Annotated in this window: 148 protein-coding genes, 10 tRNA genes, 4 rRNA genes and 4 riboswitches (2 of these 166 cut by a window edge); of the genes, 15 read left to right on the top strand and 147 right to left on the bottom strand. The window is 42.5% G+C overall.

Annotation, left to right across the window (positions count from 1 at the left end):
• From ACZ449_RS02910 to ACZ449_RS02885, 6 genes are all read right to left on the bottom strand, one after another.
• Positions 1–348: ribosomal RNA gene (locus ACZ449_RS02910) — 23S ribosomal RNA — on the bottom strand (it extends 2,569 nt beyond the left edge of the window).
• Between the two features lie 343 nt (positions 349–691).
• Positions 692–808, bottom strand: a 5S ribosomal RNA gene (gene rrf / locus ACZ449_RS02905).
• A 3-nt stretch (positions 809–811) separates the two neighbouring features.
• A tRNA-Ala gene (locus ACZ449_RS02900) sits at positions 812–887 on the bottom strand.
• 106 nt (positions 888–993) lie between these two features.
• Positions 994–1,070 (bottom strand) — tRNA-Ile (locus ACZ449_RS02895).
• A 168-nt stretch (positions 1,071–1,238) separates the two neighbouring features.
• Positions 1,239–2,794 (bottom strand): 16S ribosomal RNA (locus ACZ449_RS02890).
• Together the 16S, 23S and 5S rRNA genes with 3 tRNA genes alongside form the textbook arrangement of a ribosomal RNA operon.
• Before the next feature lie 298 nt (positions 2,795–3,092).
• Positions 3,093–3,169 (bottom strand) — tRNA-Pro (locus ACZ449_RS02885).
• A gap of 382 nt (positions 3,170–3,551) precedes the next feature.
• On the opposite strand from ACZ449_RS02885, the gene ACZ449_RS02880 reads away from it, so the two are divergent.
• Both ACZ449_RS02880 and ACZ449_RS02875 read left to right on the top strand, forming a co-directional pair.
• A complete protein-coding gene (locus ACZ449_RS02880; RefSeq protein WP_464259572.1) occupies positions 3,552–4,973 on the top strand; it encodes a cytosine permease in 1,422 nt (473 codons plus the stop codon).
• On the top strand, positions 4,963–6,243 hold the full coding sequence (locus ACZ449_RS02875) for a cytosine deaminase (RefSeq protein ID WP_464259571.1): 1,281 nt from the start codon (positions 4,963–4,965) through the stop codon (positions 6,241–6,243). Before ACZ449_RS02880 ends, ACZ449_RS02875 begins: the two co-directional genes overlap by 11 nt.
• Positions 6,244–6,392: 149 nt before the next feature.
• Here the strand turns inward: ACZ449_RS02875 and ACZ449_RS02870 are convergent, their stop codons facing one another.
• From ACZ449_RS02870 to ACZ449_RS02755, 24 genes are all read right to left on the bottom strand, one after another.
• Positions 6,393–7,382, bottom strand: a complete 990-nt coding sequence (locus tag ACZ449_RS02870) for a bile acid:sodium symporter family protein (RefSeq protein ID WP_464259570.1) — start codon at positions 7,380–7,382, stop codon at positions 6,393–6,395.
• 89 nt (positions 7,383–7,471) lie between these two features.
• The gene (locus ACZ449_RS02865) at positions 7,472–8,179 is read right to left on the bottom strand and encodes an RraA family protein (protein WP_464259569.1); all 708 of its coding nucleotides are present in this window, start codon (positions 8,177–8,179) and stop codon (positions 7,472–7,474) included.
• Positions 8,180–8,214: 35 nt separating this feature from the next.
• Positions 8,215–10,164 (bottom strand): methyl-accepting chemotaxis protein, encoded by a 1,950-nt coding sequence (locus tag ACZ449_RS02860; RefSeq protein WP_464259568.1) that lies wholly within the window; start codon positions 10,162–10,164, stop codon positions 8,215–8,217.
• A gap of 417 nt (positions 10,165–10,581) precedes the next feature.
• Positions 10,582–11,067, bottom strand: coding sequence for a pyridoxamine 5'-phosphate oxidase family protein (locus ACZ449_RS02855; protein WP_464259567.1), 486 nt, complete (start codon positions 11,065–11,067; stop codon positions 10,582–10,584).
• 48 nt (positions 11,068–11,115) lie between these two features.
• Positions 11,116–11,430: a DMT family transporter gene (locus tag ACZ449_RS02850; RefSeq protein ID WP_464259566.1), complete on the bottom strand. Its 315-nt coding sequence runs from the start codon at positions 11,428–11,430 to the stop codon at positions 11,116–11,118.
• A gap of 1 nt (position 11,431) precedes the next feature.
• Entirely contained in the window at positions 11,432–11,767 is a 336-nt protein-coding gene (locus ACZ449_RS02845; protein WP_464259565.1) for a DMT family transporter, read from the bottom strand.
• Positions 11,768–11,852: 85 nt separating this feature from the next.
• Positions 11,853–11,948: riboswitch (guanidine-I (ykkC/yxkD leader) on the bottom strand.
• 373 nt (positions 11,949–12,321) lie between these two features.
• Complete coding sequence (locus ACZ449_RS02840) at positions 12,322–12,771, bottom strand: hypothetical protein (protein ID WP_464259564.1); 450 nt, start codon at positions 12,769–12,771, stop codon at positions 12,322–12,324.
• Between the two features lie 179 nt (positions 12,772–12,950).
• The gene (locus ACZ449_RS02835; RefSeq protein WP_464259563.1) at positions 12,951–15,386 is read right to left on the bottom strand and encodes a P-loop NTPase fold protein; all 2,436 of its coding nucleotides are present in this window, start codon (positions 15,384–15,386) and stop codon (positions 12,951–12,953) included.
• Positions 15,387–15,909: 523 nt separating this feature from the next.
• Positions 15,910–17,883 (bottom strand): UvrD-helicase domain-containing protein, encoded by a 1,974-nt coding sequence (locus ACZ449_RS02830; protein WP_464259562.1) that lies wholly within the window; start codon positions 17,881–17,883, stop codon positions 15,910–15,912.
• Positions 17,865–20,039: an AAA family ATPase gene (locus tag ACZ449_RS02825; protein ID WP_464259561.1), complete on the bottom strand. Its 2,175-nt coding sequence runs from the start codon at positions 20,037–20,039 to the stop codon at positions 17,865–17,867. Before ACZ449_RS02825 ends, ACZ449_RS02830 begins: the two co-directional genes overlap by 19 nt.
• A 394-nt stretch (positions 20,040–20,433) precedes the next feature.
• Complete coding sequence (locus ACZ449_RS02820; RefSeq protein WP_464259560.1) at positions 20,434–21,585, bottom strand: IS91 family transposase; 1,152 nt, start codon at positions 21,583–21,585, stop codon at positions 20,434–20,436.
• Entirely contained in the window at positions 21,582–22,448 is an 867-nt protein-coding gene (locus ACZ449_RS02815) for a tyrosine-type recombinase/integrase (RefSeq protein ID WP_464259559.1), read from the bottom strand. Before ACZ449_RS02815 ends, ACZ449_RS02820 begins: the two co-directional genes overlap by 4 nt.
• 534 nt (positions 22,449–22,982) lie before the next feature.
• Entirely contained in the window at positions 22,983–25,211 is a 2,229-nt protein-coding gene (locus ACZ449_RS02810; RefSeq protein WP_464259558.1) for a vitamin B12-dependent ribonucleotide reductase, read from the bottom strand.
• A gap of 196 nt (positions 25,212–25,407) precedes the next feature.
• The gene (locus ACZ449_RS02805; RefSeq protein ID WP_464259557.1) at positions 25,408–25,839 is read right to left on the bottom strand and encodes an RDD family protein; all 432 of its coding nucleotides are present in this window, start codon (positions 25,837–25,839) and stop codon (positions 25,408–25,410) included.
• An 88-nt stretch (positions 25,840–25,927) separates the two neighbouring features.
• The gene (locus ACZ449_RS02800; protein WP_464259556.1) at positions 25,928–26,404 is read right to left on the bottom strand and encodes a metallophosphoesterase; all 477 of its coding nucleotides are present in this window, start codon (positions 26,402–26,404) and stop codon (positions 25,928–25,930) included.
• Positions 26,401–27,009 carry an XTP/dITP diphosphatase gene (locus ACZ449_RS02795; protein WP_464259555.1) on the bottom strand — a complete coding sequence of 203 codons (609 nt, stop codon included), beginning with the start codon at positions 27,007–27,009 and terminating at the stop codon, positions 26,401–26,403. The genes ACZ449_RS02800 and ACZ449_RS02795 overlap by 4 nt, the downstream gene beginning before the upstream one ends.
• Before the next feature lie 2 nt (positions 27,010–27,011).
• Entirely contained in the window at positions 27,012–27,755 is a 744-nt protein-coding gene (gene rph / locus ACZ449_RS02790; protein ID WP_464259554.1) for a ribonuclease PH, read from the bottom strand.
• 25 nt (positions 27,756–27,780) lie between these two features.
• Entirely contained in the window at positions 27,781–29,100 is a 1,320-nt protein-coding gene (locus ACZ449_RS02785) for a histone deacetylase family protein (RefSeq protein WP_464259553.1), read from the bottom strand.
• Positions 29,090–30,769, bottom strand: a complete 1,680-nt coding sequence (locus tag ACZ449_RS02780; protein WP_464259552.1) for a hydantoinase/oxoprolinase family protein — start codon at positions 30,767–30,769, stop codon at positions 29,090–29,092. Before ACZ449_RS02780 ends, ACZ449_RS02785 begins: the two co-directional genes overlap by 11 nt.
• Positions 30,770–30,799: 30 nt before the next feature.
• Positions 30,800–31,558 (bottom strand): acyl-CoA dehydratase activase, encoded by a 759-nt coding sequence (locus tag ACZ449_RS02775; RefSeq protein WP_464259551.1) that lies wholly within the window; start codon positions 31,556–31,558, stop codon positions 30,800–30,802.
• Between the two features lie 51 nt (positions 31,559–31,609).
• The gene (locus tag ACZ449_RS02770) at positions 31,610–32,605 is read right to left on the bottom strand and encodes a 2-hydroxyacyl-CoA dehydratase family protein (RefSeq protein ID WP_464259550.1); all 996 of its coding nucleotides are present in this window, start codon (positions 32,603–32,605) and stop codon (positions 31,610–31,612) included.
• Positions 32,606–32,767: 162 nt separating this feature from the next.
• Positions 32,768–33,442, bottom strand: a complete 675-nt coding sequence (locus ACZ449_RS02765; RefSeq protein WP_464259549.1) for a coenzyme F420-0:L-glutamate ligase — start codon at positions 33,440–33,442, stop codon at positions 32,768–32,770.
• A 12-nt stretch (positions 33,443–33,454) separates the two neighbouring features.
• Positions 33,455–33,997 carry a hypothetical protein gene (locus tag ACZ449_RS02760; RefSeq protein ID WP_464259548.1) on the bottom strand — a complete coding sequence of 181 codons (543 nt, stop codon included), beginning with the start codon at positions 33,995–33,997 and terminating at the stop codon, positions 33,455–33,457.
• A gap of 154 nt (positions 33,998–34,151) precedes the next feature.
• A complete protein-coding gene (locus tag ACZ449_RS02755) occupies positions 34,152–34,556 on the bottom strand; it encodes an acyl-CoA thioesterase (RefSeq protein WP_464259547.1) in 405 nt (134 codons plus the stop codon).
• Positions 34,557–34,741: 185 nt separating this feature from the next.
• Here ACZ449_RS02755 and ACZ449_RS02750 point away from each other — a divergent pair, with 185 nt between their 5' ends.
• The gene (locus ACZ449_RS02750) at positions 34,742–35,698 is read left to right on the top strand and encodes a flavodoxin family protein (RefSeq protein WP_464259546.1); all 957 of its coding nucleotides are present in this window, start codon (positions 34,742–34,744) and stop codon (positions 35,696–35,698) included.
• Positions 35,699–35,752: 54 nt separating this feature from the next.
• Here the strand turns inward: ACZ449_RS02750 and ACZ449_RS02745 are convergent, their stop codons facing one another.
• The 7 genes from ACZ449_RS02745 to ACZ449_RS02715 all read right to left on the bottom strand — a co-directional run bounded on the left by ACZ449_RS02745 (position 35,753) and on the right by ACZ449_RS02715 (position 43,528).
• Entirely contained in the window at positions 35,753–36,151 is a 399-nt protein-coding gene (locus ACZ449_RS02745) for a hotdog fold thioesterase (RefSeq protein ID WP_464259545.1), read from the bottom strand.
• A gap of 28 nt (positions 36,152–36,179) precedes the next feature.
• Positions 36,180–37,067: a riboflavin kinase gene (locus ACZ449_RS02740; protein WP_464259544.1), complete on the bottom strand. Its 888-nt coding sequence runs from the start codon at positions 37,065–37,067 to the stop codon at positions 36,180–36,182.
• Between the two features lie 156 nt (positions 37,068–37,223).
• Positions 37,224–38,867 carry a medium-chain fatty-acid--CoA ligase gene (fadK, locus tag ACZ449_RS02735; RefSeq protein WP_464259543.1) on the bottom strand — a complete coding sequence of 548 codons (1,644 nt, stop codon included), beginning with the start codon at positions 38,865–38,867 and terminating at the stop codon, positions 37,224–37,226.
• 97 nt (positions 38,868–38,964) lie between these two features.
• Positions 38,965–39,978 (bottom strand): electron transfer flavoprotein subunit alpha/FixB family protein, encoded by a 1,014-nt coding sequence (locus tag ACZ449_RS02730; protein ID WP_464259542.1) that lies wholly within the window; start codon positions 39,976–39,978, stop codon positions 38,965–38,967.
• An 11-nt stretch (positions 39,979–39,989) separates the two neighbouring features.
• On the bottom strand, positions 39,990–40,778 hold the full coding sequence (locus ACZ449_RS02725) for an electron transfer flavoprotein subunit beta/FixA family protein (RefSeq protein ID WP_464259541.1): 789 nt from the start codon (positions 40,776–40,778) through the stop codon (positions 39,990–39,992).
• 24 nt (positions 40,779–40,802) lie between these two features.
• A complete protein-coding gene (locus tag ACZ449_RS02720; RefSeq protein ID WP_464259540.1) occupies positions 40,803–41,936 on the bottom strand; it encodes an acyl-CoA dehydrogenase family protein in 1,134 nt (377 codons plus the stop codon).
• 293 nt (positions 41,937–42,229) lie between these two features.
• Complete coding sequence (locus tag ACZ449_RS02715; protein ID WP_464259539.1) at positions 42,230–43,528, bottom strand: MFS transporter; 1,299 nt, start codon at positions 43,526–43,528, stop codon at positions 42,230–42,232.
• Between the two features lie 589 nt (positions 43,529–44,117).
• Here ACZ449_RS02715 and ACZ449_RS02710 point away from each other — a divergent pair.
• Positions 44,118–45,053, top strand: coding sequence for a LysR family transcriptional regulator (locus ACZ449_RS02710; protein WP_464259538.1), 936 nt, complete (start codon positions 44,118–44,120; stop codon positions 45,051–45,053).
• A gap of 84 nt (positions 45,054–45,137) precedes the next feature.
• On the opposite strand, the gene ACZ449_RS02705 is transcribed toward ACZ449_RS02710, so the two are convergent.
• From ACZ449_RS02705 to ACZ449_RS02655, 11 genes are all read right to left on the bottom strand, one after another.
• Positions 45,138–46,409, bottom strand: a complete 1,272-nt coding sequence (locus tag ACZ449_RS02705) for a CaiB/BaiF CoA transferase family protein (protein WP_464259537.1) — start codon at positions 46,407–46,409, stop codon at positions 45,138–45,140.
• A gap of 88 nt (positions 46,410–46,497) precedes the next feature.
• A complete protein-coding gene (locus ACZ449_RS02700) occupies positions 46,498–47,793 on the bottom strand; it encodes an MFS transporter (RefSeq protein WP_464259536.1) in 1,296 nt (431 codons plus the stop codon).
• 47 nt (positions 47,794–47,840) lie between these two features.
• Entirely contained in the window at positions 47,841–48,362 is a 522-nt protein-coding gene (locus ACZ449_RS02695; protein ID WP_464259535.1) for a hypothetical protein, read from the bottom strand.
• A 151-nt stretch (positions 48,363–48,513) separates the two neighbouring features.
• Positions 48,514–49,698, bottom strand: a complete 1,185-nt coding sequence (locus tag ACZ449_RS02690) for an acyl-CoA dehydrogenase family protein (protein ID WP_464259534.1) — start codon at positions 49,696–49,698, stop codon at positions 48,514–48,516.
• Positions 49,699–50,123: 425 nt separating this feature from the next.
• A complete protein-coding gene (locus ACZ449_RS02685; RefSeq protein WP_464259533.1) occupies positions 50,124–50,468 on the bottom strand; it encodes a DUF192 domain-containing protein in 345 nt (114 codons plus the stop codon).
• Between the two features lie 35 nt (positions 50,469–50,503).
• Positions 50,504–51,544: a glycosyl hydrolase family 18 protein gene (locus ACZ449_RS02680; RefSeq protein ID WP_464259532.1), complete on the bottom strand. Its 1,041-nt coding sequence runs from the start codon at positions 51,542–51,544 to the stop codon at positions 50,504–50,506.
• A gap of 21 nt (positions 51,545–51,565) precedes the next feature.
• A complete protein-coding gene (locus ACZ449_RS02675; protein ID WP_464259531.1) occupies positions 51,566–53,473 on the bottom strand; it encodes a polysaccharide deacetylase family protein in 1,908 nt (635 codons plus the stop codon).
• A gap of 21 nt (positions 53,474–53,494) precedes the next feature.
• Entirely contained in the window at positions 53,495–55,300 is a 1,806-nt protein-coding gene (locus tag ACZ449_RS02670) for a glycosyltransferase family 2 protein (protein WP_464259530.1), read from the bottom strand.
• A gap of 35 nt (positions 55,301–55,335) precedes the next feature.
• Positions 55,336–57,987, bottom strand: coding sequence for a polysaccharide deacetylase family protein (locus tag ACZ449_RS02665; protein ID WP_464259529.1), 2,652 nt, complete (start codon positions 57,985–57,987; stop codon positions 55,336–55,338).
• A gap of 18 nt (positions 57,988–58,005) precedes the next feature.
• A complete protein-coding gene (locus ACZ449_RS02660) occupies positions 58,006–59,334 on the bottom strand; it encodes a nucleotide sugar dehydrogenase (protein WP_464259528.1) in 1,329 nt (442 codons plus the stop codon).
• 23 nt (positions 59,335–59,357) lie between these two features.
• Positions 59,358–62,750 (bottom strand): hypothetical protein, encoded by a 3,393-nt coding sequence (locus ACZ449_RS02655; RefSeq protein WP_464259527.1) that lies wholly within the window; start codon positions 62,748–62,750, stop codon positions 59,358–59,360.
• A gap of 186 nt (positions 62,751–62,936) precedes the next feature.
• Positions 62,937–63,022, bottom strand: a riboswitch (cyclic di-GMP riboswitch).
• Positions 63,023–63,219: 197 nt separating this feature from the next.
• Here ACZ449_RS02655 and ACZ449_RS02650 point away from each other — a divergent pair.
• On the top strand, positions 63,220–64,968 hold the full coding sequence (locus ACZ449_RS02650) for an IS1634 family transposase (protein WP_464258205.1): 1,749 nt from the start codon (positions 63,220–63,222) through the stop codon (positions 64,966–64,968).
• 173 nt (positions 64,969–65,141) lie between these two features.
• On the opposite strand, the gene ACZ449_RS02645 is transcribed toward ACZ449_RS02650, so the two are convergent.
• The 24 genes from ACZ449_RS02645 to nadD form a co-directional block, all read right to left on the bottom strand.
• Positions 65,142–65,663 carry a metal-dependent hydrolase gene (locus tag ACZ449_RS02645; RefSeq protein ID WP_464259526.1) on the bottom strand — a complete coding sequence of 174 codons (522 nt, stop codon included), beginning with the start codon at positions 65,661–65,663 and terminating at the stop codon, positions 65,142–65,144.
• A 78-nt stretch (positions 65,664–65,741) separates the two neighbouring features.
• A complete protein-coding gene (locus ACZ449_RS02640) occupies positions 65,742–66,986 on the bottom strand; it encodes a nucleotide sugar dehydrogenase (RefSeq protein ID WP_464259525.1) in 1,245 nt (414 codons plus the stop codon).
• A 73-nt stretch (positions 66,987–67,059) separates the two neighbouring features.
• Entirely contained in the window at positions 67,060–67,977 is a 918-nt protein-coding gene (locus ACZ449_RS02635; protein WP_464259524.1) for a D-glucuronyl C5-epimerase family protein, read from the bottom strand.
• A 40-nt stretch (positions 67,978–68,017) separates the two neighbouring features.
• Positions 68,018–69,097 (bottom strand): glycosyltransferase, encoded by a 1,080-nt coding sequence (locus ACZ449_RS02630; RefSeq protein WP_464259523.1) that lies wholly within the window; start codon positions 69,095–69,097, stop codon positions 68,018–68,020.
• Positions 69,098–69,114: 17 nt separating this feature from the next.
• The gene (locus tag ACZ449_RS02625; protein WP_464259522.1) at positions 69,115–70,032 is read right to left on the bottom strand and encodes an NAD-dependent epimerase/dehydratase family protein; all 918 of its coding nucleotides are present in this window, start codon (positions 70,030–70,032) and stop codon (positions 69,115–69,117) included.
• Positions 70,025–70,732, bottom strand: coding sequence for a sugar phosphate nucleotidyltransferase (locus ACZ449_RS02620; RefSeq protein ID WP_464259521.1), 708 nt, complete (start codon positions 70,730–70,732; stop codon positions 70,025–70,027). The genes ACZ449_RS02625 and ACZ449_RS02620 overlap by 8 nt, the downstream gene beginning before the upstream one ends.
• Positions 70,733–70,748: 16 nt before the next feature.
• Positions 70,749–71,750 carry an NAD-dependent 4,6-dehydratase LegB gene (locus ACZ449_RS02615; protein ID WP_464259520.1) on the bottom strand — a complete coding sequence of 334 codons (1,002 nt, stop codon included), beginning with the start codon at positions 71,748–71,750 and terminating at the stop codon, positions 70,749–70,751.
• 19 nt (positions 71,751–71,769) lie between these two features.
• On the bottom strand, positions 71,770–72,927 hold the full coding sequence (locus ACZ449_RS02610) for a glycosyltransferase family 4 protein (RefSeq protein WP_464259519.1): 1,158 nt from the start codon (positions 72,925–72,927) through the stop codon (positions 71,770–71,772).
• Between the two features lie 13 nt (positions 72,928–72,940).
• Positions 72,941–73,825: a glucosamine inositolphosphorylceramide transferase family protein gene (locus tag ACZ449_RS02605; RefSeq protein ID WP_464259518.1), complete on the bottom strand. Its 885-nt coding sequence runs from the start codon at positions 73,823–73,825 to the stop codon at positions 72,941–72,943.
• A 53-nt stretch (positions 73,826–73,878) separates the two neighbouring features.
• Positions 73,879–75,168 carry a glycosyltransferase family 4 protein gene (locus ACZ449_RS02600; RefSeq protein WP_464259517.1) on the bottom strand — a complete coding sequence of 430 codons (1,290 nt, stop codon included), beginning with the start codon at positions 75,166–75,168 and terminating at the stop codon, positions 73,879–73,881.
• A 78-nt stretch (positions 75,169–75,246) separates the two neighbouring features.
• A complete protein-coding gene (locus ACZ449_RS02595; protein WP_464259516.1) occupies positions 75,247–76,611 on the bottom strand; it encodes a sugar transferase in 1,365 nt (454 codons plus the stop codon).
• Positions 76,612–76,660: 49 nt separating this feature from the next.
• Positions 76,661–77,794, bottom strand: coding sequence for a glycosyltransferase family 4 protein (locus tag ACZ449_RS02590; RefSeq protein WP_464259515.1), 1,134 nt, complete (start codon positions 77,792–77,794; stop codon positions 76,661–76,663).
• Positions 77,795–78,223: 429 nt separating this feature from the next.
• Positions 78,224–79,390 (bottom strand): glycosyltransferase family 4 protein, encoded by a 1,167-nt coding sequence (locus tag ACZ449_RS02585; RefSeq protein ID WP_464259514.1) that lies wholly within the window; start codon positions 79,388–79,390, stop codon positions 78,224–78,226.
• A gap of 34 nt (positions 79,391–79,424) precedes the next feature.
• Positions 79,425–80,657 (bottom strand): O-antigen ligase family protein, encoded by a 1,233-nt coding sequence (locus tag ACZ449_RS02580; protein ID WP_464259513.1) that lies wholly within the window; start codon positions 80,655–80,657, stop codon positions 79,425–79,427.
• Complete coding sequence (locus ACZ449_RS02575) at positions 80,657–82,066, bottom strand: flippase (protein ID WP_464259512.1); 1,410 nt, start codon at positions 82,064–82,066, stop codon at positions 80,657–80,659. Before ACZ449_RS02575 ends, ACZ449_RS02580 begins: the two co-directional genes overlap by 1 nt.
• Positions 82,067–82,146: 80 nt before the next feature.
• Positions 82,147–82,845 carry a CpsD/CapB family tyrosine-protein kinase gene (locus ACZ449_RS02570; protein ID WP_464259511.1) on the bottom strand — a complete coding sequence of 233 codons (699 nt, stop codon included), beginning with the start codon at positions 82,843–82,845 and terminating at the stop codon, positions 82,147–82,149.
• Between the two features lie 10 nt (positions 82,846–82,855).
• Positions 82,856–84,193, bottom strand: a complete 1,338-nt coding sequence (locus tag ACZ449_RS02565) for a GumC family protein (protein WP_464259510.1) — start codon at positions 84,191–84,193, stop codon at positions 82,856–82,858.
• Positions 84,194–84,237: 44 nt separating this feature from the next.
• Positions 84,238–84,891, bottom strand: coding sequence for a polysaccharide biosynthesis/export family protein (locus ACZ449_RS02560; RefSeq protein WP_464259509.1), 654 nt, complete (start codon positions 84,889–84,891; stop codon positions 84,238–84,240).
• 133 nt (positions 84,892–85,024) lie between these two features.
• Positions 85,025–86,923 (bottom strand): ABC transporter ATP-binding protein, encoded by a 1,899-nt coding sequence (locus tag ACZ449_RS02555; protein ID WP_464259508.1) that lies wholly within the window; start codon positions 86,921–86,923, stop codon positions 85,025–85,027.
• A gap of 5 nt (positions 86,924–86,928) precedes the next feature.
• On the bottom strand, positions 86,929–88,662 hold the full coding sequence (locus ACZ449_RS02550; RefSeq protein WP_464259507.1) for an ABC transporter ATP-binding protein: 1,734 nt from the start codon (positions 88,660–88,662) through the stop codon (positions 86,929–86,931).
• A gap of 121 nt (positions 88,663–88,783) precedes the next feature.
• Entirely contained in the window at positions 88,784–89,464 is a 681-nt protein-coding gene (locus ACZ449_RS02545; protein WP_464259506.1) for a TMEM165/GDT1 family protein, read from the bottom strand.
• 299 nt (positions 89,465–89,763) lie between these two features.
• A complete protein-coding gene (locus ACZ449_RS02540; RefSeq protein WP_464259505.1) occupies positions 89,764–90,597 on the bottom strand; it encodes an NAD(+)/NADH kinase in 834 nt (277 codons plus the stop codon).
• Positions 90,598–90,654: 57 nt separating this feature from the next.
• Positions 90,655–91,563, bottom strand: coding sequence for an NrtR DNA-binding winged helix domain-containing protein (locus tag ACZ449_RS02535; RefSeq protein ID WP_464259504.1), 909 nt, complete (start codon positions 91,561–91,563; stop codon positions 90,655–90,657).
• Between the two features lie 52 nt (positions 91,564–91,615).
• Positions 91,616–92,230 (bottom strand): nicotinate (nicotinamide) nucleotide adenylyltransferase, encoded by a 615-nt coding sequence (gene nadD / locus ACZ449_RS02530; RefSeq protein WP_464259503.1) that lies wholly within the window; start codon positions 92,228–92,230, stop codon positions 91,616–91,618.
• Between the two features lie 287 nt (positions 92,231–92,517).
• Here nadD and ACZ449_RS02525 point away from each other — a divergent pair, with 287 nt between their 5' ends.
• Entirely contained in the window at positions 92,518–92,721 is a 204-nt protein-coding gene (locus tag ACZ449_RS02525) for a 4Fe-4S binding protein (protein ID WP_464259502.1), read from the top strand.
• Between the two features lie 124 nt (positions 92,722–92,845).
• Here the strand turns inward: ACZ449_RS02525 and fucO are convergent, their stop codons facing one another.
• From fucO to ACZ449_RS02490, 7 genes are all read right to left on the bottom strand, one after another.
• Entirely contained in the window at positions 92,846–93,997 is a 1,152-nt protein-coding gene (gene fucO / locus ACZ449_RS02520) for a lactaldehyde reductase (protein WP_464259501.1), read from the bottom strand.
• Positions 93,998–94,041: 44 nt separating this feature from the next.
• On the bottom strand, positions 94,042–94,935 hold the full coding sequence (locus tag ACZ449_RS02515; protein WP_464259500.1) for a dihydrodipicolinate synthase family protein: 894 nt from the start codon (positions 94,933–94,935) through the stop codon (positions 94,042–94,044).
• A gap of 50 nt (positions 94,936–94,985) precedes the next feature.
• Positions 94,986–96,092, bottom strand: a complete 1,107-nt coding sequence (locus ACZ449_RS02510; protein ID WP_464259499.1) for an L-rhamnose mutarotase — start codon at positions 96,090–96,092, stop codon at positions 94,986–94,988.
• Positions 96,076–97,356 carry a sugar MFS transporter gene (locus ACZ449_RS02505; protein WP_464259498.1) on the bottom strand — a complete coding sequence of 427 codons (1,281 nt, stop codon included), beginning with the start codon at positions 97,354–97,356 and terminating at the stop codon, positions 96,076–96,078. Before ACZ449_RS02505 ends, ACZ449_RS02510 begins: the two co-directional genes overlap by 17 nt.
• A gap of 16 nt (positions 97,357–97,372) precedes the next feature.
• Entirely contained in the window at positions 97,373–98,152 is a 780-nt protein-coding gene (locus ACZ449_RS02500; RefSeq protein WP_464259497.1) for an SDR family oxidoreductase, read from the bottom strand.
• Positions 98,153–98,178: 26 nt separating this feature from the next.
• Positions 98,179–99,696 carry a UxaA family hydrolase gene (locus tag ACZ449_RS02495; RefSeq protein ID WP_464259496.1) on the bottom strand — a complete coding sequence of 506 codons (1,518 nt, stop codon included), beginning with the start codon at positions 99,694–99,696 and terminating at the stop codon, positions 98,179–98,181.
• Between the two features lie 214 nt (positions 99,697–99,910).
• Complete coding sequence (locus tag ACZ449_RS02490) at positions 99,911–100,690, bottom strand: IclR family transcriptional regulator (protein WP_464259495.1); 780 nt, start codon at positions 100,688–100,690, stop codon at positions 99,911–99,913.
• A 219-nt stretch (positions 100,691–100,909) separates the two neighbouring features.
• On the opposite strand from ACZ449_RS02490, the gene ACZ449_RS02485 reads away from it, so the two are divergent.
• Complete coding sequence (locus ACZ449_RS02485; protein WP_464258205.1) at positions 100,910–102,658, top strand: IS1634 family transposase; 1,749 nt, start codon at positions 100,910–100,912, stop codon at positions 102,656–102,658.
• Positions 102,659–103,114: 456 nt separating this feature from the next.
• Here ACZ449_RS02485 and ltrA read toward each other — a convergent pair whose 3' ends face one another.
• From ltrA to ACZ449_RS02435, 10 genes are all read right to left on the bottom strand, one after another.
• Positions 103,115–104,440 carry a group II intron reverse transcriptase/maturase gene (gene ltrA / locus ACZ449_RS02480; RefSeq protein WP_464259494.1) on the bottom strand — a complete coding sequence of 442 codons (1,326 nt, stop codon included), beginning with the start codon at positions 104,438–104,440 and terminating at the stop codon, positions 103,115–103,117.
• A gap of 555 nt (positions 104,441–104,995) precedes the next feature.
• A tRNA-Arg gene (locus ACZ449_RS02475) sits at positions 104,996–105,070 on the bottom strand.
• A gap of 1,618 nt (positions 105,071–106,688) precedes the next feature.
• On the bottom strand, positions 106,689–107,057 hold the full coding sequence (locus tag ACZ449_RS02470; protein WP_464259493.1) for a hypothetical protein: 369 nt from the start codon (positions 107,055–107,057) through the stop codon (positions 106,689–106,691).
• Between the two features lie 135 nt (positions 107,058–107,192).
• The gene (locus ACZ449_RS02465) at positions 107,193–107,582 is read right to left on the bottom strand and encodes a zinc ribbon domain-containing protein (protein WP_464259492.1); all 390 of its coding nucleotides are present in this window, start codon (positions 107,580–107,582) and stop codon (positions 107,193–107,195) included.
• A 101-nt stretch (positions 107,583–107,683) separates the two neighbouring features.
• Positions 107,684–109,018: an MFS transporter gene (locus tag ACZ449_RS02460; protein WP_464259491.1), complete on the bottom strand. Its 1,335-nt coding sequence runs from the start codon at positions 109,016–109,018 to the stop codon at positions 107,684–107,686.
• Positions 109,019–109,141: 123 nt separating this feature from the next.
• A complete protein-coding gene (locus ACZ449_RS02455) occupies positions 109,142–109,657 on the bottom strand; it encodes a 3H domain-containing protein (protein WP_464259490.1) in 516 nt (171 codons plus the stop codon).
• A 63-nt stretch (positions 109,658–109,720) separates the two neighbouring features.
• Positions 109,721–111,337 carry an ATP-binding protein gene (locus tag ACZ449_RS02450; protein WP_464259489.1) on the bottom strand — a complete coding sequence of 539 codons (1,617 nt, stop codon included), beginning with the start codon at positions 111,335–111,337 and terminating at the stop codon, positions 109,721–109,723.
• A gap of 176 nt (positions 111,338–111,513) precedes the next feature.
• Positions 111,514–111,589: transfer RNA gene (locus tag ACZ449_RS02445), tRNA-Val, on the bottom strand.
• Between the two features lie 71 nt (positions 111,590–111,660).
• Positions 111,661–111,735: transfer RNA gene (locus tag ACZ449_RS02440), tRNA-Glu, on the bottom strand.
• A gap of 2 nt (positions 111,736–111,737) precedes the next feature.
• Positions 111,738–111,813 (bottom strand) — tRNA-Asn (locus ACZ449_RS02435).
• 167 nt (positions 111,814–111,980) lie between these two features.
• Between ACZ449_RS02435 and ACZ449_RS02430 the strand changes: the two genes are divergently transcribed.
• On the top strand, positions 111,981–113,093 hold the full coding sequence (locus tag ACZ449_RS02430; RefSeq protein ID WP_464259488.1) for an aminopeptidase: 1,113 nt from the start codon (positions 111,981–111,983) through the stop codon (positions 113,091–113,093).
• Between the two features lie 111 nt (positions 113,094–113,204).
• Here ACZ449_RS02430 and speE read toward each other — a convergent pair whose 3' ends face one another.
• Together speE and ACZ449_RS02420 are read right to left on the bottom strand one after the other, a co-directional pair.
• Positions 113,205–114,041: a polyamine aminopropyltransferase gene (gene speE, locus ACZ449_RS02425; RefSeq protein WP_464259487.1), complete on the bottom strand. Its 837-nt coding sequence runs from the start codon at positions 114,039–114,041 to the stop codon at positions 113,205–113,207.
• A 182-nt stretch (positions 114,042–114,223) separates the two neighbouring features.
• Entirely contained in the window at positions 114,224–114,745 is a 522-nt protein-coding gene (locus ACZ449_RS02420; RefSeq protein WP_464259486.1) for a YmaF family protein, read from the bottom strand.
• Positions 114,746–114,931: 186 nt separating this feature from the next.
• Between ACZ449_RS02420 and ACZ449_RS02415 the strand changes: the two genes are divergently transcribed.
• Positions 114,932–115,654, top strand: coding sequence for an SIMPL domain-containing protein (locus ACZ449_RS02415; RefSeq protein WP_464259485.1), 723 nt, complete (start codon positions 114,932–114,934; stop codon positions 115,652–115,654).
• 141 nt (positions 115,655–115,795) lie between these two features.
• On the opposite strand, the gene ACZ449_RS02410 is transcribed toward ACZ449_RS02415, so the two are convergent.
• On the bottom strand, positions 115,796–116,467 hold the full coding sequence (locus ACZ449_RS02410) for a flavodoxin family protein (RefSeq protein ID WP_464259484.1): 672 nt from the start codon (positions 116,465–116,467) through the stop codon (positions 115,796–115,798).
• A gap of 127 nt (positions 116,468–116,594) precedes the next feature.
• Here ACZ449_RS02410 and ACZ449_RS02405 point away from each other — a divergent pair, with 127 nt between their 5' ends.
• The gene (locus ACZ449_RS02405) at positions 116,595–116,927 is read left to right on the top strand and encodes a winged helix-turn-helix transcriptional regulator (protein ID WP_464259483.1); all 333 of its coding nucleotides are present in this window, start codon (positions 116,595–116,597) and stop codon (positions 116,925–116,927) included.
• A 382-nt stretch (positions 116,928–117,309) separates the two neighbouring features.
• Here ACZ449_RS02405 and nifU read toward each other — a convergent pair whose 3' ends face one another.
• The 3 genes from nifU to ACZ449_RS02390 form a co-directional block, all read right to left on the bottom strand.
• A complete protein-coding gene (gene nifU / locus ACZ449_RS02400; protein WP_464259482.1) occupies positions 117,310–117,708 on the bottom strand; it encodes a Fe-S cluster assembly scaffold protein NifU in 399 nt (132 codons plus the stop codon).
• A gap of 216 nt (positions 117,709–117,924) precedes the next feature.
• A complete protein-coding gene (locus ACZ449_RS02395; RefSeq protein WP_464259481.1) occupies positions 117,925–118,230 on the bottom strand; it encodes a hypothetical protein in 306 nt (101 codons plus the stop codon).
• Between the two features lie 32 nt (positions 118,231–118,262).
• Positions 118,263–118,442, bottom strand: coding sequence for a hypothetical protein (locus ACZ449_RS02390; RefSeq protein WP_464259480.1), 180 nt, complete (start codon positions 118,440–118,442; stop codon positions 118,263–118,265).
• 388 nt (positions 118,443–118,830) lie between these two features.
• Between ACZ449_RS02390 and ACZ449_RS02385 the strand changes: the two genes are divergently transcribed.
• From ACZ449_RS02385 to ACZ449_RS02375, 3 genes are all read left to right on the top strand, one after another.
• Complete coding sequence (locus tag ACZ449_RS02385; RefSeq protein ID WP_464259479.1) at positions 118,831–119,721, top strand: LysR family transcriptional regulator; 891 nt, start codon at positions 118,831–118,833, stop codon at positions 119,719–119,721.
• Positions 119,722–119,908: 187 nt separating this feature from the next.
• A complete protein-coding gene (locus ACZ449_RS02380) occupies positions 119,909–121,063 on the top strand; it encodes an efflux RND transporter periplasmic adaptor subunit (protein ID WP_464261801.1) in 1,155 nt (384 codons plus the stop codon).
• A gap of 11 nt (positions 121,064–121,074) precedes the next feature.
• The gene (locus ACZ449_RS02375) at positions 121,075–124,209 is read left to right on the top strand and encodes an efflux RND transporter permease subunit (protein ID WP_464259478.1); all 3,135 of its coding nucleotides are present in this window, start codon (positions 121,075–121,077) and stop codon (positions 124,207–124,209) included.
• Between the two features lie 11 nt (positions 124,210–124,220).
• On the opposite strand, the gene ACZ449_RS02370 is transcribed toward ACZ449_RS02375, so the two are convergent.
• The 22 genes from ACZ449_RS02370 to ACZ449_RS02265 form a co-directional block, all read right to left on the bottom strand.
• On the bottom strand, positions 124,221–125,003 hold the full coding sequence (locus ACZ449_RS02370) for an ABC transporter permease (protein ID WP_464261800.1): 783 nt from the start codon (positions 125,001–125,003) through the stop codon (positions 124,221–124,223).
• Positions 125,004–125,008: 5 nt separating this feature from the next.
• Positions 125,009–125,794: an ABC transporter ATP-binding protein gene (locus ACZ449_RS02365; protein WP_464259477.1), complete on the bottom strand. Its 786-nt coding sequence runs from the start codon at positions 125,792–125,794 to the stop codon at positions 125,009–125,011.
• A 28-nt stretch (positions 125,795–125,822) separates the two neighbouring features.
• The gene (locus ACZ449_RS02360; RefSeq protein ID WP_464259476.1) at positions 125,823–126,875 is read right to left on the bottom strand and encodes an ABC transporter substrate-binding protein; all 1,053 of its coding nucleotides are present in this window, start codon (positions 126,873–126,875) and stop codon (positions 125,823–125,825) included.
• Positions 126,876–127,418: 543 nt separating this feature from the next.
• Entirely contained in the window at positions 127,419–128,639 is a 1,221-nt protein-coding gene (locus ACZ449_RS02355; protein ID WP_464257256.1) for an IS110 family RNA-guided transposase, read from the bottom strand.
• A gap of 319 nt (positions 128,640–128,958) precedes the next feature.
• Positions 128,959–130,500, bottom strand: coding sequence for a bifunctional phosphoribosylaminoimidazolecarboxamide formyltransferase/IMP cyclohydrolase (purH, locus tag ACZ449_RS02350; RefSeq protein WP_464259475.1), 1,542 nt, complete (start codon positions 130,498–130,500; stop codon positions 128,959–128,961).
• A gap of 9 nt (positions 130,501–130,509) precedes the next feature.
• On the bottom strand, positions 130,510–131,136 hold the full coding sequence (gene purN, locus ACZ449_RS02345; protein ID WP_464259474.1) for a phosphoribosylglycinamide formyltransferase: 627 nt from the start codon (positions 131,134–131,136) through the stop codon (positions 130,510–130,512).
• A 12-nt stretch (positions 131,137–131,148) separates the two neighbouring features.
• A complete protein-coding gene (gene purM, locus ACZ449_RS02340) occupies positions 131,149–132,201 on the bottom strand; it encodes a phosphoribosylformylglycinamidine cyclo-ligase (RefSeq protein ID WP_464259473.1) in 1,053 nt (350 codons plus the stop codon).
• A 20-nt stretch (positions 132,202–132,221) separates the two neighbouring features.
• On the bottom strand, positions 132,222–133,652 hold the full coding sequence (gene purF / locus ACZ449_RS02335; RefSeq protein WP_464259472.1) for an amidophosphoribosyltransferase: 1,431 nt from the start codon (positions 133,650–133,652) through the stop codon (positions 132,222–132,224).
• Between the two features lie 44 nt (positions 133,653–133,696).
• The gene (gene purC / locus ACZ449_RS02330; protein WP_464259471.1) at positions 133,697–134,401 is read right to left on the bottom strand and encodes a phosphoribosylaminoimidazolesuccinocarboxamide synthase; all 705 of its coding nucleotides are present in this window, start codon (positions 134,399–134,401) and stop codon (positions 133,697–133,699) included.
• Between the two features lie 55 nt (positions 134,402–134,456).
• The gene (gene purE, locus ACZ449_RS02325) at positions 134,457–134,954 is read right to left on the bottom strand and encodes a 5-(carboxyamino)imidazole ribonucleotide mutase (RefSeq protein ID WP_464259470.1); all 498 of its coding nucleotides are present in this window, start codon (positions 134,952–134,954) and stop codon (positions 134,457–134,459) included.
• Between the two features lie 66 nt (positions 134,955–135,020).
• Complete coding sequence (locus ACZ449_RS02320; RefSeq protein ID WP_464259469.1) at positions 135,021–136,391, bottom strand: NCS2 family permease; 1,371 nt, start codon at positions 136,389–136,391, stop codon at positions 135,021–135,023.
• Positions 136,392–136,608: 217 nt separating this feature from the next.
• A riboswitch (purine riboswitch) is annotated at positions 136,609–136,710 on the bottom strand.
• Between the two features lie 84 nt (positions 136,711–136,794).
• Entirely contained in the window at positions 136,795–137,268 is a 474-nt protein-coding gene (locus ACZ449_RS02315) for a NanQ anomerase/TabA/YiaL family protein (RefSeq protein WP_464259468.1), read from the bottom strand.
• A gap of 18 nt (positions 137,269–137,286) precedes the next feature.
• Positions 137,287–137,754, bottom strand: coding sequence for a C40 family peptidase (locus ACZ449_RS02310; protein ID WP_464259467.1), 468 nt, complete (start codon positions 137,752–137,754; stop codon positions 137,287–137,289).
• Positions 137,755–137,855: 101 nt separating this feature from the next.
• The gene (locus tag ACZ449_RS02305) at positions 137,856–138,407 is read right to left on the bottom strand and encodes a UbiX family flavin prenyltransferase (protein WP_464259466.1); all 552 of its coding nucleotides are present in this window, start codon (positions 138,405–138,407) and stop codon (positions 137,856–137,858) included.
• Positions 138,408–138,422: 15 nt separating this feature from the next.
• A complete protein-coding gene (locus ACZ449_RS02300) occupies positions 138,423–139,250 on the bottom strand; it encodes a GNAT family N-acetyltransferase (protein WP_464259465.1) in 828 nt (275 codons plus the stop codon).
• A 136-nt stretch (positions 139,251–139,386) separates the two neighbouring features.
• The gene (locus ACZ449_RS02295) at positions 139,387–140,862 is read right to left on the bottom strand and encodes a class I adenylate-forming enzyme family protein (RefSeq protein ID WP_464259464.1); all 1,476 of its coding nucleotides are present in this window, start codon (positions 140,860–140,862) and stop codon (positions 139,387–139,389) included.
• Between the two features lie 226 nt (positions 140,863–141,088).
• Complete coding sequence (locus ACZ449_RS02290) at positions 141,089–141,658, bottom strand: DJ-1/PfpI family protein (RefSeq protein WP_464259463.1); 570 nt, start codon at positions 141,656–141,658, stop codon at positions 141,089–141,091.
• An 86-nt stretch (positions 141,659–141,744) separates the two neighbouring features.
• Positions 141,745–142,290, bottom strand: a complete 546-nt coding sequence (locus tag ACZ449_RS02285) for a 2-oxoacid:acceptor oxidoreductase family protein (protein ID WP_464259462.1) — start codon at positions 142,288–142,290, stop codon at positions 141,745–141,747.
• On the bottom strand, positions 142,287–143,039 hold the full coding sequence (locus ACZ449_RS02280) for a thiamine pyrophosphate-dependent enzyme (RefSeq protein WP_464259461.1): 753 nt from the start codon (positions 143,037–143,039) through the stop codon (positions 142,287–142,289). The genes ACZ449_RS02285 and ACZ449_RS02280 overlap by 4 nt, the downstream gene beginning before the upstream one ends.
• A 2-nt stretch (positions 143,040–143,041) precedes the next feature.
• The gene (locus ACZ449_RS02275; RefSeq protein ID WP_464259460.1) at positions 143,042–144,109 is read right to left on the bottom strand and encodes a 3-methyl-2-oxobutanoate dehydrogenase subunit VorB; all 1,068 of its coding nucleotides are present in this window, start codon (positions 144,107–144,109) and stop codon (positions 143,042–143,044) included.
• Between the two features lie 17 nt (positions 144,110–144,126).
• Positions 144,127–144,330, bottom strand: a complete 204-nt coding sequence (locus ACZ449_RS02270; protein ID WP_464259459.1) for a 4Fe-4S dicluster domain-containing protein — start codon at positions 144,328–144,330, stop codon at positions 144,127–144,129.
• 109 nt (positions 144,331–144,439) lie between these two features.
• Positions 144,440–145,228 carry an IclR family transcriptional regulator gene (locus ACZ449_RS02265; RefSeq protein ID WP_464259458.1) on the bottom strand — a complete coding sequence of 263 codons (789 nt, stop codon included), beginning with the start codon at positions 145,226–145,228 and terminating at the stop codon, positions 144,440–144,442.
• A 203-nt stretch (positions 145,229–145,431) separates the two neighbouring features.
• Between ACZ449_RS02265 and ACZ449_RS02260 the strand changes: the two genes are divergently transcribed.
• Positions 145,432–146,196 carry an SDR family NAD(P)-dependent oxidoreductase gene (locus ACZ449_RS02260; protein WP_464259457.1) on the top strand — a complete coding sequence of 255 codons (765 nt, stop codon included), beginning with the start codon at positions 145,432–145,434 and terminating at the stop codon, positions 146,194–146,196.
• Here ACZ449_RS02260 and ACZ449_RS02255 read toward each other — a convergent pair.
• The 24 genes from ACZ449_RS02255 to ACZ449_RS02140 form a co-directional block, all read right to left on the bottom strand.
• Positions 146,182–146,736: a GNAT family N-acetyltransferase gene (locus ACZ449_RS02255; protein WP_464259456.1), complete on the bottom strand. Its 555-nt coding sequence runs from the start codon at positions 146,734–146,736 to the stop codon at positions 146,182–146,184. The genes ACZ449_RS02260 and ACZ449_RS02255 overlap by 15 nt on opposite strands.
• Before the next feature lie 391 nt (positions 146,737–147,127).
• A complete protein-coding gene (locus tag ACZ449_RS02250) occupies positions 147,128–148,054 on the bottom strand; it encodes a cation diffusion facilitator family transporter (RefSeq protein ID WP_464259455.1) in 927 nt (308 codons plus the stop codon).
• Positions 148,055–148,070: 16 nt separating this feature from the next.
• The gene (locus tag ACZ449_RS02245) at positions 148,071–148,481 is read right to left on the bottom strand and encodes a MarR family winged helix-turn-helix transcriptional regulator (RefSeq protein WP_464259454.1); all 411 of its coding nucleotides are present in this window, start codon (positions 148,479–148,481) and stop codon (positions 148,071–148,073) included.
• Positions 148,482–148,697: 216 nt separating this feature from the next.
• Complete coding sequence (locus ACZ449_RS02240) at positions 148,698–149,468, bottom strand: ABC transporter ATP-binding protein (protein WP_464259453.1); 771 nt, start codon at positions 149,466–149,468, stop codon at positions 148,698–148,700.
• A complete protein-coding gene (locus tag ACZ449_RS02235) occupies positions 149,461–150,294 on the bottom strand; it encodes an ABC transporter ATP-binding protein (protein ID WP_464259452.1) in 834 nt (277 codons plus the stop codon). Before ACZ449_RS02235 ends, ACZ449_RS02240 begins: the two co-directional genes overlap by 8 nt.
• A complete protein-coding gene (gene opp1C, locus ACZ449_RS02230; protein ID WP_464259451.1) occupies positions 150,294–151,172 on the bottom strand; it encodes a nickel/cobalt ABC transporter permease in 879 nt (292 codons plus the stop codon). The genes ACZ449_RS02235 and opp1C overlap by 1 nt, the downstream gene beginning before the upstream one ends.
• Before the next feature lie 2 nt (positions 151,173–151,174).
• On the bottom strand, positions 151,175–152,107 hold the full coding sequence (gene opp1B, locus ACZ449_RS02225) for a nickel/cobalt ABC transporter permease (protein ID WP_464259450.1): 933 nt from the start codon (positions 152,105–152,107) through the stop codon (positions 151,175–151,177).
• 50 nt (positions 152,108–152,157) lie between these two features.
• A complete protein-coding gene (gene nikA / locus ACZ449_RS02220; protein WP_464259449.1) occupies positions 152,158–153,753 on the bottom strand; it encodes a nickel ABC transporter substrate-binding protein in 1,596 nt (531 codons plus the stop codon).
• A 281-nt stretch (positions 153,754–154,034) separates the two neighbouring features.
• Positions 154,035–154,802, bottom strand: coding sequence for an ABC transporter ATP-binding protein (locus ACZ449_RS02215; RefSeq protein WP_464259448.1), 768 nt, complete (start codon positions 154,800–154,802; stop codon positions 154,035–154,037).
• Entirely contained in the window at positions 154,802–155,848 is a 1,047-nt protein-coding gene (locus ACZ449_RS02210) for a FecCD family ABC transporter permease (RefSeq protein ID WP_464259447.1), read from the bottom strand. The genes ACZ449_RS02215 and ACZ449_RS02210 overlap by 1 nt, the downstream gene beginning before the upstream one ends.
• A gap of 15 nt (positions 155,849–155,863) precedes the next feature.
• Positions 155,864–157,021 carry an ABC transporter substrate-binding protein gene (locus ACZ449_RS02205; protein ID WP_464259446.1) on the bottom strand — a complete coding sequence of 386 codons (1,158 nt, stop codon included), beginning with the start codon at positions 157,019–157,021 and terminating at the stop codon, positions 155,864–155,866.
• Positions 157,022–157,048: 27 nt separating this feature from the next.
• The gene (locus ACZ449_RS02200; RefSeq protein WP_464259445.1) at positions 157,049–158,014 is read right to left on the bottom strand and encodes a hypothetical protein; all 966 of its coding nucleotides are present in this window, start codon (positions 158,012–158,014) and stop codon (positions 157,049–157,051) included.
• Between the two features lie 65 nt (positions 158,015–158,079).
• Entirely contained in the window at positions 158,080–158,826 is a 747-nt protein-coding gene (locus tag ACZ449_RS02195) for a class I SAM-dependent methyltransferase (protein WP_464259444.1), read from the bottom strand.
• Positions 158,827–159,123: 297 nt separating this feature from the next.
• On the bottom strand, positions 159,124–159,627 hold the full coding sequence (gene thiW, locus ACZ449_RS02190) for an energy coupling factor transporter S component ThiW (RefSeq protein WP_464259443.1): 504 nt from the start codon (positions 159,625–159,627) through the stop codon (positions 159,124–159,126).
• Positions 159,609–160,892: a chloride channel protein gene (locus tag ACZ449_RS02185; RefSeq protein WP_464259442.1), complete on the bottom strand. Its 1,284-nt coding sequence runs from the start codon at positions 160,890–160,892 to the stop codon at positions 159,609–159,611. The genes thiW and ACZ449_RS02185 overlap by 19 nt, the downstream gene beginning before the upstream one ends.
• A 202-nt stretch (positions 160,893–161,094) precedes the next feature.
• A complete protein-coding gene (locus ACZ449_RS02180) occupies positions 161,095–161,319 on the bottom strand; it encodes a hypothetical protein (protein WP_464259441.1) in 225 nt (74 codons plus the stop codon).
• Between the two features lie 166 nt (positions 161,320–161,485).
• A complete protein-coding gene (locus ACZ449_RS02175) occupies positions 161,486–163,066 on the bottom strand; it encodes an L-lactate permease (RefSeq protein ID WP_464259440.1) in 1,581 nt (526 codons plus the stop codon).
• Positions 163,067–163,199: 133 nt separating this feature from the next.
• Positions 163,200–164,162, bottom strand: coding sequence for an oxalate oxidoreductase subunit beta (locus ACZ449_RS02170; RefSeq protein ID WP_464259439.1), 963 nt, complete (start codon positions 164,160–164,162; stop codon positions 163,200–163,202).
• Positions 164,163–164,178: 16 nt separating this feature from the next.
• Positions 164,179–165,423 (bottom strand): oxalate oxidoreductase subunit alpha, encoded by a 1,245-nt coding sequence (locus ACZ449_RS02165; protein WP_464259438.1) that lies wholly within the window; start codon positions 165,421–165,423, stop codon positions 164,179–164,181.
• A gap of 12 nt (positions 165,424–165,435) precedes the next feature.
• On the bottom strand, positions 165,436–165,726 hold the full coding sequence (locus ACZ449_RS02160) for a 4Fe-4S dicluster-binding protein (RefSeq protein WP_094603185.1): 291 nt from the start codon (positions 165,724–165,726) through the stop codon (positions 165,436–165,438).
• Between the two features lie 28 nt (positions 165,727–165,754).
• A complete protein-coding gene (locus tag ACZ449_RS02155; protein WP_464259437.1) occupies positions 165,755–166,390 on the bottom strand; it encodes an oxalate oxidoreductase subunit delta in 636 nt (211 codons plus the stop codon).
• A gap of 65 nt (positions 166,391–166,455) precedes the next feature.
• Positions 166,456–168,600, bottom strand: coding sequence for a CDC48 family AAA ATPase (locus ACZ449_RS02150; protein ID WP_464259436.1), 2,145 nt, complete (start codon positions 168,598–168,600; stop codon positions 166,456–166,458).
• 200 nt (positions 168,601–168,800) lie between these two features.
• A complete protein-coding gene (locus ACZ449_RS02145; protein WP_464259435.1) occupies positions 168,801–169,511 on the bottom strand; it encodes a response regulator in 711 nt (236 codons plus the stop codon).
• 33 nt (positions 169,512–169,544) lie between these two features.
• Complete coding sequence (locus ACZ449_RS02140) at positions 169,545–171,431, bottom strand: ATP-binding protein (protein ID WP_464259434.1); 1,887 nt, start codon at positions 171,429–171,431, stop codon at positions 169,545–169,547.
• A gap of 231 nt (positions 171,432–171,662) precedes the next feature.
• A riboswitch (TPP riboswitch) is annotated at positions 171,663–171,759 on the top strand.
• Between the two features lie 66 nt (positions 171,760–171,825).
• Here ACZ449_RS02140 and thiC point away from each other — a divergent pair.
• Positions 171,826–173,127: a phosphomethylpyrimidine synthase ThiC gene (thiC, locus tag ACZ449_RS02135; protein WP_464261799.1), complete on the top strand. Its 1,302-nt coding sequence runs from the start codon at positions 171,826–171,828 to the stop codon at positions 173,125–173,127.
• Positions 173,128–173,132: 5 nt separating this feature from the next.
• Here thiC and ACZ449_RS02130 read toward each other — a convergent pair whose 3' ends face one another.
• The 6 genes from ACZ449_RS02130 to ACZ449_RS02105 all read right to left on the bottom strand — a co-directional run.
• Positions 173,133–173,510, bottom strand: coding sequence for a hypothetical protein (locus tag ACZ449_RS02130; protein ID WP_464259433.1), 378 nt, complete (start codon positions 173,508–173,510; stop codon positions 173,133–173,135).
• Positions 173,511–173,641: 131 nt separating this feature from the next.
• Positions 173,642–173,947, bottom strand: a complete 306-nt coding sequence (locus ACZ449_RS02125; RefSeq protein ID WP_464259432.1) for a hypothetical protein — start codon at positions 173,945–173,947, stop codon at positions 173,642–173,644.
• A gap of 205 nt (positions 173,948–174,152) precedes the next feature.
• Positions 174,153–174,227 (bottom strand) — tRNA-Cys (locus ACZ449_RS02120).
• Between the two features lie 7 nt (positions 174,228–174,234).
• Positions 174,235–174,309, bottom strand: a tRNA-Gly gene (locus tag ACZ449_RS02115).
• A gap of 5 nt (positions 174,310–174,314) precedes the next feature.
• Positions 174,315–174,390 (bottom strand) — tRNA-Phe (locus tag ACZ449_RS02110).
• A gap of 156 nt (positions 174,391–174,546) precedes the next feature.
• A 23S ribosomal RNA gene (locus tag ACZ449_RS02105) occupies positions 174,547–175,000 on the bottom strand; it runs 2,461 nt beyond the window's last position.

The following is a 175,000-nucleotide window of genomic DNA, read 5'->3' as shown; positions in this document are numbered from 1 at the left end:
CTTCTGTGGCCTACCTTTCCAGGTAGTTCGACTAGATCTAGCTTGATTTATATCAGTCCTCAACCCCAAAGAGCAAAGCTCTCTGGTTTGGGCTCTTCCCCGTTCGCTCGCCGCTACTTAGGGAATCTCAATTGATTACTTTTCCTCCGGGTACTTAGATGTTTCAGTTCCCCGGGTGCCCTCCTAACTTACGTTAGGTGACGGTGCATTACCACCGCCGGGTTCCCCCATTCGGAAATCCAGGAGTCAAAGCTTGCTTGCAGCTCTTCCTGGCATATCGGAGCTTACCCCGTCCTTCGTCGGCTCTTGGCGCCTAGGCATCCGCCGTATGCCCTTACTAACTTGACTTAGCTGCAACTGTCTATAAGCCGCCATCTGCTTCGTTGGTCCTCGAAATGTTTGCTTGCGTACGTTATTACGCGGCGCTGCACACTTCTCCGGTCCGCCTCGCAGCTGACACCTTCTAGACAGTTTCGCCTGCCTTACACTTTGCTTTCGCTAATGCAAGGACTTTTTTTAGAATCCTAATTGCGCTTCGTTAAGTTACTTCACATATTTGCATATGAGAGGTAATTTTACTTTGCTTTCTTCTGTGCAGTTTTCAAGGAACATTTGCTCGATTTTCGATGTACGACTTCAGACTTTCGATGGTTTATCGAAGGTCGTATGTCTAACGTCAACTGTCGAGACGAACCAGCAACTTCCTAATCTCCCAGGCCGTTTCCAGCCAAGTACCTTCGGCGTTTGTGGGCTTAACTACTGTGTTCGGTATGGGAACAGGTGGAGCCCCACAGCTATCGTCACTGGATTATGGTGGAGACGAGCGGGATCGAACCGCTGACCCCCTGCTTGCAAGGCAGGTGCTCTCCCAGCTGAGCTACGCCCCCATATAAGAATTAATTATGATACCAGATGTTAGATGTGTGATATGTTGGTTTTGAATTTACAAAGCAAATTCGTCTCACTCCCACTTCCAACTTCCCGCATCACAAATGGTGGGCCTAAGTGGACTTGAACCACTGACCTCACGCTTATCAGGCGTGCGCTCTAACCAGCTGAGCTATAGGCCCATACTTATTATCAGGATCAATCATCTTATCATAACATCTCATATATTTCAATATGTAAGTTATGGAAGTTGTTGCTCCCTCAAAACTAAACAATGTAAGAGTATTCATCTGCCAAGATGTACCGACCTAGAAGTTAGTTCAGTTGTTACGCTGAACGGTTCTCCCTAGAAAGGAGGTGATCCAGCCGCACCTTCCGATACGGCTACCTTGTTACGACTTCACCCCAATCATCGGCCCCACCTTAGACGGCTAGTTCCATTGCTGGTTACCCCACCGGCTTCGGGTGTTGTCAACTTTCGTGGTGTGACGGGCGGTGTGTACAAGGCCCGGGAACGTATTCACCGCAGTATGCTGACCTGCGATTACTAGCGATTCCGACTTCACGGAGGCGAGTTGCAGCCTCCGATCCGAACTGAGAGCTTGTTTATGCGTTTTGCTTGACCTCGCGGTCTTGCTTCGCTTTGTTTAAGCCCATTGTAGTACGTGTGTAGCCCAGGACATAAGGGGCATGATGACTTGACGTCATCCCCGCCTTCCTCCGTCTTGTCGACGGCAGTCTCCCTTGAGTTCCCACCTTTACGTGCTGGCAACAAAGGATAAGGGTTGCGCTCGTTGCGGGACTTAACCCAACATCTCACGACACGAGCTGACGACAGCCATGCACCACCTGTTTTCGTGTATCCGAAGATAGGAACTAATCTCTTAGTCTTTCACTCAATGTCAAGCCCTGGTAAGGTTCTTCGCGTTGCGTCGAATTAAACCACATACTCCACCGCTTGTGCGGGCCCCCGTCAATTCCTTTGAGTTTCAACCTTGCGGCCGTACTCCCCAGGCGGGGTACTTATTGCGTTAGCTTGCGGCACAGAAGGGGTCGATACCCTCTACACCTAGTACCCATCGTTTACGGCTAGGACTACCGGGGTATCTAATCCCGTTCGCTCCCCTAGCTTTCGCGCCTCAGTGTCAGACACAGTCCAGAAAGTCGCCTTCGCCACTGGTGTTCCTCCCAATATCTACGCATTTCACCGCTACACTGGGAATTCCACTTTCCTCTCCTGCACTCAAGATTCCCAGTTTCCTGCGCCTATACGGGGTTGAGCCCCGCACTTAGACACACGACTTAAAAATCCACCTACACGCCCTTTACGCCCAATAATTCCGGACAACGCTTGCCACCTACGTATTACCGCGGCTGCTGGCACGTAGTTAGCCGTGGCTTCCTCCTTTGGTACCGTCATTACCCTGCATTATTCACACAAGATACGTTCGTCCCAAACGACAGAGCTTTACAATCCGAAGACCTTCTTCACTCACGCGGCGTTGCTCCGTCAGACTTTCGTCCATTGCGGAAGATTCCCCACTGCTGCCTCCCGTAGGAGTCTGGGCCGTGTCTCAGTCCCAGTGTGGCCGTTCATCCTCTCAGACCGGCTACTGATCGTTGCCTTGGTGAGCCATTACCTCACCAACTAGCTAATCAGACGCAGACCCATCTCTAATCGGTAGCTTATAAATAGAGGCCACCTTTCTTATCCTAGTCATGCGACCAAGATACCACATTCGGTATTAGCACCACTTTCGCGGTGTTGTCCCCAATTTAGAGGCAGGTTGTCTACGCGTTACTCACCCGTTCGCCACTAGGAGTTATTACTAACTCCCCGTTCGACTTGCATGTGTTAGGCACGCCGCCAGCGTTCGTCCTGAGCCAGGATCAAACTCTCCAATAAAGTTTTATTATTGAAGCCATTTGTTGGCTCTATAAATCAATTTAGAAATTGTTTTTGGTTTTATATGTCGCAAGCGACATATAACCGCACATCTGGCTTTTATGATGCATTACTTACATTGTTCAGTTTTCAAGGAGCATATTAGTATCGTCACTCACGACGGAATAATATCATAACATCTTTATTTCGTTATGTCAATGCACTTATTCGCACCAATTATTTCCGAAGCTCACAGCGACTTATATAGAATATCATGATAGTAGCATTATGTCAATTGTTAATTTTAGGTTTGTCTTACTGGTCGGAGCGGCAGGATTCGAACCTGCGGCCCCCTGGTCCCAAGCCAGGTACTCTACCAAACTGAGCCACGCCCCGATATTTTTTTTTTGCTACTACGATGTCTTCAGATTTCTAAGTATATCAGCTAGCTTTATTATTGTCAACACTGAGTTGCCGATCCATTCACAGAAAGCGCATATTATATTGTACATAAACTACAAAAGCTAATTCTCACAAAAACTTACTTTGCATTTTCAGCATTGACAGTTCTTTCTAATTTGTGCTTTAATATAAGCAACTTACTGGTACCTTTAAAAGCAGTCCTGCGAGACTGACAAGGTAGACGACATATCATAGGCAATGGCATATCTTATACTATTGCCAGTTGGTCTACAGGCTTCTTGTCAGTGTATCTGATAAGAAGCCTTTTTTTCTTGGGTATCGGTACAGAAAACACATTGAAGAGGGGTTGTTCTGTATGGATAGAAACAACGACCAAAATTGTACTTCGCGGGAATTTGGCGCAGTCGAAAGCGTACCCGCCAATGCACGCTCGCTCGCTTTCTGGGACATGGTTGCCACCTGGATTGGTGCTAATGCTAACAACGGCACTTGGTATGTTGGCGGCGTCGTAGCTGGTACTGCGTTTGCCGGCTCAGTCTGTGTCACACTAATTGCTAATCCAATCGCTTATATTATTATGGCTCTTATTGGTTTTATTGGGTTTAAGGTTGGCACTTCAACAATGGCTCTCACCCGGGCATCTTTTGGTGTTCGCGGCAGTTATCTGCCCTCGTTCCTAAACACAACCCAGTTTATTGGCTGGACTGCGGTGAACACCTTTATTGCTGCCATTTCGGTTAGTTTTATCTGTAAGGAATGGCTCGGTATGCCGGCCTTTGGTGAACCTGGCGGCAATACAACTATGATCATCGGCATCGCAGTCATGAGCATCCTGCATCTGCTCTCGATTGCTACCGGCCATCGTTCAGTCAAAATAGTGGAACGGATTGGTGTATTCCTAGTATTGGTTCTTGGTGTTTGGGAAACGATTGTCGTACTCCAGAACATATCGCTGGAAGCTATTATGAACTGGCAGCCGCCAGCTGACAAACGCATGCCTTTGGGTTCGGCAATGGATGTTATGGCTGCCTTTAGCCTTGGCTGGGTACCGGCAATCGCAGAATTTACTCGCTATGGCAAGACAAAAGCCACAGCAACTATTGCGCCGATGATTGGTGCAAACTTAGCTTTGTTCTGGTTTGCCTTTGTCGGCATCATTGGCACCATTGGTATGGCAATAACCACTGGCGTCTATGACCCCAATCACTCTGACCCCAGCACTATTGTTAGCAAATTAGGATTAGGCAGCGTAGCACTCCTCGTCATCATTATCACCAGCACCACTGCTAATGCGGTAAACCTTATGGCTGCTGGCATATCGCTTACTAATATAACAAAAAAACTTTCTCCGATCACCTCACTCTGGTTGGTAACAGTGGTTGCCGCTGGTCTTACTGTCGTTCCCCTGTTTCTTTCCAGCTTCCTCCATTCTTTTATTCTCTTTCTGGATTATATCGGTATGGTCTTCGGCCCAATCTTCGCGATCTTAATTGTTGACTACTATTTCATCCATAACAGGAATTATGACCCGGCGGCTTTAGTTGAATCACATGGAAAATATTGGTATAGTAATGGTTTTAACAAAGTAGCACTCACCGTCTGGGTTACCGGCGTAATTGCCTTTCTACTACTGCAAAAACAACCGTTCTTTGCGAACAGCATTGGCGCTACCTATCCTGTAATTGTGCTGACTGGAACACTATATTATGTTGCTGCCAAACTGCAGGCTGCCGCTCATACTAGCAGCACAACCAAGGAGGATGCAAATGCTTATTAAGAACGCTCACCTGCGTGATCGGCAAGGATTGTGGCAGATTCAAATTGAAAGTGGTACTATTTTTTCCATCTCCCCTACTACAAACGAACCGTCTTCCCCAGGCAATGTACTAGACGCCGAAGGTGGCTTAGTGATCCCACCATTCATTGAACCTCATGTTCATCTGGACACAACGCTGACAGCAGGACAGCCGCGCTGGAATGAAAGCGGCACTCTGTTTGAGGGCATTGAACGGTGGGCAGAAAGAAAACAGTCGCTATCGCCGCAAGATGTTAAAGAACGAGCAATAACAACCCTTAAATGGCAGGCTGCGCAAGGCATTCAATATGTACGAAGCCATGTTGATATTACCGATCCTGCCTTAACCGCACTCAAAGCTTTGCTTGAAGTCAAAGCCCAAATTGCACCATGGATGGAACTACAGCTAGTCGCCTTCCCCCAAGAAGGTATACAATCCTATCCTCAAGGAACAGAACTATTAGAAGAAGCGTTACGTCTTGGGGCCGATGTTGTCGGCGGCATTCCACATTATGAATTCACCCGCGAATACGGGGTCGCCTCAGTCCACACAATATTTGAACTTGCTGCCAAATATGATCGGCCGATAGACATCCATTGTGATGAGATTGATGATGAACAGTCTCGCTTCGTCGAAGTAGTTGCTGCTGAAGCCCATCGCCATGAGATGGGCAATAAGGTAACCGCCAGTCACACTACAGCCATGCATTCCTACAACAATGCATACACTTTCAAGCTATTTAATTTACTAAAGTTATCTGGTATCAACTTTGTTGCCAACCCACTTGTCAATATTCATCTGCAGGGCAGGTTTGACACCTACCCTAAGCGCCGCGGCATCACTCGCGTTAAAGAATTGTGGGAAGCCGGCATCAATGTCTGCTTTGGCCATGATGATATTCTTGACCCCTGGTACCCACTAGGTACAGGCAATATGCTTCAGGTACTCCACATGGGACTTCATGTCTGCCAGTTGATGGGTTACAACCAGCTTAACCAGGCACTAGACTTAATAACAATCAATAGCGCCCGCACCCTCAACATTAGCGATCAGTATGGAATTGCTGAAGGGAAACCCGCTAATTTGATCATCCTACCCGCTGACAACAGTTACGATGCCCTGCGCCGCCAAGTACCAATACGTTACTCACTACGTCAGGGCCAGATCATTGCTGAAACAAAACCTAGTACTACAACCCTTCACTGGAATACTGAAAAACCGGAGACAATTACCTTCAAAGCTAAATCTTGACGTATATAGGTCTGGCAATCTGTAGATTGTACCATAAAGAATGAACATTGAGTAAAATTTATAAAAGGAACTTGCAACAACCTATTTTAGCGTTGCAAGTTCCTTTTTAGTGATTCTCTTTCCATTTAGCAAATTGCAATATATTTCTTTCATTCAATTCGAGCTGTTGCTCCTTGCGGGCTTATATTCCTTTTTTCATCAAGGTATTTAACGATATTGGGAATTATCGCTGCAATCGGCTGCTGGAATAACATAAGTAAAGCAATGGGAACCGCCACCACTGGCGGGAAGTATGTAACTGCGATGACAAGCCCGCAAGTGGCATTGCGCATACCGACACTATATATCATTGCCATCGTAATACCGTAGGAACGATTAGGTACGCATAAAGAACCTACATATCCTAGAGCATAAGCGGACACGACCATAATCAATGCAACCGCTATCATTTGTATAATATCCCATGACAAGTGAATGGCGGGTGACACGAACGCACCGTTAAAAAATATTACAACAAACAATGCCAGTTTAGAAGTTAGTCCTCCGATACCTTTTGCAAAGGCAACTGTTTTACCGCTTGTCCAATCATAAAGCACCATTCCTAGTATACTCGGAATGGTCACCATCAACACCAGTTGGATAATCAAGGAAGTATAATTAATCATGACCGCCTGACCTACTATAATTTTATAGTAGGCTGGCAACAACGCAGGAACAATAAGTGTATCAAGGGTAACTGCTACGAGAGCTATTGATACATTACCCTGGGTAAGAGCTGTCCACATAACTGATGTAACACCTACAGGAATGGCGGCCGCCACTAATAACCCCAGTTGCATTTCGGGCGAGTCTGCGTAAAGCAGATTGCCCAAAAACCAGGCAGTCAACGGCGTCATAATATGTATGAGCAGTATCACCCACAATGGAATCCATGGTTTACCCATCACCTGAATAAAGCTTTTCAAACTTGTACCAAGTGCAGTAACAAAAGTCATGTAAGCAAACAATACAACAAGGAGATAACGGATAAACGGACTATCTGGAACTCTCATTAAAAAGCCCAATATGAGTGCCGTTACGACCACTAAAAACATTCTTTTCCCTAACCAGTTGTTTATTGCAGCAACCTCTATCTTCATCACAATTCCCCCCTTCAAAAATTCATTTCTTTCCAATGACCGTAATTAAACCACTCTACCCAATCTAGGTTTACTGAAGCCCTGTAATCTCACTTGATGCTTGTTTTAGGTGTTTGCTCAAATGGAAATACAACACCCCGCTCTCGAAGAGCTTGGTCAACCCACGTGCGATCCCACGCCATATTGGATATATCCTCCACAACTTTGTGTTCCATGCGAGATTTAGCTCTGGATTTTTCCAGCAAAATTTCGGCATCACGCGGGTTAATGACGACAATACCATCCTCGTCACCGACCAGGATATCTCCGGGATGAACAACAACTCCGCCACAAACGACAGAAACATTAAGTTCGCCAGGTCCGTCTTTGTAAGGCCCGGCTGGTGTAACTCCTGCTGCATAGATAGGCATACCCATTTTTTTCAGCGCTCCAATATCACGAATGGCGCCATCAATGATAAAACCACCGATGCTTCTTTGCTTTGCCCACAAAGCCATTAATTCTCCCATAATGGAATTAGTCAAATCCCCTTGGGCATCAACTACCACAATATCACCGGGTTGTGCAAGATCAAGTGCTTTGTGAAGCATAAGATTATCACCAGGACGTGACTTCACGGTAAAAGCCGGTCCAAGTAAAGGCACGTCATTGATGGGACGAATTTTTGCATCCATACACGACATACGGTTCATATTGTCTGCTATATTGGCTACTGGAAGTCCTGCAAAACCATCAATTAAAGCTTTAGGCGGCCTACTGATATGCGGAAAAATACGCATTCCTACATTTGACACCATTCATCACTCCATTCTATCATTTTATTTAATGCTAATTATATTGAAAACTTATTAACCGCACTCTGCAGCTCATCAGCCGTTTCCACCAATGCTTGACTAGCCTTTTTTATTTCCTCTACAGAGGCAACTTGTTCTTGGGTGGCGGCTGAGACCTGCAGAGTCTGATTGGCATTGCTTCGACTCATACTATCAATATCCTTGATTGCGGTCTCGATTTTTTGGCTATTCGCTGCCATGTGCTCTATCGAGGCGGAAATATCCTGCATTTGTTCCGATACTTGATTGGTCATGGAAATAATTTCATTAAAGGTCTGCCCAGCCTCGCTTACTATGTCGGTTCCTATTTTGACCTCAGCGTTACCTTTGCTCATAGCTACAACCGCTTTATCGGTATCTGTCTGTATTTCACCAATAATGTGAGCAATTTGCTTAGTCGCACTTGCTGACTGCTCGGCTAGTTTTCGTACTTCATCGGCCACTACAGCGAAGCCGCGTCCCTGTTCACCAGCACGTGCCGCTTCTATCGCCGCATTTAATGCCAGTAAGTTAGTTTGATTTGCGATACCAGATATGGTGCCGATGATTTTACCAATTTCCGTAGAACGTTCAGCCAATTTCGTCACCACTTCGGCCGAGGTTGCGACGCTGGTTTCAATGTTGCGCATTTGCGCAACGGCATTTTCTATTGAGCTTCCGCCGTTTGCAGCCAGCTGCGCAGCTCCTTCTGATACCGACGCAACAGTAGCGGACTCCGAAACAATTTGTTGAATATCCGCAACAATCTGCGTGACAAGCATGGTAGTCTCATTGGCTAAATCGACCTGCTTTTCTGCACTATTGGCAATCGCATCAATTGAGCTTGTCACTTGTTCAGCTGTAGCAGCTGATTGTTCTGCACCGGCGGTTAATTGTTGGGAAGCTGCAGAAACAACTTCAGCAGAAGTTGTAACATGCCTAAGCAAGTCTTTGAGTCCGACAACCATTACATTAAAATTATGCGCCAGTTTGCCAATTTCATCATTTCCTTGGTTAGTAATATTTACATTCAGATTCCCGTTTCTTATGGTTTCTGTCGCAGTTACCAATTGGGTGATAGGCTTGGTTAGTCGGTTAGAAAAAACAATACTAATGAAAATAACCACAGCCATCGTAATAGCCAGGACAAAGAGATTGCTGATCAGCATCTCTTTAGTGACAGCATTATATTCTGCATAATCTTTTTCCATACAAATAGTCCAGTGTGTTTGTGGATCATAAATATAACTAACGAGTTTGCGAACGCCATTTTCTCCCGCTATTTCTTCCGTACCGCTTTGCCCCGTAATCGCTTTCTGGACAAAGGGAATATGACTCATATCTTTGGCCTCGGCTGATATATTGTCATTCGGATGAACAATAATGTTCCCCTCCTGATCCAGTATGTACGCTGTAATACCATTGACTGATCTTTTCGTAACGAAGTCTTTAAAAGCGTCGAGGTTCATTGTTGCCTGTAATACACCGGCAATGGTTCCGTTATCTGAACGTACAGGTGTAGCAAGTATCACGATAGGCTTTCCGGTTGTTGTGCTTACAAGCCATTTTGAGGCAACTTCTTCCTTACCACTCATCGCTTCTTTATAAAACTCCCGCTCAGATACTTTCCCAAGCTTAATGTCATCACCTCTTACGACTTGGACACCCTTAGCATCAGAAAGTGCCATCCCAATATCGGTATATACTTTTTGAACGTCGGCAATTTCTTGTTTGGCAGCCTGCAGATCGAAATTCTTTACGGGAGCGGTGCGGGAAACCGCTTTAATAACCTCCATATGCTTATTGATATAGGACTGTGTCTCTGTTTTAAAAACTTCAACTTTACCAGCATTAACTGCATAATAATCGGCCTCTAGTGGCTTGGTAAATAGAAAATGAGAAATAAATATCGATACAAGTAAAGGAATTCCACTAATGAGCATAAGTAAAATAATGATATTTTTCTTCATTGCTGTGTTGCCTCCTATAGAAGTGTGATAAAAAATAGACTTTTCAACATTAAATTGCCATAGTTAGAACAGCTATTGACTTACGCATAGAGTAGTGCCGACTTCCCCAATCACCCTACTTACCTCTAAAAATTTCATTTTACCAATTGGTAGCAATTCAAGTTTAGCATAGTACAGGGGAACGTTTTTTAAGAGTATGTAAAGGTTTCTTTAAATTCGCCGCAATACAAACAGGGGCTGTGGAAAACTTATCTCTAAGCTTTCCACAGCCCCTACGACTCATTATGAATGATTTACTATATTACCAACACTTCCGTCAAATAAGAGACACTTGGGCCATTCCCTTTTTGTCAACTTTTTCAGGCTTTTCAACATTCCCTGCCTTAATGATTAAATGAACATGTATGGAAAATTTTATTATCTTTTAGCGTTGACGTATTCAATGGCTTCTTTGCCAGTTATGTGCTCGACGTCAATTGCAATAATATAAGATTGCGTACATCCGGTTATTTCCTTAGATTTGGCTTCTTCAGGTTGATCTCCTGAATACTTTTCAACCAAAGCCTCAAAAGCATCTAGCCATTCATCACCTTCTACAATTCTTGCTTTACCAAAAGCAATAACGCTACGGAAATAAGTAGTATATTTTTCACTTACTATCGTATCTTCATCTATTACTGAAAAAGATACCTTTGGGTTCTTCGTAATAGCATCGATTTTATGTCCAGCTTTTGCTGAATGAAAATAGATTTTGTCATTGAAATAGACATAGCTAAGTGGAACTGCGTAAGGATAATCTTCATCACCTAAGCACGCCAAGACACCATTTGTGCATCTGTCCATTACAGCTACAGTGTCTTCCATTGATAATAATTGCTTACCTCTTCTCATTTCTCTAAACATTAGTTATTTCCTCGCTTTCATCGCCATATTTCAGAATTATATTTTTGTTTATTCAATCAGCTTTAACCCAACAGCAGAACCAAGCACAACGGCAATAGAAATAATTCTTGATAAATTTCTAGGTTCATCATATACAACCATCCCCAGTATTGCTCCTCCCGAAGCTCCAATTCCAGTCCACACCGCATAGGCTGTTCCCATAGGCAATGTCTTCATAGCAAGTGCTAGAAATAAAAAACTTAAGCCAAAGCCGATGAACAGCAGAGCAAACGCCTTCCAGTTGCGGTCTTTGTGCAACTTGTTGATCATTACAACACCCATCATCTCAAAGATGCCTGCCATTATTAGTAATAGCCAATCCATATTATAGCACCTCCTTCTCTTTCTGATTGCTTAGCATCGTAAGACTGATAACGCCGCTCAACAGTAGTACAATCAAAGCGAGCTTAGCAGATATGACAGGTGCATCGAACAATATAATCTCTGCCAATACGGTTCCCGCTGTTCCAATTCCGACGAAAACAGCATATATCGTCCCAACGGCAAGATCACGCCCAGCCATAATCATCAGGTAAAAACTGATGATTATGGCGATTAATGTTCCTAACCATTCCAAGACACTATCCGCATGCTTCATCCCGATTACCCAGCCCACTTCAAAAAAAGCGGCAATAACAACTGATATCCAAATTTTGTTCATATAGCCTTACATCCTTCTTTAGTGTAATAACAAAATACATACAAAGAAATAAAGCCCAGGAAAATAAGCTGCCATATTGCAGCTATTCTCCCGGGCTTTTATCCCTCCGTGCTACAGTCCGTAGACTGTCGTTTTCTCTCGGACCAGACCAGCGAACTGCGGAACCCTAGAAAACTATTTATTACATTGAATAATATTATACACAATTACTTTGAGTTGTCAAGAATCCCTGCAGAATAAGTAAATTTGTGCTATATGAATATTGCCTAATGGGTAATCATGTACATTTATTGCTGCATGGAAAAATAGAAAGGCTGGAATCAATAATGAAGCGCGTAGGAGTTAGCTATGCTAGTTGGTATTCTTGCGCTCGCTTCAATCCTAAATTGTATAGTCTTCCTCTTCGTAAAATATATCCTGCCGGTTAATTCCCCTTACTATAACATGATAGATATCCTATTATTTTTCTTTCTTGCAATCCTTGGCATTTTCCCCCTCCACCATCTTTTTCCTCCAGTTTAGCATAAAAAAGAAAAGAAGCAATAGAACCGTCCCTATGCTTTTTCTGTTTGCCCAGCCCAATCCACCTCTAACTGTTCGCCCGGCTTTCTACTAATGTGCATAGTCGCTTTGGTTGTAGCTGCAAATTTTCGGTAGTAATTGCAGTATTGTGTGTACTTTAGTGGAATCTCGTTACTAAGGCGACAGGTCTCACAATATTCGCTCCATAGCAAACTCAGTGTAACGCCGCTTTTTGCCATCTCTCTGTGAATATGCTCACTGTCTGGAATCCTGCGCGGCGATGCCTGAAGCCTTTCCGGGAATAACATTAGCTGAAGGTCTGGGTCTCCAACATCGTCCGGAAGCGGCCATAACAGGCCCTTTTGGCTAGCGCGGCTTAGCACATCGGCAACTGTGTTGCGGGAGCACTGACAACTAGATGCAATGCTCCTCTGACTTAAGCCCATGTTGCTTAGCCTTAGGATATCTCGATACTTGGTCATTCTGGTTCCTCCCCATGTTTATTTGTGCTCTGCATTTTAGCAGCGCTGTCTCCATTGTACTGGAGAAAAACATGGGTGGCTCTCAGATTAACATAGTGGCTCTATTTGAGTAACAGGGTGGCTCTCAAACATTAACTCAGTGGCTCAATTGGCGTTAACTTATTCAATCTCCCCAGTTGCTAATCATCAATTGACTTTTTTCTTTTTCTTTGTCGTAGAAGATTATAAATTTGCGCCGGATTCATTTTTTCTTTAATCTTCACTAATTCTTGTTCAAATTCATTATCATCAAGTGTAAGGTATCTGTTAAAATTATCTGCCGCAGAATCTACTATGCTGTTCCTATTCATTAGCGACCGATTATCTAAACATTTCTCCTTCTTTTCGATAACTCTTATCATATTCGTTACAAAACTTGATATCACTGTGAATTCCTGCAAATTATCTGCCAATGCAGGATTTTCTTCAAATTCATTCTTATACCGTTCTAGATTCCTACCTATATCTCCCAAAATTGATATAATATACTCGTCATTTGCATTATTACATGCAGAAAAGGTATCCCTTATCACCCAAGGATCTATCCGATGACTATAACCCAACTGATACAATGCCAGCATACTCCGTTCTAGGAAAACCAAAAAATATTTTTCATTATTGAGATTTCCTTTAAATTGCAATTCATTTATTTTCTTTAATAAAAAAATATATAGATTCCTGCTCCCAATACCATATAAGCAAGGATTGATATTTTTTACGAAAAAAACATTGAATTCCTGGATAGCTGCTTTCCGCCAAAATAGATTTATTAATTTTTGATAATTTTCTGCTGATGCTCGCACAAGAAAAAACGCTTTAAAAAGCTCAACCCACACATCTACACCAAATAAAAATATAGTTCTATTATCAATTATCTCATCAACTTCATGGTACAAATCGTTACAAAAATTATGAAAAGCCACAGACCATTCCGCTTCTGGCTTATTCAAAACCTTCTCTATTAAATTATCGGCAACATACCAATAATTATTTTTTAAGGATTTCCCACTTTCCAGTAGGTGCCAGATAATTCTATCCTGCGTTTCATATTCAACTTTATCTCTCAAATCTTTTTCTGATTCATTATAAATATTCTCTACCCTTTTTTGGGGGTCATTTTCTTCATCAGGTTTCATATATTCCTTAAAACCAAAAAGTGTAAATGCAATATATCTTTCAATATTTTCTTTTTCACAAAATACTTGCTTTAATGCATCTTTATAATATTGCTTCATTAATAGTGAGTGATTTTTATCCATCACATGTTCCATTATTAAAGGAATTGTATACGATTGATCCTCAAACTCAATTTTAAAACAGTCCATGCTGCTTTTAAATATACTAAACCCTTTATATATTTCTGGTATAAAATGTTTAATGAAAAAAAATGCGATTACTATTTCTTTGTTTTTTAAAAGAACTGTATCCTCATTTAATGCAGTATATACTTCCGTAAGAAAATGCTCTATTGCTCTAATATTATATTTATCTTTAAAAAACCTTTCATAGTCAACGTTAATTCCTTTTTTTTCCAAAAGGCCTTTCGTTTTTAAAGAATCTGAAGATAACATATATAAGTCATCGTAATTTAGAACATCTTTTTGAAAATCATTTTTTATAAATACATCTGCTGCAATCTCTCGTAATCCAATATATGAGAGTTTTATATTGTAAGGAATATACTTATCTAGATATTCTCGATCAAATCCTATCTCTTCCAGTCGCTTGCCACTATACTGGTATAATATTTTAACTTGATGGCAGGTCATTTTTTCCGAGATATAAAAAATTTTTCTGATCATTTCTTGGTTAGAAATTCTATCAATATCTTCATAAATAAACAAAACTTTTTTATCTATCTTCAATAATTCTTTTTGAAAACCATGAAACATTTCCGAATAAGAGTATTTTGTCCCTCCAAGTAAATCATACAATTTCCCTAATCTTTTTTCTTTGCTAAAAAACTCCTTTAGTCGAGTAGAGTATTCTGATATTATTCGATGGCGATATAAAATTTTTTCCAGTTCCTTTACCAAAACGTTTGGTAATTCATCCAAGTTGCAAGAAATAATGTCTATTTCTACAAACTCATAGCTATTGCCTAATTTCTCTTTTAATCTTTGGACTAAAAAAGTTTTTCCATCTCCCCAAACAGCATCAACACCTACAATATTGAATTGCTCCACATATTCTGCTACTTTTTCTAAATCTTTCTGACGTTTATAAAAAAGTTCTCCTTGCGTAGATTTCTCTTGACTAAAATCTGATGGCAATAAATATATTTCTAAAAAAAGTAGCACCAAACCTACTCCTAGCAATATTATGCTGTAATATAAAGTTATCGGCTTTAGAAATTCTTCATAATGTGATCCTATAAAAGCAATCAGTGTGCTATATGAAATCGTCAAAATTTTTATAACCAGCCGCTCATTTTTTTCCAAATTTATATTAAGCCATAGAATTATCCAAATAAGAAAAACTGGAATAATATATACCATGATTTGGATTTTTACAAAGCTAAAAAGCAAACTCGACAACAAGATACTTTCAAAAAAAACAGTTAAATACTCCCTCACTGTATAACTCCTTTACCTTTTTTGACAACTTTCCGAATGGTACACGGGGCCAGGTTCTTTGTCCCACTAAATGCTCCACTGGGACAAGTATTATAAAAGTAAACCTTCATCTGAAGCTCTGTTATGGCGGTTCCCACGTAAGCGTCAAGCCGAGCCGCACATGTACAACCAGGACTTCCGATGCGAAAATAGATTCTGAGAGAATCGAAGGATACAAGGTGACGGTTCTTTTGTATCCTTTATTCATTTCCATACACTATACTTATTTACCATAAAAATACAAAGTTCCTTCATATTGTCCAAATATTTTGCAGGAACTTTGTCTATTCTATATTTATCTTCCATAGCAATCATTTTCCGGCATTACCAATGATACGGTTCTCCGTATCTTGTCAAACGGCGAATTTTGTTTTTCTTTGCATCGGAACTGTCCCTCTGCTTCCATTTGGATGTATTGTAGGGAGAATTTTGGGCTGATGAGATTATCTAAAATCAGTTTAAACCGTCACTGATTTTAGATAATTCAATGTCTATTAACATAAAATCCTATTGTTTTAACCTTTTCTATAAATTCATCCTTGAATCCATCAATTTTACTCTCATCAACTACAATTGTTAAATTCTTTCTTGATCTAGAGCAGCCAACGTAGAACAGTTTATAAGCTACTAAGACACCATATACTGTGCTATCCTTAAAACACTTTTTTGCATTACCAACATTCGTTTTACTCAAGTATTCTTCGTAATAGTCTTTACATAGTAACTCGAAAATTCTATTATCTTTAAAACTATCCAGCATCTTTTCCGAAGCTTCTTTTAGTATCAATTTATTTGCTTCATTTTTATTATGTGAATCTGCCGTTAAATCTTTTGTTGGCATCCCCAATTTCTTCACAGTATCAACAACAAGCTTGGCATATTTATAATAAAAGTCTTCTAACTCATTTAGAGAAAAATCCACTTTAGACCAAACTCTAAAAAAATTGTACATGTGTACTATAGGCGTATTTTTACTATCAGCAGCAACAAATAGTACTGATGTATGGCTTTCACCTTTAACACCATGTTGAGTAGATATTCGAGGTTCTTTTAAATAAGTTGCTAATCGTTTTGCCTCTGCAACTTCTACATTTAGAATCTCTTGATACTCACCATCGTCAGTAATACCTTGCATAAAATTATCATTTATAACATCTTTGGCTACAAGATCGTTCAGAAGCTGTTCAATTGTAACCATACTATTATCATCAAAGTATACCTTAGATAATTCTTCATAGATAGCCGCCAATGTCTTTTTATCATCATGCTTAGTTATAGAATATGTGTTGGTGGAATAAAACTCTTTGTAAAGCTTGCATTGTGTAATCATGCTTCCAAAATTTTTGTTTTGATAAAGTGTCATGATGCTATCTAATGAAAACATAAACCTCATTAATGGGTCGGGGTTTTCTTGAGTATTATCAGAAAGAACATCATTTGAATGATATTTTTTGGGAAAGGAGTATTTATCCATTCGACTAAAAGCTCTATAAAGAGCACTTGCTCCGATCTCTTTGAACTTATCATTATTCAGCAAATACAGCATTAAAGTATCTTTATACTCCAGTTGATACCTTTCTACTGCATGAGTGATATCATTTGTAATTATAACCTCCGGTAAATAATCAGGCACCTTTCCATCATTGTCTTTGGATACATTCTGTTTATAGTCAGGATTATTATAAATGTTGTTTAATATATCAATAACGGCTTTTACAGAACGATGATTTGTGTCTAATGAAATCGAATCATTAAGCATCAGTAATTCTTCTTCAAAAGAACCATCATAGTTTTTATAAATTTGCTGCATTCGGTCTCCAAGAAGGTATAACTTTACTTTGGTGTTGCATACAGCATCATAAAAAAGTTTTAAAACATAGCCGGAAGTATCTTGATACTCATCAATAAATATAAAACTATATTTATTTACAACTTTTTTGTACATTGCTGGATATCTGTCAAACATTGCTTTCGAAAACGTTATAAGATCATCATGTCCTAATCCGCCATAATATAATGAATTAAAAGATGTTTCATTGTAACTAATTCTTGAAAGATTTTGTTTTACTAATTCTTCGGTTAAATTCCCATACTTATCAATGTATTTTTGGTTGCTTGCGGCTATGTTTTCATCACTTAATGCATTGCAGATTCGCTCTCTTATTTGGTTACCATAAATCTCCCAAAACAGGTCAATAATCTGCTTATGCGTGAAAAACGGATATATAAGAGAATGGATATAGGCGTGTATTGTTCCAAAAAATATCTTATCACTATCCATCCCCTTAGCAAGTTCTTCAGCCGCCCTGTTAGTATAAGTAATACACAGTATACTATCGTTAGGATTTGAAGCAATAATTTCAGATAACATTGTTTTTATTTTAGTAGTTTTACCACTTCCTGCTGGCGCATTTACAAGGAAGATATTTTCGGATCTTTCTATTCTTGTATTAGCCACGTCAATCCCTCCTCAATATATTTTGGCAGCATTGTTTCTCCTAATGATTTCAAAATAACGGAATACATGAAATCAGTCTTGGATTTTGACATGCTATCAACAATATCTCTTAAAGAGAATGCACTATCTTTTTCATCTTTTCTATTATTTGGAATTGTGAATTTCAACTTATAGTTCGATTTGATTTTTTTCCATTCACTCCTTGGTTTTTTCTCAAAAGCTTTCAATGATAGTAGCCTAGACATCATAGCTTCTTCAAGAGTCCTCGCATAATACTCCTTCTCTTGGAAAACAACATAAATGAAGTTATCGCACAGTTTATTCTGCCCTTTCTCTTTCCATTCATAAAGAACCGCAATTGAGGGCGAGTCATGTATTTCCTCATCTTCATCTGTGTTCTCGTGCAAATCAACAGTTTTTCCATTAGATATTTTATAGAAACTGTTAATGGTTGAGTTGGTAGATTTTGAAGCGAGTATTTCATCTTCTGATAATGCTGATTTCTTATAATCTAAATCGGTAATAATTAATGTTTTAATTTTTAAAAATTCAATCAGTGATTTATAATTATACGCATACGCTCCACCAACTTGAATAAAGGCTATGTACTGTCCGCTTAATTTTTGATATACAGGGAGGGTAATCAGTTTTTTTATATAGAGACGCTCGCTATCGCCCTCATAAAGAACAGCTTTGTCTGCAAAAATTATTTCTGAAAATCCAATTTCAAAAAACCAATCAAAAAAATTCTCTAGCATAGATATATCTTTTGAATCAATTTCTTCTTCTGCTTCTTCACTCTCATTCTTAAGCACTAATGATCTGCGAAAAGCAGACAAATCAAAAATTTCACTCTTAAACATCTGCGTTTCTCTAATTACACGTAAATGTTCTAATCCGGCAACTCGAACCATTTCATTAGAGTGCGTGGTAACTAGGCCTTGCAATCCTATTTGTTTATATACGCTCAATAAATATTTAATAAAAACGCCTTGCATTTGAGGATGCATATGCGATTCAGGTTCTTCGACAAAAAACATATTAACTACGAGTGGATTTATATCCTTTTTAAATTCTTCCAGTTGCATATGAAGATATATCATATTACTATAGCCTAATCCTTGAGAGGATTCATTTAGCATATGACCTTCCAACTGGTACTTTGCACAAGTTATCTTTTTTATTAGATCGCTAACATCATCTTCTGTAACATCCATTTCGAGCATTATATCCCCGATATGCCCACCATTTGTTTGTGCCAAAGATTTTAAAGCCGAGCCTAATGTGTTAACCGAAGCTTGTCTTACTTTCTCCTTTACGCCTGAGTTTTGGATATTCGTAAGTAACCTGTCAGGTAATGCCTTTGTGGTATCTTTCCAGTTCTTATCTTTACTGGCTAATGAAACGATACTTTTGCTCAATGTTTTGGAAGAGTCTGTATCAGTATCATCTAATTGCCTAACTGCATTTATACTTTTAAAGTTAAACAACTTTTTAAAATCCGAGGGTTCCATCTTGCATCTATTCTCATAATTCGAATCTGCAAAGAAACAACTTTCAACCAAACTGTTAGAATATGCTTCAATTAACAAATCCTTTATAATATTAGATTTTTGTTCATCTTTTTTTTCGAAATAGTTTGCAAGACGTGCACTAATTTTATCATAATATTGAAGCAATAGTTTTTTAAAGGATGATAAATTAAACACAAAGGTGTATATAAAATAGAATGAATGCTGCAACTCATCCAAATCCATAATATACTCTGCAAAATTTCTAATATCATCATTTTCGGGATCATAGGTAACTTCAATTCTTATTTCACAAGGATCGATGATATACTCTGGTTTCAATACTCCATCACAAGCGATTTCACTTATGATATCTTCTATTACTTTTTCGGTTTCCTTACCAGCAGAAAAGCACTTGACACACACCGGAAATGTATTATTTTTCCAGTGTGTAACTTGGCTAACTGGTATGTCATTATGTGCATACTTGAGCTTATTGTCACTTAAAGCTCCTTTGATTAATGAAATAAAGGTTGTTTTACCACTGTTATTAGGACCAGCCAGCACCGTAATATCTTCTTGAAAAAACAAAACAACTTTATCAAGTTGTCTGTAGTTATTCACCTGTATTTTGCTTAGCTTCATCACATATCCCCCCAGCTTTTTTCATATTCGTTTGCTCATGGCTATAATCTAGAAAACTAGTGGGATACAAGGTGACGGTTCTCGAAGGCTTCAATCGGAAGTTTTGCGCGCAAAAAGGCTCAACTAACAGCTCCCTACTGTCAGTTGAGCCACAAAACTATCTACGCGCAAAATTTTTGATTGCCTCAGAAGAATGAAGTCGCTGGTTGCCTAGCTATGGAATTTCAATCTTTTTCTCTCGATTCTTGATCGTTGGTTTTTTCTGTTTTCGTACATTTTTTGTGTTGTACTTTGTTGATTTGTAATAAAGTGGGGTTGATTTGTCATGATTTGGACATACCTTCCCCCTCCCCATAAACGGGTCTTGGCAGTATCTATTCAATTTCTGCAACCATTAAGGCGATGCTCCTTTGGACAGCGAATCGCGTGCCTGTAATTTACCCTTTCCACATATAGGACACATCGTTACATCTCTGCCTACAAGAATGCATAGAATCTCAACAGTTGTAAGACTTTCAAATTTTGGTTTGTAGGTTGGACTTAAGGTTAGTTTTCTGCTTAGTTCCAGCTTGGTTTTTTTGTTTCGGTTGGCAAGGAGTCCATAATGCCTGATTTTGACAAAACCTTTAGGAAGTATATGCAGCAAAAATCGCCGGATGAATTCAACGCCACTGAGCGTTAGTGTTTTCATCTGGTTGTTGTCATTAGAGTCTCTTACGCTAATTGTCACCGTATGCTCATCCATGGCGACAATGCGGGTATTGGATATAGCTATCCGGTGCGTGTACCTTCCCAAATACTGGACAACAGCGAGTGGACCGGAAAAAGTCTTTTTAGTGTAGGTGTACCAGTTTTTGGCGTAACATTGCTTGAGTAAATCACGGAAACGTTTTGGCTGTTGATATTTCTGGGCATCTCCATAAAACATAAGCAAGTTTTGGCGGTAGTATTGCTTGATGTGGTGGAGAAATTTACCCCGAAACTTTTTAGCTAACACCTTTATCGGAAGGAAGAACTTCTTGCTGCTGTTTTGCCATTGATTGTTTTTGGTTAGTCCGCCTGCCAATACCACCGTGTGGATGTGCGGATGATAGTGCAAATCTTGTCCCCAGGTATGCAGCAAGGAAAAAAAGCCGATCTGTGCACCAAGATATTTGGTATCTTGGGAAAGCTCTGCCAGAGTTTGGGCTACCGCTTTATACAGCAAGCCATAAAGCAATTCCTGGTTTTGATAAATCAATGGCTGAAGCTGTGATGGTACAGTAAACACAACATGAAAGTAAGGGGCATTGAGGATATCTTTGCTTCTTGCGTCTACCCAAACTGCCTTATTAATACCCTGACACAAAGGGCAGTGCCGATTTCGGCATGAATTGTAACGAACAACCGTATGGCCGCATTCTTCGCATTCAAACGTATTACCACCTAAAGCGGCTGTCCGGCAGCGCATGATGTCACTAGCGGCTTTTGCTTGTTGTAGGGATGGAGCGTAGCTTTGTTTATATTGAGGATAAAATGTACGGAACACATCCTGTACCGTAGTCATTTGGGGTCGTTATTTCCCGTATCAAGAGGGCTCTTAATACCCATAAGACTTTTCGATGTCATGTGCAAGTATGTCATTGTAGTCTGAAGATTTTTATGCCCCAGCATTTGCTGGATAAACACGGGGTCGACTCCATCCTCTAAGGCATGTGTAGCAAAACAGTGCCGAAGCGTATGGGCAGAAATATTTTGTTTTATTTGCAACTGGTTGCGCAGTTTAATCATGGTATTTTTGATGGACTTGACGTTAATGTGTTCGCCTTTATTTTGTCCTGGAAACAACCAATCGTCCATTTGGTAGCTTGAAAAATAGGCCCGGAAATACTTTCGCAATACATCAAGGGCTAGTTCTGATAAGATGGTGTATCGATTTGTATTATGTTTGGCGTTTTCTACCCGTACTCGCATACTTTTACTACAAATATCACAAATCTTCAGTTTAGCTACTTCGCTGACCCTAAGGCCACTACCGTATAATAATGCTACAATAGCTTTATGCTTTAGATTCGAAGCTTTATTTAATATTGCCAGTACATCTTGCTTAGGTGGGATGACTGGAAACTTGCGTATTCTTTTCATCCGGGGGATTTTTTGGGGGTTCCACTCTTTACCTATGATACAGGTATGAAAGAATTTGACAGCGGAAATATAACAATTAATGGTTCCCGCTGATAGACCCTTTTCTTTTTTTAGATAGAGGATATATTGTTGGATATCGCTATCTGTAATGTCTTCCATGCATTTATGCTGATTTTGCATGTAATTGACGAATGCAAAGAGTCTTCGCAAATAGGATTCCCGCGAAGACTCCGGAGTCCCTTTAAGTTCAAAGTATAGTTCAATCTCCTGTTTATATTGTTGCATAGACATACTACCTCCTGATTTTTTTGGTTTTGTGAAGCCAATTCATGGCATCAGGAGGAGCTCTTGTTGTGTTAAAAAACGTATGTATTTCAATCTTAGGACATGGTATAATCATAAAGTGAAAAGTACGCTTTCCTTTCTGGTTTGTTTGGTTTGGCGATTAAACAATACCATAAAAGGGCGTACTTTTCACTTTTTTTATGAATTTTTTATTGTGGATGACTACCAAGGCCATCGCGTGAGCGATTTCGTTCTTCTTTTGTATCCTTCACCCATTTCCATATACTATACTTATTTACCATAAAAATACAAAATCCTGCAAACTTGTATAATTTGCAGGATTAAGGGGAAAGGTTCATCGTCTCACATGCTTCCGTGGTAAGTTACGGGACAACGCACCTGTCCCCCTATCCCTCTTTTTTCAACCCTATCTTAAAACTATGCTTCCAAAATTTTAGTTCAATACCGAAAAAAGGGCTGCGGAATACTTTTTTCCACAGCCCTCCAAGACTCGCTATGCGTGATTTGCCCTTCTTACCCGCACTTACTAAACCCGCAATTCCTACAAATTACGCAGCCACCTTCATATTCAAGCACCTTACCGCATTCGGGACAGGCATTGCTGGATACGGTAATACTCTTATCAACTTCAACTTTTTCGCCATTTTGGTACTTCATTACCTTTTCGATAACCTTGCCAATAGCATCAGGACAGGATAGTACCTTCAAATCATTTTGTCTGATTGTGGAATGGCACCGTATCCCTTTTAGTTGATCGATGATAGAATTTACGTCCATGCCAGAGCGTAACGCGATCGAGACCAGCCTTGCTGTTGCCTCAGATTGCGACGGACAGCCTCCTGCCCGGCCGGTGTTGGTGAAAACCTCGCATATCCCGTGCTGATCATAATTTACCGTAATGAATATGGAACCACAACCTATTTTGACTTTTTCCGTAAAGCCGGTAGTTGTGTCAGGTCTGGATCGTGGGGCAAAAAAGCCTTGTTTTGTTTCCACAAGGTTGCCTTCCAGTTCGGTTGTTTCTTTGACGTTTACTTTACCGATATTAAGCACCTGCGAATCCCGGCTGCCGTCCCGGTAGATTGTTACCCCTTTGCAGCCAGTCTCATAGGCTAAGTTAAATACATCGACAACGTCTTCGCGCGTTGCTTTACTGCTGAGATTTACTGTCTTTGAAACGGCATTGTCGGTATATTTTTGAAAGGCCGCTTGCATTTTTACATGCCATTCTGGTGAAATATCATGGGCGGTAACAAAAACATCTTGTAATGATTCCGGTATTTCGGACAACCCTTTTATTGTTCCTTTTTGGGCAATTGTCTTCATTAATTTATCACTATAGAATTGAGCATCTATGGCAACTTGTTTAAAAAATGGATTTGTCTCGATTAACTCGTCATTATCCATAACATTTCTTATGTAAGACAACGCAAACAAGGGTTCAATACCGCTGGAAACACCGGCAAGGATACTTAACGTTCCTGTTGGTGCTATTGTAGTTGTAGTTGCATTACGCAGCCTGATTCCCTGCTGTTGATAGCTGCTTTTTTCAAACTGCGGAAACACGCCTTTTAGTTCGGCTAATTCTATTGACGTTTTTCTTGCTTGCTCCCGAATGAAACCCATTACCTGTTCCGCTAATTCCAGGGCCTGCTGCGAATTATAGGGGATATGTAATTGACAAAGCAGGTCTGCCCAACCCATAACACCTAGTCCAATCTTTCTGGTGCTTTTGGTCATCTGATCAATTTCGGGTAGGGGATATTTATTCACATCAATGACATTGTCCAAAAAATGAATCGCTTTTTTTACAACAGTGCCCATTCGTTCAAAGTCGACCGCTGGTTCATTCTCTGCACCCTTTATCATCAAGCTCAAATTTATCGAGCCAAGATTGCAGGCTTCATAAGGAAGCAGCGGCTGCTCACCACAAGGGTTAGTGCTTTCAAATTCTCCCAGTTCAGGTGTTACATTTCCCTGATTAATTCTGTCTAAAAATATAATTCCCGGCTCACCATTACTCCAGGCCATGTCCACAATTACATCAAATACTTCTCTTGCGTTTAATTGTCCGACTGCAGTCTTATGATGAGGATCTATTATTTCATATTCTTTATTCTCTTCTACTGCTTTCATAAATTCTTCGGTAATTCCAACGCTAATATTAAAATTCGTAATATCCGCGTTGTCTTTTTTACAAGTAATGAAATCCATGATATCAGGATGATCGACTCTAAGAATCCCCATATTGGCGCCTCTTCTCGTTCCACCCTGCTTTACTGCTTCTGTCGCAGCATTAAAAACTTTCATAAAGCTAATCGGACCACTCGCAACTCCACCTGTGGAATTCACAGCAGCACCTTTAGGTCGTAATCTTGAAAAACTAAAACCTGTTCCGCCGCCGCTTTTATGAATCATGGCGGCATTTTTTATTGTTTCAAATATATCTTCCATTGTGTCTTCTATCGGCAGAACAAAACAAGCGCTTAGTTGCCCCAAAGGCCTGCCGGCATTCATGAGTGTTGGTGAATTGGGCAGGAATTCAAGACCAGACATCATTTCATAGAATTCATCCTCAAGAGCCTGCAACTCTGATGCTGAAACATACGAAGCATCTGCACTGGCGACAGCTTTAGCAACTCTGCGGAACATCCCGTTAACATCTTCTAACAGCTGACCATTTTCATCTTTAGACAAATACCGTTTTTCAAGAACCTTAACAGCATTATCTGATAAGCTCATACAATAACCCCCTGGTATAACACAATATTTAGTGCTAATATACATATTTCAATACTATATATTGTATCTATTATCATTAAACACGTCAATATTTTTTTTGGATTTTGCGAGGAAATCCTGCCAAGAAATAGGAAGAAGACACGGCTTGCACAGAGCTTTTATCGAAGGTGCAAGCCGCTGTCTTTATCAATACTTTTTACTTGACCCTAACCACCACAGTCCCAGCCATCTTATCGCCTATTCGCTGATTGCGCTCTGTTGACCATACGAATATTGCAGCCACTAAATAAGCAAACAAGCCATCCAAAATCCGACAAGCAGTGCGCATAGCTGCTGCCGAAATGTCACAGGCTGAGCCATCCAGTTTTACGACTCGTAGTCCACACACCATTTTACCGGGCGTAGCCCCTGTCTTGCCTTCAAAATAAGTGTAGTAGCAAAATCCAATAACGAGCGACCATAGATAGTATGAGCTGCTGATATTACCGTTGCTAAAATCACTCCCAAGCACTGCCGCTAGTACGCCGCCGATAACCCCTAAGATAATCCCATCAACAATTGTTGACAAAGCACGAATACCAACACCTGCCCCTATTACAGGAATAGTAGCGCGGTTCGGGATATCCACATTTTTCACCTCCATTTACTCTGATGTAATAATATATGCGCTACAGCTCACGTAAGTGAAAAAAGAAACCCTCGCTGGGACAGCGAGGTTACAGCTTAATTATAGTTGCTTCTATTGTGGCGTTTTCGTTTATTTCCAAAATGGCAAAACTCGACTCTGACCCGCCCCGGGGTAATCTAGGGCTGCCGGGATTAAGCAGTAAAATACCCTCATGCCACTTGTTATACGGAATATGGGTGTGACCGAAAACGACTACACTGGCATCATACTCTTTTCCCCAAAAGGTTAATTGCGCCATTCCATACTTTACATCATAGCGATGACCATGAGTTATCCAGATAGTTTTACCAGCAACCTCGATATATTCATCAGCAAGTACAGCAGTTGTCCGGTCACAGTTACCGGCAACAACGGTTACTGGCAAACCAGTTAGTTCTGCTAACCGCCAGCCGTCTTGATAGTAGTCACCCGCATGAAGCCACTGGTCAACCGGCCCAGCGGCAGCAATCACTTTTTTCAGTATAACTATGTCGCCATGAGTATCACTGACAACACCGATTCTCATTTTCCCAAGTCCGCCAGTTGCATTACTAATTTTTTCAATGCCCGCCCACGGTGACTAATTTGATTTTTTTCTGCTGACGACATTTCGGCGAAGGTGCGGTCCATTTCGGGGACAAGGAGCAGCGGATCATAGCCAAAACCACTATTTCCGCGCGGTTCAGTTAGGATAACGCCTTCTACTGTACCATCAGCCGTATACCACAGCCTTTCGGCATCCGCGAGTACTAATACGCAACGGAACCGGGCTGTACGTTTTTCTGGTGGTACACCAATCAAATGTTCCAGCAGTTTTTCGTTATTGTCCTGATCACTGGCGTATTCGCCAGCATATCTGGCAGAGTAAACCCCTGGTTCTCCCTTTAGATAGTCCACTTCCAAGCCGGAATCATCAGCCAAACACAGCTTGCCTGTTAAGCGCGCATAAAACTGCGCTTTGGAACAAGCATTTTCTGCAAAGGTTTCCCCCTGTTCGGGTGCTTCTGGAAACTTTCCTAAATCGGCTAATGATGACACCTTATAAGGCAGTCCGTTTAGTGCGGCCTTAAACTCAGCAACTTTACCAGCATTTTGGGTGGCCACAATAATCTCTGTTATCGCTTTCTCCAACGCTATCCCTCCCGGCCTACTTTCCATGACACCGGCCCCAGTGTTTCTTTTTGAATATCAAGTAATACCTCAATACCTTGACTGGCAACTGCCAGCATCTCGTTTAGCTGGGCCTGAGAAAAGGTTCCTTTTTCTCCGGTTCCCTGTACTTCAACAAACTGACCACTCCCGGTCATAACCAGGTTCATATCAACAATGGCTGTAGAATCCTCGGTATAGCATAGGTCGAGATAAACCCCCGCAGGTAAGATGCCAACACTAACGGCTGCTAAAAAGTCTTTAACCGGAAACGGCTTGGGGCTGTCACCCCAAATGCTGTTAATTGCATCAACAAGTGCTACAAATGAGCCGGTAATGGCTGCAGTCCGAGTGCCGCCATCGGCTTGGATAACATCACAATCCAACCAGATGGTCTTTTCTCCTAACGCCTTAAGATCAATGACACTCCGCAGGGAACGACCGATCAAGCGCTGAATTTCATGGGTGCGGCCTGTCTGCTTACCTCTGGCAGCTTCTCTTACATTGCGGCTCTTGGTGGAACGCGGCAGTAAGGAATACTCGGCACTTACCCAGCCTTCTCCTGAACCTTTCAAAAATGGGGGCACTTTTTCCTCAATGGTGGCTGCACAGATAACTTTGGTGTCACCAAATTCAACAAGCACCGAACCCTCGGCATATTTTAAATAATTACGAGTGATTTTTACTTTTCGCAATTCATCAGTTGCACGTCCGTCTGCTCTGGTCATAATGACCTCCTTAATTATAGCTAATTTAGAATTGTTCGAATGTATCTTGTTCTTTGTCCTGCAGGAGATAGTGGTCATAGCGACCTTCTTTTTTTGCTGTATGTATAGCATCGCGGGCCTGACTCCGACAAGTGCTGCAACTATTTCTGGGAATAACGGCGGCAAATGCTGTTTTTACGCCAAACGAACGACCCTCCGCCTCTGTCGCAATTGTATGATATCCCTGGCAGTGGGGACAAATTCTTACTGTCTCACGCTGCCGCTCTTGAATGCCGCTGTCATCGTAGTAAATGCTGCGAGACCGTTGCCAAAAATCCCCGGCCTTAGCTACCGCTGCCCGTCTGAGTTGGTCCCGCTGACTCCAGATATCTTGCCACTGAGTTACTAATTGGGCAATATACCGGGTGTTAGTCTCAGATTGTCGCGGACAACGGGCAATGTCAGGTTCCACCACCCGGCTATAATCTAGACCAGCCATGGCCAAAATAATACCAGTATTAACATAAGGCAGCGCATCCTCAATCGAGTAACCGCCCTCAAGCACGGCGATATCGGCGTTTAGTTTTTCGGCTAATCGCGCATAGCCCTGTGCCGTAATAGCCATATTGGCTAACGGATCACTATAATGATTATCCTGCCCGGCTGAGTTAATAATAATGTCTGGCTGAAAATCGTCCAGCACAGGCAAAACAAGCTTATCCAGTACATAATGCAGGCCGTCATCAGTGGTGCCAGGAGGCAACGGAATATTGATTGTTGAGCACAAGGCGCTCGGACTACCAAGTTCTGTTATGGCTCCTGTGCCGGGGTAGAGTGTCCGGCCATCCTGATGAAAGGAGATAAATAAGGTATCCGGATCATGATAAAAAATATCCTGTGTCCCATCGCCGTGGTGAACATCGGTATCAACAATGGCAATCCGGTTGAGTCCGTAATGACAGCGTAAATATTCCACCATGATGGCTTCCATATTAATGGTGCAAAAACCCCTCGTTCCATGAACTACCCGCATGGCGTGATGTCCGGGAGGACGCACAAGGGCAAACGCATTGGATACCTCCCGGCGCATCACGGCTTCAGCCGCGGTTATGGCTCCGCCTGCAGACACAAGATGGGCGTCGGTAATAAGTGAAGCAATATTTGGTACACCGATATGGACACGCTGCACATCCTGAATTTTAGCCAACTGGGGACGATATTCCCTGATATTGGGTAAATCCAATAAACCTTCTTCAACAATCTGGTCTCGTGTATAGAGCAGGCGTTCTTCCCGTTCCGGGTGTGACGGGGTAATCGCCCAATCAAAGGCTGGAAAGAAAACCAAACCTAATGCTTTACTGTTCATTGTCCTGCCTCCCCGCCTGCACCGGCATGAGCACACCTGGTTTTATCTGCAGTTTGCAAGTCATGATTTTACCAATTGTGTTAAAGCCACGAATAACATTAAATTCTTCTTCATACACTCGTTCACTGACAGGTATGGCTTCGTCTATGCCGCCAGCAGCCGCGCGCTGCGCAAGATGGGTTTCTGCCGCTGTCCAGGCATCTGCCAGACTAAAGCGGCGTTTGTCCACTGTTCGCTGTATGCCAAGCTCTGGCACTGTATAATAGCCTTCTGCACTATCTGCTCTAAGAGTAATCTCAGTTGTCGGTCGGGCAGAGGCCGCGCCGATAGCATTAGCTACCATATGACCTGACGGTACTTGCCAGGGGAGACTAAGCTGTTCTGCAACAAGTGGTGCCAATCCCATTGCCGCACCGCCGACACCAATAAGCAGTTCAGGGGTAAATGCCTCACCATGGACAATATCTTCGACTCTGTATACAGGTCTTGCAGCCTGTTCACTCAGCATAGTGCGTATTGCCTGACATATCGTATTGGTTGCCACCCGTAGTGTCTCCCAAGCCGCATCTTCCGGGGTTTGGTTAGGATCAGCTATGCTAACCATGGCCTGCCTGGCCAAGGTCTCATCGCCATAGTCAATCAGTCCAGCAACCCGCAGCGCATCAGTTACCGTAGGCTCTGTTCCACCGCTAGCCCTAGCAGGGCCGCGGCGCATCGGCCCAACCAGCAAGTGCGCGTCTTGACGCCGGACATAACTATCGCCGCCAATCCCCACTGAGCACAGCCAGAACGAACGTACTGCCGTAGGATAGCCATTGACACTAGCGCCGCCTGGAGCCAACAGAGGAACGCCGTTTTGCCATAACGCAATATCAGTACTTGTACCGCCAATATCTAATGAAACCGCTGGTTCTTCCGGATTAGCCAGTGCCATAATACCTAGGACGCTGGCGGCTGGTCCGGTAAAGATGGTTTCTACTGGTCTGGCTTTGGCTGCCGCCAGTGGTAAGGTGCCACCATCGGCTTTTAAAATATATACAGGAGCCGCAATCCCCCGTTCCCCAATGGCTGTTTCGATAGCTGCCGCAAAATTAGTAAAGATACGCCATACAGCAGCGTTATAGTAGGCCGAATTGATCCGCCGAAAGTAGTTTAGCGAACCAGACAGCTCAGCACCTGAGGTTATATGGGCAGGCTTTAGGTATTCCTGAACCCAGCCAGCGACTTGCTGTTCCTGCGCCGGATTTCGTACCGCAAACTTGCCCACAACAGCCGCAACTTGCGTGCCGCTAAGTTCGCGGCAGAAGGCAATTACTTCCTTTTTAACTGGCGCGGCCTGTTCCCGGCCCCGGTGGTCAACACAGCCTGACAAAAAATGCGGCTGACCTGGTGTCATTCCTGTAAGGTTAAGTCCTGGACCAGGCAGCAGCAATAATGCTACCTGGTCAATTTTTTCTTCTATCAGCGCATTGGTCACAATGGTTGTTGACAAAGCCACTCGCCGAATGGCAGCTCTATTGATATTGCCAAGTACCTTGTCAATAACTGCTATAATACTATGTAACAACTCACCATGCATTGTCGGCGTTTTAGCCGAAGCCAATACCTTGCCATCCTGAATAACTACAGCATCAGTAAATGTCCCGCCCACATCAATTCCCAGCAACATATTCTTCGCCTCCAAACCATTTTGGACCAGCTATTTGCCAGTATATACGGCGCAGCCGATGGCGCCATTAAGTTGGGGATGTTCAGGTACAATAACCTCTATGTCCATTTCCCGGGTAATAAATTCCCTGATAGCTCCACCAAGGGCAACGCCGCCTGTAAAAACAAGTTTGTCGCTCTTGAGTGCCACAAGCATCGGTTTTATCCGTTTATAGATGGTATAGTTGACCCCGGCGGCCAATTCAGCAGTACTATAGCCCTCGACAATCCGCCCGATCAGCTCTGATTCACCAAAAATAGCACAGGTAGCACTAAGTTCCACCGGGTTAGCGCTATAGTCTGCTAGTTCTTCCAACGTAATATCAAGCACCCCAGCCATATTCTCCAGATACCGACCGGTACTGGCGGCGCATTTGTCATTAGTCTGAAAGTCTACCATTCGCCCTTTACGGACTTTGATTACCTTACTATCCTGACCGCCTAAATCCAGCAGGGTAAAATCAGTCAACCCTGTCTGCTCTATCGCGCCCAACATATGGGCCTTTAGCTCCGGAATTATGGTTGCACCGACAATATCGATTGTATTGCGTCCATAGCCAGTAGCCGTAAGGTGAGTCACTTCAGGATAGCCGAGAGCTGCAAAATCTACTACCAGTCCGGAACCAGTCCGCTGTCCATAATCCCGATAAAATTTGGCTGTCTCGTAGATATTCGCTGACTTTAGCTGTTTTGTGTCATCAAGCATAACCAGTTTAACACTACGACTGCCCAAATCTATGCCACAGCGCATCGTCTGCCTCCTTATCTGTCTGTCAAAATAGTGTCCCTTGAGAACGTTTATTTACCGCAGCATTTCCAAAAAACTTTCCATCCGCAGCTTGGTTCTGGCATCTATTTTCCCAGGCTTATCACCTTCAATTGTCAAAATTGGTATGTCCAGCTTTTCCCTTAGAATCATGTCCTCAATTTGGCGGAAACAAAAACTCTGTACATAGTGAACCAGACCGTCCAGATTACGCCGCTCTGTTTCAACCTCAATATCCTTAATCCGGCCAAACACACCATAAGGATACGTGTACAGCTGGTATTGCTCCACAATGTCATCGGTGGCAAACGGCATAGCAAACTGCCGCTGCACCTCGTTATATACTACTCTTGCACCCATGGTTTCTAAATAGGGGTATAGATCAGTAAAAATAGGCGGCACACCAATAAAGCCCAATCGCAAGTCGTCATTATACTCGGCAGCAGTGTCTGCTTGTTGCAAAAAAGCATCGACATCACTGGCAAAAGTCTCTGTATTACTATTAAAATCACTGCAGCTAACCTGATACAAATGGTTATGAAAACCACTTATGGTATTTTCCTGCCAAGTACGTCTGTCAATCTCAGCCACTTTAAGACGCAGTTTGTCCAACTGGCGTTTAACGCCATAAACTGCCTCCCAGTTTGTCCCAAGCGTAGCCATCAGTTTTTCCATTTGCAGCTTTAAGAGGTCATAATCGCGATCAAACGGATAGGCAAACGGAATGGTTTCAATGCCTGCCAATTGGTAAGTCTCCATAAGCGCATGGGTATTACTGCAATCGCCTTGGGTTACGGCAATGACCTTGTCAATCCCACCAAAGCTGGCATTAAATTCTTTATTTACCACTACGGCGTATAATCCCTTTATCCAGCCGCAAATATTCCGGGGATAGCCTGCCTCTTCGGCTGTTTCCACCATGCCACTGGCTGCCGGGCTGGTAATAAATATATTGTTAAGGTCAACAGGAATATGCCCTGCTGCCAAAATAATCTCAACCGGCACAGTAGTCGTTATGCCGATGCGGGCCATAGAAATCCCCCTCCTAGATATTTAAAACAGAGGATAGTAACTCCTACCCTCTGTTTTTTCATAAAGTAAACACGGCTTGCGCCGAGCCTTTGGCGACAGCGCAAGTCGATGTTGCCCTTATCCTGTTCTTAAGAAAGTTGTACTTTCTGTTAGGGAAAAAATTCAAGTTTGTGCGGTCGCTTTTTGTACAGCTAATCCGTAGTTCTTAATAATAACAATCGGCGTTTTCTGACTAGCATTGCCAAAAGGATTATTGATAAGGATTTGCGCTATCTCTTTCGGGACTAGCCCTTGGGTTGCGCCTAGTACTGCTGCTCGCTTAAGGTCATTAACATCAGCAACAACCGCCCCATAACAGCCTAACCGCTGTTTTATGGCTTCCGCCACTCCGTTCGGATCAGCCGGTCCATATACCAAACACTTATCAAAGGGAGGCATCGTACCAGTAACATCATCAATCAAGGATGTCTGGCCACCGGCTAGCTCATAGAACAGACCGTTTCGCCCTACCAGTTTGCCTAACATGCCAACAAACAAAGCCCATGTTATCCGCCAACTACCCTCCGCATTCATGGCAGTTTGCATACCGTAGGCACTTGCCAAGCTGCCCTCTTTCGCGATAAACCGGCAAAGCAGCCGTGCCAGCAGTGACGGATGCAAGTCCTCTGGACGGACAAATCGTCCCTGGGTAATAGCTACAACACTTTCGGCTACCGATACCACGTCATTCGGACCGATATCCTCTTTAGCGTATTTTTCAATCACATCAACAATATTATCTTTATTGGTAAGTATCCGAGTAGGTACTGGTTTTAATTCTAACGCCTGCTCTGTCATATCTGTATCCTCCTATCTTGCTGCAACCTCTTCATTAGCAGCAAGAGCCTTATGTATTTCGTCAGTAGTCATAACCAACCGCTCCTTAGCAAGATACCAGGGTCCACGATCGACTACCTGATATATAATATCAATTGGCATATCGACCATATCTTTGAGCGCAGCTTTAATATCACCTGACTTGGCAGTAAACTTCACTGTTAAAATAATCGATCCGCCAGTAGTCCTGGGAACAATATAGGCCTCCCAATAACCATCATTCCTGTTGGCACAATCCAGTGTCAACCGTGAATCGGTATCCACAGCATCAAACTGCTCACTAGGCAAAAAGTGACGCGGAAAAACATCCATCAATGTGCCATCTTGTGTTCCATTGTTGATAAACGGAACAGTGGCGGAAAAGGCTGCTTCCGCCTTAGTTATTCCCGTAAGCGTAAAATCAGTCCTCTGGTCAACAATAAACTTAAAATTGGAGTTACCCTGCTTAACAATAAACAACCCCACGCCAACAACTGCAGCCACCACAATAATCAGTAAAACAATTAATAATTCCACTCTATATCCTCCGTATCCGGGTATCGGCAAGAAACCCTGTTAGTAACCTTATTTACTATAAGCTTGCAAGATGCCTCCTATCAAATTAGTTTCTCTTAGCGCCAATATAATATGCAGCAGCCGAAGCTGCTAGCAATCGTAGGCACCAAAAGTCTCAATTGGGAGAAGGTTTATGCAGCTTTTCAAAATACTTATCTGGCAAACGAATTATTTTCCCTTGTTTGTTAGTAAACGCATTTTGCGTACTCCCGGTGGCCAACAGTAACCCATCTGCTTCTCTAAGCACTCGATAAGTGAAAAGCATTTTTACTTTGGATACTTTCGCCAAAACAGCTTCAATAAGAATATAGTCATCAAATTTGGCTGATGCCCGGTACTTGCAGTCAACATCTGTAATTGGAAAAACAATGTCCTCAGCCATCATATCAGTAAGTAAAACGCCAAAGTGCCGCAAATATTCAACTCTAGCCATCTCAAACCAGCGAAAATAATTGGAGTGATGTACCACCCCCATCATATCTGTTTCCACAAATCTTACTTTTTCTCTTACAGTAATCATATTTTTTATCCTTATCCCAATTTGATGGTAAATAAAAAAGCACGCTATCAGCATGCTGGTAGAAGAATTTACTTATTTATTGTACTCTTTGATGGGCATTTTTGTCAATGCTGGATTGCGCCCCTAACAGGCTACTGCTATAATTAAGTAATACACAATTTTCCATTAGAAAAAGGAGAAATTTTATGGCAGATAGTAACACAGTAAAGGCCCTCTCACTACCGACACAGGTTGACGCTGAGGCCGCCATTGTCCTAAAATCCACGTTGATTAAACTTATCAACGCCGGTGCCAAAAAAATTATCTGCAACCTTTCTGCTACTGATTACATCTCAGCAGAGGGAGCAGAAGAATTAGTCAATGTAGCGCGGTTTCTCCATAAAATTGGGGGCGAGTTGGGAATTTGCCGAATAAAGCCTGACGTTAAAGCCACCCTGCTGCAGCCTCACTTGTTTAAATTTTACAGCATCGAAGAATCGGTTGCCTTAGTCGCCCTTAAGAATCTAGTTACTTATTTTGACCAGTATGAGGATATATTGGATCTTAAGGTTCGTATGGAAAACTCTATAGCTTATATCGAAATATTTCTCGGTTTTGGCGCCGACCAGACAATGCAGCAAGTTCAGCAGACTGTTGACTTAATTCGGCATAGTCTCGAACAAGAACTTACTGACGTGCAGGTGCTCATCGTACCAAGCACCCAACTTGAGAAATCCTCCCCTTTCCAGCTTGTGGAGCAAAAAAAGCAAATCATTTTTTCAAGTCAGTCTCAGGCAGTTCAACAACTTGCTCAAGCGATCCAGCAAACAATCCCTGACGATATTCCCTGTATCTCTGTTAACGAAATCTCTGCTACTGATACTTTCGATTTGGTTGCCGTTGTCTTTCTGATAAACCAAGCTACCGCTGACGCTGAAGCAGCATCATATCTTACAAAATTACGCAACCAAAAATTGGCTTTATTCACCGTTACAGACAACTATCCTTACTCCGGTTACGCTGGGGAATGTATGAAGAACATCACGTCCTTGCTGGATAGCAGCAATACTATAGTAGGGAAATTTATCTGCCGAACTACTGATAACCAAATTTCTGAAACTGATTTAATGCGCGCCCGGAATAAATATTTCGATATTATCTAGGAAAATACGTAAAATACAAAGTCCTCGCAACTGCGAGGACTTTGTATTTTACAGCTACTCACTTTTTTGGGGAAATACACCCATAGTACATCTTGAAACACAGATGATGTTTCCGGTTTCATCACTGATTCTAATATCCCATACCATAATCGTTCTCCCGCGATGAATAGGTTTTCCCACTGCTGTAACAAATCCATCCTTTTTGCTTCGAACATGATTTGCATTTATTTCTATGCCAACAGCATATTCTAACTCTTCATTAATAAAGTAATATGTACCGATACTAGCTACTGTTTCCGCTAACGCGACCGAAGCTCCACCATGTAATAATCCAAACGGCTGGCGAGTAGCTTCGTTAACCGGCATTGTTGCAATAACTTGCTCCTCACCTATTTCAGTTATTTTAATACCCAATGCCTCTATAAGAGTATCTTTATAACACTCATTTTTCATAATTAATCTAACCTCCATCCGCTTGTTATTATGTATATCTAAAGCACCAGCTCATTGCTGATGCTTTTATATTACCCTTACCTCGAAGTCGAGCTACGAATTCTACTTTTATATCTTGGTAATACAAATCATCATCTAAGCAGTCCAACAGCAGCTCTACTCTGCTTTGTTGCCGTACGGATGCAAGGTTATTGCCGATATTCGCCACACCACGATAGCTGCTTCCACGATGCTTTGCCTTCACGACATACACACCTTCTGCTGGAATTATAAGTCTGTTAGGAATAGCTACCCCCGCTCGTAAGAACCTGAATTTTCGACTTCTTAAATTACTTTTTAGCATTTTGCCACTAACGGTGAAGGGACGATTTAGCAGACTTGCGGCCTCACCAACACGACCACCTGCTATTAGCTGTCGAATACGGGTGCTACTAACATGAATGCCATCAATATCAACCAGCTGACAGATATCTACTGAAAAGTTATATTTGCCGCCAGCAGCTCTTAGGTCATCCGGTCTTCCTCCGCAACGAAAACCGTAGGTGAAATTCCCTCCCACCACTACATGTTGCAAATTAAAGCTGCCAATAAGCAGCTGAATAAACTCCTCAGGAGTTTGACTCAATAGCTCACAGGTAAATGGAATATTAACTATTAGATCCACTCCAAGCGACTGAAGATACTGTATCTTTTCATTGTTAGTTATTAATAATGACGGACAGCGGCCAGGGTCAATGATCGATAACGGATGATTGCTGAAGGTAAACACGGCACTAAGGGCCTTGGCCGCTTTAGCTCGGGCAACAGTCTTTAGTATAATCTGCTGGTGACCAATATGTACACCATCGAAAGTACCTAAAGCCATAAAAATCGGAGGATAATGCTTCAAATTTTCTATGCAGGTATATACTAGCATACTGTTGCGCTTCCTTCCACCTCTACTAACCGTTTTACGAAGGTTATCACTGTGTACAAAAATACTCTTGGCTTTTTCCGTTCTTCTAAGCAGCATTATATACACTTAGGGCCGACGAATCATCCGCCGGCCTCGTATACGACAGTCTGTATAAGATTATTTGAGTTCCGAAATCTCTTGGCTTAGTTTATTTTTAATATCCTGACGCAGCACAAATTTCTGTATCTTACCTGCCGCAGACCTTGGGAGACTGCTTACGATCTCCAAGCGCTCGGGGTACTTACACTTGGCCACTCTTTTCTCTTCAAAAAAGGATTTTACGTTATCCAATGTTAATCCGTTATTTACCTCTTTCAGAACTAAGTAAGCACAAATTCTCTCACCTAATCGTTCATCTGGCATTGACACTACGCCCGTTTCATAAACATTCGGGATTTGCAGTAAAATATTTTCAATTTCCACACTACTGATATTCTCGCCCCCGCGAATAATAACGTCCTTTTTTCTGCCAGTAATTCTGATATACCCATCCTCATCTAAAGTACACAAATCGCCACTATAGTACCAGCCTTCCTCGTCGAAAACACCTGCCGTCAATTCAGGCTCCTTAAGGTAACCCATAAAAACATTGGGACCCCGCGACGCTTCCTCGCCTTCCATTCCCGCCGGCACCGATTGACGCGAAGCATCTACCACCTTTATCTCTACACTTGGTACAGGCACACCATCGGTATTAATTACTTTTTCAATGGGGTCATCCAAGTGAACAGCGGTATGGGGAATACTCTCGGTAGAGCCATATACACCAATTACCTTAAGGCCTACCTCCATGGATTCTTTAACTAAGTGCCTGGGTATTGGCGCCCCGCCGCATAAAAAGAAACGAAATGAAGATATATCATATTTCTTACTTTGTAATGAACGAAGTATATCGTGGACAAACGGCGTAGCCCCCATACTACAAGTACATTTTTCCCGTGCGATTAATGCCAGACTGGTTTCTGCCGAAAATTTATCCTGAAGCACACTTTTAGCCCCGAATATAAATGGCATGGTTACACCATGGTGAAAACCAGTAGCGTGTGCCATTGGCGCTGTCATTAGCATCACGTCTGTATAGTTGAAATTCAGCGCAGCAGCAAACGCCTTTTCACTGGCAATAATGTTATTATGTGTAAACATAACACCCTTGGGAGCAGCCACTGTTCCCGAAGTGAATAAAACTGCTGCCAAATCATCAGCCTTACTTACACGGTTATCGGGCAAGGGTGAGTATTGCTGCATTACGCTACGCAACGTATTACCATCATCTGTCTGGGTTTCTTTTTCGACTATAACTATTTCCTTTAAACTGGGGATTTGGGGGATTAATGACTGAATCATAGGCAGATAGGTAAAGCGCCGATACTCAGACGGGAAAAAAAGCACTTTAGATTCACATTTATTTAAAATATATAATAATTCTTTCTGACGATAACAGGGTAAAATGGGATTTGCGACTGCCCCTGCCTTCAAACAGGCCACGTAAATAACTGTAAATTCAGCCCATCCGGGTAATTGAAAGGAAACAAACTCCCCGGGCTTCACACCGACCTCTTGCAAAAAGGTTGCTACTCTGCCGGCTGCATCATCCAATTCAGCATAGGTATAACTAGTACCCAGTAAGTCAATTACTGCTATCTTTTCCGGGGAACTTAAAACCGCCATTCTCCAATAATCAGCCAGAGTGGCATCACCCCAATAGCCCTTTTGCCTGTAAAGTTGTTTGCGGGACTCATTAATCGTAATCAGTGACGACATTCCGCTCACCCCCTGATTTCTTCTAAAGGTGGTAGTATGCACCTCTTGAGGCTGATAATGAAGAAAACATACTCTATTTATTTTCCATTTGTTGAAATTAGCTGGCTTTGTTCTTCCTTATTTCTTCCATGAGAACAGGAATAACCTCAAACAAATCGCCTACCACTCCGTAATCTGCCACATCAAATATCGGTGCCTCGGGATCTTTATTAATTGCCACAATAACATCCGATGATGACATTCCTGCCAAATGTTGTATAGCCCCCGAAATACCACAGGCGAAGTAAATCTTAGGACCTACTGTTTTTCCTGTTTGCCCTACTTGCTGTAGAGGTGGCATCCAGCCTGCATCTACAGCTGCCCTTGATGCTCCCACGGCACCTCCCAGGAGATCAGCGAATTCATTAAGTAAGGCAAAGTTTTCCGGCTTACCCATACCCCTGCCGCCGGAAACAATTATTTCTGCCTCTTCCAGCTTAACGGCAGCCTCGTCCATGGCTTTTATAAAGCCAACTACTTTTGTGCGAATTATCTCTGCAGGTGTTCTAATCTCTTCCTTTATAATTGGTGCCCTTCTGGTGGTATCCGGCTGGGCCTTTTTAAATACTCCCGGCCTTACAGTTCCAATCTGTGGTCTGGTATTAGAACATAAGATAGTAGCCATAAGGTTTCCGCCAAATGCTGGCCTTGTCCAGGTAATATCTCCTGTTTCCTCGTTAATCCCTAAGCCTGTACAATCAGCGGTCAAACCGGTTGCGAGCCGCGCTGAAATCCGCGGACCTAAATCTCTGCCATTATTTGAGGCTCCGATTAAGATTACTGACGGTTTAAATTTTTCAACTAACGTTACCATTACATTGGCATATCCGTCGGTATTGTAGTCTTTATATTCTTCGCCTTCTACCAGAATTATCTCATCTGCACCATAAGCAATTGTCGATTTAACCGCAGCATTTACATCGTTACCAATGACAACGCCAATAATTTTCTCGTTATTAGCCTCCGCCAGAATTCGACCTTGGTTCAGCAGCTCTAAACCCACATTTTTGGCTTCTCCATTAGCATTTTCTATAAATACCCACACATTTTTATAGTCTGCAATATTCATCATTGCTCTCCCCCTTAAACAAGTTTAGCAGCAACTAATTTTTCGAATAATTTTAGTGCACAGCCACTTCCGGTATCTTCGCAAATTCTTATGCCAGACTCTTTTCTAGGAGGTGTAAATGTTTTCTTTACCTTCGTAGGTGAGCCCTTAAGACCTATTTTTTCAGTATTGATTTCTGGCAAATCTGAAGCTTTAAGTACATCTATCACAGCTTTATTTGCTGCCAATTTACTTTTAATTGATGGATATCTAGGCTTATTAATAGATTTTACTACCGTAACTACCACAGGAAGCTTAGCTTCAACAATTTCATAACCTTCATCATGCTCTCTTTGAACAGTAATAACGTCTCCCTTAACATCTAGCTTGGCAACAAAGGTAAGTTGTGCGATTCCAAGATGCTCTGCTATCTCAGGCCCAACTTGACCGGTATCCCCATCAATTGCCTGTTTACCACAAAGAATCAGGTCGAACTTTCCCAGTCTTTTTATAGCATTTGCCAATATATAGCTTGTTGCTAAGGTATCAGATCCGCCAAACAACCGGTCACTTATGAGTACTGCCCTGTCTGCGCCAAGAGACAAACATTCCTTTAGAGCATTCTTTGCTTGTTCAGGTCCCATGCTTATTACAGTTACACTGCCACCGTGATCCTCTTTTAGTTGAACTGCCGCTTCAAGGGCATTGGCATCAAATGGATTTACGATACTTGGTACACCACTTCGAATAAGCGTATTGGTTACCGGGTCTATCCTGATCTCTGAAGTATCTGGTACCTGCTTTACACAAACTAGAATATCCATAACTACTACTCCCCCTTAATTCAACTACTTAAGCATTTCTTTTGCGATTACTAATCTTTGTATTTGATTTGTTCCTTCAAAAATTTGGAATACTTTGGAATCTCTCATCAGCTTCTCAACTGGATATTCCTTGCTGACACCATAGCCGCCAAATATTTGAACAGCATCAGTAGTTACCTTCACTACAGTATCGCCACAGAATGTCTTGGTAATGGAGCCTTCTTTGACAACAGGTTTATTATCATCCATCAAAATCATGGCATGGTGAACCAATTGACGAGCTGCTTCGGTCTGAATTTCCATATCAGCTAAAATCATTTGAACCGCTTGCAATTGCCCAATCGGCTTTTTAAATTGAACTCTTTCCTTGGCATATTTTACAGCCTCGTCAATAGCTGCCTGGCAAATACCCACAGCTAAAGCGCCAACAAAAGCTCTTGAAACATTTAACGTATTCATAGCTGTGATAAAGCCTGTTCCCTCTTTACCAAGCAAATGGTCAGCTGGCACTCTTACATCGGTAAATGTTACATCTGTAGTATTTGATAATCTAAGCCCCATTTTATCTTCATGTTTACCAACGGTAATGCCGGCCCGGCTTCTCTCTACAATAAACGCGGATATACCCTTGACACCTTTACTCTTGTCTGTTGAAGCAAATACGACAAATACGTCGGCAACACCCCCGTTGGTAACAAAACATTTACTAGCATTAATTACATACTCATCGCCATCTTTAACAGCTGTACCTCTCATTGAGCCTGCATCTGACCCAGAATTAGGTTCTGTTAAACAGAAGCCTCCGAAGGCTCCAGGAATAATAATATCGGCAAACAACTTTTTCTGCGCTTCATTGCCAGCCGCAATAACTGACCGTAACGCAACGAATGTAGTAACAAGAGAAATAGCATAACCAGCATCAACTTTAGCTAACTCCTCAAAAATAATTGCTGTCGTTTGATAATCCAACCCTGAACCACCATATTCTTCGGGTATTTCCAAACAATGCAAACCCATATCAAAAGCCTGCTTGAGAAGTTCCAGCGGGAATTCTCCCTTTTCATCAAGTTCCTTAACATGCGGTTTTACTTCTTTAAGTGCAAAGTTCCTTACCATTTCGACTAACTCTTTTTGTTCGGTTGTTACTATATTTCCCATAATAAAATCCTCCCCAAATCATTTCATACACTCTCGGAAACCCGTTTTTTTGCTCCTCATGTAAAATGTACTATACTTTATTATTTACAACAATTTAACATTTTTAAATTATCAAATAATTATGAATCAAAACTGAATTGTTAAATTGATCTTTAACTATACTAATCACTGTAATACTAATTTCCCGCTTTACGTTTCCGTCCTCAATTTTGTTCTTTACCTGAAAAGATAATGACGCCCTCGGCGCTATCGCATGATAGCACCGAGGGCGTCACTCGGAATGAATTCAAGCTTTATGCTAAGTCACGCTGTAGATTTTTGCTTCTATCGGCCCTAGGCATAATTGGTTTAACCTGACTAGTCAGCAAAATAAGCGCACCCGTTATTGATAAACCAGCCCCTAAATATAACGCATAGTCATATCCGTATGCATCCACAACAATACCAGTTAGCAGTGGTGCAGTTATGCCACCAATTGTGGCACAGGTAGCATAAAGACCAACAATTTTTCCGGCATTGGTAGGGGAAAATACAATCGGCATGGAATAATACCCACCCATGGTGAGGCATAAAACACCGTTGGATGCTGATATTAAAGCTACTGCCATATTCGCGTCGGTTGCTTTTGAGCCGTATATTAACAGGATTCCGGCACCTACCATGCCAAGTAGCGGAAATAGCTTTCTTCCCATATTGTGTCCGAGTTTCTTTGCTGCCTGATCAGCCAACCAACCGCCTAAGGGATATGTGAATATGGCGACAAGATATGGCATCATGGTATATATTGCGCTTGTCCCCATTTCGAAACCACGTCCCCGCACAAAGTACGTTGGTAACCATGTCATAAATAAATAAAAGAGGTAGTTGGTACAGAAAAATGATATTGCCCCTGTCCAGACTGACGGTGTTGAAAATATGTCTTTAGATGTTAAGGTCATTGCCTGATTTAAGTCTTCTGACAATCGTCCCTGATCTGCTCTAATATATTCTATTTCTGCTTTACTTATTGTAGGATGTTCCTCAGGCTTATCCTTACCATACTTCCACCAGATAATAACCCAAACGGGAGCAATAAAGGCAAATGAATAAAACACCATCTCCCAGCCCCATTTATTAATAATCCAGGCTGATATCGGCATAGCGACGGCAATCCCGATAGCCACGCCCATAAGACTCAGTCCTTGGGCTAAGCCAGATTCTTTCTTAGGCATCCACTGTGCTACAATTGTAGTCATAGCAGGCAATGAAACGCCTTCGCCCCATCCCATTGCGATACGTATAATCACCATTAAACCCAGCGTGGAGCCAAAAGGAGTCAAAAATACAAACAGAGACCACCAAAGAGCTCCAACCATTGTAACCTTTCCGCCACCAAAGCGATCTGCCAGCCACCCCCCCGGAAGCTGAGTACATGCGTAACCAATAAAGAAGGCTGTTGCAACAAGACCATATTGTGTCGCACTCCAGTTAAAGTGTTTCATCATAGCGGGTCCGGCCATCGACATACATGATCTATCCATATACAGGATCGTATAGCACAATGTCAACATACCAATAATATGCCACCTCTTATTACCAAACCCTGAACTCACAGTAATTCCTCCTCTCTATTGCATAATCGTTCATTAAAAGATAAGCACTCATGGCAAAATGTACGAGAGCATTATCATTATGGTATGTTTTTTGGCAATTTCCACACCCACTTTCGTTCAAATTTGTTCATTCTTCGGGATTATGGAGATATTTTTGAAAAAACTCACATGCCTTTGTGAATTTTTATTGAAATTATTGAAGTATTCGCAAAATTATGCAGCTACTATCATCTGACATCAAACTACATAAGTCTCCTTTAATGTAATATGTTTAACTATTTGCAACAATTTAATAAATATAAATATTAAAACTATTATGAAGTGAAAGAAAACAGCCACTATTAATCTTAAGCTATACTAATAAATCACAAACTGTATTCAACACGACTATTGAGCAATATCAACTGTCTATCGAAGATTGATTAGCAAAACTTAATAATGCTATGTTCCCGAAACCCATTAAAAAGCTTCAATAATCAAAAAATCGATTTTTTTCAAATTATTACAAGATTCTCACTTAGGAGGATGTTCATGAATCACCCAGAATATTGAATAGTATTAGATTATGATCCAGAAAGGAACGCCTTATATGGAAATATATCAACTTAGGTACATACTGGCGGTAGCCAAACACCAAAACTTTTCTCGTGCGGCAGAGGAAGTCTGTGTAACCCCCTCCTCTTTATCTCAGCAAATAAAAAAACTTGAGGATGAATTAGGAGTCGTCTTATTCGGAAGAACCACGCGCTCGGTTCATCTGACTCCAGCAGGCACTGAGTTTATTGAACATGCCAAGAAGATAATATCGGATATTTCCGATATTAACCTGGCTATGCAACAATATGTGGTTGGTGAAAGCGGCCAAATATCCATAGGCAATGTCCCGGCACTGGGCGCTTTTGGTATCACGCCACTTATTGCAGCCTTCCGAAAAACCTATCCGAAAATTTCTTTCGAATTCCATGAGGCTGAATGCTTTGACCTATACCCATTATTGGCAAGTGGGAAAATTGACGTAGCCTTTCTTACCGCATACCACAAACATAAACCAGAGAAGATACCACTAGAGTCATATCCTCTAATCCAAGACGAATTAGTCATTATAACTAATACCTCACACCCGTTTGCCTCCAGAGAGATTATCGATTTACACGAGGCTTCAGAAGAAACTTTTGTTTGTCTTTCCAAGTCTTCCGGGGCTTTTGCAGACACCATTGATGCTTGTAAGTTATCTGGATTTGAGCCAAAATTTGGCTATGACGCGCACTACGTTGATACCTGCGTTGGACTTGTAGCTGAAGGTATGGGAATTGCGATACTATCTTCTCGGATAGCGAAAATGGCTATACCCACTACGGGAAAAACCATTTCCGTGGTTCGTTTTAAACCGAAAGCAATTAGAACTGTGTCAGTGGTTTTTCCAAAAAAGAAAAAACTTTCCCCTGTTGTTTCAAATTTCAAGAATTTTTTTGTGCACTGGTCACAAGAAAATTATCTAAACAGTACCCCTTGCGAACAGCTGTAAAGAGGTGCGAAAAAATCACTAGGACGTTTGGAAAAATTACACTTTCGTGAATAGTCCCAAACGTCCTAGTATAAGGGTGTGTTCTTAAGGAAGCAGTTCAGACGCTGATGTGCTGCTTAATTTGTCGAATTCTAATTGTTTACCCGCATACACTTTTACTGCACCATTTTCTATAAACTTTTGAATATCAGCTTCAGAGTAGCCATATTTTAGCAAATAGGTACGAGTATCATATCCGATCGGTTTAGATGTCCACAACGTAGGATCGCCAACACTCTTCATTCTAATTGGGCTTGTAGGAATAACCCGTTGACCATACGATTTGTATTCTACACGTCTTAAAATGTCATTCGCATAAGCTTCTTCATCCACAAGTACATCATCAACCGTAAATGCTTTTTGATAAGGAATCTCGTTTTCTCGTAAAATTACCTCCCATTCAGCAAATGTCTTTTTGGCAAATGCTTTTTCGAAAAGTTCAACAACATAGCCATTTGTTTTATTTGCCGTAAGCTTTTCTAACGTATCATATTCTTCATTGCCAATGAACATTTCAATATCTAGCGCAGTAACCATCTGTTCAAAGTATTTATTATAGTTACCTTGACATATCAGGAACCAAATTCCGTCTTGCGATTTATAGCAATTGTTTGATGGAGTAGGAACCAGTTTTCTGGATCTTGGATATAGTGCCCCGGACTGGCGGGAAACAACTGCATGCTGCATTCCCCAGCAAGCAACATGATAGAGGTTTACGACCACCTTATCTCCCATACCTGTTTTCTCTTTTCTAACCAAGGCGGCCAACACGCCAGCAGTCAAAAAACCACTCGCATTCCAATCGCCAAAAGCAGCTGGCACATTCACAGGATTTTCACCCACCTGAGGGAATGCAGTTAGTATGCCGCCACGAGCAGAATAAGCAGTCGCATCGTACCCCCTGGAATCCCTTTCCGGACCTCGCTCGCCATAGCCTCTCATTTGAGCATAAACAATGTGTGGAAACATTTTACTAATAGTCTTATAGTCTAGACCTAATTTAATCAATGCCTTATCTCTAAAGTTTGTAACAAGGACATCAGCAGTTTCCAGTAATTTATAAACGAATTCTATACCCTCTTTACTTTTAAGATTAATGCTCAGCCAATTTTTATCAAGACTAGCCATGTCGAAGGCCGGATCTTCAATATCATCCCGCAACATTCCATAACCAGGACCCTGAGTACGTTGCTCATCACCAGTAAAGGGTTCAATTTTAATAATTTCTGCCCCCATTTCGCCAAGAATTCTTGGGCATGCTGGTGCTGCTATATAAGAAGTTAGCTCAATTACTTTGATTCCTTCTAATCCTTTCAATGCAATACACTCCCTTTATAATTTCTACTAACCTCTAACTGGGGGCTGCCCAGTTAGAGGTTAGCTTTTTATCCGTGAAATAATACCCTTAATTATTAACCGGAGTTTCGCTCAAATATTTAGTTTTAACTTCAATCTGTTTGATCTTGACAGTCAATAATATAATTGCACCTAAAATTGCCATTGAAGATCCCAGGAATAAGGCATAACTATACCCGTAGGAGTCAACAACCATACCAGTAACAAGCGGTGCAGATATTCCTGCCATTGTACCAATAAAGCCATACATCCCAACTATCGTACCAGCATTTTTAGGTGCAAAGATTATTGGAATGGAGAAGAACCCCCCTTGGGTAATGGTTAGACATCCCATAGACGCTGCAATTAAGCCGATAGCCATGTTAGCATTGTTGGCCTGGGCGCCAAATATCAATGCAATCCCACCGATGATTAAGCCACAAACAGGAAACAATTTTCGTCCAATATTTTCCCCAAATTTTTGCGATGCCCAGTCAGCCAAGATTCCTCCTAAAGGATAAGTAATCATCGCGACAAGGTAGGGAATCATCGTATAGTAACCACTTTTCACTAGAGTGAAACCACGACCAACGGCTAAATAGGTGGGTAACCATGTTAATAACAAGTAAAAAACGTAATTGTAACAAAAGTAAGCAATAATCGCTCCCCATACAGATATAGTTGAAAAAATTTCTTTTGCGGTTAAACTGACTGCTTGACCGCCGCTATCTTTTGAGCCCTGGCCTGATACGATGTATTCTAATTCCTCCTTGCTAATGGAAGCGTGCAGATCAGGTCGATCCTTACCAAATTTAGTCCAGATTACGCACCATATCGGACCAAGAATAGCAAATATATAAAATATTGTTTGCCAATTATAATTCTGGATTAAATAAACACCTGTAAGCATTGTAAGTACAACACCCAGGGGAACTCCGATAAGAGTCCAACCTTGTGCTTTGCCTGCTTCCTGTTTTGGTACCCATCTAGCTACCAACGAAGAGGTAGCAGGCAATGTAACCCCTTGGCCTAAACCTACGATAACGCGAATAAATATCAGTGAACTTATTGCTGCCGCACCAAAAGGAGTCAACAAAGTAAACACAGACCAAAGCAAAGTACCAATAACAATTACTTTGGTTGCCCCAAACCGATCTGATAACCAACCAGCCGGAAGCATTGTTAAGGCATACCCAATAAAAAAGGCTGTAGACACTAAGCCAAATTGTGTTCCAGTCCAGCCATACTCTTTCATGAGAACTGGACCGGCAATTGAGATACTAGCTCGTCCCAGATACATAAAAGTAAAACATAATACTAACATAGCAACAATATACCATCGTTTATTACCAATGTTTGATTTCATCAGACGCTCCTCCTATTTTTCTGAAAGTACACCTCAACATACCGCTTCTAGGACTTAAAGTAGTCTGCCATCTTCTCCAAGGGGACCTCCAGTAGACCCCTTGTTTTACTATATAAATAAATGATAAAACCGCGCTTGCAACGAAAGACACACTCTTGACAAGTGCTCCTGTCACAATATACATAGGCATCCTCGTCAGATAAAGGAAATACCATGGGCGGACGCTTCCCGGAATTGACATACTTGATGTAACTCCCAGTGAAGGTCTTAAGTAAAACCCACTCTGGTTTGTCCTCCGGCTGCTTTGTTTCCCAGAATACCTGCACAGCACTCTGGTTGAAACCACCAACAATCTTGTAGTCTATATTGATTTCGGGCGATACTGCATCCATCAGCAGCGGCTTCAGCCGTTCCATGGATGCATCACAGCAGGCAGGCTCCTGAGCTGGTATATCATATCCCACTCCCTGGTACAACTTGCCACAATGATTACAGCGGTAAATTACGATATCGGGGCATTCCGGCCAAGGTTTTCTGGCTGCTCTGCTTCTTAGCGGTCCAAATTCCAATTTCCAGCCCTCCCAGTACCTTTACCTAGAATATCTTCTATCGGCTTTCACCAAATCTTGCGGTAACCTGTTTACTATAAAAAGTAGAAAGAAGGGTCATCGGCTTGACACTGATGACCCTCTGTTCTGGCATGTCCATAGATTCCTAGGATTAATCGAGATACTCTAAACGGCCACCATGTTTAATAGTCTGGCGGGAAATGGTGATGCGCTGTACGGTGGGAGTACCTTCCTCTAACCACATTGCGCGGGAGTCGCGGTACAGGCGCTCAGTAGGACCATATTCGCAATCTTCGAAGTACCCAACACCACCGAAGATCTCCAGCATTTCATCACCGCACACTTTGGTAACTTGGATGCTGAACAGTTTGCACATAGCAGCTTTTTCTTCAATGTATTCTCCATTGGGATCCTTTTCATAGTCTTTCGCAAAATCATAAACCATGGTACGCAGGGCATGGATATGAGCAGCCATGTCGGCAATCTTCATTCTGATAGCCTGACGTTCAATGATAGGTTTGCCAAAGGTGACACGATCATGAGCACGTTGGAGGGACATTTCCAACATACGCTGAGCCATGCCCAAATTGCTGGCTGCGATGTGAACACGGGAAACAGACAGAGAGTGAATCGAGATATGAAGACCATCGCCTTCTTTGCCGAGCAGGTATTTTTTGTTAACTCTCATGTTAGTAAACTTTAAGCCGGTATGACCTGATCCGCGGCAGCCCATCATGTGAGGCATGGGAGTTACTTCGTAGCCTGGGGTGTTGCAGGGAACCATGAAGGTGGAGAGGCGGTGATCCTTATCAGCATTAGGATCGGTAAGAAGGGTAACATAAGCATAATTACAGCAATCAGTGTGTGAGATTAAGTACTTTTCTCCGTTAATGATGTAATCGTCGCCATCTTTTACGGCCAAGGTTTTAATATCAGCACCAGTTCCACCTGTTTCCTCGGTAACAGCCCAGCAGGTAAAAACAGATCTATCCTGGAAGCCAGGCATTAACTCTTTCTTAAGCGCTTCACTGCCAAAGTCATACAAGGGGCGCCAGTTTAAATCCATAGCATAGTGCAGATGCATACGCATTCCGCCAGGGCCACGACTAAATTCCTCCTGAACCTTCAAAATTTCCAGCTCGGAAAGGCCCCAGCCACCATATTCTGTTGGCAGTGAGCAACGATACAGGTTATTTTTGATACCCAGTTGATAGAACTCCTCGGGGAACACATTTGTATCCTCAATTTCTTTTTGCATCTTATCGAATGTGCCCTCAGTTAATTCTCTGATCTGTGTTAAATACGCTTGAAATTCTTGTGCACTCAATTTTCCCATTTCTTTTCCCCCTTATTATTTTTGAACACTTTCGGATTGTTTTTCTTCACCAGCTTGATATTGAGAGTATGACAAAGGTATGAGATACTCTCAGATTCAAATATGGTTTAGAAAGTTACACCATTTGCAAAATTCATATAATTCCTTCGTAGATTCAATATACTATAGTTAAATATTTACAACAATTTAATAATTATAAACTATCAAACTATTATGAAGTAAAACCACATTGTTCATAATAGTTTCAGCACGGCTAATAATCTCAATGAATTGCCGCAAATAAAAAAAAGCCGCCTAAACTCATCGTTTTAGCGGGTTATGGACTATTTCATTATGATATTCACATGATAAAGTTCATGTTTAACCTTGCCAGTAACTTCTCGGTATCTTGCCCCCGGACGAAGAAATCGAACATGTGTTTGTTTTCATCTATGCTGCAAGGTTTCGCCAACCTGCCAGCCGCGGCGGCCTACTGTGCCGCTGGTTACTTCTAACGTGTCTTTTGCCTGCCAACAGCAGCTTACCTGAAACGGTTTGAGATTTTCAACTATTTTTAAAATCACACCCGCTTTATCCAGATATACAATATCCAGGGCGTACCTCATTCCGAGCATATGAACACTGTTGCAGTTGCACAGCAGCAGCCCTTTATTTTCCGGCAAAGCAGCTGTACCTAATAAACCTTTTAGCCTTGCCCAAAAGGTATCTGCCACTACAATTTCCAAGATACTGTTTCCTCGGTCGTCTGCTGGCAAATAGATTTTTTTCACCTAGTACCCCCTAAATGCTTTACCACTGATATCAATTATTCTATTTTGTTGATATCAATATTTCCGCCCAAACGCCATATGCTGATGTTATTTACACCCTGTTCCTTAGCTATACCTATCCAGTAATTTAGCGTTTGCACATCAGCGTACCAAACTTGATAGGAAACACCCCTGTCGTTATACTCAAATACTATGCACTGACTTTCTTTATCCCTTTTAGTTTTACTGTCATATGTCACTGCAAGGGTTTTGGCTTCGGCTTCTGAGAGAAGAGCTTTCTTACCATTGTCACCCCATAGGCAACCGCCTGTTGCAAACGCAGCCGACGCTTCACCCTGTAAAATTTTCATTTGTTTTGCTGTTTTTTCAATAAATGCTTTGTTGGCCTTCGGACCTGGTTCACTGTGCAATCCGTACAGATTATAAAACATGATGACATAGTCAGGCCCTTGAGGGAGATTGGCCAAAACGAATGGTGTACCCGGTTCGAGTACCACCCGCAGTTTTAAATTACTTTCTCGAGCCTTCAGATACAGTTTATCAACAAATTGCGCAAAAGGCTTTGCAATTTGTGGATCATTCCATATTCTCTCGTAATCAATTTCAATACCATCATATTTACCTTGCAAAGTCAGCGCAATGATTTCGTCAATATGTCTGTCCAAAGCCGCAGTATTGGCAAATAACCTGCGAAGAACTTCTGTATCTTTGATGATAACCGATTCGTCAACATTCTGCTTATCATTAACAAAGGTAAGGTAGGTTTCGTATTTCTCTCTTTTCGCTTGTAATGCTTTCCTTTTATCACTAAGCTCCTGGGGAATGAAAACGCGATCATATGCATCAAAATAGGCGCCAAAATAAGAAAGTTTATCTAATTTTTTTCCCATCCTTTGCAAGTCTTTTCCACCTGCATCCAAATCCCAATAAGCTAACCATGCCGCCCTACTTCCATTAGTTTCTTTTGCATCTGCCTTGCCAGCCAGTTGGCTATCATCATAATTACAGCCAGGCAAAAGAAGAACAGCAGCTACTAACAGCACTATTTTAAAAAGTTTACAAGCTATACCCTTCACCTAGTTGCACCTCTATACCCATTACAAGTTTTTCACAAAAAAATCCACGACGGCTTCCCATAGTTGTTTCATTTTAAATTTGACGCCATCAAGCCCTTCCAAACGACTGTCAAATAGAATTTTTTCGTGTTCTTCGCCCGTGTTACCAGTAATCATTAGTTTTTCAAATACACCATCATATACATCATCTGCCAAATTTCTTTGACTTTGCCCGTAGCCCCCCCATGCACTTTCAAGAAAAATAGCGCCGCCTTTTGTATTCGTTACTTGCAAATCGCTTACGGCTTCCTTGTCATCCACTATAATTGTTAGCTTATCTCCTTTAAGAGACAACGCCAAGCGCCGGTCACCCTTCGCATGAACACTGATCTCAGGTATATAGGGTTCTGCTCCCTCTGCCACGGTAGGAGCTACTTCCCGGGTTTTATTTTCCAACCGTACTGCGTAGGCTTTGGCTTTTTCAGGTGAATTAGCATATTGCAGGAGAGTTGCCAGTGCAGTTAATTCAGCCGCCTTTTTATCCTCAGGAACAGATAAAATTGTTTTTCCGTCATGCTGATCTAAATTTATCTTAAACAACTCTTTTTCGGCGCTGGCATTTTGTTCTGTAACATATAAAACATTGTTAAGAATATATACGGAAAGGAATCTTTTTGCGTTTTCATCTGCCCGCAGATATATTCTCTGTAACCCAAATTTATTGCCCTTTAGCCTTACGCTAAGTTTTATATCTTCAAAATCATTACTATTCTTCAAACGTACTAATCCTTGGTCTTTTGGCAAAGATGTCAAAATCATCGTTTCATCTTGAATCTCCAATGCCCCTTTACGAGTATCCCATTCCCTATGTTTATTTAAACTGCCATTGACAAAATCTAAATCCTGATTAATATCATATTTTATCCGCATCAACAGATGATTGGCATACCAATAAGGCTGGGGCTGCATCCGCGTCAAATCATAAATGCTGCTGTTTCTCTGATTAAAACAAAATCCTTCCCGGTTAAAGTTCATTTTAAACAATGTTTTCATCCAATATTCATTCACAGCACTGACTTTGTCATTATTGCCAAACTGGCCTGTATTAGAGTGCATGATTATATACGTTCCTGGTACATAGCCAATGGACTGAGTGTACATATCTCGCACGGCTTGATAATCATGCGAAATACGTTCTTTCATCCTAGTATAGCTTTCTTTGGGAACACCATATTCGTCACGAATATAATCCATTAAATAGTGATTATATTTTCGGCCTAAGTAAGGCGCAACTCCGGCATGTTCAAGTGGAACTAACTCTCCCAAGTAGTTATCGTAGCGGTCAAACACATTAATAAAGGCCAGTCTGTAACCATTGGTACCTGTTTCCCAATACGTCGTTTTTTCCAGCTCGGTTAGTTCTTCAGGTACTAAAAATTTAGGGTCCTTCTTTTCAAATTTTTCGGGATAGGTCAGCATTGTTGCTTTAAAATTCAACCCTTCCAAGATTTTTTGCGAAAAAATTGCAGTATCCCTTCTGCCGTCTTCAAAGATCAGATACAACGATTTTTCCGGCAAATCTTTTCCAGATTGATAGTAATCTAAAATATCTTGCTGGGTGACAGTTACATAACCCAAAGCTTCTAATGCTTGCAAATGTTCCTGCAAACGCCCGATGCCGATGATATTTTGTTTACCGATCCTCTCTACACCAAAATAGGAAAGTGCAACAAAACCTTTATCTCCTGAAAATTTTGTACTCTGTTCTGTATAAGGTTTATATGCCTTTAGCGTAAGCAAGGTGACTACAGCTATAGCAATTATCGCAAAAATGAATAGTAGTTGAAACACTACTCTGACCATTTTCTTTCTGTCTTTAAGTTCTGTGAATTTCGCATAGATGGTTGCTTTTCGATACTTACGAGCACTGAAATTAGTTGGCGTTATCATCAGCGTATATCCCCACTTATATTATCTATTCTTTTTTGCCATTTCCAAAATATCGGCCGGAGTCAACCTTGTTCCCCAGGTAGTTTTCCAAAACGTAACCCAGGCAATGGGCATTTGCCATAAAAGCACGGCTTCATAGTAGAAACAGAACCATAATCCGTACAGCCATGTTGAGCTTCTCCGTAGAAACAGTTGAGCCATACTCATCAACAAAGCCATTAGAAAAATACCGAGGATAAAAGTAAGCGGAAATACCCTGTGCATAAGTGGAATGTAAATCAAATTATAAATAACGATAGCAGGCGCCAGCAGCGGTACTAGCATCCCCATATAAAATGATAATGACATAAAAGGTTCCTTTTTCCACATAAACCGGGCTGCTATCATTGATTCTCTCAGCCATGACCGTTTCCAGCGCATTTGTTGTTTCAAAAAAACGGAATATCTATTTGGCACAATGGTAGTACAGATTGCCGTATCTTGATAGGTAGTGCGATTGTTTCTTAAAATGAAATTTGTCATACTCCGGTCATCGCCAAACGTGGCTCTCTCTCCAAAAAATTCTTGGTTCAGCCAGGCATCCATATATTTAAGGACTAGGTCCTTCCGATAACAAGAAAGCGGGCCTGATAAGCAGGTGACGGCATCAAAATAGCCTTCTGCTGCTTTCATAATCCGAAATGCAATATAATAGCGGACAGCCTGCATTTTTGTAAGTGCATTGGTATAGGTATTAGCAACATCTGTTCTGCCTGACACACCTCCCATTTTTGTATCTTTGAAAGGTTGTACAATATTTCGAATAGCAAATGGATCTAAAAAACTGTCGGAATCAACAAATACCACTAATTCATGTTGTGCCCTTATTGCTCCTTTAGCCATGGCTTTCCGTTTACCTGCATTTTTCTCCTGCTGGAAATAATGCAGTCTTGTTTCGACGTCATAGCGTTTTTCTTTACTCTTTAATTCTTCCGCTATTTCTACAATTTTTTCAAAAGACTGGTCGTTGGAACAATCATCGACTACGATCACTTCCAGCTTATCGACAGGATAATCCTGATTGATGCAGCTTACAATCGTTCTTTGTATCCATTCTTCTTCGTTAAAACAAGGAATAACAATACTGACACCTGGTATAAACTTGTTGTCAATGGGAACAGGCCGATAAAAAATAGCGAAAAAATAGCGGCTCAACAAAAATGTTGCGGCAATAAGGCTATACATATACAGAATTTTATTAAACTTAAAATATAATATGCTTTCTACTCGCATTAGCATGATACAGGAACAAATAATGAATAGGAACAGGGAGGCACATGATAGCATATACCAATTTTTTCTCCTATTGGCATACTGCGCTAACGATTCTAAAAATAGTACACCACAGCGTATTTTCCCCGCTGGCGTTTTTTCAAGCCGGATATATTTAGCCGCAATATCAACTTTCATCTCATAACCTTCCGGCATAGTACCGGGCGCGATAGTGAACTTCAAGCGAATATTCTTGGCTTGGCTCAAATCTTCAGCTACTTCAGGGGGCACTTCCAGTAACATCCCGGTTGTCGATATATCCACACATTTTCCGGTATGTTTTACCGTTTTTCCCGCCAAAACGAATGTAACGGCAACAATATACTCAACTAAATAGCGTTTGCCCATATTTTCAGATAGTATTCGAATTCCAAGGTCATTTTCACCCACATTATTTTCTAAGGCCTGGCGTCTATCCACATTAGTACGCAAGCCCTCTTTATCCGGAACTTTAGAAAGCAGCCTACGGTCAGGTTTAACGGCAAACAAAATATCTTCTTTAAATAGTTTATCCATAGCCTACCTCCCTGCCATTCATGTGATTTTGCTTTTTACTTGTGAACGTTATCAACGCTATGCAATAATCTCAAGGTTTTTTTGGGATTGATTTGCGAATAGCCATCAAATAAATAATCCGATAACCTGCCCACTTTAAACTTCGATGGATCAGAATCCGCCTTAGCTTCATTGGCTGTCAACAAAATATCCAAAGCCGTTGGTGTATAGATAGCACCATCGGTCATGTGCATGACCAAGATAGACCCTTTCTTCACTTCACCGTATTGGGTAAAAATACCTTCTTTGATTGTTTCTACCAGCTGCGTAACATCCTTGGCTTTATAGTCATCGGAACTTGTCGAACCAGAAATAATATAGTCATAACCAGCGTCAAGCAACGCTTCCATCCCGGTTTTACTGATTGCCAGCGTGGGAGAACGAAAGAATCTGGTCAAAGCCGGTTTCCCATTACTAGTTACATCGCCTGTAACATCTCGCAATTTTTGATAAGCTGTTGTTAAGTCTTTGAGATACTCTTCTTTTTCTTGCGTTTTGACATATTTATGTGTTTTGGGATCCATAACTGCCATCGGTTTATGCTTGTCCGAGTGACTGCCAATTTCATGGCCTTCCACAGCAATTGCCCGGAGCAGGTTCGGGTTATACAAGACATTGTTGGTAATTATAAAGAATGTTCCCGGTACATTATGCTTGCGCAGAACATACAGCAATTTATTAATCGCTGCATCTGACCCCCAGTCATCAAAGGTTAAAAATATAACATTGTCTTCAGTATGTACGAAGCCAGTTTTATCAAGTCGTCGTACATCCATTTTTGAGAATCCAACCATCCTGTCCTCAAGGTTAACGGTGCTTTTCCCAATATAATGTTGAGAAACTGTTGCTAAGAAGTTGTGACTGTCAATAGCTATTTCCGGTCCATCACGCCTTAAATGGGGCGGAACCTTTTGCAGATCTACCGGGTATTGGTAAATGTTCTTCGTGTTATTGAGAATTTCACCAACCGGCTTAATCGTATACTGCGAATTATTGGCCCGGTTGTTACCGGGATTATCATAGAAGGTTGCATAGGCAATATTATCTATTTTGTTTTGTTTGATTGATTCCAGCAATCCGCCAACGATTTGGTCATCTGTATAGAAATCCATTTTAAAATACAGGATTTCTCCACGAGACAAAGAAAACATGCTTTTGCGAAATAGTTCGGACATAATCGCATCTACCGAGATATAATCTTTATGTTTACTCTGCACAATATTGATTGATTGACCAATCAGCTTATATTCTAAACTGCCTACCGCTTCCTTTGTAGTATCTGATACCGCACCTGATACCTGCTTTACCAAATTGGTAGACACACCAAACTGCTCTTTCAGCAGGCGCGACGAAGACATAATACTCTTGCGGGTTTCTTCTAAGCTCTCTCCAGCCTTCGGTCTTATGGCAATACCGACTTCATGCTTATTGGCAATGATTTTACGTACTATTTGCGGATACTTTTTCAGTTCTGATTCCGACACAAAGAAGGTTGCTTTAATGCCAAGCTTATTCAATCTTTCGAGGATATCATTTACTACTGATTCTTTCGTTAATCCACCAAAGGTGTAAGCAAGAGCCTGCTCTGTAGTGAAAATCGTCTTGATCTCAGTTGCCGGCTGCCCAATACCTTCAGCTGCATAAGCTACCCGGCAGCTAAATAAAGCCATGATTTGCTCTTGTAGGAAAGTAACAGTTTTTGTTAAGACAGCAAGTTTGTTACCATAATCCGACTGCAATGCTGTTTTACTAGTATTTTTTGCGAAGTCTTCCACATATACTGTGCTATATTGGGCCTTCTGCAGTGCTATTAGCAGTTTTTCCACAGCTAAAGCAATCTCTGGTTCTCCCAGACCTTCTTGTGGCATTTCTTTTAATCCTGGTTGTTTATCTATAGCTGGCTTCAGATCGGTTTTTCCTGGTTCATTTGTAATCAGTTCCATATCTGCTAATAATTTAACAGAAACAATACGGCCTGGCCGAAGAGCTGCAACAAAGGCGTCAGCATCAATAGCTGCGGTGTTGCTTTTTCTCGCATTAAAAAAAGCATCACTTTGTACAACATTTTTAAATCCGCACGCCTTCGCGACTTGCAGCACTTGATCTGTATATTTTGTGTCATTACATTTTAGCAAATTAGGCTCTTGCGTAGCATTCTCTTTAACAATTTTTTCGGCACGACAAAAATCCTTAGCCAGTCTTTCGATAGATAGATTCTCCATTTTAGGCATACCCAATAGTGTAAAGTTTTCAACTTTCTGCCCTGCGTCTTTAATATCTGTCAAGGTTAGTGGATCTTCGACAGTGTGCAGTCCATCAACAAAAAATGTTGCCTTACTGTTATACTTTTTCAACAAAACCAATATTTGCTGTACAGTAGCACGATCTGTTAATCCGTCAAAGGTCAAGGCAATCTGACGAGAACTGCTCTGAGAGCCGGTAATGATTATTGCCTTCTCTTGACTTTTTTGCAGTTGCGCTAAGGCTTGCGCCACTTCCTCGTCCGCATTATAGAGATCGTCAAGGGTTATATTAGTGTGATACTCCCTTACTGGTTGATTTTTCAAAAAGTCTTTATAGAAAAATGCAGCAGTTAGCGAAACTCCTATGATAAGAATTAATGCTACTATCATCGTACGGCTTTTCATAGATACCACCTCCTATAACTAAAGGCTCCAGTAAGAAAAAATCTCTTCTTCGAGTTTTTTTCGTTCTAGGACATTCTTGATATCAATAATTACATGTTTAGACTGATTGTTTTTCTGTTTGAACATTCTTTTAATATCTGTGACCGCTATATCTTTAAACTGTTGATGCCCTACCAAAAACAGTAAACAATCAGCATCGCGAACATCCTTTATTTCCACAAGCTCCCAATCTAATTCGCTTTTGAATTCTGTTTTTTCAACGACCGGATCTACTACTTTTACTTTGATTCCATATTCAGCAAGTTGTTTGCAAATTTCTATTGCTTTTGAGTTACGCATATCAGGACAATTCTCTTTGAAGCTGATTCCCATAATATACACATTAGATTTATTAATATTTTTACCTGCTTGCAGCATTTTTTTGATTACATTATTAGTAATAAACGCTGCCATGCTGTCATTGACTTTTCTCCCAGCGGCAATAATTTCCGAATGATATCCTAGCACTTCGGCTTGATAAATAAAATAATATGGATCAATCCCAATACAATGTCCGCCTACTAAGCCTGGATAAAATCCCAGAGCGTTCCATTTGGTATTCATTGCATCAATAACTTCTTTGGTGTTAATTCCCATTCGATCAAATATTAGTGCTAATTCATTCATAAAAGCAATGTTAATATCTCTTTGGGCATTTTCCGACAACTTAGCGGCTTCCGCTACTTTAATGCTAGGCGCTTTATATACGCCGGCATGAATAATCAGACCATACACTGCCGCAATGTCTTCCACTGTATCTTCATCTATACCAGAAACAATTTTGGGCATGTTATCCAGTCTATGTACTTTATCACCGGGATTAATTCGTTCGGGAGAATAGCCGACTTTGAAATCCCTGCCGCATCGCAAGCCGGATTCTGTTTCCAAAATAGGTATACAAATATCTTCCGTTACACCCGGATATACTGTAGATTCAAAAACAACAATACTTCCTTTTGATAAATTTTTTCCTACTATTTGACTAGCGTCAACAACAGGTGACAAATTTGGTGTTTTATCACCATTGATCGGCGTTGGCACAGCAACGATAATCATTTTAGCTTCTTGTAACCTTATGGGATCGGTAGTAAATTCTAGTGTCGAATTTTGGACTTTCGCATCACCAATTTCCTGAGTAGGATCAATTCCCTGTTTATAAATAGCAATTTTTCCTTGATTAATATCAAATCCCAGCGTTTTGAACTTCTCAGCAAATGCAACTGCAATCGGCAACCCTACATAGCCAAGACCTACAACAGCTAAATAATCTTTTTTTGTCTGTAGTCCGTTAAATACTTCTAATGACATGCCAGGTTCACCTACTTATAAAATTAAAAATAATGAGTCAGTTGGGTCCATACAGTTTTACCTTTTTGCCCGGTAATTTTGTCGGTTAGGTCATAGTATTCTACGCCTGCAACTAAGTTTTCTGCCAAAGTATAGCTTACTCCTAAACCATAGCCTTTCACGCCTTGCATGGAATTGCCTTTGCCATTCATTCCATGCGATATATATGTACCTATTGCTTGATTGTAATATTTCGCAAACATACTATAGGTGCCTGGCCTGTATGTGCGTTGGTCGCCGTAGTTAAGACTAAATACATAGCCATCGCTGTTCCCTTTGCTATCTTTTAGACTAGAACCCAAGTACATAGCCCCAATACTAAAATTGCTAAAGTTGTAGTTGCCGGCAATATTCCAGATTGTATTGCGATTATTAGAGCCGTCGTCCAGCCGGTAATGATACACCCCGGCTTCCAGATTATAATCAAAATCCTTATAGCGTGCCTTTGCGATATAAGTTGATTTTGTATCTTCGGTTTCCCCATAGCTAAGTGTATATTTTATCGGATCGCCAAAATCAACGCTAATGCCAGTTAAGCCGCTATCATAGATATTTCCTTCTGCCATAAGGTAGCCAAAATTGCCTGCCTTCACCGTAGATGCGCCTACTTTTCCTTTCACGTACAGGTGGGAAAGCTCAAACTTATTATCATAGTTTTTTATATCCTTTTTGCCTTCCAGCATACCATACAGCTGCCAATTATTATTGATTCTAGTGTCAGCACCAAGATAAAGCCGGAGTCCTGATGCATCTTTATCCCATTTCGTAGAATCACCGCTATTCGCCGCGTAATGATAGCGAATTTCACCGTCAACATTTATCTTATTGTTTTTATGTTTGCTGCTATTACCAACCTGCATCAAATCATCAATCAGCCTATTATATGTAGCTGGGTCAACATAGCCTGGAGCATTTGCGGCTGGACTAGCAGCAACGTTGTTGTTCGAACTAGACAATGTTTGGGGCTCAATCTTATCACTTTTTTTCACAGTTGTTGATTTTCCATCGGCAGTGATTTTATCTATACGATTTACCACTTTTGTTGTAAGTTGTGCAAATTGCGCTTTAGCTTTTTTCATATCTAAGTTTTGATCATTGATTATGGCTGATGTAAGCTGCGCCATCTCGTAAGTAAAATCATTTCTTTGTTCGCTAGGTATCAGCGGCATTGTTTTGGCTGTAATGGTAGAAATAGCATAGGTAAATTCAATTTTAAAAGTCTCCGCATTGGTAACAGGTGCAGATAAGAATTTCGTGGCAATTTGTGCCATTTCATAAGCAAATTCATCCTTGGATAGTTCTGTATTGCCTTTTGCTGCTGTAGCAGCATAGTTAACCGGCGCATCTGGGCCTTTTAATTCATTTATAGTATATGATGATGCCGGATTTTCCGGAGACGTCGCTGCCCTTAAAACTCTCGGTTGTGTTTCTTGGCTCGCTTTCCCCTCTTCACTCCCTGGCGCAAGAGCTGCAACGGCCTTACTCTTTCCATACTTACTCGTAATTGTATCTAGCGCCTGGCGAGACTTCGAATGATCACCCAACGCGATGGCGGTACGCGCCATACCCGATAATCCATCCAGTTCACCTTCCGGTTGGGAAGCTAACAATTGGTATTGCTTATAGGCTGCACGGTTGTGATTTTTCTTAACTAAAACTTCGGCATATTGCCGACGATAAGCCGGATTTGGATACTTGCTTAGCACTAATTCAAACAGTGATTTCCCGTCAATATACTTATCTGTATTAATAAGAGTTACAGCATCCGCTATCGCAGCATCTGCATTAGTTGGTGCTTTGTCGAGTAATTGACCGTAATAGCTAAGTCCTTCGGCTGTACGCCCATTTAACATTAACTGGAAAGCCAACATCCGTCGACTAGCATCATCACTCGGCTGCTTCCCGGCAAGATAGCTATATACTTTCAAAGCTTTTCCCTGTTTTCCGAGGCGAAGATAGCTTTCGGCCAGCGACCTAAGTCCAGGAATTGGTGCCTCTGTATAAGTAGGCCATAACCGTTCTCCTTCTCGCACTGCCAGTTCAGGCTGAGAGCTTTTGCCAAGCGCTACTATATAGTCGCTGGCAAGCGAACCTTCAACAGGCATTGTTTTCGTATAATTAACTAAAATTGAAGCAGCCTTTTGGTCTTGGCCGCTATTCATATAAGCAATGGCCAAATTATGCTCCAACTTAGTCAACTGATCAGCCTTGTCCGGACTTTCTGGTATCAGTCTACGCGCCCGTTCCAAATCCCGAGCCGCTTGTCTGTAATCTTTTATCTGCAGACTCAACATACCACGGCTGAAATACACCTCATAATCGTTAGGATTCATGGTTAATAGGTGCTCATAATAGGACTGAGCAGCGATAGTATTACCACAGAGTACATTCATTTCCCCTGCCCGCAAGAGTGCGTCTCTCTCACCACGAGTAATTGCTGGTTGCAGTACCGCCAAGGCCTTATCATACTCTTTCAACTGAAAATATGCAGTACTAACGCTTCGAGTTACAGCAGAAGGCATCAATGTACCAGAATGTTGTTCAAATAAATTGACAGCCTGTTCATTCTGACCTGCCTGTTGCAGGATAGTAATATAATCAGAAAGAGCCGATTTGTCTTGCGTATCTGCCTTAACAAGACGAGCCATAATATCTAGTGACTGTTGATATTGGGCATTTTGAGCCATCTGCACAGCTTGAGTATGCAATAACTTCCGCTCATTTTCAGTAGAAACAGCCGACTGTTCAACAGTAGCTGATGGCACCTGCCCTACTACAGGGACATCGTCCGCCAACCGATATGTACGCAGGCTTCTCTGATACCATTGAGAATAATGTTGCTTGTCCGAACTATTCTCTATGACCATCTGAAATAATGCTTTTCCACCGCCTATATTGCCCATTGACAAGAGTGCCACTGCGTCTTCTGCCGCACCTGCAAGCATTCCCTGATTTTCTAGCAATACCTGACGATACATAGGTAATCCCTTGTCCAGTTGACCGGCATACAGTAATGTATAAGCCAAGCCCGCTCGATACCTGTGATTTTGCGGACTGTGAGCAATGAGTAACTCAAAACTGGTTTTAGCTAATCGTACCCGACCTGTCCGAATATAGCATTCAGCCACACAATATAAAACTCTATCAGGCATAGCTTCTAACCGTGGCCATGCTGCGTTAGCTGTCTCTATAACCTCCTCATAACGACAATCATCAAACAAAGAGACAACAGCCTCTTCCTCTGCCACAGAAGTATGTACACGAACAGAGTATTCACGACCTGCATCAGGTACTACGGCTGCCGCCGCTTCACCCGTATTATGCTGTGTGGCCATAAATGCCGAAACAACAGCCAGCCAAAACCGTCGATCTTTCAATATGTTACACCTCATTTTTCATGTAAAAGATGTATTAATCACATAATCGCTTGCATTTGTTAAAATATTATACCATGCTAGCCAGGAGCCAAAATTAAAGATTACTTAAAGAATTCATCCAGGGAAAGTTAACCTTTCCATCTAGAAAATAAAAACACCTGGTAACACTCACAAAAAAATACTTGCAAGAGCAACCAGGCAGTCATAAGCATCACGCCGTTAGACCCACGGCTTTGCGTCACCGCTTTTCAACGGGTATGCCAATTTCTTTAATTGTCAATTATATTTTACCGATAAACCTATACCTTGTCAATTTGTATTTACTTAGTACCCGGGAGTTTGACACTTGTATAAACAAAAAATGCCCTTGAAGCCTTGAAATAGGCTTATTTTTTTGTCAAATTTTTCTTTTGATTATCGAGTAATATCTAATAATGTGTTATAATATAGGTGACAGGAGGTATTCGTTATGCATTTGAGTATTGTTCAGTCCAAAAATTCTAAATCTCTATATGTCATTCGTTCTACTTATAAAAACGGTCGCAATTCTTCTGAACGAGTGGAAAAGCTCGGCACCTATACTGAATTATTAGAAAAACTAAACGGCCAAGATCCTATCGCGTGGGCCAAAACCTATATTGATGAGCTCAACAAAAAGGAAAAAGCCGGCAAACGCGAAGTAAGTATCTCATTTTCTCCAGCAAAACACATCGGGAAAAATCAGCAAGTCCTTTTTAACGGCGGATATCTTTTTTTGCAAGTTATCTACTATGCTTTAGGTCTTGATTCGATCTCGAAAGCCATTTCGAAAAAACATAAATTTGCCTTTGATCTTAATTCCATTCTTTCTAATTTGCTATATGCCCGAATTCTTTTTCCCGCCTCCAAACTTGCCACCATGCAAATTGCACAAAAATTCCTTGAACCTCCTTCCTTTGAAATTCAACATATTTATAGGGCTCTTGGCATTATTTCCGAAGAAAGCGATTTCATTCAATCCCAACTATATAAAAATAGCCGCCGCACCCTCGATAGAAATACTCACATCCTCTACTATGATTGCACAAATTATTTCTTTGAAATCGAACAGGAGTCCGGTCTTAGACAATATGGTATGTCTAAAGAACACCGACCGAACCCGATTGTTCAAATGGGCCTCTTTATGGATGGTGACGGCATCCCGCTGGCATTCAATATTTCCAAAGGCAACACCAATGAACAAGTGACTCTGACTCCGTTAGAGCAAAAACTTCTGAAAGACTTTGAACTATCTAAGCTTGTTGTTTGCACCGATGCCGGTCTTGCTTCCAACGCAAACAGAAGATTTAACGATAAAAAAAATCGAGCCTTCATTACCACTCAGTCGATAAAAAAGTTAAAGAAACCTTTACTGCAGTGGGCTCTTGCAAAATCAGGATGGTTTATTCCAGGCACTGACGGTACTTTTGATCTCACAAAACTCGATACAGACGATACCCTTTATAAGGCCTATAAAAATACCACTTTTTTCAAAGAACGCTGGATAAAAGAAAATGACTTAGAACAACGCCTGATTGTTACTTTTTCTTTGAAATACAGGGATTATCAAAGAAAAATACGCAGCTCCCAGTTAGAACGTGCCATGAAGCTTGTTCAAAAAAATCCGCAGAAAATCGGTAAATGCCATTCAAATGACTTCAAACGCTTTATCGCGAAAAAAAGTATCACTCCCGATGGTGAAATCGCTGCAAAAAACTTGTATAGCATCGACGCAGAACTCATCCTAAAAGAAGAAATGTTTGATGGATATTATGGTATCTGTACTAATCTGGAAGATGATGCACAATCCATCATACATACAAATCATCAACGTTGGGAAATTGAAGAAAGCTTTCGCATTATGAAAACAGAATTTCAGGCACGCCCCGTTTATTTGAGCCGCGATGACCGCATTCACGCTCATTTTACAACATGCTTTTTAGCACTGACTCTGTATCGCCTTTTAGAGAAGATCCTCGACGAACGCTTCTCTTGCCACAGAATTATAGATGGCCTGCGCAATTTCAATTTTTATAAAGTCGCTTCCGAAGGCTATATGCCTACCTATGTCAGCGATGACTTTACAGATCTACTTCATGAAAAATTTCAATTCCATACAGACCGACAAATTATTCCAACTCAAGAAATGAAAAAAATTTTTAAAGCCACTAAAAACGAAAAAACATTACTCAAAAAGTAAGAAAATACGAAGTGCCTAGAACCCTTTATTTTCAAGGGTTCTAGGCACTTTTTTCTCTTGCAAGTGTCAAACTCGGGATATTTTACCGATAAACCTATACCTTGTCAATTTGTATTTACTTAGTACCCTCCTGGCGTGTTCATAGAAAATAAGCTACTTTCTTTACAGGAGATCTAGAGCTTGCCTTTTCGAAGAAATTCAAGAATTTTACCGCCCAGAGCAACTTTCATGAAAAAGTATAACAGGATCAGCACGCTGATGTTATCAAGTAGATCTCTTTGTTTTATCTTATACCAGCCCAATTGAATTGTTCCCAACCAAGCTTCATCTATGGGTTTGGAAAACTGCCAACCTTCAAGCGGCCAATAGAAAATGCTTGGGTGAATCCACATCACATCAAACACATCATGCAACAATGTCCCGATAAAAACTGGAACTAGCCATTCATTTTTGTTCCAAAGCCATTGCATAGCCGTGAGAATTCCAATAAACCCTAAAAAAATCAAAGAATGACCAATAGCACGACTCTCATACGTAAAACTGCTTTCAAGCAACTTAAACACAGATTTGTCGATCAGATCCGGCAATAACGAAGAGACAATTACTATTCGATAATCAATCTGCCGAAGGTGCAAACCCGTTTCCAGCACTTTCACTGCGGCAGTCGTAAATCCGACATGGGATAGTGGTAACATTCTTCCTCCCGTTTTCACTTTCAAATACTACGATTTCATATTTTTGCTGAAAATTAGCTTACTCCAGTATTCACCGGTTCAGCTATTTTGATTGTTTTTTCCGAGCACCTTAATACTAAATCCAGCATCTTTCCACTTACTATGATTTAAGCAATTTCGAGTGTCCAATAATTGCTTGTTCCGCATGAGAAGCCCCAATTCATCAGCTGAAAGATATTTAAACTCTTTATGATCTGCTAACAACAAAATCAAATCAGATGCTACGAAAGCATCTTCCAGATTTGACAATTCAAATTCATAATCTTTTACATATGGATCATATATACCTACATCTATATTTGCTTGTTTAAGTTCGCGGATGACTTTAGTAGCAGGGCTTTCTCTTATGTCGTCCACATTCCCTTTGTAAGTAACCCCCAATACTGTTATTTTGGGTTTTACTACTTGATCCAGCATTTTTTTTACTAATCCGACAACAAAATTCGGCATCCCATCATTTATTTCCCGGCTTAACCGTATTAATTTCGCATTGTTGGATTTTTCAACGATAAACCATGGATCTACTGCCAGACAATGGCCACCGACTCCTGGACCCGGTTGGTGTATATTCACTCGCGGATGCATGTTTGCCAATTTAATTATTTCCAACGCATCCAAATCTAAATCATAGGCTATTCGGCAAACCTCGTTTGCCAGTGCAATATTGACATCGCGAAACGTATTCTCCATTAATTTAGCCATTTCTGCTGATGTAGCATCCGTAATTAATAAGTTCCCTTGTACTACTTTTTCATATATTTCCCTTGCTTGATAGGATGACTTGTCATTTATTCCGCCAATAATACGATCATTACTAACGAATTCGTGCAGGATGTTTCCAGGCAGCACCCTTTCCGGGCAATGCGCCAGATAAATTTCTTCACCGATTTCAAATCCGCTTTTTTGCAAAATAGGAACTAGAATATCTTCCGTGGTACGCGGTGAAACTGTTGATTCCAAAATTACCAAATTTCCTTTTTGCAAGAATGGCAGTATTGACTCAGTAGCATGCATGACATACGTTAAGTCTGCCGAATTATCATCTTTTAACGGGGTAGGAACAGCAATAATAAAAACATCAGCTTGCTCGGGCACTTGCCTCACGATCATGTTTCCGGATTGGATTGCCGCACATACAACAGTTTTTAACCCAGGCTCGTTAATATGAATCTGTCCTTTACTCAGTACATCAACAATCTTGGAATCAACGTCTACGCCAACAACATGAAATCCATTAGTAGCAAAAACGCTTGCGGTCGGAAGTCCAATGTATCCTAAGCCCAAAACGCAAATCCTAGTCGTAGAAACTCCCCCTTACAATTAGTGTAACATCCAATATGCACATCTCGAAAAATTTCTAGCGTACAATTATAATTTTTTCAGTCTGTTTTTCGGTTATCTTTTGATACGCTTTTATGATGAACGCCTTGCAGCAGTTTAGCTTATTTCCCTGATATTTCTCCCACTTTTTTTCATATCGCAAAAAAATTTCACAGTCAAATAATTCATACATGACTTGTAATTGAGCTATGTGTAATCGATGATAAAATGGACTCGCTATCGTATTTTCCATATCATATTTTGACCAATAATTACAATCAAATGTCTCCATATCTTCTTCAAGAGTTTGAATTGCATTGTCCAGTATATTCTTATAAGCCTGCTCATTACTCGCTTTGTAATAATCGTAAAGTCCCCAGATTGAAAATATCCAACCATTTAGAACAACCGGTTTTTCAATATATTCTTTAAACCATAGTTTATTATCCATATATTGTGTACAGCCTCCATCAGCGATCGGGGTACACATAAAGTCCACAGCTTGCTTTGCTGCTTTCAAGTATTTTTCATCACCGGTTTCTTTGTAAGCCCGAACAAGTAACGAGGCTCCCTCTCCCTGAGCCATCGACGAATATGGCATTCTGGTTCCTACAATGGAAAAGGTATCCCACGCGCCATTTTCTTCCTGATTCTTCAATGCCCATTCAACGGTTCTCATAAAAGCTTCTTTGTATTTCGAGCAACCTGTTAGAATAAACAAATCATATGCCCCAAGCCCATAGTGAAATATCGCTATTGAGAAATACACTTTCTTCCCATCGCTTGTAACATTATATACAAGACCAGTTTCATCCAATAATGCCGCTGGGTTCAATACTTTTTCCGTCAAATTATTATAATAGCCATTCACTTCATTTTTTGAGTATACTTTGCCAACATCTTGGTTAACATGTAAAATGCTTTTTCCATTCAACATTCTAATCCATTTATTCATTATGCTGAACGCTCTCATCAATTCCTCCTGTGCCGACAGCTCAGCCTGTAACCTCGAGATAAATCTTTTCAGCGTCAAGCATGCAAGAATCCCAATCGGCTTTCTGCAAAACCAATTTTCTGTTATGCACTCGTGCGTTTTGCCTATTGATACTGCCGTCTGCAACTTTTAAAATAGCCTCCGCCAGTAAGTGAGCCGAACCCTGCGGAACCAGAATTCCATTAAATCCAGATTCTATCCATTCCTTATGCCCCGGAATATCTGTGACAATCGGAAAAGCGCCACAAGCCATTGCTTCAAGTAATGATACGGGCGTCCCTCCGGAACTCGCCATAGAAACATAGACCTGGCTTTCCTGTAAAAGAGTTAACAATTCTTGGAGCGGAACCCGTCCAGGGAGATAAATGCAATCATCTAATCCAAGGGAAGCTACCTGAGCTCTCAGTCTCTCCGTTTCTGATCCCTTGCCTACCAAAACAACCTTGATATCAAGCCCCTGAGATTTCACTTCGGCAACAGCTTCAATAACGTCACCGGTGTTATATACAGGTTCATGGGAATTAAGAGAAAGTATTTTTAGCAAATGCCCGTCTCTATTTGTCGCAGGAATAAAAACCTTCGTATCCACCCCAATCGGCAAAATTGCGACTTTATTTGAATCAGCACCGAGATTGACCATTACTTCTTTTAATTGTGGGGATACCGCAATCAGGAACTTTGATTTTTTCAATACAATTTTGACAACTTGCTTTGCAATATAAGATTTTGCGGGAGCTATTAAAACATCTGAACCCCAGGCAGTCCCGATCAACGGTCTTTCCCCAAAAAGCAATGGCAAGGACAACAAGCCATATCCCGATAGAAAATGAATATGGATTAGGCTCGGCTTTATCTGCCTAACAATTCTTACTACTCTGGGCATGGCCAGTACATAATCCGCCTTGCCCAGTCCATACCCTACATAATGCATGGTGGAGCCCTCCACGTCCTGACGAGAACAGGTAACGCAATGGGTCTCGTACCCTTGTTTCACAAAATATCTAACCCATTTTCGAAAATGCATATTGGCAGAATCGCCAAAAAAACAAATGACTGTCCTGTATGGAAAAGAACTGTCCATTTTTCACCTCATTTCGGTTATAAAGCAGCTGACGCCATCATGCGGACGATTCCCTCTTCGACCGTAATCCGTGGCTGCCATCCCCCTATACGCGCAATTTTATCATAACTGCCATATATATTCATAACATCAACCGGTTTATATTTTACGGGGTCGGCTACAATTTCAATTTTTATCCCCGTAGCATGAATCATTTGGTCTAGCATCCACTGCATAGAAACCGAATGTCCGGCGCAAACATTATATATTTCACCACTGATTCCTTTTTCCGCCAGACATACTAGTGCCGAACATACATCCTCAATAAACAAATAATCCCTTTGAGCGGTTAGGTTTCCCGTTACTAAAACAGGAGCTGCTGCTTCAGAAACAATTTTATCTATCTGATATAGAAAAGAACCGATTGATAAATGTCTGGAAATCCCGCGTCCAAATACGTTAAACACTCTTGCCGTCACTATGTTTAACCCTTGATTGCTATAATAGCGAGCTACCTCGGTTTGACAGACTTTAGATAATCCGTAAAATGATACCGGCGCTGTCGATTGTTCTTCAGTTAACGGAAGATCCTTCACCATCACATTCCCATACTCTGCTGCTGAGCCCAATAAAACAATTCGAGTTTGTAATTTACTCTCCTTAACCGCTTCTGCAATGTTAATCGTCGTTTTAATGTTGCCCTCATAGTATTGTTCGAAGTCGTTTGCGTATAGTACTCCGGCAAGATGAAACACACAATCCGGCCTTATCCGTTGAATTAGTTCGTCAACACTTTCTTTCTCTGTTAATTCAACATCTATTTGTCCTTCCATTGCGAGTTTTTTTCGGCTGGTACCTACAACTAAGGCCTGGGGATACAATTGTTTGATCCACCAAGTGAGATGACTCCCAATAAAGCCTTGGCTCCCTGTAATCAAAACACGTCTATTATTCATGGATGAATCTGTCCTTATAAAGTTCAAACTCCTGCTGTGCTTTTTCATAATCATCTACTCTGCCGATATCCAGCCAATAATCGCCACTTCGATAACAATAAACCTTTTCACCCGCCGCTTGCAGTCGTAAGAATAAATCCGGCATTCCTACTGATTCGCCGCTATCAATAAAATCAATACAAGCTTTTGATAAAACATAAACCCCCATGCTTACCTCAAAGTGATAGCTCGGTTTTTCGGTATAAGATTCCATATAACCTGATTCATTAATGCCGAGCACGCCAAAATCGATTTTGGCGTCACGCTGCGTTGTTGCAACAGTTGCTTTGGCTCCTTTATCCAAGTGAATTTGCACCAACTGCCTGTAGTCAATCGTTGTTAATACATCGCCATTCATCACCAGGAAGTTCTCTTCACAGTTAGGTAATAATTTCAAGGCGCCTGCCGTATTTAACGGAATAATTTCCCGCACATATTCAATATTCACGTTCCATCGTTCACCATTGCCAAAATAGGTTTCGATGAGTTCCGCAAGGTGGCCTGTAGAAATAGTAATCCTGTCAAAATTCAAACTGGCCAATTGACGAATAATAATTTCCAAAATCGGATACTCACCAATCGGCATAAGCGGCTTGGGAAAATTCATTGTATACGGTTTTAGCCTTGTACCCTTGCCACCTGCCAAAATAACAGCCTGCATAAACTACCCTCCCCAATTATATATTGTACAGGTTGAATTTGTAACTTTGTCTATTATCTGGCTGGCTGAACCATTGTATAGTTTCCTCAAGCCCCCTGTGAAATCCATTCACTCCCGCATACTGTGGTTTCCAGCCTAGCATTGTCTGTGCTTTTGAATTATCGGCCCATAACCGTTCCACTTCGCTTTTTTCGGGCCGCTTGCGTATTTCATCCTGTTCTATCGCAACTTCAGAACGCAAAATATCGGCAATCATTTTGACTGTGTTCCCAATCGAAACTTCAAAACCACTACCGATATTAATAACCTCACCAATAGCAGCGTCAGAATTCATGACCGAAATAAATCCTGCCACTGTATCTTTAACATAATTAAAATCTCGGGTTGGATGTAACGAACCAAGCTTAATTTTGCATGCTCCACCTAGAATTTGCGTAATAATCGTTGGTATGACTGCGCGGGCGGATTGCCTGGGCCCATAGGTGTTAAATGGGCGAATTACCGCAATAGGCGTGCCAAAAGATCGAAAAAAAGACAAGGCCAGCTGATCAGCACCGATCTTACTCGCCGAATAAGGTGATTGTCCTTGTAATGGATGTTCCTCTGTAATAGGAACAAACCGTGCCGTTCCGTATACCTCGCTGGTCGAAGTATGAACGACCTTGGACACCCCTAAATCCTTTGCCGCTTGGATCACATTGAGCGTTCCTTTTATGTTGGTATCCACATAAGTGTCCGGCGAATGGTAAGAATAGGGTATAGCAATCAGCGCCGCCAGATGCAGTACCACATCGCAGCCTTTCATCGCTTCACGCACACCATTTGGATCACGGATGTCACCGGAAAAAACATCTAGATTATTCAACAGTTCCTTTTCGGAATGATCCAACCACCCCCAGGAATTAAAAGAATTGTACATTACAAAGGCGCGCACATTATACCCTTGCCGAATCAGTTCTTCGGTTAAATGCGAACCAATAAAGCCGTCAGCCCCTGTAACTAATATTTTTCTATTCATGTCTAATCTCCTCGTAAATTTAGGGCTCATAATCATCCAATATTAATTTAATAATATTATCCTCGGCAAAATGATCGAGCACATACTGTCTTTCAGCGTTTGCATCGATTCCATTGACTTGCCAAAGCCGATGAAACGCCATGATTCCAGCCGCAATATCTTCTGGTAAAATACCGGCAAACAGTCGCGCCCGCTTCCCGCTCAGAACTTCCGGTAAAGCACATGATGGCGAGGCCAGAACAGGTGTTCCGCAGGCCATGGATTCAAGAACCGGCAACCCAAAACCTTCACCATCAATTGACGGCATGATAAAAATATCTGCGGCTTGATATCTTTTGATAACTTCATCCTCAGGCACATATCCGAGAAATGTAACCGAATCTGAAATATTCAAAGACCTTGCCAACTCTTCCAACTCGTTACGCAAGGGGCCGTCCCCGCCGATAATGAGTTTAGCGCCTGGAATACTATCTTTGAATAACTTAAACGCCTGGATCAAATTCCCAATGCCCATTCGAGCCTGCAATCCACGAAGTGTATAAATGACAAAGTCATTGGAGCCAAAACCCAATTCCAAACGTTCTTTAACTTTATCGACAGGCAATATGAACTTGTCCATATCAATCCAGTCAGGCACGATCCTAAGCTTTGAAGCCAGCGCTTCTTTATCAGCAATGCGAACAAGTGTATATTCTGAAATACAATGGATTTTTGAGCTTCGGGCATATACTGAGTTTTCAATATGAGTCATCATTTTTTCTTTTAAACTCGGTTCCTGGGGCAACCGGCCCAACATTTTATGATGATAAATCATCGGATCATGAACAGTAAATATTTTATTGACTTTCTTGGATAGGTACTTACTTAAAAAATAGTAAGTCATATAATCGTGCCCATGGAGAATATCCGGTTCCTGTTTACCAAAATGCCGCTTCCAGCCACGCCAACAATTATCCATCATGGTCACAAAATTGAGTACTGAACTACTCCGTCGCTGAAAAGCGAATGTGTAAACAGGCACACCTTCCAATTCGTAGGATTCATATTTGAGGCTCGGACAATATAGCACGGTTTCATACCCATACTTGCGCAAACTTTTTGCGTGTGTAAGCGCAACCACCTGTAATCCACGCTTTTGTCTGGGGTCGGCTGAGGATAGAATTGTGACTCTTTTCATTGATCCGTATCTCCTATGAAGAAAGTAACGACGATATCCATCGGACTGGTTTAAAAATATCGACGACATCGATAAGACCATCAATTACTTCCCAATGATTATTATAATTGTAGGTGTGCAACCTTTGATTATTTTGATACCACTCCGGTCCAATCTCAAATAATTGTTGCTCTACATATTCCGTTTCTGTCAGGCGGGTAATCTCATTAACCATAACCGATGCTCCGTATTGTAAAGAACAATTTTGGGACGGTCTGACTATTTTTCCATCGTGAAAAAAGATATTGCCAGCCGGACGAGCAGTTCGAGGATCTTGATTGACCGGATTGCGCCTATGAGGTTGCCACTCACCAAACAATGAATCAGCATAAAAAACGCAAAGTTCTCCCTTTCCTGCTGGTTCACTCGGATTCATTATATTAGTAAACAACCACAATTTTCCATTATATGGATATATTGTTGAATCACTTGCCTTAAATCCGTTCATCATCACTCTTTTTAGGGCCCATTGATAGGGAAATTTCACTGCCTCATAAAGCTCTATCGTATTATTTGCGCTTGTATCCGGGATCATAAATATTCCTTGCTCTGTTTTTAACAAAAAAGGATATGCCAGATGGTATCCTTTTTCTAATATAGTCTGGGGCTCTGAACAGTTCCCTTGTTCATCAAGCTCTATGCAACTAATAACACCCTTTCGAGTTCTTAGTCGATAGTCTTCAAAAAAAATATAATTTTTGCCTTCATTTTCAATAATAAAAGGGTCGGCAAAAAATCTTCCTGCCGGTGGACGAATAATTTGAAAACCATTCATATCAAAGGGCACAAAAAAAGGCTGTTTCTGTCTGAAAGCAATAAACCATTGTTTGAAAATAAATAATTTTTCTAGTGATGTCATCACATGCACCTTCAACCTTCAACCTTCAAAATTATCGGGAATTAATTTAACCACTATTTCCTGAAAGCACTCTCAATTACTGCGATTAATTTTGCAGTCAACGTCTTATAGTCAAAATTCGCAGCACCGATTTGCGCATTTCTGCCCATCTCTTCATACTGCTCTTGTGGCATATCATGCACCTTCAATATCGTCTTTGCGAGTTCTTCCGGTGTTGATGTTTCTAATGAAAAACCACATTGGTACTTTTCTAAAATGCAGTATCCCATTTTTATCGTCGAAATAATTGGTTTGCCTGATGCCATATACTCAAATAACTTATTGGAGCTATTCCCCCTTGTCCAATTGTACTTGGACTGGGAATAGTTTAAAATGTTTACTGATGATTTGCTCAAGACATAGGGAATAAATCGTCTATCCACATGTCCTTTCATCTTTACATTGGTCAGGCCTTCGTCAAGCACACGTTGCTGTAGAGCTTCTTTTTGATTGCCGTCACCGTAGATAAGAAATTGAATGTCGCAATGCTCTTTCAGCAAAGCGGCAGCATCCAACAGCATGCTAACATCATTAACTGGCCGAATTGAACCGATATATACAACATGGAATTTATTATCAAGCAAATCTGTATCCTTAATGGGGTTATCAGCAATGTCCTGTAAAAAAGCTTCGACGTTGACGCCATTGTTAATGTAGTGACATTTCGTCAAGTCAATGTCTCCACCATTGTCGGTATCCCATTTATGCGCTTTTATATAATCTGTATCACCTTCCTTGGTGAAAATTAGCGCGTCGGCGTTTCTATAAATCCAATGTTCGCCAGCGGTTAACAATTTTCCTAGAAGACTATGCTCCTTTAACTTGCCAAACGCAAATATAGCTTCAGGCCACAAATCGCGAACTTCGCAAATACATGGAATCTTAAATTTCCTAGCCATTCGGATTCCGGCAATCATCGTCAACGGATGTGGACTAGAAGCAATGATAACATCAGGTTTTCCCTGCGCTTTTGCATATTGTTTGGATACCGCCAATACGCCAAAACAGAAGGCTACCATATTTTTTATCCGTGCAACCACCCCGCTCGCCGAGGACGGAGTGCTCACAAAAACAAATGGAACGCCATATTCGTTATTGAACAAGCACTTGCGACCATCGTTTATTAAGTTGACATCAGAGTGATGAAGATACGAGGCCGCAAAAATCGTCGCCCCAAAGCCGACTTCCTTCAACAGTTTTCCAAAGTTAAATGGTCTTATCTGTCCGCTCATGGAAGGTAATACAGCGTAATGGTGAAAGAACCAAATATTTTTTTTCGGTATATCCCGCTTACCTTCTACCAATTCATTTTCCTCCGATACATGATTGCAACAGCCTTGCCAGTTTGCTTTGGATTCTTTCCTGATCGCAATTACAATCTGTTACATAGTGTAATCTCTACTAGGTCGTTCGCGGTTCTCAACAACAACCCCCGCTGAATGTTTCTGGGAAATCAAAATCCGAACCGTTTTCAACATGAGCACCAAGTCAGTGACCACATTGCATTCCTGTATATAAATTAAATCGTAAATCAACTTACAATATGGAGAGGTACGGTACTTGCCATAGACCTGCGCCATCCCGGTGATTCCAGGTTTCACATTACTGCGATGAATATATTCCGGCAGCTCTTTTTTCAGCATCTCGACAAAAAAGGCTCGCTCAGGTCGCGGACCCACGATGCTCATATTACCGATGAGTACATTAATCAATTGGGGAAGTTCATCAATGCGCATTGCCCGAATAAAACGCCCTACCCTAGTAATGCGCGGATCATCAATTATCGCTAAAACGGGGCCAGTTTGTTTTTCGGCATCGACACACATCGTACGAAATTTATATATGCTAAATTCTTTTTCATGTTCGCCGACGCGTCTCTGGCTGAAGAATACCGATCCTGGGCTATCCAATTTGATGGCAATAGCTACCAGAACAAACACTGGACTCAATACAACTGTGGCTGTCATTGCAACCAAAATATCCAGAAAACGCTTCATGATTCGTTGCTCCGTTGTGGGTCCCAGATAACGCGGTCGAAAAACAGGAATATCGTCGATTTTATCCAAGTCAACTTTGCTGCAATACAATTCATAGAAGTTTGGGAGGATAAACACCTGTTTTTTATTTATTTGGCAATAGTGCAGCATTGCTGCTTTATTGCTAAGTTGCATGTCATAAGAAAGAATTACCAAGTCAACATCATCGATGAAGCTTCTCCATTCCCCGCTGTCATAATCAGGACAAATATATTTTACATGATCCTTAAGGTATGGATGAGTACGCAGATGAGCGATCAGGTGGTAAGTTTCATCGGCAGTGCCCATAACCAAAACTCTGCGCGGAATCATCTGATGGTGCTCGAACTGCCACCACAACCTATTCCAAAAGACCAGTGCCACAAACTGTAAAATTGTCGCGAGTATTAAAATACTGCGAGAATAAGCAAACTCTCTCAAAAAGAAACTTATCGCCATCATGATTACGAACATCTTCAACATGACAAATGCCAAATCCAGCAATACTTCGATGTAGTTCTTGCGCTTCAATGAAAGCAGACCATCAAAAAACAGTAATACTCCTACAACGCTCAGCATGACCGGTATCATTCTTCGATAAAGCTCCATGTCAAGATTAACGTCGCTATAAGCAACAATCAAGAACAGTGCAACATAAGAAGAAACTGCAACAATTGCCATATCTCCAATAAATAAGAACAACTTTTGCAATTCTGGAAAATTTGTTCTCAAGGTACACCTTCTTTCGTATAACAGTCAATTATTCCGGAAGTGTTAAACATTAAGATAATGGCATTTCTCTTTTAGTAACTTTCGCGATCAGTTTTACATAAGAGTCCACCATGACATCCAAACTATTATGACGCCGGACATATTCGGCGCCGACAACGCCAAGTTTTCTCAAAAATATTGGCTTGTTAACAAGTTGCTTTAACAGTTTCCAATATTCTTCGGCATTATTTTTCTCAAAAATGAATGGAGCGATTTCGTTAATATCTCGATACAAATCTTTAGCATAACCCACCCGTGTCGTCAGAACTGGCAGTTCACACGCCATTGCTTCCAGTAGGGAATAGCTGCAGCCTTCGTAGCGAGTCGGAAATACGAAGATATCCGCTGCCGAATATAATTCTGGGAGCTCTTGGTAGCTGACATTTTTTACAAACACGACATTAGCAGGCCAGCCGTGTGGTATTTCATCTGTGGCAATTAAAAATCTGATCCGAAGTTGCTCTTTCCATGCGAATTCGGCAAGAACCTGCAACTCTTCAAATCCTTTTCCCAGCACACCAAATCTAGCCGTAAAGCAAACAACAAACTCGTCCATTTCAATTCCATATTTTTGTCGACAATATGTTCGTTCCCGCTTAGTGAAGTGCCTGGTATCAATCCCGTTAGGAATCACTATTGGATTAATGCCTGTATAATATTGTCTCAGTTCCTCGGCGACCGCACTGGAAACTGCTACCGAAGTTGCCCCGGTGGCCGTATACTGCTCTGCTCCCCCTTTCAGCCGAATTAAACCGACATATCGATTCAACTTCATTCGCCATGAAATATCGGGCGGCAGATGGATATGATAGAGTCCCCTTACAGTCCCGTGGTGAATCACAATGCGGGGAATATTAGTCTTTGTACGCAAATTCCAGCCTGCTATACTATTTTGGATGATAACATCCGTGTCGCCCCGACTTGAAACGATTTTTCGCCAGGCGGCATTTCCGATCTGTAAATTTCTGCGTTGGTTAATAAAATATTTGTCATACCACTTCTCTTGCCAGCTATCGATCACACTCCTATCATATATATCAACCTCACTATTTCGTTTTTTTAACTCTTCCGAAATCGAAACAGTAAATCGCTCAACCCCACCGATATTGCCAGACATAATATCTGACACAATCGCAACCCTCATCTGAACCGAACCTCCAATTCAGGCGATCCTATAAAGTAATGCATTGTACACTTGTTCTTGCACAACAGGCGTATCGACAATGATAGATATCTTCCTTGCATTTGTTAAGATAATTATACCATGCTAGTCAGGAGGCAAACTTAAAGATTATATAAAGAAAATCACTCAGTTACGAAACCAAGCCAGTCCTTCAGAACCGACACACAGTAAAAAAACACAAAACCACTGTTGCGGAAATGATGGATAATCTGGCCTAATCAGTATTTTAGTAGGGTTTTTTCGGTTCAATGTTGAAACTCATAAATATCAAATAAACTACTCGAAAGCAGGTGTTTGCGTGTTTCATAAAAATAATGTACATCAAAAGCAACTATATTATAGTCTACGCATATGCCGATGCGACATATCGCAAAAAAGGTAACAAAGCAATCACCGACCAGCATGTGCGTATACATTCACATATTGCTCTGCCATTTTTTTCTGGGAATAATTTTGCTCACAATATGTTCGTGCTGTTTTTCCCATTTTTTGCATCAACTCAATATCAAGACATAAGTCCCTCAGGTGCTTAACTAAAGAGCTAACATCGCCCGGCTCAATCAAATATCCCGTTATCCCGTCCTGCATATGTTCCTGCAAGGCACTTGTGCGATAAGCTACAAGGGGTAAACCACTGGACATGGCTTCAAGAACGGCATACGGCGAAGACTCTTCTGATTTTCCAGAAAGGCCCGCTTGTTTAGAAGGAAATAGAAGTATATCACCACTACGATAGAAGTCTGGCATTTTCTCCTTATTTAGTGCACCCAAGAAAACCACTCTGTCCCCCAACCCATGCTCAGCCACATACTGCCTGGCCTCCTGCTCTTGCAGCCCTTTTCCCGCAACACGCAACACTACATCTATTTTATAGTCTCTAACCAATGCTTGTATTGCCCAAATCGCATCCATAATACCTTTTGCAGGTTGCAATAAGCCCACAAACAATATATGAATCTTTGTTTTGGGGTAAAGGTCTCCACTAGCCGGTCTAAACAAGTCAGTGTCTAACCCATTAGGTATTATTTTGATCGGTTTAGCAGTGAACTGTTGTACATAACTTCCAGCTCTGCTCCCGACACAAACAATCGCGTCAAATTGATCGTATCCTGCAGTTTCCAAGGCCCACAGCCATTGATGGGTTTTATCGCCAATAGCACACCATTTTCTGGATTCTGCTTCATAGGTTAAATATCCATGGACAGTCAAAATTGCTTTACACCCAGTCAAGCGGCGTAACCACTTCACGATTCCCGCATGCTGAACGTTTTGAATATTTAGTACGTGCAACTCACCCTTTGTTTTCCACAAAGCATCTATCGCAAAATACAAATCATCGACTTCGCGCCTATATTTCCTTGAGAAATTCAAACTAACTTTTTTTAAAAGCAATTCCGGTAATCTGACAAAAGGCCACCGAAACCACCGGGGAGGATATTCTCTAATCACAAAAACATGATGTCCTAGTTCGCCAAGCCCCTTTGCTAGCATGAACACATGTGTCGATACTCCACCGATTTCTTCAAATGGGGGAGACGGAAGTAAAACAATATTCATAAATCACCCACCCTCCGCTTATCTTGTTATCATATTAACGCGCACAGGCAACAAATCCTAAGAACCCAAAGAAAATCGCGTTAAAAGTATAAAATGAGATAAAATGGTCTGACCATAACGAGGTTACCAGATATCCGACAAGAAAAACAAAATATGCTTCAAGCATCCAATTATCTGACACAAGTTTTTTCTGGTCCCACAATAGTTTAATTAAACAAATAATAAAACCTAGAAATGCAAATAAACCGACATAACCAGCTAGCAACGCGGACTGCAAAAAAGCGTTATGAGCTTGCTGAACTGTATTATTAGAAATAAGATACATCGTCTCAAATCCTATCCCCAGCGGATACGTTGAGATAATTTGTAAAGCCGTGTGCCATACCTGTCCTCGGTCACTTAGTGCATATTTTGTATCGCCAACTGTCACTGCCGTCAGCGTTTCAATAATTCTGGGAATATTGATCAGTACCAACGCACTGCCTAATGATAAGCCCAGCAAAATAACAAATGCTTTACCGTACTTCTGAGACCGCAACAGAAAAACAAAAATGCATAGTATCGCAACAAATAAAGTCAATATTGATTCCCGCGATTGTGTAAGTACCAAGATAAGTCCGGTTCCAGCAGTTAGTATTAAATAGACCAATTTGGCAGTATAGTGCTGTTCGTGTAACACGCCCATAATGCCAATGATGGAAAAAAATGCAGCAAGCGCGCCCAATTGGTTCGGATCACCCACCTGCCCTCCCAATCGTACTTGGGAAGATTTGAACGTGTCCATAATCAGTTTGAAGAAGTCTTCTACCGATGTGTCAATCAATATATTGCTCAACACCCCAAGAACAAGCGATCCCATCAACAGCCAGGAAATTAGCCGCAACTCTTTAATTTTAGACTGAGAATCTGAACCGTAATAAAATAATATTAGCGCAATGCACCATAGCAAGTAATTAAACAGACTGCGCCCAAAATATGGTACCAGTTCATTATGTGTCAAAAAAAACAGCAATGTTGATAGTAAAAAGACCACGGCCAAAAATATATACGCATATAAAAAGCGAATCACTGCTGGCGGCCTTTGGGTAATTATTTTATTAGGTATTTGTATAAGGGCTTTGATAACTCTACTTAGCACGAAAAGAATTGTAAACAGGTCGCCGGGCGAGATGTTGAGCGTTCTCGTAAAAATAGGGATTGCCGCAATTGAAATAGAGGAGAACGTCGTATATAACACAAGTGCGATTACCACCAATATAGGTTGCATTATTCTGTAATCGTCCTCCTAATAAACCTGGCGCAAAAAGGCCACGACAGGCAAATATAGATTACCGTCCCAGCGATAATTAGGATACCTACATGCAGCTGAAATAGTTTTTGTAAGATAAATAGGCAAAAACCCATTACTATGCAGCTTCCTGCTGAGATAAAGATAAATCTTTTCTCAACCCAGTCATCTTGATATAATGCCTTAACTTTAGTTGCCAAGAAACAAACTATGAACAGCTCAGCAATGATCATTGCTGTTGCTGCTCCGGCGGCCTTCCAGAGTGGTATCAGCAGTAGATTCGCAATAACATTTATTATGGCACCCATTATTAATGTCACCATATATCTTTTATCTTCGTTTACTGCCAAAAGCCAGTTTGCCAACGTAATGCTAAGTGCCATTAAAAAAACATAGTATAGCAATAACACAAATGGCGTTGTCGCTTGAAGGTATGCCTGTCCAAAAAAGGTATCAATGATTTTATTACCCAGTATTGTTCCACCAGTAACAATCGGCATCATAAAAAACAGTGTAATGTGGATATTCTGCTTTAAAAATCCCCCCATTAACTGTGGGCTATTTTCGCGCAAGCGGATCATCACTGGCAAGGTGGATTGACTGTAAATTCCTATAATCCCGGAAAGAACCACTACGATTTTGTAAGATACACTATACCATCCTACGTCCTGAGGGCCGACCATAACTCCCAGCATTAGCATGTCGAAGTTTTCATAAATTTGAGATAGCCCGCCTGTTACTGCGAAAGGCATTGACACCTTCAATAACGTTCGCCAGTTATTAGCAGTGAAGCGTAAGTGTAATGAATGAATTTTGCGAAACAAATATAACAGGATAGCACCAGAAAGGGCTGCTCCTGTAAAAATACCTGCCGGAATATAGAAAATATCTGCTTCATCTTGGACTGACAATACTATAAATATACAACTGCAAAGACTTCCCGCCACATTCGCAACAGCCAACGACCGCAAGTCTTCCAGCCCGACAAATGCCCAATCCAGCAACCATGCGGAGCTCAGTATGGTCAGTCCGTATAGCAGGAACAAATAAAACAAGCGATTGTCAGCAACAAAAAAATATCCATATATGAACAACAAAAAAACAGCTAGTACAGCAAGGCAAATACGCAAAGAGAATATCTGGCTTATCGAACTAGCATTATTTTGGGTGCGGGCCGCTTCGCGAGTACCTACAACCGGCAAGCCAAAAGTCGCTAATAAATTAAAATAACTTACAACAGCAAGCACCAAGCTGAGGTCTCCATAAGACGCTGGCCCCAGTACGCGCGCCAGGTAAACTACCAGGATAAACGAAATAGATTGGCTCGCCAATCTACCGACCAAGCCTGCGCTGAAATTCCCCCAAACTTTGTTCGGCAACTGTTTCATATCAGTCATCTTCCACTCTATCACCGTGTGATCTGTTATGCACGATATTACTAAAGACGATTGATTAAGCGTACTCCGCGCTAATCAATCGCATCATTTAGTACTGTACCAATAATATTTGCTTTAGCACCAAGCAAAAGCTGCAATACTTTTTTGGCGTTTTGAGGTTTTACGATCCGACTATCGACGACCAGCACGACACCATCTACTTTGGAAGCCAAAACACAGGCATCTGAAACAACAGAATCCATTTTAATTAAGACAGGAGAGCTGGTAATAAAAATATAATCCGCCTGAGTACGCAAATAATCAAAGAAGACCCGGATTTTGGGATTGGACAGGATAGTAACAGATTCTAACGGCAGAGGACCACTTGTTACAACTTTCAAATTGGGAATCCTGGAATCTTGCAAAATGTCTTCCTGCGAGACTTCGTCCCGAATGAGATTTGTTAATCCAGTATTCTCCAATTTAAAAGTATCACACACGATGGGAGTACGAAGATCGCAATCGACTAAAACGACTTTATACCCTGCATATGCCAGCAGCATGGCCGAGTTAACGGCAACCATTGCCCCTCCCTCACCAGAATTAGCACTGGCAAATAAAACCATATGTACTTTTCCTTGGGGTTCCGCATCGCGGATGCTGGCACACAAAACCCGAAATGATTCCGCAAACGGAGATTGTTCCCTGTCTGATATCATATAGCGAATCTGCTTACCTTGTGACTGCTTATCCTTTCGCGGGCGCCTATCCTTTCGTGACCGCCCATCCATCCGTGACCGCCTATCCATGATTTTCACCGTCTGCTTTCCTACTCCCAGTCCAGCTTTGGGAATGAGATCCCACTCTTGGAATAACGCCAATCACTGGCACAGCTAAGTAATGCTGCAAATCGCCAACTGTATCAATTGTTTTATAAAAATATTCAACAAAAAATGTAATCATGGTTCCGATAAAAAGCCCCAAAATGGCCGATATACATAAGTTGAAAACTTTTTTAGGTTTAACCGGGTCTTCCGGCAACGCTGCCATGTCGATAACTTGCATGTTAGCCGACTCCATGATTTCACTGATTCGTGCTTCTTCATAGCGTTTCGCTAAGGTGGTATAGGTACTTTCAGCAACCGAATAATCAAGCATTAAACGCGCCAACTGTGTTTCTGTTGCAGGAAGCTTTGCCAATTCTTTTTCTTCCTGGGAGGTAATGCGTTGTAAACTTGTTTTCTGGGTTTCGCCTAAAGATACCTCACCTATTGCGATACGTATAAGTTCAGTTTGCAGCCTCTTTTGATTCTCAGCGATGGAAGCCTTAAGATTAACCACACGCGGATGTTCGTCGGTCAAACTTTTCGACAATCCCGCCAATTCGGCTTCTTGTTCAGCCAATCGGTTCCGATACAACTGCACAACAGGTGTATCAACAATGATATCAGGTGTTTTTTGTTTAGCATACGCTGCCCCCAACACCAATTGATTCTCGGTATCCAATTTTTTCAAGATTGACTGTCGTTCCACAAACGCCCTGGCCTGTTCGGTAATAGCAACAACCCGGTTATTTTTTTTATAGTCCACTAATGCTTTTCCCGCTTCATCAAGCTCACGTTTTTTTTCAGCCAAACGATCCCCGATAAAAATTCGAGTTTCTTTACCTTCCGCCCGGGCAATATCCAACGACATTTCATTAACTGCGACCGCCAACGCATTTGCCAAATTTTGTGCTTTCTGTGGAGAGTCGGCTAAAACAAAAGTATTTAAAATCTCCGTATCTTTTAACGGACGAACCGTAATTCGTTCGATAACAGTTTCATAGCGAAGAGACGCCTGTTCATCTGGATCGAGTTTTCCAATTGCCGCTTCCACGACCGATCGACTCTTTATTAATTCGGCATAGGTATACATTTTCTGCCGCGCTAGTTCTTCCGACTGCCATGATGCCCCGCCTGCATCTATCATACTTTTTGCAGCCGGTTTTATTCGGATTGTAACTTTCGTCTCATATGTTGGCGGCATCAAGTTTAATATGATAGCAAGTATTATCGCTATGCAAAAACTGGAGTATACCCAGTTGCGGTGGCGCCTTACAATCGATATTAAGCCATGCAAATCTAACTGTTTGTCCATTGAGGCCCCCTGGTTATTGTTAACATTTTGTAACAGACGACTCACTAGCTATTGTTATTGCCCGCATTATCTAAATTGTAAAAAATCTGTGTTAATGGCAATATATCTCTTGCAAAATCAATTCGATGATTTCCGGTTAGGTAGACAATGTCACCTTCTTGCAAACGCGGGTTTTTGCTTACATCGCCTTTTTTCAGTAAGTCCAGCAAATTAACCCGGATGGGTTCAGCTTTTTGGGCTTTGCGAATAATAAAAACCTTGGTTTTGGCTGCATCTTTGGTCCACCCTTTTGCCGCGCCGATTGCATCCATCAAATTCCTGCTTTTATCCAGTTCATAAAGCCCCGGTACGTTCACTTCCCCTACAACATACACGCGTTCTGTGCTAAAACGCTGCACATTGACGGTGACACGGGGGTTCACATAGTACTTTCCGAGCAATTCATGGAGCAATTCTGCCAAATTTTGCGGCGTCAAACCTTCCGCCTCGATCTCACCCACAAGCGGAAACGCAAATTTCCCATCTGATCGAATGGTAATTAAGTCTGGATTTCCAGGAGCAGGAAAACTAAGCTCCGGATAGCCAAATACACTGACACTCAGTACGTCGGACGGACGTATTAGATACTCACCAGACGATGCATTTACTCTGGGCATCAACAACAACATCACCACCAATGCAAGCATCCACCGTTTCATACCACAACTCCCTCTGGAAATCGATATCCTAAAAAATATAAATTTCCGATTGGCTCAATACCAAAAAACAACTTATCTCTATGCATATTTTATTCTTCACCTTGCTCACCGTCAATGTTTTTATGCATCTTATTCATATGTATTTCATGGTAGTGATATCAAACTCCTCTTTATTCTCTACTTGGCTAGAAAACATCGCAGAGTATATGCCTTCTGCAGCGAGTAATTCATTGTGACTACCCTGCTCAACAATCTGACCGTTTTTTAGCACCAAAATCCGATCCGCCTCCTGGATAGTATTGAGCCTGTGGGCAATGATAAACGTAGTACGCCCATACATAATTTTACGTAAGGCATCCTGAATAAAAAATTCTGTTCTGGTATCTATGCTGCTGGTAGCCTCATCAAGAATAAGTATCGCTGGTTCTGCCAAAATTGCCCGGGCAATAGCGATAAGCTGCCGCTGACCCTGACTTAGATTACCACCGTTCTCTGAAAGCTTGGTGTTATATTGTTCTGGCATACGTTTTATAAATATATCGGCGTTGGCCAGTATGGCGGCTCGTTCCACATCGGCATCTGCTGCTCCCGGTCGACCATATCGAATGTTCTCTTTAATAGTACCGGAAAACAGATAGGTATCTTGCAACACAATACCAAAACATTGGCGGAGACTGTCACGCGTATATTGACGAATATCCCGGCCATCAAGCAAAATTCGGCCACCGGTAACATCATAAAACCGCGCGAGCAAATTAACAATGGTGGTTTTACCCGCCCCGGTAGAACCCACAAGTGCAATACAACTGCCTGCTGCAGCTACAAAATTTACATTTTTTAGTATTGGCACATCTGATCTGTAACCAAAACTGACATTTTGGAAAACCACTTGGCCTTTAGGCTCTGTTAGCTCGACCGCCTCAGGCAGATCAGCCGGCTCTTCAATCTGGTCTAAGATTTCGAATACCCGTTCAGCACCGGCAACCCCCGATTGCAGTGTGTTGAAAATATTGGCAAGTTCATTGACAGGTCGGACAAATTGCCGTGAATAACTTATAAAGCTGGCGATGGTACCGACAGTAACTACATCATTTACCGCCAGCATACCGCCAACAATAGCAATGGCTCCAAATCCAATATTAGTAATTACATTCATTATCGGCATGAGGAAACCTGACCAGATTTGTGCAGCTGTTCCTATTTCACAAAGTTTAAAATTTATGGTCTTAAAGTCGTCAATAGCCCTATGCTCATGGTTAAAAGCCTTGATCACCTGGATACCTGAAATAGTCTCTTCAACATGAGCATTTAGATTCCCCAGCTCAACCTGCGTTTCTTTAAACAACACACTGGTCTTTTGCGAAATAATTCGGGTCAAAAAAATAACTAACGGCAACGTAACCAGAGCAGCCAGTGTAAGCAACGGACTTAGCACCATCATCATCACAAATGATCCCGTAATAGCGATGGACGAGGACATAAGGTGTGAAATTGACTGAGATAGTGTACCACTGACATTATCCGTGTCATTTGATAATCGGCTCATTAACTCACCGTGGGGATGGATGTCAAAGTAGGCAAGCGGCAACTTTTGCAGTTTGGCAAATAGTGTTGCTCTTAGCTGCATTACTACTCGCTGCGAAATGCCAGCCATCAACCACCCCTGTCCCCAGGAGAGTAGCCCGTCAGCCACGTACGTTATGGCCAAAATCACCAGTAATACTTCCAGCATTCCGACTCTAGCCGCAGATTCCGAAGCAGCCATACTGTCAATAGCCACCCCTATTATATATGGACCTAGCAATACCAACAGCGAATCTGCCAAAATTATGGAAAAAATGATGACAAGCATTCTTTGCTCCTGCCGTAAATACTGCCACAGTCGCTGCAATGTTCGAGTAAAATTCTTAGGCTTGACAACACCCCTGGTGCGGCGCCCCCCAAAAGCTCTGCCGACACCAGGGCCGCGCCAGGGCTGATTAGCTGTGCTGCGGCGATTGTTATCTCTGTTTTGTTCACTGCCTTCAGACATGATGGTTATCTCCTTCCCAACTGGGACTGGACAATCTCCCGGTACACACTGCTAGTTTGCAATAACTCAGTATGAGTACCACACGCACTAATAGTACCATCTTCCATAACGGCAATTTTATCGGCATCAAGGACCGTACTAATTCGCTGTGCCACAAGCAGACAAGTAAGCTGATTCGTGTATTGCTTTAATGCCGCTTTTATTTTTTCTTCAGTTACTACATCAACCGCACTCGTACAATCATCCAGGATAAGTATGGTAGGCTTCCTGATAAGGGCTCTGGCAATGGCTAGTCGCTGCTTTTGTCCGCCAGACAAATTTACGCCTCCCTGCCCCAATTTGGTGTTGTAGCCTTCAGGAAAGGAAGTAATAAACTCATGTGCCGCTGCCATTTTTGCTGCTGCTTCTACCTCCTGGGCGGTAGCGTTTTCTTTTCCCCAGCAGATATTATCCATGATGGTTCCGGTAAATAACAATGCTTGTTGTGGCACAAGGGCAATTTTATCTCTGAGCTGACCGGGATTAATCTCGGTTATATCATATCCCTCCACTTCTATGGAACCTGTGGTTACTTCGTAGAAGCGTGGAATTAGGTTGACCAGGCTAGTTTTGCCGGCACCGGTTGACCCGATAATACCAACCGTTTGTCCTGGCAGGCAAGTCAGGTTGATATCCTTTAGTACAGGTAGACCGGCTGCGCCAGCATAACTAAAGCTGACATTTTTAAAATCGATACGACCGTTGTTAACTTGCCGGTTTATAGAATAGTTAGTTATCCATTTGGCGTCATTATCTTGCTCAAATACCTCAGCAATCCGCATTGCCGAGGCTTTTGCCCTGACAAAGGTATTAAATATCAGAAACATAATCATTAACGAAACCAATATCTGTGTCATATAGTTTATAAACGCAATAATATGACCAATTTGTATTTGGCCGGTGCTAACCCCTAGCCCTCCTAGCCAGAGCACCATAACGATACCTAGGTTCACAGTGAGTGCTATACCAGGGCTAAAGCCAGACATCAGCCTGATAGCACCCACGGATTTTTCCCGCAGTTCCTGGTTGGCTGCCCCGAACTTTTCCTGCTCATATTCAAATCGCTTAAAAGCCTTGACCACCCTAATTCCGGACAAATGCTCCCGCATAACGGCATTGACTTGGTCCAGTGCATTTTGGACTTGAGCAAACCGGGGAAAACCCACCTTAATATTAATGGCTATTAATAACATTACAACAGGAACTACTACTACCAGTACGACTGATAAATGAGGATTAAGGTTTATAGCCATAATCAGGCTACCAATGCATAAAAGTGGCGCTTTCAGCGAAATTCGCATTAGACCGTTTACCAATACCTGTATCTGCGTAACATCATTTGTGAGCCGGGTTACCAACGACGCCCGGTTAAGGTTATCAATATTGGTAAACGACAACATTTGAATTTTCTCATATAGGTCTTCTCGCAATTCCGACCCAAACTTCTGTGATACCTTACTGGCGATAACATTGCGGACACAAGCCGCCAGCGCGCCAAAAGCGGTTATTAAAATCATAAGTGCCCCTTGGCTGAGAATATAATCAGGCCGCCTGTCTGCGACACCAATGTCAATTATTTTAGACATGATGGTGGGCTGCAGCAGATCACAGGTAGCTTCAATGGTTACAAACATAGCTGCAAGCAAAAATTGTTTCCAATACTTTGTTTTATATTTATGCAAAAACGCCCAGGTAAGCATCCCAATACGCCTCCACCTTGATGTATATAACATACTGTTAATAATCCCTAATTATATCATAGTGTTGCAAAAGCATAAAATAAGAGGCCACCATATGGTGACCTCTTATTTTGATAGAACTTTATTCCTCCTGTGTTGTTTTCTGCGGGAGTTTATCCTGGGTTCCACTCATTCGTGATACGAGATACATCAATATAACAAGGGTTACTAAGCCGCCCGTAATCGTTCCTGGTGTCAAATATTGACTAGGTAAGTACTCGTACAGACCAAAGAGACCGAAAAGAATAAAAATAATGGCGGCAAACCATTTAACTGCTCTCTCTGGAATTCTTTTTCCAAATACAATACCAATGATTATTCCAATACCATCCGCTATCATCATACCGGTAGTCGTTCCTAGCCATACAGGGATAATGGTGTTAAATTGAGCTGCCAAAGCAACAGTGGCTAGCTGTGTTTTGTCTCCCATCTCAGCAATAAAAAATGCAATAGCTACCGTCCAAAAAGGACTCCGGTTAGAAGCTTTATCCTCGCCGTCGAGTTCATCGCCACGGATTGTCCAAAGTCCAAAGATGATAAACGATATGGCTGCCGCAATCTGTATGTAGCTCATGGGAATGAACGCAGTAAGATAGCTGCCGACAACTACGGCAAATAAGTGATTAAAAATAGTGGCAACAAATACGCCCCACATCACCGTTTGCCATTTATAGCGGGTGGCAAAAGCCATAGCCAACAGTTGCGTTTTATCGCCCATCTCTGCAAGAACCACAAATACAAGCGAAGCCAAAAATGCAGTCATAATGAATCCTCCTTTAATGTATTATATATAAAAAACGAGACCTCTAGTATGACAATAATAGCCATACTAAAGGTCTCGCTAATTGACAATCGTCAACAACAGAGCCAGATGATTACTCATCAGTATGTTGACTCTGTTCTATGAGCTACTCCCCTTTAGGAGTTTTATTTTTCCTTTATATAGTATAATAGACAAGCAGATATGTCAATATGGACATTCTATTCTCGTCTATTATTACCAGCATTATTTTTTGCGATATTCGCACTCACAGCTGATTATTTCAGCCCCTCTATTTATGCTCATGGTAATTCACTCCGATCCTTTTCATCTTTATTCCATTTCATCTTTCGTGAAAGCAGTTGATAGAAGGTTTCATTATTGAGCCTAATCAAATTAGTCACCATAGGAGCTTTATTAATAACGATACAATCATCAGTTTCCAACTCAATATCTACTTGTCCATCTGCAGAAAGAAGAAGTTCCTTTTGATAGGATTCGACTACGACTTTGATTGCTTTGCTGTCACAGGCAATCATCGGCCTTACATCAAGTAAATGAGAACAGATAGGAGTGATTACGTTGATTGCGAGGTCGGGAGGAATAATTGCCCCTCCGGCTGACATGGAATACCCGGTACTTCCGGTAGCTGTGCTTATGATAATTCCATCTGCAGGAAAATTCCCGACATAATCCCCGCCTATGTGGGTTCTAAGTCTTACTAGCTTAGCTATAGCTCCTTTGACTACTATGTCGTTTAGAGCGGTGCAATACGCTACATTTTTTTCGTGTCGATATACTCGTGCCTCTAAGCGTTTACGTTTATCTATGGTAAATTGACTATTTAGAATCAGAGGAATGGCCTCTATGACTTTGGGAAGATTATACTCCATTCCGGTTAAAAACCCTAAATGGCCAGTGTTAATTCCGAAGATAGGAATTTCCCCTACATATCTGGCTGTACCTAGTACTGTTCCATCTCCTCCGAAAGAAAGAACTACATCTAATTCCGAAAGGGGATTGTCAAACTTCAGTAGCTCGGCGCTGCTTCCCAGTCTCTCAATATGCCTGATGATAGTCTCAACGGCAGCGGTTTTGAGTCCTTTGGAGCGATTGAGCATAATTCCTACCTTCAATGTATACACCTCGCTTGCTTCGTGTTTGGTTATTCGCAAATTACTTAAATCTATTCACTAATCTTCTACCCAATCGGGATTGAACCGAAACATTCTGGCTGGCTTGTAAGGCTTACCGGATTCCCATTCATCTGTCTCTATTACCATTTTTTTCTGTTTCTCCATTTTATCGCGAAAATTTCTACTATAAATGGCTTTGCCGGTGATAACTTCGTACAGCTTCTTTAGTTCTGTTAAAGTAAACAATTCCGGCATAAGAGAAAAAGCAATATCGGTATATTCCACTTTGTTCTTTAAGCGCTCAAGAGTATAAAAGATAACTGTTGCGTGGTCGAAAGCAAGCCCTAAGGGATTATCCATGCATTGAAAGTCGACTTTAGAAGTTCTTCCGTCCATCTCCTTAGTAACAATTACAGTATCCTTTATTTCATGCTCGCCATTTATCAAGAATAGTTCATACGTTGTTTTGCGAACATAACCTGTTTGAGTTTGCGTTTTTATTTCTTCAAGCAACGTGGCTTTTACATCAAACCAACAAGCATCTTCAGCATCGTCTCCGGCTTTGATGTTTAGTTTAGAACTATCAACAAGTGCCATATATGAGGTACTAATAACTCTACGGCGCAGGTCACGGTAAACCTTGCCCCAAGTATAAAGCTGTTCCATGTAAACATTAGAAACGTTAGTTTCTTCTTCCAGCTCCCGGATTGCCGCAGTATCAAGGTCTTCGAAGTAATTAACGAACCCCCCTGGCAAAGCCCATTTACCTTTATATGGGTCGGTTACATCAACAACAAGGGGGTCTCCCTTACGTTTAATAAGAAGGACTCGTAACACTTTATCTGGAACTGACCGAGCATTGGTTTCAATATCAGCAGCAGTTAAGATTACCATATCTACAGTAGTAGACGGTTTTTTATATTTACTGTCATCATAGTCTTTAAGAAATTCTTTTTGTTCGTGCATAATTCAATCCTTCCTTTCTTATCCTAAATTTCAAACATTCAGTCATCTACTATCATAATGGTTCACTTTTTAAGTAAACGTTATTGCTTTTGATATACCAGTACACAGCTTCAGGCAGCAAATATCGGGGATCTGCACCGCTTTCAAATTCTTCTCTTATGTAACTAGAACTAATTTCGTTTACTATACCTTTATAAATCAGGCTAAAGTTCCTATGATATTTACGGAGCATTGGGGTTTTTGCGATTATCTCACCCATAGGAATGTTTTGGCGTTCAATTACGATAAATTTAGTAGATTGAATAAATTTTTCTCCATAAGTCCAATTAGGCAACTCTGCTAAAAGGTCTGCTCCCATCAGAAAAAACAATTCATCGTCCGGATATTTTTCCCGAAAATATTCCATAGTAAAGTAGCTATATTGCTTGCCAGAGATAGCCTTCATTTCATGGTCATCAATCTCAAATATGCTATTATCAGTCACAGCTAATCTGAGCATTTCCAGACGGTGAAGGTCTGCTATCTCTATATTCTTATCTGTGCGTTTGGATGAAGAAGGAAGTAAAATAAGCTTATCTAATTCTTCTCGTTGCACAATCGTGTTTGCTGACCAGAGATGGCCATTAGTTGGAGGATTGAAGGAAGAACCATAAATGCCAATTCTCATTACATCACCCTACTTATTAGCATTTTACTACTAAGTATTTATGCTGTTAGTATATTATCACTAAGTAAAAAAAGCAAGTATTATTTTTTTGTGACATCACTCCAAAGCAGAGTTTCATTACAAAAAATACTTGAAGGTATTGTATTTGCTATCTGAATATCCGCTTCAACTTCAGCTTGAATCCGGTGGAATTCATCAGTTAACCAAAGGTGCTTGCAGGAGAAATATCCGAAATCAGAGAAGAATACATCTGTTGCTCTACTTATTCTAATTTAGGATGTGATATTATGGAAAAACAAGTATCTTCTAACTATCAAAGACCGAGAGTATTAAAGTATCTTTGTAAAACCTGCAGTAAATGTATTCTGGTATGCCCTTCTGAAGCGATAAATTACGAAAACGATAACAAAGCCTATATTGACACTAAATTATGTACTTCCTGCGGTACTTGCAAACACATTTGCCCTGAGTATGCCATCCGGTCGAATTAAACGAACATGCTAAGCACCATGCTCATACGTTTACAAGAAAATAGCCTATAGTAAGTACCTGTATTATGCTTCAGGCTTACTATAGGCTTTATTGAAATGTTCACGTTCAATATTTTTAAGTATTTTAATAGATGGACTTATAAATAGCCAATATATCATCTACAGTTACGTCACGCGGATTACCCGGAGTGCAGGCATCAGCTAAGGCAGATTTAGCCAAAAATTCTAAATCCTTTTCCTTTACGCCCAATTCGCTTAGGCGGCGCGGAATCTTGACGTCGTCGGCCAATTTCTTCACGGCCTCGATGCAAGCCTGGCAGTATTCGTCTTGACTCATATCGTCTACACCTTCTACACCCATAGCACGTGCTACTTCGCGATACCGTTCGCCCGTTGCCGGTGCATTAAATTTCAATACCGGGGCCAGGAGGATTGCGCAGGCCACGCCGTGGGGGATGTCATAGAACGCGCTTAGCGGATGGGCCATGGAATGGTCGATGCCGAGGCCGACGTTGGAGAAACCCATGCCGGCGATGTACTGGCCGATAGCCATTTCTTCGCGAGCCTTCAAATCGCCTTCTACGGATTTGCGCAGCCATTTGCTAATGATTTCAATGGCTTTCAGATGCATCATATCGGTCAATTCCCACGCGCCCTTGGTGATATAACCTTCGATGGCATGTACCAAGGCATCCATACCGGTGGAAGCGCACAGGCCTTTCGGCATGGATGCGCACATATCCGGATCGACGATGGCGACGACGGGGATATCGTGGGGATCGGCACAAACGAATTTGCGGCCCTTTTCGCTATCAGTGATAACATAATTGATGGTAACTTCCGCCGCCGTGCCGCTCGTCGTAGATACAGCGATGACCGGCATGGCTTTGTGTTTTGTTGGCGAAGCCCCTTCCAAGCTGCGAACATCGGCAAATTCCGGATTCGTCATAATGATGGAAATAGCCTTGGCTGTATCGATAGCCGAGCCGCCGCCAATGGCGACGATGACGTCGGCACCCAGTTCCTTACAAAAGGCCACGCCTTCCTGGACATTTTCAATAGTCGGGTTGGCTTTGATGTGATCGTAAACAGCATATTCGATACCAGCAGCATCGAATAGATCCGTCACGTTAGCAGCTACCTTGAATTTGATTAAATCCGGGTCGGTAGCGACCATGACCTTTTTCACGCCCCGCTTCTTAATTTCATTGACAATTTCACGAATAGCACCTTTACCGAAATAAGATGTTTCATTTAAGATAATACGATTCGCCATTTTTACGCCCTCCCTAACTAAACGATTCTCATTGTGAAATGAGCTTATTTACGCCATAAATCATGAGCAAATTCATTTAATAACTGTTTTACTTCATCAGTTAACGGTGTTAACGGTTCTTTACAGTTTTCCTGCATAGGTTTATTTAATTCCTTCATCGCCCATTTCATAACCGGATTGAACGGCGTGAATACTTCATAAAACTTCATGCGCTTGTCAATTTCCCGCTGCATGGTTTTAATCTCCTGCAAATCTTCCTGCCGCAATGCTTCGGCAACATTATGACAAAGTTCCGGATATACGTTTGATAGAGCTCCGATACAACCATTGCCGCCGGAAATAACCGATGGGATGCAATTGTTGTCATAACCGGTAAACACCTGGAAATCAGGGTATTTACGCTTAATTTCCTGAATGTATTTCTGCGTATGACGCAATACGGGATGGGTATCTTTCACGCCGACTAAATTTTTATGTTTAGCCAGAAGCCGCAAAATGGTATCGGACAATACATCATAGCCTGTACGCTCCACGTAATTGTATATGAAAATATCACCGTGAATCTGACTCATAACATCATCATAATAATTAAATACGTCTTCCTGATTACATGCACTGTAATAAGGACCGACAATAATGACCGCATCTGCCCCGGCATCAATAGCTGCATTGGATAGGCTAATCGTTTCGGATTTAGCCATCCGCCCCGTACCGGCTAACACGAAGCCTCTATGATTGATATGCTTCACCGCATCGACAAGCATATCCTGAATTTCTTGATAGGTAAACGCATAAAATTCACCGGCACTACCGCCGACCAATACCCCATCAATACCAGCACCGAGAATCTGATCGTATAAAGCATGCATTTCATCATAATTTACCGTTCCATCTTCATTTACCGATGTTAAAATTGGACAAATATATTTACAATTCATTTTGCTTCTCCTGTTCCCACATATAATGACTAAATCTACCTTCTTAAATTTTATTTATTGAGATCATACACGAGTTTCATATCAGCCCACCACTCAGACTTAAAAGCGCCTTCTATGCGCATCTGGCATGGATCGGTTTCTTTCCACCATCTTTGAGTTTCAGTATCCTGTGCCATCTTGGCCATATCGTATTCGAAATCGTCGCCGCAGTATTCCATGATAGAAAAGAGCAAATCATCACGGTTAAAAATCTGATATTTGGTGATACCGCATTTTCTTATCTTCTTATTTACGCCGGAGAACGGATTAGCATGCAGCTTTTTATAGTACTCCGCCTTTTCAGGACGAAGTCTGATCACACTTGCAAAAGTCTGAGGCTTATTGATTTTATAAAGCTTCTTGGTATTTTTACTGAAAAAGTCTGCATCATCGCCAAAGTATTCCCTTACTGCATTCAAATGTTCGTCAAATGACGAGTACAACTCAACAACCGGGAAGTTGGAAGCATAAATAAGTTTGGAATGATCAAATTCACCAGTCAAAAAATCAAGCAAATTTTTTACAAAAACCTTGTCTTGGGTCGCAAAGCCAGAAACCTTGCAGTACACATTAAGCAACTTAGCGAGTTTTCTCATTACATGTTTGTAATCTGCAGTCAGTTCTGTTACATTACCGCAGTGATTGATTACAACCTTAGCCTGTGGGACCTGGGAAACTGCATTATACATATCTTCAAGTTCTTCTACTCGATTGCAGCTCTCAAAAATCATATCCTTATCCGCCAAAACTTCAAGCCCTTCAATGAAGCTTCGTTCTAAGCATCTACCGCGAGGCGACGTTTCAATATGAAGCGGCTCTCTAACACCAACAATTCCTAAGGGAAGTCGCATGTGAGCGCATAAATGCGGCGCGCGCATAATTCTGGCCAAAATCTTAGAACTAAGTAGATTAGAAATATACGCATCCTCTTTACTAGCATTATCACAGTCGACCTCTATGTAAATACCACCCTTAAAATCGAGGTCGTGTTTACCGTAAGCTTTGCATAAATCATCAACGCTAAAGCTTCTTTTAATGCCGGCGCATGAATCCAACCAGGGAAGATTCAATACGTCCAAATCCCAAATGTGAAAGTGACTATCAACTACTTCTAGCATTTATTGTCTCCTCATTCAGCTTTACAGTCTTTAAATCCATACCCAATTCAGCATTACAGCCTTTAAATCCATACCACGCAACAAATAAAAAGCAAGGTAAAAGCAGCAGGAAACCAGCAGCTGTACCAAAGTTATCGGCAATATGGCCCATGAAAAAGGGCATGATCGCCCCACCAACGATGCTCATAATAATGATACTTGAAGCTGTTTTTACAAGATTCTCAGGAATTCTTACAACACTTAAAGCAAAAATTGTCGGGAAGCTAATAGACATAAAGAAGAAAGATGCGATCAGCAAAAATATACTTAGGCTACCACTTACAACGTTCAAGCAAATCATGAGAATCACATTGATTGCCGAATATACGCCAAGAATCTTACCGGCACTGAATTTCTTCATTAAAGGAGTAGTTACAATTCTTCCGACCATGAATGCGATTAATGCAATACCGAAGAAATAAGCAGCTTTGCTATCTGAAAGTCCATGCCAGTGCTCAACACTGTAATTAATAAAAAATGCGCCGGCACCAACCTGGGCAGCTATATATAAAAACTGTGCCAATACGCCAAGTTTAAAATGCTTATAACTAAAAAGCTGGCTATATGACCCATTGCCTTCCGCAGAATTTTCGCCTTCTGAAACTTCAGACCCTTCAGGCATTTTTGTTGCAAGGAATAAAAAGAGCATACATAAAACAATTACAGCAATACCAATATAAACCATTTGAACATTATGCATATTCCGGGCTATATCATCACTCTTGGCGATAGAAAGAAACAAGGAACCGCCGATGATTGGCCCTAAAAACTGACCAACGCCGTTAAAACTTTGGGCAAGATTGATACGAAATGCTGCGTCTTCATCATGACCAAGCTTTGTAATGTACGGGTTAGCATTTGTTTCCAGACTGCCAAGGCCACAGGCAATAACAAAAAATGCGCCTAAAAACATAGTAAAACTATGAGCATTGCTTGCCGGAACTATAAGAAGTGCCCCCACGGCATACAGGAAAAGTCCCATGATAATTCCGCCCTTAAAACCAAACCGTTTAGCTACCAGTGAAGCAGGCGTAGCGATTACAAAATAACCACCAAAGTAAGCTGCCTGCAACAGACCTGATGTTGCTTTTGTAATGCCCAGCTGGTTTTGAAAGTTTTTGTTCATAACGTCAATCAAACCATAGCTTAGGCCCCAAAGAAAGAACAGTACTGTAACCAAACAAGCCGCTACCTTAATATTTTTATTACTAACATTTTCACCCATTTTTTTGCCTCCTTACTTAGCTTAACGCTCTGTCAAGATGAACATAACCACCATCGACAAATACCCACTGCGCCGTGGTGTGCGATGAAAGCGGAGAAAGCAGGAATACTGCCATATCAGCAATCTCTTCGATAGAGGTAAAACGCTGTTCAAACGGAATTTTGTCTGCAATAACTTTTTTTCTTGCTTCCGGATCGTCAAAGGATTTAATCCAGTTTGCGTATAGCGGAGTCCAGCATTCGCTGACTACAATAGCATTGCTTCTTACATGATCCTTTGCTAACGCAGCTGCCCACTCGCGTGTCAGAGCCAAAATTGCACCCTTTGCAGCCGCATATGCGCTAGTCTTGCCTTGTCCGGTAAGAGCTGTTTTTGAAGAAATATTTAAAATGGACCCCCTGCTATCTTTAAGATACTGAACTGCAGAATGAACAAGTGCATAGTAATGTGTCAGATTTTCATGAAGGCTCTTCTCAAAATCCTGCCAGGAAGTTGTTTCTAGATCCTTATTGTCATTTGCACCAGCGTTATTTACTATACCGTAAATAGCCCCCCTCCGTTTTGCCACGTCATCAACAATAGGCTGAATTTTATCAGTATCGTTAAGATCAATCTGAATAAATTCATAATCCATTGTCAACGCTTCCAGCTTCTCTTTGAATTCAGGCAAAATTGCTGAACGGGAAAGCACAATAGGAATCGCCCCTTCTCTTGCAAGAGCAAGTGTAATACCGCTTCCTATACCTTTTCCGCCACCTGTTACAAAAACAACCTTTTCTTTTAATTGCAAATCCACATCGTTCGACCTCCTTCTAAAATCTATTAAACAGTTGTAGCAAGCCGCCAAATTGAAAAATCATTTTGTCTATTTATCTCAGCCTTTGTAAGTTTTCCATTGCTTACCGCCACAATAAATTCCAATATCTCTTCTCCCACTTCTTGAATGTTCTTTGTACCTTCGATCACGGTACCTGCATTTAAATCTATGGAATCATTCATAATGCTAAATACAGCCGAGTTTGACGCCAGCTTTATAGTCGGCGTAACAGCACTTCCGGTCGGAGTTCCAAGTCCGGTTGTAAACACGCAAATATTACACCCTCCGGCAACCATGCCGCTTAGTTGTTCTATGTCATTGCCCGGTGTGTTCATAAAAGTAAGGCCCTTATCGCTTATCTTGTTAGCGTACTCTTTCACTGCCACAACAGGCTGATTACCTGCTTTGTAGATACAGCCCAACGATTTTTCCTCAATACTGCTTAAGCCGCCTTCAATATTTCCCGGGCTGGGATTGGCACCACGGATATCGTCATGCGATTTTATTACTGTATCTTCATAGCCCTTAATCGTGCTAAGAATTGCCTCTTTCACGGTATCATTTATCGCTCTGCTTGCCAGAATATGTTCAGCACCGATAAGTTCTGTTGTTTCAGCCAGTATCACGCTGCCACCATGCTGAATAATCATATCGGAAGCTGCGCCAAGGCTTGGGTTAGCGCTAAGACCTGAAAAACTATCGCTGCCCCCGCATTCGGTGCCAAGCACTACATCGGCCAGGGAGCCTTCGTTTTTCTGTACTTTCAGAGCCTCCGCGAGCATTTTTTTGACTATTTGTACTCCTTTTTCAATACTCCTCAAGGTTCCTCCGGCTTCCTGAATAGTAAAGTACTCAACATCTTTATACGGCGCTCTTTCCTTGATTTCTTCCGCAACGGCCTTTGCCTGTACAACTTCACAGCCAAGACCTACCACCAAAACACCGTATACATTCGGGTTGGCTCCGGTTCCTACAATAACGTCCTGTGTTTGTCTTGCATCGTAGCTTAGCTCACTACATCCGTGCTGGTGAATAACATAAACGACATTCGTTTCATCATTTTTTGCTTCATCACTGTACGTTACAGCATTGGCGATACTTTCCACCACTTTATTGGCACAATGCACACTAGGAATCACCAGAATGTGATTTCGAAAGCCAAAGCTTCCGTCACTTCGTCTGTACCCCATAAACTTGTATGTTTTATCACTTTGAGCAACAGTGGTTTTACGATAACCGTCCTGTCTAATGTTTCTTACACCACTGTCCATATCACCTCGGCCGCGTTCGCCTTCCATGTTATGTACATGCACCCATTCCCCGGCTTTTATATCGCAGCTTGCAATACCGATGTGCGAAGCGTATTTAATAACAGGCTCGCCTTTTTTTATGTCCACAGTTGCAAATTTATGGCCTTTGCGTATGTCTTGAAGAACGGTTACGCCAAGAGCAACCTCGCCTTTTTTAAGAGGTTCTAGAGCTGTTGCAGCATTATCAAGTTCGCTTACGTGAATTGCATTCATTTGATTATTTCCTCCTTCTCTTAAATTTTGTTCGTATATACTACCAGTGTTTGTATATACTTACTATATTGAAGTGTAGCAAATTTATTCCATATTGTCAAGAATTTAATGAACAATTGAACAATAAAGAAAAAGTGCACCTCCAAATGCTAGAATTATTGTCTAGCATTTGGGGTGCACTTCAAACGTCGCTTTATACTATTAAAATTTATTTTCAGTCAGAAAACAGCTTTACTTCCTTTGGCAACAGCGCAATTTCCTTTTTTATCAATTCAGCATGAAGTTTCAAAACATCCAAAATTTGATCAATCTTTTTCGGCGTAGACCGAAATATAGGAAGACTAACGCTAATGGATGCCAGAACCTTGTCAGAGATTTTGATAGGAACAGCCAGACACTCTATGTCAATATTGGTTTCACCTATTTCATGAGCATATCCATTGCCCCTTACTGCCTCAAGCTGCTGTAAAAGCGTTTTTAAATCCGGTGTAGTTCTTGCCGTATATTTTACAAATTCACTTGAATAAAGTTCAACTATCTCATCATTGCTTAAACCGCTAAGAAGACATTTGCCGAGAGCTGTTGCATATGCGGCAATCGTCTTTCCGGCAGACGATTCAATCCGTATTGCCTGATTCGGTTCTGTTTTCTCTACATAAAGTACGTCGCCTCCGTCCAATATGCCAAGCTGGCATATTTCGTCGCAAGCAGCCACAATTTCTCTCATGTGTGGCTTAAGGATGTCCAAATAATTCAAAGAATGGACGTAAGCATATCCCAGTTTAAAGCAGTTTTTACCAATTGCAATTCGTGAACCGGAATTCTGGAGAAATCCTTCATGTAAAAGTGTCATGACTATAGGGTGCAACGTGCCCTTGGCAATGCCGGTACGTCTTGAAATATCGGCAAGAGTAAGCCCATCTACACTGTTGTATATAGCTTCGAGAATGTCCAAGACTCTAAGAGTTGGATTATGTAATTTATTTTTATCCATGTATGCATTATATCTAATTAATTATTTAATGTAAAGTTTGTGGTACTGTCAATAATTTTTCGCACGGTGGCACTTTGGTGCCCGGGAGTTTGACACTTGTATAAACAAAAAATGCCCTTGAAGCCTTGAAATAGGCTTATTTTTTTGTCAAATTTTTCTTTTGATTATCGAGTAATATCTAATAATGTGTTATAATATAGGTGACAGGAGGTATTCGTTATGCATTTGAGTATTGTTCAGTCCAAAAATTCTAAATCTCTATATGTCATTCGTTCTACTTATAAAAACGGTCGCAATTCTTCTGAACGAGTGGAAAAGCTCGGCACCTATACTGAATTATTAGAAAAACTAAACGGCCAAGATCCTATCGCGTGGGCCAAAACCTATATTGATGAGCTCAACAAAAAGGAAAAAGCCGGCAAACGCGAAGTAAGTATCTCATTTTCTCCAGCAAAACACATCGGGAAAAATCAGCAAGTCCTTTTTAACGGCGGATATCTTTTTTTGCAAGTTATCTACTATGCTTTAGGTCTTGATTCGATCTCGAAAGCCATTTCGAAAAAACATAAATTTGCCTTTGATCTTAATTCCATTCTTTCTAATTTGCTATATGCCCGAATTCTTTTTCCCGCCTCCAAACTTGCCACCATGCAAATTGCACAAAAATTCCTTGAACCTCCTTCCTTTGAAATTCAACATATTTATAGGGCTCTTGGCATTATTTCCGAAGAAAGCGATTTCATTCAATCCCAACTATATAAAAATAGCCGCCGCACCCTCGATAGAAATACTCACATCCTCTACTATGATTGCACAAATTATTTCTTTGAAATCGAACAGGAGTCCGGTCTTAGACAATATGGTATGTCTAAAGAACACCGACCGAACCCGATTGTTCAAATGGGCCTCTTTATGGATGGTGACGGCATCCCGCTGGCATTCAATATTTCCAAAGGCAACACCAATGAACAAGTGACTCTGACTCCGTTAGAGCAAAAACTTCTGAAAGACTTTGAACTATCTAAGCTTGTTGTTTGCACCGATGCCGGTCTTGCTTCCAACGCAAACAGAAGATTTAACGATAAAAAAAATCGAGCCTTCATTACCACTCAGTCGATAAAAAAGTTAAAGAAACCTTTACTGCAGTGGGCTCTTGCAAAATCAGGATGGTTTATTCCAGGCACTGACGGTACTTTTGATCTCACAAAACTCGATACAGACGATACCCTTTATAAGGCCTATAAAAATACCACTTTTTTCAAAGAACGCTGGATAAAAGAAAATGACTTAGAACAACGCCTGATTGTTACTTTTTCTTTGAAATACAGGGATTATCAAAGAAAAATACGCAGCTCCCAGTTAGAACGTGCCATGAAGCTTGTTCAAAAAAATCCGCAGAAAATCGGTAAATGCCATTCAAATGACTTCAAACGCTTTATCGCGAAAAAAAGTATCACTCCCGATGGTGAAATCGCTGCAAAAAACTTGTATAGCATCGACGCAGAACTCATCCTAAAAGAAGAAATGTTTGATGGATATTATGGTATCTGTACTAATCTGGAAGATGATGCACAATCCATCATACATACAAATCATCAACGTTGGGAAATTGAAGAAAGCTTTCGCATTATGAAAACAGAATTTCAGGCACGCCCCGTTTATTTGAGCCGCGATGACCGCATTCACGCTCATTTTACAACATGCTTTTTAGCACTGACTCTGTATCGCCTTTTAGAGAAGATCCTCGACGAACGCTTCTCTTGCCACAGAATTATAGATGGCCTGCGCAATTTCAATTTTTATAAAGTCGCTTCCGAAGGCTATATGCCTACCTATGTCAGCGATGACTTTACAGATCTACTTCATGAAAAATTTCAATTCCATACAGACCGACAAATTATTCCAACTCAAGAAATGAAAAAAATTTTTAAAGCCACTAAAAACGAAAAAACATTACTCAAAAAGTAAGAAAATACGAAGTGCCTAGAACCCTTTATTTTCAAGGGTTCTAGGCACTTTTTTCTCTTGCAAGTGTCAAACTCGGGATTATATCTAATTAATTATTTAATGTAAAGTTTGTGGTACTGTCAATAATTTTTCGCACGGTGGCACTTTGGTGCCCCACAGGGATACCATTAAAAGTTTTTCGTCATTTCATCTGGTTTTTTATCATTTTTCCTAAAACAAGCAGCTTTTTATAAGATAAGACTTGGCTTGTGCCAAGTCCTTAAGGACGGCCGAATTGCTATGCCATCCATGGCGCAATCGGCACTAACACCATCCGGGTGCGTCGCCGGCAGAAGCCTTAGTCGTTCTTATGTCAACAGAATTTAGTGTCGAGTAGAAAATAGGCTTCTCAGCCTATAACCCCTCTCCGAACCGGACGAGCGCTATTAACGCATCCGGCTCTGCAAAGTAAGTTCACTAGATATAGCCAATGTGTGGACGGCGCTTGAATATACTCACACGGATGCGCGGTTTAGGGAGAGCGCATTTATCGAGAAATTTGTTGAACTTCTCCCAGGTAAAACTGCGCTTCTGGCTCCTCCGATTCATCCACTTGAATAGAAGCATCCTGACTTTGTAAGCGTATCGGTCTAGCGAAAAAATGTTGTCCGTTATCCCGTAGTATTGGTAGTACCCTCGCATTTTGCTTCTTAGTTTATCTACCAAGTCCCATATGGGTATTACACGGTTCGCCTTCAGCCATTTCTTCATTCGCGCTAGGCTTGCCTTTATTTTCTTACGGCTTGTTTTGCGCTTTACTCGGAATTTGCCTGTTTGACTTTGCCCGCAGTAGTGCGTGAAGCCTAGGAAGTCGAACGTGTCCGGTTTTCCGCCAGTTTCCTCTTTTGCATTGGATTCTGCATATCGCCCGAATTGGATGATCTTCGTCTTTTCTTCTGCTACTTCCAAGTTGAATTTGCCCAGGCGCATTTTCAGTTCCTCATAGAACCATTTCGCCTCGGTTTCGTACTGGAAGCAGAAGACAATATCATCTGCGTATCTTACCATGTAGGCTTCTCCTTTGAGTCTGCGTCTCACGACTTTCTCGAACCAGAGGTCTACGCTGTAGTGGAGATACACGTTTGCCAGTAGCGGCGATATGACCCCGCCTTGCGGGGTTCCCTCTTCGACTTCTTGCCACCTTCCCTGCTCCATGCATCCTGCCTTCAGCAGTCTTCTGATGATATGGTGTATGCTTGGGTCTGCTATCCGCTGGCCGAGGAACTTCATCATCCACTCATGGTCTACATGGTCAAAGAATCCTTTGATGTCTGCATCCACTATGTAGTTAACTTGTTTCGTCGTCAGTATTTCGTTTAGCAGTTGCAGGGCATCGTGACAGCCTCGTTGGGGACGAAACCCGCAGGAGCAGTCTAAAAAGTCTGCTTCATATACTCTGCTCAGTATTTCTTTAAGGGCATACTGGATTATCTTGTCCTCGTATGCCGGGATGCCTAGGGGCCTTTTCTTGTTTGTGCCTGCTTTTGGTATATAGACTCTTTTCACCGGTTGCGGCCGATATGCTTTGCGTTTTAGCCGCCCCACTAGGTCTTCTAAGTTTGCCTGTAGGTTAGCTTCATATTCTGCCTTGCCGATTTCGTCTACTCCTGGCGCTTTTCCGCTTTCTAGGCTCCGATGACTTTTCTCCAGCATTTCTTTGCTAAGCAGGTGGGCTAGTGACGTGAATTTCTCTTGCGGTCTTGCTTTGGCTAGCTCTGCTATTCTTGCTAGTTTTGTTTCCATCTTTTTTTCAACCTCTGCGTGTTGTATATGTTTCTCTAACAAGAGCCTTCCTTTGTTGCCGCCTTCCCTCCGCCCGCATTACCAGGCTTCTTCGGTACTATTCGACAATCCGACTCCCCTACGCCATTTGGCTTCCTTGCTTTGTATCGCTTGTTACGCCATACTCTGTCGAGGGCTTCGGGGCCTCCCGGGTTCCCATAATTCCATTGTGTGTAGCATGCCAAGGTCTCAGACTCCGGAGAAGTCTCACAGTCCTTCACCATTTCGGCCTGCGAGATATTGCCTTCTGCCTTTATAAAAGCATCGGCCTTCTCATTACAGATTTCGCAGCTCAATCCCTTCAGCTCATCGCTTTCGGCCTGCTACCTCCCTGTCCTACGCTTAATTCGACGCGTTACCGCATCGAATCCAAAGACTCAGTACTGGTTGCTGGTTAGGCTTTACCAGGCAGGATTCCCACCCGCTTGGAACTACGACCTTGCCCGGTCGCACTATAAATTCTGTTAGACTGAAAAAAGCCTTCTAGCAAAATCGCTAGAAGGCTTGATTTTCTTATGGTGCGCCCGGCAGGAATCGAACCTGCGCTTCCAGCTCCGGAGGCTGGCGCTCTATCCCCTGAGCTACGGGCGCATTTTTTAGTGGCATCAGCCACAAAGAATACCTGAGTTTATGAGCAATTGTCTTTGCTAATGATTAGCATGTGAACAACATGTGTATTATGCTCTCACCTCACTCAAAGAATTATAGCATACATAACATCTCAACGCAAGTGACTTTACTATGGATTTTACTGTTATTTTCACCTGTATATCTCTTGGTATGGGCAAACTTAATTATTCTTCCCAAAGATAAGAAAAACCGCTAGCGCGGTCCTTTGGCTTCGAGTACATCCGAAATTCGGTACTCAAATCCATGAACCCTATTGTAGTAGCGGGGATACATCTCCCCACATGATTGACAAGTAAAATCGGCGGTTAAGTTGAATCAATGGAATACAAAGAGAGGGGTTTTACTTTTGTCATTGCCACAAAAGTAACAAAAAGTCTAGGCCCAAAGCCTCCAAAAGCTGAAAAGCCAGGCGATATTCCTAAAATCCGTAAACTCGCTACGCTCAAACAGTACGGATTTCTTAACGGAATACCGCCCGGCTTTTCTCCTGCGGAACGCTTTTTCCGGCAAAGGCCGGGAGGTTACGGGAGTTACGAAGGGTACCAGGAGTAAATAGTACGGAGGTACAGGCGGCCGTTATGCATAAGCGGAAGTTAAGCGCCAGCGGCGAAGCGTTGTATGACGGCTGCCTGTGCCGGGTTTTGTACTTGACACCTCTTGGTTTATAAGGCCTCCGCGACTCCCAAAACTTATAATTTCTAGTAATCGAGTAGGAGGCGGTGATTAACCGCCGTCCTCTCACACCACCGTACGTACCGTTCGGTATACGGCGGTTCGGCAAGTTTAAATGGAGTTAGCATTTATGCTAGCTCTTTTCTTTGGCGTATGACCAATACTCAGCACTTCCGAATTACCTCAAGGTTCCACCTTTACTTCATCACGGATAGTCCATTTCTATATGGTTGTCTGCTTCAACATATGGTCAGCACCTATGAAATACATTCATTACTTACCGTCAAGTCCTTCCCCACGTAGACAGCTTTCCTGTCCGCAAAGTACTACGACTTGAACTGACTTCTGGATGTTCAGCTATACCTTTCGGAATAGGTTACTCATGGAAAAATTTCATTTTCTGCTTGAGCATACCATCCAGATCTCCCCGGTTAAGAACAATAACCTTCATCCCATGTCACCGCCGCATTTACACCATGGAGTTCGGGTAGTGTTGGACTTCGTTTTGTATAGCAAACTCGTCCGCTCCACATATGCCTTATATGCGGTTTCTGTTCGTCGGTGCAGGATTTTGCTTACAGCTTCTTTCAGATTCCGCCTCGCGGTGGACACCCTTGCTGTTCAGCTAATGGTTCCCACTACCAAGCCCATAGCGGACTTTCACCGCCAAGTTACTGCCCATGCCGGGCAAACTATTAAGAAAGACTTGGCTTGTGCCAAGTCCCTCAGGACGGCCGAATTGCTATGCCATCCATGGCGCAATCGGCACTAGCACCATCCGGGTGCGTCGCCGGCAGAAGCCTTAGTCGTTCTTATGTCACCAGAATTTAGTTGTAAATTCTGGTAGACCAACAAAAAAACTACCTTTCGGTAGTCCTCTAAGAAATCTCGTTTACCTTATATAATATTATACCTTAGTGTTTGTACTGGTATCACTTGTACTACTAGATGTACTATCTGTACTCTTTTTCGACTCAATTTTATCTAAAATAGACTGTACTTTTCCTTGACTGCCATATGTAAGCACACTATAAATATTTGAGGAATCATCAGAAGAATCACCCAAGCAATCTGCAAGTGTCTTAGTTCCAGCAGAGTCTGAAGAACTCTCAAAATAATCAAGAAGTGTTTTCTTTTGAGTTGACGATGTTGAACTTGTATCACTCGAAGAAAATGTTTGTTCAGTACTAGAATCGCTGTTGGTTGAATCGGTATTCTTTGTTAATATGCTGGATAAAGCACTCGCTATACCACTAATCCCGCTAATTGTCGACATTACATTACCTCCAAACTTACTTATATCTATATTATCGAAGATTATCCTTAAATGTATAATAAAATTATAATCTTTTTCCCATTAGATTCCAAACTCCTGCCATAAATACAATACTACAAATCAGCCTGCTTTAAACTATTTGGTTTCCGTAGCTGTCTGGCAGTAAGGACACACCCGCCATTCGCGATTAAGCTCTTTTCCACAAGAAGGGCAGGCAGGCTTTAGCGTAAATCCACAGTAGGGACAGACTTTGAATTCCTCTTTGATTCTACCGGCGCACATCGGGCATTTTATTGTCTCCCCTTCTACCAGTGTTGCCTCAATGTCAATAATATCTGCACTTGGTCGCTGCTTCACAGGTGACTTCCGGCCTACAAGAAGATACAGCGGCAAAAAGATAAATAACGCAGCCACTGTCCCTACAGACCATAGTAATGCTGTTCCCAAATCATGACCGCGTCCCCTGGCATCATTATATACCCAATAGGCGGCAACAGCCCCTACTAACATACTAATAATCATCATGCACACTCTTCCCCCTCAACCAACACTATGCATCAAATTATACCATGACCTCGCCAAACAATCAAAAAATACTAGGACGATACCGCCTAGTATTTTCTGCACTATTTACTTATCTCATCCAAAGCTTTGCCTTTGGTCTCTTCACCAAATAGCCATACAGCGATAGCAACCACCAGCATAACACCCGTAAACATTGTGAACACTTGTGAAAAACCCTGAGGTCCCGCAATCATGTAGCCAACAATAGTCGGTGCCAAGATTCCGCCAAAGCGACCGACAGCCGCCGCCCATCCGGAACCAAACGCCCGTATCCGCGTAGGATAGAGTTCTGGCGTATAGGTATATACAACCCCCCAGGCCCCCAGGTTAAAGAAAGACATCAAGCTGCCCCAGAGAAGCACAGTTTCTGCGTTGCCGCCTTGTCCAAAGAAATACGCACTAACTGCACTCATTGCCAAGTAGCCTGCCAGTGTTGCCTTCCGGCCAATACGGTCAACCAAATAGGCGGCGCTAAAATACCCTGGCAATTGAGCCACTGTCATAATTAATACATATTCAAATGTTTTGAGAACAGTATGTCCCTGCTGAACCATGAGTGACGGAAGCCAAGTAAAGATACCATAATAAGAATACACAATACCAAACCAGATTATCCATAGTATAATAGTCCGTTTGGCAAACTTGCCAGTCCATAATTCCTTAAAGGCTATCTTATCCTCAGTAAGATTTGGCAAATCCACATTGCTTGTTGCCGCTGGCTGAACAGTTGATTCAATCCCGACTGAGCGCTCTATTTTCGCCACAATTTCCAAGGCCTCTGCGTGACGTCCTTTAGTGATAAGATAACGGATAGATTCAGGTACTCCCATTCTAATAAAAAACACATAAAGTGCCGGCACTGCGCCAATGAAAAATGCCATTTGCCAACCAAAGCGAGGAATAACAAAATACGAAATAAGCGCCGCCGCTAACCAGCCAACTCCCCAGAAACTTTCCAATAATACAATGAAGCGGCCACGCCTTGCCGGTGGTGAGTACTCTGTCATAAGCGTAGCCGCTACCGGCAGTTCACCGCCTAAGCCAAATCCTACCAAGAATCTAAACATAAGTAAGGATTCATAACTCCATGCTACTCCACATAATCCTGTAGCTACACTATACATCAACAGTGTGACCGTGAATACGGCCTTACGCCCATATCTATCAGCCGCCAGACCACCCAGCACCGCGCCAATAGCCATCCCCAGGAGACCAATGCTGCCGATAAAACCCATTTGGGCCCCCGTTAAACTCCACTCCTTCGCTAATACTGGCAATACAAAAGCAATAATTCCAGTATCCATAGCATCAAACATCCAACCCAGTCCAGTCAATGCCAGCAATTTGTAATGGAAGCGGCTGACTGGGATTTGTTCTAACCGTCTAATAACGTCCAACTCGTTCGCCTCCCATTGTCTTTACACCTGTCTTGTCATACTATGTATTATACTGGCCCTACGTTAAAATGGCAACTATTTTCAATAAAAAAATGCTGTTGGCTAAACGCCAGCAGCATTTTTTTATTCAAGCAATATCCCTAACACCTTAAGTTCTGCAGCAATCTTCTGCAAAACCGCGGTTGTGGGCGCTTCGATTGTGTGCAAATGCACCCCACCAGTAACAAGTGAAAGCGGCGCAGCCCCGCTTTCCGCTGATTTATGTAAAAAATCGGCTAAATCCCGCCGGGAAGCCAGCATTAAGTTGGCCTTAATCTCGCCATACACAGGATGCTCAACACTAACATCAAGAACATGACCGCCATTATCAATAATTACGGCAAGTTCGGTCTCTATGCACTTAGTATCATGACAACAGGCAAATTTCGCTCTGACAGCAGCAGGTGCCGCAGTTTGCAAAATAACATAGCCTTGGGGAGTAGCATAAATATCAACACCAGACGCCCGCAAAATAGCAATATCACCGACAATAACCTGCCGGCTTACGCCAAGTTTTTTTGCTAATGCCATTCCCGTTATTGGCTGCCTAATTTGTTGCAGCAAACTGGCAATCTGCTCACGCCGCTCTTTTGCTTCCATAACAGAAACCACTCCCCCCTGTTCACTTGCCAACTTATTTCAATTATATAGTATACACCAAAACTATTTGTAGCAACACCCTTGATCATCCGCGGCTGGCACTAGCACTGTAAAGGCTGTTCGCCTGCCTGCCTGGCTGGAAATCAGAATTTTCCCACCATGATTTTGGATAATACTATAACACACTGATAAGCCTAAACCGGTACCGTTTGCTTTAGTTGTGAAAAACGGTGTTCCTAGTTTTTCAACAATCTCTGGCGAAATACCCTCGCCATCATTTTCTACTGTTATCGCCATCATATCCTTCTGGCGACTTACTATTACCGCAACATTACCGTCAACCGGCACTGCTTCCAATGCATTTTTGACAAGATTAATAAACACTTGTTTGAGCTGGGCTATGTCACCAAGAGCCAAACAATCTGATTGCGGCAGTTGTAAGTTAAAAGCAATATTTTTATTATCAAATTGCCCTTCCATAAGCAACAACACATCATGTAACAATTTGCATACATCGACTTTTTCAAATAAGGTCTCTTTTAATGGCTTAGCCAACATTTGAAATTCGCTAATTAAGTTATCAATCCGCCCAATTTCAGAAATGATTATCTCAAGATGTTCAGGTGAAACTGGCTTATCACCACGCCGAGCCATAAGCTGAATAAAGCCTTTGATTGATGTGAGGGGGTTTCTAATTTCATGAGCAATCCCTGCCGTCAATTGGTTGACACACATCATTCGTTCCAAGCGCAGCTGTTCACGCTCACGTTCATGGAAACTAGCCTGACGTCTGACACCATACAAAAGGCCAAAACAAATTGCCAGCCAAATGAAACTCTCCGCATCTGCCAGAGTTTTGCGCAAAACTCCGCTATACAAAGCATCCATGCGTATGGCAGTTACAACTCGCCAGCGCGCATTATGTAAATCAGTATAAATAAACAATGTATCAACTCCGTCAAGAGCCGAATTCATCCTAACAACACCGTTTTTATGTAAGAATAACTCCTGCATCTGTTGTTTAACCAATGGACTTTCAGGAAAAATCTGATTCAGCCGGGGATGATGGATAAATTGACCATTCCCATCCACAACCATCGTATACTGCGACTTAGACATCCCTTCCCGATATGCTGCCAATGATATATCACTAATTGGTACATAGGCCGCTAATACTGCAATCACTTGCTCCTCTTCCAGCACCGGGACTTGCAGGCTCACATAAGCATTTTCCACATCGCTGTTTAATAGCCTTTCAGAGACATGCGAACTGCCTGTTAACACTGACTTAAAATCCCTTTTAAAATATGGCTGACCAAATGAAAATTTAATCTGACCTGGAACTGAGCAACAATCACTAATTAGGCTGCCATCATACTTATACAAGGCTACATTAACAACATCTAAGACCTTGGCAGCTGCCAGCAAATCTGACTGTACCCGTTCAGGTTGAAGACTACGCACATCAGGGTGAGCCGCCAATAAACTAAGTCCGACCAAACGAGCGTTTAGACGCAAATCCAGGTAATCGGCAATTACGGTAAGCCTTTCGCGCTCGCCTGTCACCACTGCTTGGTACTGATACTTAAAGTAATTAAGGGTTAGTACGATAATCATTACTAACAGTAAAGTTCCAACAACTGTCATAGCTATCCTATTTCTACTTTTGGAAAACAGCACCAAGTCTCACCACCCTTTTCTGACACAGTTCGTCAAATTCCAAGTTTCTCCTGCTGTACAATTATTTAGATTATGTTTTTTTTCACAAAGGCTCACACTATGCCTTTGTGGCATAAACTGTATACCCTGTAAGAATTAAAAAAGAAAGCTAACAGATTTATCTGTTGCTTTCTTGGTGGTGGGCGATGACGGGATCGAACCGCCGACATCCTGCTTGTAAGGCAGGCGCTCTCCCAGCTGAGCTAATCGCCCGTACGTATTCGATTTTCGACTTTCGGCAATGGTTTATCGAACGTCGAACATCTAGTGTCGAATGTCGTCACTGGTGACCCGTAGGGGATTCGAACCCCTGATACCGCCGTGAAAGGGCGGTGTCTTAACCGCTTGACCAACGGGCCTTTGGCTCCTCGAGTAGGACTCGAACCTACGACAAATCGGTTAACAGCCGATTGCTCTACCAACTGAGCTATCGAGGAATTTTCATTAACATAATAAATTATATAATAGGTCTACTTAAATTGCAAGTATTATTGTACGCTATTTTATTGAAGAAAGCTAAGGTTTCCAAAGGATATTTTTGTTAAAACATCAAATACTGATAGTATAATACGTATCAATAACCAAATTTTAAGGAGGTACTACTTTGGATTCACGCATAAAAACCCTCGCCAAAAACCTGATTGGCTATTCTACCAATCTTGCCGCAGGCGAAAAAATATTAATTGAGATGTTTGATGATGCGCTGCCACTAGCTAAAGCACTTGTTGATGAGGCTTACGCCGCTGGCGGTATTCCTTTCCTCGAAATTAAAAACAGCCAATTGCAGCGCGCCTTGCTTATGCAAGCTTCCAGCGAACAACTCACCCTTGCTGCTTCTTGGGAGCAGGCGAGAATGAAAGAAATGGATGCCTATCTTGGCCTTCGAGCCAGCTTTAATATCGCAGAAATGGCGGATGTCGCTGCCTCCCAATTACAAAACTACCAACAAAATTGGGTAAAACCAGTGCATCTTGACGTGCGTGTGCCTCATACTAAGTGGTGTATCTTACGCTGGCCAAATGCCTCGATGGCACAATTATCCAATTCCAGCACCGAAGCCTTTGAAGACTTTTACTTCAAGGTGTGCAATCTTGATTATGCAAAAATGGCCAAAGCCATGGACCCATTGATTGCGCTAATGGAGAAAACCGACAAAGTAAAAATCACCGGACCTGATACTGAGCTTACGTTTTCAATTAAAGATATACCAGCAGTAAAATGTTCCGGACTGAGAAATATACCTGATGGTGAAGTGTATACCGCCCCGGTAAAAGACTCGGTAAATGGTGTCCTCAGTTATAACACGCCCTCCGTGTATCAAGGATTTACCTATGAAAATATTCGCCTGGAGTTCAAGAACGGCAAGATCATCAAAGCCACTGCCAATGATACCGAAAAAATTAATAAGGTTTTTGATATTGATGAGGGTGCCCGTTATATTGGTGAGTTTGCGCTAGGAGTAAATCCTTATATTGAAAAACCGATGAAGGATATCTTATTTGATGAGAAAATCAAAGGAAGCTTCCATTTCACCCCTGGCAACGCCTATGATGTTGCCTTTAATGGTAACAAGTCTGTCATCCACTGGGATCTTGTCTGTATTCAAACAGCCGAATACGGTGGTGGTGAAATTTGGTTTGACGATACACTTATCCGTAAGAATGGACAGTTTGTACTGCCCGAACTAGAAGGCTTAAACCCCGAAAATCTAATGTAACTGTTAAAACCCGAGATTGCTGCCCGTTCGCTTGCAATAATCATAGGAGCACAAGCTTCCCTATGTCATTGCGAGCGCCCGCGCGGCAATCTCGCTTTTTTCCCTAGTGGCTTATCTCACTAATTCCTTCACAAAGTTTGGCAAAGCAAAGCAGCTTTTTTGCAACTCCCGGTTATAATAGCGTGTATCGATGTTTTCCGGAATGCGAGCAAGATCAACGCTAACCGGATCATACTCTTTAGAACCGATGGTAAAACAATGTAGTCCGCCTGGATACAAGGGAATACTAGCCAAATATAAACGGGTTATCGGAAACATTGAGGTAATGTCTTTGGTGAGCTGCCTAATAAGATCTTGATGATAAAAAGGCGACTCCGTCTGCTGTACGAACAAACCATCTGGTTTTAGCGCCTTGTGCACATTCTTATAAAATTCGTGGGTAAACAATCCTTTTCCAGGCCCAATAGGATCAGAACAATCTACAATAATGACATCATATTTATTTTCTACTTCCTGCATATGTTTAATGCCATCACCAATCTTGAGGTGCAGCTTAGGATGATTGTCATTTAAGGCCGAACTGATTTCCGGCAAATATTTTTTACTAACTTCCACCACCAAACCGTCAATCTCCACCATTTCGGCCACTTCCACCGATTGGTGCTTAACTACCTCACGAATTGTACCGCCATCCCCACCGCCAATAACCAAAACAGTTTTGGGATTGGGATGAACAAATAAGGGAACATGCGCAATCATTTCATGATAAATGAACTCGTCAAATATCGAGGTCTGAAAAACACCATCAAGTACTAACATCCGCCCAAACTCATAGGCCTCAACTACTGCAACCTCTTGAAACTCAGACTTTCCCGAGTATAATGTTTCCTTGATTCGGGCAGCAAGACCTAAATTCTTAGTTTGGTACTCAGTATACCATAGCTCCATTTGTATAATCCCCCCTATATATTAGCTTCTACAGCTTGTCTAACTTATATCATTTATATAAATGAAAATTATACCACAAAAATTACCATAGTAAAAGCTGCTGCAGCAAAAGAGATGTCCGAGCCTTATATTTAACAAAAAGCCATCAGCAAATACTGACAGCTTTTCGTGAGGTTAGCATACTATTTTTCGTCAGGACGCTTACCATATTTATACTTGTATTTAGGTATATTTTTTACCGGCATCTCACATACGTCTTCACACGGATCTTCGATGTCTTCTGCGCACTCATCTTCGTATTCTTCTTCTTCACATTCATCTTCTGTGTCTAGGTCACAACATGGTCCAAGACCAGTAGCACCAGTAAAGCTATGGCAATGATTGTCATCTTCACTAGTCATGCCGTCAAAGTAGTGAACATGGTTGCCTTCCGGCATTTCAATTTCTGGTCCTGTCATAACATCCTCTGTATGCCAGTGACCGCCTTCCCCTTCTTCACATATAAATGAAGTCCGGCCATGTATCCGGTGTATATGGCTTCTTCCTTTGTCTTTTGCTGGACCGCTTACCCCCATAATAATATGCTGATGGTCATCTGCCACATCAACTTCCGTTATATAAGTATGAACATGGGGCATTATCTCATATTCATCAGGATGGTGATGATGATGCTTGGGTTTGCGATCTTCTTCACTAATAGGCATAGTCCTCGCACCTCCAAAATGTTTTCACACCATATCTTATGCCACAAGCACCTTCTTTGCCACCACTCTTATCAATTGACTACGCTGCCCACTGTGTCTGAAATCATATCATTTTTCATATTTTCATATTTTCTTCGTTACTTTTGCTTAGCTTACTCGTTTATATGGGTAAAGGAGCTGATGATCATGTTCAAATTCGTCAAATTTTTAAGTTTAGTACTACTGCTAGTGGCAACCACACTGCCTGTTGCTCTGGCCTCAGAGACAAACCCTAATGCTACCGAAGTACAGGTAAGTGGTAATTACCAAGAGGAAATCACCCCCGATATTGTTTATATTAATCTAGGTACAGTAACCGAAGCAGAAACCATTGCTGCCGCCCAAGCCAAAAATGCGGCAGTCTCTACAAGCATCCGGCAATCGCTAGAAAGTCTGGGAATTAAAGATGAATACATAAAGACAGCGCATTATGCGGTAACGCCAATCTATAATAATGACGACAATGGCCGTCGCACACCGACTATTAAGGGTTATCAGATTACCAACAGCATCCTGGTAACCACTTTGCCAGATAAAGCCGGTGATGTTATCGATAGCGCCCTCAATGCCGGTGCTAACCAGGTCAATACCATTCGGTTTGGCAAAAAAGATGAAGACGGGGTTAGAAATGCCGCTCTCGCCCAAGCTGTCCGCAATGCCATAAGCAAAGCCGACGCCATAGCCGCCGCCTTAAACAAACGGGTAGTACGGGTCAAGTCCGTAAATGAAAACGGTGTCAATTTTCAATCGCCAGAGGTAGCAACCCGTCTATACAGTAAAAGTATGGCCGATAATCTGGCAGCAACGCCTATCTCTGCCGGACTGGTTCAATTATCAGCCAATGTGCAGGTTATAGTAGAGTTAGAGTAAGTTAATACACATGAAAAAAGGGGCTGTGCTGAAACACGGCCCCAAATTTTTCATGATTAAGCACTGATCATCATAGCGAACCAATGGGCTACACTGCCGACTGAATAAAAATAAACTGGTCATCGGAAACTTTCTGCTGATTTAGATGACTGCCAGCCTAGCGCCCATGTCAAAAGCTTTTTGGCAGTCGATGGGGTACTGTTCTAGTTTAACTTGGGACTTGTGTTTTGCGTCGAACATTGAGGCTTCATACTTGGAATAATCATCAAACTGGTAGGTATCAGTAGATAGCATAAATTCTGAGGTTCCATTTAATCTTTGCAAACAATATTCGTAGTAGTGAAATACAGCTTCATAGTTTAAATGTTTCACAAGTTCCTTGGGGACATTCATTGCAGAGATGTCCTCTGGGACATTCATCGTATAGATGAATCCTGAAGACACCTTACCTTTGAAAATTGATCCATGACCAACATTGTAGGTCATTTTTGCAAATAGCAGGCGTTCTAAAAAGGAGTGCATCTCTCCGGTGACATTACCAAAATATATAGGTGAACCCAACAGTAAGACATCACATTCTGAAATTTCATCTAAGACACTCGTCAGGTCATCTTTCATGGCACACTGTCCAATATGCCTGTTGTCTTTTCTTTTACAGGCAAAGCAACTGGTGCAGCCCTTAAAATTCAAATCATATAAATGTATGATTTCCGTATCCGCACCCACAGATTTAGCCCCATCAAGAGCTTTTTGCAATAATGTAGCGGTATTCCATGTTTTCCTAGGACTTCCGTTGATAGCAATTACTTTCATATAATTAGATCATCTTCCTTTCCCTAACATAATTGATTTTAACTTATAGAATCATTATACTAATCAGGAACAAATAAACAAGTACGCACTTTTTTGTGCCCTTAATTAGTTAAGGAGATGTTTACAAATGAATAAGAAAAACATCTATGGTGATGATTGCCCGATGTTGCACGCACTAAACATTATCGGCGGAAAATGGAGGCTACCCATTATATGGCACTTATTGAATGGTGGTTTGCGTTACAACCAATTAAAAAAACAATTGCATGGAATCACTAACATTATGCTCACACGGTCCTTACAGGATTTAGAAGAATATGGCCTTGTCAAACGTATTCAGCATTCGGAAATACCACCACATGTTGAATATTTTCTAACGGAGCATGCAAAAAAGCTTGTTCCCGCCATACTGACCATTCAAGAGTGGGGGAAAGAACAAATATTACTGGAAAAAGGTTGAAAAAAAACGCTGCCCGCTGCTCTGGGGACGAATCTTAGGCACAATAAAAATGGCTATTTACCTTATCTTTGGGTTTGACTACTCATATGCGTCTCTTAAGAAAAAAATCTATCCATCTACCGACCTGTCGATAGATGGATAGATTTTTTTCTATTATTGGGCAATCGTCAAAATTCAATTCGCCAAACCGTCTTAAAAACGTTCATTTATTACATCGCAATTAGTCTTTATTTTTGTGCTTTTATGATAAGGAAAGGGGGTCTCCTTCGCTCATTTTTTAGTTCTTCACTTAATGCCTCTGCCTCTTGCGTTGCTGTTGGCTCTAGCAGGCTAACGATACTGAATCCTGTTTCAATTACGAATTCCCCCACCCTGAAAATTATTATTCTTCTTCGACTCTCGTCAAAGAGCACTTTCCTGTTTTATGCATATAGTCTTTAATCGCTTCCTGTAATGCATCAGCTGCTAAATTGGAACAATGCATCTTAACTGGTGGAAGACCATCAAGCGCCTCAGCGACAACTTCATTTGAAATCTTCAAAGCTTCAGCTAAAGTTTTGTTTTTTACTAATTCAGTTACCATACTGCTTGTAGCAATAGCGGCACCGCAGCCAAAAGTCTTAAACTTAGCATCTTTAATAATGTCATTTTCAATATCTACATAAATCCTCATGATATCGCCGCATCTAGGATTGCCCACTTCGCCAATACCACTGGCATTTTCTATTTCACCCACATTGCGTGGATTTGTAAAATGATCCATTACTTTTTCGGTATACATGATTGATATCTCCCTTCGATTAAGTTAATGTATGTTGCCTACCTGTAGCTTCGTCTTTCAGAAAAATTTGTCGCAGGCAAGTTGTTCCTGGTTGCCTACGACAAAATTTTGCTGTTTACAATGAGAACTTTCACTTGCTTTTATCAAGCATCGCTTAGTGATAAGTTAATACCTAGCCGATCTTTCTCTTCTTTTTTGATGTTGCAGTTGGAGACTTTAATCGCCGCTGTAATCTACATAATTACAGTGCGTGCTCACTTCCTTGATCACCGCGCCATTAGCCTTATCAATTAGTTGAGTATGGGCAATCGTTTCGCTACCGGTACCGGTGATCCATGAGTGGGTTCGAAATCCCCATTGCGGATAATCTCGGTCGTATACGACAGGTTTGATCATCTCCGCAATGCCGGCTTGCTCCTCGGCATACGCCTGAGAGCCATCGCCGTCTTCGGCAAAGCAAATACCGGAACTCACACTTACCATTATAGTAATCAGTAGAAATGTTACTACGGTTTTTCTCACTATACTTCAACTCCTTTGAAATTTTAACATTATCAGTTGTCAGCCAGATACGGTGGTAACCGGGCCTTCGGGGCTCCATGTTCGATATAATCGCTTAATCCGCCAAACAGCTTAGCCCGTTCAGAGATAACAATGATTGCTTCATTCCTGGCAATTGTGTCTAACGCTTTGATAGCAAAATTCTCTGATGGCCCTGATTTAGCCAGCTCCATTATTTTCTTTTTGATTCTTAACAGTTGTGGCGAAAATCTCATAATCTAATTGCGACAGCACCGTCAAAACTTCGAATCCTTTGGCTTAGTGTCATTCAGACATCCCCGCCTTTATAACAATATTCATTATCAATCGGCGTAGTAGGTGCATGGTCAAAATAAATTCTTTTCATCTTCCCACATCTCCTTTGCATTTTTTCAAATCTTAACTTTATCTATTTGATGGTTTAAATCACAGATCTCAGAAATTACGTCCTATACCGCTGTCTTTGACTATGTTTGAGAGTTTATATATAATATACCCGAAAGGATTTCATATGCATAATACAAAAAACGTCTTTATATTATATGAAAATAAATATGAAATTTATCAGAAGGAGATTTTTTAATGGATATCAGAAGGCTTCAATATTTCCTTGCGGTCGCAGAAGAAGGACAAATCACTAAGGCCGCCAAAAATTTACACATGGCTCAACCACCACTTAGCCAGCAGCTTAAACTGTTTGAAACCGAACTGGGAGTTCAATTAGTTGAAAGAAGCGGCAGCCGTAAAATCAAGTTAACCAATGCAGGACATGTGTTACGTAGCCGTGCAGAGCAAATACTGGGATTGATTGATCAAACTGAAAAAGAAGTAAAAGATGTAGCAGATGGCTTGCAAGGAACCTTAGCAGTTGGATTGGCAATGCCATGGGGTTGTACCTTAGGCTCCACCTTTTTGTTGGAGCAAATACTTAAATTCCACGATTGTTATCCGGAAGTCAACTTTCAATTATGGGAAGACGATTTCTACAAAATCGAGGAATTATTAATAAGAGGGGTCATAGAAATCGGTATTACGAGAAGTCCTACTGATTTAGAAACATATTCCGCAATCACTTTGCCTAATGAACCGATTGCAGCCGTGTTTGCTCCGAAATGGAATACAAATGCATCAATCGATTCGGTACGTTTAGCAGATCTCGCTGATATGCCACTGATCGTACACCGTAAATATGAGGTGAAGCTCTTGGACTTTTATCGACAACTCGGTCTTAAACCAAGAATCCTTTGTACTCATGATGATATTAGGTCGATGCTGTCATGGGCGAATGTCGGACTTGGTGTGGCAATTGTACAAAAATCCGCCGCAAGCCTGATACCTTGTCGTAATTTAATATGCAAGGACATTGTCGAACCACCACTACGAACAACGACTGTTGCAAGCGTCTGGCTGAAAAATCGGTATCTATCAGCTGCCGCCCGGCATTTTATCGATATATTTGCTGAGGCACAATAACGAATATGAACCCCCTGCACCTGATTTGGTGTAGGGGGTTCATATTTTTTATACATTATATTTTTTCCATATAAAATCAAGACCATTTTAGTATTATACATATGAAATTCGGATTGATATAATTAGAAACAATTCCGGGAGATAGCCAAAGATCACATGCAATTCATACAAGGAGGGATACCCATTGATTTTCACACGTCGAAGTGGGAAATTTTTTTTTATTAGTTTAAGTGCCATGATCGTGATAGCAATAGCCGGCTGCGGCAGTCGGCCGGTGGCGCAAGCTCCTCCAGCCGTTAAAGTTAAAGCAATGCAGGTAGTCCAACGGGATACCCCGGTTACATACGAATTTATCGGCCAGGTGATAGCAAAAAATGAAGTACAAATTCGCGCAAAAGTGTCCGGCAATATTGTAGAAAAAATGGTAACCGGCGGAGATAAGATTACTCAGGGACAGCCATTATTTCAAATTGACCGTCGTCAGTATGAAGCAGCTTTACTTACGAACCAAGCTCAGCTGGCACAGTCAGAGGCAACACTAAGTAATGCCCAGCTGGATACTATGCGATATCAAAAGCTTGCTGCTCAACAAGCAATCCCTACCCAGACACTCGATACTGCATTATCATCGGAACGACAAAATGCTGCTCAGGTAAATGCTAATCGGGCGCGAGTGCAACTAACAGAAGCCGATTTACAAGATACGTTAATTGTAGCCCCTTTCAGCGGCCGCATTGATGTAAACGACCTTAGCGTTGGCAGTTTTGTTCAGGCTGGCCAGACGGTAATCGCTACCCTATCCTCGGTAGACCCCATCTTCATCCAATTTAGCATGAGCGAAAACGAGTATCTGCGATTTACCCAAGTTGGGCGTGGTGCTTCGCCAACAGAATGGGGAAACAATCTGAAACTGATTCTTAGCGATGGTTCACAGTTTCCGCTTACAGGACATATTGAACAGGTGGATCGCGGCATGGCGCAAGACACAGCGACACTCACGATGAAAGCGGCTTTTGATAATCCTCAAGAGGTGCTTATGCCTGGCATGTTCGCCCGTATCGTGGCGCAGGGTGAACTTCGTCATGGGGCTTTAGTGATTCCACAACGGGCCGTGCAGCAACTGTTAGGAAAAACTTTTGTTACCATTGTTGGAGCGGACGACAAGGCTGAACCGCGCCCGGTAAAATTGGGACCGCATGTTGGCAACTTGTGGGTGATAGAGGAAGGGTTAACAACAGCCGATCGTGTCATAGTAGAAGGCTTTACTAAGACCCCGCCGGGAACACTCCTCAGTATAGAAATGATAAACCAAAATGAACTGCAAAGTGCAGCTAAGAATTAGGAGGGCGGTCTGTGTCGATTTTTTTTATCAAACATCCGATTTTTGCCATAGTATTGTCAGTAATTATTACTCTGGTCGGTTTGATTGCCGCTTTCAATGTGCCGATTGACCGGTATCCCCAGATTACTCCGCCACACGTTAGCGTCGACACCAACTATCGCGGGGCTAATTCTCAGGTGTTGGAGAAAACAGTTGCTCAGGTCCTCGAACAGCAGATTAATGGTATCGAAAATATGTCATCCATGCTATCAACTAGTGCTGATTCGGGTTCTTATCAACTGGATATCCAGTTTGAATTAGGGAAAGACGCGGATTTAGCGGTTGTGCAAACACAAAACCGGGTGGCACAAGCTAATCCTTCTCTACCGCAATCGGTTTTGCAGGCTGGTATCACCGCCCGCAAGGTGTCGTCGGATTTTGCTCTGATTTTTGCGTTATGGTCGCCGAATGGAACCTATGACAGTACCTTTATGAAAAACTACGGTGATATTAATATCATTGAAGACCTGAAACGGGTTAAAGGCGTGGGCAACATCAGCGAGTATGGTGCCGATTTCGGCATGCGGATATGGCTAAAGCCCGACAAAATGGCCCGGTTGGGCATTACCACCGGCGATATTTCCAAGGCGATCAACGAGCAAAACGTCCAGGCGCCTGCCGGAACTATCGGCCAGCGGCCATCACTTAACCAGGAATTCCAATATACCGCCACCGTTCAAGGCCGTTTAGCAGAACCGGAAGAATTCGCCAAAATTATTATCCGTTCAAAACCAGATGGGTCATTTGTCCGACTTGGAGATGTAGCTAAGGTCGAAATCGGCGGTAGAAACTATGGCTTTTCCTGTGACATTAACGACCATCCAGCAATCTTTTTCATGATTCAACCAACCACTGATGCCAATCTATTGGACACAGTGAGCAATTGTAAAAAAGTCATTGAGGATGCCACCAAACGGTTTCCCCCTGACATGGATTCCAAGGTATTTATCGATACGGCTAAATTTGTACGGGAATCTCTGAAAGAAGTGGTAATAACTTTTGTCCTGGCTTTATTACTGGTGCTACTGGTAGTATTCGTGTTTTTGCAAAGCGCACGGGCCACTTTAATTCCCATGCTGGCCATCCCGGTATCCCTGATCGGAACCTTCAGCGCATTTTTGGCACTGGGCTTTTCCATCAATACCCTGACCATGTTTGCCATGGTGTTGACTATCGGATTGGTGGTAGATGACGCCATCGTCGTCATTGAAGCAGTGGAGCATCATATGCGCTATAACGGACTTAGTCCGCATGATGCCACTATACGGGCGATGAGTGAGGTTTCGGGCCCGGTTGTAGCCATTGCTTTTGTACTGGCGTCGATCTTTATTCCGGTGGCCTTTTTGGGCGGGATGGTCGGCGTATTATACAAACAATTTGCATTGACCATTGCCATATCGATGGGGTTATCAGCCGTAGTGGCCTTATCGCTGACGCCAGCGCTTTGCTCATTATTGCTTAAGCCTTATAATCCCAGAGCGCATACGGGATTGATCGGCAAATTTTTCGTCAAATTCAACGACTGGTTTGAAAATATGGTGAATCGATACGGTAAAGGTTTGGTCAGGGTAATTCAACGCTCAGTTCTATGTATCACTCTACTCGTGGTCTTGCTGATTGCGAGTGTCGGATTATTTCGGGCCGTGCCAACTTCTTTTGTTCCACCCGAAGATCAGGGTTTTTATCTTAACTCCGTAAATCTGCCGGAAGCGGCTAGTCTGGATCGCACACAGGAAACGAGTAAAAAGATAGGCCAATTGCTCAGCTCGCAACCCGGCGTACAGGATATTGCCATCGTTACCGGCCTTGATCCTCTAACTAGAGCAAACAAGCCGAACAGCGCCAATATATTTGTCGGCCTTACCCACTGGGACGAAAGAACAACCCCCGAACTACAAATTGACCAGGAAATTCGTCAAACAGTAGCACTCACTCGCTCACTACCGGAAGCGACAGTGCTCGCCTTCAATTATCCTCCCCTGCCTGGCGTCGGTACGATGGGTGGCTTTACTTTGATGTTAGAAAGCCGGGGCAGCAACTCCGACGAAGAAATTGACCGCGTTTCCAAAGAGTTTCTTGCCGTCGCCCGCAAGCGTCCGGAAATTGGAACAGTTTATTCTAATTTTCGAGTAGATACTCCTGGCTACCGCTTTGAGGTTGACCGGGATAAAGTAAAAACGCTGGGCATTCCGGTAGACGATGTATTTAACGCTCTGCAAGTTTTCCTGGGCGGCTTGGAAGTCAACGATTTCAATGTTTTTGACCGAACCTACAAAGTGGTAATCCAGGCTGAAAACCAGTTTCGAAATGATGTAGACGCCAGCCGGTTCTTCTTCGTACGCACCGCAACCGGAAAAATGGTACCGCTGAATACCCTGGTAAAACCGGTGCCTGTTAGCGGTCCATCCCTGGTTCAACGGTTCAACGGCTACCGAGCCATTAAGATTGGCGGCGCTCCTGCCCCCGGCTATAGTTCAGGGCAGGCATTGGCTGCTTTGGAAGAAGTAGCCGCTCAGACACTACCGAGCAGTTTTAGTTATGAATGGGCCGACCAAAGCCGCGAAGAAAAAATATCAGGTGGTCGCGCACCTATCGTATTTGGCCTAGCCTTATTGTTTATGTTCTTATGTTTAACGGCTCTTTACGAAAGTTGGAGCATTCCATTTGCTGTTATTCTCTGTATACCCACTGGTATTTTCGGCGCATTTTTATTCCAGTATCTACGACATTTAGAAAATAACGTTTACATGCAAATTGGGTTGGTGATGTTGCTGGGGTTGATGGCCAAAAATGCTATATTAATCGTAGAATTTGCCAAAGTCCGGGTGGATAAAGGCATGGAGCCTGTACAGGCAGCCATTGAGGCTGCTACCATCCGTTTGCGGCCGATTCTGATGACCTCTCTAGCGTTTATTATCGGCTGCATTCCTCTGGCAATCGCTACCGGAGCCGGTGCTGGCGCAAGGAAAGCTATGGGAACGACGGTTGTCGGCGGTATGCTTACGGCCACGGTTTTAGGGGTATTTTTAATTCCAGTGCTGTTTGTTGTTATTGAAAAAATAACAGCTACATTAAATTCTTTCCGTCAGCAGATAAAGTTGCGTTAAACACAATGTTATCACCAGGAAACTAACTGTTTCTCCAACCAATTTAGCGAATAATTGAAAGCAATTCCTAATAACGACAGTGCCAGCACGCCAACCATAAGCTTGGTGGTCAGCATGAGATCACCGTAGTGCAAAATCATGGCACCAATCCCTTCTTTAGCTGCAATCATTTCAGCCGCTACCAACAGCAGCAAGGAAGTTCCGGCCGCCAGTTTAAGTCCGGCAAAAATAACTGGCAGAGCCCCTGGCAGAATAACTTTGCGGATAATACTAAGCCGACTAGCCCTAAAGGCAACGGCGGCTTTAATTAATAAAAGATCCACATTTTTTACGCCAGAATAAGTATTAATTATAACTGGGAAAAAAACGCCTAGGCTAATAATTGTTACCTTCGAGAGCTCACCAATTCCCAGCCATAAAATAATCAGCGGCAGCAGTGCGATCTTGGGAATAGGATATAGCGCATGGACAATCGGATTACCCACCGCCTCTGCCAACCGAAAGAAACCAGTGGCAAGTCCTAGTACTATACCGGCAATACTGCCAATGACAAAGCCCCAGCCAATACGGTACATACTGGCTTTCGCATTGATTAAAAGCTCACCGCTAGCAAGCATGTCCCAACCAGTAAGCAATATTGCACTCGGTGACGGCAAATACAGTTCTGGCACCGAACTTGCGCGACACACGATTTCCCATAGTATGATAAGACCGATAAGTGATAATGTACTTACCCAGCCTGGCAGCTTAGTATCAATAAATGCCAAGCGATTAACAACCGCCCGGCGATACATGGCATTCACGCAGTTTCGCCCTCCCTTATGGCCTCTTCGGCATCTTTACGAATGAGTTGCCATATCTGACTGGCATAGTTCTTAAATTGGGTAACACATGTGTCAGCGTCCCGTCCCTCCCGGGGTAAATCAATGCTGATGACGTCAATAATTTTTCCAGGTCGCCGTGATAGCACGACCACTCTATCGGCCAGATAAACAGCTTCTTCAATATTGTGGGTTACATACAGCGTGCTCAGGCGGGTAGCTGTCCAAAGCTTTAATAACTCTTCCTGCATCAGCGTCCTAGTTTGCGCATCAAGCGCTGAGAAGGGTTCATCCATTAAAAGCAAATCCGGCTGAATGGCCAGCGCCCGGGCTATCCCCACCCGCTGGCGCATACCACCTGATAATTGGCGCGGCAGTGAATTCTCAAACCCTTGCAGCCCTACCAGTTCAATATAATGTCGAACCCGGTTTGCAATTTCTCCTTTGGTAAGCTTTGTTTCTTCCAGACCAAAAGCAATATTCTGAACAACTGTACGCCAGGGAAACAGCCCAATTTCCTGAAAAACCATACCCACTACCGGATCACGATCCGATTCCAATCCTTCTACATAGATAGTACCTGAGCTCGGGCTTAACAGCCCTCCCACCATAGTAAGGAGCGTTGACTTACCACAGCCGCTGGGCCCAACCAATACAACAAACTCCTCACTATGAATGGTAAGGTCAATGTCTGATAGCGCCGTTATTATCTGTCCGTCCGACCTCTGATAGCATTTCCCCACTTGTTCAATAACAACCTTCATGCAGTCTCCCCCGCTTACCATTTTACCTTTATTTCACTTGTTTTAAGGCTTCTTCGAATAAAGCAGTATCTGTTACCAGACTGGCATTAAGCGACTTCTCCAGCATCTTATGACTTGCATACCAATCAATCTGTGTCTGAATATCGTTAGTCAACAATTTCCCATCTCTATCCATATAGGGTAGCCCGGTTTTGACATCATTTACTGGGGCGCCAGTATATTTAGCAATAATGCCGACAACCTCATCATAGTTGGGGCCAGGCACTACCTTGCCGCCCTTTTGGGTCAACACGGCATCATAATAGTATCTGCTGGCTTTAATATACCCTTTGAGAAAACGCACAGCATTTACCTTATCTTTCATCAACTCTGGTGAAAAAAAGATACCTGAGGTCTGATAATCAATCACATCACCCACCTGGCTAACAAGTTTACCATAGCCGGCAGCGAGTACTGCACTGATATTAGGCTCATTTAAAATAACAGCATCTATTTGCTTACTCTGTAATGCGGCCATGAGCGCGCCCATTTTGCCAAGCGGCACAATCTCTACATCAGTTAACGACAAGCCTTTGGCCTCCAGCAACCGGCCAATCATATAATGATAGGTTGATCCTGTCTGGGTTATGCCAATACGTTTGCCCTTCATTTGCTCAATATTTTGTATCCCTTGCCCCCACAAATTGCTGGCGACTAGTAGTGCTGATGAGGAATATCCCTTTTGCTCCCGCCCTTTATCAGCCACAATGGATAGTTTCTGGCCGCCAGTTACCATGTTGTAAAGACTAGCAGTAATACCGGTAGCGCCAATGTCCACCTTATTGGAGGCAGTTGCTACAGCAATCGGATGTGCAGCCTCAAACCACTGTACATCAAGATCAAGACCTTCCTCTTTAAAAAAACCTTTTTCTATACCAATAAACACCGGTGCTGAGCTGGTCAATTTGAGCAGTCCAATACTGAGTTTTTTCGTTTCCGTCGGCGCATTTTGTTTAGCAGCTTCCGGCGTTTTACCGCACGCGGCCATCAGTAAGGATAGCATTAAAATACTAGCAATCACCCACAAATACTTCCGGTTCATTGTAGTCCCCCTTGTCTTTCGTGAAATAATTATGTCCAAGTTATTCACCAATAACAGCCCGGACGCTAATTGGAATACTTTTGTACTTTTCTTCACTAAAAGGTAAAATCCTTCCTTAGTCCTGCTGCTTACCTTAAAAAGCTCATAGAAAATACCGGCAGGAATCCTGCCGGTATTTTTTATAAGATAAGAAAGTATATGTTGTTGAGAGTTATGGAGGCCTTATAAAACAAGGGATGTCAAGTATAAAACCCGGCACAGGAGGCCGACACCCCTCGTAACTCCCGTAACCCCTCGGCCTTTGCCGGAAAAAGCGTTCCGCAGGAGAAAAGCCAGGTGGTATTCCGTTAAAAAATCCGTACTGTTTGAGCGTAGCGAGTTTACGGATTTTAGGAATATCGCCCGGCTTTTCAGCTTTTGGAGGCTTGGGGCCTAGACCTTTTGTTACTTTACTATGAAAACATCTCCTATGTGCCAGAAAAAAAGGGCGCACAAATACAAGCCTTAGAGTCTAAGGCCAAAAAATTTATAGTATGTAGGCAATTAGGTCGTAGCTGTGGTGGGGAGCTCCCAACCCAAAGCCGTTAATTTCTTCAAATATGATTGTATTTTCTTCTCCCGGTTAAATCGATTGTAATACTCGGAACCTAACTCTCGATAAGGAACGCCTGTTTTTAGTATGTGGTAGATCGCTATCAGTATGGAATGGGCGACAGCTACGGCGGCTCTATTGCTTCCTCTTCGTGCTGCAATCCGTTGATATTGGGCTGAAAAGAAGCTTCCCTTCACTTTTTGCGCAGCCTTAGCACATTGAATTAAGATGGCTTTTAATGTTTTGTTTCCATGAGTGGTTTTTCCACTCTTTCGTTTTCCTGCACTCTCATGGTTACCTGGAGCCACACCGGCCCAAGAGCTAATATGGCCATCTGTGGGAAACCGATTCATAGTAAGCCCGATTTCCGCTAAGATGGTTTCTGCACTGATTCTCCCAACACCCGGAATTTCATCTATGGCTGTGATGGCAGCTTCATATTTATCTAGGTAGTCTTTGATGAGTTTGTCCATATCTTCGATACGCTTTGTCATATCATCAATATGATCCAGGACATTGCGCAGCAATCTGCGTTGCAAAGGCGAGATAACTCCGTCAACAGAAGCCATGATTTCATTGAGTTTACCGTGCATGCTGGGATGAAGTAGCCTTAGAATTTCGTCTTCATCCAGCTTTTTGTCCTGGACAATGCTTTCCAAAAGTCGCCGGGAACTCTTGCCGTTGATAGCACTTACTACGCTAGATAGTTTCACATTGGCTCCCTCTAGCATTTTCTGCAATCGGTTCAGCTCACGGCTTCTCTCATCAATCAAGCTCTTGCGGTAGCGAGAGATTTCCCGCAGTTCCCGTTGTTCACGGTCTGGAATATAGCTTGCTTTTAGTAACCCATGTCGGAGAAGATCCGCAATCCATTCTGCATCTTTGACGTCGGTCTTACGACCAGGCAAAGATTTCATGTGCTGGGCGTTGACTACCATGGCATCCAAGCCGGACAGTTCAAAGATGTTGTACAATGGCTTCCAGTAGGAAGAGGTACTTTCCATGGCAATCATTTGACATCTAGCTTCGACTAGCCAGGCTGATAAATCCCGCAGTTCTTTTGTCGTTGTACCAAACTGACGAAGTTCCTGCTTTCCACCACAGATTAGACAGGCAACTATCATCTTTTTGTGTACATCAATCCCACAACAACGCTCATAAGTTATGTTCACAATATCATCCCCTTGTAGATAAAATATGGCGCGACTTCCTGTAAGTTATTATTTTACTACACGTCCTTTCGCCCGAATGAGCTGGACAATATGTGGTTCAAGCAGGAAGTCATATCAATTTTGGGGTCGAGTTCTTAGCTCAAAAAGTATCGACCTTATGCCACACTTTAATTATACGACATTGTTTTCGTTTATGGTGATGCTACAGCGCGCGTTGCATCTGATTTTGGGGCAATGCCAAAAGTAAAACCCCTCTCCTTGTATTCCATTGACTCAACGTAAGACAAAGGACGCGTAGCGTTTTTCTTATCCTAGTTTCTTAATGTTTAAAATGCCTCATACCGGTAAATACCATGGCAATCCCCTGCTCATCTGCTGCTTTGATTGAATCTTCATCATGAACAGAACCGCCTGGCTGGATAATAGCTGTAATACCGGCTTCGATAGCGGCCTTGACGGTGTCGGCAAATGGGAAGAAGGCATCTGATGCCAATACTGCCCCTTTAGCCTGTCCGCCAGCCTGCGTTAGCGCAATGCCAGCTGCACCTACGCGGTTCATTTGCCCTGCTCCAACACCAAGTGTCTTATTATCATTGGCGATAACAATAGCATTGGATTTAACGTGTTTAACAACCTTCCACGCAAATAATAGCTGTTCCCACTCGACAGCTGTCGGCTGACGTTTGGTAATTACTTTCATAGCAGCTTGCGGTGCGGTGGTCATATCAGCCTGTTGTAAGAGTACGCCGCCGGCAACTGATTTTACATCCAGCCGGGTACTATCTGGCTCGGGGAGAGCCGCTGCCAGTAGGCGGACATTTTTCTTTTGCGTCAAGACAGCAAGTGCTTCCGAACTAAATGCCGGTGCAATAACAGCTTCAGCAAAAAGCTCACTAATGAGTTGTGCCGTCTCTTTATCTACTTCTCTATTAAGGGCAATAATGCCGCCATAAGCAGATAGTGGATCAGCCTGGTACGCTTTGTTATAGGCTTCAGCTAACGTAGCGCCAATACCTGTGCCACAAGGATTGGTATGCTTGATAATGGCAGCAGCCGGCTCTTTAAACTCAGCCGCCAATGCATACGCAGCTTCCACATCAACAATATTATTAAAAGACAGTTCCTTGCCATTAAGTTGCTTGGCATTGGCTACGCCAGGGCCAGCATAATATTGCTCACGATAAAAGGCTGCCGACTGATGCGGGTTTTCTCCATAACGCAGGTCCTGAGCCTTTTCATAAACCAGGTGCGTTGTCTCCGGGAAAAGTCCATGACCAAGCTGCCCGCTCAAATACCGTGAAATATAGGCATCATAAGCGGCAGTATGACTGTAGGCTTCCTGCGCTAGTGCCATGCGGTTCTTAAATTCAACCTCACCACCAGCCGTCAGCTGAGCAATAATTTCTCCATAACGCGCCGGGTTAACAACAACAGTTACATACTGAAAGTTTTTGGCTGCCGCCCGAATCATGGCCGGACCGCCAATATCGATATTCTCCACCGCATCATTAAGCGTAACATCCGGTTTAGCTACTGTTTGCCGGAACGGATATAAATTAACGGCCACCAAGTCAATGCCTGTGATGTTGTGTTCAGTCATGGCCGCCTGATGAGCCGGGTTGTCTCGAATGGCCAATATGCCGCCATGAATATAAGGGTTAAGGGTTTTTACCCTGCCGTCCATAATTTCAGGAAAACCAGTAATCTCACTGACATAGGTTACTGGTATACCAGCTTCTTTGATGACTTTCATGGTTCCACCAGTCGAAACCAGTTCCACGCCGAAATTGTGTAACGCTTTAGCAAACTCAACAATACCGGTTTTATCTGATACGCTTAGCAGCGCTCGTTTAATTTTCATCTATCTCCCTCACTTATCACTACTCGCTTCGCTTATCTGTACACGCCGTCCTTCTACGCTCAGCCGTCCGTCGCAATATAAGGCCAAGGCACGGGGGTAAAGAATATGTTCAGCATGTAAAATTCGTTCTGACAGGATTTCAACTGTATCATCTTCTAACACAGGCACAGCTTCCTGTAATATAATGGGGCCGGTATCCATACCCTCATCTACAAAGTGGACCGTACAGCCCGAAACCTTCGCACCGTAGTCGACGGCCTGCTGCTGGGCATCCTCCCCCGGAAAAGCTGGCAGCAAAGCTGGGTGGATATTCATGATTTTTCCGGCAAAACGGTCAATAAAATAGGATGACAAAATACGCATAAAGCCAGCCAGCACAACAAGTTCTACATGGCGCATGTTCAATTCTTCCGCAACCGCAGCCTCAAATTCCTGGCGTCTGGCAAACTGGCGCCTGTCGATACAAATTGTTGGAATATCAGAGGTGGCCATGCGCTTTAAGACATTGGCCTCAGGGTTATCACTAATAACTGCACCAATCTTGGCATCAAGCCGGCCGGCCTCAATGGCATCCACAATAGCCTGCAGATTACTGCCCCGTCCTGATGCCAGTACACCGATTACCGTTTTGTTCATGAAGCAGTCCCCCTACTTAAGTTCAACCAGATGTTTCCCGGCTGTAACCTTGCCGATTATATAGGACTTTTCGCCCCTAGACGCCATATCGGCCTGAATTGCTGCGGCATCTTCAGCGGCAACAAGCAAAATCATCCCAATGCCCATGTTAAAGGTCCGGTACATTTCAGCGTCGGCTACCCCGCCCCATTCCTTGAGCAGCGCAAAAATCGGCGGCTTAGGCCAGGCCGCTGTGTCTACTGCCACGCCACAATCTTCCGGCAATACCCGCGGTATATTATCATAAAATCCGCCGCCAGTGATGTGTACCATACCATGAAGCTCAAATTTTTCAATCAGAGGCAAACAGGATTTAGGATACAGTCGGGTGGGTTCTAACAGTTCTTCTCCCAGGTTGCGACCTAATTCCGGGATATAGGTATCAACACTAAACTGTTTTACATCAAAGCAAATCTTGCGCACCAGCGAATAACCATTAGAGTGGATACCGCTTGACGGCAATCCAATCAGCACATCGCCTGGCTTGATTTTTTCACCTGTTATGATTTTATCCCGATCGACAACACCTACGGCAAACCCCGCCATATCATACTCACCGTCAGGATAAAAGCCCGCCATTTCAGCCGTCTCACCGCCAATGAGCGCACAACCTGATTCGCGGCAAGCCATGGCCACGCCGCTGACAATCGTGGCAACCTTTTCGGGTTCCAGTTTACCAACAGCCAGATAATCCAGGAAAAACAGCGGCTCAGCTCCTTGCACCAAGATATCATTAACACACATAGCTACGCCATCTTGCCCAATTGTGTCATGCTTGTCAGCCATAAAGGCAACTTTTAGTTTGGTCCCTACACCGTCGGTCCCGCTTACCAATACCGGTTGACGGTATTTACCAGAGTTTAATGCAAACAGACCGCCAAAGCCGCCGATATCACCAAGTACTTCGGGACGATAGGTAGCGCGAACATGGTGTTTCATCAATTCAACTGCTTTATTACCAGCATCAATGTCTACACCGGCATCACGGTAGGTTAGTTTGGGATTTGATTTTTGGTTGTCGGCCATTCTTCGACCTCCTGCTAAATTTATTTATTTTTGGGCTCAAACAAGAATTTATTGTTGGCGCAGTCCCCTTCACAAGGGGTTTCTGCCGGATAGTCACAGTTAAAGCACGCAGTACATAATGTTTTGGACGAAATGTTGCCAATGGAAGCATACAAGCCTTCCAGTGATAAATAATGCAGAGAATCAGCGCCAATATACTCTCTGATTTCCTCAACCTGCTTGGATGCGGCAATCAGTTCTTTTCGTGCTGATGTATCAATTCCATAGTAACAGGGAAAACCAATCGGCGGCGAGCTTATGCACATATGGACAGCCGTAGCGCCTGCTTCTTTTAGCATTCGGACAATTTTGCCGCTGGTCGTACCGCGTACAATAGAGTCATCTACCATGACAACAGATTTACCCTTCACGACTGATGTAACAGCATTGAGTTTAATCCGTACACCCATATCTCGGTTTTTCTGCTCAGGCTGAATAAAGGTACGACCGATATACCGATTTTTCATAAGACCTTCGGCAAAAGGTATCCCTGATTCCTGGCTGTAGCCAAGCGCCGCCGTTGTACCTGAATCCGGTACGGAAATAACAATATCAGCCTTAAAACCACTCTCTCTTGCCAAGGTACGTCCCATACTGAGCCGAGCTTGGTACACACTCTGACCATCAATGACACTGTCCGGACGAGCAAAGTAGATATATTCAAACACACAAGCTGAACGCCGGTCAGTCTCAGCAAATCGCCTGGATTCTACACCCTTATCATCAATACTTACTATCTCACCTGGTTCAATATCGCGCACAAATTCAGCGCCAACAGTATCAAGTCCGCAAGACTCAGAAGATAGTACCCAGCCATCGCCCAGTCGTCCCAGACAGAGCGGACGGAAACCATGCGGGTCACGTACGCCAATAAGCTTTTTTTCGGTCATGATAACAAGACTGTACGCCCCTTGGACATCAGTCAAGCTGTCAATCACCCGTTCTTCAATCGTCGACTTGGTAGAGCGGGCAATTAAATTAACAATAACTTCACTGTCAATCGAAGTTTGGAACACATGCCCTTTTTTCTCCAGTTCGATTCTCATTTCATGAGCATTGGTCAGATTGCCGTTATGGGCCAGACTAAGCTGTCCCCCGGAATAGTTAACCAATAACGGTTGGGTATTGCGCAAAAGGCTTGACCCGGTTGTTGAATACCGGACATGGCCGATAGCAATATGGGCTGGCATGTCAGGCAGAGAATGACGAAACACTTCATTGACTAATCCCATGCCGCGCTGCACATCCATAATAGTACCGTCGGTAACAGCAATACCGGCGCTTTCCTGGCCCCGATGCTGCAACGCATACAAGCCCCAATATGTATTTAATGCCACATTCTCGTGACGTGTAAAAATGCCAAAGACGCCGCACTCTTCCCGCCATTTATCGCTCTGTATATCGTAAAGCACTTAATTTCTCCTTTACCGTTTACCAATTTACTAGCAAGCTGGTTTTACTTTCCGGTCAGTCGGTGCAATACCTCTTGATAAGCTTCCTCCACATTGCCTAAATCGCGGCGGAAACGATCTTTATCAAGCTTCTGACTAGTCTCACTGTCCCAAAAACGGCAAGTATCTGGTGAGATTTCATCCCCTAAGATTACTTCCCCTTTATGCACACCAAATTCAAGTTTAAAGTCAATCAATTCTATTTTTTTATCTTTCAGGAAAGCAGATAAAATTTCATTGATTTGCAGTGCATATTTTTCGATGATTTCCACTTGCTCAGGAGTTGCCAGACCGAGTGCCTTGATATGGTAATTATTAATCAATGGATCGCCTAGTGCATCATCTTTGTAGTAAAGTTCGACAACCGTGCTGGGCAATTTGCGACCTTCCTCCCAGCCAATGCGTTTTGCCAGGCTGCCGGCAGCGATATTACGGACAACAACTTCTACTGGCAAAATAGCCAGTTTCTTGACAAGCATTTCCCGGTCACTAAGCATTTTGATAAAATGATGTGGAATGCCTTTTTCGCTTAACAGATTGAAGAAAAAAGTCGAAATCTTATTGTTGAACACGCCCTTGTTACCAATCGTACCCTTCTTTTCACCATTAAATGCAGTAGCATCGTCTTTGAAATATACCAATAGTTCATCAGGATTCTCAGTTGCAAATACTTGTTTAGCTTTTCCTTCATACATAGGTTGTTTAGTCATGGGGTTAGCCTCCTCAAAAATTTAAATATTATTTTAGTGATCGCTTATTAAGTAATTACTTGGAAGCAGCCAGCTTTTGAGCCAACCGTGCATCTTTTTTCTCAACTTCTTCAGCCATAGTCTGCCGGTGAGCTATTAGTTTACCGGCAAGCTCTGCGTTATGTACCGCCAATATCTGCGCGGCAAACAACGCTGCATTTTTTGCTCCATTAATAGCCATGGTAGCTACAGGGATGCCTGCAGGCATTTGAACAATGCTGAGTAACGCATCCATACCGGCAAGCGGCGTAGCATTTACCGGAATACCAATAACCGGTAACGTGGTAAAACTGGCGATTACTCCAGGAAGGTGAGCAGCAGCTCCAGCGGCAGCAATGATAACCTGGACCCCGCGTTTCCTGGCACCAGCTACAAATTGATGCACCTTATCTGGTGTGCGATGAGCTGATGCTACTACTATTTCTGTTTCAATACCAAATTCGGTTAGCTGGCTGACAGCCGGTTCAAGTACCGGCCAATCCGAATCACTGCCCATAATAATTGCTACTTTCATATTCTCATCCTTTCACTACATAAAGTACTTATGGATTAATTTACCAATGAATGTTTTGCTTCCCCGTTATTCAGCCAGGAATACAAACCGGAAGACAACAAGAACCGCTAATATGTATACAATCCAATGCACTTCGCGACCTCTACCAGTAACTAATTTTAACAACGGATACATCACAAGGCCAGCAGAAATACCATTGGCGATGCTATAAGTGAACGGCATCAGAACAATGGTTAAAAAAGCCGGCAGACACTCTGTAAAATCGTTAAAATCAATATGTCGGACTGATTCGAGCATGAGAGCACCAACAATGATAAGCGCTGGCGCAGTAGCAGCAGTAGGGATCAGGCCGGCGAGCGGCGCAAAGAACAACGATAACAAAAAGAGTACCCCGCATACTACGGCAGTTAAGCCGGTACGCCCACCGGCACCAACACCGGCAGCACTTTCCACATAGGAAGTGATGGTACTAGTACCTAACAATGCACCAAGACTTACACCAGTGGCATCTACTAGCATGGCCTTACCGATACCAGGAAATTTGCCTTTTTTGTCCATAAGACCAGCTTTGGATGCAGTGCCAACAAGCGTACCCATAGTATCAAACAGTTCCACAAAGGTAAATGTAAAGATAATGGCCATTAGGCCCATATCTAGAGCACCCTGAATATCCAAAGCAAAAAAAGCATTCTGGCTAAAATTAGGCATTGCTATCGGGCTAAAGCTAGCAGGAATCTTAACAATTCCCATCATAATACCAACAATTGTGGTAGTAAAAATTCCTATTAAGATAGAACCCTTGATTTGCCGTGCCATCAGTACACCAATAACTATCAGGCCAAATACGGACAGCAGTACTTCAGGATGAGTGAATTGCCCCATCTCAATAATGGTTTCAAAACTAAGCGGTGTACCATTGCCTTTAGCAGCAACAATTTTCTCCAAAGTAGGCGGAATCAAGGATAACCGGATACTCATGATGCCGGAAAGCTTCAATCCAATAATGGTAATAAACAAGCCAATACCGACTGTAATCGCATGTTTTAGCGATGTAGGCATACCCTCAACCAATAATTGACGAACTTGGGTCACAGTAAGCAGAATAAAAATAAGACCAGAAATAAATACCGCACCCAAGGCCACCTGCCAAGTAACCCCCATACCGATAACAACAGTAAACGCATAAAAAGCGTTAAGCCCCATGCCCGGAGCCAAAGCAATCGGATAGTTAACAAACAGTCCCATCATAATTGATACGACGCCAGCACCAATAGAAGTAGCCAATAATACGGCATTCTTGTCCATGCCTGCTGATCCTAGAATGCTTGGGTTGACAAATAAAATGTACGCCATGGTCATAAAGGTTGTAATACCTGCGACCACTTCAGTTCTCACATTTGTTTTGCGAGACCTAAGCTCAAACAATTTTTCCAACATTTTCTCTTCCCCCCCCTTATAAAATACCCCTCTTACAGTGTCACCGTTAGCACCTTCACCTATTCGAAAAACGCCAAAAAACCCTGACAGGGAAATTTCGCATGAACGTAATAGAGCGAAACTTCCCCGCCAGGGTTTTTATCCCATCGGTGTAGTGTTATCCAGTAACACCTGTGCCACTTGGTCACAGCCCACACCACATTGTGTTGCGCGGAACCCTAGGCACACTTTCACTCGTAGTCGGGCGATTTACGGTCGCCTGGTAGAAACTTTTGAGCCATATCCTCAAATATATACGAGCATCATGTATTTATTTGTATTGTACCAGTAGTGGGCAAAATCTGTCAATAAAAAATCGAACTTTAATTACTTATTTTAAGTTATTGTTCGGGATTAGTTGGAATTATTTTAACAGCGACATTTTAATTTTTACAACCGCTTTTTTAACGTTAGCAGGCGCATTCAGTATACAGTTGGGCCGGTGTACATCCCAAGGAAAAAATATAGCATACATGCCCTCAGTCATCACCAAATCAGTCTCTTGTTGTACTGTTTTATAAAATATAGCATCTTTAGCTGCAAGCTCATCAGTTAAAACCTCGTTATCGTTAGATAACAAGCTGTATGTAACCATTTCCTGTCCGGAAATAATATATTGGATATCCAAATAATCGACATGAGCTTCTGCTCTGCGTATTTCCCGTGGCTGAGTTTCATATTCATTAATAGCTACATAGATATCTTTGCCTTCAATTTCATACTTGCCTTTAGGCAAGGCCGTCAAATCTGTTTTCGCAAGATACTCAAGCCCTTTGACAAGAGTTTTGTGAAGGTGTGGCGCATCCTTTGTCAACGTTGAAATGTGTCCAAAAATCATAAGTACCCCTCCAATAAATTAATTAATGATTCGCCTGGCGCCGAGATAACGCGGCTTCCAGTATGTTTCGTCCAGTCGGCTAATCATTACACCCCGGCTGGAAGAAGTATGAATAAATTTACCACTGCCATAATAAATGCCTACATGCGAAGCTCCGGGAGCATATGTTGTAAAAAACACCAAATCACCTGGTTTAAGCTTGTTTTGCTCAACTTTTTTCCCCTGCATATATTGAACATCAGCTGAGCGCGGCAGTTTTTTACCATTTTTATCATATACAAATTTAACGAAGCCTGAGCAGTCAAACCCTTTGGGAGATTCACCGCCAAACCGGTACGGTGTTTTAAGATACTTTTCCGCTGTTTTAATAATATTATCTGTCTTTCCCGCTGTTTGCTTAGCCGGAGCAGCAAATACCGAAGTATTAACCAAAACAAGTATAAGAACCACCAGGCAAACGGCCACAAGCTTTTTAGACAGCCGCATACAAGCTTCACCCCTGATTCAATTATTTTTTTACTTGTCACTATTCTTCGGCAAAATTAGGGCAATTCCTCTATTTTTTTTGACTATCACACTAGCGCTTGCTAACTTCCCCAACGCTTGAATAAATTATGTTCTATATCCAAACTATCCAGTATCTTGCCTGCCATACATGTTACTATATCTGCTACCGTTGTCGGCTTATGATAAAATCCCGGGGCTGCCGGCATAACAACCACGCCAGCACGCGCCAGTTTGAGCATGTTCTCTAAATGAATGGTCGTCATTGGCGTCTCCCGTGGCACTACCACAAGTTTTCTGCCTTCTTTAAGCGTAACATCGGCCGCCCTTGTAAGCAAATCCCGCCCACTAGCACCAGCCAAAGCGCCTAAGGTATGCATCGAACAAGGCACTACCACCATACCATTCATCTTGAAGGAGCCGCTAGCCAGCGGTGCAAATAGATCTGTATTATCATAAACCGTAGCATATTTTTGGATACCTTCGATACTGTAGTCACATTCATATTCTAGTACCTTACGGCCCATATCGGTATAAACGGCGTGAACTTCGATACCCAAATCATACAGAGCTTTAATTAGAGTATAACCGTAGATGGCGCCACTTGCGCCGGTGACCCCCACAGCGATGCGCATAAACATACCTCCCAATTACATTGCGAATTTTACGATTACATATTCATCATAATACGAAAACCCAACAGCTTGATACGCTCTCACCGCCGGACTATTATCTTTGCGCACCAGTAACGTGGGAAGCTTACCAGCAGCATAAATCTGCTGGCACAATTCGGCAACCAGGACCTTACAATACCCCTTACCCCGACTATGCTCACTGGTATAAACACCACCGATCTGATTAATCCGTCCAGTAACTACCTGAATAATCGCCTGAGCCACAGGCGCTTGGTTTACAAGCAAAAAAATCAAAGCTTCTTCCGCACCACGGTCTTCAATGAGCTTGGTCGCCAATTCCCGGTTAAACCGGCGTTTAAAGCCCTGGCGGTAGGCTTCAACAATAAATGTAAGCACTAGTTCTCGGTCCACAGCTTCCACCGCAGTAATTTGGTGTCCACCAGCTAGGGAATAAGGCTTTATATTATGATTCACCAAATAATAACTATCCTCACAGGCAAACACTTTTTTATATGGCTCCAGTGCCAGGCATAACGGCTTTATTATCCGCTTCATCCCAACCACTACTTCAAACCTACGTTGACGCATGATTTCGACAAAGCTGCCAATAGCCGCCGCAATTTCAAAATGTGGCACAACACTCCCCAAGTTAAAGAAGGCTAGTATCCCGGCTAATCTGCCTGCAGAAAAGTACCCGTAATAATCGCCAGAACGGCGGTTTAGCCAATCATTCTCAATACCACATCTGGCAAGATTGCTACTGAGCACCGTCGTTTCCATATAGTTTCGTTCTACATAAGCAGTGACCTCAGGAATGTCACCACTTGTTAATAACCGAATCATAACTCTCGCCTTCCACAACAACACTCATACAACCTTATGTGTACTACTATATATGCAACTAGTTATTCTTTCAAGTTTTGTCCTTATTTCTATGAAGAAGCCAAGCCCTCTTTACTCCAAGGACTTGGCTTCTTCATTATCCCACTTGTTCGCGTAATACCCGTTTCAATATTTTACCTGTCGGATTTTTAGGCAAAGCCTCCACAACATGAAAATCACGGGGGATTTTATAGGCAGCAATATTGGCTTGAAGATATTCTCGTACAGCCTTTTTGTTAAAACTCTGCCCCTCGGCTAAAACGATGTACGCACGCGCAACCTGACCGCGTAGTTCGTCATCAATCCCAATAACACTGGCTTCAATAATGCTGGGATAAGCATAAAGTAGTTCTTCAATCTCTCGTGGATAGATATTCTCCCCATTGGAGATAATCAAATCCTTCAGGCGATCGACAATGAAAAAATATCCCTCTGAATCCTGATAGGCCAAATCGCCAGTATACAGCCAGCCGTCTTTAAGAGCATTGGCCGTATCAGCAGGCAGATTAAAGTATTCCTTCATGACAATCGGCCCACGCACCACAAGCTCGCCAACCATGCCTGGCGGCAAGGTTTGCCCACTGGGATCGGCCACCCGCACCTCGAGGCCAGGGAGAGCTTTGCCAATCGAACAGTATTTCGGCTTTGCCGCAGGGTTAAGGGCAACTACCGGCGAAGCTTCAGAAAGACCATATCCTTCAATAATTTTCTGACCATATTTATCGGCAAACTGCTGAGCTACCTTTTCAGGCAAAGACGCTCCGCCTGATATAAAGTATTTAACACCGGCCAAGTCTTGACTCTGACCTACACGAGCAAGCACATTATACATAGGAGGCACTGCATAGACAACCGTTACTTTGTAGTCTTTAATAGCCGCGATGGTCTCTTTTGGCGCAAAAGCTTCCAATATTGTAATTGACGCCCCGCACAGCAGAGAAACAAGCACCGCGCACGTCCAGGAAAAGCAGTGATACATTGGCAGCACACATAATACATTATCTGTAGCAGTCAGCGGCAGCATTTCCCCAAAAGCCGCTGCATCACTGACAAGATTCTTGTGGGTTAACACAGCCCCTTTAGGGCTGCCGGTAGTACCTGAAGTATATATAATAACACAAGGTTGATTTTCGTCAAAATCGGCTGCTAGCGCCGGGGCTGCCGAAAACATTTCTTGTTTTAGTACTAATTTAAGGTCAGGAATAACAAGTTGGGTAACTTTCTGTGTATAGCCGTGTTGGCTAAGCACAGGATCTATCATTAAGCCCTCCATGGTAATGAGGTGGCTCATCATAGCGTCTTTAACAATAAAAGCAATTTCTCTGACAGTTAATTGAAAATTAATAGGGATAACGACAGCCCCCAGGCTGACAATAGCCATATAACAGTAGACGAACTCAACTGAATTTTTGGAAAACAACCCTACATTTTCGCCTGCCCGAATACCTGATGTATAAAAATAATTGCGATATTTCCTTACTTCCTCTTGCAGTTCACCATAAGACACCTTGTCTTTACCGGCAAAAGCGGGGCTATCTATTTTCCCTTTAAGTATAAGATCATGAACAAACAATAACTGCACCCCTTCCTTTCGTAGTGCTGAAAAATAGCTATAACTGTATAATTATATCCCTCACTGGAAAATTTGTCTATATTAGTATGGCCTGCTTTCAATTATTTAACAACAGCATGCACTAAAAAGAGATTGCTTCACTTTGGCCGCAATTCTAGAAAGAAAAACTTTTTTCTAGCCATTGCAGCCAACTGCGGGCAATCTCATTTATACAATAAAAGCTAATTCAGATACTGATCTTCGCGCCTAGGAGATCAACAAAGGCTTTTAACCAAGCTGGATGATTGGGCCAAGCTTGCGCTGTCACCAGATTCCCACTGACAACAACCGGCTCATTTCTCCATTGAGCACCAGCCAATTGGCACTCTGCAGCACAAGCCGGGTAGGAAGTCACGGTCTTGCCTGCCAACACGTTAGCTGGCGCTAAAAGTTGTGTACCATGACAAATCGCAGCTACTGGTTTGCCAGCAGCAAAGAAATCCTGCACTAACTTGAGCGCTTCATCGTACATCCTGATATATTCAGGAGCACGGCCCCCAGGAACTACCAGCCCAACATAATCTGCGACGTTGGCGTCTTTGGCTGCAATATCAACTTGAATCCGGTGTCCAGTTAATTCCACATAAGTGTCCAGACCGATAAAGTCATGCACAACCAGTTGAACCATATCACCGGCGCTCTTATTAGGTACGGCTACGTCAACCTGATAGCCAAGCATCATCAATGCTTGCTGCGGTACTTTAACCTCATAGTCTTCCGCACAGTCACCAGTCAGTAGAAGAATTTTCTTTGCCATTAGCCTTAACCCCCTTATATTTCTAATAGGTTACACATTCTATATTAGTAATATTTTTCCTGCTGCATTACACCCCAGCTTCTTGGTTACGCTATACTCTTTTTAACATAATCATAACCGCGGCTAATCGCTACTTTGTTGGCCTCAATGACTTGAGGTTTTGAAGCAAATTTTTTGGCAAACGCATTAAACAGCACTTCCATTTCTACTGCATCGGTAGCGGCAATAAGCGCGCCCAGTGCTACCATGTTGGCCATTTTAACATTACCCAGCTCAGTCGCGATCTCATTTACCGGCACACGATAGACCTTAATATCCCGCCTTTTAACTTCTTTGTCAATTAATGAACTATTGACAATTAAAACTCCGTTTGTCTGAACGGCAGCTTCAAACTTGTCAAGTGATGGCAGGTTAAGGACAACAGCCGCTGTCGGCGTTTCAACCATCGGTGAACCTGTTGCCCCATCAGTGATAACAACTGAACAATTAGCTGTTCCGCCACGCATCTCAGGACCATAGGAGGGAATCCATGACACATGCTTCTCTTCCAGCATACCAGCATACGCTAATATCTGTCCCATGAGTAAAACACCCTGGCCGCCAAAACCAGACATAATCATCTCGTGTCTCATTTTGCCACCTCCTGCACGTCTTTATAAACACCCAACGGATAGTATTTCACCATGTTTTCTTCCAGCCATTTAACGGCCTCAAGCGGTGTTTTTCCCCAATTGGTTGGGCAGGTTGACAATACTTCAACTAAGCAAAACCCGTGGCCGCTGAGTTGAAGCTCAAATGCCTTTTTGATAGCAGCCTTAGCTTTATTCATATTGGCTGGGGTGTTGACTGCTACCCGCGCAATAAAGGTCGGTCCGTCCAAAGTAGCTAACATCTCTGATACCCGAATAGGCATACCCGCAGTTTCCACTTTACGTCCATAAGGCGATGTAGTGGTTACTTGACCAGCCATGGTAGTGGGTGCCATTTGGCCGCCAGTCATACCATAAATTGCATTATTTACAAAGATAGTCGTTATTTTTTCGCCGCGCGCAGCTGCGTGGACGATTTCCGCACAGCCAATCGCGGCCAAATCACCATCACCCTGATAGGTAAATACGGCAGCGTCAGGGTGCACCCGTTTGACACCAGTAGCTACAGCCGGTGCACGACCATGCGCAGCTTCTAACATATCAACATCAAAGTAATCATACGCAAGCACCGAACACCCTACCGGCGCAATCCCAATTGTTTTTTCCTGAATACCCAATTCATCAATTACCTCAGCCACTAATCGATGAATAATACCATGATGACAGCCCGGACAATAGTGAGTAGGAACGTCAAGTAACGCTTTCGGTCTAGAGAATAACACTTCTGCCATTGTTATTTGCCCTCCTTGCCATCTAAAATCTTGATAATCTCCTGGTAAACCTCCATTGGGGTCATTATCATGCCACCGGTACGACCATAGAAATGCACTGGCTTAGCATCGTGCGTAGCCAAACGTACATCTTCAATCATTTGTCCAGCGCTTAGCTCCAGCGTTAAAAAAGCCTTGGTTGTTTTTGCTAGCCGGGCAAACGGCGGTTCAGGGAATGGCCACAGCGAAATGGGACGTAACAAGCCTACCTTTTTACCATTTTCTCTGGCTATATCAAGGGCTGACTGCGCAATACGCGCCGTAATTCCGTAAGCAACAAGTACAAGTTCCGCATCTTCAGTATAAATTTCTTCCCAACGCATCTCGTTTTCTTGAATAAGCGCGTATTTCTTTTGCAAATGATTATTATGGTCTTCCAGCTCGTTGGCTTTTAAGAATAACGAATTAATTATATTAGGCTTAGTACGCCCATGCTTGCCCACAGCAGCCCACGGTTTTTCCACAGGCTTGATACTATTTTCTTTGATCTCAACTGGTTCCATCATTTGACCCAGAACTCCATCGCCCAGTAACATAACAGGATTACGATATTGGTCAGCTAAGGCAAAACCCAGCATCGTCAAATCTACCATTTCCTGCACTGAATTTGGAGCTAACACGATATTACGATAATCGCCATGACCACCACCCTTGACAGCCTGGAAATAGTCGCTTTGTGATGGCTGGATACCACCAAGTCCTGGACCGCCGCGCATAATATTTACAATAAGACAGGGTAGCTCAGCTCCCGCAATATAAGAAATTCCTTCTTGTTTTAAACTGATTCCCGGACTGGAAGAAGAAGTCATAACCCTGGCCCCTGCCCCTGCAGCACCATATACCATATTAATAGCCGCGACTTCACTCTCTGCCTGCAAAAATACACCGCCAACCTGGGGCATACGTTTGGACATATATTCCGGTATCTCAGTTTGCGGTGTAATCGGGTAGCCAAAGTAATGACGACACCCAGCAGCAATGGCAGCCTCAGCAATAGCCTCATTGCCTTTCATGAGCACTTTTTCTGACATTTTCACCACTCCCATTATTATTTATTAATCTCAATCACTATATCTGGACAAGCCCTGGCACAAAGACAACAGCCAACACATTCCGACTCATCAGGACATGTGGAAAAATTATAACCCTTGCTATTAAAAGTAGTTGACATTACCAGCAGCTTTTTGGGACACGCTGCCGTACACAATTCACAGCCTTTACACCGTTCTTTGGTAAATACTGGCCTTGGCATAATCATCACTCCTTAAATATATTTGTAAAAACTATATAACACTGTAAACTTATGTTCATTATTGCTGAACAACGTTCACCTGTTACGGTAAATAAAAGAAGGCCGCTGCCTAACCCCGGTATCCTAACTGCGCTGAAATTGCCTTTGTCTTTTCTAGCATGATGCGAACTACCGACTCACGTTTATCTTTATTAAACCAAGCAGTCGCCCCTGAAACAGTGATTGCTGCTTCGATTTTTCCATTGGCATTAATAATGGGAGCGCCCACACAGGTAACACCTTCAATGGTCTCGTTGCTTGCTACTGCGTAGCCCTGTTCCCGAACTTTCACCAATTCCTCTAACAAACTCTGCTTATCTTCGATAGTCCTGGCAGTGTATTGAGGTAAGGGCTCAGACAACACTTTTTCCACGAATTGTTCAGAGCTATAGGCAAGAAATACTTTGCCAAGCGCCGTACTATGGAAGGTATTACAATAATCAAAACGAGGTATGAGAAAAACAGGGCGTGTCGGTTCTGCCTTGTCAACAATAGTTAACTGTCCCGCAGATAATACGGCTAACAGCGCAACTTCCTCGGTCTCCATCACTAGCTCTTTCAGATACGGAGATGCAATTCTCCTGATATTCAAGCGTTGCGTACAAGCCAGTCCCAAGGGCATCAGGCGAAATCCAAGTGTATAGTGACCAGTATCGGTCTGGCGGACAAAGTCTCTTGCCAGCAAGGTTTGTAACAGATTGTGAACCGTACTCTTTTGCACCCCAAGTTCTCTGCTAAGCTCTGTTACACCCATTTCCCGTGGTGAATTCTCAAGAATAAAAAGAAGTTCGATTGCTCGATCCACCGAGGCAACTAAGTATTTTCTTTTCTCCTTATTGCGGTTTATGTCTTGACTCATTTTAGTTTCCTCACTAGTTCAATTTGTTCATCTGTACTGAACGCTGTTCTTTTTATTATTATATGCCATTCTACAAATAATGTTGAATTCCTTTTTTGTTTGGCTATTTTTTAATGTATTTTTAAAAACTATTTAAAAGAAGGAAAAGCACGTAAAATAAAAAATATAAACAATACAATACTTTTACGATAGGAGCTAATGTTATGCAGTATGACCTACTCAACAAAGTGGCCGTTATTACCGGTGGAACCTCTGGGATTGGTTTATCTACCGCCAACCTTTTTTTAGCTAATGGCGCAAAGGTTGTTATCGTCGGTCGTGATTCTACAAAGGGCCATGTAGCCAAACAATCCCTTGCTACAATTTCAAATTCGATTGACTATGTGCAGGGAGACATTTCTCGCCCTGCAGACTGCATTAGCATAATACAACAAGCCACCGGCATCTTTGGAAAACTTGATATTTTAGTAAACTCGGCCGGTGTCTATCAAGAAAATTTAATCACCGATGTCAGCGAAGAAGATTATACTACTATTATGGATGTCAATGTAAAAGGTGTTTATTTCATGTGCAAATCCGCTTTACCTGAACTGCGCAAAGCCGGTGGAGGCTCTATCATCAACCTCGCTTCTGATGCAGGGATCAATGGCAATCTCTTGTGTACAGCCTACTGCGCTTCCAAAGGAGCAGTCATTGCTCTTACCAAAGCATTAGCTTTAGAATGCGCCCCTTATAACATCCGCGCCAATTCTGTATGCCCGGGCGATGTGGCAACACCGCTGCTGGACCGCCAACTTACCGCTCCCAATAACATCTGCACTCTATCAGATATGGCAAATTTATACCCGCTTGGTCGCATTGCGCAGCCTTCAGAAGTTGCCCACGTTATTTCCTTTTTAGCTTCTCCTGCTGCATCCTTTGTCACTGGTGCTGTATGGACAGTTGATGGCGGATTAACTGCCTGTTAATTCAACAATAGGCGAACATTGCTGAGTTAACAGCTTATCCATATATACGGTCTCAAGCTCTTCTGGTTTCTCCTTTCGGATTATATAGCCTTGCTTTATCCAAAATGGAAAACCACCAGGTAAAAACCTATGGGTATGAAGACAAATCGTCTGGTAGCCATATTGCTGGCAATATTCTTCAATGGCAGCCACCAATACACTGGCAATCCCTTGACGACGCAGTGAGTTATTCACATAACAACGGGACACCTCGGCAGTGACTGGTACATCATAATAACCACGAAGCGCCTCAACCCTGTTATCATAGGGCCTGATGGCGACCGTTCCAACAACTTGTCCGCTATCTTCAAAGGCAGCAAACATGACTGAGTTATCAGGTATCACATAGGCTTCTTCCATGTTAGCAAGATCCCAGCGTACTGCAACATCAGGTATATTGGGATACACCTCTTTCAACATGGGAATGATGAAATCAAGTGCGGGTACAATATCTTCTGCTGTAATCTTGCGAATAGTACAATTTTTATGTTTAATTTCCATGCGAATCCCTCTCTTTTTTCACATCTAGCGCTTAACCCAACACAGCCACACTGCCAGCATTGTACTCAAAGCTCACATTCTCAGCAGAGTTTCGGCCACCGAATAAAAACAAAAAAGGCATGAAAAACCAAAAGGATTTTGCATCCTCAGCGGCTTCATACCGATTTCCATTTTATTTAACTTTTTATTATATGTATTAGTTTCGTGTGCAAGAGTTTTCATAACCCTTATTTCACGGATTATTATATAATGACACCCGATTTTTGTAAATAGTGCAGCAACTGCCTTTGTGAAAATAATATTTTTTAATAATTCGGGTATTTCATCCCCCTCTGATATAAAATGGACAGCTTCAGGATACTAGTATCCCAAAGCTGTCCATTTTATATCTTTATATCAGCTTTTGCAGGCACTGGTAATCTGGGGTTTCAATCTGAATCGCTGCTTGCTGAATCTTAAACTTTTCGCGCATAGCGTTCGTAGCCTGCATTAGTATATTCTGCCCATCTGCTGCAGCCTCAGCAACTAAGTGACAACTCAGCGCATTACAGCCGCTTGTCAGGCTCCATACCCGCAGCTCGTGGACCTCACTGACACCGCTGATCGCAGCAAGATCGCTTTGAATCTCACTGGCATCCATATTCGGCGGTACTCCCTCCATAAGAATATGCAACGCCTGCTTAGCTACTTTCCAGGCTCCTTTGCTGATGACAAGCGCAACCAACACACTGACAATTGGGTCAACAAAATACCAGGAATAAAGTTGCATAAGCACTCCGGCAACAATGGCGCCTACCGAACTTAAGGCGTCTCCGATAACATGCAAATACGCACTGCGCATATTGATATTCTCCTGAACATCACCCTGTTTTAGCAGAGCCACTGCGCTTATAATATTGGCCAGCATCCCAATAAAGGCAATGACCATCATCGAAATACTGTCAACAGCTTGTGGCTGCTGAAACCGCCGAAACGCTTCCACAATAATGAACCCCGATATAACAAACAAGGTTATGGCATTAAACAGCGCCGCTAAAATTTCGAACCGCTGATAGCCAAATGTTTTTCTTAGTGAAGGTGGTTTAGCGGCAACAGTAATTGCCAGCAAGCTAAGTGCCAGTGAGCTTACGTCACTTAACATATGTCCTGAATCAGAAAGGAGAGCCAAACTATTGGTAACCAAACCACCAACGAACTCCAGAAACATTATCCCGAATGTTACAAGCAAGGCAATTCCTAATCCGCGCTTATTATTGTGGCCTGGCTCTCCATAATGCTGGTGGTCATGATGCTCATGGCCGTGATGTTGTAAACTCATCAAATGTAACCCCCAACTAAAAAATTTCGGCATTTATCTTCTGCAACGTCTTTAATAGCTGCTCACTCTCTTCTTCAGTCAGTGTTCCCAAAACTTGTTTGGACAACTCTGAATGAAATTGATGGTGTTCCTCATACGCCTGTAAGCCTTTTTCGGTAAGGCTGATTAAATATACTCGCCTGTCCTGGGAACTAAGCTCACGCTTGGCATATTGCTTTCGTTCCAACCGGTCAATTGTCACTGTCGTAGTTCCTGTCGTTACTCCCAGTTTCATAGCCACATTTTTCATATTCATTTGACCATATTGTCCTAGAACTTCAATGGCATGCGCTTCTGACACTGTCAGATCACTCGCACGAATAACCGAACTTTCCCATGAAGAAAATCCATTAAAAAAACGGAACAGCTCCTGTGTCAAGTCTTCCAACTCGTTACCCCTCCTTTGTTTGATTACCATATTATTTGATTATAATATAGTTTGAAATTCTAATAATATTATAATCTACCTTTTTGCACAAAAGCAACACCTATTTTTTAAAATGTTAGTCATCATCCCATCTTCGCAATAAAAAGCATGAAAAACTAAAAAGACTCCATGTCCTCAATAGCTTCATGCCTAACTATCCAAGCTTAAAAATTCAGCTTATACTTCAAAAGGAATAACCGAAGCCAGCAGTGATTTTGCATACTCGTTCTGCGCGTTGGCCAAATCCCAGCTCATAACTTCCTCGACTACTTCACCTCTGTACAAAAATACAATCTTATTACACAAATGAGCCACCGCCTGTAAATCATGCGCCACAAAAAGATACGTCATCTTCATTTCAAGCCGCAGTTTATGGAGCAGATTCAGTACTTGAGTTTGAACAGAAACGTCCAGGGAACTGATGGCTTCGTCCAAAACAATAAATTTGGGATTGGTAGAAATGGCTCTGGCAATACAGATACGTTGAACTTGACCGCCGCTAAGTTCATAAGCATAGCGGTCTTTCAAGTCTGGTGACAGACTAACTTTATCTAAAAGGACATCAATTTTGCCATCTATGTTTCCCTTGTGACCCATAGCACGCATGGGTTCCTCAAGGGTCTCCCGGACAGTGTACTGCGGATTGATCGAAGAAGTATAATCCTGAAAGACCACACTCATTTTTCCCTGATTTGCTTTTATCCAATCTCGCACAAACATGCCTTCAATTAGAATAGTACCATTGCCTTTATCAGGCTTTTCAAGACCTAAAATCAGCCGGGTCAGCGTACTTTTGCCACTGCCGCTCTCGCCGATAAGACCAACGCAGAGACCTTCTTCAATAGTAAAGGTTACGCCCTTTAATACCTTGACTTTGGTGTCGCGAAAATTGCTGCCGGCCTTCAAATAGCTTTTTCCAATATTTTTAATTTCAATCAAATTAGGCACTGGCTGCCCCTCGTTTCATTGCTTTTTGGAACGACTTGGACATTTCGAGTCGGCTGTCAATCAAATACTTCGTATATTCGTGCTGCGGATTTTTGAAGATCGACCGGGCCTCGCCGTATTCTACCCGCTCCCCAGAGCGCATAACCAAAACCTGGTCGGCAAGGTGTTGCACCACACCCAGATCGTGGGAAATAAATATTAAAGCAGTTCCCGTTTCCTGCCTTAGCAGCTTGAACTCTTCCACCACTAGTCGCTGATTGATAGAATCCAAAGCAGTTGTGGGTTCATCAGCCACAATAATATCAGGTTTCATAGCCAAAGCCGTCGCCACCATACAGCGCTGTAACATCCCACCAGAAAGCTGGTGGGAATATTTCTTCAACACCTGCTCCGGTTCAGGCATATTTACCATCTGTAAAGCCGCCAACACCATGCTCCTGGCTTCAGACCGGCAAATCCCTTTATTCTCGATAAAGGTTTCAGACATCTGACTGCCGATCTTCGCCAGCGGGTCAAATGCCGACATAGCATCCTGCAGAATCATACAAATGCGCTGTCCCCGAATCGCCCGCAGTGTACTTTCATCCTGTTGCAGTAAATCCAGAACGCCGTGCTCATTTGACAACTCAGCCGTTCCTTGGCTGCACAGCCAAGGATTGGTTAGACCTAACATTGCTTTGGCCGTCATGGATTTACCGCTGCCGCTTTCGCCTACAATCCCCAGACAACTGTTCTTTTTTAGCTCAAAGCTGACGCCGTGAATAATTTCAGCTTGATTACGCAGGTCAGTGACCTTTAAATTCCGTACAGCTAGTAAATTACTCATCAAGCCACCGCCTTCTTGCGGCTAAAAATGGACAGTCGTTTCTTCATGCTTTTATCCAGTTGCGGATCCAGCGCTTCCTGAATGCTGTCGCCCAGAAAATGGAAGGCAGCAACAACCAGGAAAATAGCAAACCCCGGCGGCAGCATTTGCCAAGGGTTAATAGTCAAAACCTTTTTAGCCTCATTAAGCATCATTCCCCATTCCGCTGTTGGCGGCTGAACACCCAATCCCAAAAAGGACAAGGCGGAAATATTCAAAATGATGCCGCCTGCATCCAGCGTAGCCAATACGCAGATTTCTCCCATGGCACCTGGGAGCAGATGTTTGTTAATAATATGCCTGGCACTACAGCCAGACACCCGAGCAAAACAAATGTAGTTTTTATCCATAAACTGAATGACAATGGAACGGATCATTCGGACATACCAGGCCCATTTGGCGATAACCATTGCAAGAAGAATATTAAATATTCCGGTTCCCATTACACCGATAATCGCCAAAATCAGCACCTCATTGGGAAAAGACAGCATAATATCACAGAAACGCATAATGACTTCATCTATCCAGCCTCGGAAATAACCGGCAACAACACCTAACAGAATACCAATACCGATTGTACAGAACATAGTGGCAAGTGACCAAAGCACTGTTATTTGACCGCCCCATAAAATCCGAGACAACATATCCCGCCCCAGTTGATCGGTTCCTAGTAAGTGTTCGGCTGAAGGCAGGGCAAACTTATTGGCAATATCCTGGTGAGCCGGATGATAGGGAGCTATTAGCGGTGCCAAAAGCGATAGCAATATGACAATACCTAAAAAAGCAGCCATAACAAGCGCCATTTTATCGGCTTTAAACCTTGTCCAAAAACCTGCCATCGTTACCCCTCCTCCTGCCACATTCTTGGATCAATAATAGTCACGCCAATGTCTACCAACAGATTGCAGACTACAAACAATATGGCCATAATTAACACATAAGCCTGAATGGTGGGGAAATCTCTGTCAAAAATAGCGGTAACACAAAGACGCCCAACCCCGGGCCAGGCAAAGATATTTTCAATGACAACAGTACCAGCAATGAGTTTGGGAATAGACATTCCCAAAGCAGTCAATGAAGTATTCAGTGAATTTTTTAAAATATGCTTTGTAATGGTGCTGTTTTTCAAGCCCCTGACTTTGCCATATAAAACGAAATTGGCATGCTGATTTTGAATCATGGTGTTCCGGACCAAGCGCACATAGGTGGCAATGTACCCAAGAGCCAACGTCACCGCCGGCAAAACAACCGAATCAACCGTTCTCATACCGCTGGTCGGAAAAATAGGAATTTCTACAGCTAAAAGCCACATCAGCAGAATTCCGACCCAGAAGGACGGTATGGCTGTCCCTACAAAAACAAGGCCGCGAATAAGTATATCGCCGACACTGCCTTCGTGTAAGGCGCAAAATACACCGGCAGCCACCGATACCGTCAGGGTGATAACCAATGCCACGCCAGCCAGATATAAAGTAGCAGGAATGGCTTCGGCAAATTCACTGATAACCGGCTTGTTAGTAATATACGATTTGCCAAAATTGCCGTGCAAAGCATTGGTTACCCACTCAACATAGCGGGTCATAAAGGGCTTATCCAAACCAAGTTCCTGCCGCATCTCAGCGACATTTTCCTCAGTAGGCGTAATGCCATTCACCCTAATAGCCACCTCGGCCGGGTCACTGGGACTTAAATTAATAAGAATGAACGAAAAGAAGGAGATTCCGATAAAAATCGGAATCATCCAAAGAATTCGTCTGATGATATAAAATTTCATCGGCTTTCTCCATTTTAAGATACTTGTTCATTGTAGCACCAATATGTCAGTTATTTGCCAAAATACATCTTTTCAAATGGAATTTCATATTGAGAATCGTTGAACGTAACCCCCTGCAAGCCTTTGATGGCAACGGCCTTGGTTTTGGAATACGAAATAGGAACATATACACACTGGTCATTGACGTAAGTCAAAATTTCTTTGTATTGTTCTGCTCGTTTACTCGCATCAGCTTCAATCATAATTTTAGTGATAGTATCATCCAGCCACTGTTTTCTTTCAAGACCTTTTTGCGCCTGACAGTCTCCATGAGCAGGAATTCTCCAGGAAGATACATAAGACTGCGGGTCATATGGCGTGCCCCAAGATAACGAATATTGCAAGTCGAAATCACCTGTTCTCTGCCTATCCAGAAAAGCTTGTTTTTCCTCAGCCAAAATATTCAGTTTAACACCCACAGCTGCCAAATCAGCCTGAATGCACTCGGCAATGGTACCTTCCTGCGCATTCTTGGCGTTGTAAGAAAAAGTCACTTCGCACTTTTTGCCATCTTTGACACGAATACCGTCAGCGCCCTTAATCCAGCCGGCTTCATCCAGCAATTTGTTGGCCTCTGCCGGATCATATGCAAATGTTTTTAAAACAACATCACAAAACGGCACGGTTTTGGACATCAAGGTATCGGCCTGATCTTCAGAACCGTTTAATATCCCTTTAATGATATTTTGTTTATTGATAGCATGTTCAATGGCTTCCCGAACTTTCAAGTCCTTAGTAACAGGTGCTTTGGTATTTAACAGAATGGCGCGGGAGGCAATAGGTGGACTGAGATACGTTGTATAGGCGCCTTCTTTTTCCAATTTTTTATAAGAATCTAAGTCAATCTGGTCACCGTCAGCCCCAAATAAAAGGTCAATTTCACCTTTTTGCAGTGCTAGTATGATAGTCTGCGGATCAGGCATAACTTTCCAGTTTAGGGTAACAACTTTGGTTTTTTCACCCCAGTACTTTTCGTTACGGGTAAAGGTTGCGTACTGATTATTCTCGTGCTTGGACAAAATCCAGGGGCCGGTACCCGCATAGCCATTGACGCCATTGTGAGTTGCACCGTCAATAAAGCATTTAGGCGAAATGAAACGGAAAGGCCTGGTTAGCCCCAGTTCAACCAAAGTCGGATAATACGGATGCTTTAATACCAATTTAAAAGTATTTTCGTCAACAACAACATTTTCCTTAATTTCATTGACCATATCCAGCCATTGGTGGCGTTTGATATTAGCCACAATGGCATCCATATTTAATTTAACAGCTTGTGCGTTGAAAGGTTCACCATCAGTGAATGTAACACCCTTGCGCAAATGGAAAGTATATTCTAAACCGTCAGCCGAAATTTCCCAGCTTTCAGCCAAGGCCGGTTTGACTTTACCACCTTCATTTTTTGTCAGACCCTCAAACACCATATTCTGAGCAGACATTTCACCCAGATATAAATGCGGATTGATGTCCCGGATATCTTTGGTACTGGCGTAGTTAATTTCATTTTTACCGGCAACATCCGCATTACCGGTACTCTTGCTGCAGCCTGCAAGCAAGCTGGCGCACAGGGCAATTGTTATTACCATTGCTAACATTTTTTTAAACTTCATTTCTACTCTCCTCGTATAAAAAATAATAAACCACGATAAGCTCAGCCGTTCTTAGCTGTGCTAACCGTGGTTTCAAACCAACAATAACAGTTTTAAATTTTCATAATGTAAAAATCACTTACAGCATTCATTGCTGCGTTCGTTCACATTATAACGTGCTTTTTATTAGTTTACAATACCAAATTTGTTAAAAACTTTTATTGATTTATGTATTTTTACCTTTTCTACCAAAATATTGTATATGCTTTGGATTGCTGTCGAATTGATACTACTATCCTGCTTTATTTTACTGAACTTATTGCCATAACATGGGGAACACCATCACTGGCCTGATGAATGGCAGCATTCACCTGGTATACCGTCCGAAGCATGTCTGTGGTCAGTACTGCTGCAGGCGGTCCGGCTGCATACACCTCGCCGTCAAATAAGACAACGATTTCATCAGCATACCGGGCTGCCATATCCAGCTGATGCAACGTAACAACAGTTGTCAGCGCTCTGGTGATGGTCAGGTTTTTGATTAACTCCAGCATTTGCAGTTCCCGGTGCAAGTCCAAACTATTTGTCGGTTCATCCAAAAGTAAAACACTAGGTTCGCGTACTAACGCCTGCGCGATAAACACCATCTGCCTTTGACCGCCGCTCAATTCACAAATATTTCTGGCAGCTAATTTTTCTATACCTAGTTGCCTGAGAATTTTCAAAACATAATTTACCTCGACATCACTGACTTTCAAGGACAGCGAATGTACTCTTCCCAACAGAACCACCTCAAAAACACTCAAAACAGCTTTTCCACAACCTTCTTGTGAGAGGTAGCTAATTTGCTTTGCTATGTCCTGTGGTTTAAGAGTACTTAGGTCCTTACCATCCATCAGAATATCACCCTGCCCCCGCAGAATGCCGCTGATACATTTTAGTAACGTTGACTTACCTGTTGCATTAGGACCAATGACAGCTGTCACTTTGCCTGGGTCAAAGGTAAGATTGACGTTTTTTAATATTGGCTGGGAGCCATAGCAAAAAGATAAATTACTAATTTCCAGCATCACCAGTACCCTCGTTTCTGCGTTAGAATCAAAGAAAAAAAGAACGGTACGCCGATCAGTGAAGTAACAATTCCTATCGGGAAAATCGCGCCCGGAATAATCAGCTTACTTCCAATAGAGGCAACCGAAAGCAGCAGGGCCCCGCCTAAAGCCGATACAGGCAAAAAAAATCGTTGATCTTCACCTACCAGCATTCTGGCAATATGAGGTCCGACCAAACCAATAAACCCGATAGTACCTACGAAACACACTGCCGAAGCAGTTAACAAGGAAATAAGCACAAATGTCTTGAGCCGCAGCTTTTCGACATTAATCCCCAGGCTTTTGGCCTTTTCATCGCCCAGCTTCAGGGCTGTAAGTTTCCAGGCGTCTTTTACCAGTAGAGGAACGGCAAGGACAAGGACTGTCGCAACTACTCCCACTTTGGCCCAGGTTGCCTTCATTAAGCTGCCGAACAGCCAAAATACTATAGCCTGAAGTGCTTCAGCAGAAGCCATGTATTGCAAGAGTGCCAGTAAAGCATGAAAGAGAAACAGCAGGCCAATCCCGGCCAATACCATGGTTTCAGCGGTAATCGCTCTGGCCCTGCCGATGAAGTAAATCAACAGACAGCTTAACAGCGCAAAAACAAAAGCATTAAGCGGAACAAGATAATCTTCCGGTATTGGCAGTGTACCTGCCCCCACAACAATAGCCAATGCCGCACCAAAACCGGCCCCTGCCGATATCCCCAGGGTATAGGGGCTGGCCAGTGGATTATCCAGAATGGTCTGCATCTCAGCACCGGCAATACCCAGGGTTGCGCCGACAACCAGGGCCATCAAGGCTGTCGGCAGCCGCAAGGTCCAGACAATAACCGCTGTTGTCGGTTCAACCAAACCTGTCCCAAAAATTGCATTAACTACATCTGGTACAGCTAACCAAGCTGGCCCAACCAAAATATCAACAAGCAAGCTCACCATGCATACCGCAGCGAATAGAAGCAAATAGGAATACTTTTTTGCAGTAATACCATGATATACTACTTGTTCTTTTACTAGTTCCATACCCATTCTCCTCGCCTAATTCTGCAAATCCATCATCCAGACACCGCTTAGTTCAACTGGTAAAAACTTCTTGTGGAATTCCTGGAAGCTTTGCAGCGGATCTACATCCTTAAACTCTTCGGGATAAAACTTTTTCGCTAAATACTGAATAACCACCGAATCATAGACCTCACGGGAAATAGCATGATGAATAGAAAACACTTGCTTATTCTTCACTGCGTTGAGTTCTGCCCAGCCTGTCCGTTTGGTAAATGACTGAAGTAATTTCTGCGATTCTGCTTGGTCGGCCATGAAGCCCATACGCATGGATTCCGTTTTTTTCGGCCAATATGAACCTGTGATAACGATAATATCAGGATTAGCCTTCAGTAAAAACTCAGGATTTATCGGAGCATACTTTTCAATTCTATCCTTGGTTATATTATTGCCGCCGCATTTTTCCACTAAGGCACCCCACATATAGTTTCCATAACTATTGCCATATGTAGCCGGACCTTCTGAACCGCACTCCACATAGACTGTAGGCTTAGGTTTATTAATGGCTTGTAACCGTGAGTAGATCTTATTGACCTGCTCCTGGTGATAGGCGGCCAATTCTTGTGCTCGCTGCTCTTTGCCAAGAATTTTCCCCAACAATTGAATACTTTTCGTATGATTTTCGACACTTTCCAGATGATAATCAATAAATACAGTAGGTATCCCCGCTGCTTCCAGTTTTTTTATAATATCCTGGGCTTGTTTCTGCACACTTAGCGGTAAAATCAATACATCCGGCTTTAACGCAATAACTTTTTCTACATTAAAGCTATCCTGATCGATATTCCCTATATCAGGAATCTTTTCCAATTCCGGCATGACTTCAGAATACTTTTTCCACATATCGAAGCGGTTGATCTTTAATCCATTATCCCAGCCAGCAATCTTTTGATGTACATTTTTCCCTTCTAGCGCCAGCATGGTAATAAAGCCGCCACCACTGCCGCTCCACTGCAGCACAACCTTATTAACCGGTGCTTTGATTTTTACCTCCCGCCCGGCAAGGTCGGTAACCTGTATTTGTTCATCTTTTTTCACTGCTGTTTGCTGCGAGCAGCCTGTTAGTGCGGTGATAGCAACCACAAAGATTAGTATTAATAATAAACATAGTTGCTTTAATGACAGTTTCCAATTCATTATAGTCATCCTCTTTCTGCTATATTTTCAGTTACCTTTCATATATAACGCAATACTGGCTGCTGCTGCCACCATGGTAAGATACAGGCCTGTGCCGACTACGGTGACATTAATCCCCGTCTTTGCGCTAAAAATCGAAAGATTAGTAGGCAGTACGCGGGATAAACCATCATAAATATTATGGAAAAATGAGGCTAACAGCAGCACAAAAATAACGTCCTGGGGAGCCAATGCACTGCTTTGCAGCAACGTTCCGGCAACACCAATAGCCGCAATCAAAGTAGGAATACCCGCAATAATGACTAAAACTCCGGCTGCCGTAAGATTAAACCAGCACAAGAAAGGATCAAGCCCGACAATAAATTCCTTAATGAAGTCTGTATGAAGTAGGTAGGCAAAAGCCAACGTAATGGGCATAAACACTACGGCAATATCCCAAAACTGTTTAAAGGCTTTTTTCCCTGCTGCAACCAGATCAGTCTTCTCGGCTGTTGTACCGCAGCTTTCCTGCAGTTCCTGCAGATTGCTTACCTCGTGGTGAGTAAGCAGTCTGTTCCATACAAAACCGATAATGGTAACAAGGGTACTCATCCCAATGTTGATGGCAATAAACGCCATACCCAAATTCCACCCCAGTCCGGTAATTAAAATCGGACTAAAATTGAAAATAGTAAAATAGATACCTGTTGGCAGCGCCCCCATCAAATATACAGCCATTAGCGTGCTTTTGGTTACAGTGCCGTTTTTGCCAAACTCAGCTAACATGGCGTTTGCCGCATACCTGTTTAAAAGACACAAGATAAAAAACGGGCCGAGTGCTTCGGGCAGTTTTCCCAGGGATGTCATTGGTCGCGTGATTTTACTGAAAAATGCAAAAAACTTCCCGGTTCTCAGCACAACACCACAGTAACACCCTAGAAACATGGCAGGCAGCGCTATTTTCCACATAGCAAAAACATCTGCTAATGCTAATGAAATATTCGTAGTCAGCATAGTGTGACAATCCCACCTTTGATTTTTGCTATACCTGCTTTGAATTATGTCTACTACTCAACCAGTTATTTTGAAGCACAAATGGCAAACATGGGCGTAGGCCTATATAACAATTGCTCTATTTCGTCATGAACCATGGAACTGATATTGTCTTGAACCTCTACCTGTCGAAAACCGCAATTACGAAAAGCTTGCTCATCCCACAACGGCCGTTTTTCATAGGTCAAAGGCAACTTACGGGCAATAGCCTCACTTTCTTTTCGCTGCGTGGGTGAAGTATTTTGTTTGTACCCTTTTTCCATAGCCAACTGCAAACACTTGTCACACTCGGACTGAAGAGCCGGGTCACTTAGACCTAAATGCCAATTTGCATCAAAAACAAGTACTTTTCCTGTTGGTTTTAACAGCCTGTGCCATTCTTGATAGACTTCCATTGGATTCGGCAGTAACCAAGTTACATTTCTGGACACAATTAGGTCCAAACTTTCATTGGGTAGGTTAACGGCATGGGCCTCAGCTTTCAAAAACCGTATATTCGTTCCGACTGATACAGCATTTCGCCGGGCTTGTTTCAACATTTCTTCACACTTGTCAATGGCGGTAACCGAATAATTCATTCCAGCCAGCAAGATAGCGAAAAATCCCGGCCCGGTCCCCACATCTAACACCGTAAGGTTTTCTTGGTCTCCTGTGTACTTACGCAGCAATGACTCCCACGCCTGTTTTTTCTTACAAGCCATTTCCCGTTTTACAAGGTCACTATAACTGTCAGCACGTCCATCCCAGTAAGTTTCAATACGTTGTTCTAGCATACAATTGCTCCTTTAAATAAAGTCTGTGATGCAGCTCCTCCTAAAAAAAACAAAAACCACGAAGGAGTAGGACAGCATGTGTCCTGTTACCCTTCGTGGATATGTCTTAGTTATTCAGATTTTGTTATCTGTTCCAAGCAACTAGCTTACCGATCTTCAGATCAGCTATTTGTTAAAATTATAACGTATTCTGTAGAGCAGTGCAATATACAATTACAAAAACATTCCCAAATTACCAATCCGTTTCATACCATTCACGACTTTTTCCATCAAACCGGTTCTCCCGCTGCCAACAAGTTATCCTCTGCCGCCAGCATTAAGTTTTTCCCAAAGAACGGTGACAATCGTCGTCCGATACAATACATAAGCAATCATACTACCACCAATGGTACTTACCAGGAAAGGAACAACAAAGAAGAACGCCCCAATTGGCGAGCCAATAAAATACTTGGCAAGAGGATACGCTAATAAAGCACCAAAAACGCCTGTTCCAATAATTTCGCCGAATATTGCACCCCAAATGCTATTGGTCCTTTTATATAATATACCGGCCAACGCTGCACCGACCATGCTTCCAGGAAAAGCCAACAGCGATCCTGTTCCCAAAATATTGCGCAATAGTGCAATCCCAAAGGCGGCAGAAACTGAATAGCGTGTACCTAACAGTATTGCAAGCAAGATATTAATGACATGCTGCAAGGGAAAACATTTAGCAACACCTACTGGGATATACACTAAATGAGCTGAAAGTACACCTATAGCCATAAAAAAAGCTGTATACGTTAATTTTCTGATTTGCATATAAGGTTTCGCTCCTTCTCTGCCAAACTAACAGACTTCCCCTCGTCTTGGCATAAATATGGACTCTTGCCAGCAACTATAATCTGACTGGGGTAAACACTGCGGTGACCGGAAATCAAATAGCTAATTGAGCAGCTTACCGCTGCATAAGGAATAATATCACCACCAAATAGTTCGGCAGCCATAACTACAGCTGCTACCGGAATATTTACCGCTGCCGCTAAGAGCGCAACCATACCAAGCGCAGCATACACCGCTATATCCAGATTTCCGAAAAGTTGCCCAAATAAGTTGCCCGTCACAGTCCCAACAATAACAATTGGCATGATGATTCCCCCTGTTCCGCCACAGCCAAGCGTTATCCCTGTAGCCAGCGTTTTCCAGAAAAAGGCCGTTGCCGCAACAGACTGTCCGCTAACCCCGGTTTCTAATAGTTCTAATCCTAACCCCAAATATAGCGGACTGGCAAAATAGCCAATCAGAATAAGCACAATACCCCCGACAAATGCCTTGGCCGGTTGGGCTATACGTAAACAGGTAAAACTATATTTACAAAACTTGATTGTTTTGATAAAAAAAATGGCCATCAAACCACACACTACGCCCAGCATAATGGACTGAAAAATAAGGTAACCTGTCGGCTCGACGTGAATTTGCAAATAGAAGTATGGTACCCCTATTATATGACAAATATAGTAACCTGTCAGCCCTGCCACAAAGGCAGGATAGAGTGTATCATAAAGAATTTTTCCAATAAACAGTACCTCAACTCCGAAAATGGCACCAGCAACCGGTGTCCCAAATACACAGGCAAAGCCAGCACTTAAACCACAGATAACTACTTTGCGGTAGTCAGCCCTACTGATTCTCAGAAACTTTGCCCATGCCGCCGCGAGCGTAGCACCAATTTGGGCTGCAGGACCTTCCTTGCCGGCTGATCCGCCGGCAGCAATCGTTATAATTGTTGCCAAGATTTTTACTGGCATATCTGACAGCTGTAAATACCCATTTCGCTGATGAATAGCTTCAATTACTTTATCACTACCGCCTGTTGCTTGAATAGCTAAAAAACTCATTAACCAGCAATTCAAGAATAAGATACCAGGCAAGAAAAAGTAGTAGTACCACGTTTGCGTCCATACCTCAATCGCCCAGACCAACATTTTTATAAATACAGCCACACCGACTCCGACAATTACTCCTGTTGTTATACCTAGAAAAGTCCATCTAAGAATATAAATAAGCGAGACTCTTTGCTCAAACAAACTAGGATTCCACCCAAACCACTTGCCAGTAGGATTCAAATTGCTACCACCAATATTTTGGGTATTGGCGCTTGGCGGCAAGACTGAGGCGCTTTTTTCGGTACATCACTAATCAATTGTACCACCTCTTAATAGGTTTTTGTGTTCTTGCTTTTTTATAAAAATCAGGGAAATGCCACCAAAACGGCATTTCCCAAACCACTTATTTTTTTGTAACCAAAGGAACCAAACAAGCCAGCGTGAATATCATGTATGACAAGCTAATCATTGTTCCGTTGTTAGTAACGCCACCTTGGTGTGCCAGAAAGAATCCTATCCAAAATCCCCAGAAGGCAGCATTCATCAGTGGGTTACGATATTTCTTTCTCCAAGACACTTCTGTGGTAACAACATTAGTATTCGCATTAGGCACAGGATTTGTACTCATTACAATACCTCCTTTGCATATTTCGCAATTTTATCCGATGACCAAGTTGCTCTAAGACTACCGCTTCTACAAGCGGTAGTTAAAAGCAACTAAGTCCCTGGATAAGTTCGACTAAACTTCAGATGGGGTTAAAGCCCCACCCGAAGCTAAGTCTCACTTTATTGGCTTAAGGAAGATCCTTAAATAGCATGCAAGCAAAAATCCAAGCATTAATGCCCACAAGTAGCGAAATGATTAAACAATAAGGTATTGTCCGATTCATTACCTCGCCTTCGCGACCCTCAAGACCAACAGTTGCTGAGCCAATCAATACTTTTGACGGAGCGATGGCGCAACCAACTGAACCGCCAACAGACTGAACGGCACACATGATAACCGTACTAATTCCTAACACCTTGGCTGTCTCAAGCTGCAACGCGCCAAACATGACGTTGGAGTTGGTGTTACTACCGGTAAGAAATGATCCTAACACACCAATATACGGGGAGAATATGGGGAACAAAGCACCAGTAGAGTTAGCAATTCCTTTTGCCAGCAAGTTGGTCATACCCGTATCGTTCATAATCAACGCCATCATAACCATGGTAGTTATCCCAATACTGGTGGGAACACATTGTTTAACCGTGGCATCAAACGCTCCACTAAAGGCACCAGGTTTCCACTTACCAGCCATTTTGAATATAACAAAAGCGCATAATGCTGCAAATAGCAACAAAGGAGCCGGATGCGAAAAAATATTAATTTTAGAATACATTTTTTCGGCTTTTACTGCGAATCCAGCAGCAGTTGCCATAGCCGGATAGCTAAGACCCCAGGTATATGAAGCGAAGATTTGCGCAATAGATTTGACCTGCGTCATGATGCATAATGCGATTAAGATATAGTAGGGGGAAAACGCCATATGAAATCCCATATATGGCTTTTCGTCCTCTTTTTTAGTCCCATCTGCTTCGTGACGATAAATAGTTTTGGCCAATATAGCCATAGTTCCGCAACCACAAAGTGCCGGAATTAAAGTAGCCAATTGCGCTGCACCCAGTTTATTCATAAACCAGCACATGAAGGCCATTACGGTACCAGTTATCATAACTGCCGGCAAACCTCTTTTAACAGCGGAGAAACCGCCGTAAATATGGCATACAGAAAGTCCGGTAGCATAAATAGGAATAGCAAACAAAATCGCCATCCAGGGACCGATAATATCGCCGGGGATCTTAGTAGCCAGTTGAATAGTATAATAGGACGAACCCATCGACCCAAAGCTTATTGACCAAGAGTGTCCAACTAGACAGGTAGCAGCCGCAACAGCTGGCTTGAAACCCATAACCAGCATAATCGGCGCAACAACGGCAACAGGCACGCCAAATCCGGCAATACCTTGCATAAAACTGGCAAAACACCATGACATCAGTAAACATTGTAATAATTTTTCTTCAGTCACATTGATCATGGTATCGCCAATTACTTTGATAGCGCCATTCTTATCAACAAAATTATAGAGGAAAACCGCACCCCAGATGATGAGTAACACATACAGTGCCATTGCCATACCTTTACTATTGGCTAAAGCCAATAGTCTAGAGTCGCCACCAAAGACAAACATACCAATAACTACTGCCGTAAACCATGAAACTGCTCCTGATTTCGGCGCACCCCATTTAAACAGCAAAATAGTGGATAGCAAGACTAAGATAGGTAGGAAAGCGAGTATCCAGTTTGTAAGGGTTAAGGCAACACCCTTATCCATACAACCAAGCCTCCTTCCAAGCCTCTTTGTTCATGGTGAACAAAGATTGCTACATTAGTAAGTCCCTGGTTCCTTTTGTTCACACAGGGACCAGGGACTTACGGCATAACGCCTATTTAGTTTTTAGACAACTTTACTTAGCTGGTGGAAGTGGCACTTCCATGCCCAGCGTTTTCGCACGGTTGTTGACGAAGTTTTGAATTTTGACCACATGTTCAGGCTGCAGGTGACTGAAACGTCCTTGCGTTTGGAGATACTCGTCAACAGGCTTAAGTTTCTTAGGCGTATTAGTGAATTTTTTATTAGCCCAATCGCCATTTTCAACCTCATAGAGATTCCACATACCGGTTTCAACGGCTAGTTTAGAGATCTCAATAGTACGGTCAGACGGGAACGACCAGCCCTTCGGACAAGTACATTGAAGATGAACGAACGCCGGACCATCTTGGGCAAGGCCTTTCCGAATCTTGTTCATAAGGTCAATGGGATAACCAATGGAAGCAGTCGCACCATACTTGATATACGGATGACCGCCTGAACAGAATATAGCCATCGGATCTTTCAAGTGATGTTTCTTAGCTTCTGGAATTTCCGGACCTGCCGGGGTAAACATCGTAGTAGCACCGTACGGAGTGGACGGGGAAACCTGAATACCAGTGTTGGCATAAGATTCATTGTCATACATTACGCAGAGAACTTTATGTCCGCGATAGAACATAGCTGACATTGCTTGCAGACCAATGTCGGAACAGCCGCCGTCACCGGCCATAACAATAATGTTGGGGAATTCGTCCTGGATTTTCCCCTTCTTAATCATCATACGAAAAGCTTCAGCAATACCAGAAGCTACAGCACCGGCGTTGGTGATTTGGGCGTGAGTCCAGGGTACAGCCCAAGGACCGCAGGCATAACTAGTATTAGCAACATACATACAGCCAGTTGGCCCAACAAAGATTGTATTTTTACCAGCAGCTTTCGCTACTAGGCGATACGCAATAGCCGGGCCGCAACCTGCACAGGTACGATGACCTGGGACATACGTGTCCACAAGATCTGTAGTCTGTGCAATTGACTTAACTAATTCAGCAACTGCCATCGTTTACTCCTCCTTATTATTTACTAGGGGCAGCTTCAGTTTTAGCAGTATTAATCTGGGAAGCACCTTCATGATAATCATTGAAGTTAACCCAAGTACCGCTTTGAATAAGTTTGCCAGCCTGTAATGTTTCTTTCATCATTTCAGCCATAGCAAAGAACTCGTCATGGGTAATGGTCTCGCCGCCCAAACCGGAGGTAAAGCTTTGAATAATCGGCTTGTTCTTAATTTCAGACATCGCAGCTTTAACTTCGTTCGAGAGAACACCGCCAGCGCACGGAGCACCGTAAGATGTTCCAGTATCAATAACACCGGCAACTTTGAACTTGGTCAAGATTTGCGCAAGGGCTTCATCCGGGAACGGACGGAACCAGCGAATTCTGCACATACCGACCTTGTAACCCGCTTCACGGAGATATTTGATGGCACTACGGCAAGTAACCGCGTGCGCACCTTGCAGCACAAATACCATGTCAGCATCGTCTGTCATATACTCTTCAACGAACGGAGCATATGCCCGACCAAATACTTGAGCAAATTCTTTTGTTGCCTGAACAATTTTTTCTTTAACCTTTGTCATAACAACATGGCGATCCCACTCCAGAGGAGGTCCCATTTCCGGCTCAATCTGTGGCCCCATGATAACAGGGTTATTCACATCAAGACGAAATTTCGGGTTGAATTTAGGTAAGTATTTGTCAACTTGCGCTTGATCAGGCATTTCATAATCCTGCGCAATATGGGTGACAAAATAACCGTCCATGGCTACGATCTGCGGCAACATGACGTCAGGATCTTCACCAATCCGGAAACACATTAAGCTGTTGTCTAACGATTCCTGGGCATCTTGCGCCCATCCATAAATCCAGCCATTATCACGGAGAGTTAAGCAGTCGGTGTGCTCAGAACCAAAGTCACCGGGGGGGTCAAGAGTACGATCACCAACAAGGGCTTGGATTGGGCAACGACCGCCGGCGATTGGTGAATAGGTTTCAAAAGCATAGGTAACACCTACACCGGAAGAACCAGTAGTGGCACGGGCACCAGCCATGGATGCGCCGTGAGCAATACTGAACTGCGCATGTTCGCCTTCACCATGAACCATTTCGCACTTCATAGCACCATTAGCAATCCGCTTCGCTAATTCAGCCATAACCGCTGTATACGGGCGGATAGGATAGGATGCTGAGACATCAATATCGGCAAGCTGCCAAGCATCTGCAACCGCAGTTAACCCTGTACCTTTTTTCTTGATTGGCATCTTATTCACTCCTTATTCATCAAAATCGAGTTCAGGCACGCGACTTACGGCCCCAACTGGACAAACGTTGCTGCAAATACCACAACCTTTGCAATACTTCAAATTGAAGCTGATTCCGTCGTCCTTGGAGTAATTAACACAGGCATCTGGACAATAAATATAGCAAGTTTTACACTCGGTGCATTGTTCTTTATCAACTACCGGACGAAGAAACCGCCAGTTCCCGGTAATCATACCCTCGTTTTCGGTCTGAGGGGACGGAACAATAGCCGCAAATGGCACTTGCTTATAAACTTTTGCCATGTTTACACCTCCCTTAAAATTACCACTACTACAGATTAACAACTTGAACTGCGTCCCAACCTTGCTGAACTGCCTTTTTGTTATCAGCAAGTTTGATTAAGGATTCCAATTTAACGATTCCGCTTGCTTTGGCAACAGCAGCAGCCATTGCAGCACCAACTCCGGCACCAATCTTGGTATCGTCAATACAACCTTCGGTTCCATCAAAGGTATGGAACACGCCAGCACCCAGAGCATCAGCATCAATAGCGGCAACGGCTTTTACTTTACTCACGTTTTCTTTAGGCGAAAGGTACTTAATTAGCTTGTTAATGTCACGTTTGGTATTGATAACAACAACACAGCCATCCTTGCAGCCTTTAAGAATGTCGTTGCCCTTGACCAGTGTTTCTTCGGCAAGCACAACAATATCAGGGCGGTAATTCTCATACTCATAAAAGGTTTCGATAGGCTCCGGACTAATCCGGGCATAGCTCTTAACAGGAACATTGATCCGGTCAGGCAGATCAACGTAGTTATCGAAGGATTGATTGTACTTTCCTTCGAGGCTACCTGCTTTGGCGAGCAGTGTAGCAGTGTCGCGAGCTTCTTTTGCTAGAGTTACACCCCTAGTCCATACAGTTACTTCCTGCATCTTAGCATCAACAGCAACCGCTAGTGTCATTTTCTCTCCCCCTTTTAAATACTTAAGATTGATCAACAGGTGACCATTAGAACACTTACCGTTCTTTAGCCATCACCCCCATTGGCAAAATTGCCTTTACTTTTTAGAGATATTTGACGCAGACCATAGCCAAAATCCTCATTTAACACCTTATAGATGTGAGTAGCTATACTCTGCGAATCACTAACATAGCGTTTCATAGCTGATAAAGCTGCGTGCTTGCAGATGGCCTCAATATCAGAACCCACCGCGCCCTCAGTAGAAATTGTTAGTTCATCCAGATCAACACCGTCTGCTAAAGGCATTTTTACGGTATGAATCTTAAATATTTCTAATCGTTCTGCTTTGTTAGGTAATGGTAGTTCCACAATATAATCAAACCGTCCTGGCCGCATAAGTGCCGGGTCTACCATATCAGGCCGGTTGGTGGCAGCAACAACAATTACATTAGCACTATCCATTAAACTATCTAGTTCCAAAAGCAGTTGACTTACTAAACGATCTGTTCCATTTCTGTCGGTTATCGCCCTTACAGGCGCTAATGCATCAATTTCATCAAAGAACAGAATGCAGGGAGCGATTTGCTTGGCTCGCTTAAAAATGCGGCGCAGACCCTTTTCGGCTTCGCCGAACCAGCGGGAATTAAGTGTAGCGGCATCTACCGATATGAAATGAGCTTCACTCGAACCAGCCAATGCTTTTACTATTAGCGTTTTACCTGTTCCTGGCGGTCCTGTCAGCAAAAAGCCTTTCGGCATATTGTGCAGCATCTCTTTAAACAATTCGAGGTGCTGCAGCGGCATTTCAATCATTGCCTGCAAATTTCTCTTTATATCAGCCATTCCCCCGACTTGTTCCCACTTGGTATTGGGCCGTTCCGAGAAAAATTCTCTGGTAGCAGTTGGCTCTACTTCCCGGAATGCAGCGAAAAAATCGTTCATGTTGATTGTCAGCTTTGCCAGTTCTTCTTCTTTGAGTTCTTCCGAGAAATCAATCTGTGGTAACAGCCGCCGCACCGCATTCATCCCGGCTTCCTTGCAGAGGATAGCAATATCTGCGCCAACGAAACCATGCGTCATTTGGGCAAGTTTTTCTATGTTTACCGAAGAATCAATTGTCATTAAGCGAGTATGTATTTTTAATATTTTCAATCTTCCGAATTTATCAGGTGGATTAATGGACAACTCGCGGTCAAATCTTCCTGGACGGCGCAGTGCCGGATCGACCATATCGGGTACGTTAGTAGCACCGATAACAATTACTTGCCCCCGATTCCTCAGACCATCCATCAAAGCTAATAGCTGAGCAACAACACGTTTCTCAACATCACCAATTACATCTGTTCGTTTGGGAGCAATGGCATCAATCTCATCAATAAAGATAATGGCCGGTGCCCGTCTTTGCGCTGTCTCAAATATTTCTCTAAGTCGAGCCTCGCTCTCGCCATAGAACTTATTGATGATTTCGGGACCATTCACGTGCAAAAATGCCGCATTGGTTTCACTGGATACAGCTCTCGCCATTAAGGTTTTACCTGTACCCGGTGGACCATAGAGTAGAACTCCTTTAGGCGCTTCAACCCCTAACTGCCGAAAAATTCCGGGGTATTTAAGTGGCAGCTCAACCATTTCGCGAACACGCTGGAGTTCTTTGTCAAGACCACCGACATCTTCATAGGAAGCCCGAAAACTCCGATCTTCTGATGCATCTGCTTTAGTCACTTTTAGTTTTGTAGCCGCATTAACTACTACGGCACCCTGCGGTGCTGTACCGATAACAGTGAAGTACTGACTTCTAGCTCCGGCCAGATTAACCTTAACCCTGTCACCAGTAATCATTGAAAGCCCACTCAAGACTCGTTCTAGGTGCTTACTATCTTGAGCATCACTAAAATCTATTGTTACATCCAAAGGACTCAAAACTAACGTCTGTGCCGGTTGACGCGCAATTTTTTTTACCGTTACCCGTTCGTCTATTCCGACACCAGCGTTTTCTCTGATTATAGATTCCATTTGCGCTATATTTTGATTTTTGAATTGACTAAAACAGGGAACGACTTTGGCAACTGTTGTTTTTCTTCCTTGAATCTCGAGAATATCACCTATAATGACTTCCATTTTTTCCATGTCGGCGTTATCAATCCGGATATATCCTTGACCAACATCTTCCGGCATAGCATCGGCAACTCTAAAGGATAAAGCTTTTTCCATGATAGATTATCCTCCTTTAGAAGGTGGTCTCCTTTGGAACCTCTTACAGTTGTAATTATAAGGTACACGCCCCTGCTTGGCTACTATATGGTAAATAAGGATAATTTTGTTAATATAAATCATGAAATTATCCTTAAAATGGATGTAAAAAAGGATAGTAAACTCCTCGCAACCGAGTGTTCACTATCCTTTGCTAAAAACTATAATATGAACGGATCATCCTTACTGTACTTATGTAATGGCCTTCCCACTGGTCCGTATGAGAGAATATCTTTCAACCAGCCGTTATCAGTTAAATAGTTTAAGTAGCGCCTAGCAGTAACCCTTGATATTCCAACTAATTTTGCTATTTCACTTGTAGTAAAATAATCAGGCTGTTTATTTATGATCATAAGAATAGCTTTCAGTGTCGCTTTGTCTAATCCCTTGGGAATGTTTTCCTTTAACTCATCCAGGCTATTAGGTATTCTTTCCCCCGGAGTAGCTCCTTTTAAACAGTCAATATCTTTCTGGCATAGCTGCTGTGTTTTGTTTAGTCGATCAATATACTGCTGATAACTCTTTAGTGCTTTTTTGAAACGTTGCAGTGTAAATGGTTTTATAATATAATCCACTACTCCGCACTGCATTCCCTGTTGAATTGTTTCTGAATAGTGGGCTGCCGTAACTAAGATAACATCAATGTTAATTCCCTCTGCTCTTACTCGCCGTAACAGATCAATCCCGCTTTCTCCCGGCATATAGACATCGAGAATGGCCAACCGTGGTTTAACACTAACTATCATATCATACCCATCTGCCGCATTAGCCGCTTGTCCTACTAAATGGAAACCCTTCACTTGACTGATATATTGCCGATGAAGTTCCATGACCATCGGATCGTCCTCAACAATAACAATATCAATTCCCATTCCGGTACCCTCCTCTTTTCTAAGTATCCAGGTTTACCGTATTGGTATCTTTATACAAAAGGTACTACCCTCATTTTCATGCGTTTGAACTGAAATTGTGCCGCCGCAGATTTTCACCTCTTGCATGACTAAAGCTAGCCCAACCCCCCTACTACCTTGCTTAGTGGAAAAACCACGGTGATAAATCTTCTTCCGGTAGGGTTCAGGTATCCCTTTACCTAAATCACTGACTTTGATATTCAGGTATTTCCTGCCCTCAAAGATATATACAGTAATAATTCGCCGTTCCGCAGGCAAACTGGCAACGGCATCCATGGCATTAGTTATTAGATTGCCAAGCACTGTAACCATAGACAAACTACTAAAATCGGGAGGAAGCGCGAGGAGTTTACTGCGAGGATGAAGTCGCAGAGAAATCCCCTGCTCGCTGGATTGACTTATTTTCCCAATAATTAATCCTGCCGTCGCCTGATCTTTAACCCGCCTAACAATAGAGCTAACCAGATCCTGCTGTGTTTTATACATCAATGTTATTAGTTCAACGACTTTATCATACTGTTTCATCTGAATCAACCCAGATATAGCGTGCAATTTATTGGTAAATTCATGGGATTGCGCCCGCATGGATTCCAGGAGGCTTTTCAATCCCACCAATTCTGCTGCCAGGATTTTAACGTCCTGTTTATCTCGAAAGGTAGCAATAGCCCCAATGACAGCGCCATTAACTATCAGGGGTACCCTATTGGTAATAATAAATTTATCTCCCACTTCCTGCTCCTGATCGTATTCAGCCTGAGTGGTTTTTAACACAATGGGCAAACGTGAGTTGGGTATAACCTCCCAAATATGTTTACCTATAATATTATCCTGGCGGCCCAGGAGGCGTTGCCCTTCACTATTCACCAAATCAATATAACCGTCCATATTAATAGCAATTACGCCTTCACGCATACAATGCATAATGGCACGTTTTTGCTCCAAAATAACGGTTACCTGATGTACTCGCTGCTTAAGTTTTAAATCGGCATCACCATATAATTGAGCGTTGTGGACTGCGATGGCCGCATGGTTAGCAAAAGTCTCGAGCAGCTTTTGATCAATGGGCGTCATTTGCTGCATAGAACGAAAGCCGATAATCAATACTCCAATATCAAGTTCGTGCAAATAAAGTTTTATAAGCTTTACCTTAGATAAACTTTCTTTTTTTAAAACCGCCCTCATCTGCTCAGATATTACGTCTTTATATTCTATGTCCATCAGGCTTGTTGTACAAACTAACATCTCCGAAATAGCGGCAGCCGAGTGAATATCCTGCCAGCCAGTTGTAATTGACTCGCGCAAATTACTAGTCTCATCCAGCAGCAAAATACTGCCACAATCTGCATGAAATAAACGCAAGGCGCTTATCACTATAAAATTCAATACTTCATGTAGGTCAAGAGAAGAAGTAAGATAAACAGCTATTTCGTTAATGGTTCTTAACTGCTCGAACTGTTTGTAGACTGTTTCTTCGTACAATGTGAAAAAGTACTCTGATACATATACCCTTGCCCTATCTAATAGCGCATCAATCTCTCGCCGGTAGCGGTTGAGGCTGACCAAATCATCTTTTAGAAATTGAGACATAGCATCTTTGATCGATTTTTCGTATAGATCAAAAAGCAGCATGATGTCTGCCAACTTAACACCCTGTTCGAGCCGAAGCTTGCATATCCAGCTGATATAAACTTTTAATGGCGTAATGTTTCCATCTTTTACTGACTCTATGACGGCTTCAGTAAGTTGAATAATTTCTTTTGCCAGATCACCTCTTGGCATTTCGATATAGCAAATTGGTGCCCCTTCGATCTCCAATTCACAAATCGTGCCTGTATTTGTTTCCTGTTGGATAGCTTCAATTATTGAGGCTAGGTAATTCATCTAACCACCTTGCTTCATTTTTTTTTATTACTTTATTTTTTTATGTTATCGTTTAGTTGACTAAACAGTCTGCCAATATCTATTATATAACTAGGATACATTATTTTCCATGGTTTTTTCAGATTTATCAGAATCATTTTGCGGATGTACTAATAATGTCAGTCGAAATTATGCCAAAAAATGTATAATTATAACAAATCCAGAATTGAAAACCATGTTCAACCGCTTATTAGTTATAGCTAGGGGTGCCCAACGGCTGAGAGGATGAACTCCAACCCTCGAACCTGATGTGGTTAATACCACCGTAGGAAAGCATTCATACCAATTACATTGAAGCTTGCCTGCCCTCACCTCTGCCTATGGCTAAAATATAATTATGAGGAAGGGGAAACTAATTATGTATACCACACAAATGGATGCCGCTAAACAAGGCATCATCACTGAACAAATGCATATCGTCGCACGGGAGGAACGTCTTAATCCCGAACTACTACGCCAGTTAGTGGCAAACGGCAAGGTTGTTATCCCGGCCAACCGCCATCATACCAGCCTTATCCCTAAAGGAGTCGGTGAAAAACTTCGGACCAAAATTAATGTCAATTTGGGTGTTTCAAAAGACTGCTATGATCCAGAGCTTGAATTAGCAAAAGTCAATAAGGCAATTGAGCTCAAAGCCGAAGCCATTATGGATTTAAGCTGTTATGGTAAAACCCGGGAGTTTCGGCGCAAATTAATTGAATTGTCCTCTGTAATGATTGGCACTGTGCCAATGTATGACGCTGTTGGCATGCTTGATAAGGATTTAAAAGATATCACTGTTGATGAATTTTTTTCAGTTGTGGAAAGACATGCCGAAGATGGTGTGGATTTTATGACCATTCACTGTGGTATGAACCTGCAAACAGCCGAACGAGTGAAAAAAAATAAGCGGCTCACCAACATCGTTTCCCGCGGTGGTTCGCTGCTCTTTGCCTGGATGGAATTGAATAAGCAAGAAAATCCATTTTATGAATACTATGACAGACTGCTCGATATTTGCGAAAAGTATGATGTGACCATCAGCTTGGGAGACGCCTGCCGTCCCGGTTCCATTAATGACGCTACCGACCCAGCACAAATCGAAGAACTCATTACCATGGGCGAGTTGACTAAACGCGCCTGGGCAAGAAATGTGCAGGTTATGATCGAAGGTCCTGGTCATGTAGCTATTAATGAAATAGCTGCCAACATGTTGTTAGAAAAAAGGCTGTGCCATGGCGCACCATTTTATGTGCTTGGCCCACTTGTTACCGATGTCGCGCCCGGTTATGATCATATCACCAGCGCCATTGGCGGTGCTATTGCCGCAGCCAATGGTGCTGACTTCCTCTGTTATGTGACACCAGCTGAACACCTTCGTCTTCCTACTTTAGACGATATGAAAGAAGGAATTATTGCTTCTCGAATTGCCGCCCACGCAGCTGATATTGCCAAAGGAATTCCGGGGGCACGAGAATGGGATAATCAGATGAGTGCCGCCCGTGCTGATGTGGATTTCCCACGAATGATTGAACTAGCTATCGATCCTGATAAAGCAAGATCCTATCGGGCAGAATCAAAGCCAGAATGTGAAGATACCTGTACGATGTGCGGCAAAATGTGCCCGATGAAGAACATGAACAAGATTCTTAATGGTGAAGACCTGAGCATTATATAGAATTCTTATTTAGCAGTATTCTCAATAATTTTAAACAAATCAGCGGCAACATCTAACGGATTATGGTACATAGGCGCATCAATAATCTTCTCTAACTGGTCACGCTTTTTGGAATATCTATCCTTGCCAACTTCATCTTTATTATTGTTTGCCTTGTAAGTACTAACAGCATATAAATTTCGCAGAGCGGCTACTAGTTCTATCGCTCCCCCATAACGGGCGCTAACAATCACGCTGAGATCTGTCTCTTGGCCGCAACCGCCACAACGCGCAACAATCTCACCGGATTCTAGTTTATCTACGATTTCAAAATTAACTGCATTGCACTTGACACAAAGTAGTTTGCAATCATCTGATTCACCATCATGTCCGCAGTTCCTCATTAGGTATCACCTCTCTATAATTTATTACATAGTATTGCAAAATTTGGTAAATATAAACCAAACCCGAAGCTCAAATAGTAAAACTTAAATAAAAAACAAGCGCACCAGAAAAATTAGTGCGCTTGTCGTATTTACTCCAGGGCAAAATGCTCATTATCATCAATATGAATCCAATGATAACATACCGCATACTCTGCTAAGGATTCATCCGTATTGGCCCGCTTTGGGGCATTAAGCTTAGCTTGGGCATCTTCGAGAGTGGTAATATTGCCACGTACGGCAAAAACGCCGTATGACATATCATCCATGACTATATGAAATAGGGTTCTCCCATATTCACTGCCCTGGCCCTGCCCCTCATAAATTATATTTGCCAAGGAACCGGTTGGAGCTTTAACCGATTCTACAACTATCATTCCCTTTTCTAACTTTGTCATAGCCTGATCCCCCTTTATCTTTGTTACCATTATTATACAATAGAGAACAGGCATCGCGCTATTTAAGTAAATAAAGTAAACCGATAAATTACCAATACCAATCAGTAACCCTTCGGATTCTACGCTACTTCTTCCTGCGCAGAAAAGGGACTACCTAAAGGTAGCCCCTAAAATATATGCTGTATATAGATATTTGTAAAGTAATTGGAGGCGACACCCAGATTCGAACTAGGGGATAAAAGTCTTGCGGACCTTTGCCTTACCACTTGGCTACGTCGCCATATTTATGGAGCGGAAAACGAGATTCGAACTCGCGACCCTCGCCTTGGCAAGGCGATGCTCTACCGCTGAGCTACTTCCGCTTTAATGGTGCCTCAGGACAGAATCGAACTGTCGACACGAGGATTTTCAGTCCTCTGCTCTACCGACTGAGCTACCGAGGCATATATTCGACATTCGATTGTCGACTTACGACTTTCGATATGTCATTTTTTTGAAGGTATGCTCCTTCAAAACTTCACAGAAGAAAGACTGCGCACAATTAGATACTGTTCGTTCATTTTCTATCGACAGTCGAAAATCGAATGTCGATAGTCGTTTAAGTCAAGTCCTCGGCCTATTAGTACCAGTCAGCTGCATGGATTACTCCACTTCCACATCTGGCCTATCTACCTTGTAATCTGCAAGGGGCCTTACTTCTTTCGAATGACAGACCTCATCTTAAGGCTGGTTTCACGCTTAGATGCTTTCAGCGTTTATCCTTTCCGAACGTAGCTACCCAGCTCTACTCCTGGCGGAATAACTGGTACACCATTGGTTCGTCCACTCCGGTCCTCTCGTACTAGGAGCAGTTCCCTTCAAGTCTCTTACGCCCGCGATGGATAGGGACCGAACTGTCTCACGACGTTCTGAACCCAGCTCACGTACCACTTTAATGGGCGAACAGCCCAACCCTTGGGACCTACTTCAGCCCCAGGATGTGATGAGCCGACATCGAGGTGCCAAACCTCCCCGTCGATATGGACTCTTGGGAGAGATTAGCCTGTTATCCCC

Source organism: Desulfosporomusa polytropa, from assembly GCF_055380075.1.
Note: the sequence above shows the minus strand (reverse complement) of the source record. Positions and strands in the feature narration are given on the sequence as shown.

Bases quoted from the DNA above. Each gene is read 5' to 3' on its own strand.
- rph (WP_464259554.1), bottom strand. From the start codon at position 27,755: ATGACCAGAGCAGACGGACGTGCAACTGATGAATTGCGAAAAGTAAAA.
- ACZ449_RS02215 (WP_464259448.1), bottom strand. From the start codon at position 154,802: ATGCTGGAAATTAGTAATTTATCTTTTTGCTATGGCTCCCAGCCAATA.
- ACZ449_RS02305 (WP_464259466.1), bottom strand. From the start codon at position 138,407: ATGCGCATCGCTGTGGGGGTCACCGGCGCAAGTGGCGCCATCTACGGT.
- ACZ449_RS02575 (WP_464259512.1), bottom strand. From the start codon at position 82,066: ATGAAACAGTTGCCGAACAAAGTTTGGGGGAATTTCAGCGCAGGCTTG.
- ACZ449_RS02630 (WP_464259523.1), bottom strand. From the start codon at position 69,097: ATGGACAGTTCTTTTCCATACAGGACAGTCATTTGTTTTTTTGGCGAT.
- ACZ449_RS02420 (WP_464259486.1), bottom strand. From the start codon at position 114,745: ATGCCTATTAGTGAAGAAGATCGCAAACCCAAGCATCATCATCACCAT.
- ACZ449_RS02485 (WP_464258205.1), top strand. From the start codon at position 100,910: ATGCATTTGAGTATTGTTCAGTCCAAAAATTCTAAATCTCTATATGTC.
- purM (WP_464259473.1), bottom strand. From the start codon at position 132,201: ATGGCCGACAACCAAAAATCAAATCCCAAACTAACCTACCGTGATGCC.
- ACZ449_RS02815 (WP_464259559.1), bottom strand. From the start codon at position 22,448: ATGCAACAATATAAACAGGAGATTGAACTATACTTTGAACTTAAAGGG.
- thiW (WP_464259443.1), bottom strand. From the start codon at position 159,627: ATGCAAATCAGAAAATTAACGTATACAGCTTTTTTTATGGCTATAGGT.
- ACZ449_RS02850 (WP_464259566.1), bottom strand. From the start codon at position 11,430: ATGGATTGGCTATTACTAATAATGGCAGGCATCTTTGAGATGATGGGT.
- ACZ449_RS02745 (WP_464259545.1), bottom strand. From the start codon at position 36,151: ATGAAAAATGAGTGTTATAAAGATACTCTTATAGAGGCATTGGGTATT.
- ACZ449_RS02125 (WP_464259432.1), bottom strand. From the start codon at position 173,947: ATGACAAAGTTAGAAAAGGGAATGATAGTTGTAGAATCGGTTAAAGCT.
- ACZ449_RS02270 (WP_464259459.1), bottom strand. From the start codon at position 144,330: ATGCCAAGGCCAGTATTTACCAAAGAACGGTGTAAAGGCTGTGAATTG.
- ACZ449_RS02570 (WP_464259511.1), bottom strand. From the start codon at position 82,845: ATGGATGGGCGGTCACGAAAGGATAGGCGCCCGCGAAAGGATAAGCAG.
- ACZ449_RS02175 (WP_464259440.1), bottom strand. From the start codon at position 163,066: ATGGATAAGGGTGTTGCCTTAACCCTTACAAACTGGATACTCGCTTTC.
- ACZ449_RS02495 (WP_464259496.1), bottom strand. From the start codon at position 99,696: ATGAATGCAATTCACGTAAGCGAACTTGATAATGCTGCAACAGCTCTA.
- ACZ449_RS02560 (WP_464259509.1), bottom strand. From the start codon at position 84,891: ATGAAACGGTGGATGCTTGCATTGGTGGTGATGTTGTTGTTGATGCCC.
- ACZ449_RS02845 (WP_464259565.1), bottom strand. From the start codon at position 11,767: ATGAACAAAATTTGGATATCAGTTGTTATTGCCGCTTTTTTTGAAGTG.
- ACZ449_RS02265 (WP_464259458.1), bottom strand. From the start codon at position 145,228: ATGAGTCAAGACATAAACCGCAATAAGGAGAAAAGAAAATACTTAGTT.
- ACZ449_RS02525 (WP_464259502.1), top strand. From the start codon at position 92,518: ATGGAAAAACAAGTATCTTCTAACTATCAAAGACCGAGAGTATTAAAG.
- ACZ449_RS02470 (WP_464259493.1), bottom strand. From the start codon at position 107,057: ATGTCGACAATTAGCGGGATTAGTGGTATAGCGAGTGCTTTATCCAGC.
- ACZ449_RS02875 (WP_464259571.1), top strand. From the start codon at position 4,963: ATGCTTATTAAGAACGCTCACCTGCGTGATCGGCAAGGATTGTGGCAG.
- ACZ449_RS02660 (WP_464259528.1), bottom strand. From the start codon at position 59,334: ATGTCATTAGAAGTATTTAACGGACTACAGACAAAAAAAGATTATTTA.
- ACZ449_RS02365 (WP_464259477.1), bottom strand. From the start codon at position 125,794: ATGAAGGTTGTTATTGAACAAGTGGGGAAATGCTATCAGAGGTCGGAC.
- ACZ449_RS02180 (WP_464259441.1), bottom strand. From the start codon at position 161,319: ATGAGTACAAATCCTGTGCCTAATGCGAATACTAATGTTGTTACCACA.
- ACZ449_RS02825 (WP_464259561.1), bottom strand. From the start codon at position 20,039: ATGAAGCTAAGCAAAATACAGGTGAATAACTACAGACAACTTGATAAA.
- ACZ449_RS02580 (WP_464259513.1), bottom strand. From the start codon at position 80,657: ATGCAACCTATATTGGTGGTAATCGCACTTGTGTTATATACGACGTTC.
- speE (WP_464259487.1), bottom strand. From the start codon at position 114,041: ATGGAGCTATGGTATACTGAGTACCAAACTAAGAATTTAGGTCTTGCT.
- ACZ449_RS02625 (WP_464259522.1), bottom strand. From the start codon at position 70,032: ATGAATAATAGACGTGTTTTGATTACAGGGAGCCAAGGCTTTATTGGG.
- fadK (WP_464259543.1), bottom strand. From the start codon at position 38,867: ATGTCGTCACTGATTACGATTAATGAGTCCCGCAAACAACTTTACAGG.
- ACZ449_RS02860 (WP_464259568.1), bottom strand. From the start codon at position 10,164: ATGAAGAAAAATATCATTATTTTACTTATGCTCATTAGTGGAATTCCT.
- ACZ449_RS02360 (WP_464259476.1), bottom strand. From the start codon at position 126,875: ATGAACCGGAAGTATTTGTGGGTGATTGCTAGTATTTTAATGCTATCC.
- nikA (WP_464259449.1), bottom strand. From the start codon at position 153,753: ATGAAGTTTAAAAAAATGTTAGCAATGGTAATAACAATTGCCCTGTGC.
- opp1C (WP_464259451.1), bottom strand. From the start codon at position 151,172: ATGGCAGGTTTTTGGACAAGGTTTAAAGCCGATAAAATGGCGCTTGTT.
- purE (WP_464259470.1), bottom strand. From the start codon at position 134,954: ATGAAAGTAGCAATTATTATGGGCAGTGATTCGGATTGGCCGGTACTT.
- ACZ449_RS02505 (WP_464259498.1), bottom strand. From the start codon at position 97,356: ATGGGTGAAAATGTTAGTAATAAAAATATTAAGGTAGCGGCTTGTTTG.
- ACZ449_RS02785 (WP_464259553.1), bottom strand. From the start codon at position 29,100: ATGAACAGTAAAGCATTAGGTTTGGTTTTCTTTCCAGCCTTTGATTGG.
- ACZ449_RS02645 (WP_464259526.1), bottom strand. From the start codon at position 65,663: ATGTTACCACTATCCCATGTCGGATTTACGACTGCCGCAGTGAAAGTG.
- ACZ449_RS02620 (WP_464259521.1), bottom strand. From the start codon at position 70,732: ATGCAGGCTGTTATTTTGGCAGGTGGCAAGGGTACAAGGCTAAAACCG.
- ACZ449_RS02310 (WP_464259467.1), bottom strand. From the start codon at position 137,754: ATGCGGCTGTCTAAAAAGCTTGTGGCCGTTTGCCTGGTGGTTCTTATA.
- ACZ449_RS02750 (WP_464259546.1), top strand. From the start codon at position 34,742: ATGGCAGATAGTAACACAGTAAAGGCCCTCTCACTACCGACACAGGTT.
- ACZ449_RS02725 (WP_464259541.1), bottom strand. From the start codon at position 40,778: ATGGATATTCTAGTTTGTGTAAAGCAGGTACCAGATACTTCAGAGATC.
- ACZ449_RS02195 (WP_464259444.1), bottom strand. From the start codon at position 158,826: ATGCTAGAACAACGTATTGAAACTTACTGGGATGGACGTGCTGACAGT.
- ACZ449_RS02260 (WP_464259457.1), top strand. From the start codon at position 145,432: ATGCAGTATGACCTACTCAACAAAGTGGCCGTTATTACCGGTGGAACC.
- ACZ449_RS02145 (WP_464259435.1), bottom strand. From the start codon at position 169,511: ATGGGAATTGATATTGTTATTGTTGAGGACGATCCGATGGTCATGGAA.
- ACZ449_RS02410 (WP_464259484.1), bottom strand. From the start codon at position 116,467: ATGAAAGTAATTGCTATCAACGGAAGTCCTAGGAAAACATGGAATACC.
- ACZ449_RS02870 (WP_464259570.1), bottom strand. From the start codon at position 7,382: ATGAAGATAGAGGTTGCTGCAATAAACAACTGGTTAGGGAAAAGAATG.
- ACZ449_RS02465 (WP_464259492.1), bottom strand. From the start codon at position 107,582: ATGATGATTATTAGTATGTTAGTAGGGGCTGTTGCCGCCTATTGGGTA.
- ACZ449_RS02555 (WP_464259508.1), bottom strand. From the start codon at position 86,923: ATGTCTGAAGGCAGTGAACAAAACAGAGATAACAATCGCCGCAGCACA.
- ACZ449_RS02565 (WP_464259510.1), bottom strand. From the start codon at position 84,193: ATGGACAAACAGTTAGATTTGCATGGCTTAATATCGATTGTAAGGCGC.
- ACZ449_RS02300 (WP_464259465.1), bottom strand. From the start codon at position 139,250: ATGATTCGGTTATTAACAAGTGGTGACATTCCTGAGGTCACTGCTTAT.
- ACZ449_RS02755 (WP_464259547.1), bottom strand. From the start codon at position 34,556: ATGATTACTGTAAGAGAAAAAGTAAGATTTGTGGAAACAGATATGATG.
- ACZ449_RS02210 (WP_464259447.1), bottom strand. From the start codon at position 155,848: ATGGAACTAGTAAAAGAACAAGTAGTATATCATGGTATTACTGCAAAA.
- ACZ449_RS02770 (WP_464259550.1), bottom strand. From the start codon at position 32,605: ATGGCCCGCATCGGCATAACGACTACTGTGCCGGTTGAGATTATTTTG.
- ACZ449_RS02275 (WP_464259460.1), bottom strand. From the start codon at position 144,109: ATGTCAGAAAAAGTGCTCATGAAAGGCAATGAGGCTATTGCTGAGGCT.
- ACZ449_RS02775 (WP_464259551.1), bottom strand. From the start codon at position 31,558: ATGCGCTGTGGCATAGATTTGGGCAGTCGTAGTGTTAAACTGGTTATG.
- ACZ449_RS02880 (WP_464259572.1), top strand. From the start codon at position 3,552: ATGGATAGAAACAACGACCAAAATTGTACTTCGCGGGAATTTGGCGCA.
- ACZ449_RS02150 (WP_464259436.1), bottom strand. From the start codon at position 168,600: ATGGAAAAAGCTTTATCCTTTAGAGTTGCCGATGCTATGCCGGAAGAT.
- ACZ449_RS02255 (WP_464259456.1), bottom strand. From the start codon at position 146,736: ATGGAAATTAAACATAAAAATTGTACTATTCGCAAGATTACAGCAGAA.
- ACZ449_RS02635 (WP_464259524.1), bottom strand. From the start codon at position 67,977: ATGAATAAATGGATTAGAATGTTGAATGGAAAAAGCATTTTACATGTT.
- ACZ449_RS02545 (WP_464259506.1), bottom strand. From the start codon at position 89,464: ATGACTGCATTTTTGGCTTCGCTTGTATTTGTGGTTCTTGCAGAGATG.
- ACZ449_RS02390 (WP_464259480.1), bottom strand. From the start codon at position 118,442: ATGGAGCTGGCTAAATCAGGGCCATCAGAGAATTTTGCTATCAAAGCG.
- ACZ449_RS02615 (WP_464259520.1), bottom strand. From the start codon at position 71,750: ATGAATAGAAAAATATTAGTTACAGGGGCTGACGGCTTTATTGGTTCG.
- ACZ449_RS02610 (WP_464259519.1), bottom strand. From the start codon at position 72,927: ATGAAAAGAGTCACAATTCTATCCTCAGCCGACCCCAGACAAAAGCGT.
- ACZ449_RS02235 (WP_464259452.1), bottom strand. From the start codon at position 150,294: ATGAGTAATTTACTAGCTGTACGGAATTTAAAGGTCACTGACCTGCGT.
- ACZ449_RS02670 (WP_464259530.1), bottom strand. From the start codon at position 55,300: ATGGATAAACTATTTAAAGAAGATATTTTGTTTGCCGTTAAACCTGAC.
- ACZ449_RS02250 (WP_464259455.1), bottom strand. From the start codon at position 148,054: ATGAGTTTACAACATCACGGCCATGAGCATCATGACCACCAGCATTAT.
- ACZ449_RS02535 (WP_464259504.1), bottom strand. From the start codon at position 91,563: ATGCACGAACAAAAAGAATTTCTTAAAGACTATGATGACAGTAAATAT.
- ACZ449_RS02510 (WP_464259499.1), bottom strand. From the start codon at position 96,092: ATGCTAGAAGTAGTTGATAGTCACTTTCACATTTGGGATTTGGACGTA.
- ACZ449_RS02205 (WP_464259446.1), bottom strand. From the start codon at position 157,021: ATGAATTGGAAACTGTCATTAAAGCAACTATGTTTATTATTAATACTA.
- ACZ449_RS02550 (WP_464259507.1), bottom strand. From the start codon at position 88,662: ATGCTTACCTGGGCGTTTTTGCATAAATATAAAACAAAGTATTGGAAA.
- nadD (WP_464259503.1), bottom strand. From the start codon at position 92,230: ATGAGAATTGGCATTTATGGTTCTTCCTTCAATCCTCCAACTAATGGC.
- ACZ449_RS02455 (WP_464259490.1), bottom strand. From the start codon at position 109,657: ATGGAAGCAAAAGAGCGGCGTGAGCAGATTGCCAGTTTGCTGCAACAA.
- ACZ449_RS02690 (WP_464259534.1), bottom strand. From the start codon at position 49,698: ATGGGAAAATTGAGTGCACAAGAATTTCAAGCGTATTTAACACAGATC.
- ACZ449_RS02140 (WP_464259434.1), bottom strand. From the start codon at position 171,431: ATGAATTACCTAGCCTCAATAATTGAAGCTATCCAACAGGAAACAAAT.
- ACZ449_RS02585 (WP_464259514.1), bottom strand. From the start codon at position 79,390: ATGAATATTGTTTTACTTCCGTCTCCCCCATTTGAAGAAATCGGTGGA.
- purC (WP_464259471.1), bottom strand. From the start codon at position 134,401: ATGACTAAACAACCTATGTATGAAGGAAAAGCTAAACAAGTATTTGCA.
- ACZ449_RS02730 (WP_464259542.1), bottom strand. From the start codon at position 39,978: ATGATGAATATTGCAGACTATAAAAATGTGTGGGTATTTATAGAAAAT.
- ACZ449_RS02820 (WP_464259560.1), bottom strand. From the start codon at position 21,585: ATGACTACGGTACAGGATGTGTTCCGTACATTTTATCCTCAATATAAA.
- ACZ449_RS02405 (WP_464259483.1), top strand. From the start codon at position 116,595: ATGAATAAGAAAAACATCTATGGTGATGATTGCCCGATGTTGCACGCA.
- opp1B (WP_464259450.1), bottom strand. From the start codon at position 152,107: ATGAAATTTTATATCATCAGACGAATTCTTTGGATGATTCCGATTTTT.
- ACZ449_RS02865 (WP_464259569.1), bottom strand. From the start codon at position 8,179: ATGGTGTCAAATGTAGGAATGCGTATTTTTCCGCATATCAGTAGGCCG.
- ACZ449_RS02155 (WP_464259437.1), bottom strand. From the start codon at position 166,390: ATGACACTAGCGGTTGCTGTTGATGCTAAGATGCAGGAAGTAACTGTA.
- ltrA (WP_464259494.1), bottom strand. From the start codon at position 104,440: ATGGAAACAAAACTAGCAAGAATAGCAGAGCTAGCCAAAGCAAGACCG.
- ACZ449_RS02720 (WP_464259540.1), bottom strand. From the start codon at position 41,936: ATGGGAAATATAGTAACAACCGAACAAAAAGAGTTAGTCGAAATGGTA.
- ACZ449_RS02780 (WP_464259552.1), bottom strand. From the start codon at position 30,769: ATGTTGCTGGGAATTGATGTGGGCGGGACATTTACTGATGCTGTAGTT.
- ACZ449_RS02160 (WP_094603185.1), bottom strand. From the start codon at position 165,726: ATGGCAAAAGTTTATAAGCAAGTGCCATTTGCGGCTATTGTTCCGTCC.
- ACZ449_RS02290 (WP_464259463.1), bottom strand. From the start codon at position 141,658: ATGGCAAAGAAAATTCTTCTACTGACTGGTGACTGTGCGGAAGACTAT.
- nifU (WP_464259482.1), bottom strand. From the start codon at position 117,708: ATGTATACCGAAAAAGTAATGGATCATTTTACAAATCCACGCAATGTG.
- ACZ449_RS02200 (WP_464259445.1), bottom strand. From the start codon at position 158,014: ATGCTGACTACGAATATTTCATTAGCATTAGCAGATGTTTTTGCTATG.
- ACZ449_RS02515 (WP_464259500.1), bottom strand. From the start codon at position 94,935: ATGAATTGTAAATATATTTGTCCAATTTTAACATCGGTAAATGAAGAT.
- ACZ449_RS02285 (WP_464259462.1), bottom strand. From the start codon at position 142,290: ATGAGACACGAGATGATTATGTCTGGTTTTGGCGGCCAGGGTGTTTTA.
- ACZ449_RS02675 (WP_464259531.1), bottom strand. From the start codon at position 53,473: ATGATAACGCCAACTAATTTCAGTGCTCGTAAGTATCGAAAAGCAACC.
- ACZ449_RS02605 (WP_464259518.1), bottom strand. From the start codon at position 73,825: ATGACATCACTAGAAAAATTATTTATTTTCAAACAATGGTTTATTGCT.
- ACZ449_RS02650 (WP_464258205.1), top strand. From the start codon at position 63,220: ATGCATTTGAGTATTGTTCAGTCCAAAAATTCTAAATCTCTATATGTC.
- ACZ449_RS02130 (WP_464259433.1), bottom strand. From the start codon at position 173,510: ATGAGGAACTGCGGACATGATGGTGAATCAGATGATTGCAAACTACTT.
- purH (WP_464259475.1), bottom strand. From the start codon at position 130,500: ATGAAAATTAAACGAGCGCTGCTAAGCGTATCAGATAAAACCGGTATT.
- ACZ449_RS02415 (WP_464259485.1), top strand. From the start codon at position 114,932: ATGTTCAAATTCGTCAAATTTTTAAGTTTAGTACTACTGCTAGTGGCA.
- ACZ449_RS02810 (WP_464259558.1), bottom strand. From the start codon at position 25,211: ATGAGCTTATCAGATAATGCTGTTAAGGTTCTTGAAAAACGGTATTTG.
- ACZ449_RS02320 (WP_464259469.1), bottom strand. From the start codon at position 136,391: ATGTTGGAAAAATTGTTTGAGCTTAGGTCTCGCAAAACAAATGTGAGA.
- ACZ449_RS02700 (WP_464259536.1), bottom strand. From the start codon at position 47,793: ATGAAATCAAACATTGGTAATAAACGATGGTATATTGTTGCTATGTTA.
- ACZ449_RS02590 (WP_464259515.1), bottom strand. From the start codon at position 77,794: ATGAGGGTTGCGATTGTGTCAGATATTATGTCTGGCAATATCGGTGGG.
- fucO (WP_464259501.1), bottom strand. From the start codon at position 93,997: ATGGCGAATCGTATTATCTTAAATGAAACATCTTATTTCGGTAAAGGT.
- ACZ449_RS02710 (WP_464259538.1), top strand. From the start codon at position 44,118: ATGGAAATATATCAACTTAGGTACATACTGGCGGTAGCCAAACACCAA.
- ACZ449_RS02855 (WP_464259567.1), bottom strand. From the start codon at position 11,067: ATGTTTAGAGAAATGAGAAGAGGTAAGCAATTATTATCAATGGAAGAC.
- ACZ449_RS02165 (WP_464259438.1), bottom strand. From the start codon at position 165,423: ATGCCAATCAAGAAAAAAGGTACAGGGTTAACTGCGGTTGCAGATGCT.
- ACZ449_RS02840 (WP_464259564.1), bottom strand. From the start codon at position 12,771: ATGACCAAGTATCGAGATATCCTAAGGCTAAGCAACATGGGCTTAAGT.
- ACZ449_RS02280 (WP_464259461.1), bottom strand. From the start codon at position 143,039: ATGGCAGAAGTGTTATTCTCTAGACCGAAAGCGTTACTTGACGTTCCT.
- ACZ449_RS02385 (WP_464259479.1), top strand. From the start codon at position 118,831: ATGGATATCAGAAGGCTTCAATATTTCCTTGCGGTCGCAGAAGAAGGA.
- ACZ449_RS02170 (WP_464259439.1), bottom strand. From the start codon at position 164,162: ATGGCAGTTGCTGAATTAGTTAAGTCAATTGCACAGACTACAGATCTT.
- ACZ449_RS02665 (WP_464259529.1), bottom strand. From the start codon at position 57,987: ATGAAAAGCCGTACGATGATAGTAGCATTAATTCTTATCATAGGAGTT.
- ACZ449_RS02765 (WP_464259549.1), bottom strand. From the start codon at position 33,442: ATGACAGAGCAGGCGTTAGAATTAAAACCAGTACCTACTCGGATACTT.
- ACZ449_RS02740 (WP_464259544.1), bottom strand. From the start codon at position 37,067: ATGCTAGTATATACCTGCATAGAAAATTTGAAGCATTATCCTCCGATT.
- purN (WP_464259474.1), bottom strand. From the start codon at position 131,136: ATGAACAAAACGGTAATCGGTGTACTGGCATCAGGACGGGGCAGTAAT.
- ACZ449_RS02800 (WP_464259556.1), bottom strand. From the start codon at position 26,404: ATGAGAATCGGTGTTGTCAGTGATACTCATGGCGACATAGTTATACTG.
- ACZ449_RS02370 (WP_464261800.1), bottom strand. From the start codon at position 125,003: ATGTATCGCCGGGCGGTTGTTAATCGCTTGGCATTTATTGATACTAAG.
- ACZ449_RS02490 (WP_464259495.1), bottom strand. From the start codon at position 100,690: ATGGATAAAAATAAATTACATAATCCAACTCTTAGAGTCTTGGACATT.
- ACZ449_RS02315 (WP_464259468.1), bottom strand. From the start codon at position 137,268: ATGATTTTTGGACACATTTCAACGTTGACAAAGGATGCGCCACACCTT.